Below are 228,227 nucleotides of genomic sequence, written 5' to 3' on the forward strand. Positions count from 1 at the left end.
CGAGCTCGGTGACCGCGCGCTCGGCGAAAGCCACGTCGGCGGGCTCGCCCAGCAGGCGCACCTCGTTGCCACGGACGTGGACGTCCGCGGCGAGCAGCTCCTCGAGCACCCGCAGGTTGCGGTCGGCGGAACCGAGAAAGGGCAGAACACCAGCGTCAGGGATGACGATGGTGCTGGTCACAGGATCCATTACCTCCTCATTCTATCCGGCTGTCCCGATGGTGACGGGGTGTCCACGCACCGGTGACCGGAAAGGGCAAGCCTACGGCGCGGACGGCGCGATCTCGCGCTGCCCTTGGGACAACAGCCCGCAGGCCGCGCGTGTTCCGGCCCACCCGGGCGAGCCCGCCTAGGCGAACCGGCAAGCCTGGCTAGGCGAACGGGCGAGCCAGCCAGCGCGGGGTGAGCACACCCAGTGCGCCCAGGGCGACCGCGGCAGCGGTGGAGGTGCGCAGCACGGTGGGACCCAGGTGCACCGCGACCGCACCCTGCGCGGTGAGCACGGCCAGCTCGTCGTCGGCGATGCCGCCCTCGGGGCCGACCACCAGCAGCACCCGCGGTCCGTCCAGCACCAGGTCGGCCATCGGCGCCTGCGCCGACTCGTGCAGCACCAGGGCGTGCCCACCCTCGGCCACCGTCCGCGCCACCAGCTCGGCCACCTCGGTGGTGCTGTGCAGCGGCGCCACCTCGGGCACGTGGGCCCGGCGGGACTGCTTGGCGGCCTGGGTTGCGGTGCTCTGCCAGCGCTGCACCCCCTTGTCGGCCTTGGGCCCCTGCCAGCGGGCCACGCAGCGCGCGGCCTGCCAGGGCACCACCGCGTCCACCCCGGCCTCGGTGGCCAGCTCCACGGCGAGATCGGAGCGCTCGCCCTTGGGCAGCGCCTGCACCACCGTCACCTGCGGCACCGCGGGCGCCACGTCCTGGCGCGCCTGCACGGCCAGCTCCAGGCGGTCGCGGCCCACGGTGGTGACGGTGCAGTCAGCCACCCCGCCGCGGCCGTCGGTGAGCAGCACCCGCTCCCCCGACCGCAACCGCCGGACCGTGGCCGCGTGACGGCCCTCGGCGCCATCGAGCACCGCAGTGGCCCCGGCCGGCGGGAGCGGGGCCAGGTGGAAGACCGGGGGCGCCACCTAGCGGCCGCTGAAGGTTTCCCGCAGCCGGGAGAACAGGCCGCCGCTCTGCTTGGAGCCGGCGGTGACCACCTCGGACTGGTCCCGGGTGCGCAGGTCGGCGAACTGGCGCAGCAGGTCGGCCTGCTTGTGGTCGAGCTTGCTGGGCACCACCACGTCCAGGTGCACGTGCACGTCGCCGCGCACCCCGCTGCGCAGCCGGGGCATGCCGTGCCCGCGCAGGGTGGTGATCGTGCCGGGCTGGGTGCCGGGCTCCACCGCGATCTCGGCGTGGCCGTCGATGGTGTCCAGGCCCACCTTGGTGCCCAGTGCCGCGTCCGTCATCGGGATGCGGATGGTGCAGTGCAGGTCGTCTCCGTCCCGGACGAAGGTCTCGTGCGGCTTCTCCACCACCTCCACGTAGAGGTCGCCGGCGGGGCCGCCGCCGGGGCCGACCTCGCCCTGCCCGGAGAGGCGGATGCGCATGCCCTCGGCCACGCCGGCGGGCACCTTGACGGTGATGTCGCGGCGGGAGCGCACCCGGCCGTCGCCTGCGCACTGCTGGCAGGGGTCGGGGATGGTCTCGCCGGTGCCGCGGCAGGTGGGGCACACCCGTGCGGTGACCACCCGGCCCAGGAACGACTGCTGCACCGACTGCACCTCGCCGGCGCCGCCACAGGTGTCGCAGCGCACCGGGCTGGTGCCGGCCGCGGTGCCTGCGCCGTGGCAGGTGGTGCAGAGCACGGCGGTGTCCACGCTGATGTCGCGCTGCACCCCGCTGGCGCACTCGGCCAGGGTGAGCTCCACCCGCAGCAGGGCGTCGGAGCCGGGCTGCACGCGGCTGCGCGGCCCACGACCGCCGCCGCCCTGGCCGCCGCCGAAGAAGGCGTCCATGATGTCGCCGAAGCCGAAGCCCTGGCCGCCGAAGCCACCGGCGCCGTTGCCGCCGCCCCCGCTCTCCAGCGGGTCGCCGCCGAGGTCCACCACCTGACGCTTGGCCGGGTCGGAGAGCACCTCGTAGGCGGTGGTCACCTCACGGAAGCGGGCCTGCGCGGCCTCGTCGGGGTTGACGTCGGGGTGCAGCTCCCGGGCCAGCTTGCGGTAGGCGCGCTTGATCTCGTCGGCACTCGCCTTGGTGCCGACGCCGAGCGTTCCGTAGTAGTCCCGTGCCACGTGTCCCTCTAGTCCTTACTGGTAGGTCTGGTCTGTCTCTCAGCCGCGGGTGTGCAGCCTGCCGGACGCCCTGGGGGCGCGCTCCGGTGGTGGGGGTCAACGACCGGCGAGCACCTCGCCGACGTAGCGGGCCACCGCGCTCACCGAGGCGATGGTGGCCGGGTAGTCCATCCGCGTCGGTCCCACCACGCCCATGCCTCCGAGCACGGTTCCGGCGGCACCGTAGCCGATGGACACCGTGGAGGTGGCGCGCATCTGCTCGGCCTCGTTCTCCCGGCCGATGCGCACCGTCACCGTCTCCGGGCGCTTGGCGGCGGCCAGCAGCTTGAGCACCACCACCTGCTCCTCCAGCGCCTCGAGCACGGCCCGCAGCTCGCCGGGGAAGGGGGTGAAGTCGGCGGAGCTGGTGAGGTTGGCGGTGCCGCCCACCACCATGCGCTCCTCGTGGTGCTCCACCAGGGTCTCGATGAGCACCGTGGAGGTGCGCAGCACCACGTCCTTGAGGTCGGCGGGCACCTTCTCGTTCAGCTCGGAGACCGCCACGGAGGCGTCCGCCAGGCGCTTGCCCTCCAGCGCCTCGCCCAGCAGCTGGCGCAGCCGGCCCACGCCGTCCTCGTCGAGGACGTCTCCGAGCTCGACGATGCGCTGGTCCACCCGGCCGGAGTCGGTGATGAGCACCAGCAGCAGGCGCGCCGGGGTGAGCGAGACCACCTCGATGTGGCGCACCGAGGACACCGACAGCGTGGGGTACTGCACCACCGCCACCTGGCGGGTGAGCTGGGCCAGCAGCCGCACGCCCCGGCGGAGCACGTCGTCGAGGTCGACGCCGGTCTCCAGGAACCCCTGGATGGCCCGGCGCTCGGCCGACGACAGCGGCTTGACCGAGTCGATGGCGTCCACGAACTGGCGGTAGCCCTTGTCGGTGGGGATGCGTCCGGCACTGGTGTGCGGACGCACCAGGTAGCCGTCGTCCTCCAGCGCCGCCATGTCGTTGCGCACGGTCGCGCTGGACACCCCCAGGTTGTGCCGCTCGACCAGCGTCTTGGAGCCGACCGGCTCCTGGGTGGACACGTAGTCGGCGACAATGGCGCGAAGCACCGCAAAACGACGGTCATCGGTGTTGGACATCGGTCGTCACCTCCGGTTTCGCAGGGGGCACCACTGTCGAGCCCCAGCGGGGCTGCATCCCCGCCATTCTAGGCGTTGCGCCCGCTATGCCCTGCTCAGCACTCGCCAGCCCCGGAGCTATTCCCCCACCAGCACCCGACGGATCACCGCGTCGGCCAGCAGCCGGCCGCGCGGGGTGAGCACCAGGTGCGTGCCCTCGTCGGTGAGCAGCCCGTCGTCCACCACCCGCTTGGCGGCGGCCAGCTCGTCCGGGCTCAGCTCCGCCACCGGCAGCCCGGTGCGCAGCCGCGCGGTGAGCATCACCCGCTCGGTGTGCTGCTCCTCGGCGGTGAGCAGCTCGCGCCCAGCCGCCGGGGAGGAGCCCTCGCCCAGCAGGGTGGCGTAGCGCGCCGGCGCCTTGACGTTCCACCAGCGCACCCCGCCGACGTGGCTGTGCGCCCCGGGGCCGGCGCCCCACCAGTCGCCGCCGTCCCAGTAGCCCAGGTTGTGCCGGCAGCGGGCGTCGTCGGTGCGCGCCCAGTTGGACACCTCGTACCAGTGCAGCCCGGCCGCACGCAGCCCCGCGTCCAGCTGCTCGTAGCGGTCGGCGAGCACGTCGTCGTCGGGCATGGGCAGCTCGCCGCGGCGCACCCGCCGGGCCATGGCGGTGCCGTCCTCCACGATTAGCGCGTAGGCGGAGACGTGGTCCACCCCGGCGTCGAGCACCGCCTGCAGCGAGCCCGCGAGGTCGGCGTCGGTCTCGCCGGGGGTGCCGTAGATGAGGTCGAGGTTGACGTGGTCGAAGCCGGCCGCGCGGGCCTCGCGGGCAGCGGCCACCGGCCGACCCGGGGTGTGCGTGCGGTCCAGCACCCGCAGCACGTGGGCGGCGGCGGACTGCATGCCCAGCGACACCCGGGTGTACCCGGCGCGGCGCAGGCCGTCGAAGAACTGCGGGGACGTCGACTCCGGGTTGGACTCGGTGCTCACCTCGGCGCCGGCGGAGAGCCCGAAGCTGGCGCGCACGGCGTCGAGCACCTCGGTGAGGCCCTCGGCGCCGAGCAGCGACGGGGTGCCACCGCCGACGAAGACGGTGTCGGCGGTGGGCGGGGTGCCGAGCACCCGGGCGGCCAGGTCCAGCTCGCGGCGCAGTCCCTCCAGCCACGACTGCGGCGACGCCGCGCTGCCCAGCTCGGCCGGGGTGTAGGTGTTGAAGTCGCAGTAGCCGCAGCGGGTGGCGCAGAAGGGGACGTGCACGTACACCCCGAACGGGCGGGTGCCCAGCCCCTGCAGCGCGGCCGCGGGCAGCGCTCCGTCGGTGGGTGCGGGATCGCCGACGAGGGGGGTGCTGGCCATGCCCCCATTCTCCCCCGCCTGCGCAGTGGTCCAGGTCATGGTGCTCCGATGCGGACAGCGGAGAGTGACGTGGCAGACTGTGACACATGACTGGTGCAGGTGTGCGACTCGTGGCGCGGCGCCACGTCGACCTGCAGCGAGTCGCCAGCGCGCTCTGCCGCTGCTCCTCACTCTCACGCCCCTGATCCAGCTCACCCAGCGGCGTCGGACGTGCCGTGTGGGTGCAGCCCTGCGTCGTGCTCCGGTGCCTGAGATCTCCGGAGGACCTTTCCCCGATGACGACCACCACGGACCGCGCGGTGCCCGCTCGACCGCGCAAGAAGTCCGAGGGCCAGTGGGCCAAGGGTTACCGCGAGCCGCTCAACCAGAACGAGCGGACCAAGAAGGACGACGACGCGCTGAACGTCCGGGCGCGCATCGAGAACATCTACGCCAAGCAGGGCTTCGACAGCATCGACGGCGGTGACCTGCGCGGACGCTTCCGCTGGTGGGGGCTGTACACCCAGCGCGCCGAGGGCCTGGACGCCACGTTCACCGGCATGGACGACGAGGAGCAGCTGGACGCGCGCTACTTCATGCTGCGCATCCGCACCGACGGCGCCCGCCTGAGCACCGAGCAGCTGCGGGTCATCGCCGGCATCTCCACCGAGTTCGCCCGGGACACCGCCGACCTCACCGACCGCGAGAACGTGCAGCTGCACTGGGTGCGCATCGAGGACGTGCCGGAGATCTGGCGCCGGCTGGAGCAGGTGGGCCTGAAGACCACCGAGGCGTGCGGGGACTGCCCGCGTGCCTTCCTCGGCTCGCCGCTGGCCGGCGTGGCCGCCGACGAGGTCATCGACGCCACCCCCGCCATCGAGGAGACGGTGCGCCGCTACGTCGGCGACCCGCGCTTCTCCAACCTGCCGCGCAAGTTCAAGACGGCCATCTCCGGGCTGCAGGACGTCGCCCACGAGGTCAACGACGTCTCCTTCGTCGGCGTGAACCACCCCGAGCACGGCCCCGGCTTCGACCTCTGGGTCGGTGGCGGGCTGTCCACCAACCCGATGGTGGCCCAGCGCCTGGGCGCCTGGGTGCCCATCGACGAGGTGCCCGACGTGTGGGAGGGCGTGGTCTCGGTGTTCCGCGACTACGGCTACCGCCGGCTGCGCTCGCGGGCCCGCATCAAGTTCCTCATCAAGGACTGGGGCGCGGCGGAGTTCCGCCGCGTGCTGGAGGAGGAGTACCTCAAGCGTCCGCTGCTGGACGGTCCGGCGCCGGCGCCTCAGGTCGGCATCCGCGACCACATGGGCGTGCAGCGCCAGCGCGACGGCCGCAACGCCGTGGGCGTCGCCCCGGTCGCCGGCCGGGTCAGCGGCACCAAGCTCGCCGCCGTCGCCGACGCCATGGACCGGGCGGGCACCAACCGGGTGTGCATCACCGCCTACCAGAAGCTGGTCTTCCTCGACGTCGCCGACGACACCCTCGAGACCTTCGTGGCCGACCTGGACGCCCTGGAGCTGCCCGCCCGTGGCTCGTCCTGGCGGCGCAACGTGATGGCCTGCTCCGGCCTGGAGTTCTGCAAGCTCGCGTTCACCGAGACCCGGGTGCGGGCGCAGACGCTGGTGCCGGACCTGGAGCAGCGCCTGGCCGACCTGGAGCACGAGCTGGACACCCAGGTGACGGTGAACATCAACGGCTGCCCCAACTCCTGCGCCCGCGTGCAGGTGGCCGACATCGGCTTCAAGGGCATCCTGCTCACCGACGACGACGGCCAGCCGGTGGACGGCTTCCAGGTGCACCTCGGTGGTGGCCTGGGCGCCGACGCCGGCTTCGGCAAGAAGCTGCGCGGGCACAAGATCACCACCCACGAGCTCGGCGAGTACGTCGAGCGCGTGGTGCGCAGCTACGCCAAGCAGCGCGAGCACGGTGAGCGCTTCGCGCAGTGGGTCACCCGGGCCGAGGAGTCCGACCTGCGATGAGCAGGGCCGTCGGGAACACGCCCAGCCCACGTGCTGTTCCCTTCTACTGTCCCTACTGCGGTGACGAGGACCTCCGTCCGGACGCCGCCGACGGGGTGGCCCTGCCGCACGGCACCTGGCGGTGCGGGGCGTGCCAGCTGATGTTCGCGCTGAAGCGGCTCGCCACCAGTCCGGTTCGAACGGAAGATGAGGTGACCGAGTGAGCGTCTCCACCGATCTCGACCTTCGTGCGGTGGCCGAGCGTGGCGCGGCCGACCTGGACGGGGCCAGCGCGGCCGACGTCCTGCAGTGGACCGCCGACACCTTCGGCGACCGCTTCATCGTGGCCTCCAACATGCAGGACGCGGTGCTGGTGCACCTGGCCGTGCAGGCCCGCCCCGGCGTGGAGGTGCTGTTCCTGGACACCGGCTACCACTTCGCCGAGACCATGGGCACCCGCGACGCGGTGGAGCAGGTCTACGGCGTGCGCATCGTCAACGCCAAGGCCGAGCTCAGCGTGCCGGAGCAGGACGAGGTGCACGGCAAGAACCTCTTCGCCAGCGCGCCGGACCGCTGCTGCGCCATGCGCAAGGTGGCCCCGCTGAAGAAGACCCTGGCCGGCTACGACGCCTGGGTCACCGGCGTGCGCCGGGTGGAGGCCCCCACCCGGGCCAACGCCCCGCTGATCTCCTTTGACGAGGCCTTCGGCCTGGTCAAGGTCAACCCGATCGCAGCGTGGTCCGACGAGGACATGCAGCACTACATCGAGGAGCACTCCATCTTGGTCAACCCGCTGGTCGACGCCGGCTACCCCTCCATCGGCTGCGAGCCGTGCACGGTCAAGCCGCTGCCGGGTGCGGATCCGCGCAGCGGCCGCTGGGCCGGGCGCGCCAAGATCGAGTGCGGGCTGCACCAGTGAGCGCCGCCACGGTACAGACCCCCACTCCGGGCTTCGTCACCCCGATGTCCACCCTGGACGCCCTGGAGTCGGAGGCGATCCACATCTTCCGCGAGGTGGCCGGGGAGTTCGAGCGCCCGGTGATCCTGTTCTCCGGCGGCAAGGACTCCACCCTGCTGCTGCACCTGGCGATCAAGGCGTTCTGGCCCGCCCCGGTGCCCTTCGCGCTGCTGCACGTGGACACCGGCCACAACCTGCAGGAGGTGCTGGACTTCCGCGACATGGTGGTGGCCAAGCACAACCTGCGGCTGCACGTGGCCAAGGTGCAGGACTACCTCGACGACGGCCGGCTGCAGGAGCGCCCGGACGGCATCCGCAACCCGCTGCAGACGGTGCCGCTGCTCGACGGCATCGCCGAGGGCAAGTTCGACGCGGTGTTCGGCGGTGCCCGCCGGGACGAGGAGCGCGCCCGCGCCAAGGAGCGCATCTTCAGCCTGCGCAACGCCTTCGGCCAGTGGGACCCCAAGCGCCAGCGGCCCGAGCTGTGGAACCTCTACAACGGCCGCCACGCCCCGGGTGAGCACGTGCGGGTGTTCCCGCTGAGCAACTGGACCGAGCTGGACGTGTGGCGCTACATCGCCCAGGAGAAGGTCGAGCTGCCCAGCATCTACTACGCCCACCAGCGCGAGGTGTTCCTGCGCGACGGCATGTGGCTCACCGAGGGCCCGTGGTTCAGCGCGCGCGAGGACGAGGAGGTGCGCACCCTGTCGGTGCGCTACCGCACCGTCGGCGACGGGTCCTGCACCGGCGCGGTGGAGTCCACCGCCGCCGACGTGCAGGCCGTGCTGGACGAGGTGGCCGCCTCCCGCGTGACCGAGCGGGGCGCCACCCGTGCCGACGACCGCGTCTCCTCCGCCGCCATGGAGGACCGCAAGCGAGAGGGCTACTTCTGATGAGCACCACCCAGCTCCTGCGCCTGGCCACGGCCGGCAGCGTGGACGACGGCAAGTCCACCCTCGTGGGGCGGCTGCTCTACGACACCAAGTCGGTGCTCGCCGACCAGATCGACGCCGTCACCCGCGCGTCGGTGGACAAGGGGCTGACCACCCCGGACCTGTCGCTGCTGGTGGACGGGCTGCGCGCCGAGCGCGAGCAGGGCATCACCATCGACGTGGCCTACCGCTACTTCGCCACGCCCGCGCGGTCGTTCGTGTTGGCCGACACCCCCGGCCACGTGCAGTACACCCGCAACACCGTCTCCGGCGCCTCCACCGCGCAGCTGGTGATCCTGCTGGTGGACGCACGCAAGGGCGTGATCTCCCAGACTCGCCGCCACGCGGCCGTGCTGGCGCTGCTGGGCGTGCCGCGGCTGCTGCTGGCGGTCAACAAGATCGACCTGGTGGCCGACGCCGCCACGGTGTACGCCGAGATCTCCGCCGAGTTCACCGCCCTCACCCGGGCGCTGGGCTGGTCCGAGGACGCGGTGCAGACCATCCCGGTCTCGGCGCTCAACGGCGACAACGTGGTCAACCGCTCCGAGCACACCCCCTACTACGACGGGCCCACCCTGATCGAGCACCTGGAGCAGGTGCCGGTGGACGCCGAGCCGCACCGGGTGGGCCTGCGGATGCCGGTGCAGTACGTGATCCGGCCCCGAACCGCGGAGCACCCCGACTACCGCGGCTTCGCCGGCCAGGTCGCCGCCGGCACCGTCTCCCCCGGCGACGAGGTGGTCGTGCTGCCCTCGGGAGTGCGCACCACCGTGCTGCGCGTGGACACCCCGGACGGCGAGCTGGCCACTGCCGAGGTCGGGCGCAGCGTCACGCTGGTGCTGGCCGAGGAGGTCGACGCCTCCCGCGGTGACCTCATCGCCTCCCCCGCCGACGCCCCGGTCCCGGTCTCCGAGCTGGAGGCGACGGTGTGCTGGCTGGCCGAGGCGCCGCTGCGCCCGGGAGCACGGCTGCTGATCAAGCACGGCACCCGCACCACCCAGGCCATAGCCTCGACCATCGTGGAGCGCTTCGACGAGCAGGCGCTGTCCGCGGTGCCCACCCCGGACACCCTGGCGCTGAACGAGATCGGCCGCGTCAGCATCCGCACCGCGGAGCCGCTGGCGGTGGACGACTACGCGCTGAACCGGCGCACCGGCAGCTTCCTGCTCATCGACCCCGTCCAGGGCAACACCCTGGCCGCGGGCCTGGTGGGCGACGCGCTGTCCAAGGTCGAGCTGAACGCCACCCTGGTCTAACACCGCCCTGGTCTGACCCGCCCTGGTCTGACCTGCCCCGGTGATCCGCTCGGGGCAGGCGTCCTGGCGCACCCGTCGTAGGGTCACCACCATGACGTCTGCCGCCACCGAGCTGGTGCACCTGGAGATCGCGGCGGGGGTGGCCACCCTCACCCTGGACTCCCCCGCCAACCGCAACGCGCTGTCCACCCAGCTGCGCGAGGAGCTGCTCCGCCACCTGCGCGACTGCGCGCAGGACACCGAGGTGCGGGTGCTGGTGCTCACCCACACCGGCACCGTGTTCTGCTCCGGGATGGACCTGCGCGAGGCCGAGGGTGCCGCCCCTGACGAGCAGGGCGTCAACGAGTTCCCGGAGATCCTGCAGACCATCTGGCAGCACCCCAAGCCGGTGATCGCGCGGGTGGCCGGGACCGCCCGGGCCGGCGGCATCGGCATCATCGCCGCCTGCGACCTGGCGGTGGCCGGGGCCTCCACCACGTTCGCGTTCAGCGAGGTGCGCATCGGGGTGGTGCCCGCGGTCATCTCCGTCACCGTGCTGCCCCGGGTGCAGCCCCGCGCCGCCCAGGAGCTGTTCCTCACCGGGGAGACCTTCGACGCCGAGCGGGCCGCGCAGATCGGGCTGCTCACCGCCGCGGTGCCCGACGACGACCTCGACGCGGCCGTCGCCCGCTACGTCGCCGCGCTGGCCAAGGGCGGACCCCGGGCGCTGGCCGCCACCAAGGTGATGCTTAGCGCCCGCAACGGCCACATGGCCGAGGAGTTCAGCGAGAAGTCCACGCTGTCAGCGTCCTTCTTCGCCTCCGAGGAGGCCCAGGAGGGCATGGCCGCCTTCGGCGAGAAGCGCCCGCCGGCCTGGGTGCCGAGCGATGGCTGAGGCCGCCACCGTCCGGGTGGACGCCTGGCTGTGGGCGGTCCGCATCACCAAGACCCGCTCGCTGGCCGCGGCGCAGTGCAAGGGCGGGCACGTCCGGGTGAACGGGTCCTCGGCCAAGCCGGCCCAGCTGGTCAAGCCCGGTGACGAGGTACGGGTCCGCGCGGGCGGGCTGGAGCGGATCCTGGTGGTCCGCCGCTGCATCAACAAGCGGGTCAGTGCCACCGTCGCCGCCGAGTGCCTCACCGACAACAGCCCCCCGCCGCCGCCCAAGGAGCTGGCGGCCCCGCCGCTGCAGCGCGACCGCGGCGCGGGGCGGCCGACCAAGCGGGACCGCCGGCTGATCGACCGCCTCCGCGAGCGCGGCTGGCAGCCGCCGGAGGAGTAGGCACTCCCCCGGCGGCCCCACGGCAGCCAAGCGGGCTAGCGGGAGACGAGCAGTCCGCGGCTGCGCAGCACCCGGCGCTCCAGCGGCGCGAAGATCAGCACGTCGATGGCCACCCCGACGATGAGGATCATGATGATCGCCACCACCACCAGGCTCAGGTCGCTCAGCTCGCGGCCCTGGTTGAGCATCTGGCCGAGGCTGCGCCCCAGCGCCGGCGAGTAGGAGATGATCTCCGCCGCCATCAGCGAGCGCCAGGAGAACGCCCACCCCTGCTTGAGGCCCGCGATGAAGCCGGGCAGCGACGCCGGCAGCAGCACGTACCGGATCTGCTGCAGCCAGTTGGCCCCGAGCACCGTGCCCACCCGGGCGTACAGCGGAGGTACCTGGTCGAGCCCGGCCACCAGCCCGTTGGCGATGGACGGCACCGCGCCCAGCACGATGACGAAGTACATCGCTCCCGGGGTGAGGCCGATGAGGATGATCGCCGCGGGCACCCAGGCCACCGACGGCAGGCTCTGCAGCCCGCTGACGATCGGCCCGATGGCGGTGCGCACCAGCGGGACGCGGGCGATGAGCAGCCCCAGCGGTGCACCGATCACCACCGCGATGGCGAAGCCGACGATGCCGCGGCGGACGCTGTTGTACACCGACTCCCAGGCGGCGCCGGAGCTCCACTCCGTCCGGAAGGTCTCCCAGACGTCGGTGGGGGACGGGGTGTTGTAGGCCGCCGAGCCGGTGCGGGTGCTGGCGTAGAGCTGCCAGACGAGCAGCACCAGCGCCACGGCGACCACTGGGGGGAGCACGGAGCGGCGCAGGCGCTGGCCCCAGCCGTGCTTGACGGTCACCTCGGTGGAGAGGGCGTCCAGGCCCGCCTCCACCGATCCTGTGTCAGGTGCCTCGGTTCCCGAGGGCTTGACCGATCCTGGCTCAGCGACGCCCATGGCGGATGATCTCCTCTCGCAGCACGGCGGTGATCTCGGTGGACAGCGCCGCCACGGCGGGCGACTCGATGCGCCGCTCCCCGGTGATGTCGACCTCCCACTGCCGGACCACGCGGCCCGGACGCGAGGACATCAGCACCACGCGCTGGCCCAGCCGGACCGCCTCGCGGACGTTGTGCGTCACGAACACGATGGCCACGCCCGTCGCCCGCCAGATGCGGATCAGCTCGTCGTGCAGCACGTCCCTGGTGATGGCGTCGAGCGCAGCGAACGGCTCGTCCATCAGCAGCACGTCGCGCTGCTGGGCCAGGGCCCGGGCCAGGGCCACCCGCTGGCGCATGCCCCCGGACAGCTCGTGCGGCCGCTTGCCGTAGGCGTCGTCCAGGCGGACCAGGTCGAGCAGCCGCCGGGCCTCCTCCTTGGCCTCGGCCCGGCCCACGCCGCGCAGCTTGAGCGCGAGCTCGACGTTGCGCCCGGCGGTGAGCCAGGGGAACAGCGCCGCGTCCTGGAACATCAGCGCCGCCCCGCTGCCCGCCACCTGCAGCGTGCCGGCGGTGGGCTCGTCCAGCCCCGCCACCAGGTTCAGCAGGGTGGACTTGCCGCAGCCGGACGCCCCGAGCAGCGCCACCAGCTCGCCAGGCTGCACGGTGAGCGAGACGTTCTCCAGCACCGGCAGCGGCGAGCCGCGGAAGCTCTTGCTCACCCCGTCGAGCTGCACGGCGGGGTGGGTGGTGCTGCTCACCGGCGGGACCTCCTGGTGGATCTGCGTGCTCGTCACGTCGGGTGCCTCAGCCCTGTCCGAGGCCGGCGTCGCCCAGCGCGGGCTTGCCCTGCTCGGCGAGCAGCGCGTTGAGCAGGCGCAGGTCGTAGATGCCCGTGAGCTCGCCCTGCTTGGTGGTCCCTGCGGTCACCGCGTCGTCGGCCGACTTCTGCAGGCTGGCCGCCAGCGGGTCGTAGGTGAAGTCCAGGTTGGGCCATGCCCGGTCGATGGTCGGCTGCGTGAGTGGCTTGCCGGTGAGCTCGTCGATCTGGTTGTTGGTGTCCTTCTTGGCCGCCTCGCTGTTGGCCGAGATGAACTCCACCGACTCGAGGTTGGCGGCGAGCAGGTCACGCACCGTGCCCGGGTAGCTGTTGAGGAAGTCGGTGCGCACGATCAGCTGGGTGGTGACGAACTTGCCCTCCGGCCACAGCGTCTTCTCGTCCACCAGCACCTTGGCCCCGGCCTCCAGCACCAGCCGCGAGGACCAGGGCTCGGGCAGCCAGGCGCCGTCGATCTTGCCGTCCCGGAACAGCTGCAGGGTGGTGGCGTTCTCGGTGGGGGTGATGGTCACGTCGCCGCCGGAGCTCACCGAGGTCTTCAGGCCGTTCTCGTCCAGCCACGCGCGCAGGGCGACGTCCTGGGTGTTGCCCAGCTGCGGGGTGGCCAGGGTCTTGCCCTTGAGGTCGGCGACGTTGTTGATGCCCTCGCGGACCACCAGCTGCGCACCCCCGGAGGCCGCCCCGGAGACGATGCGCAGCGCCTCGCCCTTGGTCTGGAGGAAGCCGTTGACCGACGGGCTCGGGCCGATGTAGGTGGCGTCGATGGAGCCCGAGCGCAGCGCCTCGATGGCGGCCGGTCCGGCGTTGAACACCTGGGTGCTGAGCTTGGTCGCGCCCAGGTTCTTGGTGAGGAATCCCTCGCTGAGGCCCACCAGGGCCGGGGCATGGGTGACGTTGGCGAAGAAGCCCAGGCGCAGCTCGGCCGCCTTGGCGGTGGGGTCGGCGGACGGGGCTGAGGCGGCCTCGCCGCTGGAGCCGCAGGCGGCGGTGAGTCCCACCACGGCCAGCAGGGCAGCGGCGACGAGCGCACGGGTTCGGAAGAGCGTCATGACGAAGGGGCTCCAGCTGGGCCAGGGCCGACCGCCCGCAGGACGGGCGGCCGATCACGGGGTGACGGGGTGAGGTGGAGCTAGCGAGCAAGCACAGGTTCGCGCTTGACCAGGTCGACCGGCGGGTGGTCGGGCACGACGGGGCCGCGACCGAGCCAGCAGGTGCCGGCCGCGGCTGCGGCGGCACCGAGGACCAGCACCGGGGTGGGTGCGGAGAGCAGGGCGAGCGCGGAGCCCAGCAGCACACCGGCCACCACTGGTCGGGTGAAGCTGGCCGAGGCCTGCGCCGACAGCCGGGCCCCGACGTAGACGCCGGGCAGCGCGCCGACCAGCAGCGACGCGGTGACACCGAAGTGCACCTCGCCGAAGAGCAGGTGCCCCAGCGCCGCGGCAGCCACCAGCGGGATGGCCTGCACGATGTCGGTGCCCACCAGCTGCGCCGGCCGCAGCCGGGGGTAGGCCAGCAGCAGCATCGCGATGATCAGCGACCCCGCTCCCACCGACGTCATGCCGACGGCGACGCCGCCCACCACGCCGATCGCCACGGTGCGCACCGGCTTGACCACCAGCGGCCCGGTGGCCCCGGGCGTGCCCGCCCGCCGATCGAGCACCAGCCGGGCGATGGTGCAGCCGAACGACCCGACGAGCGCCACCCCGATGGCGATCTTCAGGTAGTGCTGCACGTCCGCGGAGTGCCCGATGCTGCCGATGAGCAGGGAGCCCAGGAAGCCGGCGGGCACCGCGCCCAGTGCCAGCCACCACACCAGCCCGGTCTGCACCGTCTTGCGGCGAAGGTGCACTGCCGCCCCGACGGGCTTCATGACCAGGCTGGTGACGAGGTCGCTGGAGATGGCGGCCAGCGGCTGCACGCCGAAGACCAGGACGAGCAGCGGAGTGAGCAACGCGCCGCCGCCCATTCCGGTGAGGCCGACCAGGAGGCCGACGACGAGACCGGCGAGGGAGAGCGAGGGATCTATGGGCATGCGAGGAGCCTCTGCTGCTCAGCTGGCCGCACGGGCGCAGCAGTCGTTCGAGCGACGGTGCCGCGCGAGCGGCGGGTGGTGCTAGCGAACCGTCGGACAACCGCTGCTGGGCAGGCGCATCAGGTCCACGTGCAGGCGGCGCACCAGCACGGGTCGCGCGGGCAGCGCGACGTTGACAGACCTGGACACCACCTCAGTCTGGCATTGTTGACCGCAAGCGTCAACAAATGGGTGGGGCAAGATCAGGGCATGCAGATCACCGCCAAGTCCGACTACGCGCTGCGCGCCATGTGCGTGCTCGCCGTGGCCGAGGAGGGCGTGGTGGTGAAGGCCGCCGACATCGCCGCAGCGCAGGACATCCCGCCCAACTTCCTGGACGCCATCCTGGTGCAGCTGCGCCGCGGCGGGATGGTGGTCAGCCGTCGTGGTCCCGGCGGCGGGCACCAGCTGGCGCGCCCGGCGTGGGCGATCACCCTGGCGGACGTGGTGCGGGTGATCGACGGCCCGCTCACCCTGATCCACGGGGAGCGTCCGGAGGCGATGTCGCACCCCGCACCGGCGACGCACCTGCAGGACGTGTGGGTGGCGGTGCGCGCGGCGCTGCGCGGGATCATGGAGGAGACGACGCTGCGGCAGGTGGTCACCGGGGACCTGCCCGCACCGGTCACCGCGCTGGGCACTGACCACCGCTCGTGGACGTCGGTGTGGCCGCCACCGGAGACGGACCTGCCCGAGCAGCAGCCCGAGGCGTAGCGGCTACCAGACGCTGACGAGCCAGGCGAGCAGCACCAGCACCAGCAGCGCGACGAGGGCGGCGTTGATACGGGCGGCAGGGCTCAGCCGGAGCTTCTTCACCTGGTCGAGCCTAGTCGTCGCCGTTGCGCGCCCACTCCGGCCCGGGCGGGTCGTCCAGCGTGTCGGTGCGGGTGCCGATCTTGTCCGCCACCAGGCCGCCCACGCGGTCGAGCGCCACCGCCGCGGCGCCGCACAGCGGCAGCGCCACCAGCATCATCACGGTGATCTGCGCCGCGAAGGGCAGCCCGACGACCCAGAGCTCGGCCGCGTCCCACCATCTCGCCAACGTGTTCACCCCAGCAACGGTAGTCGCCCCTCGTTAGGGTGAGCCCCATGTTTGCCGTCTACGCATCCGAGCCCAATCCCGACAACCCCCTCGCGTCCCTGCGCGTGGGCGAGCGGGAGGCCCCCGTCGCTCCGGAGGGCTGGGTGGAGGTCAACGTCCGCGCCGCCAGCATCAACATGCACGACCTGTGGACCCTGCGGGGGGTGGGCATCAAGCCCGACCAGTTCCCGATGACCCTGGGCTGCGACGGCGCCGGCACCCTGGACGACGGCACCGAGGTGGTGCTGCACTCGGTCATCGCCAGCGACGACTGGATGGGCGACGAGACGCTCGACCCCCGACGCACCCTGCTCACCGAGAAGCACCAGGGCACGTTCGCGGACAAGGTCATCGTGCCGCGGCGCAACGTGCTGCCCAAGCCCGCCGACCTGTCCTTCGCCCAGGCCGCCTGCATGGGCACCGCCTGGCTGACCGCCTACCGCATGCTGTTCGTGAAGTCGGGCCTGCGCCCGGGCCAGACCATGCTGGTGCAGGGCGCCTCGGGCGGGGTGTCCACCGCGCTCGTCCAGCTGGGCCGCGCGGCAGGCCTGCGGGTGTGGGTGACCGGACGCAGCGAGGACAAGCGGGCGCTGGCCACCGCGCTGGGTGCGCACGAGACCTTCGAGTCGGGCGCGCGGCTGCCGGAGAAGGTGGACGGCGTGTTCGAGACGGTGGGCAAGGCCACCTGGGGACACTCGGTGCGCTCGCTCAAGCCGGGTGGGGTCATCGTGGTCTCCGGCTCCACCAGCGGCCCGGACGCCGACGCCGAGCTGCAGCGGGTCTTCTTCCTCCAGCTGCGGGTCGTCGGCTCCACCATGGGCACCCGTGACGAGCTGCAGGACCTGCTGGCGTTCTGCGCGCTCACCGGCATCAGCCCGGAGATCGGGCTGGAGCTGCCGATGGAGCAGGCCGAGCAGGGGTTGCGGGCGATGCTCGACGGCGACACCGCGGGAAAGATCGTGCTCACTCGCTAGATCGTGATCCGGCGCACCCGGAGGGCGCACAAGCCCACAGGTGGCTCCTGGTGGGGAAGGATGCAGGAATGTCAGCACCGCCGACACCGCCAGGAACCCCGCCGCCCGGGATGGTGACCTCCCCGGTCCGCAGCCAGTTCCCCCCGATCGCCGACTACGCCTTCCTGTCGGACTGCGAGAACACCTGCCTCATCGCGCCCAACGGGTCGGTGGAGTGGATGTGCCTGCCCCGGCCGGACTCCCCCAGCGTCTTCGGGGCGATCCTCGATCGCGGCGCCGGGCACTTCCGGCTCGGCCCGTACGGGGTGAGCGTCCCGGCCGCGCGCCGCTACCTGCCCGGCAGCCTCATGGTGGAGACCACCTGGCAGACCGAGACGGGCTGGATCATCGTGCGCGACGCGCTGGTGATGGGGCCCTGGCACAACACCGACGAGCGGTCGCGGACGCACAAGCGCACCCCCAGCGACTGGGACGCCGAGCACATCCTGCTGCGGACGGTGCGCTGCGTCAGCGGCACGGTGGAGCTGGAGCTGAGCTGCGAGCCGGCCTACGACTACCACCGCCGGGACCTCACCTGGGAGTACTCCGGCCCGGTGTACGGCGAGGCGGTGGCCCGGTGCACCGAGCCCGCCGACGGCAAGGCCGAGCGGCGCGACACCTTCCCCGACCTCCGGCTGACCACCAACCTGCGCCTGGGCCTGGAGGGCCGCGAGGCCCGCGCCCGGACCCGGCTGCACGAGGGCGACGACGTGTTCGTGGCGCTGTCGTGGTCGGAGCTGCCGGTGCCGCAGGACTACGCCGAGGCCGCGGACAAGATGTGGAAGACCGGCGAGTGCTGGCGGCAGTGGATCGCCGCCGGCAGCTTCCCCGACCACCCGTGGCGCAGCTTCCTGCAGCAGAGCGCGCTGGCGCTGAAGGGACTGACCTACTCCCCCACCGGAGCCCTGCTGGCCGCCTCCACCACCTCGCTTCCGGAGACCGCCGGCGGGGAGCGCAACTGGGACTACCGCTACGCCTGGGTGCGCGACTCCACCTTCGCGCTGTGGGGGCTGTACACCCTGGGCCTGGACCGTGAGGCCAACGACTTCTTCGCCTTCATCGCCGACGTCTCCAGCGCCACCAACGGCTCGCCGCACCCGCTGCAGGTGATGTACGCCGTGGGCGGGGAGCGTGAGCTGGTGGAGAGCGAGCTCGACCACCTGTCCGGCTACGGCGGGGCGCGGCCGGTGCGCATCGGCAACGGCGCGTACAACCAGCGCCAGCACGACATCTGGGGCTCCGTGCTGGACTCGGTGTACCTGCACACCCGCTCCCGCGAGCACGTGCCCGAGCAGCTGTGGCCGCTGCTCAAGGCGCAGGTGGAGCAGGCGATCGAGCACTGGCGCGAGCCCGACCGCGGCATCTGGGAGGTGCGCGGCGAGCCGCAGCACTTCGTCTCGTCCAAGCTGATGTGCTGGGTGGCGCTGGACCGCGGGGTGCGGCTGGCCAAGCTGCACGGCGAGGACTCCTACGCGGAGAAGTGGGCCCGCGTCGCCCAGGAGATCCACGACGACGTCACCACGCACGGGGTGGACGAGCGCGGCGCCTTCGTGCAGCGCTACGGCTCCGACGACCTGGACGCCTCGCTGCTGCTGGTGCCGCTGCTGCGGTTCCTGCCCGCCGACGACCCTCGGGTGCGCACCACGGTGCTGGCCATCGCTGAGGAGCTCACCGAGGACGGGCTGGTGCTGCGGTACAAGACCGACGCCACAGACGACGGCCTGGAGGGCGAGGAGGGCACCTTCACCATCTGCTCGTTCTGGCTGGTGTCGGCGCTGGTGGAGATCGGGGAGCTCAAGCGGGCCCGGCACCTGTGCGAGCGGCTGCTCTCCTACGCCAGCGCGCTGCAGCTCTACGCCGAGGAGATAGACCCCAAGACCGGCCGCCACATGGGCAACTTCCCGCAGGCCTTCACCCACCTGGCGCTGATCAACGCCGTGGTGCACGTGATCCGGGCGGAGCAGGAGGACGGCGGCAGCTTCCAGCCCGCGCACAGCGGACCGTAGCCGCAGCCCTAGTGCAGTCCGGCTGCCACCGCGCGCACCACGTCGGCGGCGGGGATCGCGTGCGCGAGCGAGTGCTGCTCCCCCGCCCACAGCGCGACCGCAGCCTCGTCGCCCGCGGCGGCGGAGGCCGCGCGGATCGGCTGCGACGCCCGGTTGAGGTGCGGGTACAGCGCGGGCGCGCCGTCGGTCAGCTCGTCCAGCAGCGCGTTGCGGATGCCCCGCGCGGGCCGGCCGGAGAACGCCCGCGTCACCGCGGTCGGCCGGTCCGACGCCAGCGCCGCGCGGTGCGGTGCTGCGGTGCCCGCCTCCGGGCAGAGCAGGAACGCCGTGCCCAGCTGGGCCGCCCGTGCCCCGGCCGAGAGCACCTGCGCCACCGCCGCGGCGTCGGCCAGTCCCCCGGCAGCCACCAGCGGCAGGTCGGTCACCGACTGCACCAGCCCCAGCAGCTGGAGCAGCGGCACCTGCTGGTCGGGGTCGTCCAGGGCGGTGGTGAAGCAGCCGCGGTGCCCGCCCGCCTCCGGCCCCTGCACCACCAGTGCGTCCAGGCCCGACTCCGCCGCCAGCCGCGCCTCGGCGCGGCTCGTCACCGTCGTCCACACCTCGGTGCCCAGCGCGTGCAGCTCCTGCACCACCTCCCGCGGCGGCGCGCCGAAGTGGAAGGTGACCAGCGATACCGGGTGCGCCACCAGCCAGTCGATCTTGGCCCGCCAGTGGTCGTCGTCCCACGCCGCCTCGCCGCGGCGCACGCCGTAGCGCTGCGCCCACGTCTCCAGCGTGGCCAGGTGCCGGTCCAGGGCCGCCCGCCCGTCCGCGTCCAGGGTGGGCTCGGCGGTGGGCAGGAAGAGGTTCACCCCGAACACGCCGTTCGCACCGATGGCGGGACGCAGCGCCTGCACCCGATCGCCCATCGCGTCCACCGACAGGTTGGCCCCAGCCAGCACGCCGAGGCCGCCGGCGGTGGAGACGGCCGCGGCCAGCTGCACCGTGCTGGGCCCGCCGGCCATCGGCGCTCCGATGATGGGGACCGGCAGACGCTCCAGCAGCGGCGACACGGGGCTACTTCTTCTTGTCCCCGCTGTTGGAGGGCGAGTCAGACGACAGCGCGGCGACGAAGGCCTCCTGGGGCACCTCCACGCGCCCCACCGTCTTCATCCGCTTCTTGCCCTCCTTCTGCTTCTCCAGCAGCTTGCGCTTGCGGCTGATGTCACCGCCGTAGCACTTGGCGAGCACGTCCTTGCGGATGGCGCGGATGTTCTCGCGGGAGATGATCTTGGACCCGATCGCGGCCTGGATGGGCACCTCGAACTGCTGGCGCGGGATCAGCTCGCGCAGCTTGGAGGTCATCTTGTTGCCGTAGGCGTAGGCGGCGTCGCGGTGCACGATCGCGGAGAACGCGTCCACCGCCTCGCCCTGCAGCAGGATGTCCACCTTCACCAGGTCGGCGGCCTGCTCGCCGGACTCCTCGTAGTCCATGCTGGCGTAGCCCTTGGTGCGCGACTTCAGCGAGTCGAAGAAGTCGAACATGATCTCACCCATGGGCAGCGTGTACCGCAGCTCCACCCGGGTCTCGGACAGGTAGTCCATCCCGCGCAGCTCGCCGCGGCGGGTCTGGCACAGCTCCATGATGGCGCCGATGTACTCCGACGGGCTGATGATCGTGCACTTCACCATCGGCTCGAAGACGTTGCGCACCTTGCCCTCGGGCCAGTACGACGGGTTGGTCACCTCGTGCGGGGTGCCGTCCTCCAGCTCCACCCGGTACACCACGTTGGGCGCGGTGGAGATGAGGTCGAGGTTGAACTCCCGCTCCAGGCGGTCGCGGGTGATCTCCATGTGCAGCAGGCCCAGGAAGCCGCAGCGGAAGCCGAAGCCCAGCGCCACCGACGTCTCCGGCTCGTAGGTGAGCGCGGCGTCGTTGAGCTGCAGCTTGTCCAGCGCGTCGCGCAGCACGGGGTAGTCGGAGCCGTCCATCGGGTACAGCCCGGAGTAGACCATCGGCTTGGGGTCGCGGTAGCCGACCAGCGGCTCGGTGGCGCCCTTGCGGGTGGTGGTCACCGTGTCACCCACGCGGGACAGCCGGACGTCCTTGACGCCGGTGATGAGGTAGCCCACCTCGCCCACCCCGAGGCCCTGGCTGGGCTTGGGCTCCGGGGAGATGATGCCGACCTCGAGCGCCTCGTGGGTGCTGCCGGTGGACATCATGGTGATCTTCTCGTGCGGCAGGATCCGACCGTCCACCACGCGCACGTAGGTGACCACGCCGCGGTAGGCGTCGTAGACGGAGTCGAAGATCATCGCCCGTGCCGGGCCGTCGGCGTTGCCCACCGGCGGCGGCACCAGCTTGACGATCTCGTTGAGCAGCTCCGACACGCCCGCGCCGGTCTTGCCGGACACGCGCAGCACGTCGTCGGGCTCGCACCCGACGATGCCGGCGATCTCCTTGGCGTAGCGGTCCGGGTCGGCCGCGGGCAGGTCGATCTTGTTCAGCACCGGGATGATGGTGAGGTTCTTGTCCATCGCCAGGTACAGGTTGGCCAGCGTCTGCGCCTCGATGCCCTGGGCGGCGTCCACCAGCAGCACCGCGCCCTCGCAGGCCTCCAGCGCCCGGCTCACCTCGTAGGTGAAGTCCACGTGGCCGGGGGTGTCGATGAGGTGCAGCACGTGCTCGGTCTCTGGACCGTCCACGCCCGGCGCCACCCACGGCAGCCGCACGTTCTGCGCCTTGATGGTGATGCCGCGCTCACGCTCGATGTCCATGCGGTCCAGGTACTGGGCCCGCATGGCGCGTGGGTCGACCACCCCGGTGAGCTGCAGGATGCGGTCGGCCAGGGTGGACTTCCCGTGGTCGATGTGCGCGATGATGCTGAAGTTGCGAATGCGCTCAGGCGGGGTGAACGTCGTGTCGGCGAAGCTGGAAATGAGACACTCCCTGGTCCAGGTGGTGGCGGCTTGGCTCCATGGTCCCATGCGCGCGGCCCGTCCCGAGCACGCCGGAGGTGTTCGCCGGTGCGGCGTCCCTCAGACGGGTCTCCCCGCGGGGTCGTAAGGTCGGGCCCCGTGGCGAGCATCTGGAAGTCCGTGGCACGGCAGGTCGGCAGGCTCGCGGTGCGGGAGGGCCCCCGGCTGCTGCGACGGCTGCAGAGCTCCCGCGCCCCGCTCCCGGCCCCCACCGGTGTGGCCGGCCGGCCCGTCGCCACCCGCACGGTCCCCACCGCGCAACGTGCCCGCACCATCAGCTACTCCCCCTCCCTGGACGGCCAGGCCGACCCGGGTGAGGTGGTCTGGACCTGGGTCGCCTACGAGGAGGACGCGCACCAGGGCAAGGACCGCCCGGTGCTGGTGGTCGGCCGCGAGGGCCCCGGCGTGCTGCTGGGGCTGATGCTCTCCAGCCAGAGCCACCGGGACGGCCAACCGGGGTGGCTGTCGCTGGGCACCGGCTCGTGGGACGCCGAGGGACGGCCCAGCTGGGTGCGCCTGGACCGGGTGCTCGACGTGCCCGAGGAGGGCATTCGCCGGGAGGGCGCCGTGATGGCCCGCCAGGACTTCGACGTGGTGGCCGCCCGGCTGCGGGCCGACCACGGCTGGCGCTAGAACGAGCCGGCGATCTTCCAGGACAGGCTCAGCGCCAGCAGCCCGGCGACCACCAGGAACACCCGGCGGACGAAGGCCGAGCCCAGCTTGATGGCCAGCCGCGCGCCGAGCGTGGCGCCAGCCAGGTTGCCCACCGCCATGCAGCCGCCCACGCCCCACACCACCAGCCCGTGCGGGGCGAAGTAGGCCAGGGCGCCGAGGTTGGTGGCCACGTTGGCCAGCTTGGCCGTGGCCGAGGCGGCCAGGAAGGCGTAGCCGATCCAGCCGACCAGCACGAAGACCAGGAACGAGCCGGTGCCCGGGCCGGCCAGGCCGTCGTAGGCACCGATCAGCGCTCCGGCCACCATCATCGCCACCACCCGGGCGCGGCCGTGGAAGCGGTGGTTCTCCTCCACCCCCAGCGACGGGCGGGCCAGGGTGTAGGCGCCCACCACCACGATGGCCACCAGCACCACCACGTTGAGCGCCGTGGCGGGCAGTGCGGTGGCGAAGGCGGCGCCGCCCACCGAGCCGGCCGCGGCCGCCGCAGCCATCAGGCCGGCGGCCCGCCAGTCCATCGGGGTGCGCCGGGCGTAGGTGATGGTGGCTGCCGAGGTGCCCACCACCGACGACACCTTGTTGGTGGCCACCGCCAGCACCGAGGCCCCGGGCAGCAGGAGCAGCAGGGCGGGCAGCTGGATGAGCCCACCCCCACCGACCACCGCGTCCACCGCGCCGGCGACGAACGCGGCCAGCACCAGCAGCAGCAGCGCGGAGACGCTGATGCCCGCAAATCCTGGCCAGGTCAGCGTCGTGTCCACGGCTGCGCACGCTATCGCCCGCACCGCGGTTTGAGGATCCGGGTGCACCACTGATAACCTTCGTGGTCGGCGCATGTTTGACCTGCGCAGCTGATCTTTCCCACACTCGACTGAACTAGAGGGCGAAACGCGTGGCCAACATCAAGTCCCAGGTGAAGCGGATCCGCACCAACGAGCGGCAGCGACTGCGCAACCAGTCGGTGAAGTCCTCGCTGCGCACCGCGATCCGTCACTTCCGTGAGGCGGCCGCGAGCGGCAACAAGGAGCAGGCCGCCGAGGCCCTGCAGGTTGCCTCCCGCAAGCTGGACAAGGCGGCCAGCAAGGGCGTCATCCACGCCAACCAGGCAGCGAACAAGAAGTCGGCGATGGCCCAGGCGGCCAACAAGATCGACGCCTGACTCGCTCCACCCGAACACCGCTCCACCACGCAGAGCCGCCCAGGTCGTCACGACCGGGCGGCTTTCTGCGTGCACGGGCACTCAGCGGCGGTGCAGCTCGACGACAGCCAGCACGGCCCGCTCCACGGCGTAGTCGTTGTCGGCCGCGGCACCCTTGACGTCGGCGTTGAGCCGGGCCACCACCTGCAGCGCCTCGCCCAGCGCCTGCGCCGACCACCCGCGCGACTGGGCGACGGCCTTCTTCACCTTCCACGGTGGCATGCCCAGCTGACCGGCCAGCCGGAACGGGTCGCCCCCGGCCGAGGCGCTCACCCGGGCGATGGTGCGCACCGCGTCGGCCAGGGCGTCGGCCAGCAGCACGTGCGGGACCCCCAGCTGGGTGGCCCAGCGCAGCGACTCCAGGGCAGCGGCCCGGTTGCCGGCCACCGCCTTCTCCGCCACGTCGAACCCGGTGACCTCCGCCCGCCCGCGGTGGTAGCGGTGCACCGCGGCCACGTCGATGGGGCCGGCGGTGTCCGCCACCAGCTGCGAGCAGGCCGCCGACAGCTCCCGCAGGTCTGACCCGACGGCCTCCAGCAGCGCCGTCACCGCGTCCGCGGTGGGCTTGGCCCCGGCGCCGCGCAGCTCGGCGCGGACGAAGTCGGCCAGCTCGGCCGCCCGGGTGATCTTGGCGGCGGCGTGCACCTGGGCGCCGGCCTTGCGCAACGTGTCCACCATCGCCTTGGACCGGCCGCCTCCGGCGTGCACCACCACCAGGACCACGCCCTCGGGCAGGTCGGTGGCGGCACTGAGGATGAGGGCCACCGCGTCCTTTCCCGCCTCCTGGGCAGCCTCCAGCACGAGGATCCGCGCCTCGGCGAACAGCGAGGGGCTGAGCATCTCCGCCAGCTCAGGGCCAGACACCGCACCCGCACGCACCTTCTGCACGTCCGCCGCCGGGTCGGCGAGGCGGGCGTGGGTGACGATGCCCTCCACGGCCCGGTCGACCAGCAGCTCCTCGTCGCCCAGCACCAGGTGCAGGCGCTGCTGCTCGGTGCCGCTCGCCGGGTCCTGCGCCGTGTGCTGTGCTGCCCTCGCCATGCCTCAGATCGTCCCACGACGCCCGGACACCGCGGCCGCGCCGGCTGCCAAACCGGTCCAAAACCCTGCTTTACCTGGGCTTTGTGTGACTCGACAGACATCGAACCAGGGTGCTTACTCACGCGAAGCATGTATATAGTTGTTTTTAGCACGCATATTCGATCACTTGTGGGGACTTAGTGTCAGTGTCACGCGCCACCGTCGAGGCTCTCGTCGACGAGATCATGCACTTTGGCAGGGCGCTGCGGATCAGCCTCTCCAACGCCGACGACGGCCCCTTGCCGTTGCCGCTGGAGGGCGTGCTGCAGGTGCTCGCCAACAACGGCGAGTGCCGGCAGAACGAGCTGGCCGCGAACCTGTGCATCAGCCAGTCCGCCCTCAGCCGCCAAGTATCTGAGCTGGTGGAGCTGGGCCTGGTGTCCCGACAACCCGACCCGGCCGATGGACGCGCCTCCCGCGTCCAGGCCACCGCCGAGGGACTGGCCCTGCTGGCCAGCTCGCGCTCCCGCCGAGCCGTGCGACTGCGCGAGCTGCTCGGCGAGTGGGAGCAGGACGACGCCGCCAGCGCGGTCGCCTCCCTCGGCCAGCTCACCGAAACCTTCCTGAACGACGCACTTCCCTCCGAACCCACCCGTCGGAGCAGCAACAACACCCGATTGGGGGCACACGCATGACCACCACCACCGTGGACCGTCCGCTCGACGACGAGCCGGAGGCCATGACCCACCGCCAGATCCTCGAAGCGCTGCTGGGTCTGCTCGCGGCGCTGTTCACCGCGCTGCTGAGCACCACCATCGTGGCCACCGCGCTGCCCACCATCATCGGTGACCTGAACGGCTCGCAGACCGCCTACGCCTGGGTGATCACCACCGCGCTGCTGGCCAACGCGGCGTCCACCCCGATCTGGGGCAAGCTCGCGGACCTGTTCAACAAGAAGGTGCTCGTGCAGAGCGCCATCATCATCTTCGTCATCGGCTCGATCATCGCCGGCATGTCGCACAACGTGCCGCTGCTGCTGGTGGCCCGCGTCATCCAGGGCATCGGCATGGGTGGTCTGACCGCCCTGGTGGTCGCCATCATCGGCACCATCGTCTCCCCGCGCGAGCGGGGCCGGTACTCCGGCTACATGGGCGCGGTGATGGCCGTGGCCATGACCGGTGGCCCCGTGCTCGGTGGCGTCATCGTGGACAGCCCGCTGGGCTGGCGCTGGTGCTTCTACGTGTGCGTCCCGCTGGCAGTGATCGCGCTGGTGCTGCTGCAGCGCACCCTGCACATCCGCACGGTGCGCCAGGACAACGTGTCCATCGACTGGCTGGGCGCCACCCTGCTCACCGCCGGTGTGTCTGTGCTGCTGATCTGGGTCTCCTTCGCGGGCAAGGCCGGCTACTACGGCTGGATGTCCGCCGAGACCGTGCTCTACGTCCTGGGCGGCCTGGCGCTGCTGGCGGCCACCGTGGTCGTCGAGTCCAAGGTGTCCTCGCCGATCATCCCGCTGAAGATCATCACCGAGAAGACCACCGGGCTGGCGATCATCGCCTCCATCGCCGTCGGCGTCGGCATGTTCGGTGCCACCACCTTCCTGGGCCAGTACTTCCAGACCTCGCGCGGCTACAGCCCCACGGCAGCGGGTCTGCTCACCATCCCCATGGTGGTCGGCATGCTGGTCGGCTCGGTCGGCTCCGGCCAGCTGATCTCCAAGTTCGGCAAGTGGAAGGCCTTCGTGGTCAGCGGTGCCGCGCTGATGGTCGCCGGCTTCGCCCTGCTGGGCACCCTGGACCACACCACCAACCTGGTGCTGGTCAGCGCGTACATCGCCATCGTCGGCTTCGGCATGGGCATGCTGATGCAGAACTTGGTCCTCGCCGTGCAGAACACCGTGAGCGTCAAGAACATCGGTGCCGCGTCCGGCTCGGTCGCCTTCTTCCGCACCTTCGGTGGCGCGATCGGCGTGTCGGTGATGGGCTCCATCCTGGCCACCCGCGTGGCCGACCTCTCCGCGGAGGGCTTCGCACAGCTGGGCATCAACTCCGGCGGCAGCACGGCCGGGTCCAACTTGAACGTGGGCGCCCTGCCTGCTCCCGTCCAGGAGGTCATCCGCGCCGCCTACGGTGACGCGACCGGCCGGATCTTCCTGATCGCCGCCGTGATCGCGCTGGTCACGCTGGCGTGTGTGGCTGTCCTGCCGAACACGCCGCTGCGCACCACCATCGACCTGGTGCAGGACGACCCCGAGGCGGTGCCCGTCGAGGAGCTGCCCAGCGACAAGCCCGCCGGCAAGGACGGTGCGGTCACCTCCGGTGCCGCCGCTGGTGCCACCACCGGCGTCTCGGCCGGCACCGACGCCGGAGCTGGTGCGGGCAAGCACCGGGCCGACAACAGCTAGTCCGCTCCACCAGGAGGGCCCCGCAGCACTGCGCTGCGGGGCCTTCCCGTGTCTGCGGGCTCGGCTCCTGACCCAGGCCCTCCCGAGCCCAGGGGGTGACAGGACCCTCGGTGTGCGCTGCGACGCGGCCTAGCCTGGCGGTGCGAGCGAGACGACGATTCGCCTAGGAACACAGAGGAGAAACGACTGTGACTCTTGTCGGCATCATCGGCGCGGGCCAGGTGGGGAGCACGCTTGCCCGTGCGGCGATCGCGGCGGGCTACGACGTCGTCATCGCCAACTCGCGGGGACCCGAGACCTTGACGGGTCTGCTCAGCCAGCTGGGCCCGCGGGCACGCGCCGCGCACACCGCCGATGCTGCAGCGGCAGCCGACTTCGCGGTCACCGCCTACCCGTACACGCCCGCCGACACGCCGCCGGTCGAGGAGCTCGCGGGCAAGGTCGTCATCGACAACAACAACTACATGGCCTGGCGGGACGGGAGCTTTCCCGAGGTGGACTCCGGCCGCACGACGATTCACGAGCTGCGTCAGGAGCAGCTGCCCGCCTCGAAGGTCGCCAAGGCGTTCACCCACGTCCAGTTCCACCCGCGCTCCCCCGTCCGCGTCCCCAGCGACACGCTGCCTGCCCTGCTCCGGCTGGCCCGACCGGCCGGACACCCCGACCGCAAGGCGCTGGTCGTCTCCAGCGACTACCCCGACGCCGTCGAGCTGGTGACGCGGTTCTACGACGAGCTCGGCTTCGACGCGGTGGACAACAGCCCGCTGAGCGAGTCCTGGCGCAGCGCCCCCGGCACGCCGATGTGGCGCCACCACGTCGACGGACAGAGCCGCGAGGAGCTCGTCCGCAACCTGCAGCGCGCCGAGCGCATCCTCGGCTGAGCAACGAGGGGGCTGACTCCGGCTTCCCGAGCACCGGACCGTCCGGGCTCAGCGGGTGACCAGCGCCGGCCCGGGCAGCAAGGCGATGTCGCCCCGCTGGTCGGTACGGACAGTGGTGGCGCCCTGGCGGGCGAGGTGGTCGAGCACGCCGGCGTTGGGGTGGCCGTAGGTGTTGCCGGTGCCCACGCTGACCACCGCCAGGCGTGGGTGCACCGCGTCCAGGAACTCCGGCACGGAGAAGCGCGAGCCGTGGTGGGGCACCTTGAGCACGTCGGCACGCAGGTCGGCCCCGGAGTGCAGCAGCGCGCTCTGCCCGGACTCCTCCACGTCACCGGTGAGCAGCACCCGTCCCGCTGCCGTCCGCGCCGACAGCACCACGGAATAGTCGTTGAGCTCGGTGCCCTCATCGCCCCCCAGCGCACCGGGCACGCGGCGCACCGGCCCCAGCACGTCCAGCGTGAGCGCCGTCCCCCACTGCAGGGACTGCCCCGCGCTGAGCTGCACCACGGGCACGCCGTGGCGGTCGGCCACCTGCTGCACCTCGCGCAAGGTGCCGGTCGGCAGGTGCAGCGGGCCCAGCGCCACCGCACCCACGCTGCGTCCGGCCAGCACCCCGTCCAGGCCGTCCACGTGGTCGGCGTGCAGGTGGGTGAGCACCACCAGGGGCACCTGCTGCACCCCCAGCCGGTCCAGGCAGCCCGCGACCGCCCGCGCCTCGGGCCCGGCGTCCACCACCACCGCCTGGCCCTCACCGGTGGCCAGCGCCAGCGCGTCGCCCTGCCCGACGTCGCACATCACCATCGCCCAGCCGGGCACCGGCCACCCTGGGTGCAGCACCCGGGTGGGCACCCACACCAGCACCGCGCCGGTGACCGCGGCCAGCAACACCACCCGCACGGCCTGGCTGCGGGCGAGCACCAGCAGCACCACGGTGGCCGCGGCCATGCCCAGCGCGCCCGTGGTGCCGCCCGGCACCGCTACCGCCGCCGAGGGCAGCGCCGCACAGCGGTGGGCCACCTGCACCAGCCACCACACCGCCGGCCCGGCGAAGCGCACCGCCAGCTCGCCCGCCGGCGTCCAGATCGGCAGCAGCACGGTGGCCAGCACCCCCAGCACGGTGGCCACCCCCACGGCGGGGGCAGCGAGGATGTTGGCCAGCACGGACACCACGCTCAGCTGCGCAGACAGTCCGGCAATGACGGGTGCGGTGACCGCTTGCGCGGCCATCGGGACGGCCAGCAGCTCGGCGACCCCCGCGGGCACGCCCCGGCGACGCATCCCGTCGACCCAGCCTGGGGCCAGCAGCACCAGTCCCCCGGTGGCCAGCACCGACAGTGTGAACCCGGCGTCCACCGCCAGCTGCGGCGACACCAGCAGCAGCACCAGCACCGCCCCGGCGAGCGCGGGCAGGGCCCGTTTGCGGCGTCCGGTGACCAGGGCGAGCAAGGCAATTGCGCCCATCACCGCCGCGCGCAGCACGCTGGGCGAGGGCCGGGCCAGCACCACGAAGGCCACCAGGGCCACCGCGGCCAGCACCGCCCGGGTGCGGGGGCTCGCCCCCACCAGCCCGGTGAGCAGCAGCACTGCGCCACAGACGATGGTGATGTTGGTGCCGGACACCGCGGTGAGGTGCGTCAGCCCAGCCGTGCGGAAGTCGTCCAGCAGCGGCTGCGGCAGCCGGGAGGTGTCCCCCACCACCAGGCCGGGCAGCAGGGCACCGGGCTCGGCGGGCAGCACCCGGGCCGCAGCGTCGCGCAGCTGGGTGCGCAGCGCCCCGGCCACCCGCTGCACCCGCGGCGGTTGCCCCACCAGCTCCGGTGGGTCGCTCACCCGCACGGCGCCGACGGTGAGGTCGTTGCGCTGGGGCGGGGCCAGCCGCCCGCTCACCCGTACCTGCTGGCCGGGCAGCAGGTGTGCCCAGGAATCGGCGGGGGCCAGCAGCACCACCGCGCCGTGCATCTCGGGGTAGCCCTCAGCGCTGGTCAGCTGGGCGCGCACCAGCACCCGCTGCGGTGCGCCAGGGAGGGCCGCCCGCAGCAGCTTGGGGTCGTCGCTCAGCCGCACCTGCAGCTGCGCGCTCTCGCCCCGCTCCGCCGCCGCGGCCAGCGGGTGGACGTCCACCGCGTGGGTCCGCAGCGCGGTGGCGGCGGAGAACCCGGCGGTCACGGCCAGGGCGGCCAGCAGCCCGGCCGCCACGGCGCGCCTGGAGCGGCGCCGCACCCACGCGATCCCGCCCAGCGCCAAGGCGGCCACCACCACCGAGACCTGCCAGCCGGCGAGCAAGCCCAGCAGCACCGCCGCCCAGGCGCAGCCAGCGCTGGGAAGCAGCCGGACGTCAAGCCGCTCGGCGGGAGCAGCACTGGTGCTCACACCGCGACCAGCGGCGTGAGCTGGGCCAGCCGCGCCGGGCCGATGCCGCTGACCTCGGAGAGCTGGTCCACGCTGCGGAAGCTGCCGTTCTTGGTGCGCCAGTCCAGGATCGCCTTGGCCATCACTGGGCCCACCCCGGGCAGGTCCTCCAGCTCAGCGGCGCTGGCGGTGTTGAGGTTCACCAACCCGGGCGTGCTGGACGAGCCGGCGGCCGGGCCCGCGGTGGAGCCGGCAGACGTGCCGCCGCTGACTGGCGCGCCGCCCGGCGGCGGGACGATGCCCACCAGGATCTGCTGGCCGTCGGTGAGCGGCTGAGCCAGGTTCAGCGCCACCAGGTCGGTGCCGGGCAGCGCCCCACCGGCGCCCGCGAGCGCGTCGGCCACCCGCGCTCCTGGCGCCACCGTGACCAGTCCGGGGTTGCGCACCCGCCCAGCCACGCTCACCACCAGCGTGGTGGGCGCCGCGCTCGGGGCCGGTGCGCTGCTGGGTGCGCCGGCCGCCACCGGGGACAGTGCCACTGCCGGAGCGGGCGGCACCACCTCCGGGACCGGACGATCGCGCCACACCCCGACAGCCGCGAGCACCGCTGCCGCGGCGGCCACCGCGGCGAGGGCGAGCGCGCCGTGGCGGCCGGGGTCTACCCGGGCACCCTGCCAGCGGGTGGGCAACCACTTCTCCCGCCAGCCGCGTGGGGTGGGTAGTGGCTCGTCGTCTGGGGCGGCGGATGGCTCGTCCGGGGCAGCTGGCGTGGTGATGCGCCCGAGCCGGTGGCGGCTGCGCTGGTTCTGCTCACGGGACGGCACGCCTGCTGACGCTAGGGACCCACAGCCCGCTCGGGACCGGTGTCCGAGGCCGCTGTGGACCACCTGCACCGATGTGCACAACCAGCCAGGCGTGCCCCGCTACTGCGCCGGTCGCGAAGGCGAGTCACGTCGCCCGCACCTAACATCACCCAAACACGACAAGGGAATTGAGATGAACATGCGACACCTGGCGGCCTCCTTGGCTGCAGTGGCACTGCTAGCCGCTGGATGCAGCAGCAGTGCGCCCACGGCCCCGTCGACGACCACCGAGGCGCCGTCGGTGGCGCCTTCCAGCCCGATGCCCAGCACCCCCACCGCGCCTGCGACGACACCTCCCGCACCGACGGCGGTGTACACGCCGCCACCGGTCAGCACCACCGGCACCCTGCCGCCCGCCAAGGCCCCGGCCACCACCACCCGCAAGCCGCCCACCACCAAGGCCCCGGCCACCACCACGCGCAACCGGCCTGCCACCAAGGCCCCGGCCAGCACCACGCGCCCCCGACCCGCAGCCCCGCCAGCGACGTCACAGGAGTGGACCCCACCGTCCTGCCCACCGGGCACTGTGTTCAGCCCGATGGGCATCGAGTCGTGCCAGACTCCGGCGGAGGTTGCTGAAATCAGTCGGCTGGAACGCCTGTGCGGCGGGGGTGGCGGCACGCTCGCCGAGTGCGGACCCGGCCAGCGGTCCGATGGCACCCCGCGCACCAATTGAGGGCCGCCTGCTCCCACAGGGCGTAACTACTGCTCGGGGTCTCCGGCGCCGCCGGGGCAGACCACCACGCCGACCATGCCCGGCCCCAGGTGCGCACCCACCACGGCGCCGACCTGCGACTCGTAGACCTCGGTGAGGTGCGGGATGCGCTGCTTCAGCTGCTCCACCAGCGTGGCGGCCCGGTCGGCCGCACCCAGGTGGTGCACGGCCACGGCGGTGGGCTCGTCGCCCGCGGCCTCCACCGCGATGTCGGCCAGCCGCGCCAGCGCCCGCGAGGAGGTGCGCACCTTCTCCAGCACCTGGATGCGCCCGTCCACCACGTGCAGCAGTGGCTTCATCGACAGGGCGGTGCCCAGCAGGGCGGCGGCAGTGCCGATGCGGCCCCCGCGGCGCAGGTGCTCCAGTGTGTCCACGCACAGCAGGGTGCGGCAGCGCGAGGCCACGTCCACCGCGGCGGCGTAGGCCTCCCCCAGGCTCTTGCCGGCGGCGGTGGCGCGGGCGGCGGCGAGCACCGGAAAGCCCAGGCCCATCGCCGCAGAGCGGGAGTCGACCACCCGCACCTCCACGTCCGGGTGCTCCGCGCCGAGCTGCTCGGACGCCAGGCGCGCCGCCTCCCAGGTGCCGGAGAGGTGCTGGGACAGGTGCAGCGCCAGCACGCCGTCGGTGCCACCGGCGGAGGTGCCGCGCGCGGCGCTCAGGTAGGCCTCGCGCAGCTCGGTGGGGGTGCAGCGGGAGGTGGTGATGGTGGGCCGGCGGCGCACACCGTGGCGGCCCTGGGTGAGCGCGGCGGCGAGCTGGTCGGCGTCGAAGTCCACCCCGTCCAGGTGCGGCTCGTCGTCCACCGACAGGTGCAGCGGCACCACGGTGATCCCGTGTCGCTCCGCCACCCCGGGTGGGAGGTAGGCGGTCGAGTCGGTCACCACGGCCGCATGCACAGGTGAAACCTTAGTGCCTCACCGCGGTGAACAGGGCAGGCACGGGCAGCTCAGGGACGGGTGGTGGCCCGGATCTCGGCGAGCACCGCGTCGGCCACCGCGCGGTGGCCCTCCCAGCCCCAGTGCATGCCGTCGGGGTTGCAGCGGCCGGCCTCGACGTGCGGGCCCACGGCGGCGGCCAGGTCCACCAGCGGGACGTCGCGCTGGGCCGACCACGAGCGCAGCGCCCGCTCGGCGGCGGGACGGCCCCGGTGCACGCCCCCGTAGGCGGCGGAGCGGTGCACCGAGGGCAGCGTGCCGATGACGGGCAAGTCAGGGCGCAGCGCCACCAGGGCGGCGCGGCACTGCTCCAGGTACTCCACGCTCAGCCGGGGCGGCAGCGCCACCGGCCGGCCGAGTCGGGACAGGTGAGGCTGCGCGGCCGTGTAGGCCTGGCGCACCACCCGGCGCAGCGCGGGCGGGCGCAGGTAGCGCAGCTGCTCGCGCAGCGCGGTGGGCAGCGGCGAGGGCAGGGTGTCCATGCCACCCACGGCCAGCACCACCGCGGCGGCGTCGGGCACGGCCGCCCACACCCGCGGGTCCTGGGTGATGGCCCACCACACGTCGCGGGAGGTCCAGCCGATGCGCGCAACCAGCTCCAGCCGCCAGCCCAGCTCGTCGGCCACCAGGTTGGGCCAGATCTGCGGGTGGTCGGCAGGGTGGGCGGTGCGGGGACCGTGGTGCGCCAGGGAGTCGGCGAACACCAGCAGCACCGGCTGCTCGCTCACACCACGCCCGCGTTCCAGGCGTCCAGCCGCCACTGCCCGTCCGCGCGGGTGCTCAGCTCGGCCCAGCGGGCGTTGCCCAGCGACCCCAGCGTGGACCAGCTGTCCCGCGGCAGGCCCAGCAGCGCAGCGGCGAGGGCCAGGATCAGCCCGCCGTGGGCCACCAGCACCACCGGGTGCGCGTCCCAGGTGCTCGGCTCGATCTCCTGCACCACGGCCACGCTGCGCGCGGCCACCTGCTCCTTGCTCTCCCCGCCCGGCGGCACGTAGCGGACGTCGGTGCGCCAGTGCCCCAGCCCACCGGGCCAGCCCTGCTCCACCTCCGAGTGCGTCAGCCCCTGCCACTCGCCCAGGAACGTCTCCCGCAGCCGCGGGTCGTGGCGCAGCGGCACGTCCACCAGCTCCACCAGGTGGCGGGCGGTGTCCGCGGCGCGGGTGAGGTCGGAGGAGATCACCAGGCCGGGCTTGCGCTCGGCCAGCACCTGCGCCGCCGCAGCGGCCTGGCGCACCCCCAGCGGGTTCAGCTCGGTGTCGAGCTGGCCCTGCATGCGGCTGGTGGCGTTGTAGCTGGTCTCCCCGTGGCGCAGCAGGATCAGGCGGCGCTTGATCAGGGGACGGCCGCTCACTGCCCGTTCAGCAGGTCGTTCAGGCGCTGGGTCTCGGTGCGCTCGTCGTCGGCGTCGCCGTAGACCTCCTCCTCGGCGTCCTCCGGGGTGTGTGCGGCCGCGTCGAACTCGATGACCGGGCAGTCCTTCCAGAGCCGCTCCAGGCCGTAGAAGCTGCGCTCCTCCACGTGCTGCACGTGCACCACCACGTCGGTGAAGTCGAGCAGGACCCAGCGGCCCTCCTTGGTGCCCTCGCGCCGCACCGGCTTGACGCCCTGCTTGCGCAGGTCCTCCTCCACCTTGTCCACGATGGCGTTGACCTGGCGCTCGTTGCGCGCCGAGGCGATGACGAAGCAGTCGGTGATGACCAGCTGGTCGGAGACGTCGAGGACGACGATGTCGGTGGCGATCTTCTCGGCCGCCGCGGCGGCGGCCACGAGGGCCACCTCGCGGGCGGTGTCGGTGGCAGTCACTGCGGGAGCTCCAGGTTGTTCGGGTCGTGCGAATGGTCTGTGTGGGTAGCGGCCCCGTTGTCGTGCGGCACGCGGGGCGCGCGGCTCGGCACGGGGTCGGAGGTGCGGCTGGTGCCGTCGGGCCGCGGACACTCGGCCGGCCGGTAGAGGTTGCGCTTGGAGATGTACTGCACCACGCCGTCGGGCACCAGGTACCAGACGGGCCGGCCCTGTCCGGCGCGCTCGCGGCAGTCGGTGGAGGAGATGGCCATGGCCGGGATCTCCACCAGGGTCAGCTGGCCCGGCGCGAGGTGCGTCAGGTGCTTGGCCTCCAGCGCGTAGCCCGGACGGGTGACCCCGACGAAGCGGGCGAGGTCGAACAGCTCCTCCACCCGGTGCCAGGACAGGATCGCCTCCAGCGCGTCGGCGCCGGTGATGAAGTAGAGCTCGGCGTCGGGGTGCTGGGCCTGCAGGTCGCTGAGGGTGTCCGCGGTGTAGGTGACCCCGGCCCGGTCGATGTCCACCCGGCTGACCGAGAACTGCGGGTTGGACGCCGTGGCGATCACGGTCATCAGGTAGCGGTCCTCGGCCGGGCTCACGTCGGTGTGCGCCTTCTGCCAGGGCTGGCCGGTGGGCACGAACACCACCTCGTCCAGGCCGAACCGGTGGGCGACCTCGCTGGCCGCCACCAGGTGCCCGTGGTGGATGGGGTCGAACGTGCCGCCCATCACCCCGAGCTTGCGTCGGGCGGGCGCGGAGGTGGACACGACGCCACATCCTAGTGCGTCGTCTGCCGCCGGGGTCCGGCGCTGGTCGCGGGGCCCGCCCGTGCCGTTCGTGGCCGGCCTCAGACCGGGAGCAGGCGGGAGACGACGGCGGCGAGCTGCTCGGCGGTGCGGCACTCGTGCATCGGCACCACCGCGGCGTAGTCGATGGCTGCGGAGTCCCCACTGCCCCACTGCGACTGGGGCTCGGGGTTGAGCCAGTAGGCGTGCTTGGCCACCGAGTCCAGACGCCGCAGCACCGCCAGGTTGGGGTCGCGGTAGTTGGTGCGCCCGTCGCCCAGGATCAGCAGCGAGGAGCGCTGGGTGAGCGCGTCGCCGAACTGCTCGGCGAAGGTGCCCAGCGCGTGGCCGTAGTCGGAGTGCCCGTCGTAGGTGACCAGCTGCGCCTCGTGAGTCATCCGGGTCATCGCCTGCGCCAGGTCGGCCCCGCCGGCGAAGTACGGGGTGACCTCGTCGGTGGTGTCCACGAAGGCGAAGATGCGCACCCGGGAGAACTGCTCGCGCAGCGCGTTCACCAGCAGCAGGGTGAAGTGGCTGAACCCGGCCACCGAGCCGGAGACGTCGCACAGGATGACCAGCTCGGGACGGCCCGGCCGGGGCTTGCGCTGCTCGAGCTTGAGCGGCACTCCCCCGGTGGACATGGACTTGCGCATGGTGCGACGCATGTCGATGGTGCCGTGCCTGCTGCGGCGCCGGCGGGCGGCCAGGCGGCTGGCCAGGCGCCGCGCCAGCGGGGTGACGGTGCGGCGCAGCTCGGTCAGCTCGTCGCTGCGGGCGCGCAGGAAGTCTACCTGCTCGGCGATGCGGGGCACCGAGGACGCGGCCACCTTCTCCTTGCCCACCCGCTCGGCGGTGCGTCGGCGCACCTCCTCCTCCACCGCACGGCGAAACTCGGCGATGCGCTCGCGGGCGGTGCGCCTGGCGATCTCGCTGTCGAAGTCGCTGGCCTCGGCCACACCCTCGGGCCCGCCCAGCAGGCCCTCCAGGATCTGGGCCAGCAGCGTCTCCGGGCTGATGCCGCGCAGCGCCTGGTAGGCGGAGTAGGCGGGGCCGCTGCGGGTCTCGTAGCGCCCCATCTGCTCGGCCACCTCGCGGGCGAGCAGCCGCATCAGCTCGCGGCTCTCCGCGGAGCCGTCGGCGAGGAAGTCGGCCAGCAGGTCACGGATGGCGTCGGTGTCGATATCCCCCTGCTCGTCGCGGGGCAGCTCGGTGTCCACCGGCCGCTCGGCGCGGTCGCCGATGACCGCGGGAAACCACAGGTCGAACAGGCTGTCGTAGGTGCGCCGGTGGGTTGGCCGCCGCAGCAGCGCGGCGGCCAGGCCCTCCCGCAGCGCCTCCCGATCGAGCAGGTCGAGCACGCTCATGACCTGGCCGGCGTCCACCGTCTCCGACGGTCCGACCCCGATCCCCCTGGCGCGCAGTGCCTCGACGAAGCTGACGAGGTGCCCGGGCAGCCCGTGCGGGGCCGCGGGACGGTCCGCGGCGAGCCACGGGGGTCGGCTGGTCATGGTCTCGGCCCTCTCAGTTGAGCCGCAGCTCGCCGGCGGCACGCTGCTGGTCGCTCTGGTGCTTGAGCACCACGCCCAGGGTGGAGCGCACGGCCGCGTCGTCCAGGGTGTCGATGCCCAGTGCCAGCAGTGTGCGCCCCCAGTCGATGGTCTCGGCGACGGAAGGCAGCTTTTTCAGCTGCATGCCGCGCAGCACCCGCATGGTGCGCACCAGCTGCTCGGCCAGCGCCTCGGGCAGGTCGGGCACCCGGCTGGCCAGGATGCGCCGCTCCAGGTCGGCATCGGGGAAGTCCAGGTGCAGGAACAGGCAGCGCCGCTTGAGGGCCTCGGACAGCTCCCGGGTGGCGTTGGAGGTGAGCACCACGAACGGCTTGCGGGTGGCGGTGATGGTGCCCAGCTCGGGCACGGTGACGGCGAAGTCGCCGAGCACCTCCAGCAGCAGGCCCTCGATCTCCACGTCAGCCTTGTCGGTCTCGTCGATGAGCAGGACGGTGGGCCCGGTGCGCCGGATGGCGGTGAGCAGCGGACGGCTGAGCAGGAACTCCTCGGAGAAGACGTCGGTCTGCAGCGCCTCCCAGTCGCCGCCGTCGGCCTGGCCGGCCTGGATGCGCAGCAGCTGCTTGGCGTGGTTCCACTCGTAGAGCGCGCGGGCCTCGTCCACACCCTCGTAGCACTGCAGCCGGATCAGCTCGGAGCCCGTGGCCTGCGCGACGGCGCGGGACAGCTCAGTCTTGCCCACCCCGGCGGGGCCCTCGATCAGCAGCGGCTTGCCCAGGCGGTCAGCCAGGAACACCGTGGTGGCGGTGGCCTTGTCGGCCAGGTAGCCGGTGGTGGCCAGCTTCGCCATCACGTCGTCGACGGAGCTGAACAGGGGCGGGGTGGTGGGGAGTACGCGGTCCACGCGGGGCCTCTCGGTCGGGTGCTGGTGGTGGCGATCAGTGTCGTTGTCGGCGAGGCCGTTGCGCGAGAGTCACTCCCGGACGTGCCCGTCGCCCCAGGCGATCCACTTGGTCGACGTCAGCTCCGGCAGTCCCATCGGCCCACGGGCGTGCAGCTTCTGGGTGCTGATGCCGATCTCCGCGCCGAAGCCGAACTGCTCGCCGTCGGTGAACGAGGTGGAGGCGTTCACCATCACCGCGGCGGCGTCCACCCGGGCGGTGAACTCGCGGGCCGCGGCCAGGTCGGTGGTGACGATGGCCTCGGTGTGGCCAGTGCCGTAGCGGTCGATGTGGCGCACCGCGGCGTCCAGGTCGTCCACCACCGCCAGCGCGACGTCCATGCTGAGATACTCCTCGGCCCAGTCGGCCTCGGTCACCGGCACCATGCCGGCGCCCTCGCCGTGCACGGTCACCCCGGCCTCGCCCAGCGCGGCCAGCAGCTGGGGCACCGCGACGTCGGCGACGGCACGGTCGACCAGCACCGTCTCCGCGGCGTTGCACACGCTGGGACGACGGGTCTTGGCGTTGAGCACGATGCGCTGCGCCATGTCCAGGTCGGCCGCGGCGTGCACGTAGACGTGGCAGTTGCCCACCCCGGTCTCGATGGTGGGCACCAGGGCGTCGCGCACCACGGCGGCGATCAGCCCGGCCCCGCCCCGGGGGATCACCACGTCCACCAGCCCGCGGGCCTGGATGAGGTGCGTGACGCTGGCCCGGTCGGACGCCGGCAGCAGCTGCACCGCGTCGGCGGGCAGGCCCTGCGCGGCCAGCGCGTCCCGCAGCACCTGCACCAGGGCGGCGTTGCTGTGCGCAGCCGAGGACGAGCCGCGCAGCAGGACGGCGTTGCCGGACTTCAGGCACAGCCCGGCAGCGTCCACGGTGACGTTGGGCCGCGCCTCGTAGACGATGCCGACCACCCCCAGGGGGACCCGCTGCTGGCGCAGCTCCATCCCGTTGGGCAGCGTCGACCCGCGCAGCACCTCCCCCACCGGGTCGGGCAGCCCGGCCACCTGGCGCAGCCCGGCCGCCACGCCCGCCACCCGCTCGTCGGTCAGCCGCAGCCGGTCCAGCAGTCCCTCGCCCATGCCGGCCGCACGACCGGCTGTGAGGTCGGCCTCGTTGGCCGCCAGGATCTGCGGGGTGGCGGCCAGCACCGCATCGGCGGCGGCGTGCAGCGCAGCGTCCTTGTCGGCGCGGGTGAGCAGGGCCAGCGTGCGGCTGGCCACCCGCGCGCGGCGGGCGGCCTCGTGCACGGTCTCGCGGAGGTCCTCGCTGGTGTGCGACACGGCGTCGGTGGCCTCAGCGGCCTGAAGATCGGTAGCCACGGTCATGACCCCAGCCTATGGCAGAACACCGTCGCGATCCCGCTCTCGTGTGCACCCCCACGGGAACCGTCGGGCTCGGCGGGCACCATGGGGCCATGACCACCTCCACCGTCCCCGCCGGCACCACCGAGCTGCGCGCCCAGGCTGAGCAGCTGCTGCAGCGCCTCGCCGGCGAGGGGGCGGTGCTGCGGGAGGACCAGTGGGTGGCCATCGAGGCCCTGGTGGTGCAGCGCCGCCGCGCCCTGGTGGTGCAGCGCACCGGCTGGGGCAAGTCGGCCGTGTACTTCCTGGCTGCCTCCCTGCTGCGCAGCCGCGGCTCGGGCCCCACCGTCATCGTCTCCCCGCTGCTGGCCCTGATGCGCAACCAGGTCGCCGCCGCCGAGCGCGCCGGGGTGCGGGCGGCCACCATCAACTCCGGCAACGTCACCGAGTGGGACGAGGTGCGCGCCCAGGTCACCGCGGGTGAGCTGGACGTGCTGCTGGTGAGCCCGGAGCGGCTGAACAACCCCGACTTCCGCGAGCAGGTGCTGCCCTCGCTGGCTGCCAACGCGGGCCTGGTGGTGGTGGACGAGGCGCACTGCGTCTCCGACTGGGGCCACGACTTCCGCCCCGACTACCGCCGCATCCGCACCCTGCTGGCCGACCTGCCCGACGGCGTCCCGGTGCTGGCCACCACCGCCACCGCCAACGACCGGGTGGTGGCCGACGTGGCCAGCCAGCTCGGCGTGGGCGGCGGCGACACCCTGGTGCTGCGCGGCGGGCTGGACCGGGAGTCGCTGCACCTGTCGGTGGTGCACGTGGACGGCTCCCAGCGACGCGCCGCGTGGCTGGCCCAGCACCTGGACCAGCTGCCCGGCTCGGGCATCATCTACACCCTCACCGTCTCCCAGGCCGAGGAGCTGGCGGGCCACCTCACCGAGCAGGGCCACACCGTCGCCGCGTACACCGGGCGCACCGACGCCGCCGAGCGCGAGTCGCTGGAGGCCGACCTGCTCGGCAACCGGGTGAAGGCACTGGTGGCCACCTCGGCGCTGGGCATGGGCTTCGACAAGCCCGACCTCGGCTTCGTGGTGCACCTGGGGGCACCGGCCTCGCCCATCGCCTACTACCAGCAGGTGGGCCGCGCCGGCCGCGCCAGCGCCCGCGCCGAGGTGATCCTGCTGCCCGGCGCCGAGGACCGCGACATCTGGGCCTACTTCGCCTCGCTGGCCTTTCCCGCCGAGCCGGTGGTGCGCTCGGTGATCGAGGCCCTGTCCGCGGCGAGCAAGCCGCTGTCCACCGCCGCCCTGGAGCCGCTGGTGGAGCTCAACCGCAGCCGCCTGGAGATGGTGCTCAAGGTGCTCGACGTGGACGGCGCCGTGCAGCGGGTGCGCGGCGGCTGGATCGCCACCGGCGCCGACTGGTCCTACGACGCCGCCCGCTACGAGCACCTGGCTGCTGCGCGGGCCACCGAGCAGCAGGCGATGCTGGACTACCAGCGCACCACCACCTGCCGGATGGACTTCCTGCGCCGCCAGCTCGACGACCCGGAGCTGGGCAGCGAGCCGGTGGCCTGTGGGCGCTGCGACGTGTGCTGCGGACCCACCTGGTCACCGGAGGTGGACGCCAGCGCCGCCCAGGCCGCCCGCGCCCGGCTGGACCGCCCGGGCGTCGACCTCGCTCCGCGCAAGCTGTGGCCCACCGGCATGTCCCGTCTCGGCGTGGACCTCAGCGGGAAGATCACCCAGGGTCCACAGCCGGGCAAGGCGCTCGGCCGGCTCACCGACCTGGGCTGGGGCCAGCGGCTGCGGCCGCTGCTCGCCGGCCCCGACGCCGAGGTGAGCGAGGAGGTGGTGCAGGCCTGCGTGCAGGTGCTCGCCGCCTGGGACTGGGCGCAGCGCCCGGTGGCCGTGCTCAACCTGGACTCCGGCAGCCACCCGGTGCTGCTGCGCAGCCTGGCTGCGCGGCTGGCATCGGTGGGGCGGCTGCGCGACCTGGGGGTGCTGCGCTACCGGGAGGGGCACGTGCCGCCGTCAGCCGCCAACTCCGCGCACCGGGTGGCCGGGCTGTGGGACGCCTGGGACACCAGCAGCGTGCCCGGTCTGGCCGAGCTGGACGGCCCGGTGCTGGTGGTGGACGACCTGCTGGACACCGGCTGGACCATGGCCATGGCCGCGCGCACCCTGCTGGCTGCCGGCGCCCCCGCGGTCCTGCCGCTCACCCTGGGCAGCGTGGCCTGAGCCGAGCGGCTGGGTCAGGCCTGCACGTTGGTCAGCGCCATGCCCGCCACCGCCGCCAGCGCCCCGGGGGCCTGCTCGGGGGTGACGCTGCCGGGAGCCATGGACACCAGGATGGCGTAGGTGCCGGTGGCGGCCACCAGCACGGGGCCGTCGGGCAGGGCCAGGTAGCTGGCGTTCATCCGCCCGATGGTCAGCGGCACGGCCTCCACCCCGGGGGTGCGGCGCGCCTCCACCGTGACCGGGACCCGCACCGCGGCCGCGGCCACGTCGGTGTAGGCGGTGAGGCTCACCTCGAGGGCGTACGTGCCTGCGGGCGAGGGAATCCCGTAGCTGCAGGTGACCCGCCCGGTGAGCCCGATGTCCGGGTTGGGCACGCCCACCAGCGTCTTGACCACCGCCGACAACGGCATGCCCAGAGCGGCGTCCAGCTGGTCGCCGTTCATGAGGTCCTTGCAGCTGGTGGGCAGGCCCTCCTTGGTCAGCTGGGCGGTGGCCGGCGGCGGCGTGGCCGAGGTGGTGGCCGGGAACGTGGGCACCACCGGCGCCGCGACGGGGGAGACCAGCGAGCACCCGCCCGCCAGCACCGCGATCGCCGCCACACCGATTGCCAACCCTGCCCGCATGGTGCCGATGTTAGACGCGGACACGCCCGTCCACCCCTCGCCACGCGGCCCGTGCACATACCGTGACCTGCGGGGGTCTCAGGTCACAAAGTGGTGACACCAGGTGAGTCGATGTGGCTCTAAGTGATCAGCGCCAGGCGCTCTGCGGCACCGGATCTGGTGAGCTCAGGCCCGCACGAGGTCGTCCGCGTGCACCACCGGCCGACGCAGCTCGGGGGGCAGCTGAGCCGCTGGGACACCCACCATCGCGGCCAGCTCGGCGGCGTCGAAGGCGACCACGCCACGGGCCACCGGAGTGCCGTCGGGTCCGATCAGCCGGACCACGTCGCTGGCGTGGAAGTCGCCCTTGACGGCCGTGATCCCCGGCAGCAGCAGCGAGCGGCGCCCGTCGATGACGGCGCTGACCGCACCGGCGTCGAGGCAGATGCTGCCCGAGGTCTCCGCGGCGTAGCGCACCCAGAACCGGCGGGCGGAGAGCCGTCGAGCGCGAGCGGCGAATGCGGTGCCCACCTGAGCGTCGCCGAGGGCCTCCGGGGCCTGTGCGGCCGAGGCCAGCAGCACCGGGACCCCGGCGTCGGCGGCCAACCGGGCAGCGGTGAGCTTGGAGGCCATCCCGCCCGTGCCCAGGGTGCCCCCGGAGCCGGCCACCACGCCGTCCAGCTCCGCGCCGTCGGCGCTCACCTCGCGGATGAGCGTGGCCCCGCCCTGGCGCGGGTCTCCGTCGTAGAGCCCGGCGACGTCCGACAGCAGCACCATGGCGTCGGCGCTGACCAGGTGCGAGACCAGCGCGGCGAGGCGGTCGTTGTCGCCGAAGCGGATCTCCGCGGTGGCCACGGTGTCGTTCTCGTTGACGATGGGCACCACGCCCAGCACCCGCAGCCGGTCCAGGGTGCGCTGGGCGTTGCGGTGCTGGGAGCGCCGGGCGACGTCCTCGGCGGTGAGGAGCACCTGCCCCACCGTGCGTCCGTAGCGGGCGAACGAGGTGCGCCAGGCCTGCACCAGCTCGAGCTGGCCCACCGCGGCCGCGGCCTGCTGGGTGGCCAGGTCGCGCGGACGCGCCCGCAGACCCAGCGGGGCGATGCCTGCGGCGATGGCGCCGGAGGAGACCACCAGCACGTCCGAACCGGCAGCCATCCGGGCCTCGAGGGCGTCCACCAGCCGGTCGAGGCGCTCCAGGTCGAGGCCCCCGCTGAGGCTGGTCAGGCCCGAGGACCCGATCTTGACCACGACACGACGGGCGGCCGCAACAGCATCCCGGGTCTGCACGGCTAGCTCATGCCCTCCACGTCGAGCCCACGACGCACACGGTGGGCAACCTTGCGCTCGGCCGCACCGATCCGCTCGTCGGCGTCGATGCGGATGTCGGTGCCGCGACCGGTGCGGGTCATGGCGATGCCCGCAGGCGTGGACGGCTCCCAGTCGAAGGTGACGTCGCCGATGGTCACCGACGATCCCGGCACCGCCCCCATCTTGGCCAGCTTGTCCTCCACGCCCAGCCGGGCCAGGCGGTCGCCCAGGTAGCCCACGGCCTCGTCGTTGTCGAACTGCGTCTGGCGGATCCACCGCTCGGGGCGGGTGCCGCGGACGATGAAGCCGTTCTCGTCCTCGGGGTCGTGCTCCACGGTGAACCCCTTGTCGTCCACTGCCGTCGGGCGCAGGACGGTGCGGGTGGGCGCCGCCGGCGGGTGCGCCGTGCGGTAGGCCTCCACGGCCTTGCCCAGCGCGAAGACCAGCGGGCGCAGTCCCTCGTGGGTGGCCGCGGAGATCGCGAACACCGGCCACTGCCGAGCCTTGAACTCCTCGCTGACCATCTCGGCCAGCTCGGCTGCCTCGGGCACGTCGACCTTGTTCAGCACCACGATGCGGGGCCGGTCGGCCAGGTCGCCCAGGCTGACGTCGGTGGTCAGCGCGGAGCGGTAGGCGGCCAGCTCGGCCTCGAGGGCGTCCACGTCGGAGATGGGGTCGCGCCCCGGGTCCAGGGTGGCGCAGTCCACCACGTGCACCAGCACGGCGCAGCGCTCCAGGTGGCGCAGGAACTCCAGGCCCAGCCCGCGGCCCTGGCTGGCACCGGGGATGAGGCCGGGCACGTCGGCCACGGTGAAGGTGGTGTCGCCGGTGGTCACCACGCCCAGGTTGGGCACCAGGGTGGTGAAGGGGTAGTCGGCGATCTTCGGCTTGGCCGCCGAGAGCACCGAGACCAGCGAGGACTTGCCGGCCGAGGGGAACCCGACCAGGCCGACGTCGGCCACCGACTTGAGCTCGAGCACCAGGTCGCGGGTGATGCCGGGCTCGCCCAGCAGCGCGAAGCCGGGAGCGCGGCGGGCCTTGGAGGCCAGCGCGGCGTTGCCCAGTCCCCCACGACCGCCCTGCGCGGCGACGAAGCGACTGCCCACGCCGACCAGGTCGGCGAGCAGGTTGCCGTCGGGATCGAGGACCACGGTGCCGTCGGGCACGGGCAGGATCAGGTCCTCACCGCGCGCCCCGTCCCGGTGGCTGCCCATGCCCTGCTTGCCGCGCTCGGACTTGACGTGCGGGTGGTGGTGAAAGTCCAGCAGCGTGTGCACGTTGGGGTCGACGACGAGCACGACGTCGCCACCGCGTCCACCGTTGCCACCGTCGGGACCACCGAGGGGCTTGAACTTCTCCCGGTGCACGGAGGAGCAGCCGTTGCCACCGTCTCCGGCAGAAACATGCAGGACCACACGATCGACGAATCGGGACATCGGGCCCTCCTAACCTGTGCGAGTGCGGATCCGGAGCCCGTGCCGAAGGCGGCGGGTCGGACCCTGATGAGACGACGGCGGGGACGGGCGGGGTTGCTCCCCCTGCCCGTCCCCGCCGTCGTCAGGACGTGTGTTGCGTGGTGAAGCTCAGACCGCTGCCGTCTCGAGTGCCTCGACGGGCACGATGTTGACGGTCTTGCGGCCACGCTTGCGGCCGAAGAGCACCGAGCCGGCGGCAAGCGCGAACAGGGTGTCGTCACCGCCGCGGCCGACGTTGTCGCCCGGGTGGAAGTGCGTGCCACGCTGGCGGACGATGATCTCGCCGGACTTGACGACCTGGCCGCCGAAGCGCTTCACGCCCAGGTACTGAGCGTTCGAGTCGCGACCGTTGCGGGAGCTGGAAGCACCCTTCTTGTGAGCCATGGAGCGTCCCTCCTGGGGGAAGTCTGGGCAGGGGCTGCGAGCACCTGCTCCGGGTGACCTACTTGCTGATGTTGGTGACCTTGACCACGGTCAGCTTCTGGCGGTGGCCCTGGCGCTTGTGGTACCCGGTCTTGTTCTTGAACTTGTGGATCCGGATCTTGGGGCCCTTGGTGTGCTCCACCACCTCACCGGTGACGGAGGCCTTGGCCAGCGCGCCGGCGTCGGTCGTGACGTCGGAGCCATCGACGAGCAGCAGCGCGGGCAGCGCGATCTCCACGCCCGGGGCTCCGTCGAGCTTCTCGACCTCAACAAGGTCACCAACGGCGACCTTGTACTGCTTGCCACCGGTCTTGACGATCGCGTACATCGGAGGGCTTCTCCTGTTGCTCGTTCGAACTCTGGCCGCGCCCGCCTCGAGGGTCGGAACGCGCATCTGGGTCAGTGTCGGTCTTCCTCCGACATCGCGTGCGCCTAGGCGCAGGCGCGCGACAACGACGCCACCAAAAGGTGACCGGCCAAGGTTACGGGGCGTGCACCGGCGGGGTCAAACCGCCTGCCCGCAACCTCGGCCCAGCGCACTACTGCTCTTCCACCGGCGGTCCCGCAGGGCGGGCCGCCGCACGACGGCGCCTCGGCCGGGTGGCCGCGGCAGGGGCTGCCACGGCGGTGGCGGCGGCTGCTGAGCCACCCGCTTCCCCGGGCTCGGCCTCGGACGGGGCCGGTGCGCTCGCCGCAGGGGCGGGCTCGGCCGGCGCCGCAGCGGGCACCACGATCGGTTCCACCGGTGTGCTGAGCGCCTCGGGGGCCGCGGTGGGCCGGGAGGCCCGTCGCGCCCTGCTGCGCCGCGGTGGGCTCGCCACGGGAGCCGGCTCCACGCCGTTGCGGTCGGCCTGCTCCACCTGCTCCACCGCCTGGGTGGCCTCAGCCACCTCAGCGGCCACGGGCTCGGCGGTGGTGGTGCTCGGTTCCACCGCGGGCGCCGGAGCGGCCTCGGAGGCGACCACCACCGGCTCCAGGTCCACCGCGGCCGGGGCTGCGGTGGGCCGGGAGGCACGGCGCGAGCGGCTGCGGCGCGCCGGCGCCTTCACCTCGGCCTGCTCCGCCTGCGGGTGCTCGATCACGGCAGGCTCGGCCTGGCTCGACTCGGCCTGGGCCGGCTCGGCCGCGGTCTGCTGGGCCTGGGACGACCCAGCCTGCTCGGTGCTCTCCACCTGCTCGGTGCTTTCCGGCTGGGGTGCGACCGCGGCAGCTGCCGCGCTCTGCTCCACCGCAACGGGCTCGGCCGCCGCCACCTCGGCCGGCTCCGGCTGCGGCGCGGTCGACTGTGCGGTGGCGGTCTGCGCCTTGGCCGACGACGCCGGGATCAGCGCGGCGGGCCAGGGCTCCTTGACGGTGGGCACCACGGCGGGCTTGGGCGCCGGCGGCTGCTGCTTGGGCTGGCTGGGCTGGTTGTCGCCACCCTTGCCCCGACGCGAGCGCCGTCCGCTGTCGCCGTGCACGTGCTCCGACTCGTGCGCCACCACCGGCTCGTCCTGCACGATCACGCCACGGCCGTGGCAGTGCTCGCAGGGGGTGGAGAACTCCTCGATGAGACCGGCACCCATGCGCTTGCGCGTCATCTGCACCAGGCCGAGCGAGGTGACCTCGGAGACCTGGTGGCGGGTGCGGTCGCGGCCGAGGCACTCGGTGAGGCGGCGCAGCACCAGGTCGCGGTTGCTCTCCAGCACCATGTCGATGAAGTCGACGACGATCATCCCGCCGATGTCGCGCAGGCGCATCTGCCGCACGATCTCCTCGGCAGCCTCGAGGTTGTTGCGCGTCACCGTCTCCTCGAGGTTGCCCCCGGCGCCGGTGAACTTGCCCGTGTTGACGTCGACCACGGTCATCGCCTCGGTGCGGTCGATCACCAGGGTGCCGCCGGAGGGCAGCCACACCTTGCGGTCCATCGCCTTGGCCAGCTGCTCGTCGATGCGGTACGCGGTGAACACGTCCACGTCCCCGCTGTAGCGCTCGACGCGCTCGGCCAGGTCGGGTGCAACCTCGTTGACGTAGCCCTCGACCACGTCCCAGACGGAGTCACCGGCCACGACCAGCTTGCTGAAGTCCTCGTTGAACTGGTCGCGGACCACCTTGAGCAGCAGGTCGGGCTCCTCGTAGAGCGCGACCGGGTTGGTGGACTTGGCCTCCATCGCCGCGGTGGCCTTGGTGTTGATGGCGTCCCACTGCGCCCGCAGCCGCTCGACGTCGGTGGTGAGCTCCTCCTCGCTGACCCCCTCGGCCGCGGTGCGGATGATCACCCCAGCCTCGGCGGGCACGATGCGCTTGAGGATCTCCTTGAGGCGCTTGCGCTCGGTGTCGGGCAGCTTGCGGCTGATGCCGGTGGAGCCACCGCCGGGCACGTACACCAGGAAGCGGCCGGGCAGGCTGATCTGCGTGGTGAGCCGGGCACCCTTGTGGCCCACCGGGTCCTTGCTGACCTGCACCACCACGTTGTCGCCGGAGTGCAGCGCCTGCTCGATCTTGCGGGACTTGCCGCCGAGGCCGGCGGCGTCCCAGTCGACCTCGCCGGCGTAGAGCACGCCGTTGCGACCGCGGCCCACGTCGATGAAGGCGGCCTCCATGCTGGGCAGCACGTTCTGCACGCGGCCCAGGTAGATGTTGCCCACCATCGCCGAAGAGCTGGCGCTGGTGACGAAGTGCTCCACCAGGATGTCGTCCTCGAGCACGGCGACCTGCGTCTGCTTGCCGCGCTCGCGCACCACCATCTTGCGGTTCACGGCCTCGCGGCGGGCGAGGAACTCCGACTCGGTGAGGATCGCGGGGCGGCGGCGGCCGGCGTCCCGGCCGTCCCGACGGCGCTGCCGCTTGGCCTCCAGCCGGGTGGAGCCGGTGATGCCCTGCACCTGGTCGCTGCTGGCCTCGCGACCCTGCCGGCTCTTGCCGCGGCTGCGGGGCTCGCGCTCGTGCACCACGGTGTTGGGCGGGTCGTCCTCGCGGTTGTCGCCGGAGTCCTCACCGCTGGCGTCGCCGCCCTGGCCACCGCTCTTGCGGCGACGACGGCGACGGCGACGGCTGCCGGTGCCGTCCTCGCTGCCGGAGTCGTTGTCGGCGTCGGTGCCCTGGTCGTCAGCGCCCTGGTCGTCGCTGCTCGTGTCCGCGTCGTCGGCACCCGTCTCGATCTTGTCGGCGTCGCCGGTCGACTGCTCGTCCGAGCTGGTCTCGCTGGCGGGATCCACGTCGGTCTTGTCCGCTGCCGCTCGCCCGCCGCGGGAGCGTCCGCCACGGGAGCGGCCACCACGAGAGCGACCACCACCGGAGCTCTCGGACTCCTCCTCGGCGACCTCCGGCTCCACGGCCTGGGGCTCGGGCGCACTGGTCTCGGCCTGAGCCTCGGCGGTGTCGTCGCCGTCGTGGCCCGAGTCGTCGCCGTCGTTGTCGTCGTAGCTGTCCTCGCCCTGCGGGCCACGGCCCCGGCCCCGGCCACGACGACCGCGGCGGCGGCGCTTGGGGGCGTCGTCGTCCTCGTCTCCGCCGGTGACGGCCGGGGCGTCGGTGGTGGCCTCGGTGACCGCGGCGGCCGCTGCCTCCTCGACCTCCTCCGGCACGTCCTGCGGCACCGCGGGGGCGGCGGGACGGCTCGCCCGGCGACGCGGCGGTGCCTTGACCACCTCGGGCTGGATGAACAGCGGGGCGGCGACCGGCCGAACCGGGGCGCGGGTCTCGGCGACCGCCGGCTCGGGCTGCGCGGGCTCGGCCTGCGCGGGGGCTGCCGGTGCCGGCTCGGCGACCGGTGCCGCCGCGACGTCGGCGCCGGGGTTGAGCTCGGCGCGCACCTGCTCGGCGACGTCGCGGTTGATGCTCGACTGGGCCGAGCGCACCGGGGCGCCGAGCTTGTCGAGCGCGGCGGCGACGGCCTTGCTGGTCACCCCCAGCAGCTTGGCCAGGGCGTGCACGCGCATCCGCGCAGGCAGCTCGTCAGTGTTCTGGGGCGGCACGTTCTCGGCCACGTTGTTCTCCTCGGCCCCCGGGCGCGTCCACCGTTGAGGTGTCACGCGGCCACGCGGGGGCTACTCGTCCGTATCCGACCACCTGCGGGGGTCGGCAGTGCAGGTCGTGCCAGTTCTGGCGCTGTAAAAGGTGGTGCCGTTGTCACTTAACACTTGGTTCGGTGACGTGCGACTCGTGCTGCCCCGCGTGCTGCGACCCTGTGGGATCGTCCTGCACCCGGTCAGGCGCGAAAGGATCGCCGAGCGTCCTGTCGTCATCGTCGAGCGGACCCTGCGCCAACCGGGTTGCCTTGACAGGCACGGTCGGCACCAGATCAGCGACGACGAGCAGCGCGCTCATGACGTCATCGGGTCGCACCGCAGGACTTGTCTGCCGCACGACTGCCCTTATTGTCCCACACTGACGGCCAGGCGCCATGTCCCCTGCAGGTGTGGACGGCGTTTCGTCCTCCGGCACCGCCATGCTGACCACTGCCCCACGGGCGTCGAGCTGGCGGCGACCGTCCTTGGTGAGCCGTTCCACCATCGCGGTCTCCTGGGCGAGGAACTTCTCCACCGCCGCGCGCAGCGCCGCCGGCGCCACCCCCTCGACCGCGATCTCCCACAGGCTGGCGTGGATGCGCTCGGGCAGCGAGCCGGTCACCGCCGTCACCGCGTCGATCACGTCCAGGCCCGGCGGCAGCGCCTTGTCCACCTCGTGGGCGAGGACCTGCGGGTCCACCACCCGCACCAGCGACATCTCCACGTACTCGGCCTCGCTGGCCACCCCGGTCGGCGCGGCGCCCACCCAGGAGATCTTGGGGTGGGGGTTGAAGCCCTGCGAGTACGCCATCGGCACCCCGGCCCGGCGGATGGCGCGCTCGAAGGCACGGGCCACGTCGCGGTGGGAGGTGAAGCGCAGCCGGCCGCGCTTGGTGTAGCGCAGCCGCACCTTCTGGACGGGCGGGGCGGAGGGGTTGGGTTCGTGCTGCTTGGCCACGGGCGATCAGCCGGCCAGTGCGGGGTTGGTGATGGGGCTGCCGACGCTGACGGGGGCGATCGGGATGAGCGTCTTGCCGGTGGGGCCCACCTCGATGTCGGTGCCCATGGACGGGCACACGCCGCAGTCGAAGCACGGCGTCCAGCGGCAGTCGTCCTGCTCCTCGGAGTTGAGCGCGTCCTCCCAGTCAGCCCAGAGCCACTCCTTGTCCAGCCCCGAGTCCAGGTGGTCCCAGGGCAGCACCTCGGTGCGCTCGCGCTCGCGGGTGGTGAACCAGTCCAGGCTCACCCCCAGCGGGGTGAGCTCCTCGGCGGCAGCGTCCACCCAGCGGTCGTAGGAGAAGTGCTCGCTCCAGCCGTCGAAGCGGCCACCGTTGCGCCACACCCGCTCGATGACCCGGCCCACCCGGCGGTCGCCGCGGGAGAGCAGTCCCTCGATCAGGCTGGGCTTGCCGTCGTGGTAGCGCATGCCGATGGCGCGGCTCATCTTGCGGTCGGCACCGACCTCGGCGCGCAGCTTGCGCAGCCGGTCGTCCACCACGTCGGGGTGGCACTGCGCCGCCCACTGGAACGGGGTGTGCGGCTTGGGCACGAACCCCCCGATGGAGATGGTGCAGCGGATGTCCTTGTGCCCGGCCGCCTCGCGCCCGGTCTTGATGACCTCGCGGGCCATCCGGCCGATCTGCAGCACGTCCTCGTCGGTCTCGGTGGGCAGCCCGCACATGAAGTACAGCTTCACCTGCCGCCAGCCGTTGGCGTAGGCGGTGGAGACGGTGCGGATGAGGTCTTCCTCGCTGACCATCTTGTTGATGACCTTGCGGATGCGCTCGCTGCCGCCCTCGGGGGCGAAGGTCAGCCCGGAGCGGCGGCCGTTGCGGGAGATCTCGTTGGCCAGGTCCACGTTGAAGGCGTCGACCCGGGTGGAGGGCAGGCTCAGGCCGGTGCCGGTGCCCTCGTAGCGGTCGGCGAGGCCCTTGGTGACGTCAGCGATCTCGGAGTGGTCGGCGCTGGACAGGCTGAGCAGGCCCACCTCGTTGTAGCCAGTGGCGGCCAGGGACTGCTGCACGATGGCACCGATGCCCTCGATGGAGCGCTCGCGCACCGGGCGGGTGATCATCCCGGCCTGGCAGAAGCGGCAGCCGCGGGTGCAGCCACGGAAGATCTCCACGCTGGCCCGCTCGTGCACGGTCTCCGCCAGCGGCACCAGCGGCTTCTTCGGGTAGGGCCAGGCGTCGAGGTCCATGGTGGTGCGCTTGAACACCCGGTAGGGCACCCGGGGGTCGGTGGGCACCACGCGCTGGATGCGGCCGTCGGGCAGGTAGTCCACGGCGTAGAAGCGCGGCACGTACACGCCGCCGGTCTCGGCCAGGCGCAGCAGCAGCTCCTCGCGCCCGCCCGGGGAGCCCTCCTCCTTGTGCGCGCGGATGATCTCGGTGATCTCCAGCACGGCCTCCTCCCCGTCGCCCAGCACCGCGGCGTCGATGAAGTCCGCGATGGGCTCGGGGTTGAACGAGGCGTGCCCGCCGGCGAGCACGATGGGGTGGCGCTCGTCGCGGTCGGCGGCGTGCAGCGGGATGCCGGACAGGTCCAGCGCGGCGAGCAGGTTGGTGTAGCCGAGCTCGGTGGAGAAGCTGACGCCGAGCACGTCGAAGTCGATGACGGGGCGGTGGCCGTCCACGGTGAACTGGGGCACGCCGGCCTCGCGCATGAGGGCCTCGAGGTCGGGCCACACCGCGTAGGTGCGCTCGGCGAGAACGTCATCCATCTCGTTGAGCAGCTCGTAGAGGATCATGACGCCCTGGTTGGGCAGGCCAACCTCGTAGGCGTCGGGATACATCAAGGCCCAGCGGACGGCGGTGTCGTTCCACTCCTTGAGGCTGGCGTTGAGCTCACCGCCGACGTACTGCACAGGCTTGGACACGCGAGGAAGCAGCGGTTCCAGCTCGGCGAAAACGGACGCACCAGGCGTACGGGTGGTAGTACTCATGGTCCCCAGGGTAGATGGGGCGTCTGCAAGTACCACCCACTGCGGGCAGCAGGGTCTGCAACTACCACCAAGCCAGAGACGCGGGTCTCCCCCGGCCGAGCCGCAGCCCTGTGCTCAGGTGCCGGCGCGGGCCAGCGCCCGACGGACGGTGTCGACGAAGCGCTCGGTGTCGTGCACCACGTCCACCAGGTGAAGCGCAGCACGCGCCAGCCGGCCGCCTCCAGGGCGTTCTGCCGGAACCGGTCGCGCAGGATCGCCTCGGGCGCGGAGTGCACCGAGCGCCCGTCGAGCTCCAGGCCCAGCCGCAGCTGCGGGTAGCCGCCGTCCAGCCGGCCGATCAGCCGCCCGTCGGCGTCGTGCACCTCCAGCTGCGCCACCGGCAGGGGCACCTGCGCGTCGGCCAGGGCGAGGCGGCTGGCGGTCTCCAGGATCGACTCGGCCAGCCCGTCCGCCTGCCCGATCCGCTCGGCGGCCCTCGCCTCCCCCGGCCCGCCGCGGCGCACCTCCACGGTGGCCCGCAGCTGCGCACGGGTGAGCAGCCCGCGGCGCAGCGCATCGTCCACGCACCACACCGCCTCCCGCCGAGGCAGGGTCGCGCACAGGTCGAACACCGTGCGCGCGACGCTGGTCAGCTGCACCCCACCGACCAGCTCCACGTCGCCCAGCGCCAGGGCGCGACTGTGGAAGTGCAGGTCGCGGCGGCGGATGCGGCGCTGCTCCCGGCGGACGGTGACGTGCTCGGCCGCCGGGCGGTCCGGCACCGCGAGGTCGTGCACCCGCGCCGCGGTCTGGTGGCTGGCGACGGCGTCGAGCACCCCGCTGGAGAGCACCGCGGCACGGGCCCGGCCCAGCGCGGTGGGCGGGTGCGCGCGGGCGCAGTAGACCCCGCGCTGCACCCGGTACATCCGCCCGGTGCGCAGCGCCACCACGAGGTGGTCGGGATCCACGCCCTCGGTGAGCACCTGCTCGCGCAGGATCAACCCGTCGGGCGCCGTGTACGGCTTCCACCACTGCTCCATGCGGCGGAGGCTCGCACCCCGGCGCGCCGTGCTCGGGGGGTCGTCCGGCGGCTGTGGAGGACGCACCGCGGTGTGCACAACGCTGGGTAGCGGTTGCAGACCGGTTACGGCGCGGATGGTGGTACTTGCAGACGCCCCTAGAGCTCGGGGAACCAGAGCGCGATCTCCCGCGCGGCGCTCTCCGGGGAGTCTGACCCGTGCACGATGTTCGACTGCGTCTCCAGCGCCAGGTCGCCGCGGATCGACCCGGGCGCGGCCTTCTCCACCGGGTCGGTGCCACCGGCCAGCTGGCGGAACGCCGGGATCGCCCGGGGGCCCTCCACCACCGCGGCTACCACGGGCCCGGAGGTGATGAACTCCAGCAGCGACTCGTAGAAGCCCTTGCCCTCGTGCTCGGCGTAGTGCGCCGCGGCCAGGTCACGGGCCACCGGCACCATCTTCAGCGCCGCCAGGGTCAGCCCCTTGCGCTCGATGCGGGCCAGCACCTCGCCGGTGAGCCCGCGGGCGACGCCGTCGGGCTTGATCAGGACCAGGGTGCGCTCGCTCACGGGGTGCTCTCCTCAGCTGGGCCCGTGCAGCCACGCCGGACGCGGGTGGACGGGGGTGGTAACGGTCGCGCTCAGGGTAATCGACGCCCTGCCGACGACCGGCACGCTCAGCCCTGCTGGCTGGGTAGCCGGCCCGTGGCGATGCGTTGCTGCACGTCGCGACGCAGGTACAGGATGTAGGCCCACACCGCGGCGAACACCAGCCCCATGATCCCCAGCGAGGGGTGCACCGCCCAGCCCGCGATCATCGCCACCTGCAGCGCCACGTCCACCGGCACCGCCCACGGTCGCCGCTGCATCCCGCTGGCCACGATCATCACCACCGCCAGCGCCACCACGTACCCGCCGGACAGCCACGACACCCCGCCGCCGAGCTTGGCCACCACCGGCAGCACCAGCAGCACCACGATGGCCTCCAGGACCAGCGTCCCGGCCATCACTCCGCGCAGGCCCTTCCACGGGTCGGTGGCGGGGGCCCGGACCGGCTCGGGGGCGCTCACGCCGGCTCCTTGCCGAGCAGCGTGCGCGCCTCACCCGCGGTGACGACCGATCCGGTGACCACCACGCCCGCGCCGGACACCGACTCCCCCGGCTCGGCCACGTCCTCGGCCATGGCGATCGCCTGCTCCAGCGCGCCGGCCATGTCGTCGGCCACCACCACCCGCTCGTCGCCGAAGCGGGCCACGGCGAACTCGGCCAGCTGCTCCACGTCCATCGCCCGCGGCGAGCTGTTCTGCGTCACCACGATCTCGTCGAGCACCGGCTCCAGCGCGGCCAGCAGCCCGGCCACGTCCTTGTCCTCCAGCACCGACACCACCCCGACGAGCTTGCGGAAGTCGAACTCCTCCGTGAGCGCCGCGGCCAGCGCCTGGGCCCCGTGCGGGTTGTGCGCGGCGTCGATGAACACCGTGGGCGCGCTGCGCACCCGCTCCAGCCGGCCGGGCACGGTGACGGTCGCGAACGCCTCGCGCACCGCCTCCACGTCCAGCTGGCGCTGCGGGCCAGCGCCGAAGAACGCCTCCACCGCGGCCAGCGCCAGCACCGCGTTGCGGGCCTGGTGGGCTCCGTGCAGCGGCAGGAAGATCTCGTCGTACACCCCGCCCAGGCCCTGCAGCTGCAGCTGCTGCCCGCCGACGGCCACCTGCCGGCCGAGCACGGCGAACTCCGAGCCCTCCCTGGCGACGGCGACGTCGACCTGCACGCAGCGGCGCAGGATCACCTCCTGCACCTCCGGCTGCTGCTCGGCCATGATCACGGTGCAGCCGGGCTTGATGATCCCGGCCTTGTTCTCGGCGATCTCGCTGAGGTCGGTGCCCAGGTATTCGCTGTGGTCCATGGCGATCGGGGTGATCACCGCGACCTGCGTGTTGAGCACGTTGGTGGAGTCCCAGGTGCCGCCCAGGCCCACCTCGACCACGGCGACGTCCACCGGGGCGTCGGCGAAGGCGGAGAACCCCATCGCGGTGAGCACCTCGAACTTGCTCATCGCCGGCCCGCCGGCGGCGGTGGAGCGCTCGTCCACCATGGCCACGAAGGGCTCGACGTCGGCGAAGGTGCTCACGTAGCGCTCCGGGCTGACCGGCTCGTTGTCCACGCTGATCCGCTCGGTGGCCAGCTGCAGGTGCGGGCTGGTGTAGCGCCCCGTGCGCAGCTGCAGCCGGGTGAACAGCGCGTCCACCATGCGGGTGACCGAGGACTTGCCGTTGGTCCCGGCGACGTGCACGGCCGGATAGCTCAGCTGCGGGGAGCCGAGGATGTCCAGCAGCGCGTTGATGCGGGTCAGCGACGGCTCGATCTTGGTCTCCGGCCAGCGCTCGTTGAGCCGCGCCTCCACCGCGGCCAGCGCGGCGAGCTCGTCGCGACCGGGACGCGCCCCCTCCGAGGTGCTCACTGTGCCGCCAGCGCGCTGAGGCGGGCGTTGATGCGCTCCACCTCGGCCTGGGCGGTGGCCTGGCGAGCCTTGATCTTCTCGACCACCTGCGGCGGGGCCTTGCTGGTGAAGGACTCGTTCGCCAGCTTGGCCGTGGTGCCGGCGAGCTCCTTCTCGTTCACCGCCAGGTCCTTCTCCAGCCGGCGACGCTCGGCGGCGACGTCCACGGTGCCGGAGGTGTCCAGCTCCACCACCACGGTCGCCGCGTGCAGGCGCACCTCGATGGATGCGGTGGCGGCGAAGTCAGCCTCGGGCTCGGTGAGCCGGGCCAGGGAGGTGACCTGCCCGGACAGCCCGGTGAGGTCGGCGGTGTCCAGGCCGGAGATGCGGGCGGCAACCCGGCGCGACGGCGCCACGCCCTGGTCGGCCCGGAAGCGGCGCACCTCGGTGATCAGCTTCTGCGCGTCGGCGACCCGCTGGGCGGCAGCATCGTCGGGCACCACACCGGTGGCGGTGGGCCACGCCGCGACGACCAGGGACTCCCCGCCGGTGAGCACGGTCCACAGCGTCTCGGTGACGAAGGGCATCACCGGGTGCAGCAGGCGCAGCAGCACGTCCAGGACGTGGCCGAGCACCGCCCGGGTTCCGGCCGCGGTGGCCTCGTCAGCCAGCTGGGCCTTGGCCAGCTCCAGGTACCAGTCGCACACCTCGTCCCAGGCGAAGTGGAACAGGGTCTCGCAGGCGCGGCCGAACTCGAAGCGGTCGAAGTAGCCGTCCACCTCGGTGACCACCGCGTCCAGGCGGTCCAGGATCCAGCGGTCGGGGTCGGTCAGCGCCTCCCGCGCCGGCAGCGCACCCACGGTGGCCTGGTTCATCAGCGCCAGCTTGGTGGCGTTGAACAGCTTGGTGGCGAAGCGGCGGGAGGCCTCGGCGTGCTCGTCACCCACGGACAGGTCGGCGCCGGGGTTGGCGCCGCGGGTGAGGGTGAAGCGCAGCGCGTCGGCGCCGTAGCGGTCCACCCAGTCCAGCGGGTCGATGCCGTTGCCGCGGCTCTTGGACATCTTCTTGCCCTCGGCATCGCGCAGCAGCCCGTGCAGGAATACGTCGTGGAAGGGCACCGAGTCGGCGGCGGCGCGCCCGTCGCCCTCGGCGGCGTAGAGGCCGAACATCATCATCCGGGCGACCCAGAAGAAGAGGATGTCGTAGCCGGTGACCAGCACGCTGGTGGGGTAAAACTTCGCCAGCTCGTCGGTCTGCTCCGGCCAGCCCATGGTGGAGAACGGCCACAGGCCCGAGGAGAACCAGGTGTCCAGCACGTCCGGGTCCTGGGTCCAGCCCTCGCCGGTGGGCGCGTCCTCGTCGGGACCGACGCAGACCACCTCGCCGTTGGGGCCGTAGAAGATCGGGATGCGGTGGCCCCACCACAGCTGGCGGGAGATGCACCAGTCGTGCATGTGGTCCACCCAGGCGAACCAGCGCGGCTCCAGGCTCTCCGGGTGGATGGTGGTGCGCCCGTCGCGCACGGCGTCGCCGGCGGACTTGGCCAGCTTGTCCACCGCCACGAACCACTGCAGGCTCAGCCGCGGCTCGATGGGCTCCCCGGTGCGCTCGCTGTGCCCGACGCTGTGCACGTAGGGGCGCTTCTCGGCCACCACCCTGCCCTGCTCGGCCAGCGCCTCGCGCACGGCCACGCGCGCCTCGAAGCGGTCCATCCCGTCGAACTGGGTTCCGGTGCCGGTGATGCGCCCGGACTCGTCCATGATCGAGGGCATCGGCAGGTCGTGCCGCTTGCCCATCTCGAAGTCGTTGGGGTCGTGCGCCGGGGTGATCTTGACCGCGCCGGTGCCGAACTCCGGGTCCACGTAGGAGTCGGCGATCACCGGGATCCGTCGCCCGGTGAAGGGGTGCTCCAGGGTGGTGCCGATCAGCGCGGCGTAGCGCTCGTCGTCGGGGTGCACGGCCACCGCGGTGTCACCGAGCATGGTCTCCACCCGGGTGGTGGCCACGACGACGTGCGGCTCGTCGTCGCGCAGCGAGCCGTAGCGCAGCGAGACCAGCTCGCCCTCCACGTCGGAGTAGCTGACCTCGATGTCGCTGATGGCGCTCTGCAGCTTGGGCGACCAGTTGACCAGCCGCTCCGCGCGGTAGATCAGGCCGTCGTCGAAGAGCCGCTTGAAGATGGTCTGCACGGCGCGGGACAGGCCCTCGTCCATGGTGAACCGCTCGCGGGACCAGTCCACGCCGTCACCCAGGCGGCGCATCTGGGCGCCGATGCTGCCGCCGGAGGTGTGCTTCCACTCCCAGACCTTCTCCAGGAAGGCCTCCCGGCCCAGCTCGTGTCGGCTGGTGCCCTGCGCGGTGAGCTGCTTCTCCACCACGGTCTGGGTGGCGATGCCGGCGTGGTCCATGCCCGGCAGCCACAGCACCTCGTAGCCCTGCATCCGCTTGCGGCGGGTGAGGGCGTCCATCACCGCGTGCTCCATGGCGTGGCCCATGTGCAGGCTGCCGGTGACGTTGGGCGGGGGCAGGACGATGGAGAACGGCGGCTTGTCGCTGGTCGCGTCGGCGGTGAAGTACCCGGCGTCCACCCAGCGCTGGTACAGCGCGTCCTCTACCTCGGCCGGCTCCCACTTGTCGGGGAGCTGGGCAGGTGCAGGGGTGTTCTCGGGCGGGGTCACCCGGCAAGTCTAGGAAACGTCAGCAGCGCCGATCACCGGGCCGGTGCCGCTGCCGCGCGGCGGCCAGCTCGGCCGGGGTGTTCACGTTCAGCAGCGAGTCCAGCTCCGGGTCGGCGGCGGCCAGCGCGGGGTCGGCCAGCAGCTCGGCACGGGTGATGCGGCGCACCCGGCAGCGCGCACCCAGCGCCCGCACCCGCCGCTCCCCCGCCGCCAGCAGCTCCGCGGCCGGCCCGGCCAGCGCGGTGGCGTAGGCCGCCGCCAGCGGGTGCTCGTGGTCGGCGTCCACCGGCATCACCACGTCCGGGCGCGGCTCCACCTCCGGGCCGCGCGCGGCGAGCACCGCGGTCACCAGTGCGGGGTGCAGCAGCGGCATGTCGGTGGCGCAGACGAAGGCGGTCTCCGCGCCCAGCTCCCCCGCCCGGGCCAGGCCGGTGGCCAGGCCCTGCAGCGGGCCCTGGTCGGCCACCGCGTCGTGCACCACCTCCGCGCCGGTCACCGTGAGCAGCTGCCCGGGGGCGGCGACCACCAGCACCCGGTCACCGTGGTGGCCGAGCACGTCCACGGTGCGCTGCAGCAAGGTGGCGCCGTCCCACTCCAGGGCAGCCTTGGGCGAGCCCATCCGGCGAGACCTCCCCCCGGCCAGCACCACTCCGCACACACCCACCAGCGCAGGCTAAGCCTCGTGTGTCGCGGGGGACTCACGTGGCGCACTATGGGGCCATGGCGCACGAGATCGAGATCGACAGCACCGGTGGGCACAAGCGGTACCGCGGCAAGGTCAGGCGGCCCGACATCGACGAGAGCAGCCTCAAGGTCACCAAGCCGGAGAAGTCGGCCGCGGGCGTGCCCGCCGTCCTTGTCGCCGCCCAGCGCGGACTCAAGCTGATGGGCGCGGACCGCACCGCCCGCACCTGGCTGCGAATCAACCAGCGCAACGGCTTCGACTGTCCCAGCTGTGCGTGGCCGGAGCCTGCCGACGGCCGCAAGACCTTCGAGTTCTGCGAGAACGGCGCCAAGGCGGTGGCCGACGACGCCACCACCCGCACCGTCACGCCGGAGTTCTTCGCCCAGCACTCCATCGACGAGCTGAACAGCAAGAGCAGCTACTGGCTCAACCTGCAGGGCCGGCTGACCCACCCGATGGTGGTGCGTCCGGGCGGAACGCACTACGAGCCGATCAGCTGGGACGACGCCATCGCCCTGGTTGCCGACGAGCTCAACGGGTTGGCCAGCCCGGACGAGGCGCTCTTCTACACCTCCGGCCGGGCCAGCAACGAGTCCGCCTTCGTCTTCCAGCTGCTGGCCCGCAGCTTCGGCACCAACAACCTGCCGGACTGCTCCAACATGTGCCACGAGTCCTCGGGCCACGCGCTCACCGAGTCCATCGGCATCGGCAAGGGCACCGTCACCATCCTGGACGTCCAGGAGGCCGATCTCATCATCATCGCCGGCCAGAACCCCGGCACCAACCACCCGCGCATGCTCAGCTTCCTGGAGGAGGCCAAGCACAACGGCGCCAAGATCGTGGCCATCAACCCGCTGCTGGAGGCGGGGCTGCGCCGCTTCCACGACCCGCAGTCGGTCAGCGGGGTGCTGGGCAACGGCACCAAGCTGGCGGACGAGTACCTGCAGATCAAGCTCGGCGGCGACATGGTCCTCTTCCGCGCCCTGGCCAAGATGCTGCTGCAGGCCGAGGAGGACAACCCCGGCAGCGTCGTCGACCGCACCTTCATCGACACCAAGTCAGCCGGCTTCGAGGAGTGGGCTCAGGCCGCCCGCGACCTCGACCTGGGCATCGTCGAGGAGGCCACCGGCCTCAAGCTGGCCGACATCGAGAAGGTCGCCGCCCTGATGGCGAGCTCCCAGCGCACGGTGCTGTGCTGGGCCATGGGGCTGACCCAGCACCGGGCCGGCGTGGCCACCATCCAGGAGGGCACCAACCTCATGCTCATGCGGGGCATGATCGGCAAGCCCGGTGCCGGCCTGTGCCCCGTCCGCGGCCACTCCAACGTGCAGGGCGACCGCACGATGGGCATCTGGGAGCAGATGCCCGAGGGGTTCCTGGCGGCGCTGGACACCGAGTTCGGCATCACCTGCCCCCGCCCGCACGGGGTGGACACCGTCGGCGCGATGCACGCGATGAAGGAGGGCAAGGCCAAGGTGTTCATCAGCCTGGGCGGCAACTTCGCCTCGGCCACCTCCGACACCGACTACACCGAGGAGGGCCTGCGCCAGTGCTCCCTGACGGTGCAGATCTCCACCAAGCTCAACCGCAGCCACCTGGCCCACGGGCGCACCGCCCTGATCCTGCCCTGCCTGAGCCGCACCGACCGCGACATCCAGAACGGGCGCAAGCAGAAGGTGTCGGTGGAGGACTCCATGTCCATGGTGCACCTGTCCCGCGGGAACCTGAAGCCGGTGAGCGAGGACCTGCTCAGCGAGATCGTCATCATGGGGCGCCTGGCCCTGGCCACCCTGGGCACCGACCACCCGGTGCCGTGGCGGGCGTTCATGAAGAACTACGACACCATCCGCGACTCCATCGCCCGGGTGGTGGGCGGCTGCGAGGACTACAACCAGCGGGTGCGCCAGCCCGACGGCTTCATGCTGCCCAACCCGCCGCGGGACGGTCAGGACTTCACCGACACCGACAACGGCAAGGCCAACTTCGTCACCAACGAGCTGGAGTGGGTCAAGGTCCCGCCGGGCCGCCTCGTCCTGCAGTCGCTGCGCAGCCACGACCAGTTCAACAGCACCATCTACGGGCTGGACGACCGCTACCGGGGCATCGACAACGCCCGCAAGGTGGTGATGGTCAACCCCCAGGACATCACCGAGCTCGGCCTCACCGACGGTGCGGTGGTGAACATCATCTCCGAGTACACCGGCAAGGACGGGGTGCTGCAGGAGCGCCGCGCGGAGGGCTACCGGGTGGTCTCCTACGACACCCCGAAGGGCAACGCCGCGGGCTACTACCCGGAGACCAACGTGCTCTACCCGGTCCACGACGTGGCGAGGAAGTCCAACACGCCGGTCTCCAAGGCTGTGGTGGTGCGACTCGAGCCGGTCGGCTGATCCGTCCGGGCGCCGGTCGACCGCGGGGGTGTCTAGGCTCGGTGGATGGCCACCCTCTTCACCCGCATCCTCAACGGGGAGCTGCCCGGTCGCTTCGTCTGGCGTGACGACGTGTGCGGGGTCTTCCTGACCATCAACCCGCTCGCTCCGGGTCATGTGCTGGTGGTGCCGCGGGTGGAGGTCGACCACTGGATCGACCTGCCCGCCGAGGTCGCCGCCCATCTCTGGGACGTCAGCCAGAAGGTCGGGCAGGCCCAGCAGCAGGCGTTCTCCCCGTCCAAGGTCGCCGTCCTGGTGGTGGGTGAGGAGGTACCGCACACCCACATCCACCTGGTGCCCTACCACCAGCTGTCCCAGGTCAACTTCGCCAACGCCGACCCTGCCCCCAGCCCGGAGAGCCTGGACGCCGCCGCCGACAAGCTGCGGGCGGCGCTGCGCGAGGCCGGGCACCCCGAGGCTGGGCCTACCGAAGCTGGGCCTACCGAAGCAACGAGCTGAGCGGAGTCTTCACCATGGGTCGCGTCACCACCCGACGACCGGTTCGCCGCATCTCCGCCGACGGGGAGCGCCGGCGGCCGGACTCCCTCGCCGTCGAGGAACCGATGGAGCTGCGCGTGGGGGGCCGCGCCCTGGCCGTCACCATGCGCACCCCGGGCAGCGACATCGAGCTGGTGCACGGCTTCCTGCTCACCGAGGGCGTCATCGGCGACCGGGAGGACGTCAGCATCGCCCGCTACTGCAACGGCGTGGACGACGAGGGCCGCAACACCTACAACGTGATCGACGTGGAGCTGGCGCCCGGCGTGGCCCCGCCCGAGGCCGGCGTGGAGCGCAACTTCTACACCACCTCCTCGTGCGGGGTGTGCGGCAAGGCGTCCCTGGACGCGGTGCGGCTGAAGAGCCGCTACTCCCCCGCCGCCGACCCGGTGTCGGTCAGCACCTCCGTGCTGGCCACCCTGCCGGACCAGCTCCGCGCCGCGCAGAAGGTCTTCGACACCACCGGGGGGCTGCACGCGGCCGGGTTGTTCACCGCCGACGGTGAGCTGCTGGCCGTGCGCGAGGACGTGGGCCGGCACAACGCGGTGGACAAGGTGATCGGCTGGGCGGTGCAGTCTGGCCGGGTGCCCCTGAGCGGCTGCGTGCTGATGGTCAGCGGGCGCGCGTCCTTCGAGCTGGTGCAGAAGGCGGTGATGGCCGGCATCCCCGTGCTGGCCGCAGTCTCCGCGCCGTCGTCGCTGGCGGTGGAGCTGGCCGCCGAGACGGGCATGACGGTGATCGGCTTCCTGCGTGGGACGAGCATGAACGTCTACACCGACGCTGCGAAGGCCCGCGTGGTGGTGCCGGAGCACAGCACGGCCTGAACACGCCGCCAGGCCCGTCCCCGTGGTGGTGGGAGGCGGACCTGGAGGTCAGTGCAGCGGATCAGGCGGACTTGTCGCGGCGCTCGGCCCGGGTCGGCTTGCGCGGCACGATGGTGGGAAGCACGTTGTTGCGGACCACGTCCTCGGTGATGACCACCTTGGCCACGTCGTCGCGGCTGGGGATGTCGAACATGATCGGCAGCAGCACCTCCTCCATGATGGCGCGCAGCCCACGGGCCCCGGTGCCGCGGAGGATGGCCTGGTCGGCGATGGCCTCCAGGGCCTCCTCCTCGAACTCCAGCTCCACGTTGTCCATCTCGAAGAGCCGCTTGTACTGCTTGACCATCGCGTTCTTGGGCTCGCGCAGGATGGTCACCAGCGACTGCTTGTCCAGGTTGGTGACGCTGGCCAGCACGGGCAGCCGACCGATGAACTCCGGGATGAGCCCGAACTTGATCAGGTCCTCGGGCATCACGTCGGCGAAGCGGTCCACGGTGTCGGTCTCGATCTTGGAGTGCACCTCGGCGCCGAAGCCCAGGCCGCGCTTGCCCACTCGGTCGGACACGATCCGGTCGAGCCCGGCGAAGGCGCCGGCCACGATGAACAGCACGTTGGTGGTGTCGATCTGGATGAACTCCTGGTGCGGGTGCTTGCGGCCCCCCTGCGGCGGCACGCTGGCCTGGGTGCCCTCCAGGATCTTCAGCAGCGCCTGCTGCACTCCCTCGCCGGAGACGTCCCTGGTGATCGAGGGGTTCTCGCTCTTGCGGGCGATCTTGTCGACCTCGTCGATGTAGATGATGCCCGTCTCGGCGCGCTTGACGTCGTAGTCGGCGGCCTGGATGAGCTTGAGGAGGATGTTCTCCACGTCCTCGCCGACGTAGCCCGCCTCGGTGAGCGCGGTGGCGTCGGCGATGGCGAAGGGGACGTTGAGCATCTTGGCCAACGTCTGCGCCAGGTAGGTCTTGCCACAGCCGGTGGGCCCCAGCAGCAGGATGTTGGACTTGGCCAGCTCGATGGACTCCTCGCGCGGGTCGCGCAGCTTGTCCCCGGCCTGGATGCGCTTGTAGTGGTTGTAGACCGCCACCGCCAGCGTCCGCTTGGCCTTGTCCTGGCCGATGACGTACTTCTCCAGGAAGTCGCGGATCTCGTTGGGCTTGGGCAGCTCCTCGAGCTTGACCTCACCGGTCTCGGCGAGCTCTTCCTCGATGATCTCGTTGCACAGGTCGATGCACTCGTCGCAGATGTACACGCCCGGACCAGCGATCAGCTTCTTGACCTGCTTCTGGCTCTTCCCACAGAAGGAGCACTTCAGCAGATCTCCACCGTCTCCGATGCGTGCCATACCTGTCGCCCTCTACTTCCGTGTGCGGATGACGCCTTCGAGCTCAACGACTTCGAAAACAACGCGTGCCCGACCCGAGCCCGTAACCGCTGCGGGACAGGACTTCCGCTGCTCCGCCGGTACCGGCGTCGTCGCTGCCCGTTCCTGATGACGTTACCCGTGGATCCCGACGAGCTCGCCGGTGAACGCCGAGCGCGGACTCGGTGTGTGCCGCCGGGTGCCGCGCCGGGCTACAGCGTGCCTGTCCGGTTCGCCGCTCGAGCGCAGGCTGGCTCGAGCGGCGTGTCGGACAGGCACGCCGAGCTGGTCAGGACTGGGCCGACAGCTTCCGGTACGGCAGCACCTGGTCGATGATGCCGTAGGCCTTGGCCTCCTCGGCGGTGAGGATCTTGTCGCGCTCGATGTCCGTGCGCACCTGGTCAGCCTCGCGGCCGGTGTGCTTGGCCAGGGTGCTCTCCAGCAGGCGCCGCATGCGCTGGATCTCCGCGGCCTGGATAGCGAGGTCGGAGACCTGGCCGTAGACACCCTCGGTGGCCGGCTGGTGGATGAGCACCCGGGCGTTGGGCAGCGCCAGGCGCTTGCCCGGGGTGCCCGCGGCGAGCAGCACCGCAGCGGCCGAGGCGGCCTGGCCCAGGCAGACGGTCTGGATGTCGGCCCGCACGTACTGCATGGTGTCGTAGATCGCCATCAGCGAGGTGAACGAGCCACCGGGTGAGTTGATGTAGATGGTGATGTCGCGGTCGGGGTCGTCGGACTCCAGGCACAGCAGCTGCGCCATGATGTCGTTGGCCGAGGCGTCGTCCACCTGCACCCCGAGGAAGATGATGCGCTCCTCGAAGAGCTTGTTGTAGGGGTTGGACTCCTTCATGCCGTAGCTGGTCCGCTCGACGAACGAGGGCAGCACGTAGCGGGAGCTCGGCATCTGCATGCCGTTCGGGAAGCTGGTCATCGTGTCTCCATCAGGTTCGGGTCAGCCGGGACTGCGGGGTGAGGTCGGACCGGCTACGCGCTGCCGGTTCCGCCGACCTGCGCGGCCCGGCTGATGACGTGGTCGACGAACCCGTACTCCAGTGCCTCCTGGGCAGTGAACCAGCGGTCCCGGTCGGAGTCCTTCTCGATCTGCTCCACGGTCTGCCCGGTGAACTGGGCCTGCAGCTCGTTCATCTCACGCTTGGTGTGCTCGAACTGCTCGGCCTGGATGGCGATGTCGGTGGCGGAGCCGCCGATGCCGGCCGAGGGCTGGTGCATCATGATCCGCGCGTGCGGCAGGACGAAGCGCTTGCCCTTGGTCCCGGCGGCGAGCAGGAACTGGCCCATCGAGGCGGCCAGGCCCATGCCGTAGGTGGCGACGTCGCACTCGGCGAACTGCATGGTGTCGAACATCGCCATGCCCGCGGTCACCGAGCCGCCGGGAGAGTTGATGTACAGGGAGATGTCGCGGGTGGGGTCCTCCGCCGAGAGCAGCAGGATCTGGGCGCAGACGCGGTTGGCGATCTCGTCGTCGACCTGGGTGCCCAGGAAGATGATGCGCTCCTGCAGCAGACGCTCGAATACCGAGTCGCTGAGGTTCAGTCCTGTGGTTCCTGCCATCTGAGGGTTCTGCGGCGTCGGGTTCTGCGGCGTCACGAGCGGGCCTGCCTTCCGGTGTGTGTTGAGCTTGTCTCTGACCCTAACGAACACGGGCGGCACCGGAGTCCCGGTACCGCCCGTGTTCGCTGTGAGCGTCAGTCGTTCTTACTTGTCGGCGTCAGACTTCTCGGCGTCGGCCTCGTCGGTCACGGCCTCCGCAGCGGCGTCCTCGGTGCCCGCCTCGGCGTCGGCGTCCACAGCGTCGGTGTCGTCAGCGTCGGCGTCCTCAGCCTTGCGGCCGAGCAGCTCGTCGAGGTCGATGGCGTTGCCCGCGGTGTCGGTGACGGTGGCCTGGGCCACGACCCCGGCCAGCGCCTTGCCGCGGCGGACGTCGGCGAAGATCGCGCCGAGCTGGTTGGCCTGCTGCGCCTGCTGGATGTACTCCTCGGGGCTGACCCCGAAGCGCTGCGCCTGGTAGACGATGCGCTCGGTCAGCTCCTCGTTGCCCACCGTGGTGCCCTCGGCCTCCGCGATGGCGTCCAGCAGCAGCTGGGTCTTGACCGACTCCTCGGCCTCCTTGCGGGACTCCGCGTCGAACTCCTCGCGGCTGCTGCCCTGCGCCACCAGCGCGGCGGCCAGCTTGTCCTCGTCGTGGTCGAAGGGGTGCACCGCGTCGTGCAGGCGGGACTCCACCTCGGCCTCCACGACTGCCTCGGGCACCGGGATCTCGGTGACCTCCAGCAGCGCCTCGAGCACCTTGTCGCGAGCGGCGGTGGCCTGCTCGACCTTCTTCACCCGGGTGAGGCGCTCGCGCAGGTCGGCGAGCAGCTCGTCCATGGTGTCGAACTCGCTGGCCATCTGGGCGAACTCGTCGTCGGCCTCAGGCAGCTCGCGCTCCTTGACGTTGTTGATCACCGCAGTGACCACAGCGTCCCGGCCGGCGAACTCCCCCGCCAGCAGGGCGGTGGTGAAGTCCGCGCTCTCGCCGGCGGACTTGCCGATCAGCGCCTCGTCGATGCCGTCGATGAGCTCGCCGGAGCCGACCTCGTAGGACATGCCGGTGGTGGAGGCCTCGGGGACGTCCTCACCGTCCACGGTGGCCGACAGGTCGATGCTGACGAAGTCGCCGTCCTGGACGGGACGCTCGACGCCGGTGAGGGTGCCGAAGCGGGCCCGCAGCGAGTGCAGCTGCTCGTCGACCTCCTCGTCGGTGATCTCGATGGGGTCGACGGTGACGGAGAGCTCGCCGAAGGCGGGGATGGTGATGTCCGGGCGGACGTCGACCTCCGCGGTGAAGGCGACCTCCTGGCCGTCCTCCAGCTTGGTCACCTCGATCTCGGGCTGACCCAGCGGCCGGATGTCGGCGTTGGTGATCGCCTCGGAGTACTTGTTCGGCAGGGCGGCGTTGATGACCTGCTCCAGCACGGCGCCTCGGCCGACGCGGGCCTCCAGCAGGCGCGCGGGGGCCTTGCCGGGGCGGAACCCGGGCAGGCGGATCTGCTGGGCGAGGGTCTTGTACGCGGCGTCAAAGTCGGGTTTGAGCTCCTCGAAGGGCACCTCGACGTTGATGCGCACCCTTGTAGGGCTCAGCTGCTCGACGGTGCTCTTCACAGACATGCTCCTCAGGTAATACGTGAGTTCGGCAAATTGACCCAGGATGAACCTGGTCGGGGTGACAGGATTTGAACCTGCGACCCTCCGCTCCCAAAGCGGATGCGCTACCAAGCTGCGCCACACCCCGTCGTGACGATCCTACTGGGCCGTTAGGTAGCATCTGACACCGCACACGAAGAGCGGGTAGCTGAAGGGCCACCGGCAGGCGCGGGTGCACGCGGGCGTAGCTCAATGGTAGAGCCTCAGTCTTCCAAACTGATTACGCGGGTTCGATTCCCGTCGCCCGCTCCACGGTGCCAGTCGAGCACCCACGAGCGACCACCTCTCCCGCGCCCCGCCGAGGCGGGCAGCCTGTGGCACAACACCTCTCGGTCGCAGCGCCGCTGAGCCACCGCCGTATTGTCGGCGGGTGCGCCTGATCCGGGCGCGTCGTGACGAAAGGTGAACCATGTCCACCCGAATGAAGACCGCGCTGGCGCTGGCGACGGTGGGCATCGCGCTCGCCGCCGGCTGCAGCTCCGAGGAGTCTGGCGCCGCCCAGGCCGACCCGGCCGCCACCACCTCCGCCGCCGCCTCCAGCAGCACCGCGTCCTCATCGACCTCCAGCGCGCCCACGTCGACCACCACGTCGGCCGCGCCCACTCCCGCGCCCGGCTCGGTGACGCTGACCAGCCCGGACCCCCGCGCCCCCAAGCTGACGGTGACTCCGCCGGCCGGCTGGACCCAGTCCACCGAGAAGATCTCCGAGAGCCCGGACCTGATCGGCGCCTTCCTCGTCAACGACGCCCGGGCCAACGACTTCACCCCGAACACCACCATCGTGATCAGCAACATCACCGGCAAGGCCGGCTCCAAGGAGGAGGCGCTGGCTCTGGACAAGAAGACCCTGAGCACCCAGCTGGCCGGCTACGTGGAGACCGGCACCAAGCCCCTCACTGTGAGCGGCAGCCCCGGCCAGCGCATCACCGGCCAGTGGACCAGCCCGCAGGTGGGCTCGCCGCTGCTGGTGACCGTCACCTCGGTGGCCGTCAACAACGACGAGGGCCTCTTCCTGGTGGACCTGGTCTCGCAGAGCACCCAGACCCTCGCCCCCGGCTGGGAGCAGGCAGTGCAGAGCTTCCACGAGAGCCTCGTCATCAGCTGACGAGCACCCGGCTACGAGAGCGGCCCCGGACACCGTTGCAGGTGTCCGGGGCCGCTCTGTCTTCGCTGTTCAGGTGGGCCGGTGCTCAGGCCTCGGGCAGTGCCGGCGGTGTGCCGGTGCGCTCGTACTCGGCCAGGATGTCGATGCGACGCTGGTGCCGCTCGTCACCGGAGAACGGCGTCTGCAGGAACGCGTCCACGATGGCCAGCGCCTCCTCCAGGCTGTGCATCCGACCGCCGATGCCGATCACCTGCGCGTTGTTGTGCTGGCGGGCCAGCTGCGCGGTCTCCACGCTCCACGCCAGCGCCGCACGGCAGCCGGGCACCTTGTTCGCGGCGATCTGCTCACCGTTGCCCGACCCGCCGAGCACCAGCCCGAGGCTGCCCGGGTCGTCCACCACCCGCTGGGCGGCGGCGATGCAGAAGGCCGGGTAGTCGTCCACGGCGTCGTAGGTGTGCGCACCCACGTCGACCGGGTCGTGTCCCGCCTCCTGCAAGTGCTGGACGATCTGTGCTTTGAGCTCGAAGCCGGCATGGTCGGCACCCAGGTAGACGCGCATGGCCCCAGTGTCCCAGGTTGTGGCACGCGCGTCGTGCCTGGGTGAGCGTCAGCGCTGGATGGACTTGACCTCGCAGAACTCCTCCAAGCCAAAGCGGCCCAGCTCGCGGCCGTTGCCCGACTGGCCGTAGCCGCCGAACGGGGCCAGCAGGTTGAACGACCCGCCGTTGACGTCGACCTGCCCGGTGCGCATCCGCTTGGCGAACTCCACCCCGGACTCGGTGTCGCCGGCGAACACCGCACCGGCCAGGCCGTACACGGTGGAGTTGGCGATCTCCGCCGCCTCGTCCAGGTCCTGGTAGGGCATCACCGACAGCACCGGGCCGAAGATCTCCTCCTGGGCGATGCGCATGTCCGGGCGGACGTCGGCGAAGATCGTGGGCTGCACGTAGGCGCCGTCGGTGGGCAGGTCCGCGCCCGCCTGCGGGCCGCCGTAGGCGACGGTCGCCCCCTCGGCCACCCCGACGTCCAGGTAGGAGCGGACCTTCTCCTGCTGCGCCGCCGAGGACATCGGGCCGATGCGGGTGGCGGGGTCGGACGGGTCGCCCACCTGGTAGGCCGCCGCGGCCTCGCGCAGCAGGTCCAGCATCTCCTGCTGGCGCTCGGCGGGCACCAGCATGCGGGTCCAGGCGGTGCAGGTCTGGCCCCCGTTGATCCAGCCGTTGCCCAGGCCACGCTGGGCAGCGACGGCGAAGTCGGCGTCGGGCAGCACCACGCAGGCCGACTTCCCGCCCAGCTCCAGCGCCACCCGCTTGACGGTGTCGGCGGCGCCGATGCTCACCTTCTTGCCCGCGGCGGTGGAGCCGGTGAAGGAGACCATGTCGATGTCGGGGTGGCGGGAGATGGCCTCCCCCACCACCTCACCGGTGCCGTGCACCAGGTTGAGGGCGCCGGCCGGCAGCCCGGCCTGCTCGGCGATCTCGACCAGGATGCCCGCGCTGAGCGGGGCCACCTCGCTGGGCTTGAGCACCACCGTGTTGCCCGCCAGCAGCGCGGGCGCCACCTTGGCGACCACCTGGTGCAGGGGGTAGTTCCACGGGGTGATCGCCCCGACCACCCCGATCGGCTCGCGCAGCACCAGCGAGTTGCCGATCTCCTCCGACCACGGGAACGACTCCGCGACGTCGGCGAAGACGCCGGCGTTGATCCCGGGCATGGACGCCTGCACCGCGGTGGCGAAGCCGATGGGCGAGCCCATCTCCGCGGAGATGGTGGCCGCGATCTCGTCCCTGCGGGCGGCGATGCCCTCGGAGATCCGCCGCACCACGGCCGCCCGCTCGGCCACCGGCACCTGCGACCAGCTGGCGAAGACCCGACGGGCCGCGCGGACCGCGTCGTCGACGTCGGTGGCGGTGCCGGCCGGGACCGTGGCGAGCAGCTCGCCGGTGGCCGGGTTGGTCACCTCGATGCGCTCACCGGAGCCGGCGCGGCGCTCGCCGTCGATGACGTGGTCGGTGCAGGAGGTGGTGGGTGCGGGGGCTGTGGTCACGGCGGATCTCCTCGGGGTGGGACGTGGGCGGGCGGCGTGCGGGCGGGCGGTCAGTCGAACTCGGGGTCCTCGTGCCGGGTGCGCTTGAGCTCGAAGAAGTGCGGGTAGCCGGCCAGCAGCACCGAGCCGTCCCAGACCTTGCCGGCGTCCTCCCCGCGCGGGATGCGGGAGAGCACGGGGCCGAAGAAGGCCACCCCGTTGATGTGGATGATCGGGGTGCCCACGTCGTCGCCCACCGGGTCCACGCCGGCGCGGTGGCTGGCGCGCAGCGCGTCGTCGTGGGCGTCGGACTCGGCCGCCTTGGCCAGCTCGGCGGGCAGGCCCACCTCGGCCAGTGCCTCCGGGACCACCACGGAGAAGTCCTTGTTGCCCTGGTCGTGGATGCGGGTGCCCATCGCGGTGTACAGCGGGCTCAGCACCTCGTCGCCGTGGTCGGCGGCAGCGGCGATGGCGACCCGGACCGGCCCCCACGCCTTGGCCATCGCCTCGCGGTACTCCTCGGGCAGGTCCTTGCCCTCGTTGAGCACGCCGAGGCTCATCACGTGGAAGCGGACGGTGACGTCGCGGACCTGCTCCACCTCGAGGATCCAGCGGGAGGTGATCCAGCACCAGGGGCACAGCGGGTCGAACCAGAAGTCCACCCGGTCCTTGCTGTCCTGCTGTGCCGCGCGGTCGGCGTCCTGCGCCGCCACTGCCGTCGTGCTGCCGTCACTCACGTCGAGACCTCCTGATGTCTGTGGTGCTCTTCACACCCTGCCACGCGCAACAACGGTGAGCCCTGGCGCCTTCCCGCAGGGTGGGCTTCCGCTCGTCGCTGGTGCCGGGCGCCACGGCCAGGCAGCGCCGGCGAGCGGGGTCATGATGGGATGGAACAGCTCTGTCGTACACACGAAGAAGGTGCTGATCCGTGACCGCTCCCAACCTCACCCGCGAGCAGGCTGCACAGCGCGCTGCCGTCCTGACCGTGCTCGGCTACCGCGTCGAGCTGGACCTCACCGACGACAGCGGTGGACCTGGTGCCGGCACGTTCGCCTCCTCCAGCACCGTCCACTTCGACGCGACGCCGGGAGCGAGCACCTTTGTCGACATCATGGCCGAGCGGGTGCACCGGGCCGTGCTCAACGGCACCGAGCTGGACGTCAGCGACTACGACGAGGAGAAGGGCATCACCCTGCCCGCCCTCGCCGAGCACAACGAGCTGACCGTGGTGGCCGACTGCGTCTACTCCCACACCGGCGAGGGTCTGCACCGCTTCGTCGACCCCACCGACGACGCGGTGTACCTCTACAGCCAGTTCGAGACCGCCGACGCCAAGCGGATGTTCGCCTGCTTCGACCAGCCCGACCTCAAGGCCACCTTCGACCTGACGGTCACCGCACCGGCCAGCTGGGAGGTGCTGTCCAACGGCGCCGCCGAGCAGGTGGAGCAGGTCGCCAGCGGGGCGCGCCGCCACGTGTTCGCCACCACCCCGCGGATGAGCACCTACCTGGCCGCCCTGGTCGCCGGCCCCTACGCCAAGTGGACCGACACCTACGCCGACGCCCACGGCGAGATCCCCCTGGGCCTGTACTGCCGCGCCTCCCTGGCCGAGCACATGGACGCCGAGCGGCTGTTCACCGAGACCAAGCAGGGCTTCGAGTTCTACCACCAGAACTTCGGCCTGCCCTACGCCTTCGGCAAGTACGACCAGTGCTTCGTCCCAGAGTTCAACGCCGGGGCGATGGAGAACGCCGGCTGCGTCACCTTCCTGGAGGACTACGTCTTCCGCAGCAAGGTCACCGCCGCCTCCTACGAGCGCCGGTGCGAGACGGTGCTGCACGAGATGGCGCACATGTGGTTCGGCGACCTGGTGACCATGCGCTGGTGGGACGACCTGTGGCTCAACGAGTCCTTCGCCACCTTCGCCTCGGTGCTGGCCCAGACCTCCAACACCGAGTACACCAACGCCTGGACCACCTTCGCCAACGTGGAGAAGAGCTGGGCCTACCGCCAGGACCAGCTGCCCTCCACCCACCCCATCGCCGCGGACATCCCGGACATGGCGGCCGTGGAGGTCAACTTCGACGGCATCACCTACGCCAAGGGCGCCAGCGTGCTCAAGCAGCTGGTGGCCTACGTGGGCCAGGAGCCGTTCCTGGCGGGGCTGCGCGCCTACTTCGCCGAGCACGCCTACGGCAACGCCACCTTCGACGACCTGCTGCACGCGCTGGAGGAGGCCTCCGGTCGCGACCTCTCCGAGTGGGGTGCCCAGTGGCTGAAGACCACCGGGCTGAACACCCTGCGCGCCGACATCGCTGCCGACGAGCACGGGAAGATCACCTCCTTCGCCGTGGTGCAGGGCCCGGCCAGCCCCGGTGCCGGTGAGCGCCGCGTGCACCGGCTGGCCGTCGGCATCTACGACGACGCCGCCGACGGCTCGCTGGTGCGCACCCACCGGGTGGAGCTGGACGTCTCCGGCGAGCGCACCGAGGTGCCGGAGCTGGTGGGCGTGCACCGGGGCAAGCTGGTGCTGGTCAACGACGACGACCTCACCTACTGCGCGCTGCGCCTGGACGCCGACTCCCTGACCACCCTCATCGACCGCATCGGCGACGTCGCCGAGCCGCTGCCGCGCACGCTGTGCTGGTCGGCGGCGTGGGAGATGACCCGCGAGGCCGAGCTGAAGGCCCGCGACTTCGTGGCGCTGGTGAGCTCCGGGGTGGAGCGCGAGACCGAGATCGGGGTGGTGCAGCGGCTGCTGCTGCAGGCGCAGAGCGCGCTGGCCCACTACGCCGACCCCGCCTGGGCGGCCGAGCAGGGTTGGCCGGCGTTCACCGACCGGCTGCTGGAGCTGGCGCAGGGGTCCGCTCCGGGTTCGGACCACCAGCTGGTGTTCACCTCGGCGCTGGCCTCGTCGGTGCTGTCCGAGCGCCACCGCGACGTGCTGCGCCAGCTGCTGGCCGGCGACGTCGACGGCGCCGGGCTGACCGGGCTGGAGGTGGACACCGACCTGCGCTGGTCGCTGGTGCAGGGACTGGCCGCGGCCGGTGACCTGGACGGAGACGGGCTGGAGACTCCGCAGATCGACGCCGAGGTGCGGCGCGACCCGACCTCGGCCGGCGAGCGGCAGGGGGCGCGGGCGGCGGCGCTGCGGCCGCAGGCGGCGGCCAAGGAGCGCGCCTGGGGCCAGGCCGTGCACCAGGACGAGCTCTCGCACACCCTGGGCCGGGCCATCATCTCCGGCTTCGGCCACCCAGCGCAGGCGCAGCTGCTGCAGCCGTACGTGCGTCGCTACTTCGCCGAGGTGGCCGACGTGTGGGCCCGCCGCTCCAGCGAGCGGGCGCAGGCCGTGGTGGTGGGCCTGTTCCCGGCGTGGTCGGTGCGCCAGTCCACGGTGGAGGCTGCCGACGCGTTCCTCGCCGGTGAGCACCCGCCGGCGCTGGTCCGCCTGGTCAGCGAGGGCCGTGCCGGAGTGGTGCGCGCGCTCAAGGCACAGGAGTTCGACGCCAGCTGAGCTCCCTCGGTGGGGTCGTTCCGGGCCCTTGTCGTCCTCTTCTGGCCCGGCCAGGGCGACAAGGGCCCGGAACGCCCTGGCAGGCGCGGGGGCGGGTCGGTCGCTGGTTGCTGCCTCGGCTCCGCGGGCCGTGCTCCCCCGAAACGCCTTCAGGGCCCGCAACGCCCTCTGGAGTGTCCAGAAGGGGCGTTGAGGGCCCTGAAGGCCGTAGAAAACTAGTGGTGCGAGGCGCTCGTGCTGGCGCCGGGACCGGCCTGGTCGGCCAGCATGCGCAGCCCGGCGAGGATGCCGCCGATCAGGTCGCCGTCGCGGAACGAGGCGACCATGGCCATCACCGCGAGGCGGGCGGCCCGGTCGGAGACCCGCCGCTGCGCGCGCTCGCTGGTGACCACCTCGACCACGCGCTCGCCCGGGGAGACCGCGATGAGCACTGCGTCGGGGCTGCCGGTGCTGACCAGCAGCTCCTCGGCCCGGGCGCGGGTGTCCGCACTGAGCGGGCCCAGGTAGACGCTGAAGTCGATGCCGGTGGCGCGGGTGCAGAAGGTCAGCGCCTCGTCCACCTGCGACAGCTGCTTGGTGCTGAAGGGGAGCGGCTCGTCCTGCTGCCACACGTCCCTGGCGACGGAGAACCGTCCGGTCTCCATCAGGGCCACGCCGCGGTCGAGCTGCTCGCCGCCGCGAACGCTCACTGCTGCTTCACCAGGTGCCACGAGCTCCTCCTCCTACAACGCCAGCGGCGGCGTGTGCGCCTTCCCGCTGTCCCAGCTCCGGCAGGTCGTGGTGCGTGTCCCCCTCAACCCCCGCGGGGTTGGCTGACCACCACATCGGTGCGAAGTCCCAGCTCTCGCCGGACTTGTACCGCGGTGCCTTGTTGCGCGTGTTCGGCACCATGGTGAGCAGGGCGAAGAGGACGAGCACCCCCACCGGGATCCCTACGTAGATGAGCACAGTCTCCGCGATCGTCACACCGATGACGTTAGCCGAGAGGCGGCGCCCGTGGGCACGCGGGTCGAGCCGTGTCGTGCGGTGACCGGCCGGGGTCGCGTCACGCCGCGGGCTCCCCCAGGTACTGCAGCCAGGTGGGGTCGATCTCCTTGGTGGAGGCCAGCAGCCGCCAGTGCACTCCCTTCGGCGGGGTGAGGTCGTGGCGCAGCACCCAGCCGAGCTCGCTGAGCAGGCGCGCAGCCTTGCGGTGGTTGCAGGAGGCGCAGCAGGCCACGCAGTTCTCCCAGCTGTGCGCGCCGCCGCGGCTGCGGGGCACCACGTGGTCGATGGTCTCGGCCTTGGCGCCGCAGTAGGCGCACCGGAACCGGTCGCGGTGCATCAGCGCGGCTCGGGTCATCGGGATCCGCGCGCGGTAGGGCACTCGCACGTAGGTGCGCAGCCGGATCACGGAGGGCACCTGCACCGACGCCCCGGCCGAGTGCAGCACCAGCCCTGCGGGGTCGTCGTCGACCACCACCGCCTTGCCGCACACCACCAGCACCACCGCTCGGCGCATCGGCACGGCCGTGAGGGGTTCGTAGGTGGCGTTGAGCAGCAGCACGCGGCGGCGCACCCAGGCCGGCACGGCGTCCTCGTCCAGCACCGGAGGCGGACCGTCGACGGAGGCGCAGGGGCCGGCGGCGAGATGCGCACCCGAGGCGGCCTTGTGCGGCGCCCGACCGCGCCGGGCGCCAGAGCCTCTGCGATGTCCGTCGGCCAAGAGCGCACCTCCCCTGGAGATGGTGACAGTCGACCACGTTTGACCACCGCGTGCACGCCTTTCTTGCCCGGTCGCGCCCAGGCGTCCGGGCAGCGAGCGGCGGGCGCCTAGGGTTCGTGGGTGACCACCTCTGTCTCCAGCTATCCGTCCGCCGAGCGGCTGCCCCTCGTCGACGACCTGCACGGTCACCTCGTGGCCGACCCCTACCGCTGGCTGGAGGAGCGCGACGACCCGCGCACCGTCGCCTTCCAGCAGGAGCAGAACGCGTTGTCCGCAGCGACGCTCGCCGAGGCGCCCGGTCGCGCGGCACTGGCCGCCCAGCTGCACCGGCTGATCGACGTGGGCTCGGTGTCCGCCCCGGCCTGGCGGGCGAACCGGCAGTTCTTCCTCCGCCGCCAGCCCGGCCAGGAGCACTCCGTGCTGCTGGTCCGTGAGCCCGACGGCAGCGAGCGGGTGCTGCTGGACCCCATCGCGCTGGACGCCAGCGGCAAGACCACCCTCGACTCCTGGGTGCCCAGCCGCGAGGGCACCCGGCTGGCCTACCAGCTCTCGGTGGGCGGCAACGAGGAGTCGCTGCTGCACGTGCTGGACGTGGACACCGGTGCGCTGCTGGACGGCCCCATCGACCGCTGCCGCTACTCCCCCGTGGCCTGGCTGCCCGGCGGGGAGGAGCTCTTCTACGTGCGTCGGCTGGCGCCGGCCGAGGTGCCCGCCGACGAGGCGATGTTCCACCGCCGGGTGCGCCGCCACCGGGTGGGCACCGACCCCGACAGCGACGAGCTGGTCACCGGCGCGGGGATGTACGACGACCTGACCTTCTACTTCGGCTGCCGGGTGAGCGCCGACGGCGCCTGGCTGGTGGTGGACGCCTCGCCGGGCACCGCCCCGCGCGACTCGGTGTGGATCGCCGACCTCGCCGCAGGCACCGCACCCACCCCGGTGCTCACCCAGGACGACGCCGTCCGGTGCACCGCCTGGGTGGAGTGCCCGCCCGAGGGCCCCGCCCGGCTGTTCCTGCTCACCACCGACGGCGCGCCGCGCTTCCGGCTCTGCGCCGCCGACCCGCACGCCCCCACGCGGGAGCACTGGCAGGAGCTGGTGGCGGAGGAGCCCGACTCCGTGCTGGAAGGGGTGCGGCTGCTGCGCGCGGGCTCGCGCCTGGTGCTGGCCCGCTCCCGACACGCCGTCGGCGAGCTGCACCTGCACGAGGCGGATGGCAGCTACCTGCGCCAGCTGCCGGTGCCCGGTACCGGATCGCTGACCGGGCTGAGCGTGGCCGACGCCCACACCGCTGGTCACGACAGCGACATCTGGATCGGCTACACCGACTTCACCACCCCCTCGCAGGTGCACCGCATCCGGGTGAGCGCGAGCGCCAGCGACGGGACGGACGCCGCCACGCTGGTGGAGGCGGCTCCTGGCGCGGTGGACCTGCCGGAGCTGTCCGTGCAGCAGGTGCAGTACCGCTCCACCGACGGCGAGACCATCCGCATGTTCCTGGTGAGCGCCGCGCCGCTGCCCGACCGGCCCCGTCCCACCCTGCTCACCGGCTACGGCGGCTTCTCCCTCAGCCGGGAGCCCGGCTACGCGGCGTCTGCGCTGACCTGGGTGCAGGCCGGTGGCGTGTGGGCGCTGCCGTCGCTGCGCGGTGGCGGCGAGGAGGGCGAGGACTGGCACCGCGCTGGGATGCGGGCGCACAAGCAGAACGTGTTCAACGACTTCCACTGCGCGGCCGAGCACCTCGTCGCCGAGGGCTGGACCACCCCCGCCCAGCTGGCCATCATGGGCGGCTCCAACGGAGGGCTGCTGGTGGGCGCGGCGCTCACCCAGCGCCCGGACCTCTACCGCGCCGTGGTCTGCTCCGCACCGCTGCTGGACATGGTGCGCTACGAGCTGTTCTCCCTGGGCCGCACCTGGAACGACGAGTACGGCACCGCCGCCGACCCGGAGGAGCTGGGCTGGCTGCTGGGCTACTCGCCCTACCACCACGTGCGGGAGGGCACGGCCTACCCGGCCACGCTGTTCACCGTGTTCGCCTCCGACAGCCGGGTGGACCCGGTGCACGCCGAGAAGATGTGCGCGGCTCTGCAGCACGCCACCGCCGCGCCGTTCGACGTCGCGCCGATCCTGCTGCGCACCGAGCTCGACGTGGGCCACGGCGCCCGCTCCCTGAGCCGCACGGTGACGCTCGCCACAGACCAGCTGGCATTCCTCGCCCAGCACACTGACCTGCGGCTGGACGCCGACTGAGCCGGCTGGACCCCAGCGGCACCCGCTGAGGTCCTCAAGATCATCGGCGCTCGTCGTTACAGTGACGTGAATGTCTCCACTTCCTGCTGACGTCGCCCTGTCCGAGTTTTCCGCGACCTGGCTGGTCCACAAGCCGATCGCCATCGCGGTCATCGTGGTGGTCGCGGTGGTCGTGCGGTCGCTGGTCCACCGCTCCATCGACCGGCTGACCCGCGAGCCCGATCCGGACAAGGCTCCCCTGCTGCTCCGCCCGCTCAAGGAGCGCAGCCGGGAGGCGGTGGCGCGCAACCTGACCAACTCGGTGATGCGCGAGCGGCGCAACCAGCGCGCCAAGACCATCGGCTCGGTGCTGAAGTCCTTCACCTCGGTGGCGGTGCTGTCGCTGGCGGCGGTGCAGGTGCTCGACCAGCTCGGGGTGAACATCGCCCCGCTGCTGGCCTCCGCCGGCATCGTCGGCGTGGCGCTCGGCTTCGGGGCGCAGAACCTGGTGAAGGACTTCCTCTCCGGCGTCTTCATGATCCTGGAGGACCAGTACGGCGTGGGGGACGTGATCGACGTGGACGAGGCGGTGGGCACCGTGGAGTCGGTGGGGCTGCGCGTCACGACGCTGCGCGACTACCAGGGCACCGTCTGGTACATCCGCAACGGCACGGTCACCCGGGTGGGCAACATGAGCCAGGACTACGCCGTCGCCGTGGTGGAGATGCCGCTGGCCCACAACGCCGACGTCGACCAGGCCTCGGAGGTGACCCTGGCCACGGCCAAGAAGGTGCTCGCCGAGGAGCGCATGAAGGCGGCGGTGCTGGGCGCCCCGGAGGTGCTCGGCGTGAGCAAGGTGACTGCCGACACCGTCACCTTGCGGATGACCGTCACGGTGCGGCCGGGCAGGCAGTGGCTGGTGGAACGCGCGCTGACGCAACGCATCCTGGAGGCCTTCGACGAGGCCAAGGTCCGGGTCCCGTTCCCCCGGGGCAGTCTGGCCAAGATCGAGTCGGAGCTGCAGGCACAATGAGTGCCGTGCCTGAGACGAGTGAGCCCCGCAGCTTCTACGACGAGGTCGGCGGTCACGAGACGTTCCGCGACCTGGTCGCAGAGTTCTACGCGCACGTGGCCACCGATCCGGTGCTGCGCCCGCTGTACCCGGAGGAGGAGCTCGGCCCGGCCGAGGTGCGCTTCCGGATGTTCCTGGAGCAGTACTGGGGCGGGCCACGCACCTACTCCGAGCAGCGCGGCCACCCCCGCCTGCGGATGCGCCACTTCCCGTTCACCATCGGTGCCGCCGAGCGTGACGCCTGGTTGCGGTGCATGAAGATCGCCGTGGACTCCATCGGCGAGGACCGCCTGGACGCCGAGCACCGCGCGGCCCTGCTCGCCTACTTCCACGCGGCGGCCGAGACCATGGTGAACAGCCAGACCTAGCCGCAGCCCGGGCGGCGAGCTCAGCCGAGCAGCAGCGGGATCTGCGGGTGGCGGCGGCGCAGCACCGAGCCGTACCGCGCGTCCAGCCGCAGCCAGCCGTCGGTCACCCGCACCCGCACCGGGTCGTCCCCGGCGCCGTTGTCGACGAAGCCCATGCCGCTGAGCGCGAAGACCACCCGCAGCGGCACGCCGACCTCGTCGTGCTCGCCGCGGACGGTGAGCACCTCCTGGTCGAGCAGCGACGCCGGTGGACCACCGCGCGGCCCCGGGTTGTCACGGGCCAGCTCCACGCCGCGCTCCACCAGCTGGTCGATGACGTGGGCGGGCACGTCGTCGACGTGTCGAAAGCCGGTGGCCGGGGGCAGCGCACCGGGCCACTCCGCGTCCAGGGCGCTGCCGGGGTCGACGGCATCGCTGCGCAGCACCGCCAGGGCGGTGAGCAGCTCCCGGGCCTTGACCGTGGTGTCTCGGGGCGCCACGGTGCCGGTGACCGAGCGGGCCACGATCGCGTCGAACCCGGTGGAGGCCCACACACCCACCGTGCCGTCGTCGCGCGAGCGCAGCCGCACCAGGGACGAGGAGTCCAGCCGCACCGCGCGGCCGACGAAGCTGGCCAGGTCGTCACGCTCGGTGGGGTCGGGGACCCGCAGCGCGCGGCCGGGGCCGCTCACCGCGGTGGCGCCGTACGGGGCCCGCTCACTCACGTCGCCACTGCTGCAGCGTGGCGCGCTCCACCTCGCTGAGCCGCCGCGGGCGCTGGGCGGCGATGTCGAAGGCCACGATCTGCGTGCTGGCGGTGACGGCCGGGCGGGTGGACTCGTCCTCGCCACGCGGACGCAGCTCGTAGCAGAGGGTGAAGTCGGCGGCGCGCAGGCGGGAGACCCACATGAGCACCTGCAGCGGGGAGTCGTCGTGCACCAGCTGGCGACGGTAGCTGACCTGCAGCTCGGCGACCACGGCGCCGGCCCCCAGCGTGCCGCTGGGTGAGCCCGGCTTGAAGACGGTCTCGACCCGCGCCTCCTCGAGGATGGTGACGGTGCGGCTGTGGTTGACGTGGCCGTAGGCGTCCATGTCCGACCAGCGCACCGGGACGTCGATGCGCACCCCGGGCAGGGCAGGCGGAACCGCACTCCCGTCCGAGCCTGCGGGCGTGCCCGTCGTCGGAGCACTCATTGCTGCCTCCACTCGTCTGCGCACGTCCCTCACGCAGGTCGTCTCACGCGCCCGGTCCCCCGCGCGAACTCATCGCGCACCACTGCGCGCTGCCCGAGGGCGACGCACCGACGCGCCGTCCCCACGGCTTCCGCGGCTGATCTTCGCACCCGCGGGGCGAGCACCACCACTGTCCTGTGCCGGCCGCGCCTCCGCGGGCCGGCACAGGGGGCAGATCAGTCCCGGGTGAGGCGGCGGTGCGTCACCCGGTGGGGACGCGCCGCGTCCGCGCCGTAGCGCTCGATCTTGTTGGCCTCGTAGCCCTCGAAGTTGCCCTCGAACCAGTACCAGGCGGCGTCGTTGTCCGACAGCCCGCCCTCCCAGGCGAGGATGTGGGTGCAGGTGCGGTCCAGGAACCACCGGTCGTGGGAGATGACCACGGCGCAGCCCGGGAACTGCTCGAGGGCGTTCTCCAGCGACCCGAGCGTCTCCACGTCCAGGTCGTTGGTCGGCTCGTCCAGCAGGATCAGGTTGCCGCCCTGCTTGAGGGTCATGGCCAGGTTCAGCCGGTTGCGCTCACCACCGGAGAGCACCTCGGCCTTCTTCTGCTGGTCGTGGCCCTTGAAGCCGAAGGCGCTGATGTAGGCGCGCGAGGGCATCTCGGTCTGGCCGACCACGATGTAGTCCAGGCCGTCGGAGACGACCTCCCAGACGCTCTTGTTGGGGTCGATGCCGGTGCGGTTCTGGTCGACGTAGCTGAGCTTGACCGTCTCGCCGATCTTGACGCTGCCGGAGTCCGGCTCCTCCAGACCGACGATGGTCTTGAACAGCGTGGTCTTGCCGACGCCGTTGGGGCCGATGACGCCGACGATGCCGTTGCGGGGCAGCGTGAAGGACAGGTCCTTGATGAGCAGCCGGTCCTCGAAGCCCTTGTCCAGGTGGTTCACCTCGACGACGACGTTGCCCAGCCGCGGCGGGGCAGGGATCTGGATCTCGTCGAAGTCGAGCTTGCGGGTCTTCTCCGCCTCGATCGCCATCTCCTCGTAGCGCGCCAGGCGGGCCTTGCCCTTGGTCTGGCGGGCCTTGGCCCCGGAGCGCACCCAGGCGAGCTCGTCCTTGAGGCGCTTCTGCAGCTTCTGGTCCTTCTTGCCCGAGACCTCCAGGCGAGCGGCCTTCTTCTCCAGGTAGGTGGAGTAGTTGCCCTCGTAGGGGTACAGGTGGCCGCGGTCGACCTCGGCGATCCACTGCGCGACGTGGTCGAGGAAGTACCGGTCGTGAGTGACGGCCAGGATGGCGCCCGGGTAGGCAGCGAGGTGCTGCTCCAGCCACAGCACGCTCTCGGCGTCGAGGTGGTTGGTGGGCTCGTCGAGGAGCAGCAGGTCGGGCTTGCTCAGCAGCAGCTTGCACAGCGCCACGCGGCGCTTCTCACCACCGGAGAGGTGGACGACGGACTCCTCCGGCGGCGGGCAGCGCAGCGCGTCCATCGCCTGCTCCAGCTGGGAGTCGATCTCCCACGCGTCAGCGTGGTCGAGCTTCTCCTGCAGGTCGCCCATCTCCTCCATCAGCTCGTCGGAGTAGTCGGTGGCCATCAGCTCGGCGATCTCGTTGTAGCGCTTGAGCTGCACCATGGTCTCGCCGAGGCCCTCCTCGACGTTGCCGCGGACGGTCTTGGTCTCGTCCAGCTCGGGCTCCTGCATGAGGATGCCCACGCTCGCACCGGGGGCGAGGAACGCCTCACCGTTGCCCGGCTGGTCCAGTCCAGCCATGATCTTGAGGATGCTCGACTTGCCGGCGCCGTTGGGGCCGACGACGCCGATCTTTGCCCCGGGGTAGAACGACATCGTGACGTCATCGAGGATGACCTTGTCGCCGTGCGCCTTGCGCACCTTCTTCATGGTGTAGATGAACTCAGCCATACCCGCCAGCCTAGTGGTGCCAGCGGCGCCGGCACACCACGCCCGACGGCGCCTCCACCCCGCCGTCCTCGGCGGGGCGGAGGCCGCTCGGTCAGACGGTGGCCAGCTCCTGGGTGTCCTCCCCCAGCGCCGCCCCGTCCAGGTCCACCCTTGCCCGGTAACCGTTCTCGCTCTCCGCCCGGTCGTCGCCACCCGCGGCACCACCGGCGCGCGGGTCGGTCACCGGAGCGCCGTCGGGGGCGCCGGCGTCGCTCCCGAGACGGCGAGTGTTGTCGATCACGGCCACGCAGCGGGCCAGGTCCGGCCCCACCGTGCTGGCGTCGAGCTCCAGGCTGGAGCGCCGGCCGCCCTCCTCCATCCACTCGCGGGTGTAGAGGCGGCCCACCACGATCACCGGGTCGCCCTTGCCCACCGCCGCACCGACGCCCTTGACCAGGCGTCGCCAGCAGGTGACGTTGACGTAGAGGCTGTCGCCGTCCACCCACTCCTGGGTGGCGCGGTCCAGCCGGCGCTCGTTGCAGGCCATCCGGAACTTGATGAAGGGCGCACCCTCGGCGGTGTGCCGGCGGTACGGGTCGGTCACCACGGTGCCCACCAGGGTCACGGTCGTCTGGGTCATTGCTCGGGTCCTCACTGCTCGGCCCGCCAGAGCTGCAGTGGATTGCCGCTCCTGGTCGGTCCCCGGCCGCCGTCGACCGGTGAGATGACCCTGCGCCCGCGCTGCCCACCGGACCAGGTACCGCGCGGGTGCTGTGTACAGCCGGCGTGGCTGTGCACCAGCTCCCCGCCCGGCGGCAAAGCTGTCGGTGCGGTGTGCCGACCCGGACGTCAGTGCAGCTGCTGCTCCTGGTCACGACGCCGCAGCTCGGCGAACATGTTGTTGTGCGCCTCCAGCTCCGCGTCGTCGTCGCGGTCGGCCACCCGGTCCACCCGCTTGGCGGTGCGGGAGTCCTCCCGCGACCACTGCACCAGCAGGGCCACCATCACCAGCATCAGCGGCACCTCGCCCGCCGACCAGGCGATGCCGCCGCCCAGGCGCTGGTCGCCGAGCAGGTCGCTGTTCCAGGTGAGGCCGAGGGTGCGGTAGTGGGCCGCGGCCACGATGGTGGAGGAGCCCATCAGGATCACGCCGAAGAAGGCGTGGAAGGGCAGCGCCGCGAAGACCATGCCCAGCTTGGCCACCGACGGCAGCTTGCGCGGCGCCGGGTCGATGCCGATGGCGACCCAGTAGAAGAGGTAGCCGGAGATGAGGAAGTGAGCGTTCATCGCCACGTGCGCGGAGTGGTACGGCACCAGCACGTCGAAGAGCCCGCCCAGGTACAGCGCGTAGAAGCTGCCGACGAACATGAGCAGCGCGAACACCGGGTGCGTGATGATCCGGGAGAAGCGGCTGTGCAGCGCCGTGAGCAGCCACTCGCGCGGCCCGGGCGGTGCGCCCGCGGGCGAGGTGGGCAGCGCCCGCAGCGCCAGCGTGACCGGTCCGCCCAGCACCAGCAGCACCGGCACCAGCATGGAGAACACCATGTGGGCGCTCATGTGCGCGCTGAACGACGCCATCGCGTACTTGCCCAGGCCCGAGGAGCTGACGAACAGCAGCGCCACGCAGCCCAGCAGCCAGGCCACCGTCCGGCCCACCGGCCAGGCGTCGCCCCTGCGGCGCAGCCGCACCACGCCCCACACGTACATGCCCGCCAGCACCAGCGCAGCGGTGCCGTAGACCAGGTCGAAGCGCCAGCCGGTGAGCATCTCCTGCACGCTGAACGGGTTGGGCAGGTTGTAGCCCAGCGCGACCTCGCTCACGGTGGGCACCGCGCCGCCCTGCGGCGGCGGGGTGCGGCTCAGACCGATGGCCAGACCCACGGTCGCGGCCAGCAGCACCACCTCGATGGCGGCCAGCCGCAGGAACGGGGCCCGGTTGGTCGGGTCGGCCTGCAGGGCGGCGACGGCGTGCCGGCGCTGCAGGTACCCGAGGACGCCCAGGGCGAGCAGGGCCACGGCCTTGGCCAGCACCAGCACGCCGTAGGTGGTGGTGAACAGGTCGGACAGCGGCAGCCGGACGGAGGCGTTGATCACGCCGGTCACGGCCATCACGCCGAAGCAGACGAGGGCGACCTTGGAGAAGCGCCGCACGGCGAGGTCGGCGAGCTCACCGCGGTGGTAGCCGTGCAGCAGCACCGCCACCAGTCCGCCGGCCCACAGCGAGGCCGCGACCAGGTGGAACACCAGGCTGTTGGCGGCCACGTCGTGCGAGCCGCCGGCCGAGGAGTGCCCGGACAGCCCCAGCGGCACCAGCGTGAGCAGGCCCAGCGCCAGCAGCGCCGGCGTCCAGTGCCAGCGCAGCACCACCCGGCAGCCCACGGCCAGCAGGAACGCCAGCCCGGCGGTCCACGCCCAGGCCCGGGTCACCTCCACCTCGCCCACCAGGTCCCACATCAGGGCGGGGTCGAGCGCGTCCTTGAGCGGCTGGCCCGAGGTGTCGGAGAGGGTGAGCGGCACGAGCAGCAGCGCCGAGATGCACCACACCGTCGCCGCGACGGCGGCCACCCGCATGGCGCGGTAGCCATCGACGGAGAGCACCCCCGAGCGCTGCGGCGGCACGAAGAACGCGGCCAGCAGAATGCAGCCGATGGCCAGGACCGCCGAGGTCTCCCCCACCGCCCGCACGATCGGCAGCCCGTAGGTGGTGAGCACGCCGGGGTCGGGCAGACCGAGCAGGGACAGTGCCTCGGTGGTGGAGAGCGCGGCCAGCGCGGCCGCGACCACCGCGGCCACCACGCCAGCAGCGAGCAGCACTCCGCCGGGGCATTGCGTGGGTGGGGTCGAGGTGTCCTGCGAGGCCATGGCTGCCAGCGTAGGAGCACTCGCTGCCCACAGCCGCCCCAGGTCGATACCCTTGCCGCTGTGCGCAGGCGGAGGACGGGGGCTCTGGCGCTGCTCGCCGCCCTGCTCAGCGTCGCGGCGTGCTCACAACCGGTACCGGGCACGCCGATACCGGCGGTGTCAGCCCCCTCCTCGACGGGGCCCACGTCACCCGGTGACAGTGCCCACACGCCGGAGCTGGTGAGCAGCGGAGCCCACCTGTCCACGCCGAGGCAGGCCGACGTGGTGCCCCCCTGCAGCATCGCCGCCGAGGCGCAGGTGGTGAGCACCCTGGGCGCGGTGACCGGACCGCCGGCCCCGCTGCCGGGCACGCCCAGCAGCTGCGTGTGGCCCCTGCTGGGCGGCAGCGAGTCCGGCTTCCTCACCGGCTACGGGGTGTCCTTCACCGACGTCGCGGCCACCCACCCCGCCGAGCAAGGTGGGCTGGAGCGCGCCACCGACGGCAACAGCACCTGGTTGTGGTGCGAGCGCTCCGAGGCCCGGCAGACCATCACCTGCGGCGCCGCGGTGGCCATCAGCGCCGAGCGCACCTTCGTCACCGGCCTGGTCCGCCCCGTCACCGTCGATCGCACCACCACGACGGTGCTCGCCGAGCTCCAGAAGATGACCATCCCGCTGCTGCGCTCGCTGCCGGCCATCTAGAGCGGGCGCCGTGGAACGGCACCGCCCCGCGCGGGTCCACCCGGGACCAGGCGGAGGGCGCTAGGCTCCCTGCGTCCGTCCGCGGGCACGCCTCCGTAGCTCAGGTGGATAGAGCAAGGGCCTTCTAATCCCGAGGTCGCAGGTTCGAGTCCTGCCGGGGGCACTCACCCGCACGCACGGGCTCGAGCACTGCCCGGGTGCCCGTCCCGCCTGGTCGTAGCGGTCGCACCGGCGAAGTTCGGTTCGCCTAACTTGCGGGTGCGGGACACCGAACATACTGTCCCGGCATGCGTGCACGACGTGCCTCGGTGATCGGCTCGGTGCGAGCGCTCACGGCCGTCCTGGTGCTGGCGCTGGCGGGGTGCAGCAGCGCGGCGGGCGAGGAGGCCGACGACCGTCCGACCGTGCTCACCACGTTCACGGTGCTGGCCGACATCGCCCAGAACGTCGCGGGCGAGCACCTGCGGGTGGAGTCGATCACCAAGCCCGGCGCGGAGGTGCACGGCTACGAGCCCACCCCCGGAGACGTCAAGAAGACCGCCCGCGCCGACCTGGTGCTCAACAACGGCATGAACCTGGAGGCCTGGTTCGCGCAGTTCGTCGAGGATCTCGACGTCCCCCACGTGACGGTCAGCGAGGGCGTGGAGCCCATCGACATCGCCGAGGACGACTACCGCGGGCTGGCGAACCCGCACGCCTGGATGTCGCCGCTGAACGTGCAGATCTACGTGGCCAACATGGTCACCGCGTTCAGCGAGCTCGACCCGGCCAACGCCGACGCCTACCGCGCCAACGGGACCGCCTACCAGGCCCGGCTGCAGCTCGTGCAGGACGAGCTGACCTCCGGGCTGGCGGGGCTGCCGCCGCGCCAGCGGGCCCTGGTCACCTGCGAGGGCGCCTTCTCCTACCTCGCCCGCGACGCCGGGCTCACCGAGAAGTACGTGTGGGCGGTCAACGCCGAGCGCCAGGCCACGCCGAAGCAGATTGCCAGCGTCATCGAGTTTGTCCGGAGCAACGAGGTGCCTGCGGTGTTCTGCGAGTCGACCGTCTCGGACGCGCCCATGCGCCAGGTGGCACAGGCCACCGGCGCGAGGCTCGGCGGCACCCTCTACGTGGACTCGCTGTCGGCTGCCGACGGACCCGTGCCCAGCTACCTGGACCTCGTTCGGCACGACACCACCGTCATCGTCAGCGGCCTCACGGGGGCGGCCCGATGAGCACCCCGGCCATCGAGGTGGACGAGGTGACGGTGCGCTACGGCGAGGTCCTCGCCCTGGATCGCGCCACCCTCAGCGTGGCGCCCGGCCGGGTGTGCGGGCTGGTCGGGATGAACGGCTCCGGCAAGTCCACCCTGTTCAAGGCCGTGATGGGCATCGTCCGGCCGGAAGCCGGTCGGGTGCTGCTGCACGGCAGCCCCCCTGCCCAGGCCCGCCGCTCCGGCGTGGTGGGCTACGTCCCGCAGAGCGAGGACGTCGACTGGGCGTTCCCGCTGTCGGTGCGCGACGTGGTGATGATGGGCCGCTACGGGCACCTCGGCCTCACCCGCCGACCCCGCCGTGCCGACCACCAGGCGGTGGACGAGGCGCTGGAGCGGGTGGAGCTCAGCGAGCACGCCGGACGCCAGATCGGGCGGCTGTCCGGCGGGCAGCGCAAGCGCGCCTTCGTCGCCAGGGGGATCGCCCAGGACGCCACGGTGCTGCTGCTCGACGAGCCCTTCGCCGGGGTGGACAAGCGCACCGAGGCGACCATCACCCGGCTGCTGCGCGAGCTCGCGGGGGCAGGCACCACCATCCTGATCTCCACCCACGACCTGCGCGCCCTGCCCGGTCTCGCCGACGAGGCGGTGCTGCTGCGCCAGCGGGTGCTGGTGCAGGGCGACCCGCGAGAGGTGCTGCAGCCGGCCAACCTGGCCCGGGCGTTCGGCTTCGACGTCCTGGACCGGCTGGAGACGACCACGTGACCGCCCACGAGCTGTTCCTCGAGCCGCTGACCTACGGCTTCATGACGCGGGCGCTGGCCACCACGGTCGTGTCCGCGGTGGTGTGCGCCGTCCTCTCCTGCTGGCTGGTGCTGGTGGGGTGGTCGCTGATGGGTGACGCGGTCTCGCACGCGGTGCTGCCCGGGGTGGTCATCGCCTACGTCCTGGGTGCGCCGTTCGCGGTGGGTGCAGTGGTCTTCGGGTTCCTGGCGGTGGCCCTCATCGGCGTGGTGCGCGACACCAGCCGGATCAAGGAGGACGCTGCCATCGGCATCGTCTTCACCACCCTGTTCGCCCTGGGCCTGGTCCTCATCTCGGTCACCCCGAGCCAGACCGACCTGAACCACATCATCTTCGGCAACCTGCTGGGCGTCAGCCGCGCGGACCTGGTCCAGGTGGCGGTGCTCGGGGCGGTGGTGCTCACCGCGCTGGTGCTCAAGCGCCGGGACTTCACCCTCTACGCCTTCGACCCCGTCCACGCCCAGGCCATCGGGCTGCGTCCACGGGTGCTGGGCGCGGTGCTGCTGGGTCTGCTCGCCCTGACCTGCGTGGTCGCCCTGCAGGCGGTGGGGGTGATCCTGGTGGTGGCGATGCTCATCATCCCGGGAGCCACCGCCTACCTGCTCACCGACCGCTTCGCCCGGATGCTGCTGGTCGCACCCACCATCTCGGTGGTGTGCTCGGTGACGGGGCTGTACCTCAGCTACCACCTGGACACCGCCTCCGGCGGGATGATCGTGCTCAGCCAGGGGGCTGTCTTCACCCTGGTCTACCTCTTCAGCCCCACCCACGGCGTCCTCGGTCGTCGCCTGCTGGCTGCCCGGCGCCGCACACCGGTCACCGACCCCGTCAGAGCCGTCGGATGACCAGCGCGATCTCCACCACGCCGATGACCAGCAGGATCCAGCCGGCGGTCTGGGCCAGCGTCACCAGGCTGAGCAGGCTGATGCTCGCCAGCACGATCACCCCACCGAGCACGGAGAGCACGCCCATCACGAACGGGATGCTGGTGAGGTCCCCGCGGGCGCCGAGGCCGAAGGAGATGCCGCTGATCCCGGCGATGATCCAGCCGACGCCGAGGATGGCCACCAGGGTCTCCAGCGAGGAGAACGGGCTGGCGATCAGCAGGACGCCGGCCACCATGGCCAGCACGCCCAGCAGCGCCCCCAGCACCCGCAGCGCCGTGGGCGCCACCAGCAGCGCCGCGGCCTGCACCGTGCGCCAGGCCCCGAAGATGATCAGCTGGACTCCCAGCAGCACCGCCAGCACCACCAGGGTGGCGGTGGGCCACACCAGCACGATGAGCCCCACGGCCACCGTCGCCACGCCGGCGAGCACGCCCAGCGAGCGGGCCACCCTGCGGGCGGACGACACCTGCCGCCGAAAGATGTTGTTGGCCTCTGCAGACGACATCGCGGGGCCTCCCCCAGGTGCTGGACGCGCGGCAGCCTCCCTCGACGGTACCCGCGGCAGCACACCGCTGAGCCGGACCGGGGTTGCGTCAACCGGTTACCCTCATCCGGTGATCAGCGTCATCGCTCCGATGTGGAGCCGGCGCTTGCGGAGGACCCGCACTGGTCGCCTCACCACCACCGAGGCCGTCCGCCCTGATCCGGCCGCGCCCCCCACGACCTGGGCCATCGGGCGCCGCCGGTGGGATCGACCACCACCGATGACTGCTGAGCCGTCCCCATCGGCCCCCACACCAACGAGGTAGGCGCGCGGAACATGGACCTGTCCAAGGCAAAGATCGCGGCACGACTCGCGGAGACCAAGACGTTGGCGCTCGGCCTGGTGCCGGTGGCCCAGTCGGGCATCATCGCGCCGATGCGCCCGGACCGGCTGGCGCGCGTCGCCGCTGCCTGGGTGCGGTGGGACTTCACCCCCAGCTCCCTGCTGGCCATCTCCGCGCGCCGTGCCCCCGATCGCGTCGCCGTCATCGACGACAGCGGTGAGCTCACCTACGGCCAGCTCGAGGCCGACGTGATGGCCCTGGCCCGCAGCCTCAGCCGCAGCGGGGTGGGCACCAAGAGCCGGGTCGGCGTGCTCTGCCGCAACCACCGCGGCGTGCTGCAGGTGCTCGGTGCGACCGGTCGGGTCGGCGCCGACCTGGTGCTGCTCAACACCGGCCTGTCCGGCAAGCAGCTGGGCGACGTGCTCACCGAGCAGAAGATCACCGTGCTGGTGGCCGACGGCGAGTTCGCCGAGGTGCTGCCCGACGACATCGACGAGCGGCAGCGCTCCGGTGACCTCCGCCTTGTCGGGGCGGTGGACGGGCTCAAGCTGGGCTCGGACGTGGAGACCGTGGACGACCTCATCGAGCGCTCCCCTGCCGACGTCACGCTGCCCACCCGTCCCCGGCGCGGGCGCACCGTGGTGCTGACCTCCGGCACCACCGGCACGCCCAAGGGCGCGCACCGGCCCGAGCCGCGCAACTGGATGCCCGCCGCGGCGGTGCTCTCGCGCATCCCGCTGCGCAGCGGCGAGACCACCGTGGTCGCCGCGCCGATGTTCCACACCTGGGGGTTCGCGGCGCTGCAGCTGAGCCTGGCGCTGGGCTCCACCATGGTGCTGCGGCGCAAGTTCACCCCGGCCGAGTGCCTGGCCGACGTGGAGCGGCACCAGGCAAAGGCGCTGTTCGTGGTTCCGGTGATGCTGCAGCGCATCCTCGAGCTGCCCGAGGACCAGCGTCGTCACGACACCTCCAGCCTGCGGGTGATCGCGGCCAGCGGGTCCGCCCTCGGTGTCCCGCTGGTGAAGAAGGCGCTCGAGACGTTCGGCCCGGTGCTCTACAACCTCTACGGCTCCACCGAGGTGAGCTGGGTGTCCATCGCCCAGCCCCAGGAGCTGCAGGAGCACCCCTCCACCGCCGGACGGCCCCCGCTGGGCACGGAGGTGGAGATCCTCGACGACGAGGGCAAGGAGGTGACGGGTGACACCGTGGGCCGGGTGTTCGTCGGCAACGGGATGCTGTTCGAGGGCTACACCCGCGCCGGGGAGGACAAGGAGATCGTCCGCGGCCTGATGAGCACCGGCGACCTGGGCCACCTCGGCGACGACGGGCTGCTCTACATCGACGGGCGCTCCGACGACATGGTGGTCTCCGGCGGGGAGAACGTGTACCCCGGCGAGGTGGAGGACCTCATCAACGCCCTGGACGGCGTGCGCGAGGTGCTCGTGACCGGTGTGGACGACGAGAAGTTCGGGGCGCGACTGGCTGCCTACGTGGTGCGGGAGGGCGACGACGGCTCGGTGCACGCCGACTCGGTCCGCGAGCACGTCAAGAAGCACCTGGCGCGCTTCAGCGTGCCGCGGGACGTGGTGTTCCTGGATGAGCTGCCCCGCAACGCCACCGGGAAGATCGTCAAGCGCGAGCTGCCGGACTCGCAGGAGAAGTCGGAGCAGTAGCCCGCTTCGTGTATCCCCCGTCACACCTGCGGCGCTAGGTTGGTCCCCGTAGTCGTCGGAGGGGGTCTGACATGACCACGTACGTGGTGACGGGCGGTACCGGGTTTCTCGGCAGGTACGCCATTCCGCTGCTGCTGACGCGGCCGGAGTGCGACGCGGTGCACGTCCTGGTGCGGGAGTCCTCAGTGGGCCGGCTGGAGAACCTCGCTGCGGGCTGGGCGGGCGGGCAGAAGGTCCATCCGGTGATCGGTGACCTCACCCAGCCCGGGCTGGGCCTCGCCGAGAACACGGTGCCCGCCCGTGCCGCCCACCTGCTGCACCTCGGTGCGGTCTACGACATGACCGCCCCCGCGGAGGCGAGCCACGCCGCCAACGTCATCGGCACCACCGGGGTGATCGAGCTGGCCGGCCGCCTCGGCGCGCGGCTGCACCACGTGTCCTCGGTGGCAGTGGCCGGCGACCACCCGGGCACCTACACGGAGGACGACTTCGACCTCGGCCAGGACCTGCCCTCGCCCTACCACGCCACCAAGTTCGAGGCCGAGAAGCTGGTGCGCCAGACCGCCACCACGCCGTGGCGGATCTACCGTCCCGCCATCGTGGTGGGCAACTCCGTCACCGGGCAGATGGACAAGATCGACGGGCCGTACTACTTCTTCGGTGCGCTGGCCAAGTGGGCGTCGGTGCCCTCGCTGCTGCCGATCGCGCTGCCCGACCTGGGGTCGACCAACCTGGTGCCGGTGGACTACGTGGTGGCGGCGCTGGACCACCTGATGCACCGCGAGGAGGGCGACGGCCAGGCGTTCCACCTGGTCAACCGCCGTCCACAGCCGCTGCGCGAGGTCTACGGTGCCCTCGCCTCGGCGGCGGGAGCACCCATGGCGGTGGCCACCCTGCCGCGCGAGGTGCTGGCGCCGCTGTCCCTGCTGGGCCGGCTGCCCGGCGCCACCGTCGCCCGCGACCTGGTGCTCAACCAGCTGGAGATCCCGCCGGAGGTGATCGACCACACCACCTTCAGCGCCGACTTCGCCAGCCACAAGACCCGCAAGGCGCTGCGCGGCACCGGGATCGCCGCACCCGACCTGACCACCTACGCGGCGGCGCTGTGGAGCTACTGGGCCGACAACCTCGACCCGCAGCGCGCCCGCCGCGACGACCCGGCCGGCAAGCTGGTGGACCGCGTCGTGGTCGTCACCGGCGCCTCCTCAGGCATCGGCAAGGCGCTGGCCATGGCCCTGGCCCGGGAGAACGCCATCAGCCTGCTGCTGGCCCGCCGGGCCGAGGAGCTGGACGAGGTGGTGGAGGAGGTCCGGGCCATCGGCGGCCGGGCACACGCCTACCCCTGCGACATCACCGACCCGGAGTCGGTGAGCCAGGTGGTCAAGCACATCATCGACGAGCACGACCACGTGGACGTGCTGGTGAACAACGCCGGCCGCTCCATCCGTCGGTCGGCCTCGGCGTCGGTGGAGCGGATGCACGACTACGAGCGGACCATGGCGGTGAACTACTTCGGCGCCGTCCGCCTGGTGCTGGCCGTGCTGCCGCACATGGAGCGGCGCCGGCACGGCCACGTGGTCAACGTCAGCTCCATCGGCGTGCAGGCGCTGCCGCCCCGGTTCAGCGCCTACGTGGCCAGCAAGGCCGCCCTGGACGCGTTCAGCGACGTGGTCGCCAGCGAGACCTGGCACGACGGCATCACCTTCACCTCGGTGCGGATGCCCCTGGTACGCACCCCGATGATCGCGCCGACCTCGCTGTACGACGCCTTCCCCGCGGCCACCCCGGACGACGCGGCCCAGCTGCTGCTGCGGGCCATCAAGGACCGGCCCAAGCGGATCAACACCCCGCTGGGCACCCTGGGCGAGGTGGCCGGCACGCTGGCGCCCAAGCTCAAGGACGCGATCCTGCACCAGGCGTACCAGGTGTTCCCCGACTCCGCGGCGGCCCGCGGCGACAAGCCCACGCCCGATCCCGCTGCCACACCGGCCCAGCAGCAGGCGGCGGCGTCCGGCAACGCGATGGGCACCAAGCAGCTGTCCCGGGTGGCGATGGCCTTCGCGCGGCTCATGCCGGGCGTGCACTGGTAGCGCGCGGGCGGGCGGGTTTCTCCGTACCGTCGTGACGGTGCCCACCCCCGCCGTGCTGAACCGCGGTGCGCGCTGGGCGGTGCTCGCCGTCGTGGTGGGCGTGCTGGTGGCCACGCCGTCGCTGGTGGCGCGACTGCCCGCCCGCGACTCCCCCGCCACGGCCCCCGAGCTGCTCAGCGCGGTGCGTGCCTCGGCCGAGCTGCCCTACTCGGGCTACGCGGAGTCGGTGGGCGGGGTGTCGCTGCCCCAGGCCACCCAGCTCAGCTCGCTGACCGACCTCTTCGGCGACACCACCCGCACCCGCAGCTGGTACCGCGGGCCGCAGCAGTGGCGGGTGGACACCCTCAGCGCCACCGGGGAGACCGACTTGTACCGCGACGCCGGGGGCACCTGGAGCTGGGACTTCGAGAGCGACACCGCGGTGCGCTCGGTGGACCTGGCGGTGCGCCTGCCGCGGGCGGCCGACCTGGTGCCGCCCGCGCTGGGCCGGCGCCTGCTCAGCGAGGCCACCGACGCCGAGGTGACCCGCTTGCCCGCCGCGCGGGTGGCCGGGCGGGACGCCCCGGGGCTGCAGCTGCACCCCGCCGACCCGCGCAGCACCATCGCGGCGGTGGACGTGTGGGTGGACCCGGGCACCGGCATTCCGCTGCGCGTGGTGGTGCACGCCGTGGGTGCGCAGCGGGCGTCACTGAGCAGCTCGTTCCTGGAGTTCACCCCCGCCGAGCCCGCCGCCGGTGTCACCACCTTCACCCCGCCACCGGGAGCCACCGTGCGCACCGAGCAGCCCGACGACCTGGTGGCCGCCGCCCAGCAGGCCGGAGTGCGCACCCCCGACCGCCTGGCCGGGCTGCCGCGCCGCACCGGCCTGTCCGGGGTGGGCGCCGACGGCGGGCTCGGCGTCTACGGCCGCGGCGTCACCACCGTCATCGCGGTGGCCGTGCCTGGGCGGACCGCGCGGCAGCTGCGGGCGGAGCTGACCACCGCGCCGGGCGCGCTCACCGACTCCACCGGCACCACCCTGGCCGTGGACCCGCTCACCGTGCGCCTGACCGCCCCCGGGCCGCGCGGGCTGGCCTGGCTGCTCGTCGGCACGGTGACCGCGGACCCGCTGGCGGCCGCCGCCGCCGAGCTCGCCGCGGTGCGGCTGCGATGACGACCGACGTGCTCGAGCGGCCGATGATCCAGACCCACGCGCTGACCAAGCGCTACGGAGCGGTGCACGCGGTGCAGGGGGTGGACCTGCAGGTGAACAGCGGCGACATCTACGGCTTCCTCGGCGCCAACGGCTCCGGCAAGACCACCACGGTGCGGATGCTGCTGGGCCTGGTGCTGGCCACCTCCGGGCAGATCGAGCTGCTGGGCGAGCCGATGCCGCGGCGGCGCCGGCACGTGCTGCCCCGGGTGGGCACGCTGGTGGAGGGTCCGGCCGCCTACGGCCACCTCTCCGGGCGGGCCAACCTCACCATGCTGGACGCCGCCGGACCGGGCGGCTCGCGGCGCACCCGCCGCCGCCGGGTGGAGGAGGTGCTGGAGGAGGTGGGCCTGGCCACCGTGGGCCGGCGGCCGGTCAAGCACTACTCCCTGGGCATGCGCCAGCGACTGGGCCTGGCCAACGCCCTGCTGCGCGCGCCGGAGCTGCTGGTGCTGGACGAGCCCACCAACGGCCTCGACCCGCAGGGCATCCGGGAGATCCGCGAGCTGCTGCTCAAGCTGCACGCCGGCGGCACCACGGTGTTCCTCTCCAGCCACCTGCTGGCCGAGGTGGAGCAGCTGTGCACCCGGGTGGGCGTGCTGGACCGCGGCCGCCTGGTGGTGCAGGACTCGATGGCGGCGATGACGTCGTTCACCGGCCGGGTGCTGGTGCACACCCCCGACGCTGCGTGGGCGGTGACGGTGCTGCAGGCCGAGCCCGGGGTGGTGGTGCACGAGCGGGTGGCCGACGAGCACGACGAGTGCCTGCTGGTGGCGCACCCCAGCGCCGAGGAGCTCAACGCGACGCTGGTGCGGGCGGGGGTGCGGGTGCGGGAGCTGCGGCCGGAGCGGCGCAGCCTGGAGCAGACGGTGCTGGCCGCCACCGAGGCCCACGGCGCCCGCGAGCAGCAAGGCGGCGTGCGGTGATCCTGGTGGAGCTCAAGGCGCTGCTGCGGCGCCCGCGGACGTGGGTGATCATCGCGCTGCTGGACGCGCTGCCCACCCTGGTGGCGGTGCTGCTGGCCTACACCGGCATCGGGCCGCGCCCCGGGCAGGGGCCGGCGTTCCTGTCGGCGGTGCTCACCAACGGTCAGCTGTTCCCGCTGGCGGCGCTGGCCATCGTGCTGCCGCTGTTCCTGCCGGTGGCGGTGGCGGTGGTGGCCGGCGACGCCATCGCCGGGGAGGCCCAGGCCGGCACGCTGCGCTACCTGCTGACCCGGCCGGTGGGGCGCACCAAGCTGCTGGTGGCCAAGCTGGTCTCGGTGGTGGTGTTCGTGGTGCTGGCCGTGCTGGTGGTGGCCGGCACCGCGTACGTGGTGGGGGTGAACCTGCTGGGCAGCACCTCCCTGGCCACCGGGCTCTCCGGCACCTCGCTGACCCAGGAGGACATCACCCTGCGCACCGCGCTGGCCATCGGCTACGTGGCCATCTCCATGCTCGGCGTGGCGGCCACGGCGCTGTTCTTCTCCACCGTCACCGACTCCCCGCTGGCGGCCACGCTGGGCGCGCTGGCGCTGCTCATCGCCTCGTCGCTGCTGCTCACCCTGGAGGCCGCCGGCGCGCTGCAGCCGTACCTGCCCACGCGGTACTGGCTCGCCTTCGTCGACCTCTTCCGGGACCCCATCCCGTGGCGCGACCTGGTGCGTGGCATCGGCCTGCAGGCGGTGTACGTCGCCGTCTTCCTGGGTGCGGGCTGGGCCAACTTCTCCACCAAGGACGTCACCAGCTAGGTCCCGCTGGGGGCGTTCAGGTCGCGCAACGCGCCCACCGGTTGGACGGGGGCGGGCTCAGCCGCGCAGCGCCGCGCAGTCGGTGGCGCCGAGCGTGCGCGGCGGCCCGGGGTCCAGCTGGAGCAGCACGATGCCGCTGCTGACCGGGTCGGTGGGCAGCGCGTCGTGCGCCACCGCGGAGTCGCTGCAGACGCTCTGCACGGTGAGGTTGAGCGCGCCGTCCAGCTCCGCCGAGCTCGGCGGCGTCACCACGCGGTCAGCCGTGGTCCACACCGACACCACGCTCGGGCCGGCCGGTGCGCTCGCGTTGAGCCGGCGCAGCAGGTCACTGTCCGGGTCGAGCTGCTGGCAGGCAGTGGGGCACAGCGACGGCAGCAGCCCGCCGGCCAGCGCGGCGAGGTTGGTGCCGTGGTGGGGCGAGCCCAGGGTGACCAGCCGGCGGGTGACGTCGGCACCGCCGAGGTCCGACAGCCACACCCGCGCCACCACTCCCCCGGCCGAGTACCCGACCACGTCCACCGACTCCGCCCCGGTGCGCTGCAGGGCCGCGCGGGCAGCGGCGTCGAGCACCCGGGCCTGCTCGGTGAGGTCACCGGTGCCCTCGCCGGGCAGCGCGACGACCTCCGCCTCCCGCCCGCTCGCGCGCAGCTTGACGGCCAGGTTCTGCAGGCTCTCGGTGGACCCGCCGTAGCCGGGCACCAGCAGCACCGGTCCCGGCCGGTCCTCCGCCACGGGGGCGCTGTCGTCGGAGCGGGTGAGGACGAGGACGGTCACCACCACGGCGACGGCCACCACCAGCGCGACGAGCAGCAGCAGGAGTCGACGTCGGGCCGGAGCCATCGCGGAGAACACCACCTCAGCCTGGCACGGCCCCCCACGCGCGGCCGTGGCAGGACTGGCCGCACAGCCGTGCGCCGATGTTGTCGGACCTACTGGATAGGGTGGGTGCGTGCAAGACAAACTGGTATGGATCGACTGCGAGATGACCGGCCTCGACATCAAGACCGACAAGCTGATCGAGATCGCGGTCCTGGTCACCGACAGCGAGCTCAACATCCTCGACGAGGGCCTGGACATCGTCATCCACGCGGATGACGACGCGCTGGCCGGCATGCCTGAGGTGGTGCAGAAGATGCACGCCGCCTCCGGGCTCACCGAGGAGGTGCGCGCCTCCACCGTCACGCTGGAGGAGGCCGAGCAGCGGACGCTGGACTACATCAAGCAGTTCGTGCCCGACCCCCGGACCGCCCCGCTGTGCGGCAACTCCATCGGCACCGACCGTGGCTTCATCAGCCGGGACATGGCCACGCTGGACGAGCACCTGCACTACCGGATGATCGACGTCAGCTCGATCAAGGAGCTGTGCCGGCGCTGGTACCCGCGCATCTACTTCGGCCAGCCGGAGAAGGGCCTGGCCCACCGCGCCCTGGCTGACATCACCGAGAGCATCCGCGAGCTCGCCTACTACCGGCGCACCGCGTTCGTGCCGCAGCCCGGGCCCACCTCGGAGGAGGTCGCGGCGGTCACCAAGGAGCTGATGGGTGTCTCTGGGGGAGCCGATTCGGAGTCCGCGGAGGGCACCCGCTAGAATCTTCCACGGCTCACGACGCGGTCCTCGGACAGCGTCAGCGGCCATGGTGGGTGTAGCTCAGTTGGTAGAGCACCGGGTTGTGATCCCGGTTGTCGCGGGTTCGATCCCCGTCACTCACCCCAACCAGGAGAGCCCCTGACCAGCAGCGACGCTGGCCAGGGGCTCTTCTCGTTCACCGGGCCGCGCTGGTGGCCCCGTACACCCCACGGGACAGGGTGGTCATGATCGCCTCCACGATCTGGTGCCGCGTCATCTCGCCGGCCTTGGCGGTCTCCCACCCGGCGTAGAGCAAGCCCCAGAAGGCGCGACGCACCCACGCCCGCGACAGGTCCGGGTTCAAGTTCGCCTCCGGGCGGGCCAGCACCTCGTCGATGGCCTCCTCCATCGCGGCCAGCTCCGCGGCGAGGTCGGGGTCGGAGTGGATCAGCGGCTCGGCGTAGAGGTACATCAGGATCGAGCCGAGCTCGAAGTGCTCGTCCACGATGCGGCGCAGCACCGCCTCGACGGGGCCGGTGTGCGGGTCGGCCCGCTCGATCGCCCGCCTGCTCTGGTGGACGACGTGGCGGGCCAGGGCGTGGACCAGGTCCGCCCGTTCCGGGAAGTACCGGTGCAGCGTGGTGCGTCCCACTCCCGCAGCGGCGGCCACGTCGGCCAGGGACGCCTGGGCGTCCTGCGCCAGCACCACCACGGCGGCCTCCAGGATGGCCGCGCGCGTGCGCGCCCGGGTACCCGTCTCGGTCTGCTGCCCCGTGCTCATGCCGACAGGGTACTGAGCAGTCCCTTCATGGAGCACTGGTGGACAGAAATGGAACATATATGTTCCAATTGAGGGGCGTAGGTCGACCTCCGCTGGCCTGCCGCTGCCGGTCAGCGGCAGGCGGCTGCTCCTCCCCATTCGCGAAGGCGTTCATGACTCACCTGACTTCGGCTCCCCGAGCAACCGCCCGCAGCTGGGTTGCGCTGGCCGTGCTGGCCCTGCCGGTGCTGCTGCTGGCCATCGACGCCACCGTGCTGATGTTCGCGCTGCCCGGCATCGCCGCCGACCTGTCGCCCTCGGCCACCGAGCAGCTGTGGATCCTGGACATCTACTCGTTCATGCTCGCCGGGCTGCTGGTCACCATGGGGGCCCTCGGCGACCGGATCGGCCGCAAGAAGCTGCTGCTGATCGGGGCTGTGCTGTTCACCGTCGCCTCGGTGGCCGGTGCCTTCGCCACCAGCCCGCTGCACCTGATCCTCGCCCGAGCCGCGCTCGGCCTCGCCGGGGCAACCATCATGCCGTCCACCCTGTCCCTGATCCGGGCCATCTTCCTGGACCGGGCGCAGCGCCGGCTGGCGATCGCCGTGTGGGCGACCATGGGCAGCCTCGGCGCGGCGGCCGGCCCCGTCGTGGGCGGCTGGCTGCTCGAGCACTTCTGGTGGGGCTCAGCCTTCCTGCTCAACATCCCGGTGATGGTCGTGCTGGTCATCCTCGGACCGATCCTGCTCACCGAGAGCCGGGACCCGAACCCTGGGCGACTGGACCTGCTCAGCGTCGTGCTGTCGCTGGTGGCCATGCTCAGCACCGTGTACGGGCTCAAGACGCTGGCCGCCGGGCACAGCACGAGCACCTCCCTGGCGGCGGTGGTCCTGGGACTGGTGGCCGGAGCGGTGTTCGTGCGTCGACAGCTGCACCTGCCGTCCCCGCTGCTGGACGTGCACCTGTTCCGGGTCCGGGCCTTCCGCGGGGCGGTGGTGGGTGACCTGCTGTCCATCTTCGCCCTGGTGGGGTCGATGTTCGCGCTCACCCAGTACCTGCAGCTGGTCGCCGGGATCGGCCCGATGCAGGCCGGGGTGTGGCTGCTGCCCGCCATGGCGATGGCCGCCGCCGCGGGCTTCCTCGCTGCCACCCTGGTCAAGCGGATCAGCGCCGCGGTGCTGGTCACCCTCGGCCTGGTCGTGGCCGCCGGCGGGTTCGCGGTCCTGTTCACCCTGACGCCCGGCTCCGGGGCGGTACCCGTGGCTGTCGCGATGTGCCTGATCTGTCTGGGCACCGGGGTGGGCATGACCTTGACCAACGACATCATCATGAGCTCGGTGCCGCCCGAGCGCGCCGGTGGAGCCGCCGCCATCTCCGAGACCGCCTACGAGCTGGGCACCGCCCTGGGCACTGCGGTGCTGGGCTCCATCCTGGCCGCCGTCTACCGCACCCACCTGGTCGCCGAGCCCGCGGCCAGCGCCCAGGTCTCCCCGGGTGCCCTGGAGCAGGCCGGCTCCACGATCGCCGAGGCGTTCTCCGTCGCCGCCGAGCTCCCCGCCGCGGCAGGGCAGGCTCTGGTCACGGCGGCCCAGACGGCCTTCACCGACGCGCTGGTCGTCACCAGCGTCCTCGGCGCCGTGATCATGCTGGTCGCTGCCGGCTGGGCCGCGACCACGCTGCGCGGCGTCTCGGCCACCGCCGACCTCACCGAGCGCGCCGACCACTGAGCATCGGGGCCTCGGGTCAGCTGCACAGCCGCTCGTAGGGCACCCCGGGCAGGTAGCGCTGCCACTCCTGCTCGGTGATGGCCGCTCCTCCGCTGCGACAGACCTGCTCGGCCGCGCTTGCCGGCGCGGTGTGCCACAGGCGCACCACCTTGTCCGGACCGCTGCCGGCGACCGTTGCGTCGTCGCGGCCGAACTGCGCGTCGTTGACCCGGCCGGGGTACGCGGTCAGGACGGCGTGCTGGGTGGGCTGAGCAGGCTGCGTGGTGTCCCACACCCACAGCGCCCCGCCCCCGAGCCCGGCGGCCAGCCGGTGCCCGGTGGAGCTGAAGGCCAGCGAGTACACCGCCCCGGTCAGCTCGCTGATCCGGGCGAGCTCGCGCGGTCGCTCCGGCTCGGCCACGTTCCACAGCCGGATCGTGCGGTCGGCGCTTCCCGCAGCCAGGGTCGTCCCGTCGGCGCTGAACGCCACCGCCTGCGCGGTGCCGCTGAACCCGGAGACGGTGGAGACCTCCCGGGGCGACGCCGGGTTGCCGACGTCCCACAGCGTCACCGCGTTGTCCGCGGTCGCCGCGGCCACCAGTCGCCCGGACGGGCTGAACGCGAGTGCCTGTGGGTAGTTGGTGGTGCTCAGCGCGCTGGCCAGACGGATGTTGCCGCGGTCGGTGAGGTCGTAGACGTTCACCACCCGCCCGTCCTGGGCGGCGACTGCGGCGAGCCGACCGTCGGGGCTCAGGGTCACCACCCCCACCAGGCCCTCCACCGCCTGCACCGGTGGACCCACCGGCTGCGGTCGCTCCCGGTCGGTGAGGTCCCAGAACCAGACGCCACCGCTGCTGGTGCCGCCGGCGGCCAGGGTCCCGTCCCGCGACAGCGCGGCCGCGCCAGACAACCGGGTGCCGGCCGCGGGGGTCAGGTCGGGCAGCCGCCGCGCGTGCTGGGGGTCGCGCAGGTCCCACAGGTGCAGCGAGGGGTCGCTGCCGCCGGTGCCCACCAGCACGGTGGCACCGTCGGCGCTCACCGGGTTGACGAACACCGTGTCCCGCGCCCCGGGGAGCACCGGCCCCGGGATGGGCCAGACCCGGGTGGTCCCGTCGACGTCGGAGGTGACCAGCGAGACGTCACCCTGGCCCGGCCAACCGGGGCTGAACTGCACCGAGGTGATCACCGCCGGACCCGGCAGGGTCTCCAGGAGCTGGTCGGTGCCGGTCTGCCAGGTCCGAGTGGTGTCGTCCGAGCTGCCGGCGGCCAGCATGGTTCCGTCGCTGCTGTAGGCGACGTCGTTGACGTAGTTGGTGAACCCGGTCAGCGGCGCCTGCGCCTGGGGCGCCGACGGGTCGGTGACCAGCCACCGCTCCACGGTGCGTCCGGTGGTGGCGGCGGCGAGCGTGCGGCTGTCCGGGCTGAACGCCAGGCCCAGGAAGTGCTTGGCCGAGCCGTTGGGGGCGACCTCGTGCCGGGGCCGCGCCAGGGCCGCGACGTCGGTGGCGTCCCAGATCCGCAGTGACGACTCCCGGCCCCCGGTGGCCAGCAGCCGACCGTCGGGGCTGAAGGCGACCACCGTGCGTCCGCCTCCCGGCTGCGGCAGCGGCGCGAGCGCCACCGGGTTCGCCGAGTCGCGCAGGTCCCAGCGCAGCAGCACGGCGGTGGCGGTCCCCCCGACCAGGTGCTGCCCGTCCGGGCTGAACTGCAGGCTCTCCAGCACCTGCTCCTCCCCCGTCAGGGTGGCGACCCTCCGCGGGGAGGTGGGGGTGGAGACGTCCCACAGGGAGGTGCCGCCGCCACCGCCCACGCTCAGCAGCCGGCGGTCGGGGCTGAGCGCGAGCGCGAACAGCGGGGTGGCCACCTCCACCGCCCGCAGCTCACCCAGCGGGGTGGGCGCCGCCGGGGACGCCGCCAGGGCGGAGAGCCGGACGACGCCGTCGGCGCTCGCGCTGGCCAGCAGCGAGCCGTCGGCGCTCACCGCGGACACCGTCCCGCCGCCAGGCCCCAGCACCCGCGACGGCGTGTGCGACGCGGTGGAGTCCAGCAGCGCCGAGCGCGCCTCCAGGGTGGGGCTGACCCGGAACGCCGCCAGCGCGAGCTGCGCCGACAGCGCCGGGTCCTTGTCCCGCATGCCCACCGACGCGGTGGCGACCTGACGGGACGTTGCCTCGTCCCTGGCGTGCTCGGCCGCCGTCCGTTGCTGGTTGGCACTGGTGCGCGCCACCATCGCGGTGGTCGCCGCCACCATGGCGACGACGAAGAGCACGGCCAGGCCGCTGACCAGCCACCGCAGCACGGTGACCCGTCGGCGGTCGCGCTGCTCCTGCTCCGCGGCGTGCGCGGTGCTCGCGGCGAGGAAGGCGCGCTCCAGCTCGGTGAGGTCCGCGTGGTGGTCGCCCGTCTCCACCCACTCCCCCAGCACCGTCAGCCGACTGCCGCTGAGCAGCGCACCCGTCTCCCGGCCACTGTCCTGCCACAGCTGCGCGGCCTGCACCAGCTGGCGCTGCAGGATCAGGCCGGCGCGGTCGGCATCCACCCACTCGCGCAGCCGGCCCCAGGCCCGCAGCAGGGCCTCGTGGGACACCTCCACGAACTCCGCATCGACGGTGAGCAACCGCCGCCGCGCGAACTGGTTCACCACCGTCCGCACGTCCTCGTCGTCGCCCACCGAGAGCTCGGTGCGCCGCGCACGTCGCTTGGCCTCGCTGTCCTCGGCGACGCTGATCAACCGGAGGAAGATGCGCCTGGCCGCGACCTGCTGGCGCGGGGTGAGCTCGCCGAAGGCCACCTCGGCGCTCTGCTGGACGGCTCCGCCGATGCCGCCGGTCGCTCCGTAGTCGGCTGCCGTCAGGGACCGCTGCAGCTCCCCCGCACCCCGGGGCGATCGCCCCTGCGGCCATCGCGCCTGGGCCCGCGTCCAGGTGCTGAGCAGCGCGTGCGACAGCAGGGGCAGCGATCCGGCAGACATGGCGGGCCGCGGGTCGATGTCGTGCATCAGCAGCTCCACCAGCGCGTCCTCCACCACGGTTCCGGCCTTGGTGGCGGGGGCAGTGATGATGCTGCGCAGCTCGTCCTTGGCCATGGGTCCGACCACGAGCGGTCCGGCCGCCAGGACCGGAACCAGGGTGGGCTCGGACGCGGCCGAGGCGTAGAAGTCGGCGCGCAGTCCCAGGACCACCACCAGGTGCTCGGGGAGGTCGACAATGGCGTGCAGGAACTGCGCGCGCAGATCCGCATCAGCGCACAGGGTCCACAGCTCCTCACACTGGTCCACGACCAGGACTCGGCGCTCCGTGCCGGCGTGGTCAAGAATGGCGTCGAGTGCCGCCACCGGCTGTGCGCCCGGGGTGATCACAATGGCGGAGGACAGCTTTGGGGAGAGCTCTCCGGAATTGACCTTGGCGACGAGTCCCGCTCTCAGCAGCGACGACTTTCCCGATCCCGACGGGCCGATCACCGTGACGACGCGGGGCGTGCCCTGCTCGGCGGCGTGGCGCACCCGCGCGACGAGCTGCTCGGTCAGGGTCTCGCGCCCGAAGAACCAGGCCGCGTCAGCCTCCTGGAACGCCTCGAGCCCCCGGTAGGGCGAGGCCGTGCTGCTCGACCGTGGACCGTGGTCCTGCCGGGCTCGGGCGATGGCCTCGTGCCAGGCCTGGTGCGCCGACTCCGCCACCACTCCGCAGGCGACGAGCACTGCGGTGAACATCCCGAGACTGGCCTTGGTCGGGACGTGCTGTCCGGAGCTCCATCCGGCGATCGTCCCCTGCGGAACGCCGGAGATTCCGGCCACCGCGCGCACGCTGAGTCCGGTTTGCTCACGCAACGCAGTTAATGCTGCGGCCAGCTCGTCCCTGGTGCGTATTGCTGCCGGATCGGGGCCCTGCGTCAGCGCGTCATCCACCCGTGTCGTCACGAGGCGGCACTCTATCGCCGCAGGTCAGGGGATTTCGGTGTATTGACTATGTATCGCCTTGGTCTCGTCCGTGCCCGTGCGGTACGCGGTCGGTCACGATGAGTTCGCTGCCATCGCAGCACGGGTCGGGGCCCGTTCCTCCACCGGAAGGCTCGCCACCAATGATGCTCACGTCCGCACCTCCGCCTGCCCCCGCCGTCGACCGAGGCCCGGCCGGCCCCTGCCGAGAGTCGCTGCTGACCCGCCCCGCACTGAGCAAGCGGGAGATCGAGGTCGTCCTGGCCTGGCTGCGCTCAGACTCCAAGATCACCGCGTGCCGCCGGCTCTACATCTCGGTGGGCACCATGAACACCCACCTGTCCCGCGTCCGCGCCAAGTACGCCGACGTCGGTCGCCCCGCACCCACCAAGGCCGCGCTGCTCGCCCGGGCGCTGCAGGACAACCTCACCACGCTCGAGGAGTGGTGACCCCCTGCCTCGTCGCAGCATCATCGTCGGCGCCGCTGCAGCAGGGACTGGTCTCGCACGAGGGGGCGACGCCATTCCCGGGGCTGCAGAAAAGGCGCTGTGCGAGGGGTTTGGGTGTCGTTGCTGTCGATCGAACAGCAGATGGCGCAGGAGAGCCGGAAAGGGCACCGTTCTTCCTGTCGTTCACCGGAGCATCCACCGCTGAGGAAGAGGAATGCATCGCCATGGCACCAGCCCAGGAAAGGCTGATCGCCAACGAGATCACCGCGGACTCTCGCGGTGGGTGGGAATGCTGATGTTCGTCAGTGGCCGCATGCTGGACGAGCAGCGCCGCCCATGACTTGTCCGGCGGATGGCTGAGCGCTCCGCTGGATGATGAAGCCGGGGCCGGAGGGGAGCCGGCCCGGGTGGTGTGCCGATGGGGGCATCGGCACAGCATCCTGACGGCACCTCCATCCCGCACGCCGGGACGGAGGTGCCGTTCGGTGTTCCCTCTGCCGTTCGGTGTTCTCTGCCGTTCTGTGTTCACCGTGTCCGGGCGCCCACACGGTGCGTCCGTAGACTCCGCGCGTAGCCGGTGAATCCCTGGGAGGCCTGCCCCGTGCGTCTTGGCATCGACAGCTTCGTCTCCGCGGTCACCGACCCGGAGACCGACCAGGTGGTCAGCCCCGTCGACCGGGTGGCGCACCTGCTGGAGGAGGTCACCCGCGCCGACGAGGTGGGCCTGGACCACTTCGGCATCGGCGAGCACCACCGGAGCGAGTACTACGACTCCGCCCCGGCTGTGCTGCTGGCCGCCGCCGCAGCGCGCACCTCGCGCATCCGGCTGAACAGCGCCGTGGCCGTGCTCAGTGCCGCCGACCCGGTGCGCGTGTTCCAGGAGTTCGCCACCCTGGACCTGGTCTCCCGCGGCCGCACCGACCTCGTCGTCGGGCGCGGTTCCTTCACCGAGGCGTTTCCGCTGTTCGGGCTGAGCCTGCGCGACTACGACACCCTGTTCAGCGAGAAGCTCGACCTGCTGCTGAAGATCCGGGACTCGGTCACCGTCACCTGGTCGGGCGAGCACCGCCCCGCGCTCACCGGCCAGGCCGTGTACCCGCGCCCCGTGCAGGACCCGCTGCCCATCTGGCTGGGCGTGGGCGGCACCCCGGAGTCGTTCGCCCGCGCGGGGCTGCTCGGTCTGCCCCTGATGGTGGCCATCATCGGCGGGCAGCCACGGCAGTTCGCCCCGCTGGTGGACCTCTACCGGCGCGCAGGCGCGCAGGCCGGGCACCCACCGGAGCAGCTGAAGGTCGGCGTGCACGTCTTCGGCTACGTCGCCGACACCGACCAGCGGGCCGCTGACGAGTTCTTCCCGGGCTGGCTGGAGATCTTCACCCGCATCGCCCAGGAGCGCGGCGGGGCCCGGCCGAGCCGGGCCGGCTACGACGCCACCTGTGGACCCAGCGGCGCCTACTTCATCGGCGCCCCGGACACGGTGGCGGCCAAGCTGCTGCGGCTGTCGGCGGACCTCGGCGGGGTCGACCGCGTGTCCCTGCAGATGACCAACGTCCGGCTGGCCCACCACGCCCTGCTGCACGGCATCGAGCTGCTGGGCACCGCGGTGGCCCCCATCGTCCGCGAGGCGCTCGGCAGCGAGTAGACCGTTCGAGGAGGCGGGGCAGAACAGGGAGAGGCAGGACGGTGGACTCGGGCGTGCTGATCGTGCACGTGGACGCCGATGCGTTCTTCGCCAGCGTGGAGCAGCGCCAGAAGCCCTCGCTCGCCCACTCCCCGGTCATCGTCGGCGGGCTCGGCCCGCGGGGTGTGGTGGCCACCGCCAGCTACGAGGCCCGGCACTTCGGCGTGGGCTCGGCGATGTCCACCGCCACGGCGCTGCGCCGGTGCCCCAGCGGAATGTTCCTGTCCCCACGGATGCGGGCCTACCGGGAGCACTCCGCGGCCATCATGGCGGTGCTGCGGGAGCGGGCGGACGTGCTGGAGCAGGTGAGCATCGACGAGGCGTACCTGCAGGTGACCCTGGACGGCGACGACCCGCGGGAGGTGGTGGCGGCCCTGGCCGAGCAGGTGTGGCTGCGCACCGGGCTGCGGGTGTCGGTGGGTGCGGGCGCGTCCAAGCTGGTGGCCAAGCTGGCGGCGGGCGCGGCCAAGCCCCGCGGGGTGCGGGTGGTGACGCGCGCCGAGGAGCAGGCGTTCCTGGACGCGCTGCCGGTGTCGGCGCTGCCCGGGGTGGGGCCCATCGCGCAGACCAAGCTGGCCGAGGTCGGGGTGCGGACCGTGGCCGAGCTGCGGGTGCAGCAGCCGCGGTCGATGGAGCGGTTGCTGGGGGTGGCCGCCGGGCACGCGGCCCTGGCGCTGGCGCACGGGCAGGACACCCGGCCGGTGGCGCCGGGCGGGCCGGCCAAGTCGATCAGCGCCGAGCGGACCATGGACTTCGACGTGCCCGCCTCCCGGCTCGACCCGGTGCTCGACCACGTCCTCGCCGCGGCGCACACCCGGCTGGTGGCCGCCGGCGTCGCGGCCCGCACCGTCACCGTGCGATTGCGGGACGCACAGTTCGTCACCATCGGCCGGTCGGTGTCGCTGGGCAGCGCGTCGGCACAGCTGGGCCCGCTGCGCGCCGCGGCCCGCGACGCCCTGCAGGCCAGCATCAGCGCCCTCGGCCTGGACGCCGAGGAGGAGTCCGGTGCCGGGGCGCGGCTGCTCGGGGTGGCGCTGTCCGCGCTCACCCAGGACGCGCAGCTGAGCCTGCTGCCCGACGAGGACACCGCCACGGCGGACACCACGCTCCCGGAGGCGGCCCCGGCGGCAGCTGCCGCCGCGGCGACCCCGCCGCAGTGGCCGGTGGGGACGGACGTGGCGCACGACGAGCACGGCCGCGGCTGGGTGGTGCGCCACGTGGACGCCGAGCACGCCCCGTCCGGGCACGCCGAGGTGGTGGTCCGGTTCGAGGAGGCCGACTCGCGCACCGCGGTGCAGCGCCGCTTCGCCGTGGACGACACCCAGCTGCGCGCGGTGGACCCAGCGCCAGTGCGCCCACCGCAGCAGGCGCGCACGTAAGGGGCCACCCGGAGCTCGCGGCTGCTCGACAGGTGGCCTGGGGCGGCCACCCGGAGCGGGCGGGGGGTGCTCGACGGGTGGCCGGTATGGGGGCTGGCCCGTCAACCGCCTCTCGGCGAGTGGCCGCTCGTAGCGGCTGAAGGTGAGGCCCGGGGGTGAATCGGACCAGCCGATCGGTACAACGCTGGGAGGCCCGGAACATTCCCGCCCCGGGTCACTCGTTCAGCAGGTCAGCGCCGGGCCGGCGGTGCCGGAGGAACAACCCGGTGTGCTCGCGGAGACCACGGCAAGGGCTCCGGGGATGGTGCCGGCGTAGCCGGGCCCCGCCTGCGCCGGCGACCCACCCCGAGGCGCATACTCGAACACATGTTCGAGTCATGGCCGCCGCAGTTCGACCCGCCGTGTCGCCGGGAGGTCCAGCCGCCCCGGCCGGTGCTCGTCGACCTGGGGGCGGTGCTGCCCACGCCGCCGCCCACCAAGGGGGCGCTGCCCATGCGGGTGCGCGCCGGCGGGCTCAGCTTCACCGGGCAGACCGAGGGGGCGCTGCTGGCGTGGGCCCGCACCACCCAGGGCGCCTGGCTCGGCTTCGTCCGCTTCACGGTGCGCACGGCCAACGGCCAGGGCAGCGTGGAGCTCCAGCAGTGGGTGCCCGACCAGGCGCTGCGCCCTGCAGACGACTGAGGCGCCGCGACGGCGGTTCTCCGCTGCGGCGCCTCAGTGGCTCGGGGGCGGTGGCTAGCCGGGAACGCTGATCTTGGCCCGCTCCTCCTTGCGCACCTTCTGGTGCGGGATGAACAGCGCCACCACGGCAGCCAGGCCCGACATGATCGCGCACGCCAGGAACAGCTGTCGGTAGGCGGTGAGCGAGGGCACCGCGATGCTGCCGATGGCCACCGTGCTGGCCGCCAGGATGCTGCCGCCGACCGCGCTGGCCAGCGAGCTGCCGACCGAGCGGACCAGGGTGTTCAGCCCGTTGGCCGCGGCGATCTCGTGCGACGGGGTGTGCGCGTTGATCAACGACGGCATGGCCGCGTAGCCGATGCCCGTGCCGATGCCGACGATGGTGGTGCCCGCGATCACCTGGAACAGCGACCCGGTCATCACCATGCGCAGCAGCCAGCCCACGGCCACGATCACCGCGCCCAGGGCCAGCGTCTGCGGGCCACCACGCACGGCGACCAGCTTGGCCGAGATGGGCGCGAAGAACAGCATGCACAAGCCGCTGGGCAGCAGCGCGAGTCCACCCACCAGCATGGAGGAGCCGAAGCCGTAGCCGCTGGACTCCGGCGCCTGCACGTAGGAGGAGGTGCCGATCAGCGAGGCGTACAGCGCGAAGCCGAACAGCGCGGAGGCGATGTTGGTCAGCAGGATGGGCGGGCGGCGCAGGGCCACCAGGTCGACCAGCGGGTCCTTGGCGCGGTGCTGCCACCAGCCGAAGACCGCGAAGAGCACCACCGAGAGCGCCAGCAGGCCGATCACCTTGGCCGAGCCCCAGCCCCACTTCGACGTCTCGGCCAGCGGCAGCAGCAGCGAGACGAGGGCGCCGGCCAGCAGGACGGTGCCCAGCGCGTCGATGCGACCGCCACTGCGTGCACGCGCCTCCGGGACGAACGCCAGCACACCGGCGAAGGCGATGGCGCTGCCGCCGGCCATCATCCAGAACAGGACGTGGAAGTCGGCGTGGTCGGAGATGTAGCCGGCCAACGGAAGGCCCAGTGCACCGCCCACACCCAGCATGGCGCTGACGATGGCGATGCCGGTGCCGGCCCGCTCCTTGGGCAGCAGCGTGCTGAGCAGGCTGATGCCCAGCGGGACGGCCGCCATGGAGATGCCCTGGATGGCGCGGCCGAAGATGAGCAGGGCGATGTTGCTGGTGACGGCGGTGATCAGCGAGCCGAGGACCAGCACGCCCAGGGCGATGAGCAGCATCCGCCGCTTGCCGAACATGTCCCCCATGCGGCCGAGCACCGGGATGGAGATGGCGGCGACCAGCAGGGTGGAGGTGAGCAGCCACTGCACGTTGTCCGGCGAGGTCTCCAGCTGGACCGGGAGCCGGGCCAGCACGGGGATGAGGATGGACTGCGACAGCGACACCACCAGGGCACCCAGTCCGACGAAGAGCAGCCAGGCGCCGGTCCGTCCTGGTGGAGCCTCGCTGGAGGTGCTGGTGGGGGCGGTGTCAGCGGTCATTCGCGGAGATCTCCTCATCGTGGGGTCGGGCACGCCTGCCGGCGTGGCCGACCGGGGAGTCAACACTGTTGACCTGGGGGTGTCAACAGTGTTGACAGACGCTCGGGCATAATGGGCAAATGTCCGATTTACCTGGTCAGCGAGCCGCCGAGCCCCCGCGGGCCACCCGGGACCTCATCGCGCAGCACGCGGCCGAGCTGTTCGAGGAGCAGGGCTACGCCGCCACCTCGATCCGCGCCATCGCCCGCGCCGCCGGGGTGGACCCGGCACTGGTGATGCGGCACTTCGGCTCCAAGGAAGAGCTGTTCGTGCACGTGCTGGGCTTCGAGAAGTACTTCGGCCCCAAGCTCGACGGGCCGGCGGAGACGCTGGGCGCCAGCCTGGTCGACTACGTGCTGTCCCCGGACCACGGGCACATGCGGCGGACGTTCCTCGCCCTGGTGCGCGCCTCCGACCGGGCGAGCGTCCGGGTGGGTCTGCAGAAGGCCATCCGCAGCTCCTTCGTGGACCAGCTGGCCCCGCGCCTGGCCGGCCGGGACGCGGAGCTGCGGGCCAACCTGATCTCCGCCCAGCTGGGTGGGCTCATCCAGAGCTGGTCCATGAGCGACCTCGACCACCTCCCCGACGGACACCGGCGCCGCATCGTCGAGCACTACGGCCGCGCCGTGCAGCAGCTGCTGGACGCCCCACCCGACTGACGGCCCCCAGCGCTGCGCCGTGGCACCCTCGAGCGCATGAGCACGACCTCGGGCAGCCCCCTGGCCGTCACCCGCGCGCAGGTGCTGCGCTCTCGGGTGCGCACCCAGCAGCTCGACCGCGAGCCGGCCAGCGCCTCCGTGGCCACGACGGACGTGCTGGACCTGGGCGTGCAGGACACCGGAACCGGCGGTGCCGCGTGGTCGCTCACCAACCGCGGGTGCGCGGTTCCCAGCACCGGTGACGACGAGCTCGCGCTGGCCTGGACGGTGCGCGGCGCCCCGCACGCCTACCGGCGCACCGACCTGCCCGCCGTGGAGCTGGCGCTGCGCCCGTGGTCAGACCGCGACGCGGGCAAGCGGATCTTCAACGCCAGCAAGCCGTTGACGGCTGCAGGCATCGGCACCCTGGACGCCCTGGCTGCAGTGGCCACCGAGCTGCGCGACCTCGTGGACGCCCCGATGGTCAAGGGCGAGCTGTCGGGGCGGCTGGCCGAGCGGATGCCCGAGCCGTACCTGCGCTGGTGCACGCCGTGCAGCGCCACCCGCCTGCACGAGATGCCTTTTCGCCTCGCGGCGCTGCACGCGGGCCTGGAGCTGGCGGCGGGCACCTCTCCCCCGGTGCTGCGCCGGGTGCCGGGCTGGCCCGCCGACCAGGTCGCCAACCTGGACGCGGCCGCCGTCCCCGACCGGCTGCACCTGGTGCGGGCGTTCGTGCACCACCTGGGCCCGGCGACCCCGGCAGAGGTCGCGGCCTACCTGGACGCCCCGCTGGCCGACGTGCGGCAGCAGTGGCCCGACGACGTGGTGGCCGTGCAGGTTGACGGCCAGGCAGCGAATTCGTGGGTGCTGGCCGCCGACGCCGATGTCCTCCGTGGTGCCGCCGAGGACCAGCCGTCCGTGGTGCGACTGCTGGGCCCGTTCGACCTGTTCCTGCAGTGCCGCGACCGCGAGCGGGTGGTGCCCGACGCGGCGCACCGCAAGGACCTGTGGCGCACCCTCGGCCGGCCCGGGGCGGTGCTGGCTGACGGCGAGGTGGTGGGGACGTGGCGCCCCCGCGCGACGGGCCGACGGCTGCGCCTGGAGCTGTCGCCGTGGCAGGAGTGGAGCACCGGAGTGCGAGCGGCGGTGGAGCGCGAGGCGCAGCGGCTGGCCGAGCACCGTGGGCTGGAGCTGGTGCCCTGACCGGACGGGTCAGCTCCCGACAGACACCGGCTCCTCAGCCTCGGCAGCCAATACCGCAGCGCTGCGCTCGCGGCGGTTGAGCACCAGCGAGAGGATCAGCAGCGCGAGCCCCACCGCGACCAGCCCAGCACCCACCAGGTTGGGCGCGCGAAAGCCTGCCCCCGCGGCGATCACCAGTCCGCCCAGCCAGGCACCCAGGGAGTTGGCCACGTTGAAGCCGGACTGGATGGCCGAGGAGACCATGGTGGGCGCGTCCTCGGCCTGCCCGATGATCCGCGTCTGGATGGCCGGGCCCATGCCCATGCTGAACAGGCCCACGAAGAACAGCAGCGTCACCGCCAGCCACGGCACCGACGCCCCCAGGCTCAGCAGCACGAGCACCACCATCAGCCCGACCAACCCGGCCACCAGGGTGCGCTCGGGGGCCCAGTCGGCGAGCTTGCCGCCCAGGTAGGAGCCGATGGTCATGCCCACACCCACCACGATGAGGATGCCGGTGATCGAGTTGGGCGCGAAGCCGGCCACGTCGGTCATCATCGGCGTCACGTAGCTGTAGCAGGCGAACAGCCCACCGAAGCCGAAGGTGACCACCGCCAGCGACAGCAGCACCTGCGGCCGGCGCAGCGCAGCCAGCTCGTGGCGCAGCACCGGAACCTCGTCGTCGGGAGCGCGCTCGACGGTCGGGACGAGCACCGACACCGCCACCATGGTGGCCACCCCGATGACGGCCACGGCGGCAAAGGCGTAGCGCCAGCCCAGCGACTGCCCCAGCAGCGTGGCGCCGGGCACGCCCACCACGTTGGCGATGGTGAGGCCCAGGAACATCATGGACACCGCCCTGGCCCGGCGACCGGGCTCGACCATGCCGGCCGCCACCACCGCCCCCACGCCGAAGAACGCACCGTGCGGCAGCCCGGCGATGACGCGGGCGGTCAGCAGCAGCTCGTAGGTGGGGGCGAGGGCGGAGAGCAGGTTGCCCGCCGCGAACAGGCCCATCAGCCCGAAGAGCACCGTCTTGCGCGGCAGCCGCACGGTGGCCGCGGTGAGCACCAGCGCGCCCACCACCACCCCGGCGGCGTAGCCGGAGATGAGGTGTCCCGCAGTGGGGATGGAGATCCCGACGTCCGCAGCCACCTCGGGCAGCAGACCCATGATCACGAACTCCGTGGTGCCGATCGCAAAACCGCCGAGAGCAAGCGCGAGCAGCGCGACAGGCAAGAGATTTCCTCCGAAGGACGAGCGAGGGTCGGCAGCCGGACGAGCGGCGCAGCAGGACCTGTCTCAGGTTAGGCGCCGGGCCCCGCCAGGGCGCCCCAGTGCTGCCAACATCACGTCCTGAACCGCCACCATCACGTCCCGCCACGCCTGGCTCTGGTCCCAGAATCCCGGCCACCGGGCACTCGCAATGTTCGCCACCTCCGCGCCATTCCGTGAGATGGTGACGAAATGGTCGAGAACGCCGGGCTCCCGCACCAGCACCTCAGCTGCGAGCAGCAGCTGGTCGACGCCTGCACCGCGCTGCTCTCCGGAGCCGGCTCCGCCCAGCAGTTTCGGCACCACTTCGCCGGGGCAACGGTGTACGTGGAGCGCTCGCCGGAGGCCGACCTGATGGTGCGCACCGTGCCCGGCATGGGCAGCTGGGTGCTGGCCTTCTCCTGTCCGCAGCGCCTGGAGGGCTACGAGGGTCCGTGCCGGTGGCAGGTGCTCACCGGTGGCGAGCTGCAGTCCCAGCTGCCGCCGGACGTGGGCATCCTGGTCGATCCGGCCGACCCGCACACCGTGGCCCTGCCGCCACCGCGCTCGGGCGCCCGCCGGTGGGCCGGGCCGCTGGAGGCGATGGTGCTGCTGCGCCCGGCCCTCAACGACAACGAGCCGCTGCTCTACGCCGCCACCAGCCCGGCGGCCGGTGCGCGCGAGGCACAGCTGGGTGAGGTGGAGCGTCGCCTGGGCCATCCGCTGGAGCGGCTGCACCGCGAGCTGCTGGCCTGCGTCAACGGCTGGCGCGGCTTCACCACCTTCGTGGACCTGCTGAGCACCGACGAGCTGGGCCGCGGTGCGCGCTGGGAGAGCGAGCGCACCCGCACCGCGCAGTGGTTCACCGGTCGCGACGGCGGTGTCGATCCCGCCACCGTCTACCTGCTGGGGGCCAGCGAGCCGGAGGAGTCGCTCAACCAGCTGTTGCTGTGGCGCCAGGGCCCGCTCTCCCCCCGCGGCGGTCGCCCGGTGATCTGGCTGGACGGCGACCACGCCGACCACTACCCCGACCTGTACGAGCTGCTGGTCGCCGAGCTGGCGGCCCAGCAGGACAGCCTCACCCGCTAGCTGTTCGGGGTGATCAGGTACTTCGTGCCGGTGGACTGCGACCCGTAGCCGGCCATCTCCGACAGCTGCAGCGCCTGGGCCAGGGAGATCTCCTTGGCGTAGCGGCTGGCGAAGGTGGTGGTCAGCTCCGCGGCCACCCGCTCCTGCAGGCGGCGTCGCACGTCGTGGCCCACCCGCTGCAGGAACGGGAACAGCAGCCAGCCGCCCATCCCCCACGCGAAGCCGAAGTTGCGCCGGATCTCGGTGGGGCGCGGGTCCAGCGCGCCGTAGATGTAGACCTGCTTGTGCACGTCGGTGCCGTAGCGGGAGTACTCGGTGACGTTGCGGTTGAGGGCCTGCTCCATGCAGGTGAGGATCTGCCCCGCCCCGTTGCCGCCGCCGATGGCGTCGAAGGCGATGGTCGCTCCGGTGGCGGCGATCGCGTCGGTGAGGTCGGACATGAAGCTGTCCGAGGTGGAGTTGCAGACGTGGGTGGCGCCGAGCTCGCGGAGCAGGTCCTCCTGCTCCTGCTTGCGGACGATGTTCACCATCCCGATGCCGTCGGCCAGGCAGATCTTGTTCAGCATCTGTCCCAGGTTGGACGCCGCGGCGGTGAACACCAGCGCGGAGTGACCCTCGCGGCGCATCGTCTCCACCATGCCCAGCGCGGTCAGCGGGTTCACGAACGCCGACGCACCCTGCTCGGCGGTGACACCCTCGGGCAGCGGCATGCACTCCACGGTGCTGACGCAGCGGTACTGGGTGAACATCCCGCCGCCGATCATCGCCACCCGCTTGCCCAGCAGGGCCTGGGCCTGCGGGCCGGACCCGGCGGCCACCACCGTGCCCGAGCCCTCGTTGCCCACCGGCATGGGCACGTCCACCCGCTGGGCCAGTGCCCGCATGGCGGCGCTGGACAGCTCGGCGGTGACCAACGGCCGGGAGTCGGTGCCCGAGGCCTGCGCGGTGCGCATGTCCGCCCCGGCGAACAGCAGCCCGAGGTCGGAGGGGTTGATGGGCGCAGCCTCCACCTGCACCACCACCTCGTCCTCCCCGGGTGCGGGCACCGGCACCTCCTCCAGCGACAGCTCCAGCCGCCCCGCGCTGCTCACCAGGGAACGAATCTCCAGGGTCGTGCTGGGCAGGTCGGTCATGGCGGGTGCTCCGATGCTTGGGGAAGGGGTGCTGCCCTCCACCCTCACACCCGTGGGTGCGCGCCGCCAGCGTTGCTGCTCAGCCGGCGTGCTGGGTGACCCAGCGGACCACCGCGTCCACCAGCGCGGCCCGGTTGACCCGGGTGACGATCTCGTGGCCCTCGTCGGGGAACAGCAGCAGCTCGGCCCGACCGCCCTGCCGCTGCACCGCCGCCACCACCTGCTCCGACTCCGACACCGGCACGTTGGTGTCGTGCGCGCCGTGCACCACCAGCAGCGGCGCGGTGAGCTTGGCGATGTGGCTGATGGGTGAGAGCTCCTCCAGCAGCTGGCGGTCGCGCACCGGGTGGCCGTACTTGGGGTAGGCCGCCTCGGCGATCCACGGCTCGGTGTTCTCGTAGAAGCTGGCCAGGCTGCTCATCCCGCAGATCGCCACCCCCGCGGCGAACAGCTCGGAGTGGAAGGTCAGCGAGGCCAGCGTCAGGTAGCCGCCGTAGGAGCGGCCCGCGCACGCCACCCGGGCAGGGTCGGCGACGCCCTCGGCCACCAGGTGGGCCACGCAGTCGGCCACGTCGTCGATCCCGGCGAAGCGCTTGTCCCCCTCGTCGGCGTGCACAAACGTGCGCCCGAACCCGCCGGAGCCGCGGACGTTGGGCGCGAAGACGCTCACCCCCGCGTCCACCAGCGCGGGGTACAGCTCGCTGTAGGTCGGCCGTTCCTGCGCCTCCGGACCACCGTGGAAGTACAGCAGCACCGGGCCGGGACCGGAGTGCGCCGAGCGGTAGAGCCAGCCCGACAGCGGGGTCCCGTCAGCGGCGGTCAGCTCGCACAGCACCGGGGAGTGCACCGGCACCGGCGCCGGGTCCACCGGCTCCAGCGGGCCCCACTCCCCCGTGCGCGGCTCCACCAGCGCCACCGATGGCGGCATGCTGGGACCCTGCACGGTGACCGCGAGCATCGAGCCGCCCGCGCTGACGCTGAGGTCGGCGGCCACCAGCCCGGGCAGGTCCACCGGCGGGTGCAGGTGGCCGTCGGCCAGGTCGAGCACCTGCAGCTCACTCACCCCGCCCACGTTCCACAGCAGCGCCACGGTCGAGCTGTCGTCGCTGACCACGAACTCGTCCAGGTCGCAGTCCGCCCGCTCGGCGAGCACCCGCCAGGAGATGGCCTCGCCGCCGCCCTCCCAGAGGGCCACCTCCAGCAGCCTGGCGTGCTCGCAGCCGTGGTCGCTGCGCACCAGGGCCCGGACGCGACGCCGGGCCGGCGGCTGGTCGGGCCCGTTCCAGCGGTACTTCTCCGGCCGCCCCGGGCTGTGCCGCTCGTCCAGGAGGATGCCGACGTCGGTGGTGGAGCCCGGGTCGCGGGGCAGCAGCGGCAGGGCGGCACCGCCGCGCAGCATGAGCAGCTCGCGGTCACCGCGCGGCCCCACCCGCAGCAGCGCCGTACCGTCCCAGGAGTCCACCAGGTGCCCGCCCCGGCGGCGGTCGAGCACCTGCACCGCCTGGGTGTGCGGGTCCACCAGCCGAGCCTCGGCCACCCCGTCGGCGTCGATCGCCGTCACCGCCACCCGGGTGCCGTCCCAGCCGGCCAGCTCCATCGAGCAGTCCTCGGCCGTGCCCAGACGGCGGGCGGCGCGGTCGTCCGGATCGGTGGTCACCACCCACACCTGGGTGCGGGTGGCGCCGTCGGGGGCCATCTGGCAGGCCAGCCAGCGCCCGTCCGCGGAGTGGATGACCTTGGTGATGGGCCCGGACACCGGCAGCTCCACCCAGCGGGCGTGGGTGGTGGTGCGCCCGGACAGGAAGCGCTGCTCGGCCCGGGGGTAGCCGCCCTCGTCGACGATGCAGGCGAAGGCGGTGGCATCGGGCGAGAGCGAGGCGTGCGAGGTGAACCGGACCCGCTTGGTCAGCCCCGCCGGCTCCGGCAGCCCCACGAACGTCGTCACGCTAGAACCTCTCCATCGTCTGCAGCCACATCTCCAGCACCGCCACCTGCCACAACGAGCTGGACCCCAGGGTGGTCCGGTCCTCGTTGGGGGTGGCCAGCAGCTTCTCCAGCGCCTCGGGACGGTAGAGGGCCCGGTCGCGGGCGCTGCGACTGCCCAGGGCGTCGTGCACCAGCTCCAGCACACCGCCGTCGAGGTGCCGGATGCCGGGCACCGGGAAGTAGCCCTTGGTCCGGTCCACCACCGCCGCCGGCAGCAGCGCCCGGCTGGCGTCCTTGAGCACCCCCTTGCCGCCCGAGGCCAGCTTCAGCTCCGGCGGGCAGGTGGCGGCCAGCTCCACGAACTGGTGGTCCAGGAACGGCACCCGGGCCTCCAGCCCCCACGCCATGGTCATGGTGTCCACCCGCTTCACCGGGTCGTCCACCAGCATCACCGTGGTGTCCAGCCGCAGCGCGGCGTCCACCGCGGTGGACGCACCCGGGCGCTGCTGGTGGGCGCGGACGAAGTCGGCGCTGACGTCGTGGTCGAGGTGGTACTCCGCCGAAAGCAGGGAGCCGATGGCGTCGTGCGGGCGGTCCACGAACACCGCCCGGTAGGCCTCGCTGGCGTCGGCCCGCGGCACCCCCAGCAGCGGGGGGTACCAGTCGTAGCCGCCGAGCACCTCGTCGGCGCCCTGCCCGGACTGCACCACCTTGACGTGCTGGCTGACCTCCTGCGACAGCAGGAAGAACGCCACGCAGTCGTGGCTGACCATCGGCTCGCCCATCGCCGCGATCGTGGGCTCCACCGCCGGCAGCAGCCGCGCGGAGTCCACGTGGATCTGGTGGTGGGCGGTGCCGAAGGTGTTGGCGACCAGGTCGGAGTAGGCGTACTCGTCGCCGGACTCCCCACCCGCGGAGTCGAAGCCGATGCTGAAGGTGGCCAGGTCGCGCTGGCCCTGCTCAGCCAGCAGCGCCACCACCAGGCTGGAGTCGATGCCCCCGGACAGCAGCACCCCCACCGGCACGTCGGCCACCATCCGGCGGGACACGGCGGTGCGCAGCGAGTCCAGCAGCGCCTGCTGCCAGTCGCGGGCGGACCAGTCGGCCCGGTCGGGGCTGGGCGCGAAGACGGGGTCCCAGTAGCGGTGCTCGCTGCTGGTGCCGTCGGGCTGCACCACCCGCACGGTGGCCGGTGGCAGCTTGCGCACCCCTCGGTAGATGGTGCGTGGGGCGGGCACCACCGAGTGGAAGCTGAGGTAGTGGTGCAGCGCCACCCGGTCGAGCTCGGTGTCCACCCCGCCCCCAGCCAGCAGCGCCTGCACCGACGACGCGAAGCGCAGCCGCCCCGGCGACTCAGCCAGGTACAGCGGCTTGATGCCGAGGCGGTCGCGGGCCAGGGTGAGCACGCCGCTGCGGTGCTCGAGCACGGCGAGGGCGAACATCCCGACGAAGTGCTGCACGCAGTCGCTGCCCCAGCGGTGGAAGGCCTTGAGCACCACCTCGCTGTCGGAGGTGGAGGTGAAGCGGTAGCCCTGCCCGGCCAGCTCCGTGCGCAGCTGCTGGTAGTTGTAGACGCAGCCGTTGAACACCAGCGACAGGCCCAGCTCCTCGTCCACCATCGGCTGGCTGCCGCGGCTGGACAGGTCGATGATGCACAGCCGGCGGTGTCCCAGCGCCGCGGCGCCGCGCACGTGCACGCCTCCGCCGTCGGGGCCGCGCGTGGTCATCGCCTCGGTCATCCGCTCGACCGCGCCCACGTCGGGGCTGGAGCCGTCGAACCTGATCTCGCCGCACAGGCCGCACATGTCGATCTCCTCGTCTCTGGTGGCTGGTCCAGCCCGGAAGTCCGCAGCCCTGAGCTGCCCTGAGCTGCTCAGCCCTGGATCCAGGTGTCCTTCCCACCGCCGCCGCGCGAGGTGTTCACGATCTTGGTGCCCGCGGGCGCCACCCGGGTGAGCGCGGCCGGCACCACGTGCGCGTCCACCCGGTCGCCGTCGGCGCGCAGGTGCACGAACGCCCGCAGGTCCACGTGGTGGGGGTAGAAGCCGGTGCCGTCGAAGGTGGGGTGGGTGGACAGCGGCACCACCTCCTGGGCGACGTAGCGCTCCGGGTGGGTCATCAGCTCCACCCGACGCTCGGCCAGCTCCTCGTCGGTGCACTCCGGCCCGATGGTGATGCCCGCACCACCGAAGCCGTCGATGGGCTTGACCACCAGCTCCGCGAGCCGGCCGAGCACCTCGTCGCGCTGGGCGCGGTCGGCGCACACCATGGTGGGCACCTGGTCGAGGATGGGCGCCTGGCCCAGGTAGTAGTCGATCATCGCCGGGACGTAGGGGTAGATCGCCTTGTCGTCACCCACCCCGTTGCCCAGCGCGTTGGCCAGGGTCAGGGTGCCGTTGCCCAGCGCCTCGGTGAGCCCCTGGCGCAGCGGCTGGCCGTCGTGGCCGAGGGAGGACAGCAGCATGTCCTCGTCCATCCGCACGTAGAGCACGTCGATGCGCCGGGACTGGCGCCCGTGGTGCAGGTGCAGCACTCCGTCGTTCACCGAGAGGTTCTCCGTGCGCACCAGCGGCAGCCCGGTCTGGTCGGCGATCAGCTTGTGCTCGAAGTAGGCCGAGTCCTGCCAGCCGGAGGTGAGCACCGCGGCGGACACCGCGTCACCGGCCCGCGGGGGTGCGGCGGCCAGCAGGGTGTCCCGGATCATCCCGGCCACCGCGTCGTGGGAGAGCACGTCGGCCGGCATCTCCAGCTCGGGGAGAGTTCCGCACATCAGGCTGCGGTTGGCCAGGGCGTAGGCGACGCCGGAGGGCACCCGCAGGTTGTCCTCCAGCACCAGCCACGAGCCGGGTCCGGTGCACACCAGGTCGACCCCGCTGAAGTGGGTGCGCACCCGCCCGCGTGGGGCCAGCAGCCCGCTCTCGCGCAGGCCCGGCGCCCGGTCGAGCACCTCCGGCGGCAGCACCCCGTCGTGCACCAGCGTGCGCTCGCCGTAGACGTCCTCGATGAACGCGTTGAGCGCCAGCGTGCGCTGGGCGAGGCCGCGCTGCAGCAGCTCCCAGTCGTGGGCGGGCACCAGCCGCGGCACCACGTCCAGCGGGAAGATCTGCGGCTGGCCCTCCCCGCTGACCCGGAAGGTCACCCCGTCGATGCTCTGCTCCCGCTCCACCTCCGCCTGCCGCTTGCGCAGCCCGGCCGGACCGAGCCCGGCGGCGAGCTTCAGCACGTGCTGGTACTCCGGCCGCACCTCGCCCCGGTGGTCCACGGCCTCGTCGTGCACGTCCACCACGGGGGGGCTGCCCAGCAGCTGGTAGCCGTGCAGCAGCGTGCCCTCGGGGTCGGAGATCTCCGCCTGCGGGGTGAGCAGGCACGCCGTCTCGGCCATCAGCAGGTCCACGACGTCGGTGAGCAGGCCGCGCCGGCGCAGGGTGCGGCGCTGACGGGAGGCCGAGCTGCCCACGTGCACGGCGCTGCGGGCCAGCTCGGAGATGGTGTCCCAGTCGCCGGTCTGCACCAGCTGCGGACGCAGCATCCGCACCAGCGAGTCGACCACCTCTCCGGCAGGACGGGGCGTGCCGGTGACCACGTCGACCAGCTCCCCCTCCAGCCCGGAGCGGGCCGCCCGCCACAGCGCGGCGCGGTTCAGCGTGGTGGAGACCTGCAGCGGCGGGACGCCTGCCCGCAGGTCTGCCACCTCGCGCTCCACCAGCGCGCGGAAGAGGCCGGCGATGAGCACCACCGAGTCCACCGACGGGCAGCCGTCGCAGATCCGCAGCTCCAGGGTGGGCAGCCGGGTGGAGGGGCGGACGTCGAAGTAGACCATCCCCGGGTCGGTGATCACCCCGCTGGAGACCAGGTCGCCGACCAGCGCGTCGTACTCCGCGGCCGAGCCGGCGCCGCTGCTGGCGCCGGTGGTGGGCCAGCGCAGCCACACCAGGGTGCGGGCGCTGGCGTAGCCGGTGTCCGAGCCGTCGGCCCAGAACGGCGAGCTGGAGCTGAGCGCGAGGAAGACCGCCAGGTAGGGCGCCACCCGGTTGGCCACCACCACCGCCTCGTCCCGGTCGGGCAGGTCCACGTGCACCTGGGTGCCGCAGATCAGCTGCTCGCGGGCCAGCAGCTGGTAGTCGGCGAGCATCCGCCGGTAGCGCGGGGTCTGCGTCACCTGCATCTCCGAGGGCACCGACAGCGGCACCGCCCCCGCGGCCACCACCCCCATGCCCAGCTCGGCTGCTGCGCTGCACAGCATCCGCCGGTGACCGACCAGGTCGGCGCGCAGCGCCTGCAGGTCGGCGAACGCCCCGCTGTTCACCTCGACCACGCAGCGCTGCAGCTCCTCCACGTAGACCTGCGGAGGAAGCGTGGCCAGCAGCTCCGGCGCCCGCGCGGTGAGTCGTCGCGTGCGCGCGTCGACGAGGTGGAACTCCTCCTCGACGCCCATCTTCCTGATCCCCCCAGATGCAGTCATGCGGCCAAACGTAAGTGCGCCACGTGACGGCCCGGTTACAGCAGCGTGACGCCCACGGCGCGACCCCACCGGACCTCGACCAGCCCGGGGACCGGTTCAGCTCAGGGCGTCGTCGGGCAACCAGTCCGCGCCCAGCAGCTCGGCGATGGAGTGCAGCGCCGTGGTGTCGGCACCCACGCTGTCGCTGCTCTGGCGCAACCGGTCCAGCATCACCGCGGCCACCTGCTCCTCCACTGTGCTCACCCCGTAGCCGAGGTACCACGGGCACACCTGGTGGTCGCGGTGCGTGCGCCCCAGGGTCTGGCGCGCCTCGATGCCCGAGTACGACGGCTGGTGGATCAGCCCCACCCGTGGGGTGGCGCTGGCCCGCGTGCCGTCGGCCAGCAGCTCGTTGGCGTGCAGGCTGATCGAGGAGCTGGTGTTGAACACCACGACGTCGGCGGCACCGCGCTGGAACAGCATCCGCTCGTGCTCGCGGTCGGCGTCCGGGCCGAAGATGCGCGCCACCTGCAGGCCCCGGTCGGTGAGCAGCTCGGCCAGCGGCTCGGCGGCGGTGCCCACGAAGTTCACCGACACCGCCACCTGGTAGCCGCGCTCCACCTGGGCATGCACCCACTCCGCGCTCGCCGGGGCCCGCAGCATGCCGGCCTTCTGCCGGAAGCGCAGCACCGCCGCCCGCCCGCGAGCCACGTCGCGCCCGCGCCGGGCCAGGCCCATCTCCCGGCAGTACTCGCCCCACTCGCTCTCGTAGGCGCTGCGCTCGTCGGCGGAGAGGTCCACCGGCAGGCCGTCCAGCGGCGCCGGCCCCCACGGTGCGGAGCGGTGCAGCATCACCGGTGGGTCGGCCTCGGTGAGCCAGCCGCGCACCGTCTCGGTGGCCGCCTGCTGCACCGCCCCGGACTCCTTGGCCTGCGCCGTCCAGGTCCACCGCGTGCCGGAGCGCTCCAGCGGGATGCCGGCGGCGGCCATCCGGGCGCCCAGCGGCGACCACCGCGCCGGCGGCTCGTCGTGCACCTGCGCGAACAGTGGCGACAGGTACGTCATCTCGCCGGGGTGGTGGCCGGGCGTGGCGGTGAGGGCGAGCACGAACGGCGCGGTGTCGTGGGCGTCGGTGTAGCGGGCGACGCGACGCATCGCGGTGGTGCGCTGGGTGTCGGTGTGCCGGTACAGGTGTGCCTCGTCCAGCACGCAGATGCCGAAGCGGTAGCGCGGCTTGCCGTTGCGGGCCAACAGCTTGCGCAGCTGGTCCGGCGAGAGCAGCAGCCAGCGCAGCCCGCCGTCGCCCACCGCGGCGATGGAGGCCCGCCAGTGCGCGATGGTGATGGAGGTGGGCCGGTCCACCGTCACCAGCACGCTGGTCTCCCCGCGCAGCTCGGCGATCTCGCGGACCGCCATGACCGCGGTGATGGTCTTGCCGGTGCCCGGGTCGTCGGCCAGGTAGAAGCCGCGGGCGCCGGCACGGGCGGCAGCGACGATGGCCTCGGCCCCGTCGCACTGCTCGGGCCGCGGCAGCCGCGGGTGGGCCTGCGCACCGGGGCCCACCTCGCCGTTGAGCTCGTCCTCCACGAAGCGCTGGTAGCTGTAGGGCAGCGAGGCGTAGGGCGCCAGCGCGGCGGGCAGCTCGGCGCCCACGTAGGCGTGGGCCTTCCAGGCCGGCACGTAGCTGACGCCGGGCAGCTGCACCCGGAAGGGCACCTCGAGGATCCAGATCCGCTCCCCCGCGCCCGCGGTGGGCACCGGCTTGACCGTCTTGGCGGTGCGGGTGCGGGGGGTGCTGGCGCGGCGCCTGCTCGGTGCTCGGCCGGTCACGGCAGGGCTCTGCGGGAAGTGTCGATGGCGAACAGGCTAGCGCCTGCCCACGTCGGGAGTAGGTTCGCCGCTGATGGCCGTCGACCTCGACCCCGAGCACGTCAGTGCGCTCGTCGCGCAGCTGCGTGCGGCGGGCTGCGTGTTCGCCGAGGACGAGGCCCAGCTCCTGGCCCGGTCCGCCGACACCGTGGCTGAGCTGGCCGCGACGGTGGCCCAGCGCAGGTCGGGAACCCCGCTGGAGCACGTGCTGGGCTGGACCGAGTTCGACGGTCTCGTGGTGGCGGTGGACCCCGGGGTGTTCGTCCCGCGCCGGCGCACCGAGGCGCTGGCCGAGCAGGCCGTGACGGCGGCCCGCTCGCTGGGGCGGCCCCCGCGGGTGGTGGTGGACCTGTGCTGCGGGTGCGCCGCGGTGGGGCTGGCGGTGCTCACCGGGCTGGCCAGCGGGCCTGAGCCCGTCGACGGGGTGCAGCTGTACGCCTCCGACATCGACGCGCCCGCGGTGCGCTGCGCCGCCCGCAACCTCGCCGGCACCGGCGCCCGGGTGCTGCACGGCGACCTGTTCGACGCCCTGCCGGCCCAGCTGCACGGGGAGGTGGACGTGGTGGTCGCCAACGTGCCGTTCGTGCCGACGGCCGAGCTGGCGCTGCTGCCCACCGAGGCACGCGACCACGAGCCGCGGGTGGCCCTCGACGGTGGCCCGGACGGGTTGCGGGTGCTGGCCCGCACCTGCGCGGCAGCCCCGTCCTGGCTCGCCCCTGGCGGGCGGCTGCTGGCGCAGACCAGCGCCGCGCAGGCGCCCCAGGCGTGCGCCCTGCTGAGCGCGCACGGCCTGCAGCCGGCGGTGGTGCACGACCAGGAGCTGGACGCCACGGTGGTGCTGGGTCGCGCCCCTGAGCGGCACGAGCGCAGCCGCCCGCACAGTGACATCGTGGAGGCATGACCGGACCTGAGAGCTTCAGAGATGAAGGGGACAGCGAGTACAGCCTGGACCCCGAGGACCAGCTGCCCCAGGAGGACACCCTGCTCTACCGGGGCGTGGACGACGCCCTAGACGAGGGCTACTCGCCACCGGAGTACCCGCGCCCGGAGATGCGCCCGGACAGCTCGCCCACCTACGAGCGGGACGGCAGCGCCACCATGGACGAGCTGCTGGCGGAGGAGGTCCCCGACCCCGCGGCCGAGATCGACGAGCCGCTGGACCGCAACGACCAGTGGCGCTCCGACGTCGCCGAGCGGGCCAGCGAGTTCCCGCGGGACGAGGAGGTCGGCAGCCCGCGCTCCGGGCGGCTGGTCGCCCCGGACGAGGGCGTGGGCCCGGACCTCGACGCCGAGCTCTTCGCCGAGGACGTCGGCATCGACGGCAGTGCCGCCTCGGCCGAGGAGGCGGCGGTGCACGTGATCGACGAGGACGCGACGGACTAGTCCACGCCCCACCACGCACGCACGGAGGCTCGATGTCCGGCTACGTCACCGTGAACGGGGTCAACACCTGGTACGCCGAGCACGGGTCCGGCGAGCCGCTGGTGCTGCTGCACGGCGGGATGAGCGACCAGCTCAACTTCATCGCCAACGTCGACGCGCTGGCCGAGCACTTCCACGTCTACGTCCCGGAGCGCCGCGGCCACGGGCACACCCCCGACGTCCCCGGCCCCATCACCTACGAGCTGATGGCCCAGGACACCGTCGCCTTCCTCGACGAGGTGGTGGGTGGTCCGTGCCGGCTGATGGGCCACAGCGACGGGGCGACCATCGGGCTGCTGGTGGCCCTGCGCCGACCGGACCTGGTGCAGCGGCTGGTCAGCGTGAGCGGCAGCATCCACCACAGCGGCAGCGTGGAGGGCTGGCTGGAGGCGGAGGCGCTGGCGTCGGTGGTGGCCGACTCCTACGCCGCGGTGTCCCCCGACGGTCGCGAGCACCTCGCCGTGGTCGCCGCCAAGCTGGGCCGCATGTGGGCGGAGGAGCCGACCATGTCCCCGGAGGTGTTGCGCGACGTCGCCGCCCGCACCCTGGTGATGGCCGGCGACGACGACGGCATCGCGCTGGAGCACACCGTGGCCATGTTCCGCGCCATCCCGGACGCCGAGCTGGCGGTGGTCCCCGGCACGTCGCACACGCTGCTGCTGGAGAAGCCGGACCTGTGCAACCGCATGGTGCTCGACTTCCTGCTCCACGACGCCACCCCCACCCTGGTGCCGCTGCGGCGCGCGGGCCGGCGCTGACCAGCGGCGAACCGGCTCGCTGTTACTCGCACGCAACGCTCGCCTGACGCCCCGGCAACCCCCCGCCTGGACCATGCAGGGATGCCCCGCGACACGAGCACGCGCACGCTGCCGGACCCGCCACCCCTGCGCGTGGTGCAGGACCCGCCGCCGGTGCCGGGGGGCGAGGTGCAGCTGAGGCACCGCACCATCCACGGCTACCGGCGGGCGTTCCGGACGGCGGGCAGTGGTCCGCCGCTGCTGCTCATCCACGGCATCGGGGACAGCTCCAGCACCTGGACCCACGTCATCGACGAGCTGGCCCAGAGCTTCACCGTCATCGCGCCCGACCTGCTGGGCCACGGCCGCTCGGACAAGCCGCGCGCGGACTACTCGGTGGCCGCCTACGCCAACGGGATGCGCGACCTGCTCACCGTGCTGGGCATCGAGCGGGTCACCCTGGTGGGCCACTCCCTGGGCGGCGGCGTGGCCCTGCAGTTCGCCTACCAGTTCCCGCACATGGTGGAGCGGCTCGTCGTGGTGGCCCCCGGCGGGGTGACCAAGGAGGTCAACCCCGCGCTGCGCCTGGCTGCCCTGCCGGTGGCCAACCAGGCGCTGCGCCTGCTGCGGCTGCCCGGTTCCCTCACCGTGGTGGGCCTGCTCGGCCGGGTGTCCGAGCTGCTCTACCGGGGCCCGCTGAGGGGGGCCACGGTCTTCCACGACGTCCCCGACCTGGTGCGCGTGCTCAGCGACCTGCCCGACCCCACCGCGCGCGAGGCGTTCCTGCGCACGCTGCGGGCGGTGGTGGACTGGCGCGGGCAGGTGGTCACCATCCTCGACCGCGTGCACCTGACCTCCCAGCTGCCGGTGCAGATCATCTGGGGCGCGGTGGACACCGTGGTCCCGGTCAGCCACGCCTACCTGGCCCACGCCGCCATGCCCGGCTCGCGGCTGGACGTCTTCCCCCGCAGCGGTCACTTCCCCTTCCGCGACGACCCCGAGGGATTCCTGCGGGTGGTGCGGGAGTTCCTCGCCGAGACGGAGCCGATGGTGTTCGACCCGCAGGTGTGGCGGGAGACGCTCATCGCCGGCGTCGCCCCTGCCCTCGGGGAGAGCAGCCCCGCCATGCGCCGGGCGGTGCTGGGCACCATCGGCGCCGACGACCGGAGCGCCACGTGAGCGGCCGCGGCCTCCCCCGTCCCACCGAGAACGCCTGCAGGGGGCAACATGTCAGCACATGAGAACGCTCGAACCCACTGAGTTCACCGCGGTCCCCACCGAGGGCCGGGTGTTCACCCAGCAGCGCCGGGTCCGTGCCAACGACGTGGACCCACAACGGCGGCTGCGCCTGGACGGGATGGCGCGCTACCTCCAGGACATCGCCTTCGACGACCTCAACGACGCCGGGTTCGGCGAGAAGCACGCCTACTGGGTGCTGCGTCGCTGCGTCGTCCGGGTGCTGCGTCCGGCCCAGTTCGACGAGGACGTCCGGCTGCACTCGTGGTGCTCGGGCTACGCCAGCCGGTGGTGCACCAAGCGGGTGCAGATCGAGGGCGACGACGGAGCGCTGATCGAGACCGAGGGCTTCTGGGTGAACGTCAGCGCCGAGACCGGGATGCCCACCCCGCTCTCCCAGGACTTCTTCTCGATGTTCCACCTGCCCGCGGCCGACCGGGAGCTGCGCTGGCGGCGGATGCTCACCCCGCCCCGGGCGCCCGAGGGCGAGCACCTGCGGGGCACGCCGTTCCCGCTGCGGGTGACCGACTTCGACTGGTTCTCCCACGTGAACAACGCCGCCTACTGGTTTGCCGTGGAGGAGCACCTGGACGCCGAGCACCGCGGCCTGCTGGACGGCCCGCACGAGGCGGTGCTGGAGTACAACACCCCGATCACCCGCGGTGAGCAGGTCGAGGTGATGACCACGACCGACGCTGACGCCGTGCACCTGTGGTTCCTGGTGGCCGGCCGTGTGCGCGCCGCTGCCCGCATCCGCCCGCTCGGCCCGGACGCGCTCTGAGCTCCCCCACCCCCAGGTCGCCCACGCCACCGGCATGCGCAATGCTCGGGGAGGCCGCCGCACGGCGATGCTGAACAACGCTGCGAGACAAGGGAGACCAGAGTGGCTGTGACCCGCGATGACCTGCGACGCCTGATCGACGCCGGGCCGGAGAACTACCGGCTGGTGCTGGAGGAGGGCAAGGCCAAGGTCACCGACCCGACCGACGAGGTGGACTCGGCCGACGTGGAGATCATCAACCGCGACGAGCTGGTGGAGCGCCTGCCCGCCGAGTACAGCGACACCGACCTCGACCAGCTCGCCACCACCCTCGATGCCACGGTCGGTGACCTCGGCGCCTGAGCCACCACCACGTGCGGGTCGCCATCCGGGTGCGCCCGGGCGCCAGTCGGACCGAGGTCGGTGGGTCTCACGACGGCGCCCTGGTGGTCCGGGTGGCGGCTCGCGCGGTGGACGGCAAGGCCACCGAGGCGGCGCTGCGAGCGGTGGCCGAGGCGTTCGGCGTGCGCCGCCGCGCGGTCGAGCTGGTCAGCGGGCCCACCAGCCGCACCAAGGTGATTGAGGTCACGGGCGGCACGCAGGGCAGGCTCGACCACCTGTTGTCCGGCTGACCTGGGCCAGCGCCGTCAATGCGCCTGCTGACCTGCCGATTTCGCGAGTCGCCGGAGCCCCTGTTATCGTTTGTCTCGCGCCGCAAGCGCATGCGCCGTTAGCTCAATTGGCAGAGCAGCTGACTCTTAATCAGCGGGTTCGGGGTTCAAGTCCCTGACGGCGCACTCGCCAGAACATCACCCGCCCGGGTTACCCCGGGCGGGTCTTTTTCTGTCTGGCTCCTGCTCGCTGCGCCCGCCAGAGCGCCACTTCCCGCCGCCGGTCGTATCGTCGGACCATGGTCGAGACTCGGCGGCTGGGTGCACTCACCGAGGTGCTGCACGCCGCGGTGTACTTCGCCCCCGAGGCCGAGAGCGCCTACCTCGACCTGGGCCTGCGCGGATTCTGGCCCGGCTACTTCGCCTCCCGGGCCGCCGCGCTCGGACCCGCCAGCGCGGAGCTGGTCACCGCGGTCTTCGCTGGGTTCGCACCCGACTTCGTCGCCCGCGCGGTCCCCCAGATCTGGCGGGTCGTCTCGCCCCGGGACGTCCTGCAGGCGCGCCAGGACGCCGCGGTGGGGGCGCTGCGCCGGCTGCTGGGCGACGACGGGGTGGACGTGACGCGGGCGGCGTCCCTCACCGGCTCAGCGGTGGCCTCGCTGGACCTGGCCGGGCGTCCGCTGGCGGCCGCGCACGCCGCCCTGCCCCGTCCCGACGACCCGCTGGCAGCGCTGTGGCACGACTGCACGGTGCTGCGGGAGCACCGCGGGGACGGCCACGTCGCGGCGGTCACCGCCGCCGGGCTGCGCTGGCCAGTGCCGCACCTGATGGCTGCCGACCGGGTGCCCGACCGGCAGCAGGAGTTCCGTGGGTGGAGCGACGCGCAGTGGCAGGCCGCGGAGGAGGAGGCCGCCGACGTCGACCCGGCGGCTGCGGCAGTGCTGGAGGAGCACACCGACGTGCTGGCCGCCCGGGCCTACGAGACCATCGACACGGTGGCGCTGCGGCGCCTGCTCGAGCCGCTCGCCCAGCTGGTGGTGGACGGGGACGGTGTGCCCTTCCCCAACGCCATGGGCTTGCGCCGGCCCGAGCTCTGAGCCTCTGGGCGCAGACCCGATGGGCGCAGACCCGCAGGGCGCGCAGGAGCCCCCGTCCGCGCGGGGCGGACGGGGGCTCCTGGAGAGCGTCAGGCCTGGACGGCCGTGCTCAGCGGAAGATCTTGCGCAGGACCAGCACGCCCACCACGGCCCCAACGCCGATCAGGGCGTTGCGCACGGCGGGCTCCTCGAGCTTGGCCAGCACGGTGTGCTTGACGTTGTCGATCATGCGCTTGGGGCTGGCCCGCACGGTCAGCTCGTCCACGGTCCGGGCCAGCTGGTCCCTGGCGCGCTCGATCTCACGCTCGATGTTCTCGGTGTCCCGTGCCACGTGTCCTCTTCTCTCCGAATAGCGCTGAATCTCCGACCTACCGTAGAGCAGACGGTGCCGCGAGACCCAGCACAGGTGTCGGCGTCGGGCGGTAACCTGCCTGTCGTGACTGACACGACTCGGCTCGCCCCCGGCGACGACGCACCCGACTTCACCCTGCCCGACGCCGACGGCAACCCCGTCTCGCTGGCGGACTACCGGGGCCGCTCCGTCATCGTCTACTTCTACCCCGCGGCCATGACCCCGGGCTGCACCAAGCAGGCGTGCGACTTCAGCACCAACCTCAACGAGCTGGAGGGCGCGGGGCTGGCGGTGCTGGGCATCTCCCCCGACGCCCCGGCGAAGCTGGCCAAGTTCCGGGAGACGGAGGGGGTCACCTTCCCGCTGCTGTCCGACGCCGACAAGTCGGTGATGCAGGCGTGGGGCGCCTTCGGGGAGAAGAAGCTCTACGGCAAGGTCGTCAACGGAGTCATCCGCTCGACGTTCGTCGTCGACGCCGAGGGCAAGATCAGCGTGGCCCAGTACAACGTCAAGGCCACCGGTCACGTCGCCAAGCTGATGCGCGAGCTGGACGTCGCCCAGGCCGCCGGCTAGGCGTGCGGGAGAAGGGACTCGAACCCTCACACTCTTTCGAGCACCAGGACCTAAACCTGGCGTGTCTGCCAATTCCACCACTCCCGCGTGCACGACAGCATAAAGGTGCCTGTGGGGCTGGCCACCAACGCTGTCCGCCCCCGGTGCACAACCGGACGCAACGGGTACCGTCGACGTCGTGACACCACCCGCCCGGCGCCACCGCGGCGCACTCGTCGCCCTCGTGGTGGTCGTCTTCTGTGGCTGCATCGGTCTCGGCTGGTGGCAGTGGGAGCGCTTCTCCGAGAGCAGCGGGACGGCCCAGAACCTGGGCTACGCCTTGCAGTGGCCGCTGTTCGCGCTGGTCAGCGTGTACGCCTACCGCAAGTTCGTCCGGCTGGAGGAGCAGCAGCAGGATGACACCATCGAGGTGGCCGGGGGTGAGCAGGACCCGGAGGAGATTCCGGCCGACCTGCTGCCCGCCCGGCCGACAGCGGCCGCGCCGGTCCACGAGGGTGCCCTCTCCGACTACAACGCCTACCTCGCCGACCTCGCCGCGCAGGACCGGCAGGCAGCGACCGATCGCGATTCCACCAGGAGCAGCTGATGACCACCGCCAAGTCCGCGAGCACCCCGGCCCACGAGGTGAGCCCGCGGGTGGGACCGGCGCTGACGCGCTACCGCGTGCTCGCCTACGTCACCGGTGTGCTGCTCGTCGGGCTGGTGGTCGCGATGATCTTCAAGTACACGGTGGGTGACGCGGGAGTCACCTCCATCATCGCCATCGCCCACGGGTGGATCTACGTCGTGTACCTGCTGCTGGCCCTGGACCTCGCGGTCAAGGCGCGCTTCCGTCCCGGCTCCGCGGTGCTGGTGCTGCTCGCGGGGACCATCCCCCTGATGTCCTTCGTCGCCGAGAACAAGGTCACCAACAAGATTCGTCGGGGCGAGCGCCTCTAGCTCTCTCCGCAGAACGGGCCGCACCTTGTCGGGGGCGGCCCGTTTGCTGTCTGCGCTGGTCACAGGGCTGAAACTGTCGGGGCCTCGCCTTATGCTTCGAACATGAGTTCGAACGGTGTCGCGGCGGTCCTCCCCGACGAGGTTGCCTCCTTGCTGGCCGAGGCGGCTGCGGTCATGGCTCGACTGCAGCAGCTGCCCCTGGCCGGGCTGTCCGATGCTGGGGTGTTGGCGGTGTGCCGTGAGGTGGAGCGGGTGCACCGGATGAAGCCGACGGTGGATCATCGGTTGATTGTGGAGATGGAATGCCGTTCCCTGGCCACGGTGTTCCTGGCCCGGGGCACGGCGGGGTTGTTGTCCGAAGTGCTGCACCTGGACATCCAGGAGGCCCGTGCTCGGGTGCGAGCCGCCTTGGTGCGGGGCCCTCGGACGTCCTTCACCGGGGAGGACCTCGGGCCGGCCCATCCTGCGTGCGCGGCCGCTGAAGCCGCTGGTGAGATCTCGCCGCGGCACGCCGACATTGTCGCCAAGACGATGCACGACCTGCCGGCCTCGCTGGACGCCGAAACGACCGCCATGGCCGAGCAGACGCTGGCTGGGCAGGCCTGCGCGCTGCGACCGTCGGAGCTGGCCAAGGCCGCGGAACGACTGGTGGCCTACCTCGATCCCGACGGCCGGGAAACCTCCGAGGTGGATCGCGCCCGGCGGCGGGGCTTCACCATCGGTCGGCAACGCCCGGACGGGATGAGCCGCATCAGCGGTGAGCTCGACCCCATGACCCGCGCCCTGGTGGACGCCGCCTTCTCCGCCGCCGCCCGGCCGGTGTCGGAAGAGGGGACGCCGGATCCGCGCAGTGCCGCCCAGCGCAACCACGACGCCCTCGCCACGTTGTGTCGCGACGCCCTCGCCTCCGGTGAGCTCCCGAACAACCGTGGTCTGCCGGCGACGGTGGTGGTGACGATGGGGCTGGCGGACCTGGAGCGCCGCGCCGGGACAGCGTCTACCGCCTCAGGCGGGACGGTGCCGGTGCGCGACGTGCTCCGCATGGCGGCTGAGGCGAAGTGGCTGCCCTGCGTGCTCGACTCCACCGGGCAAGTCCTGCACCTCGGCACCGGGCAACGCCTGGCCTCACCGGCACAACGACTAGCCCTGTACGCCCGAGACCGCGGCTGCACCAGACCCGGCTGCGAGATGCCCGCCCAGTGGACACAGGTCCACCACCTGCACGAGTGGCAACACGGCGGACCCACCGACCTCCACAACCTCGCGCTCGTCTGCCCGTTCGACCACCGCCTCATCACCCACGAAGGCTTCACCGTCCGCATGGGCACCGGCGGCCGGGTGGAGTGGATCGCACCCCGACACCTCGACCCCGACCAACGACCACGCACCAACCCGATCCACCACCCACCCGACCTCAGCGACTCCGACCCTCCAGCCCGCTGCCGGGAGGTGGCGTAGTGACGTCCGAGGTGGCTGTGCGTGAGCTAGAGGGCGCGCAGGGCGGGCAACAGCTGCTCCAGAGCACGGGCGCGGTGCGAGACGGCGTCCTTCTCCTCCGGGATGAGCTCCGCCGCGCTGCAGTCCATGCCCTCGGGCACGAACACCGGGTCGTAGCCGAAGCCGTTGGTGCCTGCCGGCTCACGGGCGATGCGGCCGCGCCACTCCCCGCGCACCACCACCTCCGCCCCCCCGGCACCACCAGCGCCGATGCCGACACGAAGGCCGCGCCACGGCGCTCGTCGGGCACGTCGGTCAGCTGGGCCAGCAGCAGCGCCGTGTTGGCCGCGTCGTCACCGTGCCGGCCCGACCAGCGGGCAGACAACACCCCGGGCATGCCGTTGAGCGCGTCCACCGCCAGCCCCGAGTCGTCAGCCACGCAGGCCATCCCGGTCGCGGCCGCCCCGTCACGCGCCTTGGCCAGTGCGTTGCCCTCGAACGTCGGAGCGGTCTCCGGAGCTTCCTCGAACGGCGGCACGTCGTCCAGGCCCACCACCGTGACACCGGTGAGCTGCGCCGCACTCACGATGCGACGCAGCTCCGCCAGCTTCTTGGCGTTGCGACTGGCCAGCAGCAGCTCCACCGGCCGCTCAGCCCCGCTTCTTGCCGGTCGGCGCGGGCGGCGCGGGCAGCACGCCCGGGTACGGCGCCGCCAGCGCCTCCGCCTGGATGGCCGACAGCTGCGCGCACCCGCGCACCGCCAGGTCCAGCATCGCGTCCATGGTGGAGCGGGCAAAGGTCGCGCCCTCACCGGTGCCCTGGATCTCCACGAAGGTCTCCGCGTCGGTGAGCACGACGTTCATGTCCACCTCCGCGCGGGAGTCCTCCTCGTACGGCAGATCGAGGCGCACCCGGCCGTCCACCACACCCACGCTCACCGCGGCGATGGCGCACGACAGCGGCTGCGGGTCGGACAGCGCGCCCTTGGCCCGCAGCCAGGTCACCGCGTCGCTCAGCGCGACGTACGCGCCGGTGATGGCCGCCGTGCGGGTGCCGCCGTCGGCCTGCAGCACGTCGCAGTCGATAGCGATGGTGTTCTCCCCGATCGCCGCCAGGTCGATGCACGCGCGCAGCGAGCGGCCCACCAACCGGCTGATCTCCTGCGTGCGGCCCCCCACCTTGCCCTTGACCGACTCGCGGTCGCTGCGGGTGTGCGTGGCCGCCGGCAGCATCGCGTACTCCGCCGTCACCCACCCCAGGCCCGATCCCTTGCGCCAGCGGGGCACGCCCTCGGTGACGCTGGCGGTGCACATCACCCGGGTGCTGCCGAACTCCACCAGCACGGAGCCGGCGGGGTGGTCGGTGAATCCGCGGGTGATGCGCACGTCGCGGAGCTGGTCGTCTTCTCTGCCGTCTGCTCGTGTGGACACCCGGCGAGCCTAGTGGGGACCGGGTGAACCGCGGATGAGCGGGCAGCGCCAGTCAGGGGCGCGCGGGCACCGACGAGCCGGCCCGGGCGCCGTGCACGATGTCGTGCTCCTCGCCCGCGCTGACAGCGTGCACCTCGCCGTCGAACTCAGCGCGGGCCTCGGCCACCACGTCCTCGCGGGAGGTCCACGGCGGGATGTGGGTGAGCAGCAGCCTGCCCACCCCCGCCTTCTGCGCCAGCTGGCCGGCCTGGGTGCCCGACAGGTGCACCCCCACCGGCCGGCTCGGGGAGTCGGTCCACGACGCCTCGGCCAGCAGCACGTCCGCGCCCTGGGCCAGCTCCTCCACCTCCGCGCACGGACCGGTGTCGCCGGTGTAGACCAGCGTCACGCCCGACGGGTCGGTGACGCGCAGCCCGAACGCCTCGCAGGGGTGCTCCACCAGCTGCGGCAGCACCGTGACGGAGCCGAACCGCACCGCCTCGCCGCTGCGCCAGTGGGTCAGCTCCATCACGTCGGAGATGTCCTCCACCTCCGCCGTCCCCGCGCACGAGGCCGCGGCCAGCCGCTGTGCGGTGTCCGTCGGCCCGTACAGCGTGGTGCGACCCGGCACCGGGCTCGGGTGGTAGCGCCGCCACACCAGCAGCCCGGCGACGTCCAGGCAGTGGTCGGCGTGCAGGTGGCTGAGCAGCACGGTGACCGACGCAGGGTCCACGTAGCGCTGCAGCGCCCCGAGAGCACCGCCGCCGAGGTCGATCACCAGTGGTGGTGCGCCCTCAGCGGTCACCAAGTAGCTCGAGGCTGGGGAGTCGGGTCCTGCCACACTGCCGGAGCATCCGACGACGGTGAGCCGCATTCCGGTCATGTTGCCACGGCCAACCGTGATCTGCGAGCGCGTCTTAGTCGACTGCGACACCGACCGGACCGGCGGCCGCACCAACTTCGGTCAGCTCCGGCCCCAGGAAGCGACGACCCAGCCGCGCGAACGAGGTGGGATCACCGGTGGAGAGGAACACCCTGGTCGGCGGCACCGGGCTCTCCCGCAGCAGCTCGGTGGCGCTGAGCACGCGCAGCACGTCCTTGGCGGTCTCCTCCGCGCTGGAGACCAGCGTCACCTGGTCGCCCATGGCCAGCTGCAGCACCCCGGACAGCAACGGGTAGTGCGTGCAACCCAGCACCAGGGTGTCCACCTCGGCGCTCTGCAGCGGCTCCAGGTACGCCTGGGCCAAGCCCAGGATCTGGCGTCCGCTGGTGATGCCGCGCTCCACGAAGTCCACGAACCGCGGGCAGGCCACCGAGGTGACGCTCACCCCACGGGCGGCGGCGAAGGCGTCGTCGTAGGCGCGGGAGGCGACGGTGGCGCGGGTGCCGATGACGCCGATACGGCCACTGCGGGTAGTGGCCACCGCACGGCGCACGGCCGGCAGCACCACCTCCACCACCGGCACGGGGTAGCGCTCACGAGCGTCCCGCAGGCAGGCGGCCGACGCGGTGTTGCACGCGATGACGAGCATCTTCACGCCCCGCTCCACCAGGTCGTCGGCCACCGCCAGCGCGTGCGCCCGGACCTGCGCGATGGTCAGCGGACCGTAGGGGCCGTTGGCGGTGTCGCCGACGTAGATCACCGACTCCGCCGGCAGCTGGTCGATGATTCCGCGGGCCACGGTGAGCCCACCCACCCCGGAGTCGAAGATGCCGATCGGCGCGTCCGCGCCCACCGGCGTGCTCACCGGCGCACGCCCGGGCCGAGCTGTCCGGCGGCACGGTCGCGGCGGGCCATCGCGCTCGCGGCGACCACCCCGCCGACGGCTCCGAAGAGGTGGCCCTGCCAGGACACGCCAGGCGCGCCGGGGAACACGCCCCACAGCAGGCTGCCGTAGAGCACCAACACCACCACGCCCACCGCCAGCTGGAGCAGGCTGCGGGTGAAGATGCCGCTGACGATGAGGTAGGCGAGGTAGCCGAACACCAGCCCGGAGGCACCCACCACCACGGTGTCCGGCTCGCCGAACAGCCACACCCCCACCCCGCTGACCAGCCAGATGATGGCGCTGACCAGCACGAACCGCAGCAGCCCCGCCAGCACCAGCACCGCGAAGCCCAGCACCAGCAGGGGCACGGTGTTGGACTGCAGGTGCCCGAAGTCGGCGTGCAGCAGCGGCGCCCAGAGGATGCCGTCGAGCCCGCTCACCGCGCGCGGCTCGATCCCGTCGTCGGTGAGCTCGTCACCGGTGGCGGAGTTGACCCCCTGGATCACCCACAGCGCGGCGACGAACAGCGCGATCGTCACGGCGGCCGTCTTCCACACGGGCTGCCCGCCCGGGGTGGAGGGTCGGTGCGCCGACGGGATCGCGGGAGGCCTCATGCCCAGAGCTGTCCTTCCAGGGCCGCCTCGGCCTCCTCGAGCGTCCCGGCGTAGGCGCCGGTGGAGAGGTACTTCCAGCCGGCGTCGCAGAGGACGAACGCGATGTCCGCCCGCTCCCCCGCCTTGACGGCCTTGCGCCCGGCGGCCAGCGCCGCGTGCAGGATGGCGCCGGTGGAGAACCCGGCGAAGATGCCCTCCTGCTCGATGAGCTCGCGGGTGCGTCGCAGCGCGTCCTTGGGTCCTACCGAGTAGCGGGTGGTGAGCACCGACGCGTCGTAGAGCTCGGGGATGAAGCCCTCGTCGATGTTGCGCAGCCCGTAGACCAGCTCGCCGTAGCGCGGCTCCGCTGCGATCACCTGGATGCCGGGCACCTTCTCGCGCAGGTAGCGCCCGGCCCCCATCAGGGTTCCGGTGGTGCCCAGCCCGGCCACGAAGTGCGTGATGGTGGGCAGGTCCTCGAGGATCTCCGGACCGGTGCCCCGGTAGTGCGCCAGCGCGTTCGCCGGGTTGCCGTACTGGTAGAGCATCACCCAGTCAGGATGCTCCGCGACGATCTCCTTGGCCATGGCGACGGCCTGGTTGGACCCGCCCGCGGCCGGGGAGGTGATGATCTCCGCGCCGTACATGGTGAGCAGCTGCCGGCGCTCGATGGAGGTGTTCTCCGGCATCACGCAGATCAGGTGGTAGCCCTTGAGCCGCGCGGCCATGGCCAGCGAGATGCCGGTGTTGCCGCTGGTGGGCTCCAGGATGGTGCACCCGGGGGTGAGCACCCCGTCGCGCTCGGCCTGCTCGATCATGGCCAGCGCCGGACGGTCCTTGACCGAGCCCGTGGGGTTGCGGTCCTCCATCTTGACCCACAGCCGCACCGGGTTCTCGCCCTCCCACTGCGGGGAGAGCGAGGGCAGGCCGACCAGCGGGGTGTGGCCCAGGGAGTCGAGCAGGCTGTCGTAGCGGGCCATCTCTAGCGTGCGCCGCCGGCGACCGCGGGGAGGATGGTGACGTCGTCACCCTCGCCGATGGGGGTGGCCATGCCGCCGGAGAAGCGGACGTCCTCGTCGTTGACGTAGACGTTGACGAAGCGGTGGAGCTTGTCCCCGTTCACCAGGCGCTCCTTGATGCCGTTGTGCTTGGCCTCGAGGTCGTCGATCAGCTCGGCCAGCGTGGCGCCCGAGGCCTCGACGCTCTTCTGGCCGTCGGTGTGGGTGCGCAGGATGGTCGGGACGGAAACGGTCACTGCCATGGGAGAGCTCCTGAGTTCGTGAGTGGTCCTTCGTGCGGGCAACGTCTGCAGGGGCGCCGGGGATTCCCGGCGCACGTCACTGCTGGTCGGGGACGTCGTCCGGACCGGAGTGCGCGAACCGGTAGCTCTCCACCACCTCGACGGGCTCCTCGGTGACCACGCCGTCGACGATGCGGTAGCTGCGCAGCTCCTCGGTGTCGGGCTCGCGGGTGGAGACCAGCACGTAGTGCGCGTCCGGCTCGGCAGCCAGGTTGATGTCGGTGCGGCTGGGGTAGGCCTCGGTGGCGGTGTGCGAGTGGTAGACCACCACCGGCACCTCGTCGTTGCGGTCCATCTCGCGCCACACCCGCAGCTGCTCGCCGGAGTCGAAGCGGTAGAACGTCGGTGAGCGCTCGGCGTTGATCATGGCCACGTGTCGCTCGGGACGGTCGGAACCCTCCGGCCCCACGAGGATCCCGCAGGCCTCGTCAGGGTGGTCGGCGCGCGCGTGGGCGATCATCGCCTCGACGAGGTCTGCCCGGATTGTCAGCACGCAACCCATCCTAGGCGACGCCGGTGCCGCGCCGACCGGGCCCGACGGGCCAGCCAGGCTCAGCTCATCAGCGACTGCACCAGGGAGTCCTGCACGAAGGTGAGCCAGTGGTACACGCCGAGGTGACCCGCGCGGGGGTCGTCCTCGGGCACCTCGTCCGGGGTGTCTGGGCCGATGTCCAGCATGGTGCCGAGGGTGAGCCGGACGTCGTTGATGGTGGCCAGCCAGGCGTCGGCCTGCGTGGTGTTCAGCGTGACCCGCCCGCCCCGCGGCGGGCAGGAGTCCAGCAGCACCTGAGCCGCCGCGCACTTGGCGTCGATGATCTCCGGCTCGTGCAGGCTGCGCAGCGCACCGGCGGCGTAGGCGCCCTGCTCCCGGTCGGCACCGTCCTGGGTGTAGGCCGGGTCGTCGAGGCGGTGGAAGTCCGGCAGCAGGCGCAGCAGGCTGTCGTCCTGGGGGCGGTCGCTGTGGCCGGTGCGCAGTCCGGTCATCCGGGAGAGCTCGTCGGTGGGGGCGTCGTCGGCGCGGGCGCGCAGCATCTCCACCACCGAGGACACCAGCCCGCGGAGCACCGCTGCCTCCTGGGGGTCGAGCTCGGTGCGCACCCGAGCTCCCCCGAACGTGCTCCTGCGTGACCAGTGCTGCATGAGGTGTGTCCCGGTGGGTTGGCTGACCACCCGCGCCGTGCTGCGGTGTCGGTCAGGTCGGTGAATGTGCTGTGTCGTGGCGGCGAGCTGCGTGCGAGCTGGGCGGGCTCAGCCGTCCCGCTGGAGGGTGGCCCACAGGCCCGCGGCGTGCAGCTTGCTCACGTCGCCCTCCATCTTCTCCTTGGTGCCTGAGGAGACCACCGCCCTGCCCTCGGAGTGCACCTGCATCATCAGCTCGGTGGCCTTGTCCTTGGAGTAACCGAAGAGCTTCTGGAAGATGTAGGTGACGTAGTGCATGAGGTTCACGGGGTCGTCCCACACCACCGTCACCCACGGTCGGTCCTCACCCCGCGCCTCGTCGGTTACCGAGTCGGGGTCGACCTGAGGTTCCAGCTCAGTGGGTGCAGCCATGGACTCCACCTTACGACCGAAACGGACGAACTCCCACGTCCCGGTCTCGGTACGAGCCTCGTACAGTGACCGGACGTGACGGCTTACACAAGCACCGCCCTGCTCACCGACCACTACGAGCTCACCATGCTCAGTGCCGCCCTCCAGGACGGCACCGGTGATCGGCACTGCACCTTCGAGCTGTTCGCGCGCTCGCTGCCCGCCGGGCGGCGCTACGGCGTGGTCGCCGGCACGGGCCGGTTCCTCGAGCTGCTGGCCGACTTCCAGGTGGGCGAGCAGGAGCTGGCCGCACTGGCCGGGGTGGTGGACACGCGCACGCTGGAGTGGCTGTCCGAGTACCGATTCCGCGGGGACATCGACGGCTACCCGGAGGGCGAGCTGTACTTCCCCGGCTCGCCCGTCCTCTCGGTGCACGGCACGTTCGCCGAGTGCGTGGTGCTGGAGACCCTGGCCCTGTCGGTGCTGAACCACGACTCCGCGGTGGCCTCCGCCGCCGCCCGGATGGTCAGCGCCGCCCGGGGCCGCACGCTCATCGAGATGGGCTCGCGGCGCACCCACGAGCGGGCCGCGGTGGCCAGCGCCCGTGCCGCCTACCTCGCCGGGTTCACCTCCACCTCCAACCTGGAGGCCGGACGTCGCTACGGGGTGCCCACCTCCGGCACCAGCGCGCACGCCTTCACGCTGCTGCACACCACCGAGCACGGCACCGACGAGGCCGCCGCCTTCCGCGCCCAGGTGGACGCCCTCGGGGTGGGCACCACGCTGCTGGTGGACACCTACGACATCCACAACGGCATCGCCACCGCCATCGAGGTAGCCGGGCCCGAGCTGGGCGCGGTGCGCATCGACTCCGGCGACCTCGGCGTGATGGCCGCGCAGGCGCGGGCCCAGCTGGACTCCCTGGGCGCCACCAAGACCCGGGTGGTGCTCTCCGGCGACCTGGACGAGTACGCCATCGCGGGGCTGCGCGCGGAGCCGGTGGACGCCTACGGCGTGGGCACCTCGCTGGTCACCGGCTCCGGTGCCCCCACCGCGGGCATGGTGTTCAAGCTGGTCGCCGTGGACGGCGTCCCGGTGGCCAAGCGCAGCAGCAACAAGGCCTCGCGCGGCGGAGCCAAGTCAGCGGTGCGCCGGGCGCGGGCGACCGGCACCGTGGTGGAGGAGGTCGTGCACGGGGTCGAGCACGCCCCCGAGCTGGGCCCCGACGACCGCGTCGTTCCCGTCCCGCTGGTGCGCAAGGGTGAGCCGGTGGAAGGCCTGCCCACGCTGGAGCAGTCCCGCAAGCACCTGGCCGCCGGGCTGGTCAGCCTGCCGTGGGAGGGCCTCAAGCTGTCCAAGGGCGAGCCGGCCATCCCCACCACCTACCTCTGAGCCCACCTACCTCTGAGCCCACCGACCTCTGAGCCCACCGACGCGCCACCGTGGGCGGGGCCACCCCGCCCACGGCGGTAGCGTCTGCACCCGTGCCCGACTCCCCTGCTCCTGACTCCGCACGCTTGCCCGCGGTCCCCGAGCTGCTCGCCAGCGCGGTGCAGGCTCTCGGCGGCGCGGAGCGCACCGGGCAGCTGAGCATGGCCTCCGCCGTGGCGCACGCGCTGGAGGGCGGCCAGCACCTGGCGGTGCAGGCCGGCACCGGCACCGGCAAGTCGCTGGCCTACCTGGTGCCCGCGATCCGGCACGCCGTCAGCTCGGGCAAGACGGTGGTCGTCTCCACCGCCACCATCGCCCTGCAGCGCCAGCTGGTGGACCGCGACCTGCCGCGCCTGGCCAAGGCGCTCAAGCCCGAGCTGGGCCAGGCCCCGCAGTTCGCCATCCTCAAGGGCCGGCGCAACTACCTGTGCCTGCACCGCCTCGACGCCGGCGCCCCCGAGGACCCCGACGAGGCACTGTTCGACGCCTTCGCCGTCTCCAAGATGGGCCGGGAGGTGCAGCGCCTGCACGCCTGGGCGGAGAAGACCGAGACCGGTGACCGCGACGAGATCGTGCCCGGGGTGAGCGAACAGGCCTGGCGGCAAGTCAGCGTCTCCGCCCGGGAGTGCCTCGGCGTCGCCCGCTGTCCGGTGGGCAGCGACTGCTTCGCCGAGCAGGCGCGCGCAGCCGCCGCCAAGGTGGACGTGGTGGTGACCAACCACGCGCTGCTGGCCATCGACGCCATCACCGGCATCCCGGTGCTGCCCGAGCACGACGCGGTGGTGATCGACGAGGCCCACGAGCTGGTGGACCGGGTGACCGCGGTGGCCACCGCCGAGCTGCACGGGGCCGCCATCAGCGCCGCGGCCCGGCGCTGCGCCAAGATGATCGACGACCGCGACGTGGACCGGCTGGAGGCCTCGGCCGAGGGCTTCACCATGGCGCTGGAGGACGTGGGCCCCGGCCGCTGGGAGCGGAGCCTGCCCGACCAGGCCGCCACCGCGCTGGCCGCCGTCCGCGACGCCGCCTGGGCGTGCCGCACCGCCATCGGCCCGGTCAAGCCGGGGATGAGCGCCGCCGACCCCGAGGCGGCCGCCGCCCGCACCGCCGCGCTGGCCCTGATCGACGAGGTGCACGACACCGCGGTGCGCGTGCTGGTGGCCTTCGACCAGCCCGACCCCGCCAAGCGGCACGACGTGGTGTGGCTGGCCGCGGAGGAGCGCCGCGGGCTGGTGCTCAAGGTGGCGCCGCTGTCGGTGGGCGGGCTGCTGCGCAAGAACCTCTTCGACGACTCCACCGTGGTGCTCACCTCCGCCACCCTGGCGCTGGGCGGCTCCTTCGACAACCTGGCCCGGCAGTGGGGGCTGCCCGCGGAGAACGCCGCCCGCAGCGACACCGGTACCGCCAGCGCCAAGGAGGCGCCGTCGGAAGGTGCGGCGAGCAGCACCCGCTGGTCGTCGCTGGACGTGGGCTCGCCCTTCGCCCACGCCACCTCGGGCATCCTCTACGTGGCCAAGCACCTGCCCGCACCCGGCCGGGACGGACTGGTGGAGGCCTACCTCACCGAGATCGAGGAGCTGGTCTCCGCCGCCGGTGGGCGCACCCTGGGGCTGTTCTCCTCCATGCGCGCGGCCAAGGCGGCGGCGGAGGCCATGCGCGAGCGCCTGGACACCCCGGTGCTGTGCCAGGGCGAGGACTCCACCGGCCAGCTCATCACCAAGTTCGCCGCCGACGAGGCCACCTCGCTGTTCGGCACGCTGTCGCTGTGGCAGGGCGTGGACGTGCCGGGCCGGTCGTTGTCGCTGGTGATCCTGGACCGCATCCCCTTCCCCCGCCCCGACGACCCGCTGCTGGTCGCCCGCCAGCGCGCCGTGGAGTCCACCGGGGGCAACGGCTTCCTCACCGTGGCCGCCAACCACGCGGCGCTGCTGCTGGCCCAGGGCGTGGGCCGGCTGCTGCGCAGCGTGGACGACCGCGGGGTGGTGGCCGTGCTCGACCCGCGCCTGGTCACCGCCCGCTACGGCGGCTACCTGCGGGCGTCGCTGCCGCCGTTCTGGCAGACCACCGACCCCGCCGTGGTCCGCTCCGCGCTGCGTCGGCTGGTGGACAACCCCGAGGCCTAGGCCCGGTGCGGGCCCGCGCGGTCCGCTCAGCCGGTGGTCACTGGCCGCCGAGGGGCACGCGCCGCAGCACCCCGTCGATGGCGTCCGCGGCCTCCACCTCGGCCCGGGTGATGCCCAGCACGAACAGCACCGCGTCCAGGTAGGGGTAGGACAGCGCGGTGTCGGCGACGTCGCGCAGCGCCGGCTTGGCGTTGAAGGCGATGCCCAGCCCCGCGGCAGAGATCATGTCGATGTCGTTGGCGCCGTCGCCCACTGCCACGGTCTGCTCCAGGGGCACGCCGGCCTGCGCGGCGAAGCGCTGCAGCGCCACCGCCTTGGCGGCCCGGTCGATGATCGGCCCGATCACCCGTCCGGTGAGCGTGCCGTCCACGATCTCCAGGGTGTTGGCCGCCACGAAGTCCAGCTCCAGCTCGTGCGCCAGGCCCTCGATCACCTGGGTGAAGCCGCCGGAGACCACCCCACAGTGGAAGCCCAGCCGGCGCAGCGTGCGGATGGTGGTGCGGGCTCCCGGGGTGAGCTCCAGCTCGTCGGCCACGTCCTGGATCACGCTCGCCGGCAGCCCGGCCAGGGACTGCACCCGCTGGTGCAGCGACTGGGTGAAGTCCAGCTCGCCGCGCATCGCGGCCGCGGTGATCTCGGCGACCTTGTCCTCGGCGCCGGCGCGAGCGGCCAGCATCTCGATGACCTCGCCCTGCACCAGGGTGGAGTCGACGTCGAAGACGATGAGCCGCTGCGCCCGGCGGGCCAGTCCGCCGCGCTGCACCGCGATGTCCACGCCCTCCCCGGCGGCCACCGCGGCCAGCCCGGTGCGCAGCGCGGTGTCCGAGGCGCTCTCCTGGCCCACGGTGCCCGTGGCCTCGGAGCCGTCGCCGGGGGCACTGACCATCAGCTCCAGGCCGGTGACCGGGTAGTCGGCCACTGCGCGGATGGCGTCGATGTTGGCGCCCTGCACCGCCAGCTCCCGGCCGATGGCGGTGAGCGCCCGCGCCTTCACCGGGCTGCCCAGCACCAGCACCGAGTGCGTGGAGGGGCTGCGACCGCCGCCGACCGGTGCCCCGACCTCCACGTCCACGTGCACGCCCACCGTCGGCATCACCTGCTCCACCGACGCCTTGAGCGCGTCGGCGTCCCCGGCGCAGCTGACCAGCACCCCCAGCGTGAGCCGCCCCCGGATGACCACCTGCTCGACGTCCATCACGTCCACGTCGTGCTTGGTCAGCTCCTGGAAGAGCACGGAGGTCACGCCCGGGCGGTCAGGCCCGGTGACGGTGACCAGGACAGTGCTCTCGTGCGTCGGCTGGGCTGGCCCGGTCACGTCGGGGTTCCTCCTGGGTTGGGTTCTCGCCCGGGCCTGGAGGCCCGGGTGCTGTCACGTCTTCTCACAGTGCCACGGGACGGCGATGAGCCCCGACCCACTGCAGGTCGAGGCTCATCGCTGGAGTGCTGCGGAGCTGGGTGCTACCGGTCTAGCGCGACCGGGGGTCGCTGCCGTTGGTGGAGTCCGGCTCCACCACGTTGCCGACCTTCTCCGACGGGGCGCCGTGGTTGGCGGCGGCCTTGCCGGTGTGCGCCTCGGCGCGCATGCGCTCCGCCATGTGCGGGTAGTGCAGCTCGAAGGCGGGACGCTCCGACCGGATGCGGGGCAGCACGGTGAAGTTGTGCCGCGGCGGCGGGCAGCTGGTGGCCCACTCCAGGGAGTTGCCGTAGCCCCACGGGTCGTCGACCAGGACCGGCTTGCCGTAGCGGTAGCTGACGAAGACGTTCCACAGGAACGGCAGCGTCGAGGCGCCGAGGACGAACGCACCGATGGTGGACACCGTGTTCAGCGTGGTGAACCCGTCGGAGGGCAGGTAGTCGGCGTAGCGACGGGGCATGCCCTCGTTGCCGAGCCAGTGCTGCACCAGGAACGTCAGGTGGAAGCCGATGAACGTGGTCCAGAAGTGGAACTTGCCCAGCTTCTCGTCCAGCATCCGGCCGGTCATCTTGGGGAACCAGAAGTAGATGCCGGCGTAGGTCGCGAACACGATGGTGCCGAAGAGCACGTAGTGGAAGTGCGCCACCACGAAGTAGGTGTCCGACACGTGGAAGTCGATCGGCGGGCTGGCCAGCAGCACACCGGTGAGCCCACCGAAGAGGAACGTGATCAGGAAGCCCAGGGAGAACAGCATGGGCGTCTCGAAGGTGAGCTGGCCCTTCCACAGGGTGCCGATCCAGTTGAAGAACTTCACGCCGGTGGGGATGGCGATGAGGAACGTCATGAAGGAGAAGAACGGCAGCAGCACCGCACCGGTGGCGTACATGTGGTGCGCCCAGACGGCGACCGACAGCGCGGCGATGGCCAGCGTGGCGAAGACCAGGCCCTTGTAGCCGAAGAGCGGCTTGCGGGAGAACACCGGGAAGATCTCGCTGACGATGCCGAAGAACGGCAGCGCGATGATGTAGACCTCGGGGTGGCCGAAGAACCAGAACAGGTGCTGCCACAGGATGACGCCGCCGTTGGCGGGGTCGAAGATGTGCGAGCCCAGGTGGCGGTCGGCAGCGAGGCCGAAGAACGCCGCGGTGAGGATCGGGAAGGCCAGCAGGATCAGCAGGCCGGTGATGAGGATGTTCCAGGTGAAGATCGGCATCCGGAACATCGTCATGCCGGGGGCGCGCAGGCAGACCACGGTGGTGATCATGTTGACCGCACCGAGGATGGTGCCCAGGCCGGCGATGGCCAGGCCCATGATCCACAGGTCGGCGCCGGCGCCCGGGGAGTAGACGCTGCTGGACAGCGGGGTGTAGGCGAACCAGCCGAAGTCAGCGGCACCACCGGGGGTGATGAAGCCGGAGATGGTGATGGTCCCGCCGAACAGGAACAGCCAGTAGGAGAAGGCGTTCAGCCGGGGGAACGCCACGTCCGGCGCGCCGATCTGCAGCGGCAGGATGTAGTTCGCGAAGGCGAACACGATCGGCGTCGCGTACAGCAGCAGCATGATCGTGCCGTGCATGGTGAACAGCTGGTTGTACTGCTCGTTCGAGAGGAACTGCAGCCCAGGAACGGCCAGCTCGGTCCGCATGAGCAGTGCCATCAGGCCACCGACGATGAAGAAGACGAACGCGGTGACCATGTACATCAACCCGAGGGTCTTCGGGTCGGTCGTCTTGAGCATGTTGACGATGAAGTTGCCCTTTTTCACCTCCCGGGCCGGGTACGGCCTGGTGGCGACGGGCTGGGGCGCTAGGGCCGTCACTGATCCTCCTGACTGCGCGTCCGACCGGGGTGAACCCGGGGGACCCGTGCTGCCTCACGAACCGCTTGGCTCGCGCATCCTGCACCGCGACCCACCCCGACGAGTCGGAGGAAAAGCGGCAGAGCAGATCGTAGCCGGAGGCAAGTGCCGCACAGCCGCCGCCCCGCCGCTAGCCGCCGAACGCAAGCGAGGCCCAGATCCTGTTCGGATCCGGGCCTCGCGTGCGTTCACGGGTGGAGCTGAGGGGACTCGAACCCCTGACCCCCACACTGCCAGTGTGGTGCGCTACCAGCTGCGCCACAGCCCCGTGCTGCGAGACAGAAAGTTACACGACGTGGGCACCAGAACTGAAATCGGGGGTACCCCTCTGGGCGAAACCGCTGGTCAGCCGAGCTGGGACACCCAGCTGGTGTTGCGGAAGTCCACCGACTTGCCGTCCCGGAGCACCGTCGGCGTCGCGACCGCGCCCACCGCGGCCGCCAGCTCGGCCTCCCCGGCCTGCGAGGCGGCCTGCGCGTCGGCGATGCGCGCCCCGCTGGTGATGCACGGGCCCGCCTCGGCCGACGCACCCACCTGGGTGGCCAGCTCCGCGAGCTGGTCGTTGCTCAGGTCTGTGCCGGCCCGCTCGGCCGGCTGGTTCTCGGTGTCGAAGAGGGTGGCGTGGTAGGCCGGGTAGGCCCGCCCGTCCCCCGTGGTGGCCACGCACAGGGCCGCAGCAGCCGCCCTGGTGGAGTAGTCCTTGCTGGCCGAGGCGTCGTTGAGGAAGTCCAGCGAGTGGTAGCGCACGGCGATCTTGCCCTCGTCCGTGGCCTGCGCCAGCTCCTGGCCGTAGATCTTCTCGAACTGGGCGCACACCGGGCAGAGGTAGTCCTCGTAGATGTCGATGGTCACCGGCGCGGTGTCCGACCCCACCCGCACCACGCCCTGGTTCACCTGGACCGGAGAGTTCTGCGCATGGCCGTACCCCTCGTTCCGAGCCTCGTTCTGGTTGCTCTGGTTGACGACCCCACCGATCACCACCACCGCCACGAGAGCGAGCACCACGCCGGCGATGATCGTTGACCGCTTGCTGGTCACCGGGCGCTTGTTCATGCCTTGGCTGCTCACGTGTTCCTCCGGGGCGGTTCGCCGGCGAGCCTGGTGCCGCAGACGTTGCACCCCAGGATGCCACTGCTGTCGCCGACGCCACACAGACACCGTTGACATGTTGGCGCACAACAACACTCACGCCAGGTCGGGCCTGGTGACCTCAGCGGGCGCGGGCCGGCGGCCAGGGTGAGCGCGAGCCGGCACCCAGCGCCACCGGGCTCAGCGGGCGGTACACCAGCCACCCCGCCAGCACCATGAAGCCCAGGTCACGGACGATCTCCACGGCGTAGTCCCAGGGTCCGACGTCGCCCACCCCTCCCCCGCCGAAGCAACCGCAGTCGATGGACAGCCCACGAGCCCAGACCGAGGACACCCCGGCGATGAAGCCGACCAGCACCACCAGCGAGACCACCGCCACCGGTCGCACCCCCACGCCGCACAGCAGCAGCAGGCCGAGCCCGATCTCGACGAAGGGCAGCGCGTTGGCGAACGGGGTGACCATCGACTCCGGCAGCAGCTGGTAGGCGCGCACGGCGACCACGGCCTGCAGGGGGTCGGCCGCCTTGATGGCGCCTGAGGCCAGCCACACGGCCGCCAGTCCGAGCCGGGCGAGCAGGCTCACCCAGGGAGTGAGGAACATCCCCGCAGAGTAGACGTTTCCCCCGGTCAGGGTAGCCTCTCCTTCGTCCACAAAGGATCGTCTGGCCGGTATCGTGCACCTGGTGACCACCTCAGCCATCCCCGGGTTCCGGGGCCCGGCCGCCACCGGCGGATCTGTCGCCAGCACGGCCCAGGACGGCCCGGGCGAGATCGGTCACACCCACGCCGACGTGTCCGGCGGGTGGCTGCGCGCCGCGGTCTTCGGCGCGATGGACGGGTTGGTGACCAACATCTCCCTGGTCGCGGGCATCGGCGCTGCCGGGGCCGCGCCACGCACCATCGTGCTCACCGGGGTGGCCGGGCTGGTGGCGGGCGCGTTCTCCATGGCGCTGGGCGAGTACACCTCGGTGTCCACCCAGAACGAGCAGGTGGAGGCCGAGGCGCGGGTGGAGCGCCGCGAGCTGCGGGACAACCCCGCGGGCGAGGAGGCCGAGCTGGTCGCCATGTTCACCGCGATGGGCATGAGCACCCCCACCGCCACCAGCGCGGCCCGGGAGGTGCACCACGACCCGGAGCGCGCGGTGCGCACGCACCTCACCCACGAGCTGGGCATCGACCCCGAGGAGAAGCCCTCCCCGATGGTGGCGGCGCTGTCGTCGTTCCTGATGTTCGCCCTGGGCGCGATCGTGCCCCTGCTGCCCTACCTGCTGGGCTTCAGCTCGCTGCTGGCCGGGCTGGCCGTGGGCGCGCTGGGGCTGGTGCTGGCCGGAGCGGTCGCGGCCACGTTCACCGCGCAGAAGTGGTGGCGCGGCGCCGCCCGCCAGCTGGTGTTCGGCGTCGTGGCGGCGGGCGCCACCTACCTGGTGGGCACCCTCATCGGGGTGGGCCCGGTCGGCTGACCTGCCCCTTGCCCTGCCCCTTGCCCTGACCCTTGCCCTCACCCGGAGCCGCTGCCCGGCCGGGCAGCGTCTCCGGGGCCCGTGCCCACACCAGTGCGGCCACCAGGGCGATGGCCCCGGTCACCCCGAAGGCCGCCGAGTAGGACACGTGCTCGGCCAGCAGGCCCGCCCCCACCGGGCCGGCGATGGCGCCCACGTCCGAGGCCATCTGGAAGCCGGCGAACACCGGCCCGCCCTTGCTCTCCGAGCCCACCACGTCGGCCACCGCGGCCTGCTGCGGCGGGTTCATCAGCCCCGACCCGACGCCCGCCAGCGCCGTGGCCACCAGGAAGGACACCGGCCCGCCGGTGAAGCCGAGCCAGATGGTGGCGCTGCCGGTGATCACCAGCCCGGTCAGGGTCAACCCGCGCCGCCCCCACACGTCCGACATGCGGCCGGCGGGCAGCAGCACCGCGGCGTTGCCCACGGCGAACACCGACAGCGCCACTCCGGACAGCGTGGCGCCCTGGTCCAGCGCCTCGGTGACGAACAGCGGGATCAGCGCCACCCGCACGCCGATCACGCCCCAGCCGTTGGCGAAGCTCGACGCCAGCGACGCCCGGTAGGCGCCGTTGCCGAGCGCCGCGCGCAGGGTCATCACCGGCCGGTTGTCGGTGCTGTCGCGGGGGGTGAGCGTGGACCCTCGCAGCTGGGTGTACACCACGGCGGCGGCCACCAGCAGGGAGACCATGTAGATCACGAACGGCACCCGCAGGCCGAAGCGCAGCAGCGCCCCGCCCACCAGCGGCCCGCCGATGCTGCCCAGCAGGAAGCTGGTGGCGTAGAGCCCGGTGACCCGGCCACGCACCTCCGGCGGGGAGATCCGCACCAGCAGGCCCACCGCGGACACGGTGAACATGGTCGAGCCGATGCCCCCGAGCCCGCGGAAGACCAGCAGCTGCCAGTAGGTCTGGGCGATGGCGCAGGCACCGGTGGACAGCGCCACGATGAGCAGGCCGGTGAGGTAGACCGGCTGCTCCCCCAGCCGCTGCACCAGCCGGCCGCTGGCGGGGGCGAACACCAGCCGCATGAACGCGAACGCGCTGATCACCACCGACGCCGCGGTGACCCCCACGTCGAAGGAGCGGGCGAACTCCGGCAGCGCGGGGGCCACCAGTCCGAAGCCCACGGCGATGACGAAGGCCGCGGCGACCAGCACCCAGATCTCCCGCGGCAGCGGTGCGCGCGCAGAGCTCCGGGCGCTCGAGGTGGTGTCAGGGTGGTCGGCGGGATCGGGGAGCGGGTCGCTCAAGCCAGGACCTCGGTGACCATCTCCTGGGCGGCCGCCTGCACCTGGCGCAGGTGGTCAGCCCCCAGGAACGACTCGGCGTAGATCTTGTAGACGTCCTCGGTGCCCGACGGCCGGGCGGCGAACCAGGCGTTCTCGGTGCACACCTTGAGGCCGCCCACGGGTGCGTCGTTGCCGGGGGCCCGGGTGAGCTTGGCGGTGATCGGCTCGCCGGCGAGGGTGTCGGCGGTGACCTGGTCGGCGGAGAGCTTGGCCAGGCGGGCCTTCTCCTCGCGGGTGGCCGGGGCGTCGACGCGGGCGTACACCGGGTCGCCGTGCTGCTCGGTCAGCTCGGCGTAGCGCTGCGAGGGGGTCTGGCCGGTGGTGGCGGTGATCTCCGCGGCCAGCAGGTCCAGGATCAGCCCGTCCTTGTCGGTGGTCCACGGGCTGCCGTCGTGGCGCAGGAAGGACGCACCGGCGCTCTCCTCGCCGCCGAAGCCGATGGAGCCGTCCAGCAGGCCCGGCACGAACCACTTGAAGCCGACGGGCACCTCGAGCAGGTCGCGGTGAGCGGCGGCCACGACGCGGTCGATCATCGAGCTGCTCACCAGCGTCTTGCCGATGGCGGTGTTCGCGGGCCACTGCGGGCGGTTGGCCACCAGGTAGCTGATGGCCACGGCGAGGTAGTGGTTGGGGTTCATCAGGCCGGCGTCGGGGGTGACGATGCCGTGCCGGTCGGCGTCGGCGTCGTTGCCGGTGGCCAGGTCGAAGTTGCCGCGCTTGCCCACCAGGGAAGCCATGGCGTTGGGCGAGGAGCAGTCCATCCGGATCTTGCCGTCGGTGTCCAGCGTCATGAAGTACCAGGTGGGGTCCACCACCGGGTTCACCACGGTGAGGTCGAGCTTGTGCCGCTCGGCGATCTCGCCCCAGTAGGCCACGCTGGCACCGCCGAGCGGGTCGGCGCCGATGCGCAGGCCGACCTCGCGGATCACCTCGAGATTCACCACCGAGGGCAGGTCGTCGACGTAGGTGCCCAGGTAGTCGTAGCGCTCCACCTGGCGCAGCGCCTCGCTCAGCGGGCGGCGCCGCACGTCGGCCAGGCCGCCGCGGAGGATCTCGTTGGCGCGGTCGGCGATCCAGCCGGTGGCCTCCGACCCGGCCGGGCCGCCGTCCGGCGGGTTGTACTTGAAGCCGCCGTCGCGGGGCGGGTTGTGCGAGGGGGTGACCACGATGCCGTCCGCCCGCCGGGTGGCGCTGGCGTTGTGCCGCAGGATGGCGTGGCTGACCGCCGGCGTGGGGGTGTAGCCGTCGCGGCTGTCGATGGCCACGGTCACGTCGTTGGCCACCAGCACCTCCAGCGCGGTGCCCCAGGCCGGCTCGGACAGCGCGTGCGGGTCGCGGCCGATGAACAGCGGACCGGTGGTGCCCTGGCTGGCGCGGTACTCGCAGATGGCCTGGGTGGTGGCCAGGATGTGCGCCTCGTTGAACGCGCCGTCCAGGGAGGAGCCGCGGTGGCCGGAGGTGCCGAAGACCACCTGCTGCGCCGGGTCGTCCACGTCCGGGGTGATGGACGTGTACGCCGACACCACCTCGGCGACGTCGATCAGGTCGGAGGGCTGCGCCGGCTGGCCGGCACGCTCGTGCGCCACGGGTACTCCTCGGGTCTCACGGGTTCGGAGGTCACAGGTCGGGGTGGGGCGCTGCGGGGCAGGCGCACCGGGGTCAGCGCTTCAGGTCACCACGGGCAGGCCCGCGTGCCGTCCATCCTCTCCCCCTCCCCCGACGGGCGCACACCCCGCCCGGTCGCAGTGGCCGCCAACGACGGCCGGGCAGGCAGCGCAGCCGGCAGCACGCCGGCTTGGCAGCGGTTGCAGACCACCGTGGCGGTGGTGGGGGCGTCTGCAAGTACGCCCTAGTCGTGCACCCACTCGTAGCCGGCCAGGGCCAGCAGCAGACCCACCACCACGCTCACCGCGACGTAGATGAGCGCGGTGCCCTGGTCGCCCTTCTCGTTCAGGCTGACCGCCTCGTGGCTGAACGTGGAGTACGTCGTGTACGCCCCGCAGAAGCCGGTGCCGACCAGGGCGAACCACTCCGCCGACAGGTCTGCCCCGGTGAACATGCCCAGCAGGAAGCAGCCGGTCATGTTCACCACGAACGTGCCCGCCGGGAACGCGGTGCTGCCGGCCCACGGCTTGGTCCACCTGCCCACGAGGTACCGGGTGGGCGCCCCGATCGCGCCACCGATGGCCACCAGCAGCCACACCATCACCGGGCTCCGATCGATCGGGTGAGCTGCACGCCCAGCCAGGCGGCCGCCAGTGCTCCCACCAGGGTCACCACCGCATAGATGGTGGCCACCCCGCTGCTGTCTCGCGTCACCGCATCAACGGCATAGGTGGAAAAGGTGGTGAACCCACCCATCAGCCCCGTTCCGAGAAAGGGATACAACAATGGGTGACCGCTGCGCTTCTCGGTCACCGCCACCACGATCACCCCGAGCAGGAATGACCCGAGCACGTTCTCCACCAGCGTCGACCAGGGAAATCCCCCGGGATCGGTGGTCCACCCGCGGTCCAGCCCGTGTCGGGCCAGCGCCCCGAGCGCGCCCCCCAGCGCGATGGCCACCAGCACGTGGAGCGTCTTCTGCCGCGTGCGATTTGGGGGATGAAGGTCCTCGTCGGTGTGCTTGCCCGCCATGGCACGACCCCAATCTTTGCGACTCTGAGCCCATCTTCCTTGGGCTGGACCCTTGCCCCGGCACTACCTGCACGGGCAACCTAGGACCTCAGCCGAAGCAACGACGCTCCGCGCTGAGTGAGGAGCTAGCTATGGTGCACGACACCACCACGGTAGGCGCGATCTTGCCCCCCGGCATCCCTGCTGACCTGCAGTTCCCGCTCACCGACGTGGGTGCGGTGCTGCGTGGTTCCGCCATTCGCTTCGCCGACCGGACTGCCTTTCACCACGACGGTGCTGAGCTGACCTACACCCAGCTGCTGGAGCGCGCCGCCCAGGTGGCCAACGGGCTACGGGCCCAGGGCGTGCAACCCGGCGACGTGGTGGCCGTGCACATGCCCAACTGCCTGGACTACCCGCCGATCTACTTCGGCATCCTGCTGGCCGGTGCGGTGTTCACCCCGGCCAACCCGCTGCTGCCGCCCGGCGACCTCGCCTTCCAGCTGTCCGACAGCGGTGCCGTCGCGGTGGTCACCTGGAGCATCGCCGCTCCGGCGATCGGGGCCATCCGCGACCAGATCCCCGCCCGCACCATCATCACCGTGGACGCCGAGCTGCCCGACGCGGTGCCGCTGGAGCAGCTGCTGGCGGGCCAGTCCACCACGCCGCCGGAGCTGGACGTCGACCCCGCCACCGCGCTGGCGCACCTGGCCTACACCGGCGGCACCACCGGACGCTCCAAGGGCGTGGAGCTGACCCACCGGCACGTGGTGACCAACGCACTGCAGGCGGCGTGCTGGGGCAGCGGCTCGGTGCCGGTGCTCACCGACGACGGTGACCTGCTGCTGGACCAGGTCGGCTCCGAGCAGGAGTGGCCCACCCGCCACGGCACCGCCATCACCGTGAACCTCACCCCGTGGTTCCACGCCATGGGCGTCATCGGCTACCTCAGCGTGCCGCTGCTGACGGGCAGCACGGTGGTGATCCACCAGCGCTTCGACCCCGGGCACTTCCTGGCCGACCTGGAGAAGTTCCGGGCCACCATGATCGGCGGCGCACCCCCGGTGTTCGTGGCGCTGCTGCGTCACCCGGACTTCCTCACCCGCGACCTGTCGGCGGTCAAGGGCATCACCTCCGGTGCTGCACCGCTGCCGGTGTCGGTGCTGGAGGCGCTCAAGCAGCGCTTCCCCGACGCGGTGGTCACCGAGGCCTACGGGCTCACCGAGGTGACGATGATGGCCACCAGCAACCCGTCGTGGCGCTCGGGCACCCGCAAGGTGGGCACCGTGGGGGTGCCGGTGTTCCAGACCCAGGTGCGCCTGGTGGACGTGGACGGCTCGGACGTCGCCGACGGCGAGAGCGGCGAGGTGTGCATCCGCGGCCCGCAGGTGATGCAGGGCTACCACCACCGCCCGGAGGCCACCGAGGAGGTGCTGGCCGACGGCTGGCTGCGCACCGGCGACGTCGGCACCCTCGACGAGCAGGGCTACCTGTCCATCGTCGACCGCGCCAAGGACATGCTGCTCTACAAGGGCTACAACGTGTTCCCGCGCGAGCTGGAGGAGATCCTGCACGCCCACCCTGCGGTGGCCGGGGCCGCGGTGGTCGGCCGGCCCGACCAGGAGGCCGGCGAGCTGCCGGTGGCCTTCGTGGTGCTGGTGGAGGGCTCCGACGTCACCGCCGAGGCGTTGCAGGAGCACGTGAACGCGCTGGTGGTGCCGTACAAGAAGCTGCGCGAGGTGCACCTGGTGGACGCCATCCCGGTGTCGGCGGCAGGCAAGGTGCTGCGCCGGGAGCTGCGGGCGGGGCTGATCGCCGAGACGGGCATCGTCGAGTGAGCGTGCTGGTCAAGCTGGACGGCCCCACCACTCGCATCACCCTGGACCGCCCGCAGCGGCGCAACGCCCTGGCCGAGGACGTGCTGCGCGAGCTGCTCGCCGCGCTGGAGGAGACCGCCGCCACCCCGGCCACCGGCATCGTGCTGGCGGCGGAGGGTCCGGTGTTCTCCGCCGGGCACGACTTCAGCGACGTGCACGGCCGCGACCACGCCGGGGTGCGGGAGCTGTTGCAGCTGTGCACGGCGGTGATGGGAGCCATCGGCAGCGCACCGCAGGTGGTGATCGCCCGGGTGCAGGGACTGGCCACCGCGGCGGGCTGCCAGCTGGTGGCCAGCTGCGACCTGGCGGTGGCCGCGGAGTCGGCGGGCTTCGCGCTGCCGGGCGGACAGGCCGGGTGGTTCTGCCACACCCCCGCGGTGCCGGTGGCCCGCTCCATCAGCCGCAAGCACCTGATGGAGCTGGCCCTCACCGGCGACGTCATCGACGCCACCACCGCCGCACAGTGGGGCCTGGTCAACTACGCGGTGCCCGACGCCGAGCTGGACGCCGCGGTGGACGCGCTGCTGGCCCGGGCCACCCGGGGCAGCAGGGCGTCCAAGGCGCTGGGCAAGCAGACCCTGCGCGCCCAGCTGGACCGGCCCACCGACGACGCCTACGCCCTGGCCATCGAGGTGATGGCCGCGGCCTCGCAGACCCCGGACGCGGTGGAGGGCCGGGCGGCGTTCCTGGAGAAGCGCCGGCCCACCTGGCAGGGCTAGCTCAGCCCGCCGCGATGGTGGCGGTGTCGATGACGAACCGGTAGCGCACGTCGGAGTCCACGACGCGGTCGTAGGCCTCGTCCACCTGGTCGGCGCTGATCGTCTCGATGACGGCGCCGATTCCGTGCTCGGCGCAGAAGTCGAGCATCTCCTGCGTCTGCGGGATGCCACCGATGTTCGACCCGGCCAGGGTGCGGCCCTCGCCGACCAGTCCGCCGGGTGTCACCTGGTAAGGGTTGGAGGGCAGACCCACGTTCACCAGCGCACCCAGCGGGCGCAGCAGCGCCACGTAGCGGTCCATCTCCAGGTCGGCGCTGACGGTGTTGATGATCAGGTCGAAGCTGTTGCGCAGGCTCTTCAGCGTGTCGGCGTCGGAGGTGGCGTAGTAGTGGTCGGCGCCCAGCTCCGCGCCCTGCTCCTGCTTGGCCATCGTGCGGGAGAGCACGGAGACCTCGGCGCCGAGCTTGTCGGCGATCTGCACAGCCATGTGGCCCAGCCCGCCCATGCCGATGACGGCGACCTTCTTGCCCGGCCCCGCTCCCCAGCGCTTGAGCGGGCTGTAGGTGGTGATGCCGGCGCACAGCAGCGGCGCGGCCACGTCGAGACCGAGGCCGTCCGGGATGCGCAGCACGAACCGGTCGGAGACCACGACCTCCTGGCTGTAGCCGCCCAGGGTGGGCTCGCCGTCGTAGCCGAGGCCGTTGTAGGTCATCACCGCACCCTTGTCGCAGTACTGCTCCTCGCCGCTGCGGCAGAAGTCGCACTCCCCGCAGGAGTCCACCATGCAGCCCACCCCGACACGGTCACCCACCTGGTAGGAGGTCACGCCGGAGCCCACCTCGGACACCACGCCCGCGATCTCGTGGCCGGGAACCATCGGGAAGATCGCCGTGCCCCACTCCTCGCGCACCTGGTGGATGTCGCTGTGGCAGATGCCGGCGAACTTGACGTCGATGCGGACGTCCTCGTCCCGCAGCGCGCGGCGCTCGATGGTGGTCGGCTTGAGCGGCGCTCCGGCCGAGTCGGCAGCGAGGGCGGCGGTGCTCGTCATAGTTCTCCTGTGCGTAGGCGGTGTTACTCCCGAGTACAGGTCGCCAGAGCCGCGGGCTATTCCGCGGATCACACGACGTGCGTCACAGCGCCTGCGCCGTCAGCGCCGTCTGCAGGCGCGCAGCACCACGTCGTGGGTGTGCGGCGAGATCTCCGCGGGCTCGCCGGTGCGCGGGCGGGTCTCGTCCACCAGCACCTCCCAGTCGTCGTCCAGCAGGTCCGCGACGTCCGGCGGCTGCACGTAGTCGGCGGGGTCGAAGTCCCGGGAGTGGGCGTGGGTGTGGGTGTGGGTGTGGGCCAGGTCACCGAAGGCGTGGCCCACCACCAGCAGGGTGCCGCCCGGGGCCACGGCGGCCAGCAGCGCGCGCTCGGTGGCGTGGTCGGCGCCGTGCTGCAGCGCCGGGTAGTGCAGCGACACCAGGTCGTAGCTGCCCAGCGGCTCGGTGGTGACGTCGACCTTGCGCCAGTCCACCTCCACCCCTGCCCCGGCAGCCGCCGCCCGGCCTCGGTCCAGCGCCACCTGCGAGACGTCCACGGCGGTCACCTGCCAGCCCCGCTGGGCCAGCCAGATCGCGTCGCCGCCCTCTCCGCAGCCCACGTCCAGGGCCCGTCCCGGCTGGTGCCCGGTCAGCTCGTCCACCAGCACGCCGTTGGGTCCGCCGCTCCAGATCTGCTCGGCGTAGCGGTGGTCCCACTCCACGTCAGCCGGCAGCGCCGCCACCGCCGCGGTGGTGTCCTCGGCCACCAGGTCGGCGTTGATCGCCGCACCCACCCAGCCACCGTCGGCGGCGGCGGCCAGCACCTGCTGCGCGACGTTGGTGGCGTTGCCGGCGACGAACACCCCGGCCACCGCCGTGGCGCCGCTGGCGTCGGTGGGGATCACCTCGCCCCGGCCGGCTGGGTCGGGCACCGCCGTCAGCCCCAGCGAGTGCACCAGCTCGGCCCGGGCCACCATCCGCGGCGCCACCACCACCGCGTCGGCAGGCACCACGGTGCCGTTGGCCAGGCGCACCCCGGAGACCTGGTCGGCGTCGACCACCACCTGCTCCACCGGGCCGGGCAGCACCTGCACGCCGCGTGCCGCCAGCCGAACCCGCTCGTGGTGGTCCGGCCCGGTGCCCTCGTGCACCACGACCGTCACCTGCTCGGTGAGCTGGCGGAACAGCCCCGCCTGGTGTGCCCCGCCCGGTCCGGTCGCGATCACCACGATGCGTTGGTCGCGCACCTCCCAGCCGTGGCAGTACGGGCAGTGCAGGACCCCGCGGCCCCACTGCGCGCGCACCCCCGGGATGTCCGGCAGCAGGTCGGTGAGGCCGGTGGCCAGCAGCACCCGGCGCGCCTGGACGGTGCGGCCGTCGGTGAGCGTGGCCTGGAAGCCGGTGTCGGTGCGGTCCACGGTGTGCACCCGGCCGGCCCAGATCTCCACGCCGTAGCCGCGCACCTCGGCGTGACCCCGCGCGAGCAGCTCGGCCGGGGCGATGCCCTCGTGACCGAGGAAGCCGTGCACGTGCGCGGCCGGGGCGTTGCGCGGCTCGCCGGAGTCGATCACCACCACCGAGCGGCGTGCCCGCCCGAGCTGCAGGGCGGCGGTCAGGCCGGCCGCGCCGCCGCCGATCACCACCACGTCGTGGGGGTGGTCGGCAGAGCGCTGGTCGTCCTGGATCACTGGTTCCGTCATGTCCACAACCGTACGACCGCTCAGGCGAATGCAGCAACGCGTCTTGCGGTAATGGCAAGAATCGCCCAGGATGGTTCCGTGCCCGCCAACGACGTCGAAGAGCTCGTCCGCGCCCGGTTGCGCACCCTGCGTCGCTCGCTCGGGTGGTCCCTGGACGAGCTGGCCCAGCGCAGCCACCTCAGCCCGTCCACCATCAGCCGCATCGAGACGGGCAAGCGGGGCATCAGCATCGACGTGCTCATCGCCCTGGCCACCGCGCTGCAGATCGACCTCGACTCGCTGCTGGACGTGCACGGCAACGACGAGGACGTGGTGATCCGGCCCGTCCCCACCACCCGCCACGGTGCCACCACCTGGCCGCTGAGCCGCCCGACCGGCAGCACGGTCGCCCTCAAGATGCGCCTGGTGCCCACCGCGGAGCGCCGTGAGCCGCGCGTGCACCCGGGCCACGACTGGATGTTCGTGCTCTCCGGCCGGGTGCGGCTCACGCTCGGCGAGCGCGAGATCGTGGTGGAGACCGGTGAGGCCGCGGAGTTCTCCACCATGACCCCGCACGCCGTGGACGCCCTCGACGGGCCGGCCGAGCTGGTCATGGTGTTCGACCGCGACGGCCAGCGCGCCCACCTGCACACCGACGGCGCCTGAGCCGGAAGACTCACGCGGTTGTCGGTGGTCGCGGCCCCGCGGAGGCGCGGTAGGCCGCACGTGCGGAGGCGATGCTCGAGTACAGCGGATGGTCGCTGTTGTGGGCCTGGTTCAGCGGAGGGGCCAGCTCCGCGATCACCGCAGCTTCCACCGCGCGCGGCTCGGGGTGCTGCACCCAGGTGACGCGGAGGTGCTCCCGCATCCACTGCGACAGCCGTGCCTCGTCCGCATCGATGGGAACAACCCGAGTGCTGGTCCACCGCGTGGCGTAGCCCTCGGAGCTCATGAGCAGTGCGACCAGGGCGCGGCGAAAGGTCGAGGAACCAGTCGGACCTCGGAAGTGGTTCCGCACCACCCTGCGGTGCAAGTTCCGCGCCAGCCCGACGTACAGCAGCTCCAGCCCCTCGACGCCAGGAGCTTCGGCCCCGCGCACGCCAGGGAGAGCGTCGGGCGCTGCCCACCACGAGTAGAGGCCCGAGGTCCGGGGCACCTCTGAACCCGCTCGCTCCACATCAGCCGGGGTCTGGCACAGCTCCGCCGCTACCGCCTGCGCATCCATCACGTCTCTAGCCTGACACCGACGGCGCCTGAGCCGGGGCACGAAAAAGGGGCGGTCACCGTGGTGACCGCCCCTCCCTCACGTACGGGGTGGAGGTGCCGGGAATCGAACCCGGGTCCTTCGTCGCATCAACAGGGCTTCTCCGTGCGCAGTCCTCTATGTCCCTGCTTGGATCTCCTGGTCACGAGGACGAGCCAGGACGACGATCCCAGCCGCTGTTTGGTGTCCCCTGCGGATCCGCGGCCGATCCGCAGGGTAAGAGCCCTCTAGTCGATGCCAGGGTCCGGGGCGAGGGCACACCCGGTCTGACAGAGTCGCTACTCGCTCAGGCGGCGAGGGCGAACTCGCGCTGACTGGAGTCGGCGCTTATTTGGTTGCAGTGACGCTTGTGGTGGTCTCCTGCCTGCACCAGCACGCTTCCCCTGAATCAACGTACGGAGTCGAAACCGTTCACCCCCATACGTGCCCGGCAACCTGCACCGGGCTCCCTACCTTAACGCCCCGACCCGGCCGCGTCATTCCTGGGCGGGAGAAGGCGCGTCGGCCCAGGTCAGGCAGCCAGCCCCAGCAGCCGGGACGGGGTGTCGTGCAGGACCGCCCGCAGGAAACCCTCCCCCAGCCGGTCGTCCGCGGCGGCCCAGCCGGCGATGGCCCGCAGCTGGGTGGCGTAGTCGTAGGGGATGTTGGGGAAGTCGGTGCCCAGCGCCACCCGGTCGGGGTGCTCGGCCAGCCGGGCCGCCCAGTCGGCGGGCAGCGGCGTCATCTGCTGGCTGAACGGCGTGCCCACCATGGTGGTGTCCAGGTGCACCCGCGGGTAGGCCGCCACCAGCTCCAGCGCCTCGGTGAACTCGGGCATCCCGGCGTGAGCCAGCACTGCAGTCAGCTGCGGGTGCCGGCGCAGCACCTCGCCGAACACGTCCAGGCCGGTGTGCTCGCCGGGGATCGGGCCGTGCCCGCAGTGGATCACCACCGGCACGCCCAGCTCGGCGAGCAACCCCCAGGACTGGTCCAGCAACGGGTCGCGCGGGTCGAAGCCGCCGACCTGCACGTGCACCTTGACCACCCGCGCACCCTGGCGCAGCGCGGTGCGCAGGTAGTCGGTGACGCCCGGCTCGGGGAACAGCGTGGCGGTGGGCACCGCGGTGGGCACCCGCGCGGCGAAGTCGGCGGCCCAGTCGTTGAGCCACGCCGCCATGCCGGGCTTGTGCGGGTACACCAGTGGCGCGAAGGCCCGCAGACCCAGGCGGCCCAGCACCGCCAGCCGCTCGGGCTCGGGCAGGCGGTAGTGCACCGGCCACGGGGTGCCGTAGTTCTCGCTGGCGTGGTCGAAGTAGTCCCAGACCTTGGCCATCACCCGCTCGGGCAGGAAGTGCACGTGTAGGTCGACCAACCCGTCCAGGCCCAGCGCCCGGGTCCAGGCGGCCACCTCGGCGTCGTCCGCGGGGCCGTCGAGCACCGGCCGCGTGAACGCTGCGGCAGCGGTGCCCACCGGGGTGCTCAGCGCATCCCCTTGACGCGACGCCCCAGCTCCCGGGTGACCTCGCGCTCCATGTCCCGCTTGGCCAGGTCCTGGCGCTTGTCGTGGGCCTGCTTGCCCTTGGCCAGGGCCAGCTCCACCTTGACGTAGCCGTTCTGGAAGTACATCGACAGCGGCACCAGCGTGAGGCTGCCCTCCCGGGTCTTGCCGATCAGCCGCTCGATCTCGGACTTGTGCAGCAGCAGCTTGCGGCTGCGGCGCGGGGCGTGGTTGGTCCAGCTGCCCTGGGTGTACTCGGGGATGTGCAGACCGCGCAGCCAGATCTCGCCGTTGTCCACCGTGGCGAAGGCGTCCACCAGCGACGCCTTGCCGTCGCGCAGGCTCTTCACCTCGGTGCCGACCAGCACGACGCCGGCCTCGAAGACGTCCACGATGCTGTAGTTGTGGCGCGCCTTCCGGTTGGTCGCGATGGCCTTGCGGCCCTTTTCCCTCATGCGTCCACCCTATCCACCGGCGCCAGCCGGTAACCGGGGCGCCCGGCGCGCGCTACTGGCGGACGTACAGGCGCAGCGTGATGTAGGCGGTGAGCGAGGACAGCCCGATGCCGACGATGCCCAGCAGCGGTGCCACGTAGAGCACGTCGCTGGTGGTGATCTGGCCGATGATGTTGGACGAGTACAGGTCCTCCAGCACCCCGTCCAGGAACACCGACTTGGCCGTGAACAGCCCGATCACCGCCAGCGCCGAGCCGATGAGCCCGGCCACCACCGCCTCCAGCAGGAACGGCAGCTGGGTGTACCAGCGGGTGGCGCCCACCAGCCGCATGATGCTCACCTCGGTGCGTCGGGTGAACGCCGCGATCTGGATCATGTTGGAGATCAGCAGCAGCGCGGCCAGGGCCTGCACCACCGCGATGGCGAAGGCGGCGTTGCGCACCCCGCCGAGCACGGAGAACAGCCGCTCCACCAGCTGCGCCTGGTCGACCACCCGGTCCACCCCCGGCTGGGTGCCGAAGGTCTCGTTGATCACCGCGAAGCGCTTGGGGTCGCTCAGCTTCACCCGGAACGACGCCGGCAGCGCCTCCGGGCGGGCCAGCTGCACCAGCTCGGGCTGCTGGGCGAAGACCTTCTTGAAGCGCTCGTAGGCGGCGGTCCGGCTCTCGTACTCCACCGACTGCACGCCGGGGAAGTTCTGCAGGTCCTCGCGCAGGGTGGCGCAGATCGGTCCGCTGCACTCGGCGTCGCTGGTGGAGATGTCGTTGGTGAGGAAGACCGCCACCTCGACCCGGTCGAAGTAGATCTGCTCGGTCTTGTTGGTCATCTGCACGACCAGCAGCCCGGCGCCGAGGAGCCCGAGGGAGATCGCCGTGGTGATGATCATGGCGATCGTCATGGTGATGTTGCGGCGCAGGCCGGTGAAGACCTCGCTGAGTACAAAGCTGACGCGCATCGGGTCGCGGTCCTCCGGGACGTGGGAACAGGGTGCAGGGGCTAGCGGGGCGGCGCTGAGCGCAGGGTCAGCGGCCAACTCCGTACACGCCGCGCGCCTCGTCCCGCACGACCTTGCCCAGCGACAGCTCCACCACGCGGCGGCGCATGGAATCCACGATGTGGTTGTCGTGCGTGGCCATCAGCACGGTGGTGCCGGTGCGGTTGATCCGCTCCAGCAGCAGCATGATGTCCTGGCTGGTGTCGGGGTCGAGGTTGCCGGTGGGCTCGTCGGCCAGCAGCAGCAGCGGCCGGTTGACGAAGGCCCGGGCGATGGCCACCCGCTGCTGCTCGCCACCGGAGAGCTCCGAGGGCAGGCGGTCGGCCTTGCCGGCCAGCCCGACCAGGTCGAGCACCTCGGGCACCACCTTCTTGATGGTGCTGCGGGGCTTGCCGATCACCTCCAGCGCGAAGGCCACGTTGTCGGCGACGTTCTTCTGCTGCAGCAGCCGGAAGTCCTGGAACACGCAGCCGATGCGCTGGCGCAGCTTGGGCACCCGGCGGGCGGCGAGCTTGTTCACGTGGAAGTTGGCCACGTGGATGTCACCGGAGGTGGGGGCCTCCTCGCGGAGCAGCATCCGCATGAACGTGGACTTGCCCGAGCCGGAGGCGCCGATGACGAAGACGAACTCGCCCTTCTCGACCTCCATGCTCACGCCGTCCAGCGCAGGCCTGGTGGAGGACTTGTAGGACTTGGACACGTGCTCGACCCGGATCACAGGCGGGAAGTCTACCGACCCAGTCGGATTGTCCGATCCCTTCCCGACCCGGGCGCGTCACGAAAGCCGTGCTCACACGCTTTCAGGGACGCGCCGACGGTCCTCAGGCCTGGGGCTCCCGCATGCGCCAGCGGATCCCGGCCTCCAGGAAGCCGTCGATGTCGCCGTCGAGCACCTTGGTGGGGTCGCCCACCTCGTGCTCGGTGCGCAGGTCCTTCACCATCTGGTACGGGTGCAGCACGTAGGAGCGCATCTGGTTGCCCCACGAGCTGCCGCCGTCGCCCTTGAGCGCGTCCATCTCGGCGCGCTCCTCCTTGCGCTTGACCTCCAGCAGCTTGGCCTGCAGCACCTTCATGGCGGCGACCTTGTTCTGCAGCTGGCTCTTCTCGTTCTGGCAGGTGACCACGATGCCGGTGGGGATGTGGGTCAGCCGGACGGCGGAGTCGGTGGTGTTGACGCTCTGCCCACCGGGGCCGGACGAGCGGTAGACGTCCACCCGCAGGTCGCCCTCGGGGATCTCGATGTGGTCGGTGGTCTCCACCACCGGCAGCACCTCCACGTCGGCGAAGGAGGTCTGCCGCCGCGCCTGGTTGTCGAACGGGCTGATCCGTACCAGGCGGTGGGTGCCTTGCTCCACCGAGAGCGTGCCGTAGGCGTAGGGCGCCTTCACCGCGAAGGTGGCGCTCTTGATGCCCGCCTCCTCGGCGTAGGAGGTGTCGTAGACCTCGGTGCCGTAGCCGTGCCGCTCCGCCCAGCGCAGGTACATCCGCATGAGCATCTCGGCCCAGTCGGCGGCGTCCACTCCCCCGGCGCCGGAGCGGATGGTGACCAGGGCGTCGCGCTCGTCGTAGGGACCGGAGAGCAGCGTGCGGACCTCCATGGCGGCGATGTCCTCGCGCAGGGCGGCCCGCTCGGCGTCGGCGTCGGCGGTGGCCTCGGCGGCTGCGTCCCCCTCCTCGCCCTCGGCCAGCTCGTAGAGCAGCGGCAGGTCCTCCAGGCGCTGACGCAGGCCGTTGACCCGGCGCAGGTCGGCCTGGACGTGGGAAAGCTGGCTGGTCACCTGCTGGGCGTGCTCCTGGTCGTTCCACAGATCCGGGGAGGCAGCCTGCTGCTCGAGCTCGTCCACCCGGCGACGCAGCTCCTCCACGTCCAGCACCGCCTCGACGGTGCCCAGGGTGGTCTCGAGCTCGGCCAGGTCAGCAATGACGTCGGGATGCACGATTCACCAGGCTACCGCCCTGATCAACCGACCAACCGCCTAGGCGCAGGAGGCCGCCCCCGGCGTCTAGATCGTCATGATGCGGTCGACCAGCTTGGCCAGCGCCTTGTAGTGGTTGACCGTGAACTCCGCGACCGCCTTGTCGTAGGGGTCCGGCACGGCCCGGTAGGTGGCCTTGGCCTCGGCCAACCGGTCGGCCACCGCCTGCTGGGCGGTCTCCAGCAGCTCGTTGCGGTGGCGCTCGCTCATGTCGCCGGCGTTGGCCAGCCGCAGGATGAGCGGGCTGCGCACGGTGTCGCCCACCGCGGCGACCGCATCACCCTGGCCCAGCCACGCCTTGAAGGCTCGGCGGCCGGCGGCGGTGATGACGTACTGCTGGCTGGAGCGCGCACCGAGCTTGCCCAGGCGCAGCAGGCCGGCCTCGGTGAGGGCGGGCAGCTCCCGGTACACCTGACTACGAGTGAGACCGAAGTACCCGCTGTAACGCTCTTCGGCCAGCGCCATCAGCTGACCGCCGGTGGCCGGCCCCTCGCGGAGGAGTCCGAGCAGCGCCGCAGCGGTGGAGTTCAGCTGGATGCGCGTAGCCATCCTTCCACCGTGCCACCGTGCACCCGAGGACGTCCACTCACGACCGTCCATATCGGACGAAACTGCAGCCACCGGCCAGCGGGACGACGGTACGAGCAGGCCGGTACCGTACTTGCCGTGACAAACCCGGAGCACTCCGCCGACCCCACGGCTAGCGAGTCCACCCACGACGACGCGGCCAGCGAGACCTCCGACATCCTGGCCACCGACGACCTCGCCCTGGCCCACCAGATCGCCGACGCCGCCGACGCCATCACGCTGGCTCGCTTCCTGGCCCTGGACCTGCAGGTGGACGACAAGCCCGACCTCACGCCGGTGTCCGACGCCGACCTGGCCGTGGAGCGCGCCGCCAGGGAGGTGCTGGCCGCCCAGCGCCCCGACGACGCGGTGCTCGGCGAGGAGTACGGCGGCGAGGTGACCTTCAGCGGCCGCCAGTGGGTGCTGGACCCGGTGGACGGCACCAAGAACTTCGTCCGCGGCGTGCCGGTGTGGGCCACCCTGGTGTCGCTGCTGGAGGACGGCGTCCCCACGGTGGGCGTGGTGAGCGCGCCCGCCCTGGGCCGGCGCTGGTGGGCCAGCACCGGCGACGGCGCGTGGCTGCGGGTGTACGGCTCGCCGCGGCGGCGCCTCAGCGTCTCGCGGGTGGACGACCTCGCCTCGGCCAGCCTGGCGTTCTCCAGCCTCAGCGGGTGGCGCGACGCGGGCCTGCGGGAGCAGTTCATCGCGCTGTCCGACGACGTGTGGCGGCTGCGCGGCTACGGCGACTTCTTCTCCTACTGCCTGCTCGCCGAGGGCGCGGTGGACGCCGTCGCCGAGCCCGAGGTGTCGCTGTGGGACCTCGCGGCGCTGGACGTCCTGGTGCGCGAGGCCGGCGGGGCGTTCACCGCGCTGGACGGCACGCCGGGCCCGCACGGGGGCAGCGCGGTGGCCACCAACGGGCTGCTGCAGGAGCGGGTGCTGTCCCGGCTGCGCTGACTGCTCTGGGTGCGTCTGCAAGTACGCCCATCCGCCAGGATGGGCGTACTTGCAGACGCACCTAACCCCTCACGCGGCGGTGCCGGCCAGCTCCTCGGCCCCGCTGTAGTCGACCTTCAGCGCCCCGTCCACCGCGTCCACCGTCACCGTGGCGCCCTCCGCGACGTCGCCGCGCAGCAGCGCCCTCCCCACCGCGGTCTCCACGTCGTGGGAGATGTAGCGGCGCAGCGGCCGCGCCCCGTACACCGGGTCGAAGCCCCGCTCCGCGATCAGCTTGCGGGCGGCGTCGGTGAGGGTGATCCGGATGCGCTGCTCGGCGAGGCGGTCGCGCAGCTCGGCGAACTGCAGGTCCACGATCTGCATGATCTGCGGCAGCCCGAGCGGGGCGAAGAGCACCACGTCGTCCACCCGGTTGAGGAACTCCGGGCGGAAGTGCAGCCGCAGGTCGGCCATCACCGCCTCGCGGGCCTGCGGCTGGATCTCCCCCTCGGCGGTGATGCCCTCCAGCAGGTGCTGCGAGCCGATGTTGGAGGTCATGATGATGACGGTGTTGCGGAAGTTCACCGTCCGTCCCTGCGCGTCGGTGATCCGGCCGTCGTCGAGCACCTGCAGCAGCGTGTTGAACACGTCCACGTGCGCCTTCTCGATCTCGTCGAAGAGGATCACGGAGTACGGCTTGCGGCGCACCGCCTCGGTCAGCTGGCCGCCCTCGTCGTAGCCGACGTAGCCGGGCGGCGCGCCCAGCAGCCGGCTCACGGTGTGCCGCTCCTGGTACTCGCTCATGTCCAGGCGCACCATCGCGTCCTCGGAGTCGAACAGCGCCACCGCCAGCGACTTGGCCAGCTCGGTCTTGCCCACCCCGGTGGGGCCCAGGAAGATGAACGACCCGATCGGCTTGCGGGGGTCCCGGATGCCCGAGCGGGCCCGGATGATCGCGTCGGACACCGCCTCCACGGCCTCGTCCTGGCCCACCACCCGCTCGCGCAGGGTCTCGTCCAGGCGCAGGATCTTCTGCCGCTCCCCCTCCTGCAGCCGGGTCACCGGGATGCCCGTCCAGGACGCCACGATCTCGGCGATCTCGTCGGCGGTGACCACCTCGCGCAGCAGCCGGTGCCCGTCCTGCCGGTTGGCCAGCTGCGACTCCTCCGCGCCCAGCCGGCGCTCCAGGTCGGTCAGCTCGCCGTAGCGGATCTCCGCGGCCCGGTTGAGGTCGTAGCGGCGCTCGGCCTCCTCCGCCTCGTGGCGCAGCCGCTCCAGCTGCCCGCGCAGGTCCTGCACGCGGCGGATGGAGCGCCGCTCGGACTCCCACTGGGCCCGCTTGGCGTCGGCCTCCGCACGCAGGTCGGTCAGCTCGCGGCGCAGGTCCTCCAGCCGAGTCATGCTGGCCGGGTCGGTCTCCTTCTCCAGCGCCGCCTCCTCGATCTCCAGCCGGGTCACCCGCCGGGTGAGCTCGTCCAGCTCGGCGGGCATGGAGTCGATCTCGGTGCGCAGCCGGGCGCACGCCTCGTCCACCAGGTCGATGGCCTTGTCCGGGAGGAAGCGGTCGGTGATGTACCGGTTGGACAGCGTCGCCGCCGCCACCAGGGCGCCGTCCTGGATCTTCACCCCGTGGAAGACCTCCAGGCGCTCACGCAGGCCGCGCAGGATGGAGATGGTGTCCTCCACGTCCGGCTCGGACACCACCACCGGCTGGAAGCGCCGCTCCAGCGCGGCGTCGGGCTCCACGTGCTTGCGGTACTCGTCCAGGGTGGTCGCCCCGATCAGGTGCAGCTCGCCGCGGGCCAGCATCGGCTTGAGCATGTTGCCGGCGTCCATGGCGCCCTCCGCCGCGCCGGCGCCCACCACGGTGTGCAGCTCGTCGATGAACAGCAGGATGCGGCCCTCGGCGGCCTTGACCTCCCCCAGCACCGCCTTGAGCCGTTCCTCGAACTCACCCCGGTACTTGGCCCCGGCCACCAGCGCACCCATGTCCAGGGCGAACACCGTCTTGTCCCGCAGCCCCTCGGGCACGTCGGAGCGGACGATGCGCTGGGCCAGTCCCTCCACGATGGCCGTCTTGCCCACGCCGGGCTCGCCGATGAGCACCGGGTTGTTCTTGGACTTGCGGGAGAGGATCTGGATCACCCGGCGGATCTCGCTGTCCCGGCCGATCACCGGGTCCAGCGTGCCGCGGCGGGCGTCCTCCACCAGGTCGCGGCCGTACTTCTCCAGCGCCTCGTAGGTGCCCTCCGGCGTCGCCGAGGTGACCCGCTGGTTGCCCCGGACGTCGGTGAGCGCGGCGAGGAAGCGCTCCCGGGTGACGCCGAAGCTGGCCAGCAGGCGGCCGGCGGCGGTGCTGGAGCCGGTCTCCACGATGGCCAGCAGCAGGTGCTCGACGGAGACGTAGTCGTCCTTGAGCCGGCCGGCCTCGCGCTGGGCGCCCTCCAGCACTCCGTTGAGCTCGCGGCTGACGTAGACCTGCCCGGGGGTGACCCCGGGCCCGCTCACCCGCGGCTTGCGCTGCTGCTCGGCCTCGGCGCCGCGGCGCAGCCCGCCCAGGTCCACCTCCATCCGGGTGAGCAGGCGCGGCACCAGCGACTCCGGGTCGTCGATCAGCGCGACCAGCAGGTCCAGGGGGTCGGTCTCGTTGTGGCCCCTGCGCAGCGCCTCGGCCTGCGCCTTCTGCAGCGCCTCCTGCGACTTCTGGGTCAATGCGTTCATGTCCATGGCGTCGCTCTTCCTCGTCTCACGTCGTGCTCGAGCGCGTCGATCCGGTCGAGCAGGTCGATGACCAGTCCGATCGCCGCGTAGTTCAGGGCCAGCCCGGACCGCAGCCGCCGGATGCGCGCCACCCGCACCGGGGTGCCCGGGGCGAACCACAGCCGCCCCTGGGCGTCCCGGGTGGCGTCGAGCAGGCTCAGCTCCACGAAGCGCACCAGCAGCTCCGGGTGCAGCCCGCTCTCCCGGGCGACGCTGTCCAGGCTCAGCCGCACGGGACGGGCCAGCGGGTAGGTGGTGCTCATGCGGTGCTCCTGCTGCCGGTGGACTCGGGGTGGGGACGGTGGTGCGCGGGCCTCAGGTGCGGGCCCGGGGGTCGAAGGTGGACTCGGTTGCCAGCTGCTCGTACAGCTCGCGCTCGTGGTCGGTGAGGATGGCCGGCACCCGGATCTGCACCTCGGCGTAGAGGTCGCCGGGGGCACCGCGGGCGTTGGGCATGCCCTGGCCCTTGAGCCGGAAGCGGCGCCCGCTGGAGGAGCCCGGCGTGATGCGGACCTTCAGCTCCCCGCCCGGGGTCTCCACCGGCACGGTGGCGCCCAGCGCCGCCTCGGCCGGGCTCAGCGGCACCGTGACGGTGATGTCGCGGCCGTTGACCCGGTAGCGCGGGTCCGGGCGCAGCCGCACCACCAGGTACAGGTCACCGGCCGGGGCGTCGCCGGTGCCCTGCCCGCCCTGCCCGGCCAGCCGGATGCGCTGGCCCTCGACGACCCCGGGCGGGATGGTGACGTCGTACTCCCGGGTGCCGTTGCCGGTGAGGCTCAGGTGTCGCTTGCCGCCGCGGTAGGCCTCCAGCACGGTCAGCTCCAGCTCCGCCTCCTGGTCGGCGCCGGGCACCGCGAAGCCACCCCCGCCCCGGGCGCCGCCGAAGATGCCCCCCAGCAGGTCCTCGAAGTCGAAGCCCTCGGCCCCGCCGAAGTCGCCGCCGAAGTGCACCCGGGTGCCGCCCGCGGGTCCCCCGGCGGTGGTCCACCCGCCGGAGCGTCCTCGTGCACCTGCCCCGGCCCTGGCCCGCTCCGCGGCGTCCTCCATCCCCTCCGGGATCTTGCGGAAGTCCGGTCCGAAGCGGTCGTAGCGCGCCCGCTGCTTGGGGTCGGTGAGCACCTCGTGGGCCTCGCTGATCTCCTTGAACCGCTCCTCGGCCTCCGGGCTGGAGTTGAGGTCGGGGTGGTACTGGCGCGCGAGCCTGCGGTAGGCCTGCTGAATCTCCTTGGTGGAGGCGCTCCGGTCCACCCCGAGCACCTGGTAGAAGTCAGTGGCCATGCGCCCTCACTCCGCGGTTCCGGGATCCGCCGGGGCACGGCTGACCACCACCGCCGCCGGGCGCAGCTGGTGGGTGTCCTCGCCGTAGCCGGGCGACGTCACGTGCACCACCGTGCTCGGCGCCGCGCTCGGGTCCTCCACCACCGACACCACGTCGTGGTGGCGGGGGTCGAACGGGACGCCGACCTCGTCGTGGCGGACGTAGCCCAGGTGCGCCAGCACCTGCACCGCCTGCTGGTGGATGGCCTTGAGCCCCTGCACCACCGGGTTGTCGGCGTCGGCGTGCTCCAGGGCCAGCTCGAGGTTGTCCACCACCGGCAGCCACTGGGCGGCCACCCGGTTGCGCTCGTCCTGGCGCTCCCGACCGGCCTCCCGCGCGTGGCGCTTGCGCAGGTTGTCCAGGTCGGCCAGCGCCCGCCGCCAGCGGTCCTCCATCTCCGCCAGCGCCCCGGCAGCGTCCCCCGGCTCCGCGGCGCCGGTGACCAGCTCTTCCTCGGTGCCCTCCGTCGCCGCGACGGACTCGGTGGGGTCGGGCGTGCTCGTGCTCTCCCCGCCCACCGCGGCGTCGGCGGGCTGCGCGGCCGGCTCGGCGGCCGACGCCGCCCGGCCGGTGCGACGCGGACTCGGTGACGTCACCGGGTGCCGCCTCAGCCCTTGTCGAACTCGGCGTCGACCACGTCGTCACCGGGTCCGCCGGGCCCCGGGCCCGAGGTACCCGCCGGGCCGGCGGCCCCGGGCCCCGCGCTCGCGCCGCCGCGGCTGGGGATGGCCGCCAGCCCGGCTGCCACCTGCTGCAGCTCCGAGGTCAGCGAGCGCACCCGCTCCACGCCGGCCTGGTTCTTGATCGCCTCACGGGCGTCGCCCACCAGCATGTCGGCGCGGGCCTTCTCGTGGCTGGGTGCGGCGTCACCGAGCCCGGACAGCAACCGCTCCACCCGGTAGGCCATCGCGTCCAGCTCGTTGCGGGCGTCCACCTCCTGGCGGCGCTGCCGGTCCTCCGAGCGGTGCGCGTCGGCCTCCTGCACCATCCGGTCGATCTCGCTCTTGTCCAGGTTCGAGCCCTCGCTGATGGTGATGCGCTGCTCCCCGCCGGTGTCCTTGTCCTTGGCGCTCACGTTGAGGATGCCGTTGGCGTCGATGTCGAAGGTGACGTCGATCTGCGGCTCGCCCCGGGGGGCGGGGCGGATGTTCTCCAGCTGGAACCGGCCCAGCACCCGGTTGTCGGCGGCCATCTCCCGCTCCCCCTGCAGCACCACGATGTCCACCGCGGGCTGGTTGTCGGCGGCGGTGGAGAAGGTCTCCGAGCGGCGGGCGGGGATGGTGGTGTTGCGGTCGATGATCTTGGTCATCACGCCGCCGGCGGTCTCCACGCCCATGGACAGCGGCGTGACGTCCAGCAGCAGCACGTCGGAGACCTCGCCCTTGAGCACCCCGGCCTGCACGGCAGCTCCCATGGCCACCACCTCGTCGGGGTTCACGCTCATGTTGGGTTCCTTGCCGCCGGTCAGGCGCCGCACCAGGTTCTGCACGGCCGGGATGCGGGTGGAGCCGCCGACCAGGATCACCTCGTCGATGTCGTCGTCGGTGACCTGCGCGTCGGACATCGCCTGCTGCACCGGGCCCAGGCAGCGCTCCACCAGGTCGGCGGTCACCTGGTCGAAGGTGGACCGCATGATGGTGGTGTTCAGGTGCATGGGGCCGTCGGCGTTGGCGGTGATGAACGGCAGGCTCACCTGCGTCTGGGTCACCGAGCTCAGCTCCACCTTGGCCTTCTCCGCGGCCTCGAACAGCCGCTGCAGCGCCTGCGGGTCCTTGCGCAGGTCGACCCCGTTCTCCTTCTGGAACTGGTCGGCCAGGTAGTCCACCAGCCGGCGGTCGAAGTCGTCGCCGCCGAGGTGGGTGTCGCCCGCGGTGGAGCGCACCTCCACCACGCCGTCGCCCACGTCGAGCAGGCTGACGTCGAAGGTGCCGCCGCCGAGGTCGAAGACCAGGATGGTCTCGTTCTCCCGCTTGTCCAGCCCGTAGGCCATCGCCGCGGCGGTGGGCTCGTTGACGATGCGCAGCACGTTCAGGCCGGCGATGCGGCCGGCGTCCTTGGTGGCTTGGCGCTGCGCGTCGTTGAAGTAGGCGGGGACGGTGATCACCACCTCGTTGACCTTCTCCCCGAGGAACTTGCCCGCGTCCTCGGCGAGCTTGCGCAGCACCAGGGCGCTGATCTCCTCCGGCGCGTACTTCTTGCCCCGGATCTCGAACCGCGCCTCGCCGTTGTCGCCGGGCACCACGTCGAAGCCGACGGCCTTGGCCTCGTCGGAGATCTCGTCGTAGCGGCGGCCGATGAACCGCTTGGCCGAGTAGATGGTGCCCTTGGGGTTGAGGATGGCCTGGCGGCGGGCCATCTGGCCGACGAGGCGCTCGCCGCTGTCGGTGAAGGCGACCACCGACGGGGTGGTGCGCGCGCCCTCGGCGTTGGCGATGACGATGGGCTCACCGCCCTCCCACGCCGCGATGACCGAGTTGGTGGTGCCGAGGTCGATGCCGACTGGTCTTGCCATCAGGGTGTGCTCCGCTCAGGTCGGGACGAGCTGTCTCGGGTCGGCAACCGGACGGCCTGTCCGGGCGGCCGGACGCGGCCACGACCCCTGCGCTCCAGCGTCACCGCCCGTCGGAGGCCCCGCCTCGACCCGACGGGGTGAACTGCCCGCCGGCGACCCGTCCCAGCAGGTCAGGTCGGCGGGGCGACGGCGCCGTCGTGGGTACGCTCGGTGTGGTGGCACGTGAGCTGGACGACACCGTCGGAGGGTGCGTGCTGCCCGCCGCTGGTCCGGTCGAGCGGGCGTGGGACTGGCGCCAGGTGTTCAGCGCGACCGCGCACCTGTTCGACGGCCACGAGCCGGCCGAGGTGCTGCAGCTGGCCGCGCACGTGGTGCCCTGCCTGGGCCCGTTCACGGTGGAGGCCAGCTACCGCGCCGAGGCCGGGCTGCTGCGGCCCAGCCCACCGCAGTCCGCCGGGGCCCTGCGCCCGGGCACGGCGGCCAGCTCGCTGGGCGCCGACCGCGACGTGGCGCGCGACGACGACCGGTGGCACCACCTGCTGGGCCTGCGCGCCGGCCACGACGTGGTGGGCTGCCTGGTGGTGGGCGCACCCGCTGCTCCCGACCCCGACGCGCTGTTCGCCCTGGGCGTGCTGGCCCACGAGGCGGCCACCGCGGTGGCGCACGCGCAGCTGGCCGCCCGCGAGCAGCAGCGCAGTCGCCAGCTGCGCCAGCTCGCCCGGTTGCGCGAGGTGATCAAGGACCGCACCAGCACCATCGGTGAGCTGGCCACGGAGGTGGCGCGCCTGCAGGGGCAGCAGCACGTGCAGCGCACCGTGGCCGTCGCCGCGGCGGCGGGCTCGGCTGACGCGGCCCTGCTGACCGCGCTGCACCAGCTCACCGGGCTGGCAAGCGGCCTGGAGGACACCTTCGGCAACCTGCGCGCCTGGCAGGGACCCGAGCGCGCCGGGCGCTACCGCCGCACCGGGGGCCGCAACCGCGAGGACCTGCTGCGCCGGGCCGCCGCCAGCTGCGGCCCGCTGCGCGAGGCCAACCGGGTGCTGCAGGTGATCCGTCCCCGCCAGGACGTGCTGGGGCTGCTGTACCTGTGGGATCCCGACCACCGGGTGGGTGAGCTCGACGAGCTGGCACTGACCCAGACCGCTGCGGCGCTCGGGGTGGAGATGGCCCACCAGCGCGACCTCGCCGAGACCGAGCTCCGGCTGCGGCGCCACCTCGCCGAGGACCTGGTGGCGGGCACCGACGAGGCCAGCGCCGTAGCCCGGGCCGACCTGTTGGGCCACGACCTGCGCCAGCCGCACCGCGTGGTCACCCTCAGCTGGGACCCCCGGACGGCGGTGCACACGGTGGCCGAGGCGGTCCGGCACTGCGTCGGCACCCGGCAGGTGCCGTCGCTGCTGACCCAGCGCGGACAGACCGTGGTGCTGGTGACCCAGGCGAGCACCGACCCCGACGCGTTGTACCGCGGCGTCGCCGAGGAGCTGGCCCCGGCCACCGGGGTGCTGGGGGTGGGGTCGGTGTGTGCCGGACCTGCCGGGCTGCCGCAGTCCTTCGCCGACGCGCTCCGGGCGCAGGAGGTCCGGCGCCACACCCACCACGCCGCCGGGGTGGTGCGCTTCGACGAGCTGGGGGTGTACCGGCTGCTGGACTCCGGCGGCGGGCCGGAGGAGGTGCGCGCCTTCGTCCGGGAGAACCTGGGCCCGTTGCTGGACTACGACGAGCTCCACGGCAGCACCATGGTGGCCACGCTCACCCAGTACCTCGAGCGCGGCGGTGGCTACGACGCGACCGCCCGGGCGCTGCTCATCCACCGCAGCACGCTGCGCTACCGCCTCGCCCGCATCCGCGAGCTCACCGGGGGCGACCTGCACGACGTGGACACCCGCCTCAACCTGCACCTGGCCACCCGGGCCCTGCAGGTGCTGCGCGGTGCCGAGGTCGCAGCAGTCCCGGCGCTGCGCAGCCCAGCGGTGCCGAACCAGGCAGCCGAGGTCGTGGAGTGAGTGCCCCGGCCGGCGCCGCCCCGTCGCCGCCGCGCCTACCCTCGTGGGTTGCGCAACGGCGCACCCTGGTGAGCACGACGAGAGAGGGAAGCAGGTGCACATGGCAGACGACCGCAGGCCACCGCTGGAGACCCCGGAGGCCGACCGCCTCGAGCAGGAGCGCGCGCTCGACGAGCTGCCGGAGGACGGCGACACCACCGACGAGCTGCCCGAGCAGCTGCCCGAGTCGCTGGAGGCTGATCCCGCCGACGCCCTCGACCAGCGCCGCGAGCTGCCGGACACCGACGACGACTACCCGCCCGGCGAGACGGCCGGCTAGACCCGCGCCGGGTCGTCGCCGGGCTCGCGCACGAGCCGAAGGGGGTTGTCGCTAGCAGCTCTGGACCTCTCCCCCGGAAGGTGTGTTGTCATGCGCCCTGTTCTCGTGCCCCTCTCTACCGAGCCCGGCGGCGGGCCAGCTGCAGCCGTCACCAGCCGACGCCGACAGCTCCGGCTGGGCGCGTGCAGCGCAACCGTGGTCCTCGGGGTCGTGCTGGCCGGCTGCACGTCGTCCTCCACCCCCAGCCCCACCGTCTCCTCCGCCTCCGCCGTCGCCGACGTGCCCGCGATCGTCGACAAGGTCGAGCCGTCGGTGGTCACGATCATCAACAACAACGACCTGGGCAGCGGCGTGGTCTACCGGAGCGACGGCATCATCCTCACTGCCGCGCACGTGGTCTCCGGGGCGGCGCAGGTGGTCATCGCCTACTCCGACGGCCAGCGCGGGCCCGCCACGGTGCGGGCCAGCGACGCGGGCAGCGACATCGCGGTGCTGCAGGCCAGCCGGCAGGACCTGCCGGCCGCGACCTTCAACACCGAGCTGCCGGTGGTGGGCGCACCCACGGTGGTGATCGGCAGCCCGCTGGGCCTGCAGGACACGGTGACCTCCGGGATCATCTCTGGGCTGCACCGGGAGATCCCCACCTCCAGCAACATCGGCACCGCGCTGTCTGACCTCATCCAGACCGACGCCCCGATCTCTCCGGGCAACTCCGGAGGACCGCTGGTCAACGCCGGGGCCGAGGTGATCGGGCTGGCCGAGGCCTACCTCCCGCCGACCACCGGGGCGGTGGCGCTGGGCTTCGCCACGCCGGCGGCGACGGTGGTGAGCGTGGCCGACCAGCTGCTGGCCTCCGGCACCGCCAAGAACCCCTACGTCGGCCTGCAGATCCAGACGCTGACCGCGGCCGAGGCACAGCGGCTGGAGCTCAACCGCGACAGCGGCGTGGTCGTGGTGGAGGTGGTGCAGGACAGCCCGGCCGCCAACGCAGGCTTGCAGCCCGGCGACGTCATCATCAGCTTCGACGGCAAGGACACCCCCACTGCCCAGGCCTTCGTGCGGATCCTGCGCGGCACCACGCCGGGGCAGACCGTCCCGATGACGGTGCTGCGGGGACCTTCTGAGCAGCAGCTGCAGGTGGTGATCGGCGCCCGAGCCGGCTGACGGTGCTCCGGGTCAGCGCTGGTCGGGTCAGCGTTGGGCGGGTCAGCGCTGGTCGGGGGGCTCGGTCGCGGTGTGCACCTCGACCACCTCCCGGGCGAGGTCGGCGCTGATGGTGTGCGCCCCGTCGACCCGCTCCACCCGGACGGTCACCCGCTCGTAGGGCCGCGTCGCCAGCTGCACGACGGGGACCTCCTCGTGCAGCACCAGCACCACCGGCTCACGCTCCTCCCCGAACGCGGCACCCTCGGCGGCCTGGTCGGGGGTCTGGGCGTCGGGGACCTGGTCATCGGGGGTCTGGGCCACCGGCAGGTGCTCCAGCACCAGCTCTTCCCGGCGGACGTCCACGCTCACCTGGCGGGTCTCGGTGACCACCCGCCGGCGCACCCGCACCCGTTCGACGGGCACCCGGCGGACGCGGACGTCCAGCTCCTCCTCGGCGCGAGTCGTGCTGGCAGGTGCCGCACCCACAGCACCGGTACGACCAGGACGCGCCGCCGAGGGGTCGGCGGCGCGTCCCGGGTCGGGGGTGGCGCTCACGAGCGCTTGTGGCCCTTGTCGTCGTCGGTCACCTGGTCGATCTGCTCCTTGCGGACCTGCTCGGAGACCTTCTCCTCGCCGCGGACGGTCTCGGTGTCCATCCGCACCCGCTCCTTGGGCACCGTCTTCTTCTCCACCACCGGCTCCTCGGCGTGCAGCGTCACCTCGTGCTCCTCCTCGCTGATCTCCGGCCCGGAGGTGGCGGCGTCCACGTTGGCGTCGGTGATGGGCTCGCGCTGCACCCGGACCTCCTCGTGCGAGACGGGCACCGACTGGGTCACCGTCTCGGTGACCACGTGCTTGCGCAGCCGTGCCCGGCCCGTCCGCACGCGCTCGGTGCTCACGCTCACCTCCTCCTCCGACCGGGTCATCGCGTCGTCGGTGTTGGGCCCGGAGGTGTCGTGGCCCGAGCTGCTGGACTGGCTCGCCTGGCCCGCGCTGCTGCTGGCCGAGCCGCTGCTGCCCGCTGAGCTGGTGCCGCTGGAGCTGGTCTCGCTCGAGCCGCTGGAGCTGCTGCCGCTCGAGCCGCTGGAGCCGGTGCCGCTGGAGCTGGTGTCGGCGGTGGCGGTGCTGCCGGAGTAGGGCACGTCGTAGTAGGTGAACAGCTCGATCTCCTCGTCGGTGGACAGGTCGCCACCGGGATCGTGGTGGGGCGCGTCCTTGATGAGGTTCTTGCTGTAGGGCACCGTGAGGTCCTTCTCCTCCAGCGAGGCGTCGACCAGCGGGACCAGGGTCACGTGGCCGCCGAAGAACCCGGTCTTCACCGCCGCCCACTCCGGCTGGTTGGTCTCCACGTCGAGGTAGATCGCGTCCACCTTCCCGACCTTGCTGCCGCTGCCGTCCTTCACCTGCAGCCCTTCCAGCTGGTCGGGGCTCATGGTGCGGGGATTAGCCATCTCAGTTCTCCTCGTTGCGTGGGGGCCGCGCGCTGCTGGCGCGGTCCGGAAGTTCGTCGGTCCTCGTCGGCCCCCACCCACCGGCGCCGCACGCTGCGGACGCCGGCCCGACCTTCCCCACGGTAAGCGCGTTCGGCCCCCCGCGCCGTTCGACAAAACCCATGGTTACCTGGGGAAACAGTGTTGCCAGCCGCGTCCGAGCAGCGCCAGGAGAGGCCCCGGAGGTGGCCGCGGTTGTCGGTCGTCGACGCGCTGGCGAGGATGGGCCGAGACCCACCCGACGGGTGCTGCGCGGACAGAGAGGACTGGAGATGCCGAAGACCACCAAGCAGGGCAAGGCGATCGAGGACGAGCTGCCGAGCACCCTGCAGCGCTCCGACGACAAGGCCAAGCGGACCTTCGCCAAGACGCACGACTCCGCCGCCGAGGAGTACGGCGACGAGCGGCGCGCCAACCAGGTGGCCTACTCCGCGCTCAAGCACACCCACGAGAAGGTGGGTGACCACTGGGAGCCCAAGGACGGCAAGGGCCCCTCGGACGAGCAGGCCGAGGGCGGCAACCGGGAGACCGCCGGCGGGGTGGACGCCAACGCGTCCAAGGCCCACCTCATGGAGCTGGCCAGGCGCCTGGACGTCAGCGGCCGGTCCCGGATGACCAAGGACGAGCTGGTCCAGGCCATCGGCAAGGCGAACGACCGGGAGTCCGCCCGCGCCCGCAAGTCCTGAGCGGCGTGGGAGACCAGCGCCACGCGGGCCCGCACGGTGCACCCGAGGGGAACTCGGTACGGTCCTGGAACATGGGAACACTGGAGCTGCTGCTCGTCCGGCACGGGGAGAGCGTCGGGAACTTGGCGCAGCGCAAGGCAGAAGCAGCCAAGGCCGACCGGCTCGAGGTCGATCTCCGCGACGCCGACGTGGCGCTGTCGCCGCTCGGGCTGGAGCAGGCCCGGGCCTTCGGCCGGTGGCTGCGCGAGCAGGATCCCGACCAGCGTCCGCAGGGGCTCTGGGTGTCCACGTACGCCCGTGCCCGGGAGACCGCCAGCACCGCGCTGGAGGAGGCCGGGCTGCAGCTGCCGACCCGGGTGGACGAGCGGCTGCGCGACCGCGAGCTCGGCGTGCTGGACATGCTCACCACCCAGGGCATGCTGGCTCGCTACCCGGAGGAGGCTGAGCGCCGCGGCTGGCTGGGCAAGTTCTACCACCGCCCGCCCGGTGGGGAGTCGTGGGCGGACGTCATCCTGCGGCTGCGCACCTGGCTGGCCGACCTGGAGCGCACCACCCCGCACCAGCGCGTGCTCGTGGTCGCCCACGACATGGTGATCCTGGGCATCCGCTACATCTGCGAGCAGCTCAGCGAGGAGGAGGTGCTCGCCATCGGCAAGGGTTCCGGAGTCGCCAACGCCTCGGTCACCCGGCTGGTGCGCGAGCCCGACGGCCTCACCTGGCGCCTCGACGTCTTCAACGACCAGGATCACTTGACCGACAACGGAACTCCCACGACCGACCAACCGACGGAGCACGATGCCCGAGCACACTGACTCACCCGAGATCGTCACCCCCGCGCTGCTGCGCGAGTGGCGGCTGCCCGAGCTGGGCGGGTCCAAGAACAGCCGCGGACGGCTGCTGGTGGTCGGCGGCGCACGGACCACCCCCGGTGCGGTCGCGCTGTCCTCCGTCGCGGCGCTGCGGGTGGGCGCCGGCGTGCTCACCGCCGCGGTGGCCCGCTCGGTCGCCGTGCAGCTGGCGCTGAGCGTGCCCGAGCTGGGTGTGATCGAGCTGCCGGAGACCGACGCAGGATCGGTGCGTCGCGACGCCGCCGAGGCGCTGGCCGACCAGCTGGAGCAGGTGGACGCGGTGCTGTTCGGCCCCGGCCTGGACAACCCGGACGAGACCCGGCCCCTGCTCGCCGAGCTGGTGCGCCGACTGCCCGAGGACGTGCCGGTGGTGCTGGACGCCTACGGCATCGGGGTGCTGGCCGACGCCGAGGAGACCGCCGAGCGGCTGTCCGGGCGGCTGGTGCTCACCCCCAACACCACCGAGGCCGCCTTCCTGCTGCACTGCGAGGAGGACGAGCTGGACGACCCGCTGGACACCGCGGTGCGGGTGGCCGAGGCCTACGGCGCCGTGGTGACGGCGCACAACGGCATCGCCGACGCCAAGGGCGGACGGTGGGTCTCCCCCACCGGGCACTCCGGGCTGGGCACGGCCGGCAGCGGGGACGTGCTGGCCGGCGCGGTGGCCGGGCTGCTGGCCCGGGGCGCCGACGCCGCGCAAGCGGCGTGCTGGGGCACCTACCTGCACGGCACCGCCGGCGACCGCCTTGCTGCGCGGGTGGGCCGGGTGGGCTTCCTGGCCCGTGAGCTGCTGGAGGAGATCCCGCTGGTGAACACCGAGATGGACGCCTGACCCGGAGCCGCTACAGCGGGATGGTCTCCCCGCGCCTGGGCACGCGCAGTCGCTCGCCCAGGCCGGCGCCGCTGGCCGCGCTGAGGAACGCCGACAGCGGAGAGCGGAACACCCCGTAGTCGTCGTGGTGCACCGGCACGGCGATGTCCGGCTGGATGCGCTGCAGGAAGTCCACGCCCTGCGCGGCGTCCATGGTGACGGTGTGCAGCAGCACCCGGGTACCGCCCAGGTGCACCACCGCGACGTCGATGTCGGGGTGGCGGCGGTGGATCTCGTCCAGGTGGTCCCCGGTGAGGGTGTCGCCGCTGACGTAGACCCGCCGGGTCACCTCGCCGCCCGCCCGGTGCACCAGCAGCGAGCCCATCACCGGGGGCAGCAGCCGACCCATCACCCCCCGGGCGTGGATGGCCGGCAGCGACTCCACCGTCAGCGTCTCGTGGGTGTGCACGGCGCCCGGGCGGGCCGCGAGCTCGGTGCTCTCCCAGGGCGTGAGGCCCGTGGTGACGAAGCCCCAGCTGTTCAGCCGGCGCCCGGCCTGCGGCGTGGTGATGATGGGCACCGCCTTGTCCAGCCGGTGGCGGGCCACCCGGTCGAAGTGGTCGCCGTGCAGGTGCGACAGGACCACGGCGTCCAGCGCGGGCAGGTCGCCCGGCTGCATCGCCGGCTCGGTGAGACGGGTGGACCACAGCCCCTTGCCCAGGTAGGCGCGCTGGCCCCGGTGCAGGAAGTTGGGGTCGGTGAGCACGGTGAAACCACCCAGCCGGATCAGCGTGGTCGCCGTCCCGATGAAGGTGATGCTGTCGCCGGTGGGCGCGCTGGATGGGCCGGGGGCCGTCATGGCGGGGGTGCTCCTCTGGGCTGGTGAGTCACGCCCTGCGATGAGACCACAGCCACCCCGCGCGTGCCGGGTCAGCGCGGCGCACCACCGCCCTGCAGCACCGCCAGCAGCCGGGCCAGCTGGTCCTCGCCGGCGGGAGGCAGTGCCGCCCGCGCCGCGGCCGTCGTCCGCCCCGCGGCGGACAGGCACCACGCCAGCTGCTCGTGCAACCTCGCCGTGCCGACCTCCTCGGCGGGCACCACCGCGGGCCACTGCCAGGCGTGGGCCTGCGCGCTGACCTTGCCGCCGCCGGCCACCGGGTCCACGGCCAGCGCCGGCACCCCGTTCTTCAGCGCGAGCACCAGTCCGTGCATCCGCATGGTGACCACCGCGTCCAACCGCCGCAGCAGCGCCTCGATCTGCCCCGGGGTGGCGGCCAGCCGCCAGTCCCGCGGGTCCAGCCGGGTGTCCAGGTCCAGGCGCGCGGCGTCCACCGTGGAGAGCCAGCCCTGCAGGGCAGCCACCACCGCGGGGTGCCGCCGCCGCGGGCCGTACTCGGCCTGGCCCCGGGTGAGGTAGACCCCGAGCACCGGGACGCTGGCAGACCGGTGGCGGGCGGCGAGGTCGCGCTGGGCGGGCACCCCAGGGGCGTCCCTGGCGATGACGTGGTCGAACCCCGCGACCGCGGGGTCAGCGGCGTCGAGGACGCTCACGCCCACCGCGATGCGGCACAGGCCGGCGAAGCGCCGGTGCAGCTGCGTCGGGCCCGCCCCGGCCAGCGGTCCGCAGGCGAACACCAGGTGGGTGAAGCGCGCCGGGTCGGCGTCGTCCAGGCGCAACCCCTCCGGCGGGCACATCACCGCGCTCCAGGCCAGCTCGTGGGCGGTGCCCGCCCGCGCCAGCGCCCGGCCCACTGCCTGCATGCTGAGCACGTCGCCGGCGGTGGCCTCACCGTGCAGCAGGCTGGGCCAGCCCACCACCAGCACCCTGACCCGGTGCTCGCTCACGAGACGTAGCGGCGGGTGGTGGAGCCGCGCTGCATCTGCTCCAGCAGCCGGTAGCCCTGCTCCAGCTCCGGCGCCACCACCCGCCGCTCGGCCAGCACCCACGGCAGGCCGCGCACGGCCTCGGCGAACCCGGCCACCGACAACCGGTCCCGCGGCACCGTGCGCGCCAGGTAGAGCGTGCGCCGCACCGCGCTGGGCAGTGGCCGGCGCAGCCAGGTGAACCACAGGGTGTTGCGGATGCCGTGCCGACGCCGCAGGTGCGGGTCCCGCGCCCGGGACGGGTGGTGGTGGCAGACCAGCTCGGGGACGTAGGCCATCACCCAGCCGGCGGTGGCCAGGTCGGCGGCGAGCAGCTCCTCCTCACCGCCGAGCCACAGCCGGGCGGAGAAGCCTCCGGCCGCCTCGAACGCCGAGCGACGCACCACCGACGCCCCCGCCAGGAAGCTGAGCAGCGGGTGGCCGGGCAGCCCCGCGGGGTGGTGCAGCGGCGAGCGGCGCAGCTCGTCGCAGATGGGGTCGTCGTGGCCGCCGGGCTCCACCACGATGCGGGCGGTGAGCACCGCCAGCTGCGGGTGCGCCTCCAGCAGGTCCGCCGCCCGCGCCAGGGCACCGGGGTCCCACCAGGTGTCGTCGTCGCAGAAGGCGACGTAGGGGGCGTCCACCGTGGCGACGCCGAGGTTGCGCCCGGTGGCACCCATGTTCCAGCCCGGGCTCAGCAGCGTCACCTCGGGGTGGCGGGTTCGCACCATCTCGGCGGTGCCGTCGGTGCAGCCGTTGTCCACCACCACCACGGCGGGCTCCTCCGGCAGCCCGGCCAGGCTGGCGAGCGTCCGGTGCAGCTCGGTGCAGCGGTCGTGCGTGATCACCACCACCGCCACCCGGGGCTCACCCACCGCTGGTCTCCAGCAGCCGTACCTGCGCCTCCACCTCCGCCGGCAGCCGGCGGCGGGTGCGCAGCGCTGCAGGCAGCCGCCGGGCCAGCTCCGGCACGGACGGGCGGGCGTCGCCGTCGCGCAGCGCAGCGGCGGTGTGCCGCAGCGCCACCGGCAGCGGACGGCGCAGCCAGGCGGAGAGCACGTCGTTGCGGGCCTGCAGCTGCCGCCGGCCCCGCCGGTCGGCCCCGGGCTGCGGGTGGTGGTGCGCCACCACGTCGTCGGCGTAGGACAGACCCCAGCCGGCCGCGGCGAGGTCCTGGGCCAGCACCGCCTCCTCCCCCAGGAAGAAGATCACCGGGCTGAAGCCGCCGGCCTGCAGGAACGCGCGACGACGCACCACCGCCGCGCAGGCGACGAAGCCCAGCACCGACGGCCCCGGCAGGTCGGCGGCCACCGGCAGCGGGCTGGCGGCCATCGCGACGCTGACCGGGTCCAGCCGCTCCTGCGGGCCCACCAGGGTCCGCGCCGCCAGCACCGCCAGCCGGGGACAGGCGTCGAAGTGCTCCGCCGCCCGGCCCAGTGCGCCGGGTGCCCACCAGGAGTCGTCGTCGCTGAAGGCCACGCAGGGCGTGCTCGCCAGCTGCACGCCGAGGTTGCGCGCCCCGGCACCCAGGTTGCGCCCGGGCTCCACCAGGCTCACCTCGGGGTGTGCCGCCCGCACCGCCGCGGCTGTTCCGTCGGTGGAACCGTTGTCCACCAAGATGATCGGGGGGCGCTCCGGCAGCGCCGACAGGTGCGCCAGCGAGGTGAGCAGCTGTGCACGCCGGTCCCGGGTCATCATCACCACCGTGGTGCGCGGGTCCATCAGGCGGGCGGAGCCGGCTCGAGGTGCACCGCCTTGAGGGCGCTCAGCTCGCCCAGCAGGGCAGGGCCGAAGCCGGGGCCGGAACCGCTGGCACGACGGGGGTCGGCCGAGCCACCCGGGGCGCCGCCGAACACGGCGTTCACCTTCACCGTGCCCACCTCCAGGTGCTCAGCGGCACGCAGGGCGTGGTCCATCCGCGGGGTGAGCACGGTGGCGGCCAGCCCGTGGGCGCCGGCCTCGGCCAGCTCCAGCCCCTCCTCGAAGTCGGCCACCACCACGATCGCGGCCACCGGGCCGAAGGTCTCCTCGGTGAGCACGGCCATGTCCGGGGTGCACCCGGTGAGCACGGTCGGTGGGTACCAGCTGCCCGGGCGGTCCAGGCGTGCGCCGCCGGTCAGGCACTGGGCGCCGGCGGCCACCGCGGCGTCCACCTGCTCGGCGACCACCTGCAGCTGGCGCTCGTCCACCATCGGTCCCAGGTCGCTGGCCGGGTCGGCCGGGTCACCGACCACCATCGTCTCGGCGATCGCGAGCAGCGCGCTGATCACCGCGTCGGAGACGTCGCTGTGCAGGTAGACCCGCTCCACCGAGGTGCACAGCTGGCCGGCGTTGGTGAAGGCCCCGGTGGCGATCTGCTGGGCCGCCCAGCGCGGGTTCACCCCGGCGTCCACCAGGATGGGGTCCTTGCCGCCGTTCTCCAGCAGCACCCGTCCGCCGCGGGCACCGACCGTGGCGGCGATCGCCCGGCCGGTCGTGGTGCTGCCCACCTGGGCGACCACGTGCACCCGCGGGTCTGCCGCCACCGCGGCGCCCACCGCACCGTCACCGGTGAGCACGTTGAGCACGCCGTCGGGCAGGCACTGCGAGATCCGCACGGCCAGCTCCCAGCCCGCCGCGGCGCTGCGCTCGGAGGGCTTGTGCACCACCGTGTTGCCCATGACGAGCGCAGCGGCGAGCAGCCCAGCAGCGGCCGGGTAGGGGTCGTTCCACGGGGTGAGCACGGCGACCACGCCGCGCGGCTCCCGCCGCACCACGTCCACCGCACCCGGGTCGCCCGCCAGGTTCCTGCCCGCCGCCAGCAGGCCCGTCACCGCGGCCTCCGCCAGCAGGTCCGCGGCCACCTCCGCCGAGCCCCTGGCCTCGCCGAGCAGGCGGCCGGTCTCGGCGCTGAGGACCTCGCCCAGGTGCTGGGCATCGGCCCGCACCACCCGGGCCGCCTCCTGCAGCGCCGCGGCGCGCTGAGCTGGCGGCGTCCGTCGCCACACCCCCCGCGCCACGTCCGCAGTGGCCACCGCCGCGGCCACCTCCTCCCGCGTCGCGGCAATGAGCGCCGTGCCGGGCTGGCCGGTGGACGGGTTGGTCCCCCGCACCTCGCGGGAGCCCTCGGCGGGCACCACCTGGCCGGCAAGGAGGTGCTGCTCCACCCGCTGTCCTGATTGGATCCCCGGTGCGCCGTCCACCCGAGAAACGCTACCCACGAACGGCGGAGCACCGCCGATCATGGGCGGGCAAAAGCCCCAAAAGTGCAGGTCACGCCCATGTTGTCGGTTCCTGGGGAGGGTGCCGGCTTCGCCGTGCGAGCGTTGCTCCGCTGTGGAACGTTGACCGCGTGAGGGTGCTGGGAGTCAACGCGATCTTTCATGACCCGGCGGCTGCCCTGGTGGTCGACGGACAGGTCGTCGCGGCCGCCGAGGAGGAGCGGTTCAGCCGGCGCAAGCACGGCAAGCGCCCGGTGCCGTTCTCCGCCTGGGAGCTGCCCGAGCTGAGCATGCGGTGGTGCCTGGAGACGGCGGGGCTGCGCCCGCAGGACCTCGACGCCGTGGCGTACTCCTTCGACCCGGCGCTGGCCAAGCCGGTGGACAGCGACCCGTGGGACCACCTGCGCCTGGACTACGCCCGCCGCGCCCCGAGCTTCCTCGCCACCGCGCTGCCCGGCCTCGACCCGGCGCAGGTGCAGTTCGTCCCGCACCACGTGGCGCACGCGGCCTCCGCCGGGCTGGCCGCGCCGCACCCGCGCAACAGCGTGCTGGTGCTCGACGGCCGGGGCGAGAGCACCTCGCACCTGGCCGGCACCTACCGCGACGGAGCGCTGCAGGTCCTCGCCGCCCAGCAGCTGCCGCACTCCCTGGGCCTGCTGTACGAGTCCCTCACCGAGCACCTGGGCTTCCTGCGCTCCAGCGACGAGTTCAAGGTGATGGCGCTGGCCTCCCACGGCACCCCGCGCCACCTCGAGGAGCTGCGCGAGCTGGTGCACGCGACCGGTAACGGCGGGTTCGTGGCTCCGGAGCTGGACTGGCACCGGTGGGCGCCCCCGCGGCGGGGCGGCGAGGAGAGCTGGGCGGCCCGGCACGCGGACCTGGCCGCCTCGGTGCAGCAGCGGCTGGAGGAGGTGCTGGTCGACCTCGCCACCTGGGTGCACGCCCAGACCGGCGACCAGGTGCTCACCATGGCCGGCGGCACCGCGCTCAACTGCGTCGCCAACTCCCGCATCTGGCGGGAGTCGCCGTTCGAGCAGGTGTGGGTGCAGCCGGCCGCCGGCGACGCCGGCACCGCCCTGGGCGCGGCGCTGCAGACCAGCGCGGACGGCGGGCAGGTGCCGGCGCCGATGCCCTCGGCCGCGCTGGGCCGCGGCTGGTCCGACGCGGACCTGGCGGCGTGGCTGCGCCGTGCCCAGGTCCCCTTCACCACCCCCGACGACCTGGCCGGCGAGGTGGCCGACGTGCTGGTGGCCGACGGGGTGGTGGCCTGGTTCGACGGCCGCAGCGAGTACGGCCCCCGCGCGCTGGGCCAGCGCTCGCTGCTGGCCAACCCGATGCACGCGGCCAACCTGGAGCGGCTCAACGACGTCAAGGGTCGCGAGCAGTTCCGGCCGGTGGCACCCATGGTGCTCACCGAGCGGGCCGCGGAGATCTTCGGCAACGGACCCGTGCCCAGCCCCTACATGCTCTTCGTGCACGACGTGAGTCCACTGTGGCGGGACCGCGTGCCCGCCGTGGTGCACGTGGACGGCACCGCCCGGATCCAGACGGTGGACAGCTCCACCAACGCCGGCATCGCCGCGCTGCTGCGCGCCTTCGCCGCCCGGACCGGGGTGCCGGTGCTGGTGAACACCAGCCTGAACACCGCAGGGCGCCCGATGGTGGACGACCCGCGCGACGCCCTGGAGGTGTTCGGCTCCGCACCGGTGGACGTGCTGGTCCTCGGCCCGCACCTGGTGCGCCGGGCCGCCACGTTCCGGAGTCACTCGGGCGGAGGCCGTGCCGATGAGTGAGCTACCGAGCAGCGAGCTGCTCCCACCGGACTACGCCGTCGTCATCCCCTCGCTGGGCCGACCCAGCCTGCAGCGGCTGCTGGACACCCTCGCCGCGCAGCACGAGCCGCTGCCCCGCGAGGTGGTGGTGGTCGACGACCGGGCCGAGGCCCCGGACGAGCTGAAGCTGACGGTGGACGCCGCGCTGCCGTGGGCCGCCCGGGTGCTGCGCGGCCACGGCCGCGGACCCGCCGCCGCCCGCAACGCCGGGTGGCGGGTGACCAGCACGCCGTGGGTGTGCTTCCTGGACGACGACGTGGAGCTACCCGCCGACTGGTCGCAGCACCTGGCCGCCGACCTCTCCGCCGCCGGGCCCGGCGTTGGCGGCAGCCAGGCGCGCCTGCACGTGCCGCTGCCGGTCCACCGCCGGCCCACCGACTGGGAGCGGGGCACCGCCGGGCTGCGCGACGCCGCCTGGGCCACCGCGGACATGGCCTACCGGCGGTGCGCGCTGGAGCAGGTGCACGGCTTCGACGAGCGCTTTCCCCGCGCCTACCGCGAGGACGCCGACCTGGCGCTGCGGGTGCAGCGCGCCGGTTGGGTGCTGCAGCGCGGCCGACGCACCACCGTGCACCCCGTGCGCCCGGCCGACGACTGGGTGAGCCTGCGGGTGCAGCGCGGCAACACCGACGACGCCCTGGCGCGCCGGCTGCACGGGCGGGGCTGGCGCGCGGTCGCGCAGGCGCCGCCGGGCCGGCTGCGCTGGCACGCGGTGACCACCGCGGCCGCCGGGGTGGCTGCCGCAGCGCTGCTGTCCCGGCGCCGGTGGGTGGCGGCGAGCGCCGGGCTGCTGTGGGGCGGGCTCACCGGTGACTTCGCCCGCCGACGCCTGGCGCCTGGTCCGCGTCCGAGCGAGGAGCAGTGGTGGCCGGAGCTGCGGCGGATGGCCACCACCAGCGTGGCGATCCCGCCCGCCGCGGTGTGGCACCGGGCGCGGGGCGAGTGGCGCCACCGCCGGGGCGCGGACCCGTGGCCGCCACCGCTGCGGGCGGTGCTCTTCGACCGAGACGGCACCTTGGTGCACGACGTGCCCTACAACGGCGAGCCCGACGCGGTGCGCGCCGTGGACAGCGCACGGCCCGCCCTGGACCTGGTGCGCGCGGCGGGGCTGGCCACCGGGGTGATCAGCAACCAGTCCGGCATCGCCCGCGGACTGCTGAGCCGGGAGCAGGTGGACGCGGTGAACGCCCGGGTGGCCGCCGAGCTCGGCCCGTTCGACACCTGGCAGGTGTGCCCGCACGGACCGGAGGACGGCTGCCCCTGCCGCAAGCCCCGCCCGGGCCTGGTGCTGCAGGCCGCGCGCGAGCTGGGGGTGCGCCCGGAGCAGTGCGCGGTGATCGGCGACATCGGCGCCGACGTGCAGGCCGCCCGCGCCGCCGGGGCCCGTGCCGTGCTGGTGCCCACCCCGGTGACGCTGGCCGAGGAGGTGAGCGCCGCCCCCGTGGTGGCGCCGGACCTCTACGCCGCGGTCACCACCCTGCTGGCCGGGCCGGCGGCGCCGGGAGCCCCGCGATGACCCGGGTGCTGGCCGTCCGCCTGGACAGCGACGGCGACGTCCTGCTCACCGGCCCGGCCCTGCGTGCGCTGGCCGCCGGCGCGCAGCGGCTGGACGTGCTGGTCTCCCCCGCTGGCGCCGCGGCCGCCCGCCTGCTCCCCGGGGTGGACGACGTGCTGGTCTTCGACGCCCCGTGGACCGGGTACCGCCCGCCGGCGGTGGACGCCGCGGCGGTGCAGGCACTGGTGCAGCAGCTGGCCGGGCGCGGGTACGACCTCGCCGTCGTGTTCACCTCCTTCCACCAGAGCCCGCTGCCCATGGCGCTGCTGGCGCGGCTGGCGGGCATCGGCCGGGTGGCCGCGACCAGCACGGACTACCCCGGCTCGCTGCTGGACGTGCGCCACCAGCGCCTGCAGGGCCGGCACGAGGTGCAGGCCGCGCTGGACCTGACCCGCGCCGCCGGCGCCGCGCCGCTGGCCGACGACCGCCTCGCCGTGCGCCACCCGCTGCCGCACGTGGACGCGCTGCTGCCCGCTGGTGAGCTGGTGGTGGTGCACCCCGGCGCCTCCGTGCCCGCCCGCGCGCTCGGGGCCGGCCACGCCGCGGCAGTGGTGGCCCGCCTGCGCGCCGAGGGCCGCACCGTGGTGGTCACCGGCGGGCCCGCGGAGACGGGGCTGGCCGCGGCCGCCGCCGCACCGGGCGCCACCGACCTGTCCGGGCGCACCACCCTGGGCGAGCTGGCGGCGGTGCTGCAGCGAGCGGCGTGCGTGGTGGTCGGCAACACCGGGCCCGCGCACCTCGCTGCCGCGGTGGGCACACCGGTGGTGTCGCTGTTCTCCCCGGTGGTGCCGGCGCAGCGCTGGGCGCCCTGGCGGGTGCCGCACGTGCTGCTGGGCGACCAGCAGGCCCCCTGCCGCGACAGCCGGGCCCGCGAGTGCCCGGTGCCGGGGCACCCCTGCCTGAGCGGGGTTGCCCCGGAGGCGGTGGCCGCGGCGGTGACCTCCCTGGTCGGTGCGCCGGCCCCAGCCGTGGCGGGAGGGCGCTAGTGCGGGTGTTGCTGTGGCACGTGCACGGGTCGTGGACGACGTCCTTCGTGCAGGGCGGGCACGAGTACGTGCTCCCGCTGGTGGACGACCGTGGCCCGGACGGGCGGGGGCGGGCGCAGACCTGGAGCTGGCCCAGCTCGGCGGTGGAGGTGGCGCCCGACCGGCTGCCCGAGCACGGCGTGGACGTGGTGGTGCTGCAGCGCCCGCACGAGGCGGAGCTGCTGCAGCGGTGGACGGGGCTGCGCGCCGGGGTGGACGTGCCCGCGGTGTACGTCGAGCACAACGCCCCCACGGCCGCCGCGCCGGGCAGCCGCCACCCGTTGGCGGAGCAGGCCGCGATCCCCGTCGTGCACGTCACCCGGTTCAACCAGCTGATGTGGGACTGCGGCGCCGCGCCCACCACCGTGCTGGAGCACGGCGTGGTGGACCCGGGCCCGCTCTACACCGGCGAGCGCGCGTCGCTGGGCGTGGTGGTCAACGAGCCGGTCCGGCGCTGGCGGGTGGCCGGTACCGACGTGCTGCTGCGCGTCGCCAGGGACGTCGACGTCGAGGTGTACGGCATGGGCATGTCCGCCCTGCTCGAGCGGGCGCCCCAGCTGCACGGGCGGGTGCACGAGAACCTGCCGCAGGCGCGGATGCACGCCGAGCTGGCCCGGCACCGCGCCTACCTGCACCCGTACCGCTGGACCAGCCTGGGCCTGGCCCTGGTGGAGGCGATGACCCTCGGCCAGCCGGTGCTCGCGCTGGCGACCACCGAGGCCCCGGAAGCGGTTCCGGCGGCGGCCGGGGTGGTGACCAACGACCTCACCACCCTGGTGCGGACCGCGCGCCGGTGGATGCGGGATCCCCAGGAGGCGCGCGAGCGCGGAGCCGCCGGGCGCAGCCACGCGCTGCGCCGCTTCGGCCTGCCGCGGTTCCTCGACGACTGGGACGCGGTGTTCGCGGGGGTTGTTGCCGGCCAGGAGGTTGCCTGATGAAGATCGCCATGGTGTCCGAGCACGCCAGTCCACTGGCCACCCTCGGTGGGACCGACGCCGGGGGGCAGAACGTGCACGTGGCTGCGCTGGCCCGGGCGCTGGCCGCACGGGGCCACCGGGTGGACGTCTACACCCGCCGGGACAGCACCACCCAGGCGGAGCGGGTGACGCTGTGCGCCGGGGTGGACGTGGTGCACGTGCCGGCCGGTCCACCGGTGGCCATGGCCAAGGACGAGCTGCTGCAGCACATGCCGGCGTTCGGCGAGTGGCTGACCACCGCGTGGACCCGCACGCCCCCGGACGTGGTGCACGCGCACTTCTGGATGTCCGGCGTCGCCGCGCTCGCCGCCGCGCGGGCCGTGGGGGTGCCGGTGGTGCAGACCTTCCACGCCCTCGGCTCGGTGAAGCGCCGCCACCAGGGGCTGGCGGACACCAGCCCCCGCTCGCGGGTGCGCACCGAGGCCGCGCTGGCCCAGCAGGTGGACTGCGTGGTGGCCACCTGTGCCGACGAGGTGACCGAGCTGGCCGCGCTGGGGGCGCCGCTGGAGCGGGTGCGGGTGGTGCCGTGCGGGGTGGACGTGCAGCACTTCTGCCCGGCGGGCCCCCCGTGGCGGGGCGACCCGGCGGGGCTGCGTCCGGCCGGCGTGCCGCGGCTGGTGTGCGTCGGCCGGCTGGTGGAGCGCAAGGGGGTGGACACCGCGGTGCGGGCCCTGGCTCAGCTGCCCGGGGTGGAGCTGCTGGTGGCCGGTGGCCCGCCCGCGGCGCAGCTGCCCGAGCACGCCGAGGCCCAGCGGCTCAGCGCGCTGGCCGCGCAGCTGGGGGTGGCCGAGCGGGTGCACCTGCTGGGCGAGGTCTCCCCCACCGACGTGCCTGCCCTGCTGCGCTCGGCGGACGTGGTGGTGACCACGCCCTGGTACGAGCCGTTCGGCATCGTGCCGCTGGAGGCGATGGCGTGCGGGCGGCCGCTGGTGGGCAGCGCGGTGGGCGGGCTGCTGGACACGGTGCAGCCGGGCACCACGGGCGTGCTGGTGCCCCCGCGGGAGCCGGACGCCCTGGTCGCGGCGCTGACTCCCCTGCTGGCGGACCCGCCACGGCGGACGCGCCTCGGCGCGGCGGCTCGGCGCCGCGCGGTGCACCGCTACAGCTGGGACCGGGTGGCCGCGGAGACCGAGGATGCCTACGCCACCGTGTGCACCGGGCAGCGCGAGCCGGCGGAGGCGCTGTGAGCAGCGACTGGGTGCGCCAGCACGTGGCGGACCTGACGGCGGCGCTGCACGAGCTGGAGCGCGACGCCGCGCTGGTGCAGGCGTGGGGTGTCGAGCTGGCCCGGCTGCTGCCCGGCGGCGGACGGCTGCTGGTGGCCGGCAACGGGGGCAGCGCCGCCGAGGCTCAGCACCTCACCGCCGAGCTGGTGGGCCGCTACGTGGACGAGCGGCAGCCGCTGTCCGCGCTGTGCCTGAGCGCGGAGACCTCCAGCCTCACGGCGATCCTCAACGACTACGGCGCCGAGGAGGTGTTCGCCCGCCAGGTGCAGGCGCACGGCCGGGCCGGCGACGTCCTGCTGCTGCTGTCCACCAGCGGGGCCAGCCCCAACGTGCTCTGCGCGGCCGAGCGGGCCCGCGCGGCCGGGCTGCGGGTGTGGGCGCTCACCGGGCCGCGTCCCAACCCGCTGGCCGAGCTGGCCGACGAGGCGGTGGCGGTGGCGGCCCCGAGCACCTCCACGGTGCAGGAGGTGCACCTGGTGGCGGTGCACGCGCTGTGCGCCGCCGTCGACTCCCGCCTGCCCACCCGGCCCCGGGGCGCCCCCGCCGCGATGCCGGTGGCCTCGGCATGAGCCGGCGCATCGTGGTGGTGGGCGACGTGCTGCTCGACCGCGACCTGCTGGGCACGGTGCAGCGGGTGTGCCCGGACGCGCCGGTCCCGGTGGTGGACGTCACGGGGGTGCGGGAGAGTCCCGGCGGCGCCGGGCTGACGGCCCTGCTGTGCACGGCCGCGGACACCGAGGTGGTGCTGGTGGCGCCGGTGGCCGCCGACGACGCCGGTGCGCGCCTGGCCCGGCTGCTGCGGGCCGAGGTGGAGCTGGTGGCCCTGCCGCACGCCGGCGGCACCCGGCGCAAGACCCGGGTGCGCTGCGCCGGGCAGTCGCTGCTGCGCCTGGACGACGGCGGGCCCGGCACCCCGGTCGACCCGCCGCTGTCCCTGGTGAGCGCCGCGCTGGCCGGCGCGGACGTGGTGCTGGTGGCCGACTACGGCGGGGGCACCACCCACCACGCGGGCCTGCGTGCGCTGCTGGCCGAGGCCGCCGCCCGCCGACCGCTGGTGTGGGACCCGCACCCGCGCGGTGGTGCTCCGGTGCCGGGCACCGCGCTGGTCACGCCCAACCGCGCGGAGGCCGCCCACGCCTGTGCAGTCCCGTCCACCAGCACCGCAGCCCCGTCCAGCACCCCCGATGCCCTCGCCGTGGCGCTGCGGACGCAGTGGCAGGCCCGCGCCGTCTGCGTCACCGCCGGCAGCGACGGCGCCTACCTCGCGCTGTCCGCCAGCGAGCCGATGTACGTCCCCGCACCCGTGGTGGCCGGCGGTGACCCGTGCGGGGCCGGCGACCGCTTCGCCGCCTCGGCCGCGCTGTCCCTGGCCCACGGAGCGGTGCTCTCGGAGGCGGTGGTGGACGCCGTCGCCGACGCCTCCGCGTGGGTGCGCGCCGGCGGCGCGGCCGGCTACCGAGCTCGCCCGCCCCAGCCGCCCGCCGCCGACGCAGCCGGCCTGGGCCCCGTCCAGCCCACCGCGGCGGAGGTGGTCGCCCGGGTGCGCGCCCGCGGCGGGACCGTGGTGGCCACCGGCGGCTGCTTCGACCTGGTGCACGCCGGGCACGTCGCGTGCCTGGAGGCGGCGCGCCGCCTGGGGGACGCGCTCGTGGTGCTGCTCAACTCCGACGAGTCGGTGCGCCGGCTCAAGGGCCCGTCGCGGCCGGTGGTCACCCAGGACGACCGGGCCCGGGTGCTGCAGTCGCTGGCCAGCGTGGACGCCGTCGCGGTGTTCACCGAGGACGACCCGCGGGCCGCGCTGGCGCAGCTGCGCCCGGACGTGTGGGCCAAGGGCGGCGACTACGGCGGCACCCCGCTGCCGGAGACCGCCCTGGTGCGCTCCTGGGGCGGACGCGTGGTGCTGCTGCCCTACCTCGACGGGCGCTCCACCACCGCCCTGCTCGCCGCCCAGCCCAGCTCCCAGCCCAACCTGGAGGTTTCGTGACCGCAGCAGGCAACGGCACCACCCCGCTCGCGCCGCGCGAGCTCGGCACGGTCTACGTCACCGGCGGGTCCAGCGGTCTCGGTGCCGCCGTGGTGGCGGCGGTGTGCGCCCAGGGCGGCCGAGCTGCGGTGATCGACCGCGTCGCACCCCAGGCCGACGTCCCGCACGTGCGGGCCGACCTCGCCGACAGCACCGCCGCCGAGGCAGCCGTCGCCGAGCTGGTGCAGCGGGTGGGCCCACCCACCGCCGTGGTCACCGCGGCCGGCACCGACGCCTGCGGCGGCCTGGACGAGGTGCCCACCGAGACGTGGGAGCGGGTGGTGCGGGTCAACCTCTTCGGCACCGTGGCGGTGGTCCGCGCCTGCCTGCCGCACCTGCGGGCCAGCCGCGGCACCGTGGTGACGGTGGCCTCCACCCTCGGGATCAAGGCCGTCGGCGACGCCACCGCCTACTGCGCCTCCAAGTTCGGCGTGGTCGGCTTCACCCGGGCGCTGGCCACCGAGCTGGCCGGCACGGTCGGGGTCACCCTGCTGATCCCCGGCGGCATGAGCACCGCGTTCTTCGACGGCCGCACCGAGCAGTACCGGCCGGGTCCGGACGCCGTCCTCAACGACCCGGCGCACACCGCGGCCACCGTGGTGATGGCCCTGCGGCAACCGGTGGGCTCGGAGGTCCGCGAGCTGGTGGTGGCCACCTCCACCGAGCCGTCCTGGCCGTGACCCCGACGGTGCTCGCGCTGCGGGCCCTCGGCCTCGGCGACGCCCTCACCGGGGTGCCCGCGCTGCGCGGGCTGCGCCGGGCGTTTCCCGCCCACCGCCTGGTGCTCGCCGCCCCCGAGCCCGTCGGTGCCTGGCTGCACCACCGCGGCGTGGTGGACGCGGTGCTGCCCACCGCAGGGCTGGCGCCGCTGCACTGGGAGGGCCCTGCCCCGGTGGCGGTGAACCTGCACGGCCACGGCCCGCAGAGCCACCGACTGCTGCAGGCCCTGCGCCCGCAGCAGCTCATCGCCTTCGGCTGCCCCGCCGCCGACCACCTCGGGCCCGCGTGGCGGGCCGACGAGCACGAGGTGCTCCGCTGGTGCCGGCTGGTGCGCAGCGCCGGTGGGGACTGCGGGCCGGAGGACCTGCGTCTGAGCCACCCCGCCGGCGCCACCCGCTCGCCGGACACCGTGGTGGTGCATCCCGGCGCGGCCTCGGGCTCACGCCGCTGGCCGGTGGAGCGCTGGGCCCCGGTGGCGCGCGCACTGCTCGCCCAGGGCTACCAGGTGGTGCTCACCGGCAGCCGCGCCGAGGCCGGGCTCTGCGCCCGCATCGCCGAGCAGGCGCCGGGTGCGCGCAGCACCGCCGGGCGGCTGGACCTGGCGGCGCTCACCGCCTGCGTGGCCGGAGCGGGCGTGGTGCTGTGCGGCGACACCGGGGTGGCCCACCTGGCCACGGCGCTGGCCACCCCGTCGGTGCTGCTGTTCGGACCCACCCCGCCGCACCGCTGGGGCCCGGCCGTCGACCCGCACCTGCACACCGTGCTGTGGCCGGGTGATCCTGCCACTCCCGCCTGGGGCGATCCGCACGCCGAGGCGCTCGACCCACGCCTGGCCGCGGTGACCGTGGCGGAGGTGCTGCAGGCGGTGCGCGGCCTGGTGGGCGGGCCGGTCAGGCCGACTGCCGCGCGGCCTGGCTGAACCACTCCACCGTCCGCGCCAGGCCCTGGGGCCAGGACACCTCCGGGCGCCAGCCCAGGGTGTGCTCGGCGAGGGTGGTGTCCGGCCGCCGCACCTGGGGGTCGTCCACCGGACGTCCGACGTGCTCGACGGTGGAGCGTGACCCGGTCGCCGCCACCACGTCCTCGGCGATCTGCCGCACGGTCAGCTCGGTGGGGTTGCCGATGTTCATCGGGCCGGGGTGCCCGCTCCCGGCCAGCGCGAGGATCCCCGCGATCAGGTCGGAGACGTAGCACACCGACCGGGTCTGCAGCCCGTCCCCGGCGACCGTCAGCGGCTGCCCGGCCAGCGCCTGGCGGATGAAGGTGGGGATGGCGCGGCCGTCGTGCGGGCGCATCCGGGGGCCGAAGGTGTTGAAGATCCGCACGATGGCGGTGTCCACGTCGCAGCTGCTGCGGTAGGCCACCGTCATGGCCTCGGCGTAGCGCTTGGCCTCGTCGTACACCCCGCGCGGGCCCACCGGGTTGACGTGGCCCCAGTAGCTCTCCGGCTGGGGGTGCACCTGGGGGTCGCCGTAGACCTCGGAGGTGGAGGCCAGCAGGAAGCGCGCACCCTTGTCCTTGGCCAGGCCGAGAGCGTGCAGCGTGCCGATGGCCCCCACCTTGAGCGTCTCGATGGGCAGCGTCAGGTAGTCCACCGGCGAGGCGGGCGAGGCGAGGTGCAGCACCAGGTCGACCGGACCGGGCACGTGCACGAAGTCGGTGACGTCGCAGCGCACCAGCCGGAAGCGCGGGTCGTCGAGGAGGTGGGCGACGTTGCCGGGGCTGCCGGTGAGGAAGCTGTCCAGGCAGACCACCTCCGCGCCGCGCCGCAGCAGCTCCTCGCACAGGTGGCTGCCCAGGAACCCGGCGCCGCCCGTCACCACCACCCGCTCGACGTCCCGAGCCGCGTGGGACGTGCGGGACCCGAGGTCACCCCCTGATGCACCCATGGACCACAGGTACCAGCCGTGCCGACCCCCCGCGACTCGACCGCAGGGGGTCGACCGCAGGGGACTCGACCGCAGGGCGGGCCGTCCGGCAGCTCCACCCACCCACCGGGGTCACGGTGCGGCGGTCTCGCCCACCATCGCTGCCAGGCCGTCGCCGGGTCCGACGACGCTCACCGGTTCCGGTTCCCACCACCGCCGCAGCACCCGAGCCACCCCGTCCTCGGTGTTGGCGTCGGTGACCACGTCAGCCACGGCCCGGACCGAGGCGTGGGCGTTGCCCATGGCCACGCCGCAGCCCGCCCACCGCAGCATCGACACGTCGTTGGGCATGTCGCCGAAGGCGAGCACCCGCTGGGCCTGCACCCCGTGGTAGCGGGCCACCATCGCCAGCCCGGCTGCCTTGCTCACCCCGGCCGGCAGGATCTCCACCAGGCCGTCGCCGGTGGAGCAGGTCAGTCCCACGCTCTCCGGCAGCCGCGGGGCCAGCACGTCGGCCACGTCCTGGCTGCTCAGGCCGCACTGGCGCACCAGCAGCTTCACCGCCGGCTCGGCGCAGAGCTCGGCCAGGGAGACCTCGAGGTTGTCCGCGCTGGGCCAGTGGTGGGCACGGCGCGGAACCCACACCTCGTCGCGGGTCGACGGCTCGGGGTGCCCCAGGCGGTCGACGGCGAGGCCGCACCCCGGCAGCGCGGCCAGGGCCACCTCCGCCACCTCGGCCAGCACCGGCTGCTCCAGGCAGCGCTTCCACAGCACCCGCAGCGTCGCGGTGTCGAAGAGCACCGCGCCGTTGGCGCAGACGGCGAGCGGGGCGATGCCGAGCTGGTCGGTCACCGGCAGCACCCACTGCGGGGGACGTCCCGTGACCGGCACGAAGGGGACCTGCGAGGTCACCAGCGCACGCACCCCCGCGATGGTCGCCGGGCTGACCAGCCCGTCAGCGCCCAGCAGCGTCCCGTCCAGGTCGCTGGCCACCAGGTGCGGCAGCGGTGCGGCAGGTGGGTTCACCGGAGTCGCAGCAGCCCCCGGATCAGATGGTGACATCGGCACCCAGACCACGGAACTGGTTCTCCTTGAACTCGCGAAAGCCGGGGATGCGCTCGCACGCGCGGTGCCAGTTGGGGTTGGTCTTCTTGTCCCGCTTGTAGCCGTAGGTGCCCACCCCGGCGTCTGCCGGCTCCTGGTGGAACACCCGCAGGTTCGGTGAGTACTCGGGCACGCAACCGGCAACGGTGATCATCCGGTGGGCGAAGTCGGCGTCCTCGTAGCCCCAGACCCCGTCGAACTCCTCGTCGTGACCGCCGATCTCCCGGGCCTTGGCCACGGGGTACAACAGGTTGCCCGCGTGCATGAACGCCCAGGGCTGCGGCACCTCCGGCAGCGCCACCATGTCCGGCATCCTTCGATCCTGCGGCAGCCCGTAGTTGGACACGCTGCCCACGGTCGGCAGCAGGTCCAGCACGCTCACGTCCCGCATGATGTGGGCGGGGCTGAGCGCGGCACAGGAGACGAAGACCCGCTCACCCGTGCAAATCCTGCTCTGCCCGCCCCGGGCGACGTACTGCAGCGCCGCGACCAGGTACCCCTCCTGCAGCACGCAGTCGGAGTCCAGGGACAGCACCCACTGGGCTCGGGTGAGCCGGAGGGCCAGGTTGCGCGCCCGGCAGAGCGCGAACGGGTGCGGCAGCTGGGGCTGCTGCACCAGGGTCAGCTGCATCCGGCTGGAGAACTGCCGGTGGAGCCGCTCGAGGGAGTCGACGTCGGAGTTGTTGTCGACCAAGATCACCTCGACGCGGTCCAGGGCAGGGCCCTGCCCGGCGATGCCGGCCAACGTCCTGGCGAGCAGGTCGGCGTCGTTGTGGCAGGGGATGGTGATGGCGATCAGCGGTGCTTCTGTTGCGGCCATGGCGCTCCACAGGAGAGAGGGAGGGTGCCGCCGGGGTGCACTCACCCGACGTGGGGTGTGCCGATGGCTACAGCTTCCCCATGACCAACGCTACGGTGGCGCCCCGGAACCCGCTCAACGAGAAGACGTCTCGGCGAACTCGTAGTCGATGTCGGTGAAGGAGTCGACCGCGAGGACGTAGCAGAACCGCAGCACGGACTCGCCTCGCTCGCCGTGGTTCCAGGGTGGGACGGCTGGGCCCGCGCTGCTCGGCGCAGTGGCCTTCGTCGCAGCACCGCGCTGCTGCGCCCCGCCAGCGCGCCGATGCCGCTCGGGCAGTGCATCCTTGGGCGCCATGACCCCCCCACAGCAGAAGACCGGTGAGGAGACCCACTACGAGGCCGTGGTGGTGGGAGGCGGCTTCGCCGGGCTCACTGCCGCACTGTGGCTGGGCCGGTTCCACCGACGGACGCTGGTCCTCTCGGCCGGACCGTCCCGCAACGCGCCGGCGCAGGTCGCGCACGGCTACCCCGGCTTCGACGGTGCCAACCCCGGGGAGCTGCTGGACAAGCTCGAGGCGGAGGTGGACCAGTACCCCAGCGTCACCCGACGCACCGCGTGGGTGGACACCGCCGCCCAGGACGGCGACCAGTTCTGCATCACCGCCGGTGAGCTGGCGGTCACAGCTGACCGAGTGGTTCTGGCCACCGGCATCCGCGACGTGCAGCCGGACCTGCCCGGCTTCGCCGACTACGAGGGCAGGAGCATCTGGCACTGCCCCGCCTGCGACGGCTACGAGTACACCGGCAAGCCGATCGTGGTGGTGGGCAACGGGGAGCACGTCGCCGGGTACGCCCAGGAGCTCATGCCCTACGCCGACCCGCTCACCATCGTCACCCTCGGCTCCACCCTGGCCGGCTCCGCCGAGGACCTCGCCGCGCTGGCGCCCCGCGGCATCGAGGTGCACGAGCAGGCGATCCACCGCCTGCACGGGGCCGACGGGCAGCTGGAGGCAGTGGAGCTGGCCGACGGCACCGTGCTGGAGGCGGCGGCGGTGTTCTACTCCCTGGGCCACGAGCCGCTCTCCGAGCTGGCCAAGCAGCTGGGCTGCGAGGTGGGCGCGGAGGGGCTCGTCGTAGACCGGCGGCAGGAGACCACCACCACGGGCGTCTACGCCGCCGGCGACCTGGCGCCGCTGGAGGAGCTGGTGGTGGTGGCCGCCGCGATGGGTGCGGTCGCCGCCAACAACCTGCACCAGAGCCTCGGCCCGGGCAGCTGAGCCAGCGCCCACCCCAGCCGCGCTCACCTCGACTTGCGGCAGTGGGGCAGACGGGCACGATCGGGCCATGCCCGCACCGCGGACGCGGTGGCTCGTGCGCCGAAGGAGGATGCCGTGACCGATCGCCTCTCCCCGCCGTCGACAGCCGTCACCGCTGGCTCGGAACCCGTGCTCGACCGCTACCCCACCCGCACCGCGGCGCGCCCGGAGCTGCTGGTCCGGACCGATCCCGCGGTGTGGGGCGGGCTCTCCGCACCCGGCCCGTTCTCCGCCGACGAGCTGGCTGACTACGACCGCACCGGCTTCAGCGCGGTCCCGGCGCTGCTCGGCCCGCAGGAGGTGGCCGACCTCGCGGCCGAGCTCGTCCGGTTCGCGGCCGACCCCGCCGTGCGGGAGGACCGCCGCACCGTCATCGAGAAGTCCTCCCAGGAGGTGCGCTCGGTGTTCGAGGTGCACCGGACGAGCCAGGCGGTGGCGGCGCTGGTCGCCGACGAGCGCGTGATCGGCCGGGCGCGCCAGGTGCTGGGCTCCGACGTGTACGTCCACCAGAGCCGGATCAACTACAAGCCCGGCTTCGGCGGTGGTGGCTTCTACTGGCACTCCGACTTCGAGACCTGGCACGCCGAGGACGGCATGCCCGCCCCGCGAGCCGCGAGCATCTCCATCGCGCTGACGGAGAACTTCCCGCACAACGGCTGCCTGATGATCATCCCGGGATCGCACCGAACGTTCGTGCCGTGCGTGGGCGAGACACCCGAGGAGCACTTCACCACCTCGCTGCGCGAGCAGGGCCGCCAGGTCGGCACCCCCGACGACGCCAGCCTCGCCACCCTCACCGCGGCCGGCGGCATCAGCCTGCTCACCGGCGCTGCGGGCTCGGCCACGATGTTCGACTCCAACTGCATGCACGGCTCGGCGAACAACATCACCCCGTACCCGCGGTCCAACCTGTTCGTCGTGTTCAACAGCGTGCAGAACCGCCTGGTGGAGCCGTTCGCCGCGCCGGCACCACGGCCGGAGCACATCGCCGCGCGGGGGTGAGGCGGTTCCCAGCGGCACCCTCGTCGACCAGCACGTGCACCATCGCTTAAAGTTTCACCTGTCTGGCCCCGTGCGGGCCCGGCGCGGTCCAGCCGTCGGGCCACCCTTGTCGCTGAGGGTGTTCCGTGGCCGCGCGCCCGCTGCATCCTCGTGGATGGCCGCCTGTACGGCCGCAAACGGGAGCACAACCATGAGTGACACACCCAGCGCCGCTGGGCGTCCAGCACCGAGCGCGAGCCAGGCTGGCGCTGCGGAGGCACCCAGCCCGGGCCCCGCGCGCGAGCTCATCTCCGCGATCCACGAGCTCACCCGGATCGTGGTGGGCGAGAAGCCGCTCGACGAGGTGTTCGCCCAGGTGGTCCAGCTGGCCCGGCGGGAGATTCCCGGCGCCGACGAGGTGTCGGTGACCATGGTCGACGGATCGGGCGCCACCACACCGGCCGCGACGGGCGAGCTCGCGTGCACGCTGGACGAGCAGCAGTACTCCACGGGGCAGGGCCCGTGCCTGCAGGCGGCCACCACCGGAGAGACGCTGCACATCCCGGACATGCAGGCAGAGCAGCGGTGGCCTGAGTACACCCCCTTCGCCGCGCGCAACGGCGGGCTGAGCTCGCTGTCGGTACCGCTGCCCGTGCAGGACACCACGGTGGGCGCGCTGAACATCTACGCCCGCGTGGTCGACGCCTTCGACGAGCACAGCCGCGAGCTGGCCGAGCACTTCGCCGGCTACGCCGCGGTGACCGTGCGCAACGCCAGCCTCTACACGGCCACCACGAACCTGGCCGAGCAGATGCAGGCGGCCATGGAGTCCCGCGCGGTGATCGAGCAGGCCAAGGGCATCATCATGGGCGAGCGCCGGTGCAGCCCCGACGAGGCCTTCCGGCTGCTGTCCAAGGTCTCCCAGGATGCCAACCGCAAGCTCCGCGACGTGGCGACCGCGTTCGTCGCCCAGGCCTACCAGTCGTCCTAGCCCGCCTGGACCTCTGCGCTGCGGGCCCGGCGGAAACCGCTTGACAAAGTTGACCGGTCCAGTCGACTATTGGTGGCAGGTCATGAGTGCCAGCGTCAAGCCCCGGCTCGCTGGCCGGCAACCCTCCTCCGCGGTGGGGTGCCCCGGGTGAGGACCAGGCTCCGGCGAGGTGTCGGAGCAAGCGCGGACCCCCGAGTGACGCACGCTCTCTCTCGGGATCTCTGGGGTCCCTGAGCGGAACGAGAACGCCGTGACCACCACCCTGCTGTCCCGCCCCGCCGCTGCGGCGGCGACCGAGACCCCCACCACGCTGCGCCTGGCCACCCTGGTGCGGGGCATCGCCGCCCAGCCACACCGGTGGCGCGACCAGGTGCGCTTCTCCACCCGGGAGCGCTGCTGGTCCCGGCTGGAGTCACCGGCCGGGGTGGACGTCTGGCTGCTCACCTGGACCAGGACGCAGAGCACCGACCTGCACAGCCACGGGCTGGCCAGCGCCGCGCTGACCGTGGTGCAGGGCACCATCACCGAGGTTCGCCCGGACGGCCGCGGTGGGCTGCACGCCGACCGGCTGGGGGTGGGCGGGCTGCGCACCGTCACCACCGGCGTGATCCACGACGTGCGCAACGAGCGGGACGAGCCGGCGGTGAGCATCCACGCCTACTCCCCCCGGCTCACCGAGATGACGTTCTACCGGCTGGAGGACGGGCTGCCCGTCGCCGACCGCACGGTGCTCACCGACGAGCCGGAGGTTGACGCCTGAGACCTGCCGGTGGGTCGCACCCCGGGGTGCAACCGGTCACATCCCGGCGATCAATGGCCGCTGCACCGCCCTGAACAGGGCATTCTTGAGCTCATACCCCGCTCGGGGTGGTGAGGAGGACCGGCGATGAGCACCTCGTCAGGACGCGGCGGTCCCTGGATGAGCGCGACGATGCGGTACTGCAGCGGCTGGCGCACCTCGGCCTCGGCCGGGTTGCAGCGCCGGGCCAGCACCCCGCGCCGCGTGCGCCGCACCGTCAAAGCCCTCCGCGCCGTGGATGGGCCGTCTGCAAGTACCACCAAGCGCGCCGCAGACCGTCGCTAACCGCTACCAGGTGCTGCTGCTCAGCCCCCGCCAGCAGCAACACCCGGTCAGCAGCACCCGGTCAGCGGAAGAAGCTGAGGAACAGCGCCACCAGCCAGCTCCAGAAGTCCAGCCACGGGTTCGACGGCGCGGGGGCCACCACCGGCGGCGCCGGCTCGCCCGCGCACGGCGCGCCGTCCAGTCCGCCCGCGGCCCGGCCCACCCGCTCCAGGCCCTTGCGGTCGCCCGCGGCGAACCCTGGGGTGGCGGCACCGCTCACGGTCGGGTTCATCACCTGGCCCGGCGTGTTGGTGTGGTCCAGACCGATGGCGTGGCCCAGCTCGTGCAGCACCAGCCGGCCCCGGGTGGACGACGCGGCCGGCCCGAACCCGGGCGCCAGCTGCGGGTACGTGCGGCTGTCGAGCACCACGAACCCGGACACCACCTGCCACGGGGTCGCCTGCGCGGCACCCGGCGGGGTGTACGACCAGGTGGTGACGCCGCCGACGCCCGCGGCGCCGCCCATGCCGTTGAGCAGGCTGGACGTGCCCGGACCCGTCCCCGGCGCGGCCCAGGCGATCACCAGCGGCGTCCTGGGGTTGGCCGGCGTGCCGTCGAAGCCGTGGCCGCGCTGCGGAACCACGTCGGTGGTGCCGGTGTACACCAGGTTCAGCCCGGACTCCCGGCGCACGATGTCCACGGCCGCCGCCGCGTCAGCCTCGGCCGTGGGACCGCCGTTGCGCGGGTTGACCTGGTACGGGATCGGCTCGCAGGGGTTCCAGCGGATCACCGTCCCGTCCGGGTTGTGGTGCAGCGCGTAGCCGTCGTAGCTGACCGAGGCGGCCCCGGTGGTGGTAACCGGCGCCGGGTCCGGCGCCACGGGCGCGGGTGCCGACGAGGCCACCGCGGCACCGGAGGCCATCAGCAGCGCCGTGGTGGCACCGGCCAGCGCGAGCCCGCGGAGGCGAGGAACGGTCAGCGTCATGTGGGGTCTCCGTAGCTGTCTCGGCCGCCCTGCTCCGGGCGCACCGCCACCTCCCCCATCGGCCACCGAGCGACGGTGCTGAGCCGACACCGCGGCCCGGGCGACCTAGGGTGGGCGGCACTGGCCCTGAGCACGAGGAGACGACCAATGAGCACCGTCCGGGCCTGCCTCGTCGTGGACGCTCAGCCGACGTTCTGCGAGGGCGGGGAGCTGGCGGTGGACGGCGGCAACGACGTCTGCGTCCGCAGCGCGCAGTTCCTCGCCGAGCACGGCGACCGCTACCACCTGGTGGTGTCCAGCCAGGACTACCACGTCGATCCCGGCCACCACTTCTCCAGCGAGCCCGACTTCGTCGACACCTGGCCCCCGCACGGCCTGGCCGGCACCGCCAACGCCGAGCTGCACCCCGCGCTGGCCGACACCGCCATCGACGTGCGGGTCCGCAAGGGTGCGCACGAGGCGGCGTACTCCCTCTTCGACGGCGCCGACCCGGACGGACGACCAGCGCTGCAGGTGCTGCGCGCGGCCGGCGTCACCGACCTGGACGTGCTGGGCATCGCCGAGAGCCACTGTGTGCGGGCCACCGTGCTCGACGCGCTGCGCCACGGCTTCGGCGTCCGGCTGCTGCGCGACCTGACGGTGCCGGTGACCGCCGAGCTGGGGGCGGCCGCGCGCACCGAGATGCACGCTGCCGGGGCCGCGCTCACCACCAGCGCCGCGGCGTTCGCCAGCTGACGGCAGCACCGGCCCAGGGTCAGGCTCCGGTGAGCACTCCCTGCTGCGCGGCGGCTGTGGTGGTGGTGCTGCGGCGGCTGGTGTCCAGCAGCCGCCGGGCCGCCCAGTCGAGCACGAAGCCGAGCACGCCGATCACCACGATCACGGCCATCACCTGGTCGTAGGCGAGCTGGTCGCGGGCGTTGAGGATCTGGTAGCCCAGCCCGGAGCGCACCCCCAGCATCTCCGCCGGCACCAGCACGATCCAGGCGATGCCCAGGCCCACCCGCAGCCCGGTGCGCACGTGGTCGCGGATCGCCGGCAGCACCACGGCGGTGAGCTGCTCCCACCGAGTGGCGCCCAGCGAGCGGGCCACCAGCAGGTGCCCGGGGTCCACGGCGCGCACGCCTGCGGCGGTGTTGATGACGATCGGCCACACCGCAGCGGCGGCGATGAGGAAGAACACCGGTTGGTGGCCGATGCCGAACAGGGCCACCGCGATGGGCGCCCAGGACAGCGGCGAGATCATCCGCAGGAACTGCACCACGGGCATCGAGGCGCGCTCGAAGCGGACGTTGAGCCCGATCAGCAGGCCCAGCGGGATGCCGATCACCGTGGCGACGAGCAGGCCGACGAGCAGCCGCCACACGCTGACCCCGACGTCGGGCAGCAGCACCCCGCGGTCGAACAGCTCCACCAGCGCCGGAACGACGTGCTGCGGGGCGAACTCGCGCACCAGCGACGTGCTGCCGGCGACCACCGTGGTGAGCAGCCACCACACGGCCACGGCCACGGCGATCGCGGCCGCGGGCGGCCAGCACGCGCTCCACCTCGGACGGGCAGGCTGCTTGGTGCTCACGTGGGATCCACTTCCTCGGTACGGGTGAGGGTCTCGGGCAGGCCGAACGCGGCGGGACCGCCGTGCCGGGTGATGCTCTGCCGCACGAAGCGGTCGTCCACCAGCTCGCCGTGCACCGCCGCGGCGTCCACCCGGTCGAGGAAGCCGGTGTCGCCGTCCACCACGGTGTCGTGCATGGCCTCCACCAGCGCCTGCGTGAAGCTGGGGAAGGGGAAGGGCTGGAAACCGAGCCGCTGCGGCTGCCAGCCGGGGTGGCGCAGGTCGTACTTGTCGGCCGGATAGGTCAGCGCCTTGGTGATCGCCGGCAGCGGCTGCGGCAGGTACTTGCCCGCGGAGAGCTCCCCGGCGGTGGCCTGGCGCCCGCCGTCGATGCGCAGCTGGGCGGCGAGCACGGAGTCGGTGAGCGTCTGCACCCCGGCGGGGGCACGGTCGATGAGGTCGGCGTGCACCAGCAGCGCGCAGCAGGCGTGGTCGCGCCAGACGTCGCCGACGAAGCGGTGGATGCGCCCGATCTTCCTGGCCTCGGCCGCGGCGTTGAACGGGTCGGCCACGGTGAAGGCCGCGATGGAGCCGGCGGCCAGCGCGGGCACCATGTCCGACGGGCTCATCACGATCAGCTCGACGGTGCCGGCGGAGCGGGACGCGGACTGGCGGATCACCGGACGCAGGCCGTTGGCCCGGAAGAGCTGCTGGATGGCGATGTTGTGGATGGACCACCAGAACGGGATAGCCACCTGCTCCCCCGCCAGCTGGCCCAGCTCGGTGACGTGCGGCGCCACCGTCAGCGCGGAGCCGTTGGTGTGGTTCCAGCCGAGGATGCGTGCGCTGGAGCCCACCGAGTAGCGCAGCTGCACGGCCATCGGCATCAGCAGGTGCACCACGTCCACCTGCCGGCTGACGAACGCCTCCGCCAGCGACGCCCAGCTGCGGAACAGCACCGGCTTCGCCTGGCTCACCACCGCCGGGTCGTAGAGCCCGGCGTCGTGGGCGATGAGCAGCGGGGAGGCGTCGGTGATGGGCAGGTAGCCGATGCGCAGCTGACCGGTGGTGTTGCTGCGGTCGGTGGCCGCGGCGCGGGCCAGGTCGGCCACCCCGGCCAGCCCACCCGCGACGGCCAGCCCGGTCGCCCCGCGCAGGAGGGTGCGCCGGTTCAGCCCACCACCAGCACTCACCGGGCCTCCACGGGCACACCGGTGGCGTCGCGGTAGCGGGCCATGATCTCCACCCGCAGCCGCTGCGGGTCGGTGCTGGTCGACCACTCCTGCTCGAACACCCCGGAGGCGCCGAGCAGCGCGATGCGGTCGCCCACCACCACGGCCTCGTCGATGTCGTGGGTGACCAGCACGGTGGTCAGGCCCAGCTCGGTGGTCATCGTCCGCAGCCACTGCTGCAGGTCGGCGCGGATCGCCGGGTCCAGCGCGCTGAACGGCTCGTCCAGCAGCAGCACCTGGGGCCGGATCGCCACCGCACGGATCACCGCCACCCGCTGGGCCTGCCCGCCGGAGAGCTGGTCGGGGTAGGAACCGGCCAGCGCGGCCAGGCCGAAGTGCTCGAGCAGCTCCTCGGCGTGCGCGGGGTCGAAGCGGTCCCGGTTGCGGCCGAAGCGCCCACCCAGCGCGATGTTCTCCCGCACAGTCAGCCACGGCATCAGCAGCGGCTGCTGGAACACCACGCCGGTGTGCGGGCGGGGCTCGCCCCGGCCCGGGGTGTGCGGCTGCTCCCACTGCAGCGAGCCGCTGTCCAGCTGGTCCAGCCCGGCCAGGATCCGCAGCAGCGTGGACTTGCCGCTGCCGCTGACGCCGAGCACCACCAGGGTCTCCCCCGCCTCGACTGAGAGGTCGACCCCGCGCAGGACGGCGTCACCCCGCCCGGCGTAGCTCTTGTGGCCGTTGACTAGTCGGACTGCGCTAGTTCCCACCGCAGCTGTCCTTCCGAGGGTGACTGGATGGGGAGGAACGCCGCCTCGCGGAAGCGACGGTTGGTGGCGCTGCCGGTGGCGTAGCCGGCCCCACCCCGCAGGGTGGACTCCAGCCGGGTGGCGGTCACCGCGGCACCGGCGGCGTCCAGGCGCAGCTGCACCAGCTCGCGCCCGGTCATGGGGGGCGGGCCGTCGGGGGTGGTCTGCGCCGCCCACCGGTACAGCCGCTCGCGCACCGACGCGTGCTCGGCGGCCACCTGCCGGTGCTCCGCCTCCAGCAGCTTGCCCAGCTTGGTGAGCAGCGGCTCGGACTCTGCCAGCGCGGCCCCGGTGACGCCGCTGCAGAAGGCCGTCTGCAGCAGCAGGAAGGTGGGCCGCAACCGGGCGACGAACCCGACCAGGTCGGTGCTCACCACCTGTGCGGCGGGCACGTGCACCCGCTCCAGGGTCAGCGAGGTGGAGGCCGTGGCCCCCAGCGCCAGCAGCTGCGGGGCTGGGTGCACGGTGACGCCCGGGTCGTCGGTGCGCACCAGCGCGACGAAGGTGCGCCCGTCCTCGGTGCGGGTGGGCAGCACCACCAGGGCCGAGCGGAACACGTTGGACGCCCAGCGGATCGGACCGGAGACCTCGAGCCCGTCGGCCACCTCGGTGGCGATCAGCGGAGTCTCGCCCAGGCCGGCCGCGTGCTTGAGCCCGGCCGCCATGGCGGTGACACCCACCTCGGTGCCGTTCTCCAGCGCGGGCCGGAACGCGGCGCGCACCGGCTCGGGCGCCCGGTTGACGCACTCCAGCGTCACCCGGTGCGCCCACACCGAGAACCCGGCAGCGAGGCTCTCCGCCGCGACGTCCTCGATGACGGCGACCATCCGGTCCAGGCTCGTCCCGTCCAGGCCCAGCCGGAACAGGCCCCGCTCGCCGAGGGCGGCGATGTCGGCCCGAACGTCGGTCTCACCCCGGTCGAGCGCGTCGGCGCGGTCGCGCACCAGGGCGCACACCTCGCGCCGCCGCTGCTCCTCGGTGGGTGCGATGGCCGCAGTCATGGCTACCTATCCCTCGAGGGCGTGGATGCGGTCGACCGGGGTGCTGACGGCCTCGCGGGCGCGGAACACCGCAGCCTCGTCGGGGGCGTCGTAGAAGCACAGGCACTTGCCCATGTCCTCGCGGACGTAGGTGCGCAGGAAGGCGACCTCGGGCACGTTGGCGTACTTGGGCGCGTTGGCCTTCTTGCGCGCCAGGTAGGAGTCCATGTCCAGCTCCGCGGGCAGGTCCCACTCCACCAGGTAGCCGGCCTCCGGACGGGCGGCCTTGATCTGCGCCAGCTCGGCGCCCACCAGCCGCACCTCGCTGGGGCCCTCGACGCTGGCGACCCCCAGCGCGTCGGCGGCCAGCTCCGGGGCGCGGCAGGACTCGAACTCGGTGATCGCGAAGACGCGCTCACCACCGGCGGTCACCTGGGTCTCGATCAGCTCGCCACCGGCCTCGGCCGTGCGGGCGTCGACGTCCTTGATGACCTGGGCGGCCTGGCCGGCGGTGGTCACGAGCTCGTAGAGGTACAGCGACATGGGGGTCACCTTTCGAGAGACGGGTAGCGCGCAGCGCGCGTCAGGATGAAAGCGCGCGTCAGGATGAAAAAGTGCGATTCGGACGACGGTGTCCGGAGAACCGGCAACGGTGGCCGGCAAGACCGAGGAGGGCGCAGCGCTGGTTCAGCGGGTGCGCGGGCGGTCAGCGAGTGCGACGACAGGCAGCGTTCGCCACACGCACGAGGTCCACGTGCAGGCGGCGGATCAGGAAGCTGCGGGTCACGTGCAGAACACTAGCAATAGACAGATCGTTCTGTCTAGAAATCCCCCCACGGGACGCGCTGGGGCAGTAACCTGGTGTCGTGCCTGCGCCTCACACCCTCCCCGCCCGCGCGGGCCGGCGACCCGGAAGCACCAAGGCTGGCAAGGCATCCCCCGCCGATCGCCTGCTGGACGCCGCGACCGCGCTGTTCGCGGCCGAGGGAATCCGCGCGGTGGGCATCGACCGGATCCTCAGCGGCGCGGGGGTGGCCAAGGCCAGCCTGTACTCCGCGTTCGGCTCCAAGGACGCGCTGGTGCTGGCCTACCTGCGCCGGCTGGACGAGCGCGACCGCACCCGCTGGACCGAGGCCGTCGCCACCGTCGAGGACCCGCTGGCCAAGGTGCTCACCTTCTTCGACCTGGCCATCGCCTCCGCTCCGGCGCGCAACTACCGCGGCTGCCAGTACGTCAACGCGGCCACCGAGTTCCCCGACGAGGAGCTCGAACCGGTGCAGGCGCACCGGACGTGGTTCCGCCACACCGTCAGCGCCCTGCTGCGCGAGGCCGGTCTGGCCCACCCCGACGACGCAGCGCAGCGCATCCAGCTGATCTACGACGGTGCGCTGGCCGGCTCCAAGGTGGAGCACTCCGAGGAGCCGCTGCGCCTGGGCCGGCAGATGGCCGAGCTGGTCATCGCGGCGGGCTCCGCCGCCACGGACCGGGACCAATAGCGCCGGGCATCAAGAACTCGTCAAGACGACGGGTGCCCGCGTAAGGAGCTCGTCAGGACCGGCTTCCGCACTCCCCCACCGGCTCACGCTGTCTTCCGGCGGAAGGTTTCCGCGCTGGAAGGGGTGTGTTCTGATGGCCGACCTGGCCTACCTGTCACTGGTCCTGGGTGGACTGCTCTGTTGCGTGCTGGTGCTTCGTGCCCTGCGCGACTCGGAGAGCCCCAGCTCCACGACCAAGGCTTCCCGGTGACGGGCGCGGGCGCGCTGAGCGTGGCGCTGATCGTCCTCGCGCTCCTCCTCGTCGTCTACCTGTTGGTGGCCCTGCTCGACCCGGAGCGGTTCTGATGAGCCCCGCCCTGGCCGCCACCCTCCAGCTCGGTGCGGTGCTCGCGGTGCTCGCCGCGGTCTACGTGCCCCTGGGCGACTACATGGCCCGAGTGTTCACCAGCACCAGCGACCTGCGGGTGGAGCGCGGCGTCTACCGGCTCTGCCGCATCAACCCGTCCGCCGAGCAGACCTGGGTCGGCTACGCGCTGAGCATGCTCGGCTTCACCACCGCCAGCGTGCTGCTGCTCTACCTGCTGCAGCGCGTGCAAGGGGTGCTGCCGCTCAACGGCGGCCTGTCCGGGGTCAGCCCGTCGGTCGCCTTCAACACCTCGATCTCCTTCGTGGCCAACACCAACTGGCAGTCCTACGTGCCCGAGACCACGATGAGCCACCTCACCCAGGCCGCCGGCCTGGCGGTGCAGAACTTCCTCTCCGCCGCAGTCGGGCTCTCCGTGGCAGTAGCCCTCATCCGCGGTTTCGTCCGGGTCACCGGACGGGGCGAGATCGGCAGCTTCTGGGTGGACCTCACCCGGGGCGCCCTGCGGATCCTGCTGCCGCTGTCCTTCCTGGTCGCACTGGTGCTGCTCAGCCAGGGCGTGATCCAGTCCTTCCACACCGGCTTCGCCTCCACCGGCCTGGACGGCGCGCAGTCCACCAACGCCCTGGCCCCGGTGGCCTCGCAGGAGGCCATCAAGGAGCTGGGCACCAACGGCGGCGGCATCCTCGCGGCCAACTCCGCGCACCCGTTCGAGAACGCCACCCCGCTGAGCAACGCCGTCGAGATCCTCGCGATCCTGCTCATTCCGGTGTGCCTCACCCGGACCTTCGGCACCATGGTCGGCAGCCGCCGCCAGGGCCTGTCGCTGCTCGCCGTGATGGCGCTGCTCTGGGGCGCGATGCTCGCGGTCACCTCCTGGGCCGAGCAGCACCAGCACGGCGTCGCCGCCCAGGCCGCCGGCGCCATGATGGAGGGCAAGGAGGTGCGCTTCGGCATCCCCGGCTCGGTGTTGTTCGGCGTCAGCACCACCGGAACCTCCACCGGCGCAGTGAACGCCGCCCACGACAGCTTCTCCGCCGCGGGTGGCGGGGCCCTCCTGCTGAACATGCTGCTGGGCGAGATCGCTCCCGGCGGGGTGGGCACCGGGCTGTACGGGCTCCTCGTGCTCGCCATCATCGCGGTGTTCGTCGGTGGTCTGCTGGTCGGTCGCACCCCGGAGTACCTGGGCAAGAAGATCCGCCGTCGCGAGATCACCATGGCGGCCCTGTCAGTGCTGGTCATGCCGGCCCTGGTGCTCATCGGCACGGCCATCACCGTGGTGCTGTCCTCCACCACCGGGTTCCTCGGCAACAGCGGCGATCCCGGCTCGCCCGGCGCCATCCACGGCTTCACCGAGGTGCTCTACGCGTTCGCCTCGGCGTCGAACAACAACGGCAGCGCCTTCGGCGGGCTCACCGTCACCAGTGACTGGTTCCAGTCCTCGCTCGGCATCGCCATGCTGCTCGGCCGACTGCTGCCCATCATCTTCGTGCTCGCCCTGGCGGGCTCCCTCGCCCGACAGCCGAGGACTCCCACCAGCTCGGGCACGCTGCCGACCGGCGGGCTGGTGTTCACCGGCCTGCTCACGGGCACCGTCGTGCTCGTCGCGGCCCTCACCTTCTTCCCGGCGCTGGCGCTGGGACCCATCTCGGAGGCCCTGTCATGACCGCTCCCACGCTCGACGAGCCCGTGCTCCCGAAGGAACGCACCTCCACCACCGCTGCCGCACCGGTGCGGAGTGGGACGTTCAGCCCCCGGCAGCTGCTCACGTCACTTCCCGACGCGGTGCGCAAGCTCGACCCTCGCCACCAGGCGCGCAACCCCGTCATGTTCGTCGTGCTGGTCGGCTCGGTGGTCACCACCGCCATGGCGATCGGCAGTCCCAGCCTGTTCGCCTGGCTGACCGCGCTGTGGCTGTGGTTCACGGTGCTGTTCGCCAACCTCGCCGAGTCGGTGGCCGAGGGACGGGGCAAGGCACAGGCAGCCAGCCTGCGCCAGCTGCGCACCAGCACCACCGCCCACCGCCTCACCTCCTCTGGTGAGGTGGAGGACGTCGCCGGGTCCGACCTGCGCAAGGGCGACCGGGTGGTGGTCGAGGCGGGACAGGTGATTCCCGGCGACGGCGACGTGGTGGAGGGCATCGCCACCGTCGACGAGTCCGCCATCACCGGAGAGTCCGCGCCGGTGATCCGGGAGTCCGGCGGCGACCGGTGCGCGGTGACCGGTGGGACGACGGTGCTGTCCGACCGCATCGTCGTCACCATCACGGCCGAGCCCGGCGAGACCTTCGTGGACCGGATGATCTCCCTGGTCGAGGGCGCGGCACGCCAGAAGACGCCCAACGAGGTGGCGCTGAACATCCTGCTGGCCTCCCTCACCATCATCTTCCTGCTCGCGGTGGTGGCGGTCGGACCGATGGCGGCCTACGCCGGCCAGGCGCAGGACCCGGTCAAGCTGATCGCGCTGCTGGTGTGCCTCATCCCCACCACCATCGGGGCACTGCTCTCGGCCATCGGCATCGCCGGCATGGACCGTCTGGTGCAGCGCAACGTGCTGGCCATGTCCGGCCGCGCGGTGGAGGCCGCCGGCGACATCGACACCCTGCTGATGGACAAGACCGGCACCATCACCTTCGGCAACCGGCGTGCCACCGAGCTCTGCCCGGCACCGGGAGTGACGGCTGAGGAGCTCGCGGCGGGGGCCCGGCTGTCCAGCCTGGCCGACGAGACCCCGGAGGGGCGCAGCGTCGTCGAGCTGTGCGCCGCGGACTTCGGGCTGGCCGCCGAGCCGGACGCTGCCGAGCGGGCCGCGGAGCTGGTCCCGTTCACTGCGCAGACCCGGATGAGCGGGGTGAACCTGACCGACGACGGCGGTGACCGCCAGATCCGCAAGGGTGCCAGCGACTCGGTGGCCGGCTGGGTCACCGCTGAGGGCGGCCGGGTGGAACAACCCGTGCTGGACCAGGTGAACGCCATCGCCAACGACGGCGCCACCCCGCTGCTGGTCGCCGAGGCCAGTGGCGGCACCGCCCGGGTGCTGGGCGCGATCCGACTGTCCGACGTGGTCAAGCCGGGGATCGCCGAGCGGTTCGCCGAGCTGCGGTCCATGGGCATCCGCACGGTGATGATCACCGGTGACAACCCCCTCACCGCCAAGGCCATCGCCGCCGAGGCAGGGGTGGACGACTTCATGGCCGAGGCCACCCCGGAGGACAAGCTCGCGCTGATCCGCCGCGAGCAGGAGGGTGGCCGGCTGGTCGCGATGACCGGCGACGGCACCAACGACGCACCGGCGCTGGCCCAGGCCGACGTCGGGGTGGCGATGAACACCGGCACGTCGGCAGCCAAGGAGGCCGGCAACATGGTCGACCTCGACTCCGACCCCACCAAGCTCATCGAGGTGGTGGCCATCGGCAAGCAGCTGCTGATCACCCGCGGGGCACTGACGACCTTCTCCCTGGCCAACGACCTGGCCAAGTACTTCGCCATCCTGCCCGCGCTGTTCGTGGGCATCTACCCGCAGCTCGACCGGCTGAACGTGATGCACCTGCACTCGCCGAACACCGCCATCCTCTCGGCGGTGATCTTCAACGCGCTGATCATCATCGGGCTCGTCCCGCTGGCGCTGAAGGGCGTGCAGTACCGGCCCGCCTCAGCCTCGCGGTTGCTGGGCCGCAACCTGCTCCGCTTCGGACTGGGCGGCGTCATTCTTCCGTTCGTGGCCATCTGGCTGATCGACCTCGTTGTTCGCATGATTCCCGGGATTGGGTGAGATCGATGAGAACTGCCATGAGCTACCTGCGCCAGGTGTGGGCCGGCGCCAGCGTGCTGCTGGTGCTGACCGTCATCCTCGGCGTCGCCTACCCCGCCGGGGTCTGGGCCGTCAGCCGCCTCGACTCAGCGAGCGCCGAGGGGTCGCCGCTGCGGGACTCCGCCGGGTGCGTGGTGGGCAGCAGCCTGCTCGGGGTGGACCCGCAGGTGCCCGCCGGTGAGCCCGACCCGTACTTCCACACCCGGGTGGTCGGCTCCGTCAGCGCCGAGGACGCGATGGCCCCGGGCAGCCCCGCCGCCGGGCTGCCCACCAACCAGGGACCGTCCAGCCAGGCGCTGGCCGGGTTCGTCGAGCAGCGGCGCGCGCTCGTCGCCGCCCGGGAGTCCGTGCCGCCGGAGACGGTGCCCGCAGATGCGCTCACCGGCTCAGGGTCCGGGCTCGACCCGCAGATCAGCCCGGCCTACGCCGAGCTGCAGGTGGCGCGGGTGGCGCGGGAGAACGGCATGTCCCCGGAGACGGTGCGCGGGCTGGTCGCCGAGCACACCGCCGGGCGGCAGCTGGGCTTCCTCGGCGAGGAGGGCGTGCACGTCCCGGCGCTGAACGTGGCGCTCGGGCTGACCGCGCCCGGCTGCACCACCCGGTGAGCGGCGCAGCCGGGTGCCCAGCAACCTTTTTCGCCGTCACAGGGATGATGTGCCGGTGAGCGCTGAGCACCCGGCTGCCGGGTCCGCACGGGGGACGCTGCGCATCTACCTCGGCGCGGCCCCCGGCGCGGGCAAGACCTACGCGATGCTGGACGAGGCCCACCGGCGGGCCCAGCGCGGCACCGACGTGGTGGTGGCGGTGGTGGACACCCACGGCCGGGTGCACACCGCCGAGCAGCTCGCCGGCCTGGAGGTGGTGCCGCTGCGCCTGGTCAGCCACCGCGGCGTCACCCTGGAGGAGCTGGACGTGGCGGCGGTGCTCGCCCGGCGGCCCCGCCTGGCGCTGGTGGACGAGCTGGCGCACACCAACGCCCCGGGCAGCGTCAACCCCAAGCGCTGGCAGGACGTGGAGCAGCTGCTGGCCGCGGGCATCGACGTGCTGTCCACGCTCAACGTGCAGCACCTGGAAAGCCTGAACGACGTGGTGCAGCAGATCACCGGCGTGGTGCAGCGGGAGACGGTGCCGGACGTGTTCGTCCGTGCCGCCACCCAGGTGGAGCTGGTGGACATCACGCCGGAAGCACTGCGTCGCAGGCTCTCCCACGGGAACGTGTACCCACCGGAGCGGGTGGACGCCGCGCTGAGCAGCTACTTCCGCCCGGGCAACCTCACGGCGCTGCGCGAGCTGGCGCTGCTGTGGCTGGCCGACCAGGTGGACGCCGCCCTCGCCCGGTACCGCACCGACCACCACATCACCGCCACCTGGGAGGCCAGGGAGCGGGTGGTGGTGGCGGTGACCGGCGACGCGGAGTCGGAGACCCTGGTGCGCCGGGCCAGCCGCATCGCCTCGCGCTCCGCCGCCCAGCTGGTGGTGGCCCACGTGGTGCGCGGGGACGGCCTGGCCGGCGACGCGACGCTGACCATGACCAACGTGCGCCGCCTGGCCGCCGATCTCGGGGCCACGGTGCACACCGTGGTCGGCGACGACGTGCCGGCCACCCTGCTCGAGCTGGCCGCGTCGGTCAACGCCACCCAGCTGGTCATCGGCGCCTCCCGCCGCTCGCGCTGGGCCCGCATCCTGGACGAGGGCATCGGGGCGGCAGTGGTCCGCGGCGCCGGCACCATCGACGTCCACCTGGTCACCCACGAGCACTCCCGTCACCGCCCGCGCGTAGCGGTGACGGCCGGCTGGCCCCGCCGGGTGCTCAGCTGGCTGGTGGCCGTGGCGCTGCCGCCGCTGGCCACCGTGGCCATGCTCGGGGTGCAGGAGCGCCTGGGCGTCGGCGGGGCCAGCGCGCTGTTCTTCGTGGTGGTGCTGGCGGTGTCGCTGCTCGGCGGGGTGGCCCCGGCGGCGCTGTCCGCGCTGGTCTCCGGACTGCTGCTGAACTACTACTTCACCGCCCCCACCCACAGCTTCACCATCTCCGAGCCCGCCAACCTCCTCGTCATCCTGGTGCTGCTGACGGTGGCCGTGGCCGTGGCGGCCCTGGTGGACACTGCCGCTGCCCGCACCCGGCAGGCCCGCCGGGCCGTGCAGGAGGCCGAGCTGCTCGCGTCCTTCGCCGCCTCGGTGCTGCGCGGCGCGGACCTCCCCGCACTGCTGGAGCGGGTGCGCGAGACCTTCGGGCAGCACGGCGTGAGCATCCTCGACGCCGACGACGAGCCCCAGTGCGCGGTGGGCGACTGCCCGCCGCTGCGCCGCGCCGACGCCGACAGCGTGGTGGAGGTGGATCAGCACGCCCTGGTGCTGGCCGGGCCGGCCGTGGCCGGGCACGACCGGCGGGTGCTCACCGCGGTGGCCAACCAGGCGGCGGCGCTGCTGCGCCAGGAGCGGCTGTCGGCGGAGGCGGACACGGCCCGGGGCCTCGCCGCCGCCGACCAGCTGCGCCGGTCGCTGCTGTCGGCAGTCAGCCACGACCTGCGCACGCCGCTGGCGGCGATCAAGGCAGCGGCCTCCAGCCTGCGCAGCGACGACGTGGACTTCTCCCCCGAAGACACCGCCGAGCTGCTGGCGACCGTGGAGGAGTCCACCGACCAGCTCACCGACCTCGTCGGCAACCTGCTGGACTCCTCGCGGCTGGCCGCCGGGGCGCTGCACCCGCAGCTGCGCACCGTCTACCTGGAGGAGGCCGTGCACCGGGCGCTGCTCGGCCTGCGCAAGGGGGCGCTCGGCCGGGGCTGCGCCGGGCCCGAACAGGTGGTGGTGGAGGTGGGACCGGTGACGGTGCTGGCCGACCAGGGCCTGCTCGAGCGGGTGCTGGCCAACCTGGTGGACAACGCGCTGCGGCACGCGGCTGGCTCGGTGGTGCGGGTGCAGGCCGCCGAGGTGGGCGAGCGCACCGTCATCACGGTGGCCGACTCCGGCCCGGGGGTGCCGCGCGGCAGCGAGGACTCGGTGTTCGAGGCGTTCCAGCGGCTCGGCGACCACGACAACACCACCGGGGTGGGGCTGGGCCTGGCCGTGGTCCGCGGGTTCGTGGAGGCCATGGGCGGGACGGTGACCGCGGGTGAGACCCCTGGCGGCGGCCTCACCATGGTGGTCGACCTCGCCCGTGCCGAGGTGGCGGCATGACCACGGTGCTGGTGATCGACGACGAGCCGCAGATCCTGCGGGCGCTGCGGATCAACCTCAGCGTCCGCGGCTACGAGGTGGTCACCGCGGCCACCGGCGCCGCGGCGCTGCGGGCAGCCGCCGAGCGCCGCCCTGACGTGGTGATCCTGGACCTGGGTCTGCCCGACCTGGACGGCACCGAGGTGCTGGCCGGGTTGCGCGGCTGGACCAGCGTCCCGGTGATCGTGCTCTCCGCCCGCACTGACTCCGCCGACAAGGTCGAGGCCCTGGACGCCGGCGCCGACGACTACCTGACCAAGCCCTTCGGCATGGACGAGCTGCTGGCCCGGCTGCGGGCGGCGCTGCGGCGCTCCACCGCCACCGCCGTCAGCTCTGACCCGGTGGTGGTGACGGCGTCGTTCACCGTGGACCTGGCCACCAAGACCGTCACCCGGGACGGGGAGAAGGTGCGCCTGACCCCCACCGAGTGGGCCATCCTGGAGCTGCTGGCCCGCAGCCCCGGCAAGCTCGTCGGCCAGCGCGAGCTGCTGCTGGACGTGTGGGGCCCGGCCTACGCCACCGAGACCCACTACCTGCGGGTGTACCTGGCCCAGCTGCGCCGCAAGCTCGAGCCCGACCCGGCGCACCCGCGGCACCTGCTCACCGAGGCCGGGATGGGCTACCGCTTCGTGGTCTGAGCGCCGAGGATGGCCGTCCATCACCAGTGGGAGCCTCGCCTGGGCGGTCTGCGGCGGCGGCTGAGCGAGCACCGCCGGCGGACTAGCTGGCCGGGCTCTCCTGGTCTGCCTTCTCCTGGGCTGCCTTCTCCTCGGCTGCCTTCTCCTCAGCTGCGGCCGCCAGCGCGGCCCGTGCCCAGCGCGGCAGGATGAAGACGCCCTCGGCCTCCACGCACACACCGCCCTCGTCGGAGATGGTGCCGCGCACGAAGCACTTGATGCCCTCGACGCGGTCGATCTCGCCCGCCGCGTGCAGCGGCTCGTTCAGCGGGGTGGGCCGGCGGTAGCGGACGGTCAGGGTGCCGGTCATGCCCGGTGACCCGCCGGCCTCGGCGGCAGCCCCCAGGATGTTGTCCAGGATCAGCGCCGAGACGCCGCCGTGGGTGAGCCCGGCCGGACCCTCGTAGGCCGCGCCCAGGGTGAAGTCGGCCCACACCCGACCGTCGGGGCCCTCGTGGATGTCCACTGGTGGGGCAATGGCGTTGCGAATGCCCCGCACGGCGTTGCCCCACTCCCGCTTGCGTCCGCTGGGCGACCAGCGCACGCCGAAGGAGCCCGGCATCTGCTTCTCCTGCAGCCGCGCGGTGAGCTCCCGGATCTCGTCGGTGGCCTTGAGCACCACGTCCTCGTCGGTCTCGGTGCGCAGCGCGGCGTCGATCAGCTCTCGCACGCTCTGCGCCAGCCCGCCGTAGAGCGCGGCCTGGCGGTCGATCTCGGCGTCGCTGACGTCGTCCTGGATGTAGCCAGACATGCGGTGGGAGTCCCTTCGAGCGAGCGTGGTGGTGAGTCGAGCTGTGGCCTGCGCCACCGGACACCCCCTGACATGGCAAGAGCCCCCGGGAGATCCCGGAGGGCTCGGTCAGGCGGCAGTCGCTGCAACCAGGTAACGGCGGTCACAGACCTGCTCAGCGTTGGTTGCCGCAGGTCAGTGGCCGACGGCAAAACGGTACTCGGGCGCCAGCCTCCGCTGGTTCACCGGGTTCTGGCTCCGCAGGTCAGTGGCCCACCCCGACGAGCGCGGGTGATCAGCGGCACCTCGCCTCGCACTGCGGGGCCGCGGGAGCCGTCCTACTGTCACCTCCAGTCACAACAGAGCTAAAGGGGTGTCTGTGTCCGAGCTGACCGAGCCTGGTGCCGCGAGCCAGCTGTGCACGCTGTGCCTTCGCGACGTCCCGGTGGACGGCGCCGCGGTGGTGATGCTGGCCGGTCAGAACACTCGCCGCCTGCTGCACGCCACCGACGAGACCGCCTACGTGCTCGACGAGCTGCAGTTCACCCTCGGCGAGGGACCGTGCCTGACCGCGTTCACGCTGCCCAAGCCGTTGTTCGAGAACGACATGGTCGGTGCCGCGGCGATGGCACGCTGGCCTGGATACGCGCGGGAGGCGGCGATTGCCGGCGCAGGCGCCGCCTTCGCGTTCGCCCTGCGGATCGACGGCACGGCGTTCGGGGTGCTCGAGCTCTACCGCCGTGCACCGGGACCGCTGAGCGAGGAGTCGGTGGCCACCGCGCAGCAGCACGCGGACTCCCTTGCCGGGCCCGTGCTCGACGAGGGCCTGGCCGGACTCGGCACGGTCCTCTCGCCCACCTTCCCGGACAGCAACCCGGAGCGCATGCACCTGGCGCAGATGACCGACCGCAACGACGTCCACCAGGCCGCCGGCATGCTGGCAGTGCGCCAGGGGCTCTCCGTGCCCGATGCCCTGGCCGTGCTGCGCAGCACCGCGTACGCGGAGAACCGGTGGGTGGTCGAGGTGGCCCAGGAAATGTTGCGCGACAACGGCAACAAGATCGTCTGAGCCTCCCGGGGCCGGCGCGCAACGGCACCCGGCACGGGGTGGGGCGCTGGTGCTACCGGGGGCGGTCCCGCCAGGCCGCGGTGGACCACAGCGCCCAGGCGACCAGCAGCGGCTGGAAGAACAGCCGCACCAGGCGCTTGCGGTCGGTGTCCAGGCCGAAGGCGTCGGCGTGGTCGAGGTACTGGGCGATGTTGCCCGGGAACACGGCGACGAAGAAGGCGGCGACCAGCAGGCCCACCCCGATGCGCCCGCGGCCGAACGCGATGAGCGCCCCGCCGAGCCCGATCTCCACCAGCCCGCTCAGCAGCACCACCGGGTCCTCCCCGAGGGGCACCCAGCCGGGCACCTGGGCCTGGAAGTCCTCGCGGGCGAAGGTCAGGTGGCTCACGCCGGCGAAGGCCAGCACCGCACCGAGCGCGATCCGGGCAGCCGACCGGGGGCGGGAGGCGGGCGGGGCGCTCAGCACGGTCATCGACTCACCCTAGCCACGGATGCGCCACGCCCGGCGCCTCAGACCAGGCGCAGGGGTCGGTGCGGCGGCGCCGGCAGCTCCACCACCACCGGGTCGCCGGGCTGCACCTGCCCGCCGACGAGCACCACCGCCATCACCCCGGCCTTGCGCCGCACGATGCGTCCACGGTGGTCGCGGTCGGACACCGCTCGGCGCAGCCCCGGCTGGAACCGGTCGATCAGCACGCAGGGGTTGCGCAGCCCGGTGAGCTCGACGACCGACTCCGCGCCCAGGCTCAGCCGGGTGCCGGTGGGCAGCGCCAGCAGGTCCACCCCGCGAGTGGTGACGTTCTCCCCCAGCGCCCCGGGGGCCACCTCGAAGCCCTCGGCGCGGAGCTCGTCGTGCAGCTCGGCCTGCAGCAGGTGCACCTGGCGCAGGTTGGGCGCGGTCGGGGTGCGCGACGCCGCCCAGCGGTGCTGCACGGTGGCGCCGGCGTGGGCGTCACCGTCCACGCCGAGCCCGGCCAGCAGCCGGATCGCGTCCTGGTTGGTCTTGCTGAACGCGTGCTTCGCCGCCCGGCTCACCGCTTCCACCTGCACGGCAGCAGACCTTAGCGCTCAGCCCAGCGGACGCACGGTGGTGGCGATCTGCTCCACCACCGCCGCACTCACCTCGTCCGGCACGCCCCGGGCGGCGTGCACCACCAGCACGAAGGCGCGCCCGGGGGTCGAGCCGGGCAGTGCGTAGGCGTACATCGCCCCGGCCGGCGCCGAGCACTCCTGCTTCTTGGCCAGCGGCGCGGTCACCTCCACCAGCGAGCCGGTACCGGCCGGGCTCACCACCGTCCGCGGGGCGCCGGGCGCCAGCGGGGGCACCACCCCGGCGTCGTCGGTGAAGGCCACCGTCGCCCACCGGGTGGCCACCTGGAGAGCCGCGGCGGCGGGATCAGCCTGGTCGGAGCCGGTGAGCGCGGAGTTGGCCTTGGACGTGAACTGGTCGCAGAAGTCGCTGGCGAAGGAGGTGTAGCCCTTGCCCACCACCCGGTCCCCGCTCTTGGTCTCGAAGCCGCCGATGGTGCCCTCCGAGGCAACCTTCCAGCCGGGCGGGACGTCGTAGGCCGCACCCCGGTCGGACGAGGCCACCGTCTGCCAGCCCGCCACCAGCGGCGGCGGTGCCGCGGCGGCGGTGGACGTCGTCGTCGGCGGCGTGCTGGTGGTGGTGGGAGCGGTGCTGGTGGTCGGGGGGGTGCTGCTGGTGGTGGGCGCTGGGGCGCTGCTGGCGGGCTGGGCGGTGGCCGGCGCGCTCGCCGGCTGGTTGAGCACCACCACCACGACGGCGACGACCAGCACCACCACCAGCGCGGCGGCCGCGGCGATGGCCGCCAACGCCGTGCGGGAGCTGCCGCTGGTGGGCACGGGCTGGTGGGCAGGCGCTGCGGTCGCAGTCGGCCCAGCCCACCCACGTGGCGGTGCCGCAACGGCTGGTGCCGCAACAGGCGGCTCCACCACGGACGCGCCCAGCACGGTGGCGCTCGTGTCGCCGTGGCCGAGCACGCTGAACCGGGTGGCGAGGGAGTCGGCGACCCCGGGGGTGCGGGCGAAGCCGCCCAGCAGGACCACGCCGGCCAGGTCGGTCGGCGCCACCCCGGCCTGCTGCAGCGCACCGCCGAGCAGGTCCAGCCCCCGGCTCAGCTGCGGCGCCAGGAGGTGGTCGAGCTCCTCGCGGCCCAGCGGCAGGCTCGCGAACGGCGGTGGCAGCGCCACGGCGGTCACCGACTCGGCGGAGAGCTGCTCGCGGGCGAGTCGCACCCGCTGCCGCAGGGCCAGGGCCGACCGGCGGCTGGGCAGGTCGCGCGGCTGCACCAGGCTCTGCCACGCCGCCGGGTGCTCGCCGGAGACGGCGGCGCCCACGTGCTGCACCAGCAGGGCGTCCGCCCCCACTCCCCCGACGCCGCCCGCGCCGGCGGCCGCCAGCAGCCGCGGGCCGCCCGCACCCACCACGACCACGGCCGTGCTCAGCCCGCCGGCGCCCACGTCGTGCACCACGAACGGCTGGTCGGTGGGGACCACCCCGGCGCGGTGGCAGTGCGCGGCCGCCGCCAGCACCGAGGGGACCACCCGCACGTCCGCCCGCGCCCACGGCGTCGCGGCGACGGCGCTATGCAGTGCCTGGGTCTGAGCCGCCGACCAGTACGCGGGCACCGTGAGCAGCACCTGGCCGGGGTGCTGGTCAACCAGCTGGTGCACCGCCTCGCCCACCGTGGTCAGCACCGCGGCGAGGGCGTCGACCACCCGGACCGGTCGCCCGCCCAGCACCAGGGTGCTCTCCGGTGCCCGCAGCACCGGGTGCGCCTCGTATCGGTCCGGCTCGTGCTGGCCCCAGTGCCGGGCCTCGCTGCCGGTGAGCAGGCTGCCGTCCTCGTGGGCGTACACCGCCGAGGGCATCGACGCTGCCCCGTCGAGCTCCACCACCCGCGGCGGGACGCCCGGCCCGGCCAGCGCAGCCTTGGTCCGGTCTGCACCCAGGTCCACAGCCAGCTGCCACATCATTTGTCTCCCAGTGAGTTCCGCGTGACCGTCATGCTGTCACGCGGAAGGCACCGGCCCGAGCAGCCGCACGACTCGCGTCACGCCGGCACCCGGCCCGTGGGCGAGCGCGTCGTCACCACCCACCCCCAGCAGGCACTATGGTTAGCCTCGCCTTAGTGTGTGCGAGCGGTCTCTCCAGACTGGACGGTTCGACTCTCGGGACCGGACAGCGTTGTCCTCCCACCTGCACCACCTGTGCTCCGGCACGCCGAAGCCTCGCTCCAGCACGCGCGCGCGGACACCCGCCGCCGGTACCACCTTCGAAAGGACGCACATGTTCCGCGCCAAACCCCTCGCCACGCTCACCGTGGCCGCGCTGCTGACGGCCACGCTGGCCGCCTGCTCGTCCTCGGCCACCGACACCGAGGCCAACGCCGGCACCACCAGCGGCGACACCTGGACCCCGGTGACCATCGAGCACGCGCTCGGGAAGACGGTCATCGAGAAGAAGCCCGAGCGGGTGGCGACGGTCAACTGGGCCAACCACGAGGTTCCCCTGGCTCTCGGCATCGTCCCGGTCGGCATGGCCGCCGCCAACTTCGGCGACGACGACACCGACGGGCTGCTGCCCTGGGTCAAGAAGAAGCTCGACGACCTCAAGGCGCCGACCCCGGTGCTCTTCGACGAGACCGACGGCGTCGACTTCGCGGCCGTGGCGGACACCAAGCCGGACGTCATCCTCGCGTCGTACTCGGGCCTGACGCAGCAGGACTACGACACCCTCAGCCAGATCGCCCCGGTCGTGGCCTACCCCGAGGCCGCTTGGGCCACGCCGTGGCAGGACATCATCAAGCTGAACAGCAAGGCGCTGGGCAAGGCCGCCGAGGGCGACAAGCTGATCGCCGACATCCAGCAGCAGGTCAAGACCACGGTCGCCAAGTACCCGCAGCTCGCCGGCAAGTCGGCCATGTTCGTCACCCACATCGACCCCAGCGACGTGAGCCAGATCGGCTACTACACCACCCACGACACCCGGACCCTGTTCTTCGAGGACCTGGGGCTGACCACGCCGGCCAGCGTCGCGAAGGCCTCGGCCGACACCAAGAAGTTCTCGCTCAAGCAGAGCTCGGAGCAGATCGACTTCTTCAACGACGTCGACATCATCACCGGCTACGGCGACGCCGACGGCAAGCTCCTGCAGCAGCTGCAGAGCGACCCGCTGCTGTCCAAGATCCCCGCCGTCCAGCGTGGCTCGGTGACCCTGCTGCCCGGCAGCACCCCGCTGGCCACCGCCGCGAACCCGACCCCGCTCGCCATCTCCTGGGTGCTCGAGGACTACGTCAAGCTCCTCGCCGCAGCCGCGGACAAGGTGAAGTGACGAAGCTCGACCCTCTGCCGACGCCGGACGCCGCACTCGTGCGGCGTCCGGCGTCGGCGCGCACCCTGTGGCTGCTCGCCGCGCTCGTGCTGCTGGCGGCCGTCGCGCTCGCCTCCGTGGCCATCGGCTCGCGCACGGTCGGCTGGGGCGACATTCTCGCCGGCCTCAGCGGGAGCGAGGCCACCCTGGAGGAAGCCGCGGTCAGCAAGCGGGTTCCCCGCACCCTGCTCGCGCTGATCGTGGGTGCCGCGCTCGGGCTGTCCGGTGGCGTCATGCAGGGCGTCACCCGCAACCCGCTGGCCGACCCCGGGATCCTGGGCGTGAACATGGGTGCCTCGCTCACCGTGGTCCTCGGCATCACCTTCTTCGGCCTGACCTCCCCCACCAGCTACATCTGGGTCGCCATCGCCGGGGCCGCCGTCGCGGCCACCTTCGTCTACGCCGTCGGCTCGCTGGGCCGCGGTGGCGCCACCCCGCTCAAGCTCGCCCTGGCTGGGGCGGCCACCTCCGCCGCCCTCGCCTCGCTCGTCACCGCGATCACCCTGCCCCGCAACGACATCGCCGGGGGCATTCGCCTCTGGCAGATCGGCGGCGTCGGCGGTGGCTCGTACGACAAGATCGGGCAGATCCTGCCGTTCCTGCTCGTGGGCTTCGCCCTCTGCCTGCTCTCCGCCCGCGGGCTCAACTCCCTGGCCCTGGGTGACGACCTGGCCGCCGGGCTGGGCGAGAACGTCGTCGTGGTGCGCGCGCTCGCCGCGGTCGGGGCCGTGGTCCTGTGTGGCGCCTGCACCGCCGTGACCGGGCCCATCGGGTTCGTCGGGCTCGTCGTGCCGCACGCCTGCCGGCTGCTGGTGGGGGTGGACCACCGCTGGATGCTGCCGTTCTGCGCGCTCCTCGGTGCGTCCCTGCTCACCGCCGCCGACGTGGTCGGCCGGATCGCCGCCCGCCCCGGCGAGCTCGACGTGGGCATCGTGACGGCGCTGATCGGTGCCCCGTTCTTCATCTACATCGTCCGGCGACAGAAGGTGCGGGCCCTGTGAGCGTGCAGACGGCGGCAACCCCAGCCCCGAAGCCACCGGCACCGAAGCCGGCGACCCCGACGGCGGTGCTGGTCGCGCGGGGCCGGCGGCGGCGGGGCCGGCGGCGCCAGCTGGTGATGGCGGTGCTCGCCGCGCTGATCGTGGCCGCCTTCGCCGTCAGCCTGATGTGCGGCGACACCTTCTACCCGCCCGCCGAGGTGTGGCAGGTGATCCGCGGCGAGCAGGTGCCCGGCGCCACCTTCACCGTCGGCCGGCTGCGGCTGCCGCGCGCGGTGCTGGCCGTGGTGGCCGGGCTGTGCTTCGGCCTGGGTGGCGTCACCTTCCAGACGATGCTGCGCAACCCGCTGGCCAGCCCGGACATCATCGGCATCAGCTCCGGGGCCAGCGCGGCGGCTGCCTTCGCCATCATCACGCTGTCCCTCGGCGAGACGCAGGTGTCCATCTTCGCGATCGTCGCCGGCCTCGGGGTGGCGCTGCTGGTCTACGTCCTGTCCTTCAAGGACGGCGTGGTCGGGACCCGGCTGATCCTCATCGGCATCGGCCTTGCCGCGATGCTCGACAGCCTGACCGCCTACGTGCTCTCCACCGCGGCCGAGTGGGACCTGCAGCTGGCCACCCGCTGGCTGACCGGCAGCCTCAACGGCGTGGCCTGGACGCAGGTGGTGCCGGTGCTCGTCGCCCTGGTGGTGCTGGCCCCGGTGCTGCTGGGCCAGGCCCGCAACCTCACCACCAGCGAGCTGGGCGACGACACCGCCTCGGCCCTGGGCGTGCGGGTGGACCGCACCCGCCTGGTCGTCATCATCGCCGCGGTCGGCCTGATCGCCTTCGCCACCTCGGCCGCCGGACCCATCGCCTTCGTCGCCTTCCTCTCCGGGCCCATCGCCGCCCGGCTGGTGGGCCCCGGCGGGTCGCTGCTGGTGCCCGCCGCCCTCGTCGGAGCCCTGCTGGTGCTGGTCGCCGACTTCTGCGGCCAGTTCGCCTTCGACACCCGCTTCCCGGTGGGGGTGGTCACCGGCGTGCTCGGTGCGCCCTACCTCGTCTACCTCATCGTCCGCACCAATCGCGCGGGAGGCTCCCTGTGACCACTACCCACACTCTCGCCGTCGAGGACCTCACCCTCGGCTACGGCGACCGGACGGTCATCGAGTCCCTCGACCTGCTGGTGCCGCCCGGCAAGATCACCGTGATCGTCGGGGCCAACGCGTGCGGCAAGTCCACGCTGCTGCGGTCGATGTCGCGGCTGCTGTCCCCGCAGGCGGGCCGGGTGGTGCTGGACGGCAAGTCGCTGCACCGCCTGCCGGCCAAGGAGGTGGCGCGCACGCTGGGGCTGCTCCCCCAGTCACCGATCGCCCCCGAGGGCATCACCGTCGCCGACCTCGTCGGCCGCGGCCGCCACCCGCACCAGTCCCTGTTCTCCCGGTGGAGCAAGGAGGACGACGCCGCCGTCGCCGACGCACTGGACGCCACCCAGACGGCGATGCTGGCCGACCGCTCCGTGGACGAGCTCTCCGGCGGCCAGCGGCAGCGGGTGTGGATCGCCATGGCGCTGGCCCAGCAGACCGACCTGCTGCTGCTCGACGAGCCCACCACGTTCCTCGACGTCAGCCACCAGGTGGAGGTCCTCGACCTGCTCACCGACCTGAACCGCTCCCGCGGCACCACCATCGTGATGGTGCTGCACGACCTCAACCTGGGCGCCCGCTACGCCGACCACCTCATCGCCCTCGCCGGGGGCCGGCTGCACTCCGCCGGCGAGCCCAACGAGGTGCTCACCGAGGAGTGCGTGCGCACCGTGTTCGGCCTGGACTGCCAGGTGATCCCCGACCCCACCTCGGGCAAGCCGCTGATGCTGCCGATCGGGCGCCACCACGTCACCGCGGCGGCGCACCACTAGCGCCTAGGTGCCCGACCACGCCTTCCACAGGATGGCGTAGGGCCCGCCGGCCTCCACCAGCTCGGCGTGGGTGCCGGTCTCCACCACCCGGCCGTCGTCGAGCACCACCACCTGGTCGGCCGAGACGGCCTGGGTCAGGCGGTGGGCGATGGTCAGCGAGGTGCGTCCGCGGGTGGCGGCCAGCGCGGCCTGCTCCAGGTCACGGGCGCCCACCGAGCCGGCCTCGGCGGTGGCCTCGTCCAGCACCACCACCAGCGGGTCGGCCAGCACCACCCGGGCCAGCGCCACCTGCTGGGCCTGGGCGGGGGTGAGCACCGCGGCGCCGTCGCCCACCACGGCGTCCAGCCCGCTCGGCAGCGCCGCCACCCATCCGGTGGCCCCCACCTCGGCCAGCGCGGCCGACACCTGCTCGTCGCCGGCGGCCGGGGCGGCCAGGGTGAGGTTGTCGCGCAGGGTGCCGGTGAAGACGTGCACCTCCTGGCTCACCAGGGCCACGGTCGGACGGCCGTCCACCGGCTGCACCTGCGCCAGCGGCACGCCGCCCACCCGGATCTCTCCCGAGGTGGGCTGCAGCCGGCCCGCGACCGCAGCACCCAGGGTGGTCTTGCCCGCTCCGGTCGCACCCACCACGGCCACTCGCTGGCCGGCGGGCACGGTGAGGGTGACGTCGGCGAGCACGGCCCGGCCCGGGGTGTAGCTGTGGCCGAGCTGGTGCACGGTGACGGTGCTGTCCGCCGGGGCCAGCAGGCCCGCACGGACGGCCGGCGGGGGCAGCTGCGCCAGGCCCACCACCCGGGTCAGCGACGCTCCCGCCGACTGCACCTGGTCGAAGAGCATGATCACCGCGGCGATCGGGTTGAACAGGCGGTGGAAGAACAGCGCGGCCGCGGTGGCCGCACCCACGGTGCCCCAGCCGCCCCGCACCAGCACGAACCCGGTCCCCAGCACCAGCAGCAGCCCGATCAGCTCGGAGCGGTTGGTGCGCGCGCCGAAGCGGGTGAGCAGCCGGTAGACGTCCACGGAGATCTGCACCGACCGCCAGGAGGCCGCGTCCACCTTCTGCTGGTGGGCCTCGGCGATGCCGAAGGCGCGCAGGGTGCGGCTGGCGTGCATGCCGGTGAGGAACGCCTCGGCCCGCTCCCCGTTGGCGACGCGCTCGCGCCGGTAGTACGGCCCGGAGCGGGGCAGGTACCAGCGCAGCCCCAGTGCGTAGAACGGCAGGATGGCCAGGCCGGCGAGCCCGAGGCGCCAGTCCAGGGTGAACAGCCCGCCCGCGGTGAACACGATGGCCACCACCGAGGTGACCAGCAGCGGGATCGCGGTGGTGAGGGAGTCGGCCACCAGCCGGACGTCGTCGCCGATGCGGGAGAGCAGGTCACCCGAGCCCGCCTCCTCCAGCGTCGCGCTGTCCAGCCGCAGCGCGCGGTCCAGGGCCTCCTCGCGCAGCTCGGCCAGGGCCGGCTCGGCCACCCGGGCCAGCAGCAGGCTGGACAGCCAAGTGGTCACCCCGGTGGCCACCCCGGCGCCGGCGATCCAGGCCACGGCGACGGACAGCTGCCCGGAGGTGCCGCCGGAGGAGACCAGGTCCACGATGCGACCCAGCTGCACCGGCCCGACCAGCCCCGCCAGCCCACCCGCGGCGAAGGCGAGCAGGCAGGCCACCAGGGCGGCGCGGCGCTGGGTGAGCAGCCCGCGGGCCAGTCGCCAGGCCTCGCGCCCGGAGGCGATCGGCAGCAGCGTGCCGCTCATCGCAGCACCGCCTGCCGGTAGGCCTGCTGGTGGACGAGCTCGGGGTGGGTGCCGGTGGCGACCACCCGGCCCCCGCGCACGTGCAGCACCCGGTCGGCCTGGCTGAGCAGGGCCGGGCTGCTGGTGAGCACCACGGTGGTCCGCCCGGCGCGCACCGCCCGCAGC

General features: G+C 72.7%; 212 protein-coding genes, 7 tRNA genes, 1 other RNA gene, 2 pseudogenes and 1 riboswitch (2 of these 223 running past the window's edge). Of the genes and pseudogenes, 97 read left to right on the forward strand and 125 right to left on the reverse strand.

The genetic code is table 11. The features are described from left to right. The 5 genes from ELX43_RS10885 to hemW all read right to left on the reverse strand — a co-directional run. A protein-coding gene (locus tag ELX43_RS10885; RefSeq protein ID WP_127783449.1) for a PhoH family protein crosses the window boundary here: on the reverse strand, positions 1-190 show its start. 833 nt of this gene lie to the left of the window's left edge; 190 of the gene's 1,023 nt are visible here — the first part of the coding sequence; its start codon is at positions 188-190; its stop codon lies off the left edge, out of view. 181 nt (positions 191-371) lie between these two features. After that, on the reverse strand, positions 372-1,130 hold the full coding sequence (locus ELX43_RS10890; RefSeq protein WP_127783450.1) for a 16S rRNA (uracil(1498)-N(3))-methyltransferase: 759 nt from the start codon (positions 1,128-1,130) through the stop codon (positions 372-374). Further along, positions 1,131-2,282, reverse strand: a complete 1,152-nt coding sequence (gene dnaJ, locus ELX43_RS10895; protein ID WP_127783451.1) for a molecular chaperone DnaJ — start codon at positions 2,280-2,282, stop codon at positions 1,131-1,133. Positions 2,283-2,378: 96 nt separating this feature from the next. Continuing rightward, positions 2,379-3,410, reverse strand: coding sequence for a heat-inducible transcriptional repressor HrcA (gene hrcA / locus ELX43_RS10900; RefSeq protein ID WP_127783452.1), 1,032 nt, complete (start codon positions 3,408-3,410; stop codon positions 2,379-2,381). A gap of 117 nt (positions 3,411-3,527) precedes the next feature. After that, complete coding sequence (hemW, locus tag ELX43_RS10905; RefSeq protein ID WP_127783453.1) at positions 3,528-4,742, reverse strand: radical SAM family heme chaperone HemW; 1,215 nt, start codon at positions 4,740-4,742, stop codon at positions 3,528-3,530. Positions 4,743-5,017: 275 nt separating this feature from the next. On the opposite strand from hemW, the gene ELX43_RS10910 reads away from it, so the two are divergent. From ELX43_RS10910 to ELX43_RS10940, 7 genes are all read left to right on the forward strand, one after another. Continuing rightward, on the forward strand, positions 5,018-6,703 hold the full coding sequence (locus ELX43_RS10910; protein ID WP_127783454.1) for a nitrite/sulfite reductase: 1,686 nt from the start codon (positions 5,018-5,020) through the stop codon (positions 6,701-6,703). Then, positions 6,700-6,906, forward strand: coding sequence for a hypothetical protein (locus ELX43_RS10915; protein ID WP_127783455.1), 207 nt, complete (start codon positions 6,700-6,702; stop codon positions 6,904-6,906). Before ELX43_RS10910 ends, ELX43_RS10915 begins: the two co-directional genes overlap by 4 nt. Beyond that, a complete protein-coding gene (locus ELX43_RS10920) occupies positions 6,903-7,601 on the forward strand; it encodes a phosphoadenylyl-sulfate reductase (RefSeq protein WP_127783456.1) in 699 nt (232 codons plus the stop codon). The genes ELX43_RS10915 and ELX43_RS10920 overlap by 4 nt, the downstream gene beginning before the upstream one ends. A gap of 44 nt (positions 7,602-7,645) precedes the next feature. Then, a complete protein-coding gene (gene cysD / locus ELX43_RS10925; RefSeq protein WP_127784833.1) occupies positions 7,646-8,533 on the forward strand; it encodes a sulfate adenylyltransferase subunit CysD in 888 nt (295 codons plus the stop codon). Then, positions 8,533-9,828: a GTP-binding protein gene (locus ELX43_RS10930; protein ID WP_127783457.1), complete on the forward strand. Its 1,296-nt coding sequence runs from the start codon at positions 8,533-8,535 to the stop codon at positions 9,826-9,828. The genes cysD and ELX43_RS10930 overlap by 1 nt, the downstream gene beginning before the upstream one ends. Positions 9,829-9,919: 91 nt before the next feature. Then, positions 9,920-10,702 carry an enoyl-CoA hydratase family protein gene (locus ELX43_RS10935; RefSeq protein ID WP_127783458.1) on the forward strand — a complete coding sequence of 261 codons (783 nt, stop codon included), beginning with the start codon at positions 9,920-9,922 and terminating at the stop codon, positions 10,700-10,702. Continuing rightward, positions 10,695-11,087 carry an RNA-binding S4 domain-containing protein gene (locus ELX43_RS10940; RefSeq protein ID WP_127783459.1) on the forward strand — a complete coding sequence of 131 codons (393 nt, stop codon included), beginning with the start codon at positions 10,695-10,697 and terminating at the stop codon, positions 11,085-11,087. The genes ELX43_RS10935 and ELX43_RS10940 overlap by 8 nt, the downstream gene beginning before the upstream one ends. A 35-nt stretch (positions 11,088-11,122) precedes the next feature. Here ELX43_RS10940 and ELX43_RS10945 read toward each other — a convergent pair whose 3' ends face one another. The 4 genes from ELX43_RS10945 to ELX43_RS10960 form a co-directional block, all read right to left on the reverse strand. Further along, positions 11,123-12,028: an ABC transporter permease gene (locus ELX43_RS10945; RefSeq protein WP_127783460.1), complete on the reverse strand. Its 906-nt coding sequence runs from the start codon at positions 12,026-12,028 to the stop codon at positions 11,123-11,125. Next, positions 12,015-12,806 carry an ABC transporter ATP-binding protein gene (locus ELX43_RS10950; RefSeq protein ID WP_127783461.1) on the reverse strand — a complete coding sequence of 264 codons (792 nt, stop codon included), beginning with the start codon at positions 12,804-12,806 and terminating at the stop codon, positions 12,015-12,017. Before ELX43_RS10950 ends, ELX43_RS10945 begins: the two co-directional genes overlap by 14 nt. A 10-nt stretch (positions 12,807-12,816) precedes the next feature. Continuing rightward, positions 12,817-13,896: an ABC transporter substrate-binding protein gene (locus ELX43_RS10955; RefSeq protein WP_127783462.1), complete on the reverse strand. Its 1,080-nt coding sequence runs from the start codon at positions 13,894-13,896 to the stop codon at positions 12,817-12,819. Positions 13,897-13,976: 80 nt separating this feature from the next. Beyond that, the gene (locus ELX43_RS10960) at positions 13,977-14,879 is read right to left on the reverse strand and encodes a sulfite exporter TauE/SafE family protein (RefSeq protein ID WP_127783463.1); all 903 of its coding nucleotides are present in this window, start codon (positions 14,877-14,879) and stop codon (positions 13,977-13,979) included. Between the two features lie 249 nt (positions 14,880-15,128). Between ELX43_RS10960 and ELX43_RS10965 the strand changes: the two genes are divergently transcribed. Then, positions 15,129-15,632: an Rrf2 family transcriptional regulator gene (locus tag ELX43_RS10965; RefSeq protein WP_127783464.1), complete on the forward strand. Its 504-nt coding sequence runs from the start codon at positions 15,129-15,131 to the stop codon at positions 15,630-15,632. Between the two features lie 112 nt (positions 15,633-15,744). Here the strand turns inward: ELX43_RS10965 and ELX43_RS10970 are convergent, their stop codons facing one another. Beyond that, positions 15,745-15,969: a hypothetical protein gene (locus tag ELX43_RS10970; protein ID WP_127783465.1), complete on the reverse strand. Its 225-nt coding sequence runs from the start codon at positions 15,967-15,969 to the stop codon at positions 15,745-15,747. 38 nt (positions 15,970-16,007) lie between these two features. Here ELX43_RS10970 and ELX43_RS10975 point away from each other — a divergent pair, with 38 nt between their 5' ends. Further along, positions 16,008-16,973: a zinc-binding dehydrogenase gene (locus ELX43_RS10975; protein ID WP_127783466.1), complete on the forward strand. Its 966-nt coding sequence runs from the start codon at positions 16,008-16,010 to the stop codon at positions 16,971-16,973. A 125-nt stretch (positions 16,974-17,098) separates the two neighbouring features. After that, positions 17,099-19,018 (forward strand): annotated as a pseudogene (locus ELX43_RS10980) (glycoside hydrolase family 15 protein); the annotation flags it as partial. An 8-nt stretch (positions 19,019-19,026) separates the two neighbouring features. Here ELX43_RS10980 and ELX43_RS10985 read toward each other — a convergent pair. Continuing rightward, a complete protein-coding gene (locus ELX43_RS10985) occupies positions 19,027-20,070 on the reverse strand; it encodes a nitronate monooxygenase (protein WP_241248903.1) in 1,044 nt (347 codons plus the stop codon). A gap of 4 nt (positions 20,071-20,074) precedes the next feature. Next, positions 20,075-21,985 carry a translation elongation factor 4 gene (lepA, locus tag ELX43_RS10990; RefSeq protein ID WP_127783468.1) on the reverse strand — a complete coding sequence of 637 codons (1,911 nt, stop codon included), beginning with the start codon at positions 21,983-21,985 and terminating at the stop codon, positions 20,075-20,077. Positions 21,986-22,075: 90 nt separating this feature from the next. Between lepA and ELX43_RS10995 the strand changes: the two genes are divergently transcribed. Next, complete coding sequence (locus ELX43_RS10995) at positions 22,076-22,609, forward strand: type II toxin-antitoxin system PemK/MazF family toxin (protein ID WP_127783469.1); 534 nt, start codon at positions 22,076-22,078, stop codon at positions 22,607-22,609. Here ELX43_RS10995 and ELX43_RS11000 read toward each other — a convergent pair. Then, positions 22,606-23,409, reverse strand: coding sequence for a TSUP family transporter (locus ELX43_RS11000; RefSeq protein WP_241248904.1), 804 nt, complete (start codon positions 23,407-23,409; stop codon positions 22,606-22,608). The genes ELX43_RS10995 and ELX43_RS11000 overlap by 4 nt on opposite strands. A 131-nt stretch (positions 23,410-23,540) precedes the next feature. Between ELX43_RS11000 and rpsT the strand changes: the two genes are divergently transcribed. After that, the gene (rpsT, locus tag ELX43_RS11005) at positions 23,541-23,807 is read left to right on the forward strand and encodes a 30S ribosomal protein S20 (RefSeq protein ID WP_127783471.1); all 267 of its coding nucleotides are present in this window, start codon (positions 23,541-23,543) and stop codon (positions 23,805-23,807) included. 81 nt (positions 23,808-23,888) lie between these two features. On the opposite strand, the gene holA is transcribed toward rpsT, so the two are convergent. Beyond that, complete coding sequence (gene holA, locus ELX43_RS11010) at positions 23,889-24,887, reverse strand: DNA polymerase III subunit delta (protein ID WP_127783472.1); 999 nt, start codon at positions 24,885-24,887, stop codon at positions 23,889-23,891. Positions 24,888-25,066: 179 nt separating this feature from the next. Between holA and ELX43_RS11015 the strand changes: the two genes are divergently transcribed. From ELX43_RS11015 to ELX43_RS11025, 3 genes are all read left to right on the forward strand, one after another. After that, the gene (locus tag ELX43_RS11015; protein ID WP_241248905.1) at positions 25,067-25,561 is read left to right on the forward strand and encodes a MarR family transcriptional regulator; all 495 of its coding nucleotides are present in this window, start codon (positions 25,067-25,069) and stop codon (positions 25,559-25,561) included. A gap of 44 nt (positions 25,562-25,605) precedes the next feature. Next, the gene (locus ELX43_RS11020) at positions 25,606-27,270 is read left to right on the forward strand and encodes an MFS transporter (protein ID WP_127784836.1); all 1,665 of its coding nucleotides are present in this window, start codon (positions 25,606-25,608) and stop codon (positions 27,268-27,270) included. A gap of 188 nt (positions 27,271-27,458) precedes the next feature. Further along, positions 27,459-28,151 (forward strand): NAD(P)-binding domain-containing protein, encoded by a 693-nt coding sequence (locus ELX43_RS11025; protein ID WP_127783473.1) that lies wholly within the window; start codon positions 27,459-27,461, stop codon positions 28,149-28,151. Positions 28,152-28,199: 48 nt separating this feature from the next. Here ELX43_RS11025 and ELX43_RS11030 read toward each other — a convergent pair whose 3' ends face one another. From ELX43_RS11030 to ELX43_RS11080, 11 genes are all read right to left on the reverse strand, one after another. Continuing rightward, positions 28,200-30,521: a ComEC/Rec2 family competence protein gene (locus tag ELX43_RS11030; RefSeq protein ID WP_127783474.1), complete on the reverse strand. Its 2,322-nt coding sequence runs from the start codon at positions 30,519-30,521 to the stop codon at positions 28,200-28,202. Continuing rightward, complete coding sequence (locus ELX43_RS11035; protein WP_127783475.1) at positions 30,518-31,324, reverse strand: ComEA family DNA-binding protein; 807 nt, start codon at positions 31,322-31,324, stop codon at positions 30,518-30,520. The genes ELX43_RS11030 and ELX43_RS11035 overlap by 4 nt, the downstream gene beginning before the upstream one ends. A 99-nt stretch (positions 31,325-31,423) precedes the next feature. Continuing rightward, the gene (locus tag ELX43_RS11040) at positions 31,424-31,819 is read right to left on the reverse strand and encodes a hypothetical protein (RefSeq protein WP_127783476.1); all 396 of its coding nucleotides are present in this window, start codon (positions 31,817-31,819) and stop codon (positions 31,424-31,426) included. A gap of 246 nt (positions 31,820-32,065) precedes the next feature. Next, positions 32,066-32,974, reverse strand: a complete 909-nt coding sequence (locus ELX43_RS11045; RefSeq protein ID WP_127783477.1) for a DegV family protein — start codon at positions 32,972-32,974, stop codon at positions 32,066-32,068. A 50-nt stretch (positions 32,975-33,024) separates the two neighbouring features. Further along, entirely contained in the window at positions 33,025-33,774 is a 750-nt protein-coding gene (octT, locus tag ELX43_RS11050) for a diglucosylglycerate octanoyltransferase (protein WP_241248906.1), read from the reverse strand. Beyond that, the gene (locus ELX43_RS11055) at positions 33,738-34,364 is read right to left on the reverse strand and encodes a histidine phosphatase family protein (protein ID WP_241248907.1); all 627 of its coding nucleotides are present in this window, start codon (positions 34,362-34,364) and stop codon (positions 33,738-33,740) included. The genes octT and ELX43_RS11055 overlap by 37 nt, the downstream gene beginning before the upstream one ends. Further along, positions 34,361-34,816, reverse strand: coding sequence for a ribosome silencing factor (rsfS, locus tag ELX43_RS11060; protein ID WP_127783479.1), 456 nt, complete (start codon positions 34,814-34,816; stop codon positions 34,361-34,363). The genes ELX43_RS11055 and rsfS overlap by 4 nt, the downstream gene beginning before the upstream one ends. Next, positions 34,813-35,562 carry a nicotinate-nucleotide adenylyltransferase gene (gene nadD / locus ELX43_RS11065; protein ID WP_277601697.1) on the reverse strand — a complete coding sequence of 250 codons (750 nt, stop codon included), beginning with the start codon at positions 35,560-35,562 and terminating at the stop codon, positions 34,813-34,815. The genes rsfS and nadD overlap by 4 nt, the downstream gene beginning before the upstream one ends. Positions 35,563-35,642: 80 nt before the next feature. Then, positions 35,643-37,088, reverse strand: coding sequence for a VWA domain-containing protein (locus tag ELX43_RS11070; RefSeq protein ID WP_127783480.1), 1,446 nt, complete (start codon positions 37,086-37,088; stop codon positions 35,643-35,645). Between the two features lie 13 nt (positions 37,089-37,101). Further along, complete coding sequence (locus tag ELX43_RS11075) at positions 37,102-37,989, reverse strand: MoxR family ATPase (RefSeq protein WP_127783481.1); 888 nt, start codon at positions 37,987-37,989, stop codon at positions 37,102-37,104. 69 nt (positions 37,990-38,058) lie between these two features. Beyond that, positions 38,059-39,357 carry a glutamate-5-semialdehyde dehydrogenase gene (locus ELX43_RS11080; protein ID WP_127783482.1) on the reverse strand — a complete coding sequence of 433 codons (1,299 nt, stop codon included), beginning with the start codon at positions 39,355-39,357 and terminating at the stop codon, positions 38,059-38,061. An 89-nt stretch (positions 39,358-39,446) separates the two neighbouring features. Between ELX43_RS11080 and ELX43_RS11085 the strand changes: the two genes are divergently transcribed. After that, positions 39,447-41,570, forward strand: a complete 2,124-nt coding sequence (locus ELX43_RS11085) for a RecQ family ATP-dependent DNA helicase (RefSeq protein ID WP_127783483.1) — start codon at positions 39,447-39,449, stop codon at positions 41,568-41,570. A gap of 14 nt (positions 41,571-41,584) precedes the next feature. Here ELX43_RS11085 and ELX43_RS11090 read toward each other — a convergent pair whose 3' ends face one another. From ELX43_RS11090 to ELX43_RS11155, 14 genes are all read right to left on the reverse strand, one after another. After that, positions 41,585-42,193, reverse strand: a complete 609-nt coding sequence (locus ELX43_RS11090) for a hypothetical protein (protein ID WP_127783484.1) — start codon at positions 42,191-42,193, stop codon at positions 41,585-41,587. Between the two features lie 165 nt (positions 42,194-42,358). Continuing rightward, positions 42,359-43,459 (reverse strand): glutamate 5-kinase, encoded by a 1,101-nt coding sequence (gene proB, locus ELX43_RS11095; RefSeq protein ID WP_127783485.1) that lies wholly within the window; start codon positions 43,457-43,459, stop codon positions 42,359-42,361. A 2-nt stretch (positions 43,460-43,461) separates the two neighbouring features. Further along, a complete protein-coding gene (gene obgE / locus ELX43_RS11100) occupies positions 43,462-44,916 on the reverse strand; it encodes a GTPase ObgE (RefSeq protein WP_127783486.1) in 1,455 nt (484 codons plus the stop codon). A gap of 147 nt (positions 44,917-45,063) precedes the next feature. After that, positions 45,064-45,339 carry a 50S ribosomal protein L27 gene (rpmA, locus tag ELX43_RS11105; RefSeq protein ID WP_127783487.1) on the reverse strand — a complete coding sequence of 92 codons (276 nt, stop codon included), beginning with the start codon at positions 45,337-45,339 and terminating at the stop codon, positions 45,064-45,066. A 58-nt stretch (positions 45,340-45,397) separates the two neighbouring features. Then, entirely contained in the window at positions 45,398-45,706 is a 309-nt protein-coding gene (gene rplU, locus ELX43_RS11110) for a 50S ribosomal protein L21 (RefSeq protein ID WP_127783488.1), read from the reverse strand. A 211-nt stretch (positions 45,707-45,917) separates the two neighbouring features. Beyond that, complete coding sequence (locus ELX43_RS11115) at positions 45,918-49,298, reverse strand: translation initiation factor IF-2 N-terminal domain-containing protein (protein WP_127784839.1); 3,381 nt, start codon at positions 49,296-49,298, stop codon at positions 45,918-45,920. Positions 49,299-49,488: 190 nt separating this feature from the next. Beyond that, on the reverse strand, positions 49,489-50,325 hold the full coding sequence (locus ELX43_RS11120; protein WP_206518002.1) for a TIGR03936 family radical SAM-associated protein: 837 nt from the start codon (positions 50,323-50,325) through the stop codon (positions 49,489-49,491). Between the two features lie 6 nt (positions 50,326-50,331). Then, the gene (locus ELX43_RS11125; protein ID WP_241248908.1) at positions 50,332-52,245 is read right to left on the reverse strand and encodes a TIGR03960 family B12-binding radical SAM protein; all 1,914 of its coding nucleotides are present in this window, start codon (positions 52,243-52,245) and stop codon (positions 50,332-50,334) included. A gap of 62 nt (positions 52,246-52,307) precedes the next feature. Further along, positions 52,308-53,330, reverse strand: coding sequence for a hypothetical protein (locus tag ELX43_RS11130; RefSeq protein ID WP_127783490.1), 1,023 nt, complete (start codon positions 53,328-53,330; stop codon positions 52,308-52,310). A 137-nt stretch (positions 53,331-53,467) separates the two neighbouring features. After that, positions 53,468-53,878 carry a nucleoside-diphosphate kinase gene (ndk, locus tag ELX43_RS11135; protein ID WP_127783491.1) on the reverse strand — a complete coding sequence of 137 codons (411 nt, stop codon included), beginning with the start codon at positions 53,876-53,878 and terminating at the stop codon, positions 53,468-53,470. A 107-nt stretch (positions 53,879-53,985) separates the two neighbouring features. Continuing rightward, complete coding sequence (locus ELX43_RS11140) at positions 53,986-54,315, reverse strand: DUF4233 domain-containing protein (protein ID WP_127784841.1); 330 nt, start codon at positions 54,313-54,315, stop codon at positions 53,986-53,988. A 59-nt stretch (positions 54,316-54,374) separates the two neighbouring features. Next, a complete protein-coding gene (locus ELX43_RS11145; RefSeq protein ID WP_127783492.1) occupies positions 54,375-55,769 on the reverse strand; it encodes a folylpolyglutamate synthase/dihydrofolate synthase family protein in 1,395 nt (464 codons plus the stop codon). Then, positions 55,766-58,426 carry a valine--tRNA ligase gene (locus ELX43_RS11150; protein WP_127783493.1) on the reverse strand — a complete coding sequence of 887 codons (2,661 nt, stop codon included), beginning with the start codon at positions 58,424-58,426 and terminating at the stop codon, positions 55,766-55,768. The genes ELX43_RS11145 and ELX43_RS11150 overlap by 4 nt, the downstream gene beginning before the upstream one ends. 19 nt (positions 58,427-58,445) lie before the next feature. Next, the gene (locus ELX43_RS11155) at positions 58,446-59,090 is read right to left on the reverse strand and encodes a molybdenum cofactor guanylyltransferase (RefSeq protein ID WP_241248909.1); all 645 of its coding nucleotides are present in this window, start codon (positions 59,088-59,090) and stop codon (positions 58,446-58,448) included. 56 nt (positions 59,091-59,146) lie between these two features. On the opposite strand from ELX43_RS11155, the gene ELX43_RS11160 reads away from it, so the two are divergent. Genes ELX43_RS11160 through fdhD form a run of 3 tightly spaced genes read left to right on the forward strand, consistent with a single transcriptional unit; the run spans position 59,147 to position 62,862 of the window. Beyond that, positions 59,147-61,501 carry an FdhF/YdeP family oxidoreductase gene (locus tag ELX43_RS11160; RefSeq protein ID WP_127783494.1) on the forward strand — a complete coding sequence of 785 codons (2,355 nt, stop codon included), beginning with the start codon at positions 59,147-59,149 and terminating at the stop codon, positions 61,499-61,501. 45 nt (positions 61,502-61,546) lie between these two features. Continuing rightward, positions 61,547-61,999 carry an HIT family protein gene (locus tag ELX43_RS11165; RefSeq protein ID WP_127783495.1) on the forward strand — a complete coding sequence of 151 codons (453 nt, stop codon included), beginning with the start codon at positions 61,547-61,549 and terminating at the stop codon, positions 61,997-61,999. 14 nt (positions 62,000-62,013) lie between these two features. Beyond that, on the forward strand, positions 62,014-62,862 hold the full coding sequence (gene fdhD / locus ELX43_RS11170; protein ID WP_127783496.1) for a formate dehydrogenase accessory sulfurtransferase FdhD: 849 nt from the start codon (positions 62,014-62,016) through the stop codon (positions 62,860-62,862). A gap of 61 nt (positions 62,863-62,923) precedes the next feature. Here fdhD and clpX read toward each other — a convergent pair whose 3' ends face one another. The 5 genes from clpX to ELX43_RS11195 form a co-directional block, all read right to left on the reverse strand. Then, positions 62,924-64,204 (reverse strand): ATP-dependent Clp protease ATP-binding subunit ClpX, encoded by a 1,281-nt coding sequence (clpX, locus tag ELX43_RS11175; protein WP_127783497.1) that lies wholly within the window; start codon positions 64,202-64,204, stop codon positions 62,924-62,926. A 307-nt stretch (positions 64,205-64,511) separates the two neighbouring features. After that, complete coding sequence (locus ELX43_RS11180) at positions 64,512-65,153, reverse strand: ATP-dependent Clp protease proteolytic subunit (protein ID WP_127783498.1); 642 nt, start codon at positions 65,151-65,153, stop codon at positions 64,512-64,514. Positions 65,154-65,206: 53 nt separating this feature from the next. Next, a complete protein-coding gene (locus ELX43_RS11185) occupies positions 65,207-65,794 on the reverse strand; it encodes an ATP-dependent Clp protease proteolytic subunit (protein ID WP_127783499.1) in 588 nt (195 codons plus the stop codon). Between the two features lie 144 nt (positions 65,795-65,938). Beyond that, a complete protein-coding gene (tig, locus tag ELX43_RS11190) occupies positions 65,939-67,384 on the reverse strand; it encodes a trigger factor (RefSeq protein WP_164860640.1) in 1,446 nt (481 codons plus the stop codon). Between the two features lie 53 nt (positions 67,385-67,437). Continuing rightward, positions 67,438-67,514: transfer RNA gene (locus tag ELX43_RS11195), tRNA-Pro, on the reverse strand. Positions 67,515-67,604: 90 nt separating this feature from the next. On the opposite strand from ELX43_RS11195, the gene ELX43_RS11200 reads away from it, so the two are divergent. Together ELX43_RS11200 and ELX43_RS17785 are read left to right on the forward strand one after the other, a co-directional pair. Further along, a tRNA-Gly gene (locus tag ELX43_RS11200) sits at positions 67,605-67,678 on the forward strand. Positions 67,679-67,835: 157 nt separating this feature from the next. Beyond that, positions 67,836-68,531, forward strand: a complete 696-nt coding sequence (locus tag ELX43_RS17785; protein WP_127783501.1) for an LpqN/LpqT family lipoprotein — start codon at positions 67,836-67,838, stop codon at positions 68,529-68,531. 85 nt (positions 68,532-68,616) lie between these two features. Here ELX43_RS17785 and ELX43_RS11210 read toward each other — a convergent pair whose 3' ends face one another. The 3 genes from ELX43_RS11210 to ELX43_RS11220 are packed head-to-tail and all read right to left on the reverse strand — an operon-like array spanning position 68,617 to position 71,270. Then, complete coding sequence (locus tag ELX43_RS11210) at positions 68,617-69,090, reverse strand: ribose-5-phosphate isomerase (protein WP_127783502.1); 474 nt, start codon at positions 69,088-69,090, stop codon at positions 68,617-68,619. 48 nt (positions 69,091-69,138) lie between these two features. Then, on the reverse strand, positions 69,139-70,578 hold the full coding sequence (locus ELX43_RS11215; protein ID WP_346773849.1) for an aldehyde dehydrogenase family protein: 1,440 nt from the start codon (positions 70,576-70,578) through the stop codon (positions 69,139-69,141). 50 nt (positions 70,579-70,628) lie between these two features. Further along, positions 70,629-71,270, reverse strand: a complete 642-nt coding sequence (locus tag ELX43_RS11220; protein WP_127784843.1) for a DsbA family protein — start codon at positions 71,268-71,270, stop codon at positions 70,629-70,631. Positions 71,271-71,485: 215 nt separating this feature from the next. On the opposite strand from ELX43_RS11220, the gene pepN reads away from it, so the two are divergent. Then, the gene (pepN, locus tag ELX43_RS11225; protein WP_127783503.1) at positions 71,486-74,071 is read left to right on the forward strand and encodes an aminopeptidase N; all 2,586 of its coding nucleotides are present in this window, start codon (positions 71,486-71,488) and stop codon (positions 74,069-74,071) included. Between the two features lie 215 nt (positions 74,072-74,286). On the opposite strand, the gene ELX43_RS11230 is transcribed toward pepN, so the two are convergent. The 3 genes from ELX43_RS11230 to ELX43_RS11240 form a co-directional block, all read right to left on the reverse strand. After that, complete coding sequence (locus tag ELX43_RS11230; RefSeq protein WP_241248910.1) at positions 74,287-74,760, reverse strand: DUF5130 family protein; 474 nt, start codon at positions 74,758-74,760, stop codon at positions 74,287-74,289. 7 nt (positions 74,761-74,767) lie between these two features. Next, complete coding sequence (locus ELX43_RS11235) at positions 74,768-75,037, reverse strand: hypothetical protein (protein WP_127783504.1); 270 nt, start codon at positions 75,035-75,037, stop codon at positions 74,768-74,770. A gap of 79 nt (positions 75,038-75,116) precedes the next feature. Then, on the reverse strand, positions 75,117-75,659 hold the full coding sequence (locus ELX43_RS11240; RefSeq protein WP_241248911.1) for an HNH endonuclease: 543 nt from the start codon (positions 75,657-75,659) through the stop codon (positions 75,117-75,119). Positions 75,660-75,896: 237 nt separating this feature from the next. Here ELX43_RS11240 and ELX43_RS11245 point away from each other — a divergent pair, with 237 nt between their 5' ends. From ELX43_RS11245 to ELX43_RS11255, 3 genes are all read left to right on the forward strand, one after another. Further along, on the forward strand, positions 75,897-78,026 hold the full coding sequence (locus ELX43_RS11245; RefSeq protein ID WP_127783506.1) for a prolyl oligopeptidase family serine peptidase: 2,130 nt from the start codon (positions 75,897-75,899) through the stop codon (positions 78,024-78,026). 70 nt (positions 78,027-78,096) lie between these two features. Continuing rightward, entirely contained in the window at positions 78,097-79,038 is a 942-nt protein-coding gene (locus ELX43_RS11250; RefSeq protein WP_127783507.1) for a mechanosensitive ion channel family protein, read from the forward strand. 5 nt (positions 79,039-79,043) lie between these two features. Next, on the forward strand, positions 79,044-79,445 hold the full coding sequence (locus tag ELX43_RS11255) for a globin (RefSeq protein ID WP_241248912.1): 402 nt from the start codon (positions 79,044-79,046) through the stop codon (positions 79,443-79,445). 20 nt (positions 79,446-79,465) lie between these two features. On the opposite strand, the gene ELX43_RS11260 is transcribed toward ELX43_RS11255, so the two are convergent. The 5 genes from ELX43_RS11260 to ELX43_RS11280 form a co-directional block, all read right to left on the reverse strand. Beyond that, positions 79,466-80,149: a hypothetical protein gene (locus ELX43_RS11260; RefSeq protein WP_241248913.1), complete on the reverse strand. Its 684-nt coding sequence runs from the start codon at positions 80,147-80,149 to the stop codon at positions 79,466-79,468. After that, positions 80,142-80,618: a thioesterase family protein gene (locus ELX43_RS11265; protein WP_127783509.1), complete on the reverse strand. Its 477-nt coding sequence runs from the start codon at positions 80,616-80,618 to the stop codon at positions 80,142-80,144. The genes ELX43_RS11260 and ELX43_RS11265 overlap by 8 nt, the downstream gene beginning before the upstream one ends. A gap of 215 nt (positions 80,619-80,833) precedes the next feature. Beyond that, a complete protein-coding gene (ettA, locus tag ELX43_RS11270; RefSeq protein ID WP_127783510.1) occupies positions 80,834-82,513 on the reverse strand; it encodes an energy-dependent translational throttle protein EttA in 1,680 nt (559 codons plus the stop codon). A gap of 91 nt (positions 82,514-82,604) precedes the next feature. Next, entirely contained in the window at positions 82,605-83,132 is a 528-nt protein-coding gene (locus ELX43_RS11275; RefSeq protein ID WP_127783511.1) for a single-stranded DNA-binding protein, read from the reverse strand. Between the two features lie 209 nt (positions 83,133-83,341). Further along, positions 83,342-85,354: a cytochrome c oxidase assembly protein gene (locus tag ELX43_RS11280; RefSeq protein ID WP_127783512.1), complete on the reverse strand. Its 2,013-nt coding sequence runs from the start codon at positions 85,352-85,354 to the stop codon at positions 83,342-83,344. Positions 85,355-85,573: 219 nt separating this feature from the next. On the opposite strand from ELX43_RS11280, the gene ELX43_RS17640 reads away from it, so the two are divergent. From ELX43_RS17640 to ELX43_RS11305, 5 genes are all read left to right on the forward strand, one after another. Beyond that, positions 85,574-86,035 (forward strand): hypothetical protein, encoded by a 462-nt coding sequence (locus ELX43_RS17640; RefSeq protein WP_164860641.1) that lies wholly within the window; start codon positions 85,574-85,576, stop codon positions 86,033-86,035. 89 nt (positions 86,036-86,124) lie between these two features. Next, positions 86,125-86,198: transfer RNA gene (locus ELX43_RS11290), tRNA-Arg, on the forward strand. A gap of 124 nt (positions 86,199-86,322) precedes the next feature. Then, entirely contained in the window at positions 86,323-87,252 is a 930-nt protein-coding gene (locus ELX43_RS11295) for a metal ABC transporter substrate-binding protein (RefSeq protein WP_127783514.1), read from the forward strand. Beyond that, positions 87,249-87,995, forward strand: coding sequence for a metal ABC transporter ATP-binding protein (locus ELX43_RS11300; protein WP_127783515.1), 747 nt, complete (start codon positions 87,249-87,251; stop codon positions 87,993-87,995). The genes ELX43_RS11295 and ELX43_RS11300 overlap by 4 nt, the downstream gene beginning before the upstream one ends. Positions 87,996-88,036: 41 nt before the next feature. After that, positions 88,037-88,879, forward strand: a complete 843-nt coding sequence (locus ELX43_RS11305; protein WP_127784847.1) for a metal ABC transporter permease — start codon at positions 88,037-88,039, stop codon at positions 88,877-88,879. On the opposite strand, the gene ELX43_RS18230 is transcribed toward ELX43_RS11305, so the two are convergent. Beyond that, complete coding sequence (locus ELX43_RS18230) at positions 88,863-89,426, reverse strand: DUF308 domain-containing protein (protein ID WP_127783516.1); 564 nt, start codon at positions 89,424-89,426, stop codon at positions 88,863-88,865. The two genes, ELX43_RS11305 and ELX43_RS18230, sit on opposite strands and share 17 nt — an antisense overlap. Positions 89,427-89,741: 315 nt before the next feature. On the opposite strand from ELX43_RS18230, the gene ELX43_RS11315 reads away from it, so the two are divergent. The 5 genes from ELX43_RS11315 (at position 89,742) to ELX43_RS11335 (ending at position 96,432) form a co-directional block, all read left to right on the forward strand. Next, the gene (locus ELX43_RS11315) at positions 89,742-91,421 is read left to right on the forward strand and encodes an AMP-binding protein (protein WP_127783517.1); all 1,680 of its coding nucleotides are present in this window, start codon (positions 89,742-89,744) and stop codon (positions 91,419-91,421) included. 71 nt (positions 91,422-91,492) lie between these two features. Continuing rightward, positions 91,493-93,511: an SDR family oxidoreductase gene (locus ELX43_RS11320; RefSeq protein WP_127783518.1), complete on the forward strand. Its 2,019-nt coding sequence runs from the start codon at positions 91,493-91,495 to the stop codon at positions 93,509-93,511. Between the two features lie 37 nt (positions 93,512-93,548). Continuing rightward, positions 93,549-94,664 carry a hypothetical protein gene (locus ELX43_RS11325; protein WP_206518003.1) on the forward strand — a complete coding sequence of 372 codons (1,116 nt, stop codon included), beginning with the start codon at positions 93,549-93,551 and terminating at the stop codon, positions 94,662-94,664. Then, complete coding sequence (locus tag ELX43_RS11330; RefSeq protein WP_241248915.1) at positions 94,661-95,629, forward strand: ABC transporter ATP-binding protein; 969 nt, start codon at positions 94,661-94,663, stop codon at positions 95,627-95,629. Before ELX43_RS11325 ends, ELX43_RS11330 begins: the two co-directional genes overlap by 4 nt. Continuing rightward, positions 95,626-96,432 carry an ABC transporter permease subunit gene (locus ELX43_RS11335; protein ID WP_127783519.1) on the forward strand — a complete coding sequence of 269 codons (807 nt, stop codon included), beginning with the start codon at positions 95,626-95,628 and terminating at the stop codon, positions 96,430-96,432. Before ELX43_RS11330 ends, ELX43_RS11335 begins: the two co-directional genes overlap by 4 nt. 57 nt (positions 96,433-96,489) lie before the next feature. Here the strand turns inward: ELX43_RS11335 and ELX43_RS11340 are convergent, their stop codons facing one another. After that, positions 96,490-97,272, reverse strand: a complete 783-nt coding sequence (locus ELX43_RS11340) for an alpha/beta fold hydrolase (protein WP_164860642.1) — start codon at positions 97,270-97,272, stop codon at positions 96,490-96,492. 109 nt (positions 97,273-97,381) lie between these two features. Between ELX43_RS11340 and orn the strand changes: the two genes are divergently transcribed. After that, entirely contained in the window at positions 97,382-98,020 is a 639-nt protein-coding gene (gene orn / locus ELX43_RS11345) for an oligoribonuclease (RefSeq protein ID WP_127783521.1), read from the forward strand. A gap of 49 nt (positions 98,021-98,069) precedes the next feature. Further along, positions 98,070-98,145 (forward strand) — tRNA-His (locus tag ELX43_RS11350). Between the two features lie 50 nt (positions 98,146-98,195). Here the strand turns inward: ELX43_RS11350 and ELX43_RS11355 are convergent. Next, complete coding sequence (locus tag ELX43_RS11355; RefSeq protein WP_127783522.1) at positions 98,196-98,780, reverse strand: TetR family transcriptional regulator; 585 nt, start codon at positions 98,778-98,780, stop codon at positions 98,196-98,198. Positions 98,781-98,932: 152 nt separating this feature from the next. Here ELX43_RS11355 and ELX43_RS11360 point away from each other — a divergent pair, with 152 nt between their 5' ends. Next, the gene (locus ELX43_RS11360) at positions 98,933-100,486 is read left to right on the forward strand and encodes an MFS transporter (protein ID WP_127783523.1); all 1,554 of its coding nucleotides are present in this window, start codon (positions 98,933-98,935) and stop codon (positions 100,484-100,486) included. Between the two features lie 16 nt (positions 100,487-100,502). Here ELX43_RS11360 and ELX43_RS11365 read toward each other — a convergent pair whose 3' ends face one another. After that, positions 100,503-104,381, reverse strand: a complete 3,879-nt coding sequence (locus ELX43_RS11365) for a helix-turn-helix domain-containing protein (protein WP_127783524.1) — start codon at positions 104,379-104,381, stop codon at positions 100,503-100,505. Between the two features lie 161 nt (positions 104,382-104,542). Here ELX43_RS11365 and ELX43_RS11370 point away from each other — a divergent pair, with 161 nt between their 5' ends. The 4 genes from ELX43_RS11370 (at position 104,543) to ELX43_RS11385 (ending at position 108,589) form a co-directional block, all read left to right on the forward strand. Then, positions 104,543-104,848, forward strand: a complete 306-nt coding sequence (locus ELX43_RS11370; protein WP_241248916.1) for a LuxR family transcriptional regulator — start codon at positions 104,543-104,545, stop codon at positions 104,846-104,848. 577 nt (positions 104,849-105,425) lie between these two features. After that, positions 105,426-106,490, forward strand: coding sequence for an Atu2307/SP_0267 family LLM class monooxygenase (locus tag ELX43_RS11375; RefSeq protein ID WP_241248917.1), 1,065 nt, complete (start codon positions 105,426-105,428; stop codon positions 106,488-106,490). Positions 106,491-106,543: 53 nt separating this feature from the next. Beyond that, the gene (locus tag ELX43_RS11380) at positions 106,544-107,908 is read left to right on the forward strand and encodes a DNA polymerase IV (protein ID WP_164860643.1); all 1,365 of its coding nucleotides are present in this window, start codon (positions 106,544-106,546) and stop codon (positions 107,906-107,908) included. 366 nt (positions 107,909-108,274) lie between these two features. Next, complete coding sequence (locus tag ELX43_RS11385; protein ID WP_127783527.1) at positions 108,275-108,589, forward strand: hypothetical protein; 315 nt, start codon at positions 108,275-108,277, stop codon at positions 108,587-108,589. Positions 108,590-108,643: 54 nt separating this feature from the next. On the opposite strand, the gene ELX43_RS11390 is transcribed toward ELX43_RS11385, so the two are convergent. Continuing rightward, positions 108,644-110,098 carry an MFS transporter gene (locus tag ELX43_RS11390; RefSeq protein WP_206518004.1) on the reverse strand — a complete coding sequence of 485 codons (1,455 nt, stop codon included), beginning with the start codon at positions 110,096-110,098 and terminating at the stop codon, positions 108,644-108,646. A gap of 119 nt (positions 110,099-110,217) precedes the next feature. Between ELX43_RS11390 and ELX43_RS11395 the strand changes: the two genes are divergently transcribed. Together ELX43_RS11395 and ELX43_RS11400 are read left to right on the forward strand one after the other, a co-directional pair. Continuing rightward, a complete protein-coding gene (locus tag ELX43_RS11395; RefSeq protein WP_127783529.1) occupies positions 110,218-110,796 on the forward strand; it encodes a TetR/AcrR family transcriptional regulator in 579 nt (192 codons plus the stop codon). A gap of 36 nt (positions 110,797-110,832) precedes the next feature. Continuing rightward, entirely contained in the window at positions 110,833-111,978 is a 1,146-nt protein-coding gene (locus ELX43_RS11400) for a winged helix DNA-binding domain-containing protein (RefSeq protein WP_127783530.1), read from the forward strand. A 9-nt stretch (positions 111,979-111,987) separates the two neighbouring features. Here the strand turns inward: ELX43_RS11400 and ELX43_RS11405 are convergent, their stop codons facing one another. Next, positions 111,988-113,196: an MFS transporter gene (locus ELX43_RS11405; RefSeq protein WP_127783531.1), complete on the reverse strand. Its 1,209-nt coding sequence runs from the start codon at positions 113,194-113,196 to the stop codon at positions 111,988-111,990. A 228-nt stretch (positions 113,197-113,424) separates the two neighbouring features. On the opposite strand from ELX43_RS11405, the gene ELX43_RS11410 reads away from it, so the two are divergent. After that, the gene (locus tag ELX43_RS11410) at positions 113,425-114,300 is read left to right on the forward strand and encodes a hypothetical protein (RefSeq protein WP_127783532.1); all 876 of its coding nucleotides are present in this window, start codon (positions 113,425-113,427) and stop codon (positions 114,298-114,300) included. Here the strand turns inward: ELX43_RS11410 and ELX43_RS11415 are convergent. The 5 genes from ELX43_RS11415 to ELX43_RS11435 all read right to left on the reverse strand — a co-directional run bounded on the left by ELX43_RS11415 (position 114,297) and on the right by ELX43_RS11435 (position 123,630). Continuing rightward, positions 114,297-115,433, reverse strand: coding sequence for a zinc-binding dehydrogenase (locus tag ELX43_RS11415; protein WP_127783533.1), 1,137 nt, complete (start codon positions 115,431-115,433; stop codon positions 114,297-114,299). The genes ELX43_RS11410 and ELX43_RS11415 overlap by 4 nt on opposite strands. 79 nt (positions 115,434-115,512) lie before the next feature. Further along, positions 115,513-117,342, reverse strand: a complete 1,830-nt coding sequence (locus ELX43_RS11420; protein WP_127784851.1) for a prolyl oligopeptidase family serine peptidase — start codon at positions 117,340-117,342, stop codon at positions 115,513-115,515. A gap of 37 nt (positions 117,343-117,379) precedes the next feature. Then, complete coding sequence (locus tag ELX43_RS11425) at positions 117,380-119,164, reverse strand: N-acetylglutaminylglutamine amidotransferase (protein ID WP_127783534.1); 1,785 nt, start codon at positions 119,162-119,164, stop codon at positions 117,380-117,382. Positions 119,165-119,232: 68 nt separating this feature from the next. Beyond that, positions 119,233-121,821, reverse strand: coding sequence for a carboxylate--amine ligase/circularly permuted type 2 ATP-grasp protein (locus tag ELX43_RS11430; RefSeq protein ID WP_241248918.1), 2,589 nt, complete (start codon positions 121,819-121,821; stop codon positions 119,233-119,235). 96 nt (positions 121,822-121,917) lie between these two features. Further along, on the reverse strand, positions 121,918-123,630 hold the full coding sequence (locus tag ELX43_RS11435) for a DEAD/DEAH box helicase (RefSeq protein ID WP_127783535.1): 1,713 nt from the start codon (positions 123,628-123,630) through the stop codon (positions 121,918-121,920). 73 nt (positions 123,631-123,703) lie between these two features. On the opposite strand from ELX43_RS11435, the gene ELX43_RS11440 reads away from it, so the two are divergent. The 9 genes from ELX43_RS11440 (at position 123,704) to ELX43_RS11480 (ending at position 129,532) form a co-directional block, all read left to right on the forward strand. Further along, positions 123,704-124,570 (forward strand): putative protein N(5)-glutamine methyltransferase, encoded by an 867-nt coding sequence (locus tag ELX43_RS11440; protein WP_127783536.1) that lies wholly within the window; start codon positions 123,704-123,706, stop codon positions 124,568-124,570. Continuing rightward, positions 124,567-125,052, forward strand: coding sequence for a DUF5709 domain-containing protein (locus ELX43_RS11445; RefSeq protein ID WP_127783537.1), 486 nt, complete (start codon positions 124,567-124,569; stop codon positions 125,050-125,052). The genes ELX43_RS11440 and ELX43_RS11445 overlap by 4 nt, the downstream gene beginning before the upstream one ends. Before the next feature lie 32 nt (positions 125,053-125,084). Then, positions 125,085-125,849 (forward strand): alpha/beta hydrolase, encoded by a 765-nt coding sequence (locus ELX43_RS11450; protein ID WP_127783538.1) that lies wholly within the window; start codon positions 125,085-125,087, stop codon positions 125,847-125,849. Between the two features lie 81 nt (positions 125,850-125,930). Beyond that, a complete protein-coding gene (locus ELX43_RS11455; protein WP_127783539.1) occupies positions 125,931-127,007 on the forward strand; it encodes an alpha/beta fold hydrolase in 1,077 nt (358 codons plus the stop codon). A 58-nt stretch (positions 127,008-127,065) separates the two neighbouring features. After that, the gene (locus ELX43_RS11460; protein ID WP_127783540.1) at positions 127,066-127,845 is read left to right on the forward strand and encodes an acyl-ACP thioesterase domain-containing protein; all 780 of its coding nucleotides are present in this window, start codon (positions 127,066-127,068) and stop codon (positions 127,843-127,845) included. Between the two features lie 102 nt (positions 127,846-127,947). After that, positions 127,948-128,187 (forward strand): hypothetical protein, encoded by a 240-nt coding sequence (locus ELX43_RS11465; RefSeq protein WP_127783541.1) that lies wholly within the window; start codon positions 127,948-127,950, stop codon positions 128,185-128,187. 11 nt (positions 128,188-128,198) lie between these two features. Beyond that, positions 128,199-128,456: a DUF167 domain-containing protein gene (locus ELX43_RS11470; protein ID WP_127783542.1), complete on the forward strand. Its 258-nt coding sequence runs from the start codon at positions 128,199-128,201 to the stop codon at positions 128,454-128,456. A 92-nt stretch (positions 128,457-128,548) separates the two neighbouring features. Next, positions 128,549-128,621 (forward strand) — tRNA-Lys (locus ELX43_RS11475). A 113-nt stretch (positions 128,622-128,734) separates the two neighbouring features. After that, positions 128,735-129,532: a hypothetical protein gene (locus tag ELX43_RS11480; RefSeq protein ID WP_127783543.1), complete on the forward strand. Its 798-nt coding sequence runs from the start codon at positions 128,735-128,737 to the stop codon at positions 129,530-129,532. A gap of 109 nt (positions 129,533-129,641) precedes the next feature. Here ELX43_RS11480 and ELX43_RS11485 read toward each other — a convergent pair whose 3' ends face one another. Beyond that, a complete protein-coding gene (locus ELX43_RS11485; RefSeq protein WP_127783544.1) occupies positions 129,642-129,863 on the reverse strand; it encodes a DUF3618 domain-containing protein in 222 nt (73 codons plus the stop codon). Positions 129,864-129,968: 105 nt separating this feature from the next. Between ELX43_RS11485 and bcp the strand changes: the two genes are divergently transcribed. Next, positions 129,969-130,457, forward strand: coding sequence for a thioredoxin-dependent thiol peroxidase (bcp, locus tag ELX43_RS11490; RefSeq protein ID WP_127783545.1), 489 nt, complete (start codon positions 129,969-129,971; stop codon positions 130,455-130,457). A 3-nt stretch (positions 130,458-130,460) separates the two neighbouring features. On the opposite strand, the gene ELX43_RS11495 is transcribed toward bcp, so the two are convergent. Beyond that, positions 130,461-130,544: transfer RNA gene (locus ELX43_RS11495), tRNA-Leu, on the reverse strand. Positions 130,545-130,635: 91 nt separating this feature from the next. Between ELX43_RS11495 and ELX43_RS11500 the strand changes: the two genes are divergently transcribed. The 3 genes from ELX43_RS11500 to ELX43_RS11510 all read left to right on the forward strand — a co-directional run bounded on the left by ELX43_RS11500 (position 130,636) and on the right by ELX43_RS11510 (position 132,854). Then, positions 130,636-131,043, forward strand: coding sequence for a hypothetical protein (locus tag ELX43_RS11500; protein ID WP_127783546.1), 408 nt, complete (start codon positions 130,636-130,638; stop codon positions 131,041-131,043). Then, on the forward strand, positions 131,043-131,396 hold the full coding sequence (locus ELX43_RS11505; RefSeq protein WP_127783547.1) for a DUF3817 domain-containing protein: 354 nt from the start codon (positions 131,043-131,045) through the stop codon (positions 131,394-131,396). The genes ELX43_RS11500 and ELX43_RS11505 overlap by 1 nt, the downstream gene beginning before the upstream one ends. Positions 131,397-131,498: 102 nt before the next feature. Further along, entirely contained in the window at positions 131,499-132,854 is a 1,356-nt protein-coding gene (locus ELX43_RS11510) for an HNH endonuclease signature motif containing protein (protein WP_127783548.1), read from the forward strand. A gap of 26 nt (positions 132,855-132,880) precedes the next feature. Here ELX43_RS11510 and rdgB read toward each other — a convergent pair. The 10 genes and pseudogenes from rdgB to clpS form a co-directional block, all read right to left on the reverse strand. Beyond that, positions 132,881-133,470, reverse strand: a pseudogene (rdgB, locus tag ELX43_RS11515) (RdgB/HAM1 family non-canonical purine NTP pyrophosphatase). 13 nt (positions 133,471-133,483) lie between these two features. Next, positions 133,484-134,263: a ribonuclease PH gene (gene rph, locus ELX43_RS11520; protein ID WP_127783549.1), complete on the reverse strand. Its 780-nt coding sequence runs from the start codon at positions 134,261-134,263 to the stop codon at positions 133,484-133,486. Positions 134,264-134,315: 52 nt separating this feature from the next. Then, positions 134,316-135,116 carry an MBL fold metallo-hydrolase gene (locus ELX43_RS11525; protein ID WP_206518005.1) on the reverse strand — a complete coding sequence of 267 codons (801 nt, stop codon included), beginning with the start codon at positions 135,114-135,116 and terminating at the stop codon, positions 134,316-134,318. Positions 135,117-135,159: 43 nt separating this feature from the next. Continuing rightward, on the reverse strand, positions 135,160-135,990 hold the full coding sequence (murI, locus tag ELX43_RS11530; protein ID WP_127783551.1) for a glutamate racemase: 831 nt from the start codon (positions 135,988-135,990) through the stop codon (positions 135,160-135,162). Beyond that, complete coding sequence (locus tag ELX43_RS11535) at positions 135,987-136,625, reverse strand: rhomboid family intramembrane serine protease (RefSeq protein WP_127783552.1); 639 nt, start codon at positions 136,623-136,625, stop codon at positions 135,987-135,989. The genes murI and ELX43_RS11535 overlap by 4 nt, the downstream gene beginning before the upstream one ends. Next, a complete protein-coding gene (locus tag ELX43_RS11540; protein ID WP_127783553.1) occupies positions 136,622-137,584 on the reverse strand; it encodes a cysteine synthase in 963 nt (320 codons plus the stop codon). Before ELX43_RS11540 ends, ELX43_RS11535 begins: the two co-directional genes overlap by 4 nt. A 2-nt stretch (positions 137,585-137,586) precedes the next feature. Then, on the reverse strand, positions 137,587-137,865 hold the full coding sequence (locus ELX43_RS11545) for a MoaD/ThiS family protein (protein WP_127783554.1): 279 nt from the start codon (positions 137,863-137,865) through the stop codon (positions 137,587-137,589). A 76-nt stretch (positions 137,866-137,941) separates the two neighbouring features. Next, entirely contained in the window at positions 137,942-138,397 is a 456-nt protein-coding gene (locus tag ELX43_RS11550; protein WP_127783555.1) for a M67 family metallopeptidase, read from the reverse strand. A gap of 59 nt (positions 138,398-138,456) precedes the next feature. After that, a complete protein-coding gene (locus tag ELX43_RS11555; protein ID WP_127783556.1) occupies positions 138,457-139,044 on the reverse strand; it encodes a DUF2017 domain-containing protein in 588 nt (195 codons plus the stop codon). Between the two features lie 108 nt (positions 139,045-139,152). Next, positions 139,153-139,455, reverse strand: coding sequence for an ATP-dependent Clp protease adapter ClpS (gene clpS / locus ELX43_RS11560; protein WP_127783557.1), 303 nt, complete (start codon positions 139,453-139,455; stop codon positions 139,153-139,155). Positions 139,456-139,530: 75 nt separating this feature from the next. Between clpS and ELX43_RS11565 the strand changes: the two genes are divergently transcribed. Both ELX43_RS11565 and ELX43_RS11570 read left to right on the forward strand, forming a co-directional pair. Continuing rightward, complete coding sequence (locus tag ELX43_RS11565; RefSeq protein ID WP_127783558.1) at positions 139,531-140,826, forward strand: nicotinate phosphoribosyltransferase; 1,296 nt, start codon at positions 139,531-139,533, stop codon at positions 140,824-140,826. A 92-nt stretch (positions 140,827-140,918) separates the two neighbouring features. Continuing rightward, entirely contained in the window at positions 140,919-142,988 is a 2,070-nt protein-coding gene (locus ELX43_RS11570; RefSeq protein ID WP_241248919.1) for an ATP-dependent DNA helicase, read from the forward strand. Between the two features lie 37 nt (positions 142,989-143,025). Here ELX43_RS11570 and serB read toward each other — a convergent pair whose 3' ends face one another. The 5 genes from serB to ELX43_RS11595 all read right to left on the reverse strand — a co-directional run bounded on the left by serB (position 143,026) and on the right by ELX43_RS11595 (position 147,950). Next, complete coding sequence (gene serB / locus ELX43_RS11575) at positions 143,026-144,303, reverse strand: phosphoserine phosphatase SerB (RefSeq protein ID WP_127783559.1); 1,278 nt, start codon at positions 144,301-144,303, stop codon at positions 143,026-143,028. Between the two features lie 151 nt (positions 144,304-144,454). After that, the gene (gene ctaD, locus ELX43_RS11580) at positions 144,455-146,221 is read right to left on the reverse strand and encodes a cytochrome c oxidase subunit I (RefSeq protein WP_127783560.1); all 1,767 of its coding nucleotides are present in this window, start codon (positions 146,219-146,221) and stop codon (positions 144,455-144,457) included. Positions 146,222-146,455: 234 nt separating this feature from the next. Further along, a tRNA-Ala gene (locus ELX43_RS11585) sits at positions 146,456-146,528 on the reverse strand. A 77-nt stretch (positions 146,529-146,605) separates the two neighbouring features. Next, complete coding sequence (locus ELX43_RS11590) at positions 146,606-147,328, reverse strand: thioredoxin domain-containing protein (RefSeq protein WP_206518006.1); 723 nt, start codon at positions 147,326-147,328, stop codon at positions 146,606-146,608. 142 nt (positions 147,329-147,470) lie between these two features. Beyond that, positions 147,471-147,950, reverse strand: a complete 480-nt coding sequence (locus tag ELX43_RS11595) for a MauE/DoxX family redox-associated membrane protein (RefSeq protein ID WP_127783561.1) — start codon at positions 147,948-147,950, stop codon at positions 147,471-147,473. Between the two features lie 169 nt (positions 147,951-148,119). On the opposite strand from ELX43_RS11595, the gene ELX43_RS11600 reads away from it, so the two are divergent. Further along, entirely contained in the window at positions 148,120-148,809 is a 690-nt protein-coding gene (locus ELX43_RS11600) for a VIT1/CCC1 transporter family protein (protein WP_241249906.1), read from the forward strand. Here the strand turns inward: ELX43_RS11600 and ELX43_RS11605 are convergent. The 4 genes from ELX43_RS11605 to ELX43_RS11620 all read right to left on the reverse strand — a co-directional run bounded on the left by ELX43_RS11605 (position 148,784) and on the right by ELX43_RS11620 (position 152,776). Beyond that, positions 148,784-150,025 carry an MFS transporter gene (locus ELX43_RS11605; RefSeq protein WP_241249907.1) on the reverse strand — a complete coding sequence of 414 codons (1,242 nt, stop codon included), beginning with the start codon at positions 150,023-150,025 and terminating at the stop codon, positions 148,784-148,786. The two genes, ELX43_RS11600 and ELX43_RS11605, sit on opposite strands and share 26 nt — an antisense overlap. Before the next feature lie 71 nt (positions 150,026-150,096). Next, a complete protein-coding gene (pgm, locus tag ELX43_RS11610; protein WP_127783563.1) occupies positions 150,097-151,725 on the reverse strand; it encodes a phosphoglucomutase (alpha-D-glucose-1,6-bisphosphate-dependent) in 1,629 nt (542 codons plus the stop codon). 263 nt (positions 151,726-151,988) lie between these two features. Next, complete coding sequence (gene crcB, locus ELX43_RS11615; RefSeq protein ID WP_127783564.1) at positions 151,989-152,345, reverse strand: fluoride efflux transporter CrcB; 357 nt, start codon at positions 152,343-152,345, stop codon at positions 151,989-151,991. Then, positions 152,345-152,776: a CrcB family protein gene (locus tag ELX43_RS11620; RefSeq protein ID WP_127783565.1), complete on the reverse strand. Its 432-nt coding sequence runs from the start codon at positions 152,774-152,776 to the stop codon at positions 152,345-152,347. Before ELX43_RS11620 ends, crcB begins: the two co-directional genes overlap by 1 nt. Before the next feature lie 131 nt (positions 152,777-152,907). Between ELX43_RS11620 and ELX43_RS11625 the strand changes: the two genes are divergently transcribed. Then, positions 152,908-154,593: an AMP-binding protein gene (locus ELX43_RS11625; RefSeq protein ID WP_127783566.1), complete on the forward strand. Its 1,686-nt coding sequence runs from the start codon at positions 152,908-152,910 to the stop codon at positions 154,591-154,593. Continuing rightward, positions 154,590-155,351 (forward strand): enoyl-CoA hydratase-related protein, encoded by a 762-nt coding sequence (locus ELX43_RS11630; protein WP_127783567.1) that lies wholly within the window; start codon positions 154,590-154,592, stop codon positions 155,349-155,351. The genes ELX43_RS11625 and ELX43_RS11630 overlap by 4 nt, the downstream gene beginning before the upstream one ends. Position 155,352: 1 nt before the next feature. Here the strand turns inward: ELX43_RS11630 and ELX43_RS11635 are convergent, their stop codons facing one another. Together ELX43_RS11635 and ELX43_RS11640 are read right to left on the reverse strand one after the other, a co-directional pair. Beyond that, the gene (locus ELX43_RS11635; protein WP_127783568.1) at positions 155,353-156,402 is read right to left on the reverse strand and encodes an NAD(P)-dependent alcohol dehydrogenase; all 1,050 of its coding nucleotides are present in this window, start codon (positions 156,400-156,402) and stop codon (positions 155,353-155,355) included. 99 nt (positions 156,403-156,501) lie between these two features. Continuing rightward, entirely contained in the window at positions 156,502-158,079 is a 1,578-nt protein-coding gene (locus ELX43_RS11640; protein WP_127783569.1) for a bifunctional NAD(P)/FAD-dependent oxidoreductase/class I SAM-dependent methyltransferase, read from the reverse strand. Positions 158,080-158,157: 78 nt separating this feature from the next. Between ELX43_RS11640 and ELX43_RS11645 the strand changes: the two genes are divergently transcribed. Continuing rightward, positions 158,158-158,724, forward strand: a complete 567-nt coding sequence (locus tag ELX43_RS11645) for an XRE family transcriptional regulator (protein WP_241248920.1) — start codon at positions 158,158-158,160, stop codon at positions 158,722-158,724. A 10-nt stretch (positions 158,725-158,734) separates the two neighbouring features. Here ELX43_RS11645 and ELX43_RS18285 read toward each other — a convergent pair whose 3' ends face one another. The 8 genes from ELX43_RS18285 to ELX43_RS11685 form a co-directional block, all read right to left on the reverse strand. After that, a complete protein-coding gene (locus tag ELX43_RS18285; RefSeq protein ID WP_346773874.1) occupies positions 158,735-159,283 on the reverse strand; it encodes a GIY-YIG nuclease family protein in 549 nt (182 codons plus the stop codon). Between the two features lie 87 nt (positions 159,284-159,370). After that, positions 159,371-159,741, reverse strand: a transfer-messenger RNA (tmRNA) gene (gene ssrA / locus ELX43_RS11655). 92 nt (positions 159,742-159,833) lie between these two features. Beyond that, entirely contained in the window at positions 159,834-160,772 is a 939-nt protein-coding gene (locus tag ELX43_RS11660) for an amidohydrolase family protein (protein WP_241248921.1), read from the reverse strand. Between the two features lie 8 nt (positions 160,773-160,780). Beyond that, positions 160,781-161,254, reverse strand: a complete 474-nt coding sequence (smpB, locus tag ELX43_RS11665) for an SsrA-binding protein SmpB (RefSeq protein ID WP_127783572.1) — start codon at positions 161,252-161,254, stop codon at positions 160,781-160,783. Positions 161,255-161,306: 52 nt separating this feature from the next. Beyond that, positions 161,307-162,209: a permease-like cell division protein FtsX gene (gene ftsX, locus ELX43_RS11670; RefSeq protein WP_127783573.1), complete on the reverse strand. Its 903-nt coding sequence runs from the start codon at positions 162,207-162,209 to the stop codon at positions 161,307-161,309. Between the two features lie 67 nt (positions 162,210-162,276). Further along, positions 162,277-162,966, reverse strand: a complete 690-nt coding sequence (gene ftsE, locus ELX43_RS11675; RefSeq protein ID WP_127783574.1) for a cell division ATP-binding protein FtsE — start codon at positions 162,964-162,966, stop codon at positions 162,277-162,279. 103 nt (positions 162,967-163,069) lie between these two features. Next, a complete protein-coding gene (gene prfB / locus ELX43_RS11680) occupies positions 163,070-164,185 on the reverse strand; it encodes a peptide chain release factor 2 (RefSeq protein WP_127783575.1) in 1,116 nt (371 codons plus the stop codon). Positions 164,186-164,251: 66 nt separating this feature from the next. Next, a complete protein-coding gene (locus ELX43_RS11685) occupies positions 164,252-164,773 on the reverse strand; it encodes a helix-turn-helix transcriptional regulator (protein ID WP_127783576.1) in 522 nt (173 codons plus the stop codon). A gap of 198 nt (positions 164,774-164,971) precedes the next feature. On the opposite strand from ELX43_RS11685, the gene hisN reads away from it, so the two are divergent. Further along, the gene (gene hisN / locus ELX43_RS11690; RefSeq protein WP_127784857.1) at positions 164,972-165,748 is read left to right on the forward strand and encodes a histidinol-phosphatase; all 777 of its coding nucleotides are present in this window, start codon (positions 164,972-164,974) and stop codon (positions 165,746-165,748) included. Between the two features lie 69 nt (positions 165,749-165,817). Here the strand turns inward: hisN and clpB are convergent, their stop codons facing one another. The 5 genes from clpB to dnaK all read right to left on the reverse strand — a co-directional run bounded on the left by clpB (position 165,818) and on the right by dnaK (position 172,317). Next, entirely contained in the window at positions 165,818-168,454 is a 2,637-nt protein-coding gene (gene clpB / locus ELX43_RS11695) for an ATP-dependent chaperone ClpB (RefSeq protein ID WP_127783577.1), read from the reverse strand. After that, positions 168,445-168,750 (reverse strand): chaperone modulator CbpM, encoded by a 306-nt coding sequence (locus ELX43_RS11700; RefSeq protein ID WP_127783578.1) that lies wholly within the window; start codon positions 168,748-168,750, stop codon positions 168,445-168,447. Before ELX43_RS11700 ends, clpB begins: the two co-directional genes overlap by 10 nt. A gap of 52 nt (positions 168,751-168,802) precedes the next feature. Continuing rightward, positions 168,803-169,765: a J domain-containing protein gene (locus ELX43_RS11705; RefSeq protein WP_127783579.1), complete on the reverse strand. Its 963-nt coding sequence runs from the start codon at positions 169,763-169,765 to the stop codon at positions 168,803-168,805. 6 nt (positions 169,766-169,771) lie between these two features. After that, positions 169,772-170,251, reverse strand: coding sequence for a nucleotide exchange factor GrpE (locus tag ELX43_RS11710; RefSeq protein ID WP_241249908.1), 480 nt, complete (start codon positions 170,249-170,251; stop codon positions 169,772-169,774). A gap of 161 nt (positions 170,252-170,412) precedes the next feature. Next, complete coding sequence (dnaK, locus tag ELX43_RS11715; protein ID WP_127783581.1) at positions 170,413-172,317, reverse strand: molecular chaperone DnaK; 1,905 nt, start codon at positions 172,315-172,317, stop codon at positions 170,413-170,415. A 215-nt stretch (positions 172,318-172,532) separates the two neighbouring features. Between dnaK and ELX43_RS17645 the strand changes: the two genes are divergently transcribed. From ELX43_RS17645 to ELX43_RS11730, 3 genes are all read left to right on the forward strand, one after another. Beyond that, positions 172,533-174,320 (forward strand): helix-turn-helix domain-containing protein, encoded by a 1,788-nt coding sequence (locus tag ELX43_RS17645; RefSeq protein WP_164860645.1) that lies wholly within the window; start codon positions 172,533-172,535, stop codon positions 174,318-174,320. Positions 174,321-174,420: 100 nt separating this feature from the next. Further along, positions 174,421-174,639: a hypothetical protein gene (locus ELX43_RS11725; RefSeq protein ID WP_127783583.1), complete on the forward strand. Its 219-nt coding sequence runs from the start codon at positions 174,421-174,423 to the stop codon at positions 174,637-174,639. A 195-nt stretch (positions 174,640-174,834) separates the two neighbouring features. Continuing rightward, positions 174,835-175,803: a trypsin-like peptidase domain-containing protein gene (locus tag ELX43_RS11730; protein WP_241248922.1), complete on the forward strand. Its 969-nt coding sequence runs from the start codon at positions 174,835-174,837 to the stop codon at positions 175,801-175,803. Between the two features lie 42 nt (positions 175,804-175,845). Here the strand turns inward: ELX43_RS11730 and ELX43_RS11735 are convergent, their stop codons facing one another. Both ELX43_RS11735 and ELX43_RS11740 read right to left on the reverse strand, forming a co-directional pair. Then, on the reverse strand, positions 175,846-176,340 hold the full coding sequence (locus ELX43_RS11735) for a DUF2382 domain-containing protein (protein WP_127783585.1): 495 nt from the start codon (positions 176,338-176,340) through the stop codon (positions 175,846-175,848). Continuing rightward, a complete protein-coding gene (locus ELX43_RS11740) occupies positions 176,337-177,236 on the reverse strand; it encodes a PRC and DUF2382 domain-containing protein (protein ID WP_206518007.1) in 900 nt (299 codons plus the stop codon). The genes ELX43_RS11735 and ELX43_RS11740 overlap by 4 nt, the downstream gene beginning before the upstream one ends. A gap of 311 nt (positions 177,237-177,547) precedes the next feature. Between ELX43_RS11740 and ELX43_RS11745 the strand changes: the two genes are divergently transcribed. From ELX43_RS11745 to ELX43_RS11755, 3 genes are all read left to right on the forward strand, one after another. After that, positions 177,548-177,961, forward strand: coding sequence for a ChaB family protein (locus ELX43_RS11745; protein ID WP_127783586.1), 414 nt, complete (start codon positions 177,548-177,550; stop codon positions 177,959-177,961). A 71-nt stretch (positions 177,962-178,032) separates the two neighbouring features. Beyond that, entirely contained in the window at positions 178,033-178,773 is a 741-nt protein-coding gene (locus tag ELX43_RS11750) for a histidine phosphatase family protein (protein WP_127783587.1), read from the forward strand. Beyond that, on the forward strand, positions 178,757-179,641 hold the full coding sequence (locus ELX43_RS11755; RefSeq protein ID WP_127783588.1) for an NAD(P)H-hydrate dehydratase: 885 nt from the start codon (positions 178,757-178,759) through the stop codon (positions 179,639-179,641). The genes ELX43_RS11750 and ELX43_RS11755 overlap by 17 nt, the downstream gene beginning before the upstream one ends. Before the next feature lie 10 nt (positions 179,642-179,651). On the opposite strand, the gene ELX43_RS11760 is transcribed toward ELX43_RS11755, so the two are convergent. The 5 genes from ELX43_RS11760 to ELX43_RS11780 form a co-directional block, all read right to left on the reverse strand. Continuing rightward, positions 179,652-180,479: an MBL fold metallo-hydrolase gene (locus tag ELX43_RS11760; RefSeq protein ID WP_127783589.1), complete on the reverse strand. Its 828-nt coding sequence runs from the start codon at positions 180,477-180,479 to the stop codon at positions 179,652-179,654. Positions 180,480-180,550: 71 nt separating this feature from the next. Then, positions 180,551-181,465 (reverse strand): polysaccharide pyruvyl transferase family protein, encoded by a 915-nt coding sequence (locus ELX43_RS11765; RefSeq protein ID WP_241248923.1) that lies wholly within the window; start codon positions 181,463-181,465, stop codon positions 180,551-180,553. Further along, positions 181,462-182,358 carry a glycosyltransferase gene (locus tag ELX43_RS11770; RefSeq protein ID WP_127783590.1) on the reverse strand — a complete coding sequence of 299 codons (897 nt, stop codon included), beginning with the start codon at positions 182,356-182,358 and terminating at the stop codon, positions 181,462-181,464. The genes ELX43_RS11765 and ELX43_RS11770 overlap by 4 nt, the downstream gene beginning before the upstream one ends. Then, a complete protein-coding gene (locus ELX43_RS11775; RefSeq protein WP_127783591.1) occupies positions 182,351-183,205 on the reverse strand; it encodes a glycosyltransferase in 855 nt (284 codons plus the stop codon). The genes ELX43_RS11770 and ELX43_RS11775 overlap by 8 nt, the downstream gene beginning before the upstream one ends. After that, positions 183,205-184,629: an aldehyde dehydrogenase family protein gene (locus ELX43_RS11780; RefSeq protein WP_241248924.1), complete on the reverse strand. Its 1,425-nt coding sequence runs from the start codon at positions 184,627-184,629 to the stop codon at positions 183,205-183,207. Before ELX43_RS11780 ends, ELX43_RS11775 begins: the two co-directional genes overlap by 1 nt. A 185-nt stretch (positions 184,630-184,814) precedes the next feature. On the opposite strand from ELX43_RS11780, the gene ELX43_RS11785 reads away from it, so the two are divergent. From ELX43_RS11785 to ELX43_RS11825, 9 genes are read left to right on the forward strand one after another with little or no spacing between them, the layout of a single operon-like run. Next, positions 184,815-186,476: a carbamoyltransferase C-terminal domain-containing protein gene (locus ELX43_RS11785; RefSeq protein WP_127783593.1), complete on the forward strand. Its 1,662-nt coding sequence runs from the start codon at positions 184,815-184,817 to the stop codon at positions 186,474-186,476. Continuing rightward, positions 186,469-188,031 (forward strand): HAD-IIIA family hydrolase, encoded by a 1,563-nt coding sequence (locus tag ELX43_RS11790; protein ID WP_127783594.1) that lies wholly within the window; start codon positions 186,469-186,471, stop codon positions 188,029-188,031. The genes ELX43_RS11785 and ELX43_RS11790 overlap by 8 nt, the downstream gene beginning before the upstream one ends. Next, positions 188,028-189,056, forward strand: a complete 1,029-nt coding sequence (locus ELX43_RS11795; protein ID WP_127783595.1) for a glycosyltransferase family 9 protein — start codon at positions 188,028-188,030, stop codon at positions 189,054-189,056. Before ELX43_RS11790 ends, ELX43_RS11795 begins: the two co-directional genes overlap by 4 nt. Beyond that, entirely contained in the window at positions 189,056-190,030 is a 975-nt protein-coding gene (locus tag ELX43_RS11800) for a glycosyltransferase (protein WP_127783596.1), read from the forward strand. Before ELX43_RS11795 ends, ELX43_RS11800 begins: the two co-directional genes overlap by 1 nt. Beyond that, positions 190,030-191,259, forward strand: coding sequence for a glycosyltransferase (locus tag ELX43_RS11805; protein WP_127783597.1), 1,230 nt, complete (start codon positions 190,030-190,032; stop codon positions 191,257-191,259). Before ELX43_RS11800 ends, ELX43_RS11805 begins: the two co-directional genes overlap by 1 nt. A 23-nt stretch (positions 191,260-191,282) precedes the next feature. Beyond that, entirely contained in the window at positions 191,283-191,867 is a 585-nt protein-coding gene (locus tag ELX43_RS11810) for an SIS domain-containing protein (RefSeq protein ID WP_241249909.1), read from the forward strand. Next, complete coding sequence (locus ELX43_RS11815; protein ID WP_127783599.1) at positions 191,864-193,282, forward strand: PfkB family carbohydrate kinase; 1,419 nt, start codon at positions 191,864-191,866, stop codon at positions 193,280-193,282. The genes ELX43_RS11810 and ELX43_RS11815 overlap by 4 nt, the downstream gene beginning before the upstream one ends. Next, positions 193,279-194,001, forward strand: a complete 723-nt coding sequence (locus ELX43_RS11820) for an SDR family oxidoreductase (protein ID WP_127783600.1) — start codon at positions 193,279-193,281, stop codon at positions 193,999-194,001. Before ELX43_RS11815 ends, ELX43_RS11820 begins: the two co-directional genes overlap by 4 nt. Continuing rightward, positions 193,998-194,960 (forward strand): glycosyltransferase family 9 protein, encoded by a 963-nt coding sequence (locus tag ELX43_RS11825; RefSeq protein ID WP_241248925.1) that lies wholly within the window; start codon positions 193,998-194,000, stop codon positions 194,958-194,960. The genes ELX43_RS11820 and ELX43_RS11825 overlap by 4 nt, the downstream gene beginning before the upstream one ends. Here ELX43_RS11825 and ELX43_RS11830 read toward each other — a convergent pair. From ELX43_RS11830 to ELX43_RS11845, 4 genes are all read right to left on the reverse strand, one after another. Further along, a complete protein-coding gene (locus ELX43_RS11830) occupies positions 194,932-195,930 on the reverse strand; it encodes a UDP-glucuronic acid decarboxylase family protein (protein ID WP_127783601.1) in 999 nt (332 codons plus the stop codon). The genes ELX43_RS11825 and ELX43_RS11830 overlap by 29 nt on opposite strands. A 111-nt stretch (positions 195,931-196,041) precedes the next feature. Continuing rightward, positions 196,042-196,935, reverse strand: a complete 894-nt coding sequence (locus ELX43_RS11835) for an HAD family hydrolase (protein ID WP_241248926.1) — start codon at positions 196,933-196,935, stop codon at positions 196,042-196,044. A gap of 22 nt (positions 196,936-196,957) precedes the next feature. Continuing rightward, on the reverse strand, positions 196,958-197,833 hold the full coding sequence (locus tag ELX43_RS11840; protein WP_127783603.1) for a glycosyltransferase family 2 protein: 876 nt from the start codon (positions 197,831-197,833) through the stop codon (positions 196,958-196,960). Between the two features lie 114 nt (positions 197,834-197,947). Then, positions 197,948-198,169 carry a hypothetical protein gene (locus ELX43_RS11845; RefSeq protein WP_127783604.1) on the reverse strand — a complete coding sequence of 74 codons (222 nt, stop codon included), beginning with the start codon at positions 198,167-198,169 and terminating at the stop codon, positions 197,948-197,950. Here ELX43_RS11845 and ELX43_RS11850 point away from each other — a divergent pair. The 4 genes from ELX43_RS11850 to ELX43_RS11865 all read left to right on the forward strand — a co-directional run bounded on the left by ELX43_RS11850 (position 198,168) and on the right by ELX43_RS11865 (position 201,862). Beyond that, complete coding sequence (locus ELX43_RS11850) at positions 198,168-199,091, forward strand: NAD(P)/FAD-dependent oxidoreductase (RefSeq protein WP_127783605.1); 924 nt, start codon at positions 198,168-198,170, stop codon at positions 199,089-199,091. The genes ELX43_RS11845 and ELX43_RS11850 overlap by 2 nt on opposite strands. A gap of 114 nt (positions 199,092-199,205) precedes the next feature. Further along, entirely contained in the window at positions 199,206-200,132 is a 927-nt protein-coding gene (gene thpD, locus ELX43_RS11855; protein ID WP_241248927.1) for an ectoine hydroxylase, read from the forward strand. 190 nt (positions 200,133-200,322) lie between these two features. Continuing rightward, complete coding sequence (locus tag ELX43_RS11860) at positions 200,323-201,102, forward strand: GAF and ANTAR domain-containing protein (RefSeq protein WP_127783606.1); 780 nt, start codon at positions 200,323-200,325, stop codon at positions 201,100-201,102. Positions 201,103-201,180: 78 nt separating this feature from the next. Further along, positions 201,181-201,292, forward strand: a riboswitch (SAM riboswitch). 60 nt (positions 201,293-201,352) lie between these two features. Further along, positions 201,353-201,862, forward strand: a complete 510-nt coding sequence (locus ELX43_RS11865) for a cysteine dioxygenase family protein (RefSeq protein ID WP_164860646.1) — start codon at positions 201,353-201,355, stop codon at positions 201,860-201,862. A 385-nt stretch (positions 201,863-202,247) separates the two neighbouring features. On the opposite strand, the gene ELX43_RS11870 is transcribed toward ELX43_RS11865, so the two are convergent. Then, complete coding sequence (locus ELX43_RS11870) at positions 202,248-203,150, reverse strand: matrixin family metalloprotease (protein WP_127783608.1); 903 nt, start codon at positions 203,148-203,150, stop codon at positions 202,248-202,250. Positions 203,151-203,297: 147 nt separating this feature from the next. Here ELX43_RS11870 and ELX43_RS11875 point away from each other — a divergent pair, with 147 nt between their 5' ends. Then, complete coding sequence (locus tag ELX43_RS11875; protein WP_127783609.1) at positions 203,298-203,885, forward strand: isochorismatase family protein; 588 nt, start codon at positions 203,298-203,300, stop codon at positions 203,883-203,885. Between the two features lie 19 nt (positions 203,886-203,904). On the opposite strand, the gene ELX43_RS11880 is transcribed toward ELX43_RS11875, so the two are convergent. Genes ELX43_RS11880 through ELX43_RS11900 form a run of 5 tightly spaced genes read right to left on the reverse strand, consistent with a single transcriptional unit; the run spans position 203,905 to position 208,203 of the window. Next, positions 203,905-204,723 carry an ABC transporter permease gene (locus ELX43_RS11880; RefSeq protein WP_127783610.1) on the reverse strand — a complete coding sequence of 273 codons (819 nt, stop codon included), beginning with the start codon at positions 204,721-204,723 and terminating at the stop codon, positions 203,905-203,907. Then, positions 204,720-205,895 (reverse strand): ABC transporter substrate-binding protein, encoded by a 1,176-nt coding sequence (locus ELX43_RS11885; protein WP_127783611.1) that lies wholly within the window; start codon positions 205,893-205,895, stop codon positions 204,720-204,722. Before ELX43_RS11885 ends, ELX43_RS11880 begins: the two co-directional genes overlap by 4 nt. Beyond that, the gene (locus tag ELX43_RS11890) at positions 205,892-206,641 is read right to left on the reverse strand and encodes an ATP-binding cassette domain-containing protein (RefSeq protein WP_127783612.1); all 750 of its coding nucleotides are present in this window, start codon (positions 206,639-206,641) and stop codon (positions 205,892-205,894) included. The genes ELX43_RS11885 and ELX43_RS11890 overlap by 4 nt, the downstream gene beginning before the upstream one ends. Next, a complete protein-coding gene (locus tag ELX43_RS11895; protein WP_127783613.1) occupies positions 206,617-207,681 on the reverse strand; it encodes an acyl-CoA dehydrogenase family protein in 1,065 nt (354 codons plus the stop codon). The genes ELX43_RS11890 and ELX43_RS11895 overlap by 25 nt, the downstream gene beginning before the upstream one ends. A 6-nt stretch (positions 207,682-207,687) precedes the next feature. After that, a complete protein-coding gene (locus ELX43_RS11900) occupies positions 207,688-208,203 on the reverse strand; it encodes a DUF4242 domain-containing protein (RefSeq protein WP_127783614.1) in 516 nt (171 codons plus the stop codon). A gap of 407 nt (positions 208,204-208,610) precedes the next feature. Here ELX43_RS11900 and ELX43_RS11905 point away from each other — a divergent pair, with 407 nt between their 5' ends. From ELX43_RS11905 to ELX43_RS11935, 7 genes are all read left to right on the forward strand, one after another. Then, the gene (locus ELX43_RS11905; RefSeq protein ID WP_241249910.1) at positions 208,611-209,156 is read left to right on the forward strand and encodes a TetR/AcrR family transcriptional regulator; all 546 of its coding nucleotides are present in this window, start codon (positions 208,611-208,613) and stop codon (positions 209,154-209,156) included. A 246-nt stretch (positions 209,157-209,402) separates the two neighbouring features. Beyond that, positions 209,403-209,501 (forward strand): K(+)-transporting ATPase subunit F, encoded by a 99-nt coding sequence (gene kdpF, locus ELX43_RS11910; protein ID WP_127783616.1) that lies wholly within the window; start codon positions 209,403-209,405, stop codon positions 209,499-209,501. Continuing rightward, positions 209,501-211,186 (forward strand): potassium-transporting ATPase subunit KdpA, encoded by a 1,686-nt coding sequence (kdpA, locus tag ELX43_RS11915; RefSeq protein ID WP_127783617.1) that lies wholly within the window; start codon positions 209,501-209,503, stop codon positions 211,184-211,186. The genes kdpF and kdpA overlap by 1 nt, the downstream gene beginning before the upstream one ends. Further along, positions 211,183-213,291 carry a potassium-transporting ATPase subunit KdpB gene (gene kdpB, locus ELX43_RS11920; RefSeq protein ID WP_127783618.1) on the forward strand — a complete coding sequence of 703 codons (2,109 nt, stop codon included), beginning with the start codon at positions 211,183-211,185 and terminating at the stop codon, positions 213,289-213,291. The genes kdpA and kdpB overlap by 4 nt, the downstream gene beginning before the upstream one ends. A 5-nt stretch (positions 213,292-213,296) precedes the next feature. Then, on the forward strand, positions 213,297-213,935 hold the full coding sequence (locus ELX43_RS11925) for a potassium-transporting ATPase subunit C (protein WP_127783619.1): 639 nt from the start codon (positions 213,297-213,299) through the stop codon (positions 213,933-213,935). A 55-nt stretch (positions 213,936-213,990) separates the two neighbouring features. After that, positions 213,991-216,507 (forward strand): sensor histidine kinase KdpD, encoded by a 2,517-nt coding sequence (locus ELX43_RS11930; RefSeq protein ID WP_241248928.1) that lies wholly within the window; start codon positions 213,991-213,993, stop codon positions 216,505-216,507. After that, the gene (locus ELX43_RS11935; protein ID WP_127783620.1) at positions 216,504-217,184 is read left to right on the forward strand and encodes a response regulator; all 681 of its coding nucleotides are present in this window, start codon (positions 216,504-216,506) and stop codon (positions 217,182-217,184) included. The genes ELX43_RS11930 and ELX43_RS11935 overlap by 4 nt, the downstream gene beginning before the upstream one ends. Positions 217,185-217,266: 82 nt before the next feature. Here ELX43_RS11935 and ELX43_RS11940 read toward each other — a convergent pair whose 3' ends face one another. Then, positions 217,267-217,974 carry a PaaI family thioesterase gene (locus ELX43_RS11940; protein ID WP_127783621.1) on the reverse strand — a complete coding sequence of 236 codons (708 nt, stop codon included), beginning with the start codon at positions 217,972-217,974 and terminating at the stop codon, positions 217,267-217,269. 358 nt (positions 217,975-218,332) lie between these two features. On the opposite strand from ELX43_RS11940, the gene ELX43_RS11945 reads away from it, so the two are divergent. Further along, a complete protein-coding gene (locus ELX43_RS11945; protein ID WP_127783622.1) occupies positions 218,333-219,022 on the forward strand; it encodes an ANTAR domain-containing protein in 690 nt (229 codons plus the stop codon). Between the two features lie 52 nt (positions 219,023-219,074). Here the strand turns inward: ELX43_RS11945 and ELX43_RS11950 are convergent, their stop codons facing one another. From ELX43_RS11950 to ELX43_RS11960, 3 genes are read right to left on the reverse strand one after another with little or no spacing between them, the layout of a single operon-like run. Beyond that, complete coding sequence (locus ELX43_RS11950) at positions 219,075-219,494, reverse strand: hypothetical protein (protein WP_127783623.1); 420 nt, start codon at positions 219,492-219,494, stop codon at positions 219,075-219,077. Positions 219,495-219,532: 38 nt separating this feature from the next. After that, positions 219,533-220,057: an MOSC domain-containing protein gene (locus ELX43_RS11955; protein ID WP_206518008.1), complete on the reverse strand. Its 525-nt coding sequence runs from the start codon at positions 220,055-220,057 to the stop codon at positions 219,533-219,535. Positions 220,058-220,090: 33 nt separating this feature from the next. Continuing rightward, on the reverse strand, positions 220,091-222,019 hold the full coding sequence (locus ELX43_RS11960; protein WP_164860647.1) for an Hsp70 family protein: 1,929 nt from the start codon (positions 222,017-222,019) through the stop codon (positions 220,091-220,093). Between the two features lie 316 nt (positions 222,020-222,335). Between ELX43_RS11960 and ELX43_RS11965 the strand changes: the two genes are divergently transcribed. The 4 genes from ELX43_RS11965 (at position 222,336) to ELX43_RS11980 (ending at position 226,313) form a co-directional block, all read left to right on the forward strand. Then, the gene (locus tag ELX43_RS11965) at positions 222,336-223,379 is read left to right on the forward strand and encodes an iron-siderophore ABC transporter substrate-binding protein (RefSeq protein WP_127783625.1); all 1,044 of its coding nucleotides are present in this window, start codon (positions 222,336-222,338) and stop codon (positions 223,377-223,379) included. A gap of 38 nt (positions 223,380-223,417) precedes the next feature. Beyond that, positions 223,418-224,419 (forward strand): iron ABC transporter permease, encoded by a 1,002-nt coding sequence (locus tag ELX43_RS11970; RefSeq protein WP_241249911.1) that lies wholly within the window; start codon positions 223,418-223,420, stop codon positions 224,417-224,419. Positions 224,420-224,484: 65 nt separating this feature from the next. After that, positions 224,485-225,501 (forward strand): iron chelate uptake ABC transporter family permease subunit, encoded by a 1,017-nt coding sequence (locus ELX43_RS11975; protein ID WP_241249912.1) that lies wholly within the window; start codon positions 224,485-224,487, stop codon positions 225,499-225,501. Beyond that, positions 225,498-226,313 (forward strand): ABC transporter ATP-binding protein, encoded by an 816-nt coding sequence (locus tag ELX43_RS11980; RefSeq protein WP_127783627.1) that lies wholly within the window; start codon positions 225,498-225,500, stop codon positions 226,311-226,313. Before ELX43_RS11975 ends, ELX43_RS11980 begins: the two co-directional genes overlap by 4 nt. Before the next feature lie 3 nt (positions 226,314-226,316). On the opposite strand, the gene ELX43_RS11985 is transcribed toward ELX43_RS11980, so the two are convergent. Next, positions 226,317-228,062 (reverse strand): ABC transporter ATP-binding protein, encoded by a 1,746-nt coding sequence (locus tag ELX43_RS11985; RefSeq protein ID WP_127783628.1) that lies wholly within the window; start codon positions 228,060-228,062, stop codon positions 226,317-226,319. Beyond that, positions 228,059-228,227 carry the 3' portion of an ABC transporter ATP-binding protein gene (locus ELX43_RS11990; RefSeq protein ID WP_206518009.1) on the reverse strand. The gene runs 1,511 nt beyond the window's last position, so 169 of the gene's 1,680 nt are visible here — the last part of the coding sequence; the start codon falls outside the window, past its right edge — the gene reads right to left on this strand; it ends in the stop codon at positions 228,059-228,061. The genes ELX43_RS11985 and ELX43_RS11990 overlap by 4 nt, the downstream gene beginning before the upstream one ends.

Source organism: Rhodococcus sp. X156 (assembly GCF_004006015.1).
Lineage (GTDB): Bacteria > Actinomycetota > Actinomycetes > Mycobacteriales > Mycobacteriaceae > X156.

Bases quoted from the DNA above. Each gene is read 5' to 3' on its own strand.
- rpmA (WP_127783487.1), bottom strand. From the start codon at position 45,339: ATGGCTCACAAGAAGGGTGCTTCCAGCTCCCGCAACGGTCGCGACTCG.
- ELX43_RS11555 (WP_127783556.1), bottom strand. From the start codon at position 139,044: ATGCAGCACTGGTCACGCAGGAGCACGTTCGGGGGAGCTCGGGTGCGC.
- ELX43_RS11875 (WP_127783609.1), top strand. From the start codon at position 203,298: ATGAGCACCGTCCGGGCCTGCCTCGTCGTGGACGCTCAGCCGACGTTC.
- ELX43_RS11445 (WP_127783537.1), top strand. From the start codon at position 124,567: ATGACCGGACCTGAGAGCTTCAGAGATGAAGGGGACAGCGAGTACAGC.
- ELX43_RS11595 (WP_127783561.1), bottom strand. From the start codon at position 147,950: ATGTTCCTCACTCCCTGGGTGAGCCTGCTCGCCCGGCTCGGACTGGCG.
- ELX43_RS11450 (WP_127783538.1), top strand. From the start codon at position 125,085: ATGTCCGGCTACGTCACCGTGAACGGGGTCAACACCTGGTACGCCGAG.
- ELX43_RS11140 (WP_127784841.1), bottom strand. From the start codon at position 54,315: ATGGCCGGGACGCTGGTCCTGGAGGCCATCGTGGTGCTGCTGGTGCTG.
- ELX43_RS11845 (WP_127783604.1), bottom strand. From the start codon at position 198,169: ATGGCGCCCAAGGATGCACTGCCCGAGCGGCATCGGCGCGCTGGCGGG.
- ELX43_RS11860 (WP_127783606.1), top strand. From the start codon at position 200,323: ATGAGTGACACACCCAGCGCCGCTGGGCGTCCAGCACCGAGCGCGAGC.
- cysD (WP_127784833.1), top strand. From the start codon at position 7,646: ATGTCCACCCTGGACGCCCTGGAGTCGGAGGCGATCCACATCTTCCGC.
- ELX43_RS10965 (WP_127783464.1), top strand. From the start codon at position 15,129: ATGCAGATCACCGCCAAGTCCGACTACGCGCTGCGCGCCATGTGCGTG.
- ELX43_RS11160 (WP_127783494.1), top strand. From the start codon at position 59,147: ATGGCGCACGAGATCGAGATCGACAGCACCGGTGGGCACAAGCGGTAC.
- ELX43_RS11185 (WP_127783499.1), bottom strand. From the start codon at position 65,794: ATGGCAGGAACCACAGGACTGAACCTCAGCGACTCGGTATTCGAGCGT.
- ELX43_RS11960 (WP_164860647.1), bottom strand. From the start codon at position 222,019: ATGTGGCAGCTGGCTGTGGACCTGGGTGCAGACCGGACCAAGGCTGCG.
- ELX43_RS10975 (WP_127783466.1), top strand. From the start codon at position 16,008: ATGTTTGCCGTCTACGCATCCGAGCCCAATCCCGACAACCCCCTCGCG.
- ELX43_RS10940 (WP_127783459.1), top strand. From the start codon at position 10,695: ATGGCTGAGGCCGCCACCGTCCGGGTGGACGCCTGGCTGTGGGCGGTC.
- ELX43_RS11700 (WP_127783578.1), bottom strand. From the start codon at position 168,750: ATGAGCACCACCTACCCGCTGGCCCGTCCCGTGCGGCTGAGCCTGGAC.
- ELX43_RS11705 (WP_127783579.1), bottom strand. From the start codon at position 169,765: ATGGCCACTGACTTCTACCAGGTGCTCGGGGTGGACCGGAGCGCCTCC.
- hrcA (WP_127783452.1), bottom strand. From the start codon at position 3,410: ATGTCCAACACCGATGACCGTCGTTTTGCGGTGCTTCGCGCCATTGTC.
- ELX43_RS11625 (WP_127783566.1), top strand. From the start codon at position 152,908: ATGGTGCACGACACCACCACGGTAGGCGCGATCTTGCCCCCCGGCATC.
- kdpA (WP_127783617.1), top strand. From the start codon at position 209,501: ATGAGCCCCGCCCTGGCCGCCACCCTCCAGCTCGGTGCGGTGCTCGCG.
- ELX43_RS11540 (WP_127783553.1), bottom strand. From the start codon at position 137,584: ATGGCCCGCTACGACAGCCTGCTCGACTCCCTGGGCCACACCCCGCTG.
- ELX43_RS11790 (WP_127783594.1), top strand. From the start codon at position 186,469: ATGAGTGAGCTACCGAGCAGCGAGCTGCTCCCACCGGACTACGCCGTC.
- ELX43_RS11430 (WP_241248918.1), bottom strand. From the start codon at position 121,821: ATGACTGCATCTGGGGGGATCAGGAAGATGGGCGTCGAGGAGGAGTTC.
- ELX43_RS11935 (WP_127783620.1), top strand. From the start codon at position 216,504: ATGACCACGGTGCTGGTGATCGACGACGAGCCGCAGATCCTGCGGGCG.
- ELX43_RS10960 (WP_127783463.1), bottom strand. From the start codon at position 14,879: ATGCCCATAGATCCCTCGCTCTCCCTCGCCGGTCTCGTCGTCGGCCTC.
- ELX43_RS11390 (WP_206518004.1), bottom strand. From the start codon at position 110,098: ATGACCGCTGACACCGCCCCCACCAGCACCTCCAGCGAGGCTCCACCA.
- ELX43_RS11525 (WP_206518005.1), bottom strand. From the start codon at position 135,116: ATGCGGCTCACCGTCGTCGGATGCTCCGGCAGTGTGGCAGGACCCGAC.
- ELX43_RS11020 (WP_127784836.1), top strand. From the start codon at position 25,606: ATGACCCACCGCCAGATCCTCGAAGCGCTGCTGGGTCTGCTCGCGGCG.
- ELX43_RS11745 (WP_127783586.1), top strand. From the start codon at position 177,548: ATGCCGAAGACCACCAAGCAGGGCAAGGCGATCGAGGACGAGCTGCCG.
- ELX43_RS11360 (WP_127783523.1), top strand. From the start codon at position 98,933: ATGACTCACCTGACTTCGGCTCCCCGAGCAACCGCCCGCAGCTGGGTT.
- ELX43_RS11850 (WP_127783605.1), top strand. From the start codon at position 198,168: ATGACCCCCCCACAGCAGAAGACCGGTGAGGAGACCCACTACGAGGCC.
- ELX43_RS11725 (WP_127783583.1), top strand. From the start codon at position 174,421: ATGGCAGACGACCGCAGGCCACCGCTGGAGACCCCGGAGGCCGACCGC.
- ELX43_RS10915 (WP_127783455.1), top strand. From the start codon at position 6,700: ATGAGCAGGGCCGTCGGGAACACGCCCAGCCCACGTGCTGTTCCCTTC.
- ELX43_RS11815 (WP_127783599.1), top strand. From the start codon at position 191,864: ATGAGCCGGCGCATCGTGGTGGTGGGCGACGTGCTGCTCGACCGCGAC.
- ELX43_RS10910 (WP_127783454.1), top strand. From the start codon at position 5,018: ATGACGACCACCACGGACCGCGCGGTGCCCGCTCGACCGCGCAAGAAG.
- ELX43_RS11090 (WP_127783484.1), bottom strand. From the start codon at position 42,193: ATGCGGGCAGGGTTGGCAATCGGTGTGGCGGCGATCGCGGTGCTGGCG.
- ELX43_RS11440 (WP_127783536.1), top strand. From the start codon at position 123,704: ATGGCCGTCGACCTCGACCCCGAGCACGTCAGTGCGCTCGTCGCGCAG.
- fdhD (WP_127783496.1), top strand. From the start codon at position 62,014: ATGGGTCGCGTCACCACCCGACGACCGGTTCGCCGCATCTCCGCCGAC.
- ELX43_RS10945 (WP_127783460.1), bottom strand. From the start codon at position 12,028: ATGGGCGTCGCTGAGCCAGGATCGGTCAAGCCCTCGGGAACCGAGGCA.
- ELX43_RS11840 (WP_127783603.1), bottom strand. From the start codon at position 197,833: ATGGCCGCAACAGAAGCACCGCTGATCGCCATCACCATCCCCTGCCAC.
- ELX43_RS11355 (WP_127783522.1), bottom strand. From the start codon at position 98,780: ATGAGCACGGGGCAGCAGACCGAGACGGGTACCCGGGCGCGCACGCGC.
- obgE (WP_127783486.1), bottom strand. From the start codon at position 44,916: ATGTCCCGATTCGTCGATCGTGTGGTCCTGCATGTTTCTGCCGGAGAC.
- ELX43_RS11505 (WP_127783547.1), top strand. From the start codon at position 131,043: ATGACCACCGCCAAGTCCGCGAGCACCCCGGCCCACGAGGTGAGCCCG.
- ELX43_RS11395 (WP_127783529.1), top strand. From the start codon at position 110,218: ATGTCCGATTTACCTGGTCAGCGAGCCGCCGAGCCCCCGCGGGCCACC.
- rplU (WP_127783488.1), bottom strand. From the start codon at position 45,706: ATGTACGCGATCGTCAAGACCGGTGGCAAGCAGTACAAGGTCGCCGTT.
- ELX43_RS11480 (WP_127783543.1), top strand. From the start codon at position 128,735: ATGGTCGAGACTCGGCGGCTGGGTGCACTCACCGAGGTGCTGCACGCC.
- ELX43_RS11640 (WP_127783569.1), bottom strand. From the start codon at position 158,079: ATGACGGAACCAGTGATCCAGGACGACCAGCGCTCTGCCGACCACCCC.
- ELX43_RS11985 (WP_127783628.1), bottom strand. From the start codon at position 228,062: ATGAGCGGCACGCTGCTGCCGATCGCCTCCGGGCGCGAGGCCTGGCGA.
- ELX43_RS17785 (WP_127783501.1), top strand. From the start codon at position 67,836: ATGTCCACCCGAATGAAGACCGCGCTGGCGCTGGCGACGGTGGGCATC.
- ELX43_RS11130 (WP_127783490.1), bottom strand. From the start codon at position 53,330: ATGGAGCAGTGGTGGAAGCCGTACACGGCGCCCGACGGGTTGATCCTG.
- ELX43_RS11265 (WP_127783509.1), bottom strand. From the start codon at position 80,618: ATGAGTGCTCCGACGACGGGCACGCCCGCAGGCTCGGACGGGAGTGCG.
- ELX43_RS10930 (WP_127783457.1), top strand. From the start codon at position 8,533: ATGAGCACCACCCAGCTCCTGCGCCTGGCCACGGCCGGCAGCGTGGAC.
- ELX43_RS11620 (WP_127783565.1), bottom strand. From the start codon at position 152,776: ATGGCGGGCAAGCACACCGACGAGGACCTTCATCCCCCAAATCGCACG.
- ELX43_RS18285 (WP_346773874.1), bottom strand. From the start codon at position 159,283: ATGGATGCGCAGGCGGTAGCGGCGGAGCTGTGCCAGACCCCGGCTGAT.
- ELX43_RS11305 (WP_127784847.1), top strand. From the start codon at position 88,037: ATGACGCGGGCGCTGGCCACCACGGTCGTGTCCGCGGTGGTGTGCGCC.
- ettA (WP_127783510.1), bottom strand. From the start codon at position 82,513: ATGGCTGAGTTCATCTACACCATGAAGAAGGTGCGCAAGGCGCACGGC.
- ELX43_RS11830 (WP_127783601.1), bottom strand. From the start codon at position 195,930: ATGGGTGCATCAGGGGGTGACCTCGGGTCCCGCACGTCCCACGCGGCT.
- ELX43_RS11250 (WP_127783507.1), top strand. From the start codon at position 78,097: ATGTCTCCACTTCCTGCTGACGTCGCCCTGTCCGAGTTTTCCGCGACC.
- ELX43_RS11755 (WP_127783588.1), top strand. From the start codon at position 178,757: ATGCCCGAGCACACTGACTCACCCGAGATCGTCACCCCCGCGCTGCTG.
- ELX43_RS11535 (WP_127783552.1), bottom strand. From the start codon at position 136,625: ATGAGGCCTCCCGCGATCCCGTCGGCGCACCGACCCTCCACCCCGGGC.
- ELX43_RS11180 (WP_127783498.1), bottom strand. From the start codon at position 65,153: ATGACCAGCTTCCCGAACGGCATGCAGATGCCGAGCTCCCGCTACGTG.
- ELX43_RS11425 (WP_127783534.1), bottom strand. From the start codon at position 119,164: ATGTGCGGCCTGTGCGGCGAGATCAGGTTCGACGGCTCCAGCCCCGAC.
- ELX43_RS11895 (WP_127783613.1), bottom strand. From the start codon at position 207,681: ATGACTGCGGCCATCGCACCCACCGAGGAGCAGCGGCGGCGCGAGGTG.
- hemW (WP_127783453.1), bottom strand. From the start codon at position 4,742: ATGGCCAGCACCCCCCTCGTCGGCGATCCCGCACCCACCGACGGAGCG.
- ELX43_RS11950 (WP_127783623.1), bottom strand. From the start codon at position 219,494: ATGACCGTGCTGAGCGCCCCGCCCGCCTCCCGCCCCCGGTCGGCTGCC.
- ELX43_RS11510 (WP_127783548.1), top strand. From the start codon at position 131,499: ATGAGTTCGAACGGTGTCGCGGCGGTCCTCCCCGACGAGGTTGCCTCC.
- ELX43_RS11315 (WP_127783517.1), top strand. From the start codon at position 89,742: ATGGACCTGTCCAAGGCAAAGATCGCGGCACGACTCGCGGAGACCAAG.
- ELX43_RS11385 (WP_127783527.1), top strand. From the start codon at position 108,275: ATGTTCGAGTCATGGCCGCCGCAGTTCGACCCGCCGTGTCGCCGGGAG.
- ELX43_RS11280 (WP_127783512.1), bottom strand. From the start codon at position 85,354: ATGGCCTCGCAGGACACCTCGACCCCACCCACGCAATGCCCCGGCGGA.
- ELX43_RS11085 (WP_127783483.1), top strand. From the start codon at position 39,447: ATGACCACCTCCACCGTCCCCGCCGGCACCACCGAGCTGCGCGCCCAG.
- lepA (WP_127783468.1), bottom strand. From the start codon at position 21,985: ATGGGACCATGGAGCCAAGCCGCCACCACCTGGACCAGGGAGTGTCTC.
- ELX43_RS11115 (WP_127784839.1), bottom strand. From the start codon at position 49,298: ATGCGCGTGCACGCCCTGGCCAAGCTGCTGGGGGTGACCAGCAAGGCC.
- ftsX (WP_127783573.1), bottom strand. From the start codon at position 162,209: ATGCGCGTCAGCTTTGTACTCAGCGAGGTCTTCACCGGCCTGCGCCGC.
- ELX43_RS18230 (WP_127783516.1), bottom strand. From the start codon at position 89,426: ATGTCGTCTGCAGAGGCCAACAACATCTTTCGGCGGCAGGTGTCGTCC.
- ELX43_RS11165 (WP_127783495.1), top strand. From the start codon at position 61,547: ATGGCCACCCTCTTCACCCGCATCCTCAACGGGGAGCTGCCCGGTCGC.
- ELX43_RS11795 (WP_127783595.1), top strand. From the start codon at position 188,028: ATGACCCGGGTGCTGGCCGTCCGCCTGGACAGCGACGGCGACGTCCTG.
- clpX (WP_127783497.1), bottom strand. From the start codon at position 64,204: ATGGCACGCATCGGAGACGGTGGAGATCTGCTGAAGTGCTCCTTCTGT.
- ELX43_RS11685 (WP_127783576.1), bottom strand. From the start codon at position 164,773: ATGGCTACGCGCATCCAGCTGAACTCCACCGCTGCGGCGCTGCTCGGA.
- ELX43_RS11340 (WP_164860642.1), bottom strand. From the start codon at position 97,272: ATGGCTCCGGCCCGACGTCGACTCCTGCTGCTGCTCGTCGCGCTGGTG.
- ELX43_RS11070 (WP_127783480.1), bottom strand. From the start codon at position 37,088: ATGACCAGCCGACCCCCGTGGCTCGCCGCGGACCGTCCCGCGGCCCCG.
- ELX43_RS11900 (WP_127783614.1), bottom strand. From the start codon at position 208,203: ATGTCGCTGTACCTCTACGAGCTCGTGACCACCGCCGGCCAGGCCGCC.
- ELX43_RS11275 (WP_127783511.1), bottom strand. From the start codon at position 83,132: ATGACCCAGACGACCGTGACCCTGGTGGGCACCGTGGTGACCGACCCG.
- ELX43_RS11545 (WP_127783554.1), bottom strand. From the start codon at position 137,865: ATGGCAGTGACCGTTTCCGTCCCGACCATCCTGCGCACCCACACCGAC.
- ELX43_RS11410 (WP_127783532.1), top strand. From the start codon at position 113,425: ATGGTCGAGAACGCCGGGCTCCCGCACCAGCACCTCAGCTGCGAGCAG.
- ELX43_RS11295 (WP_127783514.1), top strand. From the start codon at position 86,323: ATGCGTGCACGACGTGCCTCGGTGATCGGCTCGGTGCGAGCGCTCACG.
- crcB (WP_127783564.1), bottom strand. From the start codon at position 152,345: ATGGTGTGGCTGCTGGTGGCCATCGGTGGCGCGATCGGGGCGCCCACC.
- ELX43_RS11210 (WP_127783502.1), bottom strand. From the start codon at position 69,090: ATGCGCGTCTACCTGGGTGCCGACCATGCCGGCTTCGAGCTCAAAGCA.
- kdpB (WP_127783618.1), top strand. From the start codon at position 211,183: ATGACCGCTCCCACGCTCGACGAGCCCGTGCTCCCGAAGGAACGCACC.
- ELX43_RS11750 (WP_127783587.1), top strand. From the start codon at position 178,033: ATGGGAACACTGGAGCTGCTGCTCGTCCGGCACGGGGAGAGCGTCGGG.
- ELX43_RS11925 (WP_127783619.1), top strand. From the start codon at position 213,297: ATGAGAACTGCCATGAGCTACCTGCGCCAGGTGTGGGCCGGCGCCAGC.
- ELX43_RS10955 (WP_127783462.1), bottom strand. From the start codon at position 13,896: ATGACGCTCTTCCGAACCCGTGCGCTCGTCGCCGCTGCCCTGCTGGCC.
- ELX43_RS11330 (WP_241248915.1), top strand. From the start codon at position 94,661: ATGACGACCGACGTGCTCGAGCGGCCGATGATCCAGACCCACGCGCTG.
- ELX43_RS11300 (WP_127783515.1), top strand. From the start codon at position 87,249: ATGAGCACCCCGGCCATCGAGGTGGACGAGGTGACGGTGCGCTACGGC.
- clpB (WP_127783577.1), bottom strand. From the start codon at position 168,454: ATGGACATGAACGCATTGACCCAGAAGTCGCAGGAGGCGCTGCAGAAG.
- ELX43_RS11460 (WP_127783540.1), top strand. From the start codon at position 127,066: ATGAGAACGCTCGAACCCACTGAGTTCACCGCGGTCCCCACCGAGGGC.
- ELX43_RS11080 (WP_127783482.1), bottom strand. From the start codon at position 39,357: ATGACCGTGGCTACCGATCTTCAGGCCGCTGAGGCCACCGACGCCGTG.
- ELX43_RS11740 (WP_206518007.1), bottom strand. From the start codon at position 177,236: ATGGCTAATCCCCGCACCATGAGCCCCGACCAGCTGGAAGGGCTGCAG.
- ELX43_RS11400 (WP_127783530.1), top strand. From the start codon at position 110,833: ATGAGCACGACCTCGGGCAGCCCCCTGGCCGTCACCCGCGCGCAGGTG.
- ELX43_RS11805 (WP_127783597.1), top strand. From the start codon at position 190,030: ATGAAGATCGCCATGGTGTCCGAGCACGCCAGTCCACTGGCCACCCTC.
- ELX43_RS11940 (WP_127783621.1), bottom strand. From the start codon at position 217,974: ATGTCTGGCTACATCCAGGACGACGTCAGCGACGCCGAGATCGACCGC.
- ELX43_RS11965 (WP_127783625.1), top strand. From the start codon at position 222,336: ATGTTCCGCGCCAAACCCCTCGCCACGCTCACCGTGGCCGCGCTGCTG.
- ELX43_RS11320 (WP_127783518.1), top strand. From the start codon at position 91,493: ATGACCACGTACGTGGTGACGGGCGGTACCGGGTTTCTCGGCAGGTAC.
- ELX43_RS11870 (WP_127783608.1), bottom strand. From the start codon at position 203,150: ATGACGCTGACCGTTCCTCGCCTCCGCGGGCTCGCGCTGGCCGGTGCC.
- ELX43_RS11775 (WP_127783591.1), bottom strand. From the start codon at position 183,205: ATGGACCCGCGCACCACGGTGGTGATGATGACCCGGGACCGGCGTGCA.
- ELX43_RS11760 (WP_127783589.1), bottom strand. From the start codon at position 180,479: ATGACGGCCCCCGGCCCATCCAGCGCGCCCACCGGCGACAGCATCACC.
- ELX43_RS11455 (WP_127783539.1), top strand. From the start codon at position 125,931: ATGCCCCGCGACACGAGCACGCGCACGCTGCCGGACCCGCCACCCCTG.
- smpB (WP_127783572.1), bottom strand. From the start codon at position 161,254: ATGAGGGAAAAGGGCCGCAAGGCCATCGCGACCAACCGGAAGGCGCGC.
- ELX43_RS11635 (WP_127783568.1), bottom strand. From the start codon at position 156,402: ATGACGAGCACCGCCGCCCTCGCTGCCGACTCGGCCGGAGCGCCGCTC.
- ELX43_RS11370 (WP_241248916.1), top strand. From the start codon at position 104,543: ATGATGCTCACGTCCGCACCTCCGCCTGCCCCCGCCGTCGACCGAGGC.
- holA (WP_127783472.1), bottom strand. From the start codon at position 24,887: ATGGCGAGGGCAGCACAGCACACGGCGCAGGACCCGGCGAGCGGCACC.
- clpS (WP_127783557.1), bottom strand. From the start codon at position 139,455: ATGGCTGCACCCACTGAGCTGGAACCTCAGGTCGACCCCGACTCGGTA.
- dnaK (WP_127783581.1), bottom strand. From the start codon at position 172,317: ATGGCAAGACCAGTCGGCATCGACCTCGGCACCACCAACTCGGTCATC.
- ELX43_RS10935 (WP_127783458.1), top strand. From the start codon at position 9,920: ATGACGTCTGCCGCCACCGAGCTGGTGCACCTGGAGATCGCGGCGGGG.
- ELX43_RS11415 (WP_127783533.1), bottom strand. From the start codon at position 115,433: ATGACCGACCTGCCCAGCACGACCCTGGAGATTCGTTCCCTGGTGAGC.